194 protein-coding genes, 1 rRNA gene and 1 riboswitch are annotated in these 206556 nt (G+C 73.3%); of the genes, 143 read left to right on the top strand and 52 right to left on the bottom strand.

Going from position 1 to position 206556, the window contains the following annotated elements:
• The coding region (locus tag ACYVDA_RS16915) for a helix-turn-helix transcriptional regulator (RefSeq protein WP_460819612.1) at window positions 1-450 on the top strand (450 nt) is incomplete at its 5' end.
• A 21-nt stretch (window positions 451-471) separates the two neighbouring features.
• Here the strand turns inward: ACYVDA_RS16915 and ACYVDA_RS16910 are convergent.
• Together ACYVDA_RS16910 and ACYVDA_RS16905 are read right to left on the bottom strand one after the other, a co-directional pair.
• Entirely contained in the window at window positions 472-2301 is a 1830-nt protein-coding gene (locus tag ACYVDA_RS16910; RefSeq protein WP_460819611.1) for a hypothetical protein, read from the bottom strand.
• A gap of 78 nt (window positions 2302-2379) precedes the next feature.
• A complete protein-coding gene (locus ACYVDA_RS16905; RefSeq protein WP_460819610.1) occupies window positions 2380-3936 on the bottom strand; it encodes an amino acid permease in 1557 nt (518 codons plus the stop codon).
• A 165-nt stretch (window positions 3937-4101) separates the two neighbouring features.
• On the opposite strand from ACYVDA_RS16905, the gene ACYVDA_RS16900 reads away from it, so the two are divergent.
• From ACYVDA_RS16900 to egtD, 10 genes are all read left to right on the top strand, one after another.
• Window positions 4102-4866 carry a FadR/GntR family transcriptional regulator gene (locus ACYVDA_RS16900; protein ID WP_460819609.1) on the top strand — a complete coding sequence of 255 codons (765 nt, stop codon included), beginning with the start codon at window positions 4102-4104 and terminating at the stop codon, window positions 4864-4866.
• Window positions 4867-4915: 49 nt separating this feature from the next.
• A complete protein-coding gene (locus tag ACYVDA_RS16895) occupies window positions 4916-6280 on the top strand; it encodes a glutamine synthetase family protein (RefSeq protein WP_460819608.1) in 1365 nt (454 codons plus the stop codon).
• A gap of 55 nt (window positions 6281-6335) precedes the next feature.
• Complete coding sequence (locus ACYVDA_RS16890; RefSeq protein WP_460819607.1) at window positions 6336-7697, top strand: aldehyde dehydrogenase family protein; 1362 nt, start codon at window positions 6336-6338, stop codon at window positions 7695-7697.
• A gap of 51 nt (window positions 7698-7748) precedes the next feature.
• Entirely contained in the window at window positions 7749-8537 is a 789-nt protein-coding gene (locus tag ACYVDA_RS16885; protein ID WP_460819606.1) for a 3-oxoacyl-ACP reductase, read from the top strand.
• A 4-nt stretch (window positions 8538-8541) separates the two neighbouring features.
• Window positions 8542-9267 carry a gamma-glutamyl-gamma-aminobutyrate hydrolase family protein gene (locus ACYVDA_RS16880; protein WP_460819605.1) on the top strand — a complete coding sequence of 242 codons (726 nt, stop codon included), beginning with the start codon at window positions 8542-8544 and terminating at the stop codon, window positions 9265-9267.
• Window positions 9268-9309: 42 nt separating this feature from the next.
• Window positions 9310-10476 carry an aminotransferase class V-fold PLP-dependent enzyme gene (locus tag ACYVDA_RS16875; RefSeq protein WP_460819604.1) on the top strand — a complete coding sequence of 389 codons (1167 nt, stop codon included), beginning with the start codon at window positions 9310-9312 and terminating at the stop codon, window positions 10474-10476.
• A 173-nt stretch (window positions 10477-10649) separates the two neighbouring features.
• Entirely contained in the window at window positions 10650-11891 is a 1242-nt protein-coding gene (egtA, locus tag ACYVDA_RS16870; protein ID WP_460819603.1) for an ergothioneine biosynthesis glutamate--cysteine ligase EgtA, read from the top strand.
• Window positions 11884-13203 (top strand): ergothioneine biosynthesis protein EgtB, encoded by a 1320-nt coding sequence (gene egtB, locus ACYVDA_RS16865; protein ID WP_460819602.1) that lies wholly within the window; start codon window positions 11884-11886, stop codon window positions 13201-13203. The genes egtA and egtB overlap by 8 nt, the downstream gene beginning before the upstream one ends.
• Window positions 13204-13216: 13 nt before the next feature.
• Window positions 13217-13897 carry an ergothioneine biosynthesis protein EgtC gene (gene egtC, locus ACYVDA_RS16860; protein ID WP_460819601.1) on the top strand — a complete coding sequence of 227 codons (681 nt, stop codon included), beginning with the start codon at window positions 13217-13219 and terminating at the stop codon, window positions 13895-13897.
• Between the two features lie 2 nt (window positions 13898-13899).
• Window positions 13900-14871, top strand: coding sequence for an L-histidine N(alpha)-methyltransferase (gene egtD, locus ACYVDA_RS16855; protein ID WP_460819600.1), 972 nt, complete (start codon window positions 13900-13902; stop codon window positions 14869-14871).
• A gap of 45 nt (window positions 14872-14916) precedes the next feature.
• Here egtD and ACYVDA_RS16850 read toward each other — a convergent pair whose 3' ends face one another.
• Both ACYVDA_RS16850 and ACYVDA_RS16845 read right to left on the bottom strand, forming a co-directional pair.
• Window positions 14917-15792 carry an EamA family transporter gene (locus ACYVDA_RS16850; RefSeq protein WP_460819599.1) on the bottom strand — a complete coding sequence of 292 codons (876 nt, stop codon included), beginning with the start codon at window positions 15790-15792 and terminating at the stop codon, window positions 14917-14919.
• Between the two features lie 162 nt (window positions 15793-15954).
• A complete protein-coding gene (locus ACYVDA_RS16845; protein WP_460819620.1) occupies window positions 15955-16155 on the bottom strand; it encodes a DUF7455 domain-containing protein in 201 nt (66 codons plus the stop codon).
• A 420-nt stretch (window positions 16156-16575) separates the two neighbouring features.
• Here ACYVDA_RS16845 and ACYVDA_RS16840 point away from each other — a divergent pair, with 420 nt between their 5' ends.
• From ACYVDA_RS16840 to ACYVDA_RS16830, 3 genes are all read left to right on the top strand, one after another.
• Window positions 16576-18636, top strand: a complete 2061-nt coding sequence (locus tag ACYVDA_RS16840) for a DNA gyrase/topoisomerase IV subunit B (RefSeq protein WP_460819619.1) — start codon at window positions 16576-16578, stop codon at window positions 18634-18636.
• A 212-nt stretch (window positions 18637-18848) separates the two neighbouring features.
• Window positions 18849-19805 carry an arylamine N-acetyltransferase family protein gene (locus tag ACYVDA_RS16835; protein WP_460819598.1) on the top strand — a complete coding sequence of 319 codons (957 nt, stop codon included), beginning with the start codon at window positions 18849-18851 and terminating at the stop codon, window positions 19803-19805.
• An 85-nt stretch (window positions 19806-19890) separates the two neighbouring features.
• A complete protein-coding gene (locus ACYVDA_RS16830; RefSeq protein ID WP_460819597.1) occupies window positions 19891-20055 on the top strand; it encodes a hypothetical protein in 165 nt (54 codons plus the stop codon).
• A 15-nt stretch (window positions 20056-20070) separates the two neighbouring features.
• On the opposite strand, the gene ACYVDA_RS16825 is transcribed toward ACYVDA_RS16830, so the two are convergent.
• From ACYVDA_RS16825 to ACYVDA_RS16810, 4 genes are read right to left on the bottom strand one after another with little or no spacing between them, the layout of a single operon-like run.
• Window positions 20071-20568 (bottom strand): beta-class carbonic anhydrase, encoded by a 498-nt coding sequence (locus ACYVDA_RS16825; protein ID WP_460819596.1) that lies wholly within the window; start codon window positions 20566-20568, stop codon window positions 20071-20073.
• Between the two features lie 9 nt (window positions 20569-20577).
• Window positions 20578-22392, bottom strand: coding sequence for an MFS transporter (locus tag ACYVDA_RS16820; protein WP_460819595.1), 1815 nt, complete (start codon window positions 22390-22392; stop codon window positions 20578-20580).
• A 14-nt stretch (window positions 22393-22406) separates the two neighbouring features.
• Entirely contained in the window at window positions 22407-23147 is a 741-nt protein-coding gene (locus ACYVDA_RS16815) for an LppX_LprAFG lipoprotein (protein WP_460819594.1), read from the bottom strand.
• A gap of 4 nt (window positions 23148-23151) precedes the next feature.
• Window positions 23152-25683 carry a DNA gyrase/topoisomerase IV subunit A gene (locus tag ACYVDA_RS16810; protein WP_460819593.1) on the bottom strand — a complete coding sequence of 844 codons (2532 nt, stop codon included), beginning with the start codon at window positions 25681-25683 and terminating at the stop codon, window positions 23152-23154.
• A 77-nt stretch (window positions 25684-25760) separates the two neighbouring features.
• On the opposite strand from ACYVDA_RS16810, the gene ACYVDA_RS16805 reads away from it, so the two are divergent.
• The 3 genes from ACYVDA_RS16805 (at window position 25761) to ACYVDA_RS16795 (ending at window position 30337) form a co-directional block, all read left to right on the top strand.
• Entirely contained in the window at window positions 25761-28475 is a 2715-nt protein-coding gene (locus tag ACYVDA_RS16805; RefSeq protein WP_460819592.1) for a bifunctional acetate--CoA ligase family protein/GNAT family N-acetyltransferase, read from the top strand.
• A 91-nt stretch (window positions 28476-28566) separates the two neighbouring features.
• Window positions 28567-29169 carry a DUF5998 family protein gene (locus tag ACYVDA_RS16800; RefSeq protein WP_460819591.1) on the top strand — a complete coding sequence of 201 codons (603 nt, stop codon included), beginning with the start codon at window positions 28567-28569 and terminating at the stop codon, window positions 29167-29169.
• 4 nt (window positions 29170-29173) lie between these two features.
• Window positions 29174-30337, top strand: coding sequence for an alkaline phosphatase family protein (locus ACYVDA_RS16795; RefSeq protein ID WP_460819590.1), 1164 nt, complete (start codon window positions 29174-29176; stop codon window positions 30335-30337).
• A 22-nt stretch (window positions 30338-30359) separates the two neighbouring features.
• Here the strand turns inward: ACYVDA_RS16795 and ACYVDA_RS16790 are convergent, their stop codons facing one another.
• On the bottom strand, window positions 30360-31013 hold the full coding sequence (locus ACYVDA_RS16790) for a thymidine kinase (RefSeq protein ID WP_460819589.1): 654 nt from the start codon (window positions 31011-31013) through the stop codon (window positions 30360-30362).
• A 71-nt stretch (window positions 31014-31084) separates the two neighbouring features.
• Here ACYVDA_RS16790 and ACYVDA_RS16785 point away from each other — a divergent pair, with 71 nt between their 5' ends.
• Window positions 31085-31930 (top strand): sulfurtransferase, encoded by an 846-nt coding sequence (locus ACYVDA_RS16785; RefSeq protein ID WP_460819588.1) that lies wholly within the window; start codon window positions 31085-31087, stop codon window positions 31928-31930.
• A gap of 7 nt (window positions 31931-31937) precedes the next feature.
• Here ACYVDA_RS16785 and ACYVDA_RS16780 read toward each other — a convergent pair whose 3' ends face one another.
• The 3 genes from ACYVDA_RS16780 to sepH form a co-directional block, all read right to left on the bottom strand.
• Window positions 31938-32249, bottom strand: coding sequence for a DUF952 domain-containing protein (locus ACYVDA_RS16780; RefSeq protein ID WP_460819587.1), 312 nt, complete (start codon window positions 32247-32249; stop codon window positions 31938-31940).
• Between the two features lie 32 nt (window positions 32250-32281).
• Window positions 32282-34291: an SDR family oxidoreductase gene (locus ACYVDA_RS16775; protein ID WP_460819586.1), complete on the bottom strand. Its 2010-nt coding sequence runs from the start codon at window positions 34289-34291 to the stop codon at window positions 32282-32284.
• A 200-nt stretch (window positions 34292-34491) separates the two neighbouring features.
• Window positions 34492-35754, bottom strand: a complete 1263-nt coding sequence (gene sepH / locus ACYVDA_RS16770; protein WP_460819585.1) for a septation protein SepH — start codon at window positions 35752-35754, stop codon at window positions 34492-34494.
• 139 nt (window positions 35755-35893) lie between these two features.
• Here sepH and ACYVDA_RS16765 point away from each other — a divergent pair, with 139 nt between their 5' ends.
• Window positions 35894-36523, top strand: a complete 630-nt coding sequence (locus tag ACYVDA_RS16765; RefSeq protein WP_460819584.1) for a trimeric intracellular cation channel family protein — start codon at window positions 35894-35896, stop codon at window positions 36521-36523.
• 14 nt (window positions 36524-36537) lie between these two features.
• Here ACYVDA_RS16765 and ACYVDA_RS16760 read toward each other — a convergent pair whose 3' ends face one another.
• On the bottom strand, window positions 36538-37722 hold the full coding sequence (locus tag ACYVDA_RS16760) for an MFS transporter (RefSeq protein WP_460819583.1): 1185 nt from the start codon (window positions 37720-37722) through the stop codon (window positions 36538-36540).
• Window positions 37723-37780: 58 nt separating this feature from the next.
• On the opposite strand from ACYVDA_RS16760, the gene ACYVDA_RS16755 reads away from it, so the two are divergent.
• The 3 genes from ACYVDA_RS16755 (at window position 37781) to ACYVDA_RS16745 (ending at window position 40396) form a co-directional block, all read left to right on the top strand.
• Window positions 37781-38926 carry a ferrochelatase gene (locus ACYVDA_RS16755; RefSeq protein WP_460819582.1) on the top strand — a complete coding sequence of 382 codons (1146 nt, stop codon included), beginning with the start codon at window positions 37781-37783 and terminating at the stop codon, window positions 38924-38926.
• A gap of 1 nt (window position 38927) precedes the next feature.
• Window positions 38928-39767 (top strand): inositol monophosphatase family protein, encoded by an 840-nt coding sequence (locus ACYVDA_RS16750; RefSeq protein WP_460819581.1) that lies wholly within the window; start codon window positions 38928-38930, stop codon window positions 39765-39767.
• Between the two features lie 338 nt (window positions 39768-40105).
• Window positions 40106-40396 (top strand): DUF4193 domain-containing protein, encoded by a 291-nt coding sequence (locus ACYVDA_RS16745; RefSeq protein WP_460819580.1) that lies wholly within the window; start codon window positions 40106-40108, stop codon window positions 40394-40396.
• A gap of 105 nt (window positions 40397-40501) precedes the next feature.
• Here the strand turns inward: ACYVDA_RS16745 and ACYVDA_RS16740 are convergent, their stop codons facing one another.
• Window positions 40502-40831: a DUF4235 domain-containing protein gene (locus tag ACYVDA_RS16740; protein WP_460819579.1), complete on the bottom strand. Its 330-nt coding sequence runs from the start codon at window positions 40829-40831 to the stop codon at window positions 40502-40504.
• 82 nt (window positions 40832-40913) lie between these two features.
• Window positions 40914-41405 (bottom strand): DUF3093 domain-containing protein, encoded by a 492-nt coding sequence (locus tag ACYVDA_RS16735; RefSeq protein WP_460819578.1) that lies wholly within the window; start codon window positions 41403-41405, stop codon window positions 40914-40916.
• 52 nt (window positions 41406-41457) lie between these two features.
• Between ACYVDA_RS16735 and dut the strand changes: the two genes are divergently transcribed.
• The 4 genes from dut to ACYVDA_RS16715 are packed head-to-tail and all read left to right on the top strand — an operon-like array spanning window position 41458 to window position 43780.
• Window positions 41458-41940 carry a dUTP diphosphatase gene (dut, locus tag ACYVDA_RS16730; RefSeq protein WP_460819577.1) on the top strand — a complete coding sequence of 161 codons (483 nt, stop codon included), beginning with the start codon at window positions 41458-41460 and terminating at the stop codon, window positions 41938-41940.
• Window positions 41937-42575, top strand: coding sequence for a DUF3710 domain-containing protein (locus ACYVDA_RS16725; protein WP_460819576.1), 639 nt, complete (start codon window positions 41937-41939; stop codon window positions 42573-42575). Before dut ends, ACYVDA_RS16725 begins: the two co-directional genes overlap by 4 nt.
• A gap of 60 nt (window positions 42576-42635) precedes the next feature.
• Window positions 42636-43013 carry an OB-fold nucleic acid binding domain-containing protein gene (locus ACYVDA_RS16720; RefSeq protein ID WP_460819575.1) on the top strand — a complete coding sequence of 126 codons (378 nt, stop codon included), beginning with the start codon at window positions 42636-42638 and terminating at the stop codon, window positions 43011-43013.
• A complete protein-coding gene (locus ACYVDA_RS16715; protein ID WP_460819574.1) occupies window positions 43010-43780 on the top strand; it encodes a DUF3159 domain-containing protein in 771 nt (256 codons plus the stop codon). The genes ACYVDA_RS16720 and ACYVDA_RS16715 overlap by 4 nt, the downstream gene beginning before the upstream one ends.
• Window positions 43781-43825: 45 nt before the next feature.
• Here ACYVDA_RS16715 and ACYVDA_RS16710 read toward each other — a convergent pair whose 3' ends face one another.
• Window positions 43826-44506 carry a potassium channel family protein gene (locus tag ACYVDA_RS16710; protein WP_460819573.1) on the bottom strand — a complete coding sequence of 227 codons (681 nt, stop codon included), beginning with the start codon at window positions 44504-44506 and terminating at the stop codon, window positions 43826-43828.
• Window positions 44506-45153 (bottom strand): potassium channel family protein, encoded by a 648-nt coding sequence (locus ACYVDA_RS16705; protein ID WP_460819618.1) that lies wholly within the window; start codon window positions 45151-45153, stop codon window positions 44506-44508. Before ACYVDA_RS16705 ends, ACYVDA_RS16710 begins: the two co-directional genes overlap by 1 nt.
• Before the next feature lie 74 nt (window positions 45154-45227).
• Between ACYVDA_RS16705 and ACYVDA_RS16700 the strand changes: the two genes are divergently transcribed.
• From ACYVDA_RS16700 to ACYVDA_RS16685, 4 genes are all read left to right on the top strand, one after another.
• Window positions 45228-47255, top strand: coding sequence for an APC family permease (locus ACYVDA_RS16700; protein WP_460819572.1), 2028 nt, complete (start codon window positions 45228-45230; stop codon window positions 47253-47255).
• Window positions 47255-48454, top strand: coding sequence for a class I SAM-dependent RNA methyltransferase (locus ACYVDA_RS16695; protein ID WP_460819571.1), 1200 nt, complete (start codon window positions 47255-47257; stop codon window positions 48452-48454). Before ACYVDA_RS16700 ends, ACYVDA_RS16695 begins: the two co-directional genes overlap by 1 nt.
• A 248-nt stretch (window positions 48455-48702) precedes the next feature.
• A complete protein-coding gene (locus ACYVDA_RS16690; protein ID WP_460819570.1) occupies window positions 48703-49578 on the top strand; it encodes an LLM class flavin-dependent oxidoreductase in 876 nt (291 codons plus the stop codon).
• A 45-nt stretch (window positions 49579-49623) separates the two neighbouring features.
• On the top strand, window positions 49624-50487 hold the full coding sequence (locus ACYVDA_RS16685) for an SDR family oxidoreductase (RefSeq protein WP_460819569.1): 864 nt from the start codon (window positions 49624-49626) through the stop codon (window positions 50485-50487).
• Window positions 50488-50721: 234 nt separating this feature from the next.
• Here ACYVDA_RS16685 and ACYVDA_RS16680 read toward each other — a convergent pair whose 3' ends face one another.
• Entirely contained in the window at window positions 50722-51774 is a 1053-nt protein-coding gene (locus tag ACYVDA_RS16680) for an aldo/keto reductase (RefSeq protein ID WP_460819568.1), read from the bottom strand.
• A 220-nt stretch (window positions 51775-51994) separates the two neighbouring features.
• Between ACYVDA_RS16680 and ACYVDA_RS16675 the strand changes: the two genes are divergently transcribed.
• Complete coding sequence (locus ACYVDA_RS16675; RefSeq protein WP_460819567.1) at window positions 51995-54832, top strand: aconitate hydratase; 2838 nt, start codon at window positions 51995-51997, stop codon at window positions 54830-54832.
• Window positions 54833-54919: 87 nt separating this feature from the next.
• On the opposite strand, the gene ACYVDA_RS16670 is transcribed toward ACYVDA_RS16675, so the two are convergent.
• Window positions 54920-56995, bottom strand: coding sequence for a sensor histidine kinase (locus tag ACYVDA_RS16670; protein ID WP_460819566.1), 2076 nt, complete (start codon window positions 56993-56995; stop codon window positions 54920-54922).
• 89 nt (window positions 56996-57084) lie between these two features.
• Here ACYVDA_RS16670 and ACYVDA_RS16665 point away from each other — a divergent pair, with 89 nt between their 5' ends.
• The 4 genes from ACYVDA_RS16665 (at window position 57085) to ACYVDA_RS16650 (ending at window position 58493) form a co-directional block, all read left to right on the top strand.
• Window positions 57085-57405 (top strand): thiamine-binding protein, encoded by a 321-nt coding sequence (locus tag ACYVDA_RS16665; RefSeq protein WP_460819565.1) that lies wholly within the window; start codon window positions 57085-57087, stop codon window positions 57403-57405.
• Window positions 57395-57553 (top strand): hypothetical protein, encoded by a 159-nt coding sequence (locus ACYVDA_RS16660; protein WP_460819564.1) that lies wholly within the window; start codon window positions 57395-57397, stop codon window positions 57551-57553. Before ACYVDA_RS16665 ends, ACYVDA_RS16660 begins: the two co-directional genes overlap by 11 nt.
• Window positions 57550-57954, top strand: a complete 405-nt coding sequence (locus tag ACYVDA_RS16655) for a YjbQ family protein (protein WP_460819563.1) — start codon at window positions 57550-57552, stop codon at window positions 57952-57954. The genes ACYVDA_RS16660 and ACYVDA_RS16655 overlap by 4 nt, the downstream gene beginning before the upstream one ends.
• A 62-nt stretch (window positions 57955-58016) precedes the next feature.
• The gene (locus ACYVDA_RS16650) at window positions 58017-58493 is read left to right on the top strand and encodes an XdhC family protein (protein ID WP_460819562.1); all 477 of its coding nucleotides are present in this window, start codon (window positions 58017-58019) and stop codon (window positions 58491-58493) included.
• A 31-nt stretch (window positions 58494-58524) separates the two neighbouring features.
• On the opposite strand, the gene ACYVDA_RS16645 is transcribed toward ACYVDA_RS16650, so the two are convergent.
• Together ACYVDA_RS16645 and ACYVDA_RS16640 are read right to left on the bottom strand one after the other, a co-directional pair.
• Complete coding sequence (locus ACYVDA_RS16645) at window positions 58525-59811, bottom strand: DUF6596 domain-containing protein (protein ID WP_460819561.1); 1287 nt, start codon at window positions 59809-59811, stop codon at window positions 58525-58527.
• Between the two features lie 68 nt (window positions 59812-59879).
• Window positions 59880-60260 carry a YciI family protein gene (locus tag ACYVDA_RS16640; protein WP_460819560.1) on the bottom strand — a complete coding sequence of 127 codons (381 nt, stop codon included), beginning with the start codon at window positions 60258-60260 and terminating at the stop codon, window positions 59880-59882.
• 164 nt (window positions 60261-60424) lie between these two features.
• Here ACYVDA_RS16640 and ACYVDA_RS16635 point away from each other — a divergent pair, with 164 nt between their 5' ends.
• The 8 genes from ACYVDA_RS16635 (at window position 60425) to ACYVDA_RS16600 (ending at window position 68995) form a co-directional block, all read left to right on the top strand.
• The gene (locus tag ACYVDA_RS16635) at window positions 60425-60838 is read left to right on the top strand and encodes a hypothetical protein (RefSeq protein WP_460819559.1); all 414 of its coding nucleotides are present in this window, start codon (window positions 60425-60427) and stop codon (window positions 60836-60838) included.
• A 22-nt stretch (window positions 60839-60860) separates the two neighbouring features.
• On the top strand, window positions 60861-61298 hold the full coding sequence (locus ACYVDA_RS16630; RefSeq protein ID WP_460819558.1) for an NUDIX domain-containing protein: 438 nt from the start codon (window positions 60861-60863) through the stop codon (window positions 61296-61298).
• The gene (locus ACYVDA_RS16625) at window positions 61295-62266 is read left to right on the top strand and encodes an SMP-30/gluconolactonase/LRE family protein (RefSeq protein WP_460819557.1); all 972 of its coding nucleotides are present in this window, start codon (window positions 61295-61297) and stop codon (window positions 62264-62266) included. The genes ACYVDA_RS16630 and ACYVDA_RS16625 overlap by 4 nt, the downstream gene beginning before the upstream one ends.
• 64 nt (window positions 62267-62330) lie before the next feature.
• Window positions 62331-64253, top strand: coding sequence for a 1-deoxy-D-xylulose-5-phosphate synthase (dxs, locus tag ACYVDA_RS16620; protein ID WP_460819556.1), 1923 nt, complete (start codon window positions 62331-62333; stop codon window positions 64251-64253).
• A 7-nt stretch (window positions 64254-64260) separates the two neighbouring features.
• Entirely contained in the window at window positions 64261-65568 is a 1308-nt protein-coding gene (locus ACYVDA_RS16615; protein WP_460819555.1) for a hypothetical protein, read from the top strand.
• A 54-nt stretch (window positions 65569-65622) separates the two neighbouring features.
• Complete coding sequence (locus ACYVDA_RS16610; protein WP_460819554.1) at window positions 65623-67134, top strand: amino acid permease; 1512 nt, start codon at window positions 65623-65625, stop codon at window positions 67132-67134.
• A gap of 71 nt (window positions 67135-67205) precedes the next feature.
• Window positions 67206-68126 carry a proteasome assembly chaperone family protein gene (locus ACYVDA_RS16605; RefSeq protein WP_460819553.1) on the top strand — a complete coding sequence of 307 codons (921 nt, stop codon included), beginning with the start codon at window positions 67206-67208 and terminating at the stop codon, window positions 68124-68126.
• 5 nt (window positions 68127-68131) lie between these two features.
• Window positions 68132-68995, top strand: coding sequence for an acyl-CoA thioesterase (locus ACYVDA_RS16600; RefSeq protein WP_460819552.1), 864 nt, complete (start codon window positions 68132-68134; stop codon window positions 68993-68995).
• Between the two features lie 150 nt (window positions 68996-69145).
• Here the strand turns inward: ACYVDA_RS16600 and ACYVDA_RS16595 are convergent, their stop codons facing one another.
• Both ACYVDA_RS16595 and ACYVDA_RS16590 read right to left on the bottom strand, forming a co-directional pair.
• Window positions 69146-70021, bottom strand: a complete 876-nt coding sequence (locus ACYVDA_RS16595) for a MaoC family dehydratase (protein WP_460819551.1) — start codon at window positions 70019-70021, stop codon at window positions 69146-69148.
• 3 nt (window positions 70022-70024) lie between these two features.
• Window positions 70025-71362: a 3-oxoacyl-ACP reductase gene (locus tag ACYVDA_RS16590; protein WP_460819550.1), complete on the bottom strand. Its 1338-nt coding sequence runs from the start codon at window positions 71360-71362 to the stop codon at window positions 70025-70027.
• A gap of 271 nt (window positions 71363-71633) precedes the next feature.
• On the opposite strand from ACYVDA_RS16590, the gene ACYVDA_RS16585 reads away from it, so the two are divergent.
• Window positions 71634-72914, top strand: a complete 1281-nt coding sequence (locus ACYVDA_RS16585) for an acetyl-CoA C-acetyltransferase (protein WP_460819549.1) — start codon at window positions 71634-71636, stop codon at window positions 72912-72914.
• A gap of 217 nt (window positions 72915-73131) precedes the next feature.
• Here the strand turns inward: ACYVDA_RS16585 and ACYVDA_RS16580 are convergent, their stop codons facing one another.
• Window positions 73132-73803 (bottom strand): TetR/AcrR family transcriptional regulator, encoded by a 672-nt coding sequence (locus tag ACYVDA_RS16580; RefSeq protein ID WP_460819548.1) that lies wholly within the window; start codon window positions 73801-73803, stop codon window positions 73132-73134.
• Between the two features lie 76 nt (window positions 73804-73879).
• Complete coding sequence (locus tag ACYVDA_RS16575; RefSeq protein WP_460819547.1) at window positions 73880-75466, bottom strand: ATP-dependent DNA ligase; 1587 nt, start codon at window positions 75464-75466, stop codon at window positions 73880-73882.
• An 83-nt stretch (window positions 75467-75549) separates the two neighbouring features.
• Between ACYVDA_RS16575 and ACYVDA_RS16570 the strand changes: the two genes are divergently transcribed.
• Entirely contained in the window at window positions 75550-76488 is a 939-nt protein-coding gene (locus ACYVDA_RS16570; RefSeq protein WP_460819546.1) for a DNA-3-methyladenine glycosylase family protein, read from the top strand.
• A 3-nt stretch (window positions 76489-76491) separates the two neighbouring features.
• Here ACYVDA_RS16570 and ACYVDA_RS16565 read toward each other — a convergent pair whose 3' ends face one another.
• Window positions 76492-78300 (bottom strand): gamma-glutamyltransferase family protein, encoded by a 1809-nt coding sequence (locus tag ACYVDA_RS16565; protein WP_460819545.1) that lies wholly within the window; start codon window positions 78298-78300, stop codon window positions 76492-76494.
• A gap of 114 nt (window positions 78301-78414) precedes the next feature.
• Here ACYVDA_RS16565 and ACYVDA_RS16560 point away from each other — a divergent pair, with 114 nt between their 5' ends.
• Window positions 78415-80061, top strand: coding sequence for a long-chain fatty acid--CoA ligase (locus ACYVDA_RS16560; RefSeq protein WP_460819544.1), 1647 nt, complete (start codon window positions 78415-78417; stop codon window positions 80059-80061).
• A gap of 1 nt (window position 80062) precedes the next feature.
• On the opposite strand, the gene ACYVDA_RS16555 is transcribed toward ACYVDA_RS16560, so the two are convergent.
• From ACYVDA_RS16555 to ACYVDA_RS16545, 3 genes are all read right to left on the bottom strand, one after another.
• The gene (locus ACYVDA_RS16555) at window positions 80063-80581 is read right to left on the bottom strand and encodes an Lrp/AsnC family transcriptional regulator (protein WP_460819543.1); all 519 of its coding nucleotides are present in this window, start codon (window positions 80579-80581) and stop codon (window positions 80063-80065) included.
• Window positions 80582-80708: 127 nt separating this feature from the next.
• Entirely contained in the window at window positions 80709-82097 is a 1389-nt protein-coding gene (locus ACYVDA_RS16550; RefSeq protein ID WP_460819542.1) for an NAD(P)/FAD-dependent oxidoreductase, read from the bottom strand.
• Complete coding sequence (locus tag ACYVDA_RS16545; protein WP_460819541.1) at window positions 82094-82576, bottom strand: Lrp/AsnC family transcriptional regulator; 483 nt, start codon at window positions 82574-82576, stop codon at window positions 82094-82096. The genes ACYVDA_RS16550 and ACYVDA_RS16545 overlap by 4 nt, the downstream gene beginning before the upstream one ends.
• 183 nt (window positions 82577-82759) lie before the next feature.
• On the opposite strand from ACYVDA_RS16545, the gene ACYVDA_RS16540 reads away from it, so the two are divergent.
• The 7 genes from ACYVDA_RS16540 (at window position 82760) to ACYVDA_RS16510 (ending at window position 90890) form a co-directional block, all read left to right on the top strand.
• Window positions 82760-83986 carry an ABC transporter substrate-binding protein gene (locus ACYVDA_RS16540; protein ID WP_460819540.1) on the top strand — a complete coding sequence of 409 codons (1227 nt, stop codon included), beginning with the start codon at window positions 82760-82762 and terminating at the stop codon, window positions 83984-83986.
• Window positions 83970-85151, top strand: coding sequence for an ABC transporter ATP-binding protein (locus ACYVDA_RS16535; protein WP_460819539.1), 1182 nt, complete (start codon window positions 83970-83972; stop codon window positions 85149-85151). The genes ACYVDA_RS16540 and ACYVDA_RS16535 overlap by 17 nt, the downstream gene beginning before the upstream one ends.
• Window positions 85148-86098 carry an ABC transporter permease gene (locus tag ACYVDA_RS16530; protein WP_460819538.1) on the top strand — a complete coding sequence of 317 codons (951 nt, stop codon included), beginning with the start codon at window positions 85148-85150 and terminating at the stop codon, window positions 86096-86098. The genes ACYVDA_RS16535 and ACYVDA_RS16530 overlap by 4 nt, the downstream gene beginning before the upstream one ends.
• On the top strand, window positions 86095-86919 hold the full coding sequence (locus ACYVDA_RS16525) for an ABC transporter permease (RefSeq protein WP_460819537.1): 825 nt from the start codon (window positions 86095-86097) through the stop codon (window positions 86917-86919). Before ACYVDA_RS16530 ends, ACYVDA_RS16525 begins: the two co-directional genes overlap by 4 nt.
• Complete coding sequence (locus tag ACYVDA_RS16520) at window positions 86916-88346, top strand: NAD(P)/FAD-dependent oxidoreductase (protein WP_460819536.1); 1431 nt, start codon at window positions 86916-86918, stop codon at window positions 88344-88346. The genes ACYVDA_RS16525 and ACYVDA_RS16520 overlap by 4 nt, the downstream gene beginning before the upstream one ends.
• A 522-nt stretch (window positions 88347-88868) precedes the next feature.
• Window positions 88869-89705, top strand: coding sequence for a hypothetical protein (locus ACYVDA_RS16515; RefSeq protein WP_460819535.1), 837 nt, complete (start codon window positions 88869-88871; stop codon window positions 89703-89705).
• A 642-nt stretch (window positions 89706-90347) separates the two neighbouring features.
• The gene (locus tag ACYVDA_RS16510; RefSeq protein ID WP_460819534.1) at window positions 90348-90890 is read left to right on the top strand and encodes a rolling circle replication-associated protein; all 543 of its coding nucleotides are present in this window, start codon (window positions 90348-90350) and stop codon (window positions 90888-90890) included.
• A gap of 191 nt (window positions 90891-91081) precedes the next feature.
• On the opposite strand, the gene ACYVDA_RS16505 is transcribed toward ACYVDA_RS16510, so the two are convergent.
• From ACYVDA_RS16505 to ACYVDA_RS16490, 4 genes are all read right to left on the bottom strand, one after another.
• Window positions 91082-91717 carry a recombinase zinc ribbon domain-containing protein gene (locus ACYVDA_RS16505; RefSeq protein WP_460819533.1) on the bottom strand — a complete coding sequence of 212 codons (636 nt, stop codon included), beginning with the start codon at window positions 91715-91717 and terminating at the stop codon, window positions 91082-91084.
• 33 nt (window positions 91718-91750) lie between these two features.
• Window positions 91751-92488: a recombinase family protein gene (locus ACYVDA_RS16500; protein WP_460819532.1), complete on the bottom strand. Its 738-nt coding sequence runs from the start codon at window positions 92486-92488 to the stop codon at window positions 91751-91753.
• A gap of 49 nt (window positions 92489-92537) precedes the next feature.
• A complete protein-coding gene (locus tag ACYVDA_RS16495; RefSeq protein WP_460819531.1) occupies window positions 92538-93833 on the bottom strand; it encodes an HNH endonuclease signature motif containing protein in 1296 nt (431 codons plus the stop codon).
• Window positions 93834-93941: 108 nt separating this feature from the next.
• On the bottom strand, window positions 93942-94178 hold the full coding sequence (locus tag ACYVDA_RS16490; protein WP_460819530.1) for a hypothetical protein: 237 nt from the start codon (window positions 94176-94178) through the stop codon (window positions 93942-93944).
• Between the two features lie 545 nt (window positions 94179-94723).
• Between ACYVDA_RS16490 and ACYVDA_RS16485 the strand changes: the two genes are divergently transcribed.
• The 9 genes from ACYVDA_RS16485 (at window position 94724) to ACYVDA_RS16445 (ending at window position 105490) form a co-directional block, all read left to right on the top strand.
• Window positions 94724-95914, top strand: a complete 1191-nt coding sequence (locus tag ACYVDA_RS16485) for a glycosyltransferase (protein WP_460819529.1) — start codon at window positions 94724-94726, stop codon at window positions 95912-95914.
• Entirely contained in the window at window positions 95911-96072 is a 162-nt protein-coding gene (locus ACYVDA_RS16480) for a hypothetical protein (RefSeq protein ID WP_460819528.1), read from the top strand. Before ACYVDA_RS16485 ends, ACYVDA_RS16480 begins: the two co-directional genes overlap by 4 nt.
• Window positions 96069-97397, top strand: coding sequence for a hypothetical protein (locus ACYVDA_RS16475; protein ID WP_460819527.1), 1329 nt, complete (start codon window positions 96069-96071; stop codon window positions 97395-97397). Before ACYVDA_RS16480 ends, ACYVDA_RS16475 begins: the two co-directional genes overlap by 4 nt.
• Window positions 97398-97401: 4 nt before the next feature.
• Complete coding sequence (locus ACYVDA_RS16470) at window positions 97402-98676, top strand: glycosyltransferase (protein ID WP_460819526.1); 1275 nt, start codon at window positions 97402-97404, stop codon at window positions 98674-98676.
• Window positions 98673-100397, top strand: coding sequence for an ArnT family glycosyltransferase (locus ACYVDA_RS16465; RefSeq protein ID WP_460819525.1), 1725 nt, complete (start codon window positions 98673-98675; stop codon window positions 100395-100397). Before ACYVDA_RS16470 ends, ACYVDA_RS16465 begins: the two co-directional genes overlap by 4 nt.
• A complete protein-coding gene (locus tag ACYVDA_RS16460; protein ID WP_460819524.1) occupies window positions 100394-101701 on the top strand; it encodes a glycoside hydrolase family 5 protein in 1308 nt (435 codons plus the stop codon). The genes ACYVDA_RS16465 and ACYVDA_RS16460 overlap by 4 nt, the downstream gene beginning before the upstream one ends.
• A gap of 4 nt (window positions 101702-101705) precedes the next feature.
• On the top strand, window positions 101706-103949 hold the full coding sequence (locus ACYVDA_RS16455; RefSeq protein ID WP_460819523.1) for a CBM96 family carbohydrate-binding protein: 2244 nt from the start codon (window positions 101706-101708) through the stop codon (window positions 103947-103949).
• Between the two features lie 715 nt (window positions 103950-104664).
• Entirely contained in the window at window positions 104665-104868 is a 204-nt protein-coding gene (locus ACYVDA_RS16450; RefSeq protein WP_460819522.1) for a hypothetical protein, read from the top strand.
• A 37-nt stretch (window positions 104869-104905) separates the two neighbouring features.
• Window positions 104906-105490, top strand: a complete 585-nt coding sequence (locus tag ACYVDA_RS16445) for an ANTAR domain-containing protein (RefSeq protein ID WP_460819521.1) — start codon at window positions 104906-104908, stop codon at window positions 105488-105490.
• 114 nt (window positions 105491-105604) lie between these two features.
• On the opposite strand, the gene ACYVDA_RS16440 is transcribed toward ACYVDA_RS16445, so the two are convergent.
• The 3 genes from ACYVDA_RS16440 to ACYVDA_RS16430 form a co-directional block, all read right to left on the bottom strand.
• The gene (locus ACYVDA_RS16440) at window positions 105605-105907 is read right to left on the bottom strand and encodes a Dabb family protein (protein WP_460819520.1); all 303 of its coding nucleotides are present in this window, start codon (window positions 105905-105907) and stop codon (window positions 105605-105607) included.
• A gap of 8 nt (window positions 105908-105915) precedes the next feature.
• Window positions 105916-106134 (bottom strand): hypothetical protein, encoded by a 219-nt coding sequence (locus tag ACYVDA_RS16435; protein WP_460819519.1) that lies wholly within the window; start codon window positions 106132-106134, stop codon window positions 105916-105918.
• Window positions 106135-106250: 116 nt separating this feature from the next.
• The gene (locus ACYVDA_RS16430) at window positions 106251-107639 is read right to left on the bottom strand and encodes an aspartate aminotransferase family protein (protein WP_460819518.1); all 1389 of its coding nucleotides are present in this window, start codon (window positions 107637-107639) and stop codon (window positions 106251-106253) included.
• Window positions 107640-107803: 164 nt separating this feature from the next.
• Here ACYVDA_RS16430 and ACYVDA_RS16425 point away from each other — a divergent pair, with 164 nt between their 5' ends.
• The 4 genes from ACYVDA_RS16425 to ACYVDA_RS16410 are packed head-to-tail and all read left to right on the top strand — an operon-like array spanning window position 107804 to window position 112814.
• Window positions 107804-109237 carry an aminobutyraldehyde dehydrogenase gene (locus ACYVDA_RS16425; RefSeq protein WP_460819517.1) on the top strand — a complete coding sequence of 478 codons (1434 nt, stop codon included), beginning with the start codon at window positions 107804-107806 and terminating at the stop codon, window positions 109235-109237.
• A 37-nt stretch (window positions 109238-109274) separates the two neighbouring features.
• Window positions 109275-110510: a saccharopine dehydrogenase family protein gene (locus tag ACYVDA_RS16420; protein WP_460819516.1), complete on the top strand. Its 1236-nt coding sequence runs from the start codon at window positions 109275-109277 to the stop codon at window positions 110508-110510.
• Window positions 110511-110532: 22 nt separating this feature from the next.
• A complete protein-coding gene (locus ACYVDA_RS16415; RefSeq protein WP_460819515.1) occupies window positions 110533-112053 on the top strand; it encodes an ABC transporter substrate-binding protein/permease in 1521 nt (506 codons plus the stop codon).
• Complete coding sequence (locus ACYVDA_RS16410; protein WP_460819514.1) at window positions 112050-112814, top strand: amino acid ABC transporter ATP-binding protein; 765 nt, start codon at window positions 112050-112052, stop codon at window positions 112812-112814. Before ACYVDA_RS16415 ends, ACYVDA_RS16410 begins: the two co-directional genes overlap by 4 nt.
• A gap of 312 nt (window positions 112815-113126) precedes the next feature.
• Here ACYVDA_RS16410 and gabT read toward each other — a convergent pair whose 3' ends face one another.
• From gabT to ACYVDA_RS16395, 3 genes are all read right to left on the bottom strand, one after another.
• Window positions 113127-114518 carry a 4-aminobutyrate--2-oxoglutarate transaminase gene (gabT, locus tag ACYVDA_RS16405; RefSeq protein ID WP_460819513.1) on the bottom strand — a complete coding sequence of 464 codons (1392 nt, stop codon included), beginning with the start codon at window positions 114516-114518 and terminating at the stop codon, window positions 113127-113129.
• 149 nt (window positions 114519-114667) lie between these two features.
• Window positions 114668-115549, bottom strand: coding sequence for an SCO6745 family protein (locus ACYVDA_RS16400; RefSeq protein WP_460819512.1), 882 nt, complete (start codon window positions 115547-115549; stop codon window positions 114668-114670).
• Entirely contained in the window at window positions 115546-116820 is a 1275-nt protein-coding gene (locus ACYVDA_RS16395) for a phospholipase D-like domain-containing protein (RefSeq protein WP_460819617.1), read from the bottom strand. Before ACYVDA_RS16395 ends, ACYVDA_RS16400 begins: the two co-directional genes overlap by 4 nt.
• 98 nt (window positions 116821-116918) lie before the next feature.
• Between ACYVDA_RS16395 and uvrB the strand changes: the two genes are divergently transcribed.
• Entirely contained in the window at window positions 116919-119048 is a 2130-nt protein-coding gene (gene uvrB / locus ACYVDA_RS16390) for an excinuclease ABC subunit UvrB (RefSeq protein WP_460819511.1), read from the top strand.
• Window positions 119045-119308 carry a DivIVA domain-containing protein gene (locus tag ACYVDA_RS16385; RefSeq protein ID WP_460819510.1) on the top strand — a complete coding sequence of 88 codons (264 nt, stop codon included), beginning with the start codon at window positions 119045-119047 and terminating at the stop codon, window positions 119306-119308. Before uvrB ends, ACYVDA_RS16385 begins: the two co-directional genes overlap by 4 nt.
• On the opposite strand, the gene ACYVDA_RS16380 is transcribed toward ACYVDA_RS16385, so the two are convergent.
• Window positions 119294-119980: an ion channel gene (locus tag ACYVDA_RS16380; protein ID WP_460819509.1), complete on the bottom strand. Its 687-nt coding sequence runs from the start codon at window positions 119978-119980 to the stop codon at window positions 119294-119296. The two genes, ACYVDA_RS16385 and ACYVDA_RS16380, sit on opposite strands and share 15 nt — an antisense overlap.
• A gap of 129 nt (window positions 119981-120109) precedes the next feature.
• On the opposite strand from ACYVDA_RS16380, the gene ACYVDA_RS16375 reads away from it, so the two are divergent.
• The 7 genes from ACYVDA_RS16375 (at window position 120110) to ACYVDA_RS16345 (ending at window position 126074) form a co-directional block, all read left to right on the top strand.
• Window positions 120110-120712 carry a hypothetical protein gene (locus ACYVDA_RS16375; protein WP_460819508.1) on the top strand — a complete coding sequence of 201 codons (603 nt, stop codon included), beginning with the start codon at window positions 120110-120112 and terminating at the stop codon, window positions 120710-120712.
• A 3-nt stretch (window positions 120713-120715) separates the two neighbouring features.
• Complete coding sequence (locus ACYVDA_RS16370) at window positions 120716-121357, top strand: hypothetical protein (protein WP_460819507.1); 642 nt, start codon at window positions 120716-120718, stop codon at window positions 121355-121357.
• A 54-nt stretch (window positions 121358-121411) separates the two neighbouring features.
• Entirely contained in the window at window positions 121412-122413 is a 1002-nt protein-coding gene (locus ACYVDA_RS16365) for an NAD(P)/FAD-dependent oxidoreductase (protein ID WP_460819506.1), read from the top strand.
• 1 nt (window position 122414) lies between these two features.
• Window positions 122415-122888: a pyridoxamine 5'-phosphate oxidase family protein gene (locus ACYVDA_RS16360; protein ID WP_460819505.1), complete on the top strand. Its 474-nt coding sequence runs from the start codon at window positions 122415-122417 to the stop codon at window positions 122886-122888.
• An 84-nt stretch (window positions 122889-122972) separates the two neighbouring features.
• Window positions 122973-124223 (top strand): glycosyltransferase family 4 protein, encoded by a 1251-nt coding sequence (locus tag ACYVDA_RS16355; RefSeq protein ID WP_460819504.1) that lies wholly within the window; start codon window positions 122973-122975, stop codon window positions 124221-124223.
• The gene (locus ACYVDA_RS16350) at window positions 124210-124944 is read left to right on the top strand and encodes a class I SAM-dependent methyltransferase (protein ID WP_460819503.1); all 735 of its coding nucleotides are present in this window, start codon (window positions 124210-124212) and stop codon (window positions 124942-124944) included. The genes ACYVDA_RS16355 and ACYVDA_RS16350 overlap by 14 nt, the downstream gene beginning before the upstream one ends.
• Before the next feature lie 11 nt (window positions 124945-124955).
• On the top strand, window positions 124956-126074 hold the full coding sequence (locus ACYVDA_RS16345; protein WP_460819502.1) for a prenyltransferase: 1119 nt from the start codon (window positions 124956-124958) through the stop codon (window positions 126072-126074).
• On the opposite strand, the gene ACYVDA_RS16340 is transcribed toward ACYVDA_RS16345, so the two are convergent.
• Both ACYVDA_RS16340 and ACYVDA_RS16335 read right to left on the bottom strand, forming a co-directional pair.
• Window positions 126045-126722, bottom strand: coding sequence for a class I SAM-dependent methyltransferase (locus ACYVDA_RS16340; RefSeq protein WP_460819501.1), 678 nt, complete (start codon window positions 126720-126722; stop codon window positions 126045-126047). The genes ACYVDA_RS16345 and ACYVDA_RS16340 overlap by 30 nt on opposite strands.
• On the bottom strand, window positions 126719-128011 hold the full coding sequence (locus ACYVDA_RS16335; RefSeq protein WP_460819500.1) for an alpha/beta hydrolase fold domain-containing protein: 1293 nt from the start codon (window positions 128009-128011) through the stop codon (window positions 126719-126721). Before ACYVDA_RS16335 ends, ACYVDA_RS16340 begins: the two co-directional genes overlap by 4 nt.
• Window positions 128012-128358: 347 nt before the next feature.
• Between ACYVDA_RS16335 and efp the strand changes: the two genes are divergently transcribed.
• From efp to ACYVDA_RS16290, 9 genes are all read left to right on the top strand, one after another.
• The gene (gene efp, locus ACYVDA_RS16330) at window positions 128359-128922 is read left to right on the top strand and encodes an elongation factor P (RefSeq protein WP_460819499.1); all 564 of its coding nucleotides are present in this window, start codon (window positions 128359-128361) and stop codon (window positions 128920-128922) included.
• Complete coding sequence (gene nusB / locus ACYVDA_RS16325) at window positions 128922-129326, top strand: transcription antitermination factor NusB (protein WP_460819498.1); 405 nt, start codon at window positions 128922-128924, stop codon at window positions 129324-129326. Before efp ends, nusB begins: the two co-directional genes overlap by 1 nt.
• Window positions 129327-129402: 76 nt before the next feature.
• Window positions 129403-130506, top strand: coding sequence for a GNAT family N-acetyltransferase (locus tag ACYVDA_RS16320; RefSeq protein ID WP_460819497.1), 1104 nt, complete (start codon window positions 129403-129405; stop codon window positions 130504-130506).
• Window positions 130507-130542: 36 nt separating this feature from the next.
• A complete protein-coding gene (locus tag ACYVDA_RS16315) occupies window positions 130543-131430 on the top strand; it encodes a DUF1206 domain-containing protein (RefSeq protein WP_460819496.1) in 888 nt (295 codons plus the stop codon).
• A gap of 43 nt (window positions 131431-131473) precedes the next feature.
• Window positions 131474-132082, top strand: coding sequence for a hypothetical protein (locus ACYVDA_RS16310; RefSeq protein ID WP_460819495.1), 609 nt, complete (start codon window positions 131474-131476; stop codon window positions 132080-132082).
• Window positions 132083-132160: 78 nt separating this feature from the next.
• Window positions 132161-133510 carry a dihydrolipoyl dehydrogenase family protein gene (locus ACYVDA_RS16305; RefSeq protein ID WP_460819494.1) on the top strand — a complete coding sequence of 450 codons (1350 nt, stop codon included), beginning with the start codon at window positions 132161-132163 and terminating at the stop codon, window positions 133508-133510.
• A gap of 10 nt (window positions 133511-133520) precedes the next feature.
• Entirely contained in the window at window positions 133521-134699 is a 1179-nt protein-coding gene (locus ACYVDA_RS16300) for a hypothetical protein (RefSeq protein WP_460819493.1), read from the top strand.
• A 42-nt stretch (window positions 134700-134741) separates the two neighbouring features.
• On the top strand, window positions 134742-135119 hold the full coding sequence (locus tag ACYVDA_RS16295; RefSeq protein ID WP_460819492.1) for a VOC family protein: 378 nt from the start codon (window positions 134742-134744) through the stop codon (window positions 135117-135119).
• A gap of 40 nt (window positions 135120-135159) precedes the next feature.
• Window positions 135160-135594 carry a VOC family protein gene (locus ACYVDA_RS16290; protein WP_460819491.1) on the top strand — a complete coding sequence of 145 codons (435 nt, stop codon included), beginning with the start codon at window positions 135160-135162 and terminating at the stop codon, window positions 135592-135594.
• A gap of 111 nt (window positions 135595-135705) precedes the next feature.
• On the opposite strand, the gene ACYVDA_RS16285 is transcribed toward ACYVDA_RS16290, so the two are convergent.
• Genes ACYVDA_RS16285 through ACYVDA_RS16275 form a run of 3 tightly spaced genes read right to left on the bottom strand, consistent with a single transcriptional unit; the run spans window position 135706 to window position 138593 of the window.
• On the bottom strand, window positions 135706-136416 hold the full coding sequence (locus ACYVDA_RS16285) for a sulfotransferase-like domain-containing protein (protein WP_460819490.1): 711 nt from the start codon (window positions 136414-136416) through the stop codon (window positions 135706-135708).
• Window positions 136413-137396, bottom strand: coding sequence for an aminotransferase class IV (locus ACYVDA_RS16280; protein WP_460819489.1), 984 nt, complete (start codon window positions 137394-137396; stop codon window positions 136413-136415). The genes ACYVDA_RS16285 and ACYVDA_RS16280 overlap by 4 nt, the downstream gene beginning before the upstream one ends.
• 30 nt (window positions 137397-137426) lie before the next feature.
• Entirely contained in the window at window positions 137427-138593 is a 1167-nt protein-coding gene (locus ACYVDA_RS16275; protein WP_460819488.1) for an MFS transporter, read from the bottom strand.
• A gap of 124 nt (window positions 138594-138717) precedes the next feature.
• On the opposite strand from ACYVDA_RS16275, the gene pyrR reads away from it, so the two are divergent.
• From pyrR to ACYVDA_RS16165, 22 genes are all read left to right on the top strand, one after another.
• Entirely contained in the window at window positions 138718-139350 is a 633-nt protein-coding gene (pyrR, locus tag ACYVDA_RS16270; RefSeq protein ID WP_460819487.1) for a bifunctional pyr operon transcriptional regulator/uracil phosphoribosyltransferase PyrR, read from the top strand.
• Window positions 139350-140285, top strand: a complete 936-nt coding sequence (locus tag ACYVDA_RS16265; RefSeq protein WP_460819486.1) for an aspartate carbamoyltransferase catalytic subunit — start codon at window positions 139350-139352, stop codon at window positions 140283-140285. Before pyrR ends, ACYVDA_RS16265 begins: the two co-directional genes overlap by 1 nt.
• A complete protein-coding gene (locus ACYVDA_RS16260; protein ID WP_460819485.1) occupies window positions 140282-141562 on the top strand; it encodes a dihydroorotase in 1281 nt (426 codons plus the stop codon). The genes ACYVDA_RS16265 and ACYVDA_RS16260 overlap by 4 nt, the downstream gene beginning before the upstream one ends.
• A gap of 48 nt (window positions 141563-141610) precedes the next feature.
• A complete protein-coding gene (locus ACYVDA_RS16255) occupies window positions 141611-142219 on the top strand; it encodes an SGNH/GDSL hydrolase family protein (protein ID WP_460819484.1) in 609 nt (202 codons plus the stop codon).
• Between the two features lie 92 nt (window positions 142220-142311).
• On the top strand, window positions 142312-142869 hold the full coding sequence (locus ACYVDA_RS16250) for a cyclodeaminase/cyclohydrolase family protein (RefSeq protein ID WP_460819483.1): 558 nt from the start codon (window positions 142312-142314) through the stop codon (window positions 142867-142869).
• Window positions 142869-144548 (top strand): formate--tetrahydrofolate ligase, encoded by a 1680-nt coding sequence (locus tag ACYVDA_RS16245; RefSeq protein ID WP_460819482.1) that lies wholly within the window; start codon window positions 142869-142871, stop codon window positions 144546-144548. The genes ACYVDA_RS16250 and ACYVDA_RS16245 overlap by 1 nt, the downstream gene beginning before the upstream one ends.
• A 46-nt stretch (window positions 144549-144594) precedes the next feature.
• Window positions 144595-144870 (top strand): hypothetical protein, encoded by a 276-nt coding sequence (locus tag ACYVDA_RS16240; protein ID WP_460819481.1) that lies wholly within the window; start codon window positions 144595-144597, stop codon window positions 144868-144870.
• 196 nt (window positions 144871-145066) lie between these two features.
• Window positions 145067-146221, top strand: coding sequence for a glutamine-hydrolyzing carbamoyl-phosphate synthase small subunit (carA, locus tag ACYVDA_RS16235; RefSeq protein ID WP_460819480.1), 1155 nt, complete (start codon window positions 145067-145069; stop codon window positions 146219-146221).
• 1 nt (window position 146222) lies between these two features.
• Complete coding sequence (gene carB / locus ACYVDA_RS16230) at window positions 146223-149582, top strand: carbamoyl-phosphate synthase large subunit (RefSeq protein WP_460819478.1); 3360 nt, start codon at window positions 146223-146225, stop codon at window positions 149580-149582.
• Window positions 149583-149586: 4 nt separating this feature from the next.
• Window positions 149587-150678, top strand: coding sequence for a quinone-dependent dihydroorotate dehydrogenase (locus ACYVDA_RS16225; protein WP_460819475.1), 1092 nt, complete (start codon window positions 149587-149589; stop codon window positions 150676-150678).
• Complete coding sequence (gene pyrF, locus ACYVDA_RS16220; protein ID WP_460819473.1) at window positions 150675-151535, top strand: orotidine-5'-phosphate decarboxylase; 861 nt, start codon at window positions 150675-150677, stop codon at window positions 151533-151535. Before ACYVDA_RS16225 ends, pyrF begins: the two co-directional genes overlap by 4 nt.
• Entirely contained in the window at window positions 151532-151981 is a 450-nt protein-coding gene (locus tag ACYVDA_RS16215) for a hypothetical protein (protein ID WP_460819471.1), read from the top strand. The genes pyrF and ACYVDA_RS16215 overlap by 4 nt, the downstream gene beginning before the upstream one ends.
• Before the next feature lie 167 nt (window positions 151982-152148).
• Window positions 152149-152466: an integration host factor, actinobacterial type gene (gene mihF / locus ACYVDA_RS16210; protein ID WP_460819470.1), complete on the top strand. Its 318-nt coding sequence runs from the start codon at window positions 152149-152151 to the stop codon at window positions 152464-152466.
• Window positions 152463-153041: a guanylate kinase gene (gmk, locus tag ACYVDA_RS16205; RefSeq protein WP_460819469.1), complete on the top strand. Its 579-nt coding sequence runs from the start codon at window positions 152463-152465 to the stop codon at window positions 153039-153041. The genes mihF and gmk overlap by 4 nt, the downstream gene beginning before the upstream one ends.
• 52 nt (window positions 153042-153093) lie before the next feature.
• On the top strand, window positions 153094-153441 hold the full coding sequence (gene rpoZ / locus ACYVDA_RS16200) for a DNA-directed RNA polymerase subunit omega (RefSeq protein WP_460819468.1): 348 nt from the start codon (window positions 153094-153096) through the stop codon (window positions 153439-153441).
• A gap of 22 nt (window positions 153442-153463) precedes the next feature.
• Window positions 153464-154723, top strand: a complete 1260-nt coding sequence (coaBC, locus tag ACYVDA_RS16195) for a bifunctional phosphopantothenoylcysteine decarboxylase/phosphopantothenate--cysteine ligase CoaBC (RefSeq protein WP_460819467.1) — start codon at window positions 153464-153466, stop codon at window positions 154721-154723.
• Window positions 154724-154830: 107 nt separating this feature from the next.
• Window positions 154831-156033: a methionine adenosyltransferase gene (gene metK, locus ACYVDA_RS16190; RefSeq protein ID WP_460819466.1), complete on the top strand. Its 1203-nt coding sequence runs from the start codon at window positions 154831-154833 to the stop codon at window positions 156031-156033.
• A 289-nt stretch (window positions 156034-156322) separates the two neighbouring features.
• A complete protein-coding gene (locus tag ACYVDA_RS16185; protein ID WP_460819465.1) occupies window positions 156323-158410 on the top strand; it encodes a primosomal protein N' in 2088 nt (695 codons plus the stop codon).
• Between the two features lie 86 nt (window positions 158411-158496).
• Window positions 158497-159039 (top strand): peptide deformylase, encoded by a 543-nt coding sequence (gene def / locus ACYVDA_RS16180; protein WP_460819464.1) that lies wholly within the window; start codon window positions 158497-158499, stop codon window positions 159037-159039.
• Complete coding sequence (gene fmt, locus ACYVDA_RS16175) at window positions 159039-159980, top strand: methionyl-tRNA formyltransferase (protein WP_460819463.1); 942 nt, start codon at window positions 159039-159041, stop codon at window positions 159978-159980. Before def ends, fmt begins: the two co-directional genes overlap by 1 nt.
• Before the next feature lie 47 nt (window positions 159981-160027).
• A complete protein-coding gene (locus tag ACYVDA_RS16170) occupies window positions 160028-160486 on the top strand; it encodes a hypothetical protein (RefSeq protein ID WP_460819462.1) in 459 nt (152 codons plus the stop codon).
• 158 nt (window positions 160487-160644) lie between these two features.
• A complete protein-coding gene (locus ACYVDA_RS16165) occupies window positions 160645-161925 on the top strand; it encodes an RsmB/NOP family class I SAM-dependent RNA methyltransferase (protein ID WP_460819616.1) in 1281 nt (426 codons plus the stop codon).
• 89 nt (window positions 161926-162014) lie between these two features.
• On the opposite strand, the gene ACYVDA_RS16160 is transcribed toward ACYVDA_RS16165, so the two are convergent.
• Complete coding sequence (locus ACYVDA_RS16160) at window positions 162015-163298, bottom strand: YeeE/YedE family protein (protein WP_460819461.1); 1284 nt, start codon at window positions 163296-163298, stop codon at window positions 162015-162017.
• 63 nt (window positions 163299-163361) lie between these two features.
• On the opposite strand from ACYVDA_RS16160, the gene rpe reads away from it, so the two are divergent.
• The 9 genes from rpe (at window position 163362) to ACYVDA_RS16115 (ending at window position 170416) form a co-directional block, all read left to right on the top strand.
• Entirely contained in the window at window positions 163362-164018 is a 657-nt protein-coding gene (gene rpe, locus ACYVDA_RS16155) for a ribulose-phosphate 3-epimerase (RefSeq protein ID WP_460819460.1), read from the top strand.
• Between the two features lie 295 nt (window positions 164019-164313).
• A riboswitch (FMN riboswitch) is annotated at window positions 164314-164439 on the top strand.
• Between the two features lie 69 nt (window positions 164440-164508).
• The gene (gene ribD / locus ACYVDA_RS16150; protein ID WP_460819459.1) at window positions 164509-165633 is read left to right on the top strand and encodes a bifunctional diaminohydroxyphosphoribosylaminopyrimidine deaminase/5-amino-6-(5-phosphoribosylamino)uracil reductase RibD; all 1125 of its coding nucleotides are present in this window, start codon (window positions 164509-164511) and stop codon (window positions 165631-165633) included.
• On the top strand, window positions 165634-166239 hold the full coding sequence (locus tag ACYVDA_RS16145; RefSeq protein ID WP_460819458.1) for a riboflavin synthase: 606 nt from the start codon (window positions 165634-165636) through the stop codon (window positions 166237-166239). It begins immediately after the preceding gene.
• Window positions 166236-166970: a nicotinamide mononucleotide transporter family protein gene (locus ACYVDA_RS16140; RefSeq protein ID WP_460819457.1), complete on the top strand. Its 735-nt coding sequence runs from the start codon at window positions 166236-166238 to the stop codon at window positions 166968-166970. The genes ACYVDA_RS16145 and ACYVDA_RS16140 overlap by 4 nt, the downstream gene beginning before the upstream one ends.
• Entirely contained in the window at window positions 166967-168265 is a 1299-nt protein-coding gene (locus tag ACYVDA_RS16135) for a bifunctional 3,4-dihydroxy-2-butanone-4-phosphate synthase/GTP cyclohydrolase II (protein WP_460819456.1), read from the top strand. Before ACYVDA_RS16140 ends, ACYVDA_RS16135 begins: the two co-directional genes overlap by 4 nt.
• Window positions 168262-168759 carry a 6,7-dimethyl-8-ribityllumazine synthase gene (ribH, locus tag ACYVDA_RS16130; protein WP_460819454.1) on the top strand — a complete coding sequence of 166 codons (498 nt, stop codon included), beginning with the start codon at window positions 168262-168264 and terminating at the stop codon, window positions 168757-168759. The genes ACYVDA_RS16135 and ribH overlap by 4 nt, the downstream gene beginning before the upstream one ends.
• Window positions 168756-169019 (top strand): phosphoribosyl-ATP diphosphatase, encoded by a 264-nt coding sequence (locus tag ACYVDA_RS16125; protein WP_460819453.1) that lies wholly within the window; start codon window positions 168756-168758, stop codon window positions 169017-169019. The genes ribH and ACYVDA_RS16125 overlap by 4 nt, the downstream gene beginning before the upstream one ends.
• A 79-nt stretch (window positions 169020-169098) precedes the next feature.
• Entirely contained in the window at window positions 169099-169944 is an 846-nt protein-coding gene (gene hisG, locus ACYVDA_RS16120; protein WP_460819615.1) for an ATP phosphoribosyltransferase, read from the top strand.
• Window positions 169928-170416 carry a PH domain-containing protein gene (locus tag ACYVDA_RS16115; protein WP_460819452.1) on the top strand — a complete coding sequence of 163 codons (489 nt, stop codon included), beginning with the start codon at window positions 169928-169930 and terminating at the stop codon, window positions 170414-170416. The genes hisG and ACYVDA_RS16115 overlap by 17 nt, the downstream gene beginning before the upstream one ends.
• 101 nt (window positions 170417-170517) lie before the next feature.
• Here the strand turns inward: ACYVDA_RS16115 and ACYVDA_RS16110 are convergent, their stop codons facing one another.
• Both ACYVDA_RS16110 and ACYVDA_RS16105 read right to left on the bottom strand, forming a co-directional pair.
• Window positions 170518-171090 carry a nucleoside/nucleotide kinase family protein gene (locus tag ACYVDA_RS16110; protein WP_460819451.1) on the bottom strand — a complete coding sequence of 191 codons (573 nt, stop codon included), beginning with the start codon at window positions 171088-171090 and terminating at the stop codon, window positions 170518-170520.
• A complete protein-coding gene (locus tag ACYVDA_RS16105; protein WP_460819450.1) occupies window positions 171091-171621 on the bottom strand; it encodes a hypothetical protein in 531 nt (176 codons plus the stop codon).
• A gap of 91 nt (window positions 171622-171712) precedes the next feature.
• Here ACYVDA_RS16105 and ACYVDA_RS16100 point away from each other — a divergent pair, with 91 nt between their 5' ends.
• The 12 genes from ACYVDA_RS16100 to ACYVDA_RS16045 all read left to right on the top strand — a co-directional run bounded on the left by ACYVDA_RS16100 (window position 171713) and on the right by ACYVDA_RS16045 (window position 184077).
• A complete protein-coding gene (locus ACYVDA_RS16100; RefSeq protein ID WP_460819449.1) occupies window positions 171713-172219 on the top strand; it encodes an SseB family protein in 507 nt (168 codons plus the stop codon).
• Window positions 172220-172454: 235 nt separating this feature from the next.
• Window positions 172455-173255 carry a translation initiation factor IF-3 gene (gene infC / locus ACYVDA_RS16095; RefSeq protein ID WP_460819448.1) on the top strand — a complete coding sequence of 267 codons (801 nt, stop codon included), beginning with the start codon at window positions 172455-172457 and terminating at the stop codon, window positions 173253-173255.
• Between the two features lie 92 nt (window positions 173256-173347).
• On the top strand, window positions 173348-173542 hold the full coding sequence (gene rpmI, locus ACYVDA_RS16090) for a 50S ribosomal protein L35 (RefSeq protein WP_460819447.1): 195 nt from the start codon (window positions 173348-173350) through the stop codon (window positions 173540-173542).
• A 105-nt stretch (window positions 173543-173647) separates the two neighbouring features.
• On the top strand, window positions 173648-174031 hold the full coding sequence (gene rplT / locus ACYVDA_RS16085) for a 50S ribosomal protein L20 (RefSeq protein WP_460819446.1): 384 nt from the start codon (window positions 173648-173650) through the stop codon (window positions 174029-174031).
• Between the two features lie 138 nt (window positions 174032-174169).
• Window positions 174170-174985 (top strand): TrmH family RNA methyltransferase, encoded by an 816-nt coding sequence (locus ACYVDA_RS16080; RefSeq protein ID WP_460819445.1) that lies wholly within the window; start codon window positions 174170-174172, stop codon window positions 174983-174985.
• Window positions 174986-175072: 87 nt separating this feature from the next.
• Window positions 175073-175801, top strand: a complete 729-nt coding sequence (locus ACYVDA_RS16075; RefSeq protein ID WP_460819444.1) for a response regulator transcription factor — start codon at window positions 175073-175075, stop codon at window positions 175799-175801.
• Window positions 175798-178512 carry a DUF4153 domain-containing protein gene (locus ACYVDA_RS16070; RefSeq protein WP_460819443.1) on the top strand — a complete coding sequence of 905 codons (2715 nt, stop codon included), beginning with the start codon at window positions 175798-175800 and terminating at the stop codon, window positions 178510-178512. Before ACYVDA_RS16075 ends, ACYVDA_RS16070 begins: the two co-directional genes overlap by 4 nt.
• A gap of 10 nt (window positions 178513-178522) precedes the next feature.
• Window positions 178523-179563: a sensor histidine kinase gene (locus tag ACYVDA_RS16065; RefSeq protein WP_460819442.1), complete on the top strand. Its 1041-nt coding sequence runs from the start codon at window positions 178523-178525 to the stop codon at window positions 179561-179563.
• A 104-nt stretch (window positions 179564-179667) separates the two neighbouring features.
• Window positions 179668-180771, top strand: coding sequence for a phenylalanine--tRNA ligase subunit alpha (gene pheS / locus ACYVDA_RS16060; RefSeq protein WP_460819441.1), 1104 nt, complete (start codon window positions 179668-179670; stop codon window positions 180769-180771).
• Window positions 180771-183254 carry a phenylalanine--tRNA ligase subunit beta gene (gene pheT / locus ACYVDA_RS16055; protein WP_460819440.1) on the top strand — a complete coding sequence of 828 codons (2484 nt, stop codon included), beginning with the start codon at window positions 180771-180773 and terminating at the stop codon, window positions 183252-183254. The genes pheS and pheT overlap by 1 nt, the downstream gene beginning before the upstream one ends.
• A 36-nt stretch (window positions 183255-183290) precedes the next feature.
• A complete protein-coding gene (locus tag ACYVDA_RS16050; RefSeq protein WP_460819439.1) occupies window positions 183291-183647 on the top strand; it encodes an antibiotic biosynthesis monooxygenase family protein in 357 nt (118 codons plus the stop codon).
• 4 nt (window positions 183648-183651) lie between these two features.
• A complete protein-coding gene (locus tag ACYVDA_RS16045; protein ID WP_460819438.1) occupies window positions 183652-184077 on the top strand; it encodes a hypothetical protein in 426 nt (141 codons plus the stop codon).
• A gap of 22 nt (window positions 184078-184099) precedes the next feature.
• On the opposite strand, the gene ACYVDA_RS16040 is transcribed toward ACYVDA_RS16045, so the two are convergent.
• Complete coding sequence (locus ACYVDA_RS16040) at window positions 184100-186907, bottom strand: FAD-binding and (Fe-S)-binding domain-containing protein (RefSeq protein ID WP_460819437.1); 2808 nt, start codon at window positions 186905-186907, stop codon at window positions 184100-184102.
• An 81-nt stretch (window positions 186908-186988) separates the two neighbouring features.
• On the opposite strand from ACYVDA_RS16040, the gene ACYVDA_RS16035 reads away from it, so the two are divergent.
• The 9 genes from ACYVDA_RS16035 to argG all read left to right on the top strand — a co-directional run bounded on the left by ACYVDA_RS16035 (window position 186989) and on the right by argG (window position 195157).
• Complete coding sequence (locus ACYVDA_RS16035; protein WP_460819436.1) at window positions 186989-187309, top strand: putative quinol monooxygenase; 321 nt, start codon at window positions 186989-186991, stop codon at window positions 187307-187309.
• Window positions 187310-187370: 61 nt separating this feature from the next.
• A complete protein-coding gene (argC, locus tag ACYVDA_RS16030; protein WP_460819435.1) occupies window positions 187371-188411 on the top strand; it encodes an N-acetyl-gamma-glutamyl-phosphate reductase in 1041 nt (346 codons plus the stop codon).
• Entirely contained in the window at window positions 188411-188869 is a 459-nt protein-coding gene (locus tag ACYVDA_RS16025; RefSeq protein ID WP_460819434.1) for an ACT domain-containing protein, read from the top strand. Before argC ends, ACYVDA_RS16025 begins: the two co-directional genes overlap by 1 nt.
• A complete protein-coding gene (gene argJ, locus ACYVDA_RS16020; RefSeq protein ID WP_460819433.1) occupies window positions 188866-190023 on the top strand; it encodes a bifunctional glutamate N-acetyltransferase/amino-acid acetyltransferase ArgJ in 1158 nt (385 codons plus the stop codon). The genes ACYVDA_RS16025 and argJ overlap by 4 nt, the downstream gene beginning before the upstream one ends.
• An 84-nt stretch (window positions 190024-190107) precedes the next feature.
• On the top strand, window positions 190108-190986 hold the full coding sequence (argB, locus tag ACYVDA_RS16015; RefSeq protein WP_460819614.1) for an acetylglutamate kinase: 879 nt from the start codon (window positions 190108-190110) through the stop codon (window positions 190984-190986).
• Window positions 190983-192176, top strand: a complete 1194-nt coding sequence (locus ACYVDA_RS16010) for an acetylornithine transaminase (RefSeq protein WP_460819432.1) — start codon at window positions 190983-190985, stop codon at window positions 192174-192176. The genes argB and ACYVDA_RS16010 overlap by 4 nt, the downstream gene beginning before the upstream one ends.
• On the top strand, window positions 192173-193111 hold the full coding sequence (gene argF / locus ACYVDA_RS16005) for an ornithine carbamoyltransferase (RefSeq protein ID WP_460819431.1): 939 nt from the start codon (window positions 192173-192175) through the stop codon (window positions 193109-193111). Before ACYVDA_RS16010 ends, argF begins: the two co-directional genes overlap by 4 nt.
• Window positions 193108-193659 (top strand): arginine repressor, encoded by a 552-nt coding sequence (locus ACYVDA_RS16000; protein WP_460819430.1) that lies wholly within the window; start codon window positions 193108-193110, stop codon window positions 193657-193659. Before argF ends, ACYVDA_RS16000 begins: the two co-directional genes overlap by 4 nt.
• A 61-nt stretch (window positions 193660-193720) precedes the next feature.
• Window positions 193721-195157: an argininosuccinate synthase gene (gene argG, locus ACYVDA_RS15995; RefSeq protein WP_460819429.1), complete on the top strand. Its 1437-nt coding sequence runs from the start codon at window positions 193721-193723 to the stop codon at window positions 195155-195157.
• 104 nt (window positions 195158-195261) lie between these two features.
• Here argG and glpK read toward each other — a convergent pair whose 3' ends face one another.
• Together glpK and ACYVDA_RS15985 are read right to left on the bottom strand one after the other, a co-directional pair.
• Window positions 195262-196785, bottom strand: a complete 1524-nt coding sequence (gene glpK / locus ACYVDA_RS15990; RefSeq protein ID WP_460819428.1) for a glycerol kinase GlpK — start codon at window positions 196783-196785, stop codon at window positions 195262-195264.
• 75 nt (window positions 196786-196860) lie between these two features.
• Window positions 196861-197574: an MIP/aquaporin family protein gene (locus ACYVDA_RS15985; RefSeq protein WP_460819613.1), complete on the bottom strand. Its 714-nt coding sequence runs from the start codon at window positions 197572-197574 to the stop codon at window positions 196861-196863.
• 202 nt (window positions 197575-197776) lie between these two features.
• On the opposite strand from ACYVDA_RS15985, the gene ACYVDA_RS15980 reads away from it, so the two are divergent.
• The 3 genes from ACYVDA_RS15980 to ACYVDA_RS15970 are packed head-to-tail and all read left to right on the top strand — an operon-like array spanning window position 197777 to window position 201590.
• On the top strand, window positions 197777-199504 hold the full coding sequence (locus tag ACYVDA_RS15980; protein ID WP_460819427.1) for a glycerol-3-phosphate dehydrogenase/oxidase: 1728 nt from the start codon (window positions 197777-197779) through the stop codon (window positions 199502-199504).
• 26 nt (window positions 199505-199530) lie between these two features.
• Window positions 199531-200949, top strand: coding sequence for an argininosuccinate lyase (gene argH / locus ACYVDA_RS15975; protein WP_460819426.1), 1419 nt, complete (start codon window positions 199531-199533; stop codon window positions 200947-200949).
• Window positions 200937-201590, top strand: coding sequence for a DNA-3-methyladenine glycosylase (locus ACYVDA_RS15970; RefSeq protein ID WP_460819425.1), 654 nt, complete (start codon window positions 200937-200939; stop codon window positions 201588-201590). The genes argH and ACYVDA_RS15970 overlap by 13 nt, the downstream gene beginning before the upstream one ends.
• A gap of 10 nt (window positions 201591-201600) precedes the next feature.
• Here the strand turns inward: ACYVDA_RS15970 and ACYVDA_RS15965 are convergent, their stop codons facing one another.
• Complete coding sequence (locus tag ACYVDA_RS15965) at window positions 201601-202773, bottom strand: glycerophosphodiester phosphodiesterase family protein (RefSeq protein ID WP_460819424.1); 1173 nt, start codon at window positions 202771-202773, stop codon at window positions 201601-201603.
• Window positions 202774-202875: 102 nt separating this feature from the next.
• On the opposite strand from ACYVDA_RS15965, the gene ACYVDA_RS15960 reads away from it, so the two are divergent.
• From ACYVDA_RS15960 to ACYVDA_RS15945, 4 genes are all read left to right on the top strand, one after another.
• The gene (locus ACYVDA_RS15960; protein WP_460819423.1) at window positions 202876-203451 is read left to right on the top strand and encodes a TIGR03086 family metal-binding protein; all 576 of its coding nucleotides are present in this window, start codon (window positions 202876-202878) and stop codon (window positions 203449-203451) included.
• Window positions 203452-203539: 88 nt separating this feature from the next.
• Window positions 203540-204802, top strand: coding sequence for a tyrosine--tRNA ligase (tyrS, locus tag ACYVDA_RS15955; RefSeq protein ID WP_460819422.1), 1263 nt, complete (start codon window positions 203540-203542; stop codon window positions 204800-204802).
• A 4-nt stretch (window positions 204803-204806) separates the two neighbouring features.
• Window positions 204807-205934 carry an alpha-hydroxy acid oxidase gene (locus ACYVDA_RS15950; protein WP_460819421.1) on the top strand — a complete coding sequence of 376 codons (1128 nt, stop codon included), beginning with the start codon at window positions 204807-204809 and terminating at the stop codon, window positions 205932-205934.
• Window positions 205935-206476: 542 nt separating this feature from the next.
• Window positions 206477-206556, top strand: a 16S ribosomal RNA gene (locus ACYVDA_RS15945); the annotation flags it as partial.

Genomic DNA, 206556 nt, shown 5'->3' with positions numbered 1-206556 from the left:
GTCGCCACGCCGGCCCTCCTCGCCCAGGCCGCCGCCGCCCGGGCCAGGCTGGCGCCGCCGCCCGGGGACGTGCGCCACTGGCAGGACGCCGCTCGCGGGTTCCGCGCCGCCGGCCTCGCCTTCGACGAGGCGGAGGCGCGGCTCGAGCTCGCGGCGGCCCTGCGCGCCGGCGGGGACGAGTCCGGTGCTCGCGAGCAGGAGGCCCTGGCGCGCGGAACGCTCGGGCTCACCCGGGCGGAGGGGGGTGCACCCGAGGGTCACGGGCTGACCGAGCGCCAGGTCGAGGTCCTGCAGCTCCTGGCCCGGGGCCTGAGCAACGCGGCGATCGCCGGGCAGCTCCACCTGAGCGAGCACACCGTCCACCGCCACGTGGCCAACGTCTACCTCACGCTCGGGCTGCGGTCGCGCGCCGCGGCGGCGGCGTACGCCGTGCGGCACGGGCTGGGCTGAGGGGCCGCCCGACCGGTCGGGTCACCGGAAGGCGGGCAGCCTCCAGACCAGGTACCCCTCGCGGTCCGTGGTCGGGGGACCCAGCGCGGCCCGCGTGAGGGTGGCGACCCACCGTCCCTGGCGTCCGGTCGGGGAGACGACCATCGCGTCGATGTGGTGGGTCGCGACGTAGGCGCGCAGGGCCGTGGCGAGACGCCGTCGCGGGGCGGACGTGGGCGGCGACCAGTGCGTGCTGCGCTGGGGGCCGCCCTCGACCAGGACGTCCCACAACGAGCGGGGCAGGTCGCCGTGCGGGTAGTTCTTGCTCGTCCCGTCGGGGCCGGGCACGTAGATCTCGCCGCCGGTCAGCCGGAACCGCAGGTCGCTCTCGATCTGCCAGATCATCGCGATGTTGCCCGAGTACGACGGGTAAGGGTAGGTGAGCACGGTGGCGCCGGCCGGGATCTCCTGGACCCCCCGACCCGCGAAGTACGCCGAGGTCGGCACCGGGACGCTGGTGGCGGGACCGTTCGGCAGGAGCGGGACCAGCGCGACCAGGGCGACCGCCGTCACCGCGAGCGTGCGGCGTGCCCCGGTGAGGCGGGAGCGCCGCAGCCCGAGGTCCACCACGAGCGCGAGCAGCACGGCGGCGACGAGCTGGATGGGCAGGGCGAAGCGCGTGGGACCGATCTCCTGCAGCGCGGGCACCCCGGTGACCGCGGCGAGGGGGAGCGGGACGCCCGTCGCCCGGTTGGCCACCGTCAGCTCGATGCCCAGCGCGAGCACGAACGAGACCACGCCCAGCGTCCCGAGGCCGACCACGAGGAGGTTCCGGCGGAGCACCACCAGCGCGACCAGCAGGAGGACGAGCAGGGGCACCCCGAGGTAGAACCCGTTCTCGTGCACGACCCCCTTGACGAACTGGTCGGCCACGCCCTGGAGGAAGGGGGTGCGGATCCACTGGGGGCGCGAGGGCAGGACCAGGGACAGCAGGTCGGCGTGGAAGCTGTCCAGGTTGGACACCGAGTGAGGGGGACCCTGGGGACGCTGCGGGCCCCGGAGGAACATCCAGATCGGGTAGCCGCCCACGAGCAGGCCGGCGGCTCCGGCGGCCAGGGTCCCGCGGGCCAGGGCGGGCAGCCGCGACCTCACCTGCCGGTGGCGCACGAGCGCGATCGGGGCCAGCGCGATCGCCCCGAGGATGACGAAGAGCGCCGACAGCTCGACCGAGATCAGCATCTCCAGGCCCAGGAGCAGGCCGATCAGCGCTCCGCACCGGTAGGGGGAGGCGTCCGCGCTGATCAGCCACCGGTCCAGGAGCAGGATCAGTGGGGGGAGCAGGGGCAGGAACACCAGGAAGACGTGCAGCTGCCCCTCGGCGAGCATGTAGGGGGAGAACCCGAAGAGCAGGCCACCGAGGAACGCCGCCGCGCGGGACCTCACGTAGCGGCGCAGCACCAGGAACATCGAGAGCGCCGAGAGCGCGAGACCCAGCCGCAGGAGGGCGTTGAACGCGGCGACGGGTCCGAGCCACGCCGTCACCGGCCACCCGAGGAACCCGAGCAGGGGCATCGAGGTGTTGACGCCGAGGTTCACCCCGGCCGGGGCGTTCAGGTAGGTGCTGAACAGGGGGTCGTGCCCGTGGCTGAGCGCGAACGGGACCCACTGGAGGAACCAGGTCTGCTGCACCGAGTCCGAGCAGGCGCACTTGACCACGTGGTGCGGGTCGAGGGGGGAGACCGGCCAGTAGAACAGGCAGGCGAGCCCGAGGTAGACCGCGGCGACGACGAGCGTCAGGACCACCGTCCCCGACCTCGGGTGCGACCGGGACCTCGCGTCGTCGGGGCGAGTCACGTCCTGCGCGTCGTGCATGGCGTCAGCATGCACGACGTGCGCCGCCCCGCCGCGCACCGACCCGGGGTGGTGAGGCCCCGGGTCGGTGCGCGGCGGCTAGTCGTCGAAGGCCCCGACGACGTCGGTGTCGATGGTGTGCTTGGGGCCGGTGAACCACTTCTTGGCCGAGGTCTGCCACCAGACGGCCAGCACGATCAGCGTGCCGAAGGTGAGGATCGGCGCGTAGTTGACCGAGGCCCAGGTGAAGTCCTTGTTGCCGGGGGTGCCGGCCGGGCTGAAGGGCAGGATGAAGTAGATCGAGACGATCGCGATCTCGGCGACGGCGAGCAGGTTCATCCACTTGTACTTCCTGCCCAGGGTCCACGAGCCGGCCTCGAAGTCGTCCCCCATCCGCCACCGCAGGAAGATCGGGACCGCGAAGGCGAGGTAGAGGCCGATGACCGCGATGGAGACCACGGCCAGGAACGCGACGGGGACGCCGCCGACGCCGTACAGGGCCGGGGCGGTGATGACCACGCCGACCACGAAGCACAGCAGCACGGCGTTGACCGGGACGCGGGTCCGCGGGCTGACCTTGGCGAACAGGCGCGAGCCGGGGATGGCACCGTCGCGGCTGAAGGCGAAGGTCATGCGGGAGCAGCTGGTCATGCAGGCGGTGAGGCAGAACAGCTGGCCGCCGGTGGAGATCAGCAGGACCAGGAAGTGCCAGCCCGAGGGCAGCGCCTGACCGAAGATCGCGTCCACCGACCCGTAGGCCTTGCTGACGCCCTTCGGGTCCTGGACCGCGAACAGGAAGGCCAGCAGCAGGATGTAGCCACCGATGGCGGAGTAGGCGATCGAGCGCCAGATGCCCTTGGCCGCCGCCTTGGACGCGGACGCGGTCTCCTCCGACAGGTGGGCCGAGGCGTCGTACCCGGTGATCGTGTACTGCGTCAGGAGCAGACCGAGGGGCAGCACGAGGAACCAGTACTTCGCGTTGCCGACGGCACCGCCGTCGAACCCGGAGTTGTTGATCTTCTCGGTGTAGACCCAGTGCAGGGACTGGTGGGTCTCGGGGATGAAGACCAGGATCAGGATGACCGCGGCCGCGCCGGCGACGTGCCACCACACCGAGATGTTGTTGATGACGGCCAGCAGGTGGCCGCCGAAGACGTTGGCGACCACGGCCAGGACCATCAGGACGAGGAAGATCAGGTAGGTCCGCGTGAGGCCGGTCCCGCTCGCCCACGACGTCGACACCGTGCTGAGGGTCAGGTCGGTGAAGGTCGCGGCGCCGTACCCCACGGACGCGGTCACGGCCAGCAGACCGATCAGGTTCAGCCAGCCGGTGAAGAACCCGGCGGCGGGGCCGCCCATCTTCGAGGCCCACCAGTAGATGCCGCCGGAGGTGGGGTACGCCGAGACCAGCTCGCTCATGGTGAAGCCGATGACCAGGATCAGCAGCGAGACGACCGGCCAGCCCCAGCTGATCGCGACCGGTCCGCCGTTCTGCCAGGCCTGGTAGAAGGTCGTGAAGCAGCCCGCCAGGATCGAGATGATCGAGAACGAGATGGCGAAGTTGGAGAACCCGGACCACGACCGGTCCAGCTCCTGGGTGTAGCCGAGGCGGGCGAGCTCCTGCTCGTCCTCGGACAGGTGGGAGGTGTCGGTCACGGGCACTCCTACGGGGGCGGGCGGGCCGGCACGGCCGGAGGCGGCGGCGCCGCACTGAGTTGCGTGGAGGCTAGACCCGCCGTCGAGGGGGCGTCCAGGGTCGTGACCGTTTTGGTTTGAACTCAGACCATTGACAGCGACGGAGCGGGTGGCAGGATGACCGCCGTGACCTCCGCCGCGCCCGAGCTCCCCACGCCCGCAGGGGCGCCGCGGGGCGCGACCCTGGGGGAGGCGGTGCTCCGACCGGTCCGAGGCCACCACGCCTTCGAGGCCTGCGTCGAGCAGCTGGCGACCGCGATCCGGCTGGGCGCCTACCCCCGCGGCAGCACGCTGCCCCCCGAGCGGGAGCTGGCCGAGCGGATGGCGGTCTCGCGGGCGACGCTGCGCGAGGCGATGGCCGCCCTGCGCCAGGCCGGCCTGGTCGAGACCACCCGCGGTCGGGGCGGCGGCACCGTGGTCACCGAGCGACCGAGCCTGACCTCGCGGCTCTCGGGCCCCCAGCAGGAGCAGCGCCGGGCCGGGTGGCTCGACGCCCTGACCTTCCGCCGCGTCGTGGAGCCCGGCGCCTGCGCCCTCGCGGCCTCGCGGACGCTCTCGAGCGCCGACGAGCAGGCCCTGCACGCGGCGCTGGCGGCCGTCGGTGCGGCGCACCGCCCGGGCGCGCACCGCCAGGCCGACTCCCGTCTCCACCTCACCCTGGCCACCCTCGCCGGCTCGGACCGCGTGGTGGAGGCCGTCACCTCGGTGCAGGCGAGCCTGGACGAGATGCTGCGCGCGATCCCGGTGCTCGAGGCCAACATCGCCCACTCCGACCGGCAGCACGAGGTCATCGTCGAGGCCGTCCTGGGCGGCGACCCGGCCCGGGCCCGGCGCGCCATGGAGCAGCACTGCGACGACACCGCCGCGCTGCTGCGGGGGCTGCTGGGATGACAGACGTACGGCACCGCACCGCTCACCGGACCGACACGATGGAGACGCCATGACCCGCAACGCCCGACACCTGTCCGTGGAGGACCTGGTGGCCCGCATCGACGCCGACGAGATCGACACCGTGGTGGTGGCCTTCACCGACATGCAGGGGCGGCTCCAGGGCAAGCGGCTGCACGGCGCCTACTTCCGCGACGAGGTGCTCGGTCACGGCACCGAGGGCTGCAACTACCTGCTCGGGGTCGACGTGGAGATGAACACCGTCGAGGGCTACGCCATCACCTCGTGGGAGCGGGGGTACGGCGACATGGAGTTCGTGCTGGACCTCGACACCATCCGGCTGCTGACCCACCTCCCGGCCACCGCGATGGTGCAGTGCGACCTCGCCTGGCCCGACGGCACGCCGGTCGTCCAGTCGCCGCGGGCGATCCTCCAGCGCCAGGTCGACCGCGCCGCCGAGATGGGCTACACCGCCGTGGCCGGCACCGAGCTGGAGTTCATCCTCTTCGACGACACCTACGAGGCGGCCCGGTCGGCGAACTACACCGGCCTGACCCCGGCCAACCAGTACAACGTCGACTACTCGATCCTCGGCACCACCCGCGTCGAGCCGCTGCTGCGCGACATCCGCAACACGATGTACGCCGCCGGCCTCGACGTCGAGGGCGCCAAGGGCGAGTGCAACTTCGGCCAGCACGAGATCGGGTTCCTGTACGCCGACGTGGTCAAGACCTGCGACGACCACGCGGTCTACAAGAACGTCGCCAAGGAGATCGCGGCCCTGCACGGGCGCTCGCTGACCTTCATGGCCAAGTGGGACGAGCGCGAGGGCAACTCCTGCCACGTGCACCTCTCGCTGCGCGGCCCCGACGGCGAGATCGTGTTCTGGGACGACGAGGCCGGACGCCGTACGCCGACCTACGACTCGTTCGTGGCCGGGATCCTGGCCGGCATGGAGGACCTGACGCTGCTCTTCGCCCCCAACGTCAACTCCTACAAGCGCTTCGCCGACGGGTCCTTCGCGCCCACCGCGATCGCCTGGGGCGAGGACAACCGCACCTGCGCGGTGCGCCTGGTCGGCCACGGCGCCGGTGCCCGGATGGAGAACCGCGTGCCGGGCGGCGACGTCAACCCCTACCTGGCCGTGGCCGCGATGCTGGCCGCCGGGCTGGACGGCGTCGAGCGGGGGCTGGAGCTCGGGCCGGCCACCGAGGGCAACGCCTACAGCCAGGGCCTGCCGACCGTGCCGCGCACCCTGCGCGCCGCCCGCGAGGCCTTCGCCGGCTCCGACCTGGCGCGGCGGACCCTGGGTGCGGAGGTCGTCGACCACTACACGAACATGGCCGACGTCGAGCTGGCCGCCTTCGAGGCCTCCGTCACCGACTGGGAGCGCCGGCGCGGCTTCGAGCGCATGTGACGCCCTCGCACCACCGCCCCACCCGCACCCCCTCCGCCCCCGAGGAGTCCTCACCGTGTCCACCTTCACCGTCCTGAACCCCGCGACCGCCGAGGTCGTGCGCGACGTCGAGCTCGCCTCGCTGGAGCAGACCGACGCCGCGATCGAGCGCGCCCAGGAGGCCTTCGGTTCCTGGCGCGACGTCGCGCCCGGCGAGCGCGCCCGGTTGCTGCGGGCCTTCGCCGCGGTCGTCGACGCCCACGTCGAGGAGCTCGCGCAGCTCGAGGTCCTCAACGCCGGCCACACCCTGGGCAACGCCCGCTGGGAGGCCGGCAACGTCCGCGACTGCCTGAACTACTACTCCGCCAGTCCCGAGCGGCTGTTCGGTCGCCAGATCCCGGTCCCCGGGGGCATCGACGTCACCTTCCGCGAGCCGCTCGGCGTCGTCGGGATCATCGTGCCGTGGAACTTCCCGATGCCGATCGCCGGCTGGGGGATGGCCCCGGCGCTCGCGGCCGGCAACACGGTGGTGCTCAAGCCCGCCGAGCTGACCCCGCTGACCGCGATCCGGCTCGGTGAGCTGGCGCTGGAGGCCGGGCTGCCCGAGGGCGTCCTGACGGTGCTGCCCGGCGCCGGCCCGGTCGTGGGGGAGCGCTTCGTGACCCACCCGCTGGTGCGCAAGGTCGCCTTCACCGGGTCGACCGCGGTCGGCCAGCAGGTGATGCGCGGGTGCGCCGACCAGGTCAAGCGGGTCACCCTCGAGCTGGGCGGCAAGAGCGCCAACATCGTCTTCGCCGACGCCGACGTGGCCAGGGCGGCTGCCAGCGCGCCGTACGCCGTGTTCGACAACGCCGGCCAGGACTGCTGCGCCCGCTCGCGGATCCTCGTCCAGCGGCCGGCGTACGACGAGTTCCTGGGGCGCCTCGAGCAGGCCGTCACCGCGATGCGCGTGACCGACCCGGGCAGCGACCCCGACAGCGAGATGGGGCCGCTGATCTCCGCGCGCCAGCACGAGCGGGTCGCGGGCTACGTCGACGCCGCCGAGGTCGCCTTCACCGGCTCGGCGCCGGACCTGGGCGGCTTCTGGATGCCGCCGACCGTCGTGCTCGCCGACGACCCGTCGGCCGCGATCTGGCGCGAGGAGGTGTTCGGCCCGGTCGTGGCCGTGATGCCCTTCGACGACGAGGAGGACGCGGTCCGCCTCGCCAACGACACCGACTACGGTCTGTCCGGCTCGATCTTCACCCGCGACCTCGGACGCGCCCTGCGGGTCGCGCGGCGGGTGGAGTCCGGCAACCTCTCGGTCAACAGCCACTCCGCGGTCCGCTACTGGACCCCGTTCGGCGGCTTCAAGCAGTCCGGCCTCGGCCGCGAGCTGGGGCCCGACGCCCCGAACGCGTTCACCGAGGAGAAGAACGTCTTCCTCAGCCACGACTGACCCGCACCACCCCGTCCCCCAGATCGCCCCTACAGAAGAGGAACCACCACCATGTCAGGACGCCCAGGTCGCCTCGAGGGCCGTGTCGCCGTCGTCACCGGAGGATGCTCCGGGATCGGTCTCGCCACCGTCCAGCGCTTCACCGAGGAGGGTGCCAAGGTCGTCATCGGCGACATCGACGACCAGCGCGGCCACGAGCTGGTGGGGCAGCTCGGTGGCGAGCAGGTCGCGACGTACGTCCACGTCGACGTCACCGACAAGGAGCAGGTCGACGCGCTGTTCAGGACGGCCAAGGACACCTACGGCTCGGTCGACGTCGCGTTCAACAACGCGGGCATCTCCCCGCCCGACGACGACTCGATCCTCGACACCGAGCTCGAGGCCTGGCGCCGGGTGCAGGAGGTCAACCTGACCAGCGTCTACCTGTGCTGCAAGGCCGCCCTGCCCTACATGATCGAGCAGGGCCGGGGCTCGATCATCAACACCGCCTCCTTCGTGGCCGTGATGGGCGCGGCGACGTCGCAGATCTCCTACTCCGCCTCCAAGGGCGGCGTGCTGTCGATGACCCGTGAGCTCGGCGTGCAGTTCGCCCGCCAGGGCGTGCGCGTCAACGCGCTGTGCCCGGGGCCGGTGAACACCCCGCTGCTCAAGGAGCTCTTCGCCTCCGACGCCGAACGCGCGGCCCGTCGCCTCGTGCACGTGCCGATGGGTCGCTTCGGCGAGCCCGAGGAGATGGCCAACGCGGTGCTGTTCCTGGCCTCCGACGAGTCCAGCTTCATGACCGCCTCGACGTTCCTGGTCGACGGTGGCATCTCGGGCGCCTACGTCACGCCCCTGTGAGCCGGTGCGTGACGTGCGACCGCTGATCGGGCTCTCGACCTACCGGGAGCGGGCGCGGTGGGGGGTGTGGGACCAGGGCGCCGACCTGCTGCCCACGTCGTACGCCCTCTCGATCGAGCGGGCGGGCGGCGTGCCGGTGCTGCTCCCGCCCACCACGCCGTACGCCGACGCGGCGACCGCCGTGGTCGCCCGCCTCGACGCCCTGGTCGTGGCGGGCGGGGCCGACGTCGACCCGGCCCGCTACGACGAGGAGCCGCACCCCGCGACGGGCGTGCCGCGCCCCGACCGGGACGCCTGGGAGCTCGCGCTCCTGGCGGCGGCCGAGGCGCGCGGCCTGCCCACCCTCGGGGTGTGCCGGGGCATGCAGGTGATGGCGGTCGGGTCGGGCGGCTCCCTGGTGCAGCACGTCCCCGACGAGCTCGGGCACCGTCGCCACGACCCCGGTGGCGACGCCTTCGGGCAGGTCGAGGTCAGCATCGAGCCCGGCAGCCGGCTGGCGCAGGTCCTGGGTCCGCGGGCCCAGGACCTGGTCGTGGGCTGCCACCACCACCAGTCGGTGCGGACCCACCCCGGCTGGACGGCGGTCGCCCGCGCCGACGACGGCAGCCTCGAGGCGATCGAGCAGCCGGGCGGCCGGTTCGCCGTCGGCGTGCAGTGGCACCCCGAGGTGGCCGAGGACGCCGGGTTGTTCCGGGCGCTCGTGGAGGCGGCCGCCGCCGGGCGCGGCTGAGGGCTTCGGCCCGGGTGTGCCGGGGTGTGGTGGGGTGGAGCGGTGAGCGACCACCAGCCCGCCGAGCCCGACACCGCGTCCCCCGCCGGCCCCCACCCCTGGCGGGCCTGGGCCGAGGCGCGACCCTCCACCGACGCGGTGCACCTCGACTCGGCCTCGGCCGGGCGGTCGTCGCGGGCGGTGCTCGAGGCGGTCGCCGCCCACGCGCTCCTGGAGGCGACCGACGGTGGCTACGTCGCCGCGGAGGTCCACGCCCCCGCGGTGGAGCAGGCGCGGTCCGACGTGGCCGTGCTGCTGGGGACCGACCCCGCCGGCGTGGCCTTCGTCGAGAGCGCCACCCGGGCCCTGGACGTGCTGCTCGAGTGCTGGCCGCTGCCGCCCGGGGCGCGGGTGGGCGTGGCCCCGTCGGCCTGGGAGCCCAACGTCGAGTCGCTGCGCCACCGCGGGCTCGTCCCCGAGCTGCTGCCGGTCGACGGCGTCGGGGTGGTGGACCTCGAGGGCCTCGCCCGCCGCCTCGCCCTGGACCCGCCGCACCTGGTGCTCGTGGACCAGGCCGCGGCCCACCGGGGACTGGTGCAGCCGGTCGTCGACGTCGCCGCCCTGGGGCGCGCCCACGGCGTACCGGTCTGGGTCGACGCCGCGCAGTCGCTCGGCCACCTCGACGCCGTCACCGGCGCCGACGCCGTCCTCGCCACGAGCCGCAAGTGGCTGGCCGGTCCGCGCGGTGTCGGGGTGCTGGCGGTGGCGCCCGAGCACCGGGCCGCCCTGCGGGTCAAGCGGCTGGCCAAGCACGCGGACGCCGACGTCGTGCGGCGCCTGGAGTCCGACGAGGCCCACGTCGCCGGCCGGGTGGGTCTCGGGGTCGCGGTGCGCGAGCTGCACGACCTCGGGCCGCACCGGGTCCGGGACCGCTTGCGGGAGGTGGGGGCCCGGGTCCGCGAGGCCGCCCTCGACCTGCCCGGGTGGCGCGCGGACCGGCCGGAGGCGCCGGCGGGCGCGACCACGACCCTGCTGCCGACCCGGGGTCAGGACGTGGGCGTCGAGCGCGAGCGCCTGCTGCGCGAGCACCGGGTGGTGACCACCGTGTGCCTGCCCTGGAGGGCTCCGGTGGACATGGCGGCGACGGGCCCGGGGCTGCGGCTGAGCCCCCACGTGGACCTCACCGACGAGGCCCTGCTGACCGTGTGCCGGGCGCTCGCCGCGCGCTGAGGTGACGGGTCGCGGTGGGCCCCGCCTTGGTCTTGTCGGCGCGCTGTGCCACATTTGAGGGGTACTCGAGGACGGCTCCAGCAGCGACGCACCACCCCCGGCACCACCCCGCAGCCGCCCCCGCACCGACCCGCAGTCCTCACCGGACTGGTCCGGACCTGGAGGGGGCCCCCGTGGCCGCACAGCAGCTCGATCCCGTCGCGACCGCCCGCGACCACGTGGCGCAGCACGCGCTGACCCCCGACGCCGGCGGCCGGGTCGGGCTGGAGCTGGAGTACCACCTGGTCGACCTCGCCGACCCGGGGCGCCGCCCCGCGTGGGACCGCGTGCTCGACGTGGTCGCGGCGGTCGGCACGATGCCCTCGGGCAGCAGCGTGACGCTCGAGCCCGGGGGACAGGTCGAGCTCTCGACCCCACCGGCCGACGACGTCGTCGCCTCCGTGGCCGCCCTGCGGGCCGACCAGGCCGTCATGCGCTCGCGCCTGCACGAGCTCGGGTACGGCGCGGCGGCCCTCGGCACCGACCCGGCGCGCCCCGCCCGCCGGGTCAACCCCCACCCGCGCTACGACGCGATGGAGGAGCACTTCGGGGCCCTGGGCAGCCGTGGGTCGGGGGAGTCGATGATGTCCTCCACCGCGGCCCTCCAGGTCAACCTCGACGCGGGGCCGCGGTCGGGCTGGGAGCGCCGGCTGGCGCTGGTGCGCTCGATGACCCCGGTGCTGGTGGCGCTGTCCGCGACCTCGCCCTACCTGGCGGGCCGGTCCTCGGGCTGGCACAGCATGCGGCAGGGCTGCTGGAACGGGATCGACCGCGGCCGCAGCGACCCCTTCGCGAGCGGGGAGCCGACCGCGGCGTGGGCCGACTACGCCCTCAGCGCGCCCGTGATGCTGGTGCGCGACCCCGGTCCGCCGCACGCGCCGGGCTCGATGCTCGCCGTGACCGAGCGGATCTCCTTCGCCGACTGGCTCCAGGGGCGTGGCCCGGTCCGGCGTACGCCGACCACGGCCGACCTCGACTACCACCTGACCACGCTGTTCCCGCCCGTCCGACCCCGCGGCTACCTCGAGATCCGCTGCATCGACGCGCTGCCCGACCGCTGGACCGGCGCGGTGGCCTCGCTCGTGGCCACCCTGGTCGACGACCCGGTCGCCTCCGAGCGCGCGCGGGAGGTGTGCGAGCCCGTCGACGGGGCCTGGGAGACGGCCGCCCGCCACGGCCTCGAGGACCGCGCGGTGCGCCGCGCGGTCGAGGCGTGCCTCGAGCTGGCCGTGGCCCACGGCCCCGCCGCCCTCCGTCCGGAGGTCGAGGCCCTGAGCGAGCTGGTGGTCGCGGGGAGCTCCCCGGGCCAGGAGATCCGCAGGCGGGTCGAGGCCGTCGGCCCGCTCGCCGTCCTGGAGGAGGAAGCCCGTGCCTGAGACCACCCCCCGCCCCGACTCCGGACCTGGCCCCGGCACCACCCGGGAGGCCCGGGCGCTCGGCCTGGAGCAGGCCCGGCGCCGCACCCGCCTGGTCACCGACGTGGAGGAGCCGGAGCTGCTGGCCCAGCACAGCCGCCTGATGAGCCCGCTGGTCTGGGACCTCGCCCACATCGGCCAGCAGGAGGACCTGTGGCTGCTGCGCGGGGGCGACAGCCGCGCCCAGGGCCTGCTCTCGACCCGCGTGGAGAAGTTGTACGACGCCTTCGAGCACCCGCGCGCCGCCCGGGTCGACCTGCCGCTGCTGGCGCCCACCGAGGCCCGCGCCTACCTGGCTGACGTGCGCGGCCGGGTCCTGGACGCCCTCGAGCGCGTGCCGGTCGAGGACGGCCGCGAGCTGTTCGCGTTCTCGATGGTCGAGCAGCACGAGCAGCAGCACGTCGAGACCATGCTGGCCACCCACCAGCTGCGGCGCGGCGCGCCCGTCCTGGGTGCCGGCTCCCCGCTGCCCGCGGGCCGGCCCGTGCCGCACGACTCCGTGCTGGTGCCGGCCGGGCCCTTCGTGCTCGGCACCGACGCCGAGAGCGAGCCGTGGTCCCTGGACAACGAGCGCCCGGCCCACGTCGTCGACCTGCCGGCGTTCCGGATCGGTCGGGTCCCGGTGACCAACGCCGAGTGGCAGGCCTTCGTCGAGGCCGGGGGGTACGACGAGCCCCGCTGGTGGTCCGAGCGGGGCTGGGCCCACCGGGTCGAGTCCGGTCTGGAGCGGCCGCTGTTCTGGTCCGCCGACGGGTCCCGCCGCCGGTTCGGCCACGTCGAGGACGTGCCGCCCGAGGAGCCGGTCCAGCACGTCAGCTTCCACGAGGCCCAGGCGTACGCCGCGTGGGCCGGCGCCCGCCTGCCCACCGAGCAGGAGTGGGAGAAGGCGGCCACGTGGGACCCGGAGGCCGGACGCAAGCGGCGCTGGCCCTGGGGCGACTCGGTGTGGACCCCCGCGCTGGCCAACCTCGGGGGCGGGGCGCTGCGACCGGCGCCCGTGGGTGCCTACGCGGCCGGCGCGTCGGCGTACGGCGTGGAGCAGCTGGTCGGCGACGTCTGGGAGTGGACCAGCTCGGGCTTCGAGCCCTGGCCCGGCTTCGCCCCGATGCTGTACGCCGACTACAGCGCGCCGTTCTTCGGCGGCGACTACCGCGTCCTGCGCGGGGGCTCCTGGGCCGTCGGCGCCGACGCGGTGCGCTCGACCTTCCGCAACTGGGACCTGCCGATCCGTCGCCAGGTCTTCAGCGGCCTGCGCCTGGCCTGGGACGCCTGAGGTGTGCCGTCACGTGGCCTGGCTCGGTGAGCCGCGCTCCGTCGCCGCGCTGGTGCTCGAGCCCGAGCACGGGCTGCTGCACCAGAGCTACGCGCCCCGCCGGCAGTCCCACGGCACCATGAACGCCGACGGCTGGGGGGTCGGCTTCTGGGCCGACCACGCGGCCGAGCCGGTCCGTTGGCGCTCCTCGCGCCCCCTGTGGAGCGACACCTCCTTCGCCTCGGTCGCCCCGGTGCTGCGCGCCGGCGCCGTGGTGGCCGCGGTCCGGTCGGCCACCGAGGGGATGCCGACCGACGAGAGCGCGGCCGCGCCGTTCACCGACGGCCGCTGGCTGCTCTCCCACAACGGCCGGGTGGACCGCTCGGTGCTGCCGCCCGCGCCGCTGGCGGAGTCGGTCTGCGACTCCGCGCTCCTGGCCGCCCACGTGTTCGACGTCGGCCCCGAGCACCTGGGCCGGATCGTCACGGGAGTCGCCCGGCTCGACCCCGCGGCCCGGCTGAGCCTGCTGGCCGGCGACGGCACCCGCGTGCTGGCCACCACCTGGGGCGACCCGCTGAGCTACCTGGTCACCCCCGACGGGGTGGTCGTGGCCAGCGAGCCCTACGACGACGACCCGCGCTGGGTCGACGTGCCCGACCGACACCTGCTGGAGGTGGCCCGGCGCGAGGTCACCGTGACCCCCCTGGAGACCTGACCGTGCCCGTCGCCGACGCCCGCGTCCACCTCGACCCCACCGCCCTGGCCGACCAGATGGCCCTCGACGTCCGGGCGGGTCTCACCTCGACGCCCCGGACGATCCCGCCGAAGTACTTCTACGACGCCCACGGCAGCCGCCTGTTCGACGAGATCACCCGGCTGCCGGAGTACTACCCGACCCGGGCCGAGCGCGCGATCCTCGAGGCCCACGTCGACGAGGTCGCCGCCGCGAGCGGCGCCGAGACGCTGGTCGAGCTCGGCAGCGGGACCTCGGAGAAGACCCGGCTGCTGATCGCCGCCCTGCGCGCGACGGGCACCCTGCAGCGCTTCGTGCCCTTCGACGTCGACCCCGCCGTCCTGGGCGAGGCCGGGCGGTCGGTGGCCGCCGAGTTCCCCGGCCTCGAGGTCGAGCCGGTGGTCGGCGACTTCGAGCACCACCTGCGTGACCTGCCGCGGCACCCGCGCCGCCTGGTCGCGTTCCTCGGCTCGACCATCGGCAACCTCGACCCCGACCAGCGCGCCGTGTTCCTCTCCGACGTGCGGCTGACCATGGGCGAGGACGACTCGCTGCTGCTGGGCACCGACCTGGTCAAGGACGTCGACCGGCTGGTGGCGGCGTACGACGACGCGCAGGGGGTGACGGCCGCCTTCGACAAGAACGTGCTGACCGTCCTCAACCGCGAGCTCGGTGCCGACTTCGACCTCGACGCCTTCACGCACCGGTCGGTCTGGGTGCCCGAGCACGAGCGGATCGAGATGCGGCTGGAGTCGACGGTCGACCAGCTCGTGCGCGTGCGCGCCCTCGACCTGGAGGTGCGCTTCGCGGCGGGGGAGCAGCTGCGCACCGAGATCTCCACCAAGTTCCGGCGCGCGACGGTCGAGGCCGAGCTGGCCGCCGCCGGGCTGGAGCTGCGTCGGTGGTGGACCGACCCGGCCGGTGACTTCGCGCTCAGCCTGGCCGTGCCGCGCTGACCCGGGTCCTCGGAGGCCGAGTCCTCGGAGGCCTCAGCGTGGGCCTCAGCCCAGCACCACGCACACCACGCTGACCCCGCACAGGGCCAGGCCGAGCGTCTGGACGCGGTGCAGGCGCTCGTGCAGGAGCACCACCGCCAGCAGCACGGTGGCGGCGGGGTAGAGCGAGGTCAGCACCGCCGCCACGCTGAGCAGTCCCTGCTGGCGGGCGAGCACGAACCCCACCACCGCCGTCGTGGCGGTCAGCCCGGCCAGCAGGCCCACCCAGTGCCCGGGCACGCGCGGACGGGGGTCGCCGCCCAGCAGCAGCGAGGCCGCCACCACGGCGACCAGGGAGACCAGCTGCGCGACCAACACCGGCCAGTACCCCGATCCCTCCGGCACCTGCCCCAGGGCCGCGAACAGGAGGCCGAACCCGGCGCCGGCCAGGACCCCGTCGGCCAGGCCGGGGGCCGGTCCCCGTCGCCTCGCCGCGGGGGACGCGGGCGCCGGCCCGGCGGCCCGTTCCGGCGCCGACGGCTCCTGGGAGACCAGCCAGATGCCGGGCAGCGCCAGCACCATCCCGGCCCAGACCAGGGCGGACGGACGCTCGTCGGCGAGCACCCCGACCGCCGCCGGCAGCAGCGCGGCGCCGACGGCCGAGACCGGGCCGACCACCCCCATCCGGCCGCGGGCAAACCCGCGGTAGAGGAACGCCGTGCCGATCCCGCTGCCGATGCCGCCGAGCGCGCCCCAGGCGAGGTCGGCACCCCCTGGTCGTCCGGGGAGCAGCAGGGCCAGGACCAGCGACCCGGTCGCCGCGCCGAGGCAGGCGGTGAAGGCCACCGGCCAGACCGAGGAGCGCCGGGAGGCGACGCCGCCGACGAAGTCGGAGAGGCCGTACGCCGCGGCCGCGCCGAGCGCGAGCAGGACGCCGGTCATCGCCGGACCGCCGCCGGGGCGGGCTGGCGCGTCAGGTCGCCGGGCACGGCGGGTCTCCTCGCGGGTGGGTGCGCACCTCGTCCCGAGGACGGGGGCGTGAGGGGAAAGGCCGAGGCCCCGGTCCACCAGGGACCGGGGCCTCGGATCAGGTCTGTCGGGCGCTCAGTCGTCGGTGCTGACGGCCGGACGGTCGGCGAGCTTGCCGGTCTCGTCCTGCACGTGCTCGGCGACCTCGCGGAGCTTCTCGCCGTGCTCACGAGCGTGGTGGGCGCAGAAGAGCAGCTCGCCACCGCCCTTGAGCTGGACGCGGAGGTAGGCCTGGGCGCCGCATCGGTCGCACCGGTCGACCGCGGTGAGCGGCATGGCGCTGGGGGCTGTCGCAGTAGTCACGTCTGGCCTCACTCTCGTTGGGTGACTGGTCCTCGGTCCTGCCCCGGTGTTGTCGCCGGTCGCGTTCTCGAGTCGCAGTCACAACAGTCAACCACGCTGGATGCTTCCTTCCGTGCCCAGTCCACTGCATGTCACACAGGTGGTCCTGCTCACGTCGTGCGTCGAGTCTGCCCCGCCGATCGGACCTTCACGGCGAAACCGACCAACTCACTCAGGTCGTCTCCTCCTCCAGTGCAGCACACGGCCCAAGCCGGGAGGTGTCGAAACGCCCCGGCTGGTGCGTCTGGGCGGGGGGACGACTCGGTAGATTCACCCCCTGCCCCACCCGCGCGTCCGGCGGCGTCCCCCCGGGACTGCCCGCCCGGCCCGAGACCGACTGCCGAGGTCACCGTCATCGCCGACAACACCTACAACGCTCAGCACCTGCTCGTGCTCGAGGGTCTCGAGGCCGTGCGCAAGCGCCCCGGGATGTACATCGGCTCCACCGACACCCGGGGCCTGATGCACTGCCTGTGGGAGGTCATCGACAACGCGGTCGACGAGGCGCTCGGCGGCTTCTGCACCGCGGTCCGGGTCGTCCTGCACCCCGACGGCTCGGCCGAGGTCCACGACGACGGCCGCGGCATCCCGGTCGACAAGGAGCCCAAGACCGGGTTGTCCGGGGTCGAGGTGGTCTTCACCAAGCTGCACGCGGGCGGCAAGTTCGGCGGGGGCTCGTACGCCGCCACCGGCGGCCTGCACGGCGTGGGTGCCTCGGTGGTGAACGCGCTGTCCGCGCGCCTCGACGTCGAGGTCGACCGCTCCCCGACCACGCGGCGGATGTCGTTCCGACGCGGCGTCCCCGGCGTGTTCGACGGCGAGGGCGCGACCGCGGCCTTCATCGAGGAGTCCGGGCTGCACGCCGGGTCACGCGTCAAGAAGGGCGTCACCGGCACCCGGGTGCGGTTCTGGCCCGACCGCCAGATCTTCACCGCCGACGCCGCGTTCACCTGGGACGACCTGGTCACCCGGGCGCGCCAGACCAGCTTCATCGTCCCCGGCCTCGAGCTCACCCTGGTCGACCGCCGGGCCGAGGAGGAGCGCACGGAGTCCTTCCGCCACGACGGCGGCATCGCCGAGTTCTGCACCTTCCTGGCCCACGACGAGCCGGTCACCGACGTCCTGCGGCTCCAGGGCGCCGACGTGTTCACCGAGACGGTGCCGCTGCTCGACGAGCAGGGCCACATGACCCCCCAGGACGTCGAGCGCGAGCTGGGCGTCGACGTCGCGCTGCGGTGGGGGACCGGCTACGACAGCGAGCTGCGCTCCTTCGTCAACGTGATCTCCACCCCCAAGGGGGGCACCCACGTCAGCGGCTTCGAGGCCGCGCTGACCAAGACCTTCAACGACGCCATGCGGGCCTCGAAGGTGCTCAAGGTCAACGACGCCGACGTGGTCAAGGACGACGTCCTGGAGGGGCTGACCGCGGTGGTCACGGTGCGCCTGGCCGAGCCGCAGTTCGAGGGCCAGACCAAGGAGGTGCTCGGCACCCCGGCCGCCCGCTCGGTGGTGCGCAAGGTCGTGGCCAAGGAGCTCAAGTCGTTCCTCACCTCGACCGCGCGGGGTGAGAAGGCGCAGGCCAAGCTGGTGATGGAGAAGGTCGCCGGCGCGGCCAAGACCCGCCTGGCCGCCCGTGCCCATCGCGACACCCAGCGGCGCAAGAACGCCCTGGAGTCCTCGGCCCTGCCCGCCAAGCTGGCCGACTGCCGGTCCAACGACGTGGACCGCTCCGAGCTGTTCATCGTCGAGGGCGACTCGGCGCTCGGCACCGCCAAGCTGGCCCGGGACTCGGAGTTCCAGGCGCTGCTGCCGATCCGGGGCAAGATCTTGAACGTGCAGAAGGCGACCGTCGCCGACATGCTCAAGAACGCCGAGTGCGCCTCGATCATCCAGGTGGTGGGGGCCGGGTCGGGTCGGACCTTCGACCTCGAGCAGGCCCGCTACGGCCGGATCATCTTCATGGCCGACGCCGACTCCGACGGCGCGCACATCCGCTGCCTGCTGGCGACCCTGTTCTTCAAGTACATGCCCGAGCTGGTCACCTCGGGGCGGCTGTTCACCGCCGTGCCGCCGCTGCACCGCATCGAGCTGACCAACCCCAAGCGCGGCATGGAGAAGTACGTCTACACCTACTCCGACCCCGAGCTGCAGCGGAAGATGGCCGAGCTGACCAAGAAGGGCGTGCGCTGGAAGGACCCGGTGCAGCGCTACAAGGGCCTGGGCGAGATGGACGCCGACCAGCTGGCCGAGACCACGATGGACCCCCGCCAGCGCACGCTGCGCCGCATCACCGCCGACGACGCCGCCCAGGCCGCCGACGTGTTCGAGCTGCTGATGGGCTCCGAGGTCGCACCCCGCAAGGACTTCATCGTGGCCGGCGCCTACGAGGTGGACGCCGACACCATCGACGCCTGACCGGGGTCCCGGGGCTGACCGGCCGGTCTCGCCCGCCCCCTACCTGACACCTGCCTGACAGGCGGCCCGACACGGGCGAGCGTCCCGTGACGTGGCTAGACCAGAAGCGGACAGAACGCCGCAGAGTCGGGCATGCGCGGACGGGCGCGGACACGCGGTGGTAGACCTTGTCTCGACTAGTGGACCTTCTCGGGTGTGGCAGTGGAGACGTGATGAGAGCCGAGCCCCTGGGGGCGCCCGCCGAGGGCCTTGCCGACGAGGCGACGACCCCGCCCGTGGCGGGGATCGCCGCCCTCGCGGTGGCGGGGCTGCCGCCCCTGGTGGGCCCCGCCCCGACCGGCGGGTCCCTCTCCGAGGAGCAGCTGGTGCAGGCCTACCTCGCCGAGCTGCAGGTGCCGTCCGGCGCGCCCAGCCGCGAGCAGCTGCTCGCCCTGCACCGGGCCCACGTGCTGCGGTTCCCGCACGACACCATCTGGAAGTCGCGCGGTCGCGTCCCTGAGCTGACCGAGGAGTCGCTGGTGCGGGCGGTCGTGTCGGGGGAGGGCGGCGGCTGCGTGCACCTGAACAGCTCGTTCGTCTGGCTGCTGACCCGGCTGGGGTACGACGCGAGCCTGCACCTCTCGCGCGTGCAGCGGGGCTTCGACAGCCGGCCCGGCGCCCGTCCCGACGCCCACGCCGTGGTCCTGGTCCGGGTGGAGGGGACGACCTGGTTCTGCGACGTCGGCCTGGGCAACGGGCCCCTGGACTGCTTCCCGCTGGCCGAGGGGGAGGTCCACCAACCGGGGGGCTTCAGCTACGCGCTGGCCCGGGCCGCCGAGCCCGGGCGGTGGGTGTTCCGGCACGACCGTCGCCTGGCCGCCATCCGGCTGCTGGACTTCGCGGAGGCGCCGGCCCGCCTGGAGGACTTCGCGACCGGGTTCGCGTTCGACAGCACCCACCCCGAGTCGCCGTCCCTGCGGCACCTGTCGGTGAACCGGCGACGGGTCGACGGGGTGTCGGTGCTCAGCGGGCACGCCTGGGTCGAGCACGGTCCGGCGGGACGCTCGATGCGACGGGTGACCAGCGCCGAGGAGTGGGAGCGCCTGCTGCGGGAGGACATGGGCCTGCTGCTGCCGGGCCTCACCGTGGACGAGCGCGACCGCCTGTGGGAGAAGGCCGGCCGGGTCTGACCGGCGTACGCGCCCCGGGTGCGTGCACAGCGGACGCCCAGCCGCCGCCCGGGCGGTCCACAGCCGCGCGTCGCACGCTGCTGTCATGAGCCAGCACCGCATCCGCAGGAGCATCGCCGCCGTCCTCACCGCCGCGGCCGTCGGGGTCGTCGGCATCGGGGCGGTGGCCCCCGAGACCGCCCAGGCGGCCGGGGTCGTCGTCGAGCACCGGGCCTGGGGCACCGGGCTCACCACCGACCGCGACGACTAGCGGGGCCGCCCCACCTCAGACGCGCTGGTCGAGCAGGCCGGTGTCGACGTCGTAGATGAACCCGCCGACCTTGACCGAGTCGGGGATCAACGGGTGGGAGCGCACCTTGTGGACGTCGTCGAGGAGCGCGGCCTCCTGGTCGGTGACCACGCCGAAGGTCTGCCACGAGGCGTCCTGGCCGGCCGAGGCCGAGACCCGCTCGCGCAGCTCCTCCAGGGTCGAGGAGGCCATCGCGCAGCGCGTGTGCGGCGCGATCAGGATCCGCTCGACCCGCAGCAGGTGCACGCCCAGCACGAGGGCCTCCAGGGCCTGAGGGGTCACGCGGCCGCCGGGGTTGCGGAAGATCTTGGCGTCGCCGGGCGACAGCCCGAGCATGCGCAGCGGGTCGATCCGGGAGTCCATGCAGGTCACCAGCGCGACGCCGGCGCGCGCGACGCCGTCGAAGCCGGCGCCGTCGAAGGTCTCGGCGAAGGTGCGGTTAGCGGACAGCAGGTCGTCGAAGTCGGAGGCCATGGCGGGATGTTAGGCCGGTGGCACCGGGGTCGCCACCGCGGCCCCTGCCCCGGTCGCGGCGCGGGTCTGCGCGCCGCGGAAGCACACCAGCGCGAGCAGACCGGCGACGATCGCGCACCCGCAGGCACCCAGGAAGATCGCCTGGAGCTGCTCGATGCCGGCCAGCTCCACCAGACGGGTGTACGCCGGGCACCGGGTGCTGCTGCCCCCGCACACGCTGGTCGCGCTGGGCAGGTCGGTCTGGACGGCGTAGTAGCGGCGCAGCCCGATCGTGGTGAGTGCCGAGACCCCGATCAGCATGCCGACCATCCGCGCCACGACGAGCAGGGCGCTGGTGACGCCGTGGACGCGGTCCTCGGTGCCCGCGAGCAGGGCCGCGTTGACGGGGGCGAGCGCGAGGCCGAAGCCCAGGCCGGTGCCGGCCAGCACCGCCGAGCTGCTGAGGTGGGCCAGGGAGTCGGGACCCCACCCGGACATGACGGCGAACCCGGCCGCGGCGAGCCAGGTGCCGGCCGCCGTGATCACCCCGGCGGGGGCCCGGCGCACGAGCCAGCCGCCGAGGAGCGCGCCGACGGGCAGGGCCACCAGCAGCTCGACGAGCACGAGGGCCGACTTCAGCTGCGACCCGTCGGCGACCGTGATCCGGGCCAGGATCGGCACGTCCACGAGCGCCGCGATCAGCGCCGCCCCGACGAAGAAGCTCACCAGGAGCGACCCCCACGCCGACCGGCTCGCCAGGGAGCCCCGGGGGACCAGCGGCTCGGCGACCCGTCGGGAGTGCACGACGAAGGCGACCGCGCCGACCAGCGCCAGGGCGAGGTACCAGGGGCCCGCCTCGGAGAGCACCTGCACCGCGGGGTCGGCGGTGGCGAAGGCCAGGATCACCCCGCCCAGCGCCACGGCGAGCAGCCCGGCGCCGACGACGTCGGCCTCGCGGACCGAGCCCCACCAGCCGCGCAGGTCGACCAGCGGGCGCGGGGCCACGGCCCGCGGGGCCACCAGCAGCCAGGCCACGAGGGCGGCCGCCGCGACGACCGTGGCCAGGCCCAGGGGGGAGGCCCACACCGAGCCGCCGGTCGAGAACGGCACGAACGGGCCGCCCCACGCGACCGAGGTGACCAGGGAGTCGGGCTGGCGCATCACCAGCAGCAGCAGGGTCAGCGCCAGGACCAGCAGCAGGATCCCCACGACGTCGGGTTGGGCCCGCCGGGGTCGGTGGACCCGCTCGTGGCCCGGTCCGCCGTCCGGCCCGGCCCGCCGGGCCAGGGCGGCCACGGCGGCGGCCAGGACCAGCCCGGCGGCCAGGTTGATCCAGAAGATGTCGCGCCAGGTGCCGACCGCGAGCACGACGGCGCCGTACAGGGGGCCCAGGACGCTGCCCAGCTCCTGCACGGCCCCCACGATCCCCAGCGGCACCCCGCGCCGCTCGGCGGGGTAGAGGTCGGCCACCAGCGCGAGCGTCACCGGGACCAGGCCGCCGCCGCCGACGCCCTGGAGGAAGCGCCCGGTCACCAGCGACCCCAGATCGTACGCCGCGGCGGTGACCAGCGAGCCGAACGCGAAGACCAGCAGCGCCGCGACCAGCACGGGCGTGCGACCCCGCACGTCGGCGACCCGGCCGACCAGCGGGAGCATCGCGACGTACCCCAGCAGGAAGCCGCTCAGGATCGGGGCGGCGCGCTGGAGCTGGTCGACCCCGAGGCCGACCGAGCCCATCATGTCGGGCAGCGAGAGCACCACCACGTAGGTGTCGGCGGCGGCGAAGGCGACGGCGACCGCCGCCAGTCCCAGCAGGACCCGGCTCGCGGCCGGGGGGCGCTCCATGCGGTGCGGCCGGCTCAGCCGGCGGCGGGAGCGGTGACGGTCACCGGCTTGTCGTAGCCGCTGAACGTGGCGTTGTAGGTGACGTCGCCGCCGCCCGAGAAGAACGGGCCGGTGATCTTGACCGTCTGGGCGTGGCCCGAGGAGTCGACGCCGACGACGGTGGCGTACTTCTGGCCCGCGTCGGCGCTGGGGATGATCTGCTTCACCGCCGACCCCGGGAGCTGCCCGGTGTAGGTGGTCAGCACCGAGCCGGCGCTGCGGACCTGCTTGCCCCGGGCCAGGCCTTGGATCTTGGTCAGCAGCGAGGAGAGCCCGACCTTGCTGTCGGCGAACTGCGCGGGGTCGGGGGCGCCGTACTCCTTGGGGTCGATCACGGAGAACTTGGTCTGCAGCGGGAGCCGGGCGTAGACCTTGCCGCCGACCGAGGTGATCGGGACGGTCGCGGTCAAGCCGCTGAGGACCACCTTGACGTCACCCTGGAAGGCCGGGGCGCGGGTGACGGTGCCGGTGGCCGCCAGGACGCCGTTGCCGCTCGTGGGCACCGAGGTCGTCGACAGCGCCACCTGGACGCTGCGGGCGGCGTCGAACTGCTTCTTGGCCTTGGCCATCACCGCGGCCGGGCTGGGCCCGGCGTCCTTCGTCGCCGACCCGCCGCACCCGGCCAGGACCAGCAGACAGGCGACCAGCGCGGCGAGGACCGCCGCGGAGGGGCCGCGCGTGGAGCGCGACGGGAGCAGGTGGGGACGGGGAGGCATGGCCTCAGCCTGCCACGTCGGGGTCCACGCCCGGGGCCGCGTCTGCGGCGTCGTCGGGCGCGTCGTCGGGTGAGGTGGTCGCCGCTCCCAGCAGGACGGCCACCGGGGCGGCGACCGCCACCACCGGCTGGCTGCCCGGGACGCCGGACCCGTCGCGGCGCGCCACGGGCTCGGGCAGCTCGACCGGGGTGCCGCTGTCGGCGGCGGCCAGCGCCGGCGCCGGGCCGGCCCAGGCGAGGACCAGCCGGTCCTCCCCGCGCAGGAACCGGTGGCAGCGCACGCCGCCGGTCGCGCGCCCCTTGGCGGGGTACTCCGTGAACGGCGTGACCTTGACCGAGCCGGTCTCGGTGCCGGGCAGGGCGCTGGACGCCCCCGAGACCGTCACGGCGACGGCGGTGGTGGGGTCGAGGGCGGTGAAGGAGACCACGCGGGCCGCGGGGCCCAGCTTGACGCCCGCGATGCCGCCGCCGGCCCGTCCCTGGGGGCGCACGCCGGAGGCCGCGAAGTGGAGCAGCTGGGCGTCGCTGGTGACGAAGCACAGGTGCTCGTCGCCGGTGCGCAGCTCGACGGCCCCGACGACCTCGTCGCCGTCCTTGAGCGCGATGACGTCCCACTCGTCCTTGTTGCTCGGGTGCTCGGGCGTCACCCGCTTGACCACGCCCTGGCGGGTGCCCAGGGCCAGGCCCACGGAGTCGGGGTCGAGGCTGGTCAGGCCCAGCGCCCGCTCGCCGTCGAGGGCGACGAACTCCCCGACGGGGGCGCCCCCCTGGAGGTGGGGGTGGTGGGCGGTGCTGGGCAGCGTGGGCAGGTCGAGGACCGGGAGCTTGACCAGCCGGCCGGCCGAGGTCAGCACGCCGACCTCGCCGCGCGCGGTGGCCGGCACGGCGGAGACCACGACGTCGTGCCGGGCCCGGCCGCCCTCGTCGCCCACGGGCTCGCGCGAGGTGGTGCGCGCCAGCAGGCCCGAGGAGGAGAGCAGCACGTAGCAGGGGTCGTCGGCGACCTCCAGCGGCGTCGCGGAGGCCTTGGCCGTCTGGCCCGAGGACTCCAGGAGGACGGTGCGGCGCGGTGTTCCGTAGGTCTTCGAGACCTCGGCGAGCTCGGTCGACACGACCTCGCGCAGCTTCTGGTCGTCGCCCAGGATCTCCTCCAGCGCGGCGATGGTGGCCCGGAGCTCCTCGGCCTCCTGGTCGAGCTCGAGCTTGGAGAAGCGGGTCAGGCGCCGCAGCGGCATGTCCAGGATGTACGTCGCCTGCACCTCGCTGAGGTCGAAGACGGCGACCAGGCGTCCGCGGGCCTGCTCGGCGTTGTCGCTGGAGCGGATCAGCGCGATCACCTCGTCGATGTCGAGGATCGCGGTGAGCAGGCCCTCCACCAGGTGCAGCCGGTCGGCGGCCTTGCCGCGGCGGAAGGTCGAGCGACGGCGCACGACCTCGAAGCGGTGGGCCAGGAAGACCTCGAGCATCTCCTTCAGCCCCAGGGTGCGGGGCTGCCCGTCGACCAGGGCGACGGCGTTGATCGCGAAGGACTCCTCCAGCGGGGTGCTCTTGTACAGCTGCTCCAGGAGCGCCTCGGGGTGGAACCCGTTCTTGACCTCGATCACCAGCTGCAGGCCCTTGCTGCGGTCGGTGAGGTCCTTGACGTCGGCGATGCCCTGGAGCTTCTTGGCCAGCACCAGCTTCTTGATCGCGGCGATCACCCGCTCGGTGCCCACGGCGTACGGCAGCTCGGTGACCACGATGCCCTTGCGGCGCGCGGTGACGCTCTCGATGCGGGTCGTCGCGCGCATCCGGAAGCTGCCGCGGCCGGTCTCGTAGGCGTCGCGGATGCCGTCGAGGCCGATGATCTTGCCGCCGCCGGGCAGGTCGGGGCCCGGCACGAAGCGCATCAGCGCGTCGAGGTCGGCGTCGGGGTTCTTGACCAGGTGGCGCAGCGCCTGGACGACCTCGACGAGGTTGTGCGGGGCCAGGTTGGTGGCCATCCCCACCGCGATCCCGGCGGCGCCGTTGACCACGAGGTGGGGGATCGCGGCCGGGAGGACCGAGGGCTCGAGCTCGCGCCCGTCGTAGTTGGGCCGGAAGTCGACGGTGTCCTCGTCGATGCTCGCCGTCATCGCGACGGCGGCCGGGGCCATCCGGGCCTCGGTGTAGCGCATCGCGGCCGGAGGGTCGTCGGGGGAGCCGAAGTTGCCGTGGCCGTCGACGGTGGGCAGCCGCATCGCGAAGGACTGCGACATCCGCACCAGGGCGTCGTAGATCGCGCCGTCGCCGTGGGGGTGGAACCGGCCCATGACCTCACCCACGACGCGGGAGGACTTCACGTGCCCGCGGTCGGGACGCAGGTTCATGTCGTGCATCGCGTAGAGGATCCGGCGCTGCACGGGCTTGAGGCCGTCGCGGGCGTCGGGCAGGGCGCGGGAGTAGATGACCGAGTAGGCGTACTCCAGGAAGCTGGTGCGCATCTCGTCGCCGACGTCGATGTCGACGATGTGCTCCTCGAAGTCCTCGGGGGGCGGCGGTGCGCTGCGTCGGGCCATGGGCGGGATTCTCTCCTGCGCGCCTCCGGCTTCGTGCGACGGGCACGCCGTTCGCCGCCGGACGGTACATTTCAGCCGTGACCGCACAGGACACGGACCCCGCCGTCGCCCCTCGGGACTACCCCGAGCACTGGGAGGCCGACGTCCTCCTGCGCGACGGTCGGACCGCCCACCTGCGGCCGATCTTGCCCGAGGACGCCGAGAACCTGGTCGACTTCTACGCCCTGGTCTCGGACCAGTCGAAGTACTTCCGCTTCTTCGCCCCGATGCCGCAGCTCTCGGCTCGCGACGTGGAGCGGTTCACCAACGTCGACCACCGCGACCGGGTGGCGCTGGTGCTCACCGTCGCGCAGAAGATCATCGCCGTGGGCCGCTACGACGTCGTCAGCAAGGGCCTGGCCGAGGTCGCCTTCCTGGTCCAGGACGCCCACCAGGGCCGCGGCGCCGGCCAGCTGCTGCTGGAGCACCTGGCCCAGGCCGGCCGCGAGCGCGGTGTCGACCGCTTCGTGGCCGAGGTGCTGCCGGACAACCGCCGGATGATCCAGGTCTTCCGCGAGCAGGGGTACGTCGTCAAGGGCGGGTGGGACGACGGGGTGATGCACCTGGAGTTCGACATCGACCCGACCGAGACCTCGATGGGGGTGATCGCGGCCCGCGAGCACCGCTCCGAGGCGGCCTCGATCGCGGCCTTCCTCAACGCCCGCAGCGTCGCGGTGATCGGGGCCTCGCGCCGCAGCGACACGATCGGGTCGGTGCTGGTGCGCAACCTGGTGCTCGGTGACTACGCGGGCCGGGTGTACGTCGTGAACCCGGCCGCCGACGCGGTGGCCGGCATGCCGGCGTACGGCTCGGTGGGGGAGATCCCCGGTGACGTCGACGTCGCGATCGTCGCGGTGCCGGCCGACAAGGTGCAGGACGTCGTGCTCGACTGCGCCGCCAAGGGCGTGCACGGCCTGATCGTGATCTCCAGCGGCTTCGCCGAGACCGGCGAGGAGGGCCGCAAGCGCCAGCGCAAGCTGGTCGGGCTGGCGCGCTCCTACGGCCTGCGGCTGATCGGCCCCAACTGCCTGGGCGTGATCAACACCGCCTCCGACGTCTCGCTCAACGCCTCCCTGGCCCCGCTGATGCCGCCGCGCGGACGGGCCGGCTTCTTCTGCCAGTCCGGTGCCCTCGGCACCGCGATCCTGGAGAAGGTCCGCGGGCGCGGGCTGGGCCTGTCGACCTTCGTCAGCGCCGGCAACCGCGCCGACGTCTCGGGCAACGACCTGCTGCAGTACTGGGAGGAGGACGAGGCCACCGAGGTGATCCTGCTCTACCTGGAGTCCATCGGGAACCCGCGCAAGTTCTCCCGGATCGCCCGGCGGGTCTCGCGCTCCAAGCCGATCGTGGCGGTCCGCTCGGGCCGCACCACCCAGGGCGTGCCGATGGGGCACGCCGTACGTCAGATCGCGGCGCCGCCCGAGGCGGTGGACGCGATGTTCCGCCAGGCCGGGATCCTCCAGGTGGACACGCTCGAGGAGATGTTCGACGTCGCCCAGCTGCTGGCCCACCAGCCGCTGCCCTCGGGCGGACGGGTGGCGATCGTCGGCAACTCCGACGCCCTCGGCCTGCTCGCCGTCGACGCCGCCGCCGCCAGCGGCCTGACCGTCACCAGCGCCACCGCGCTCGGGGCCGAGGCCACGGCCGAGGACTTCGAGGACGCGCTGGACGCGGCCATCGACGACGACCACGTCGACGCGGTCGTCGCGGTCTACATCCCGCCGCTGGACGCCGGCGGCGAGGAGGTCGCCAACGTCCTGGCCGCCGTCGGCGAGCAGTCCGACAAGCCGCTGGTCTCGACCTTCCTGGGGCGCGAGGGCGTCCCGGAGCTGCTCCGCGTGCCCGACCTGTCCGGCCACACCGCCGGTCGCGGCTCGGTGCCGTCCTACCCCGCCGTCGAGGCAGCCGTGCGCGCCCTGGCCCGCGTCGTGGAGTACGCCGCGTGGCTCAAGCGCCACGACGACGCCCCGAGCGTGCTGGACGGGGTCGACGTGGACGCCGCGACCCGCCAGGTCAACGAGGTCCTGATGCACTCCCCGGAGGGTCGCGAGCTCGACGACGCCGAGCTGCAGCAGCTGCTCGGCCACTACGGCGTCGACCTGTGGGAGCGCGTGCACGTCGCCGACCTCGACGAGGCCGTCGCCGCGGGCGAGCGCCTGGGCTGGGACGTCGTGCTCAAGGCGACCGCCGAGCGGCTGCGCCAGCGTCCGGACCTCGCCCACGTTTGGCGCAACATCGACGACCCCGAGGACATGCGCGACGCCTGGGAGTCGCTCCAGACCAGCATCTCCGACGCCTCCGAGGCCGAGTTCGTCGTGCAGCGCACCGCGGCGCCCGGGGTGCCCGTGGCCATCGCCGGGCTCGAGGACCCGCTGTTCGGCCCCGCGGTCTCCTTCGGCATCTCCGGGGCGCTGACCGACCTCGTCGGCGACCGCGCCTACCGGATCCCCCCGATCAGCGCGCTGGACGCCTCCGAGACCGTCCGGTCGATCAAGGCCGCACCGCTGCTGTTCGGCTACCGCGGCAGCGAGCAGGTCGACGTCGCGGCGGTCGAGGACCTGATGCGCCGGGTCGCCCAGCTCAAGATCGACCTGCCCCAGCTGCTCCAGATCGACCTCGAGCTGGTCCACGCCTCGGCCGCCGGGGTCACGGTCCTGCACGCGGCCGGCCGGGTGGCGCCGGTCACCGACGCCCGGTCCGACCTGTTCGTGCGGCGCCTCACCGCCCCCGCCGGTGACACCGTCCCCGGCTGAGGTCGGAGCCGAGGTCAGGGCCGAGGTCGGGCCCGCCCGGGCTGCTCCGGGTGATCGGGGGAGCACCCCGTCCGCGTGACAGACTGCCCCCATGCGTCCCGCGACCTCCCGTGACACCTCCCGCGACCGGCTCGGCGACCTCGTCGCCACCATCGAGCAGACGGGCTACTACCCGCAGGTCGTCGCGGCCGGCGTCCGGGCCGCCGTCGCCGGTGAGCAGGTCGCGTCGTTCCTGGTCCACCACGAGCCGACCATCGACCGCGACGAGGTGCGTCGCCACATCACGGTCGTGGTGCTGACCGCGACCCGGATGATCCTGTGCCACACCGACGAGCACGCCCCCGACGACCTGCTCCCCGAGCCCTACACCTCGACCTCGACCGAGGCGATCCGGCTCTCCTCGGTGCGCTCGGTCGTGGTGAACCGGATGGTGGCCAACCCGGCCACCTTCGCCGGTCGTGGCGAGCCGGCCCCGATCGAGGCCGTCCTGACCGTCGGCTGGGGCGGGGTCAGCCGCATCGACCTGGAGCCGGCCGGCTGCGCCGACCCCGAGTGCGAGGCCGACCACGGCTACACCGGCATGCTCGCCGGCGACGACTTCTCGCTGCGGGTCAGCTCCGCGGCCGACGGCCAGGGCGCGGTCGACGACCTGCTGGCCTTCTCGGAGTCGCTCTCGGCCCGCACCCAGGGCTGAGCGCGTGACGCCGGCTCCTGGCCCGGGCGCCCCCGCGGGCTTCGTCGAGCCCGACTACTCCGGCTCCGGCCCGCGCGCCACCCTGGGCGACGTGCTGCCCGCCGTGGCCGGCGCCCTCGGGGTCCCGGTCGGGTTCCACGCGACCTCGCTCTCGCTGCCCCCGGCCCCGGCGTACGTCGTGGTGCTGGTGGACGGCCTCGGCCACGACCTGCTGGCCGAGCACCGGGCCCAGGCGCCGTTCCTGCACGACCTGCTCGGTGCCGGCGGTGCCGTGCCGGCGACCTGCGGGGTGCCCAGCACCACCGCCACCTCGCTGACCTCGCTGGGCACCGCGCTCACCCCGGGGCAGCACGGCCTGGTCGGCTTCACCTCGCGGGTGCCGCAGACCGGCGAGCTGCTCAACTCGCTGTTCTGGGACCGGCCCGTGGACCCGCTGGACTGGCAGCCGCACCCGACCGCGTTCGCCCGGCTCGAGGCCGCGGGCGTGCGGACCACGGTGGTCTCCAGGCGCGAGTTCGCCGGCTCCGGCCTGACCCGCTGCGGCCAGCGCGGGGCGGCGTACGCCGGGGCCGACGACGTCGCCGAGCGCACCGCCGCCGCGGTGGCGGCCTCGCGGCAGCGCCCCTCGGTGACCTACGTCTACGACGGCGACCTGGACTGGCACGGCCACCGCGCGGGCGTGGACTCCCAGCGCTGGCGCGGCCAGCTGCGCGAGATCGACGAGGACGTCCAGGAGCTCCGCGAGGAGCTCCCCGACGAGGTGCGGCTGGTCGTCGTGGCCGACCACGGCATGATCGACTCCTCGCCCGCGACGCACGTCGACGTCGACTCCGTGCCCGGGCTGCGCGACGGGGTCTCGCTGCTGGGCGGGGAGGCGCGCTTCCGCCACGTCTACTGCCACCCCGGCGCGGCCGACGACGTGGCCGCGACCTGGGCCGGGACCCTGGGCGACAAGGCGGTGGTGCTCACCCGGGAGGCCGCCGTCGAGCGGGGCTGGTTCGGGCCGGTGGAGGGCGACGTGCGTCGGCGCCTGGGTGACGTGGTCGTGGCCGCGCGCGACGACTGGGCCCTGATGAGCTCCCGCGACTTCGCCTACGAGATGACGCTGGTCGGCCTGCACGGCTCGCTGACGCCCCGGGAGATGCACATCCCGGTCCTGGTCTGCTGAGACCCGCGGGACCGGGCGCCGCTCAGGACCCGCCGAAGGGCAGCGGCTCGGCGATCATCGAGATCGCCCGCGCCCGGGCGGCGGTCATCCGGCGCCGGTGGTGCGCGCGGCAGAGCACCTCGTACGCCGTCTGGGCCGGCTCGTGGGCCTCGACGTCGCCCACGACCACCTGCGCGCCCTCGACCACCATCTCGCCGTCGACCGTGCGCGCGTTGTGGGTGGCCCGTCGTCCGCACCAGCACAGCGCCTCGACCTGGAGGACGTTCATCCGGTCGGCGAGCTCGACCAGCCGGCGCGAGCCCTCGAAGAGCTCGGTGCGGAAGTCGGTGAGGATGCCGAAGGCGAAGACGTCGAGCTGGAGCTCGTCGACGATCTTGGCCAGCTGCTCGACCTGCGGGCCGGTGTAGAACTGGGCCTCGTCGCAGATCAGGTAGTCGATCCGCGCGCCGTGGGTGAGCTGGTCGACCACGTAGCGCCAGAAGTCGAAGTCCTCCTCGACCTCGATGGCGTCGTGGGTCAGCCCCAGGCGCGAGGAGATCAGCGCCTGGCCGGCCCGGTCGTGGGTGGTGAAGATCCGTCCCACCCGGCCGCGGGCGGCGTGGTTGTGGTTGGTCTGCAGGGCGAGCGTGCTCTTGCCCGAGTCCATGGTGCCGGTGAAGAACTGGAGTTCGGCCACGGGGGATGAAGATACGCGGGGTCGGCGCGGGCCGCGAGCCGGGTCACCCGGGTCTGGGGCACGATCGGGTCATGACCACGCTCGACGAGACGCCCGTGCCCTCCCCGCTGATCGGCGTCGCCGAGCTGGCCGCCGACCTGGTCGGGACCACCGTCCTGGACGTCCGCTACCGGATGGGAGGTCCGCCCGGGGCGCGGCAGTTCGCGGCCGGCCACGTGCCGGGAGCGGCGTACGTCGACCTGGACCGGGACCTGGCCGCCCCTCCTGGCGCGCGCGGTCGTCACCCGCTGCCCGACGTCGCGTCGTTCGAGGCGGCCATGCGGGCGGCCGGCGTGAGCGACGACCGCCCCGTGGTGGTCTACGACGACTGGCAGGGGCGCGCGGCGGCCCGCTGCTGGTGGCTGCTGCGATGGGCCGGGCACACCGACGTACGCGTGCTGGACGGCGGGTGGGGCGCCTGGACCGGGGCCGGGGAGGAGGTCTCGGGCGAGGACGTGCGCCCCGAGCCCGGTGACTTCACCGCGCGCCCCGGCAGCCTGCCCGTGCTCGCGCCCGAGGACGTCCTGGGCGTGGCCGAGGGCGGGCTGCTCCTCGACGCCCGCGACCCGGCGCGCTTCCGCGGCGAGACCGAGCCCGTCGACCCCGTGGCCGGCCACGTCCCGGGCGCGGTGAACGTGCCGACCGGCGCCAACCTGGCGCCCGACGGCCGGTTCCTGCCCGCCGACCGGCTGCGGGAAGTGTACGCCGACGCGGCGGGCCGCCCGGGCCACACCGTCGGCGTCTACTGCGGCTCGGGGGTCACCGCGACCCACGACCTGCTCGCGCTGGCGGCGGCGGGATTGGACGGCGTGCTCTACCCCGGCTCGTGGAGCGAGTGGGTGGCCGACCCGGACCGCCCGGTGGCCACCGGGGAGTAGCCGCGGGTCAGCGGTCGACCGGACGCACCTCGACCACCGCGGCGGGCGAGAGCGGGCCGATCACGTGGGGGAAGGTGTCCTCGCCGACCGGGTCCTCGCGCCACGGCACGTCGAGCAGGTCGGTGTCCACGACGAGCAGGACCAGCGGCTCGGTGACGTCGGCGTAGTAGCGCTCCAGCACCCCGTCGACCTGGTCGGCCCGCGCGGCGTGCAGGAACCCCACATCCTCCAGCGAGGCGCCCCGGGTGGAGGTGGTGTAGCGGCCGACCTCCTGGGCGTGCGCCCAGTCCGCCGCGGTCGCGACGTGGTGGATCAGCACCGGTTCACCGGCGCCCGCTCACCCGCACCGGCTCACCAGTGCACGCCCTTGAGCAGGCGGGCCAGCATCAGCTGCTCGCTCTCGGACTTGCCGGCGCCGCCCGACTGGCCCTTGGCGGCGGAGGAGTCCGGGAACACCTGGTAGGCCAGGTGCAGCACCTTGAACGCCGTCTTGGGGGCCAGGTAGTGCGCCAGCGCGCCCAGGCTGCCGGTGAGCGTGTTGATCTCGTGCGGGCGCTCGACCAGGGCGGTGATCACCTTCTGCGCCGCCTGGCCGGGGGAGATGGTGGGGAACCGGTCGTAGAGCTTGGTCGGGGCGATCATCGGCGTGCGCACCAGCGGCATGTGGATGCTGGTGAAGGAGATCCCGTCGCCGACCAGCTCGCTGGAGACCACGTTGCTCCAGGCGTCGAGCGCGGCCTTGGAGGCGACGTACGCCGAGAACCGCGGCGGGTTGGTCAGCACCCCGATGGAGGAGATGTTCACGACGTGCCCGGACTGCTGGGCGCGCATGGTGGGCAGCAGCCCCATGATCAGCCGGATCGCGCCGAAGTAGTTGAGCTGCATGGTGCGCTCGAAGTCGTGGAAGCGCTCCTCGCTGAGCTTCAGCGAGCGCCGGATCGAGCGACCGGCGTTGTTGACCACGAAGTCGATGTGCTCGAAGTCCTCCGACAGCTGCTTGGTGAGCGTGTCGATGGCGTCGAGGTCGGAGAGGTCGCACGGGTAGGAGTACGCCGTCCCGCCCTGGCTCTCGATCAGGCGGCGGGTGGCCTCGAGCTTTTCTGCCCCGCGGGCCACCAGGATCGGCACACCGCCGGCCTTCGCGATCTGCACGGCCGTGACCAGGCCGATCCCGGAGGAGGCGCCGGTGATGACCACGGTCTTGTTGGCCAGCGCGCGCACGGCGGCGGTGTCGTTCTTGATGGAGTCGTCGAGCATCTCCTCCCACCACGACCACAACGTCGAGGCGTAGGAGTCCAGGTCGGGCACCGAGATGCCGGAGCCGCTGAGCGCCTTCTCGGTCGAGCGCGAGGCGTAGACGGTGGGGAAGGAGACGTGCTCGAGGACCTCCGGCGGGATGCCGATGCGGCCGATGGTCTGGCGCAGGGCCAGGTTGACCGGGGCCGTGCGCAGGGCCGCCCCGAGCAGGTTCGCGGGCTGCAGCGCGCGCGGCAGGACGGCCGTGGGCAGCTTGGAGGTCACGCTGCGGTCGATCGGCACGGCGAACTGCGGGGCCTTCGCGGCCGCGGCGAAGGTGTTGATCAAGCCGACCGTGCTCTGCGGCTCGGGGTTGACCAGGTGGAAGGCCTGGCCGTCCAGGCCGGGCTTGTGGGCCAGGTGGTCCATCGCCCGGGCCACGTAGTCGACCGGCACCACGTTGGTGTCACCGAGGTCCACGCCGACCAGCGGGACCCAGCCGGGCAGGGTGTCGCGCAGCAGCTTGAGCAGGCCGAAGAAGTAGTAGGGCCCGTCGATCTTGTCCATGGCGCCGGTCTCGGAGTCGCCCACGACCACGGCCGGGCGGTAGACCCGCCACGGGACGGTGCTCTCCTCGCGGACGATCTTCTCGGACTCGAACTTGGTCCGGTGGTACGGCGAGGGCAGCCGCTGCCCCTCGTCGAACATGGTCTCGTCGAAGACGCCCTTGTAGTCGCCGGCCGCCGCGATCGAGGAGACCTGGTGGAAGCAGCCGACCTCGAGGCGGTCGGCGAGCTCGACGGCGTGGCGGGTGCCGCCGACGTTGAGCTTGTCGTTCATCTCGTCGGTCGCGGTCATGTCGTAGATCGCGGCGAGGTGGAAGAAGTGGTCGACGTCGCCGACGTGGGCCTTCACCCAGCCCGGGTCCACCCCGAGCCCGGGCTCGCCGAGGTCGCCGATGACGGGGGTGACCCGGTCCGAGCCCCACTGCTCGACCAGCGCCTCCATCCGGCCGCGCGAGCCCTCGCGGCAGAGCACGAAGACCTCGCCCTCGCGGTGGTCGAGGATCTCCTGCACGAGGTAGCGACCGATGAAGCCGGTCGCGCCGGTGACGAAGTAGGCCATGGTCGATGCACCGCTCTCGGGTAGTTCTCGCTCAGCAGGTTTGACGTGCCATTGAACCGCCCTGGGCGGACGGGGTCACGTGCTGCGCGACATTACCGGTCGGTAACATTCGGTCTCGCCCGGACGAGGCGTGGGATCGCCCACAGGGTGGACGCCCCGGGCGGGCCGGAGCGGGTGCGGCTGGGTGTTCCCGGGCGGGCTCAGTCGCCCTTGCCGCCGCCGAACATGATCTCGTCCCAGGACGGGACCGAGGAGCGCGCCTTGCGGCGCGAGGGGGCCGGCGCGGGCTGGGCGGGCGGCTCGACGGGCTCGGTCTCGGTCCCGGGCAGCACCTCCTGCTCGTCCTCGACGGGCGCGGGGGCGCTCGTGGCAGCCGGCTCGGTGGTGGCGGACCGGGCGGCCGGCCGGTCGTCCGGCTGGTCGTCAAGGTGGGCGTCGTGCTCGGTGGCTGGGCCCGCCGGTGCGGCCGGGGCGTCGACGGCGACCAGCCAGTCGGCGTCGGCGGTGTCGGCCGCGGGGTCGAAGGGGAGCGGGTCCATGTCGTGGGGGGCGGCGGTGTCGTCGGGAGCCCCCGGGTCCCCGGGCACGCTGGTGTCACCGGGCGCGACCGTCTCGGTGTCGCCACCGGGCTCGTCGGGCTCGTCGGGGTCCCCGGCGTCGACGGCCTGAGCGGGGTCCCCGGCGTGCGCCGCGTCGTCCTCGGGCGCCTGCGGCGACGGCGTGGTGCGGGCCGGGTCGCGGACCAGCTCGATGGCGTCGTCGCCCAGCGGGACCTCCTCGCCGCCGAAGCGCACCGAGGACAGGCGCCGGCTCGCAGGTGAGGTGGCTGCGTCCGGGGCGCCGGCGGTGTGCTCGCCGGTGAGCACCCGGGCGTCGTCGTTCTCGGCCACCACGAAGCGGCCGGGCAGGTCGTGGACGAACTCGGCGCGGGCGGGTCGGCCGTCGACGGCGAAGGTCGCGACCAGCGCCCACCGGCCGTCGGGGCGGCGCCAGGCGTCCCACTCGAGGTCGTCGTCGTGCAGGCCGTGCGCGGCCAGGAAGGTCTCGGCCGCCTCGCCGAGGACCCGGGCGCCCCCGGCCTCGGTGCTGCGGCGGCGCACGGACGCCTTCTGCGCCAGCTGCGCGACGTGCTGGCGCTCGGCCAGCACGGGGCCGGCGAAGGCCATGATCCCGTCCACCGTGGTGCGGGCCGCCTCGGCGACCGTCTCGGGCGACTCACCGGCGCGGATGCGGGCCTGGATGTCGCGGGGGCGCAGAACGCTGTCCATGGTGGTCTCCAACTGACGGTCTCGTCGCGGGGTCCGTCCGGGGGCGACGGGGGCGGCCGGGGGGCGGGTGGGGAACGGGCGCAGGGACTGGCGCAGGCGGTCGTCCACGACGACCGCGAACTCCTCGCCGTCGGAGGAGACGAGCACGAGCCGCTCCCCGTCCGCGCTGAGCCCCACGACGGTGAGGTCGTGCATCGTGTCTCGCTCCCTTACGTCCACCCGGTGACCCTGGGGGGAGCCTACGTCAGCGCTCACCCCGGAGCGGAGGGACGACCCGCCGGTCACGGGTCGGCACCTCGCGGGCGAGCGGCCTGCGAGGTCCTACGCTGCGCCCATGGGGTCCTCGAGCGTGCTGCTGCTGGTCCTGGACCTGGCCGGCATCTTCGTCTTCTCGGTCACCGGTGCGCTAGTCGCGGTGCGCAAGCGGCTCGACGTCTTCGGGGTGCTCGTGCTGGCCGGCACGACCGGGCTGGGCGGCGGCTTCCTGCGCGACGTGCTGATCGGCGCCACGCCGCCCGCCGCGCTGGCCGACTGGCGCTACCTCACCGTGCCGGTGGTGGCCGGTGTGCTCACCTTCTACCTCCACCCGGCGCTGAACCGCTTCGAGCGGGCGGTGACGGTGCTCGACGCCGCCGGGCTCGGGCTGTTCTGCGTGACCGGGGCGCTCAAGGCCCTCGACTTCGGGCTCGGCCCGGTGCCGGCGGCGCTGATGGGCATGGTCACCGGCGTCGGCGGCGGCATCGCGCGCGACCTGCTGGCGGGCCGGGTGCCGGTGATCTTCGCCAGCGAGCTCTACGCGACCCCGGCCGTGCTGGGCGCCACCTGGGCGGTGCTCGCCACGCGCTGGGGGTTCGACGAGGTCGCGGTCAGCCTCCCGGGTGTCGCGGCCTGCTTCGTGCTGCGGATGCTGGCGGTGCGCCGCGGGTGGCAGGCGCCCCTCCCGAGCGGCTCCGCGAGCGTCTGAGCGCGAGGCCGGGGTCAGGCCACGGGGGCGGGGCGGCGCACGAGCAGGGCGGTGACGGCGGCGACGACCGCGGCGACGATGCACACGGCGTACGCCGAGCCGCCGCCGCCCGGCCCGTCGGCCACCGCGCCGGCGGCCCAGGCCCCGGGGGCGATGCCGCCGGCCACCCCGGTGCCGACCAGCCCGATCGCCTCGGTCAGGCGGCCCGCCGGCACCGACTGCTCGACCAGGGAGAACAGCGCCACCAGCGTCGGGGCCAGGGTCAGGCCGACCAGGGTCAGCACCACGGCGCGCCAGCCCAGCCCGGGCAGGAACGGCAGCGGCAGGGTGCCCAGCGCCAGCAGCACCAGCCCGAGACGGGCCCGCACCAGGGGGTGGCGGCGGATCGTGGCCGCCCCGGAGACCACGCCGGCGACCAGGCTGCCGGCGGAGAACGTCGCCAGCATCACCCCGGCGAAGGCGGGGTGCTCCTGCTCCTGGGCCACGGCCACGGTGGCGACCTCCAGGGCCCCGAAGAGCGCCCCCAGGGCCAGGAAGGCGACGCCGAGCACGGCCAGCAGCCCCAGGGGCAGGCGACCCCGGCCCCGCGCCCGTCCGGCCGGTGCGGCCGGTGGTGCGCTGCGGCGCTGCAGCGCCAGGGCGACGGTGCCCACCGTCCCCAGCACGACGGCCAGGACCAGCCCGGTCGGCGGCGCCGCGGCCGTGGCCACGAACGTCACCAGGGTCGGCCCGGTGACGAAGACGACCTCGTCGAGCACCCCCTCGAGGCTGAAGGCGGTGTGCCGGTCGCCCGGGTCGGCGAGCAGGTGGGCCCACCGGGCCCGGACCATGGCGCCGACCTGCGGCTGCCCGATCCCGGCCACGGCCGCCGTGAGCAGCGCCCAGGGGAGCGCGGCGTCCCGGGTCACCGCGACCAGCAGGGCCACCGTCCCCACGGCGTGGACCAGCGCGCCGCCCAGCAGCACCGGTCGCTGGCCGAAGCGGTCCGCGAGGCGGCCGTGCACCACGGCGGAGGCGGCGTTGCCCACGACGTACGCCGCGGAGACTTGGCCGGCGACCGCGTAGGAGCCGCTGGTGCGGCTGACCAGCAGCACGATCCCGAGCGTCATCATCGACATCGGCATCCGCGCGACCAGGCCGGCGAGGGAGAAGCCGAGGCCCCCCGGGGTGGAGAGCACCCGGCGGTAGGGGCTGAGCACCGACCCACCCTACGGAGCGAGAGGGCCGCCTCGACCCCCGGTGCCTAGGCTGTGCCCCATGTCCTCGCTGTCCTCGACCCCGTCCACCACCGGACCCCTCGACGCCCCGGCCGGTGGCTCGCCGACCACCGACGTCCGTCCCTACGACGCCCTGCTGCTCGTCTCCTTCGGCGGCCCGGAGAAGCCCGAGGACGTGGTGCCGTTCCTGCGCAACGTGACCGCCGGCAAGGACATCCCCGACGCCCGGCTGGAGCAGGTGGGGGAGCACTACTACGGCTTCGGCGGGCGCAGCCCGATCAACGACCAGAACCGCGCCCTGATCGCGGCGATCCGGGCCGACCTGGACGCCTCCGGCATCGACCTGCCGATCTACTGGGGCAACCGCAACTGGGACCCCTACCTGCGCGACGCCCTCCAGCAGATGGAGGACGACGGCATCGGGCGGGCGGTCGCCCTGGTGACCAGCGCCTACTCCTCCTACAGCGGCTGCCGGCAGTACCGCGAGGACCTCGCCGCCGCGCTCGCCGAGGTCCCCGGCGCCCCCCGCATCGACAAGCTGCGGCACTACTTCAACCACCCCGGCTTCGTGGAGGCGATGGTCGACGCGACCCTGGCGGCGCTGGCCGACCTGCCCGAGGACGCGCGCCACGACGGCGAGCTGGTCTTCGTGACGCACTCGATCCCGGTGGCGATGGACGACGCGAGCGGACCCGACGGCGGGGCCTACGTCGCCCAGCACCGGCTGGTCGCCGCCGAGGTCGTCGAGCGGGTCCGCGAGCGCACCGGCCACCGCTACGCCCACGACCTCGTCTTCTGCAGCCGCTCGGGGCCGCCGCACGTCCCGTGGCTCGAGCCCGACGTCAACGACCACCTGCGCGCGCGTCACGCGGCCGGGGTGCCCGGCGCCGTCGTGGTCCCGATCGGCTTCGTCTCCGACCACATGGAGGTCATCTACGACCTCGACACCGAGGCACGCGAGACCGCGGAGGAGATCGGGCTGCCGTTCGCCCGGGCCGCCACGGCCGGGGTCGACCCCCGCTTCGTGGCCATGGTGCGCGACCTGGTGCTGGAGCGCGCGGCCGTCGAGCGCGACGAGGAGGTCGAGCGCGCCGTCACCGGCTCGGCGCCGTCGTGGGACGTCTGCCCGGCCGGGTGCTGCGCCAACCTGCGCGGACCGCGCCCCGCCATCTGCGGGAGCGACTGAGGTGCCCGACGTCGACGCCGAGCCGGGCTCGAGCGCCGAGGACCGGGCCCTGCTCGAGCTCGCGCGCTCGATCGCGCGCGAGGCCGGCGAGCTGGTCACCCGGCTGCGCACCGAGGGCGTCGAGGTGGCGGCCACGAAGAGCAGCCCGGTCGACGTCGTCACCGCCGCCGACCGGGCCAGCGAGGAGCTGGTGCGCCGGCGCCTGCGCGAGGCCCGGCCCGACGACGCGGTCCTGGGGGAGGAGGGTGACGACGTCGCCGGCACCACCGGCGTGCGCTGGGTGGTCGACCCCATCGACGGCACCGTGAACTACCTCTACGGCCTCCCGCACTGGTCGGTCTCGATCGCCGCCGAGCGCGACGGGGTCGTGGTGGCCGGGGTCGTGCTCTGCCCGCCGCTGGAGGAGGAGTACTCCGCGGTCCTCGGCGGCGGGGCCCGCTGCCGTGACCGCCGGGGCGAGCGCAGCCTGACCGAGCGCGGTGCGCCCCCGCTCGACCGGTCCCTGGTGGCCACCGGGTTCAGCTACGAGGCCCGCCGACGCGCCGAGCAGGCGGCGGCGCTCGCGCAGCTGCTGCCCCGCGTCCGCGACGTGCGCCGGCTGGGCGGGTGCGCGCTGGACCTCTGCGGCGTCGCCACCGGCACCCTGGACGCGTACGTCGAGGCCGGGCCCCAGCTGTGGGACCACGCCGCCGGCGCCCTGGTCGCCCGGGAGGCCGGGGCCCGGGTCGAGGTCTGGACCACCACGGCCGGCCGGGACCTGGTCGTGGCCGCCGCGGCGGACGGCTTCGCCGGGTTCGCCGACCTCGTGCGCGACTGCGGGTTCGCCGACGAGACACCCTGAGGGCCCGGCCGGGACACCCCGGCGACACCCCTGCGTCACCCCTGCGTCGTCCCGGGAGCAGCGCGAGCCGGGGTCCGGGACGTGAGCGCGGACACACCCGTGGGCGAGGACTCCCGAGCGGGAACAAGGGTCCGGGCCCGTACGTTCACGTGGCGTCCGCAGTCAGCGGGCCGCTCCGGCAGGGTGCGGGTGTGCAGTTCCAGCGGGACTGGTGCACAATGCGCCCGTCACGCGAAGCGTCACACCCACGAGCATCGGGGCTCGAACCGGACCACGAGGTCCGGGCGAACCGGGCCGCAGACCCGGCAGCACGGGACTTGGAAGCAGGAGAAACGCACATGGCAACCGACTACGACGCACCGCGCAAGACCGAGGAAGAGCAGAACGAGGACAGCCTCGAGGAGCTGAAGGCGCGTCGGCACGACAAGAACTCCGGGAAGGTCGACGAGGACGAGGCCGAGGCCGCCGAGTCGTTCGAGCTCCCCGGCGCCGACCTGTCGCACGAGGAGCTGTCCGTCGAGGTCAAGCCCAAGCAGATGGACGAGTTCACCTGCATGAGCTGCTTCCTCGTGCACCACCGCAGCCAGCTGGCCGACGAGAAGAAGATGATCTGCCGCGACTGCGTCTGACCCACGTCGCACGCCTCACCGGCGAAGCATCAGGGCCGCACCCCCTCGGGGGAGCGGCCCTGCTGCGTTCTCGGCCGGGTCCGGGGTGGCCCGGACCGCACCCGCCTACTGGGTGGGCGTCTTGGACTTCTTCGCGTCCTGGTCGTCCTTCTGCAGGCCGGGGGGCAGGTGGCCGGTCGAGCGCGCGTAGTAGTGCGCGGCGCGACGGGTGGCGAGCATCCGCGCGAGCTGCACGACGGTGCCGCTGACGGCGGCCCACATCACGGCCTCCCAGAAGTCCACGTCGGGGTCGGCGGGGTTGGCCGGGGGGTTCTTCCCGGTCGCCTTCTGCCACCCGGTGGTGAGCGACTTGCGGGCCACGGTGGCACCGCCGATCGCCGCGGCGAGCGAGAAGATCGACCAGACCTTCGAGCTGTCCTTCTTCTTCTTGGCCATGTCCTGCCTTTCGAGGTGGGGCTACGGGCCTGTGGCGGCGGGGTCGGAGCGACCGCGCCCGGGGACCCGTACCCCGACCACCCTAGTCAGAACCGGCGCCCGCGGAGCCGGCCCGGGCCAGGGCGTCGGCCAGCCGCTGCGGCCGGCGCGTCGAGACCAGCCAGTACGGCGTGGGGTCGGCCGGGTCGAGCACGGGCACCCGCACCGACCGCTTGAGGTAGGGACGGGTCAGCAGGAAGGCGCGGGCGTCGGCCTCGACCCCGTGCACCCGGCGGGTGCCCTCGGCGTCCAGGGGCTCGGCCGGTCCCACCAGCCGCGCCGGGATCCGGGCGCGGCCGGCCCGCAGCTCGCCGTCGACGACGGCCACGGTCGCGCTCCCGACCCACAGGAACAGGCCGAACGCGCCCGCGAGCAAGGCCCCGGCGGCCAGCGACGCCGCCCAGACCGGCATGGCCACCACGAAGGCCAGCCACAGCGTCGCGAGCAGCATGGTGGTCTGCACCCACCAGCGCAGCGGGACGGTGAGGCGCTCGCGGTAGGTGGCGGGGGAGTCGCCCGGCTCGGTCGGCGGCACGGCACCAGCCTGTCACCCGTCGGGTCGCCGCGCGCCGGTAGGGTCGCCGACCATGGTCCAGATCCAGATCCGGCGCCTCGATCCCGGCCTCCCGCTCCCGGCGTACGCCCACCCCGGCGACGCCGGCGCCGACCTGCACGCCGCCGTCGACGTCGTGCTCGCGCCCGGCGGGCGCGCCCTGGTCCCGACCGGGCTGGCGCTGGCGCTGCCCGAGGGGTACGTCGCCCTGGTGCACCCGCGCTCCGGCCTGGCGGCCCGGCACGGCATCTCGATCGTCAACGCGCCGGGCACCGTCGACGCGGGCTACCGCGGCGAGGTGCGGGTCTGCCTGGTCAACACCGACCGGCACGAGCCGTTCACGGTGCGCCGCGGCGACCGGATCGCCCAGCTGGTGGTGCAGCGCTTCGAGACCGCCGAGTTCGTGGAGGCCGACGACCTGCCCGACTCCGAGCGCGGCGCCGGGGGCTACGGTTCGACCGGCGGCTTCGCCGTCGACCCGTCATCACCGCACCCCACAGGAGGCCCCACGCCGTGAGGTTCCGCCGCAAGTCCACCGACGCCGCCGACCAGACCGACGCCTCCGCGGACCCGTCCCTGTCGGACGACCTCGACGGCGCCGACGCCCCCCTGGGTCCCTGGGACGTCTCCGAGGTCGACCTCGAGGAGTGGGAGGGCGTCGACCTCGGCAGCATGTTCGTCACCCCGCTGGGCGAGGTCGAGCTGCGGCTCCAGGTCGAGGAGGAGACCGGCGAGGTGATCGCGGCCGTGCTGGTCGCCGACCAGGGTGCCCTCGAGCTGCGCGCCTTCGCGGCCTCCCGCGGCGGCGGCGCCTGGGACGAGCTGCGCCCGATGATCGTCGAGGAGATCGGCCAGATGGGCGGTGAGTCCACCGAGCAGGAGGGCAGCTTCGGGCCCGAGCTCCTGTGCATGGTCCCCGTGCAGACCCCCGAGGGCGAGGTCGTCACCCAGGCCCACCGGGTGGTGGCCCACGAGGGCCGCAACTGGCTGCTGCGCGCCACCCTGATGGGCCAGCCCGCCGTCGACCCGGCGTCGGCCGGGTTGTGGGAGGCGATGATCCGCCAGACCGTCGTGCGTCGCGGCGGTGGCGCGATGGCCCCGGGCAGCCCGCTGCCGCTCACGCTGCCCCCCGAGGCCCGGCGCGTCGACTGATCCGCGGCCGGTCACCGGCGGCCGCACCGGGCGGCCGACGCACCTGACTACGCTGGGTGCATGTCGTCCGAGCACAAGAGCCGCCTGCGCACCTCGATCAGCCGCTGGGCCAACCAGGACCGCGTCGAGGCCCGCGAGCTGCGCAAGGACACCCGCAAGGCCGGCCTGGTGTGCATCGGTGACGTCGCCGACCGCGAGCGGATCATCGTCCAGGGCACCCTGCGCACCGTCAGCCTGCGGCCCCGTGGCGGCGTGCCCGCCCTGGAGGCCGAGCTGTACGACGGCACCGGCTCGATCAACCTGGTCTGGCTGGGGCGCCGCCGCATCGCCGGCATCGCGCCGGGCACGGTCGTGCGCGTCGAGGGCCGCACGGGCCTCCAGGACGACGCCCGCGTGATGTACAACCCCCGCTACTCGCTGCGCCCCACCAGCGCATGAGCGCCGACGGGGCCGCCGCTCCCACCCCCGCGGCCGGACCGCCCACGACGCACACCGTCGAGCAGGTGGTCCGCCAGCAGCTGTCCCAGGCCCTGGGCGGCGTGCGCGGCATGCTCGAGGCGGCCGTCCCCACCATCGTCTTCACGATCCTGTTCCTCACCGTGCACGACCTGCGGCTGGCGATCACCGTCAGCGTCGGGGTGGCCGCGGTGCTGCTCGTCGTGCGCCTGGTGCAGCGGTCCTCGCCGCAGTTCGTGCTCAACGCCCTGGTCGGGATCGGCATCGGGGCGCTGTTCGCCTGGCGTGCGGCCCGGGGCGGCGGTGACGCGGGGGAGCAGGCGCTGGCCTACTTCCTGCCCGGGCTGCTCTACAACCTGGTCTACGGCGTGGTCATGGTGCTGACGATCCTGGTGCGCTGGCCGGTCGTGGGGTTCATCGTCGGCAGCGTCGCCGGCGACCCGGTCGCCTGGCACGCCGACCGCCACGTGGTCCGGCTGTGCAGCAAGCTGACCTGGCTGCTGGCGCTGCCGTGCGTGCTGCGGGTGCTGGTGCAGGGCCCGGTCTACCTGGCCGGCCGCAACGGCTGGTGGTCCACCGACTCGGCCGTGGCGACGCTGGGGGTGGCCAAGCTGGTGATGGGCTGGCCGCTCCAGGTCGCCGTGCTCGCCTCGATGGTGTGGGTGCTGACCCGAGGCGCCACCCCGCTGGCGGCCGGCGAGCCCGAGCCCGACCTGAGCCACCACGAGGACCCGCACGCCCACGCCTGAGCGTGCGGGGGGCCGGCCCGGCTCCCGGACCGGCCCCCGACCGCCTCAGGCGCCGGCGGCCTTGTGCTCCTCGGGGGCCAGCAGGCGCTCGAGCTGGTCCTCGACCTCGGCCGGGACGACCAGCAGGAGCTCGTCGCCGGCCTCCACGGGCTGCTCGGCGTCGGGCACGTAGACCTGGCCGTCGCGCAGGATCGTGACCAGCGCGCAGTTGTCGGGGAAGGGGATCAGCCCCGAGGGCGTCCCGACGTACGGCGAGTCAGCCGGCAGCGTCATCTCCACCAGGTTGGCACCGCCCTGGCGGAAGGTGAACAGGCGGACCAGGTCGCCGACGGTGACGGCCTCCTCGACCAGCGCGGACATGATCCGCGGGGTGGAGACGTTGACGTCGACGCCCCAGGCCTCGGTGAAGAGCCACTCGTTGTTGGGGTGGTTCACCCGGCCGACGGTTCGGGGCACCCCGAACTCGGTCTTGGCCAGCAACGAGGTGACCAGGTTGGCCTTGTCGTCACCGGTCGCCGCGATCACGACGTCGCAGTCCTGGAGCCGCGCCTCCTCCAGCGAGGACAGCTCGCAGGAGTCGGCCAGCAGCCACTCGGCGTCGGGGACGCGGTCGGGCTTGATGGAGCGGGGCTCCTTGTCGATGAGGAGCACGTCGTGCCCGTTGCCGATCAGCTCGCGGGCGATCGAGCGACCCACGGCCCCTGCTCCTGCGATGGCGACGCGCATCAGTCGGCCTCCGGACCTCTCGTGAGCACGTCGTAGACGCGGCTGGCGTTCTCCTCGCGCATGACGAGGTGCAGGACGTCCCCCTCCTGGAGGACGGTGTCGCGGGTGGGCAGCATGCCCTCGCCGAGGCGGTCGATCCAGGCGATCCGGCTGCCGGACTGCTCCTGGAAGTGGATCGTGCGCCCGGCGATCCAGGGCTCGGGGACCCGGATCTGGTCCACGCGGATGGTGCCTGACGGGTCGCGGAAGTCGGGCTCGGCCCCGGCCGGGAGGATCCGGCGCAGCACCTGGTCGGCCGTCCACTTCACCGTCGCGACCGTGGTGATGCCCAGGCGCTGGTAGACCTCGGCGCGGCCGGGGTCGTAGATCCGGGCCACGACCTGCTGGATGCCGAAGCTCTCCCGGGCCACCCGCGCCGCGATGATGTTGGAGTTGTCACCGCTGCTGACCGCGGCGAACGCGTCGGCCCGCTCGATGCCGGCCTCGGCCAGCACCGCCTGGTCGAACCCGTAGCCGGTCACCTTCGTGCCGTTGAAGGACGGGCCGAGGCGGCGGAAGGCGTCGGGGTTGGAGTCGATGACGCTGACGGTGTGGTTCCGGTCCTCGAGGGAGCGGGCGAGCGTCGAGCCGACGCGGCCGCAGCCCATGATCACGACGTGCACGCAGGTCACAGTAGTGGGTGCGGCTCCCCGGGGGGTGCGGGTGCTCTAGCCTCGCGGGTGTGGGCGTCGGAAATGTCTCCAAGAGGATCCTGCTGGGTCGCAAGCTGCGCAGCTCCCAGCTGGGCGAGACGCTGCTGCCCAAGCGGATCGCCCTCCCGGTCTTCGCCAGCGACGCGCTCTCCTCGGTGGCCTACGCCCCCGACGAGGTGTTCATCATGCTCTCGGTGGCCGGCGTCTCGGCGTACGCCTTCAGCTGGAAGATCGCCATCGCCGTCGCGGTCGTCATGCTCACCGTGGTCGCGTCGTACCGCCAGAACGTGCACGCCTACCCCAGCGGCGGCGGCGACTACGAGGTCGCCAGCGTCAACCTGGGGCAGACCGCCGGCGTCACGGTCGCCGCGGCGCTGCTGGTCGACTACGTCCTGACCGTCGCGGTCTCGGTGTCCTCCGGCGTGCAGAACGCCGCCTCGGCCATCCCGCTGCTGTCCGGGCACGAGGCGCTGGTCGCCTGCGTGCTCGTGGTGGTGCTGGCGGCGATGAACCTGCGCGGCGTGCGCGAGTCGGGCGCCTTCTTCGCGGTGCCGACCTACGGCTTCATGGCCGGGGTCATCGGGATGGCGGTCTACGGCGGGATCCGCGCGGCCCAGGGCACGCTGCCGAACGTGGAGAGCGCCAGCCTGACCATCCACCCCGCCCCCGGGTACGGCGGCCAGATCTCCCAGGCCGCGATGATCTTCCTGCTGGCCCGGGCGTTCTCCTCGGGGTGTGCGGCGCTGACCGGGGTCGAGGCCATCTCCAACGGCGTGCCGGCCTTCCGCAAGCCCAAGAGCAAGAACGCCGCGACCACGCTGTTCCTGCTGGGCGCGATCGCGATCACGATGATGCTCAGCATCATCATCCTGGCGCGCACGATGGGGCTGAAGTACGTCGACCCCAACGACCTCGACCGCCTGACCCGGCCCGACGGCACCAAGATGTCCGACGTCCGCGGCTTCGACCAGCACACCGTGATCGCCCAGATCGCCCGGGCCGTGTTCAGCGACTTCCCGCCCGGCTTCTACTTCCTGGTGGCCACCACCGGCATCATCCTGATCCTGGCCGCGAACACCGCCTTCAACGGCTTCCCGGTGCTCGGCTCGATCCTGGCCAAGGACGGCTTCGCCCCCCGCCAGCTGGGCTCGCGCGGCGACCGGCTGGCCTACTCCAACGGCATCCTGATCCTGGCCGGCTTCGCGATGGTGCTGATCGTGGCCTTCAACGCCGAGACCACCAAGCTGATCCAGCTCTACATCGTCGGCGTCTTCGTCTCCTTCAACCTCAGCCAGCTCGGGATGATCCGGCACTGGACGCGCCTGCTCAAGGCCGAGAAGGACCCGGCCGAGCGGCGCCGGATGTTCCGCTCGCGCCTGATCAACAGCTTCGGGCTGGCGATGACCGCCTCGGTGTTCGTGGTCGTGCTGCTGACCAAGTTCCTGGCCGGCGCCTGGATCGCGATCCTGGCGATGATCGTGTTCTTCGTGCTGCTGCGCTCGATCCGCAAGCACTACGACCGGGTGGAGCAGGAGCTCCAGATGACCGACAGCGACCCGATCCTGCCCACGCGCGTGCACGCGATCGTGCTGGTCTCCAAGCTCCACAAGCCGACGATGCGGGCGCTGGCCTACGCCAAGGCGACCCGTCCCAACATCCTCGAGGCGGTGTTCGTCGACGTCGACGGCGGGCGCACCAACAAGCTCGTGGACCAGTGGGACGCGCAGCGGATCGACGTACCCCTGAAGATGCTGTACTCGCCCTACCGCGAGGTGATCCGCCCGATCGTGCAGTACGCCGTGGAGATCCGCGAGTCGAACCCTCGCGGCGTCGTCGCGGTCTACATCCCGGAGTACGTCGTGGGCCGCTGGTGGCAGCAGATCCTGCACAACCAGACCGCCTTGCGCCTCAAGGGGCGGCTGCTGTTCACCCCCGGCGTGATGGTCACCTCGGTGCCCTACCAGCTGCGCGGTGCCGAGCTCGGCCAGGACCGCGAGGACTGGGACCTGCAAAGGCTGCGCCCCGGCGACGTGCGCCGCGGTCGGACGAGGTCCTGATGAGCACGCGCAGCAACGACGCCGGACCCGGCGACGCTGACCCGGTCGAGGGACCCGCGGGCCCCCTGGACGCCGACGACGCCGCGGCCGACCCCGACTCGCCGGTGGGGGACCGCCTCGAGGTCGAGGTCGGGGCCGTGGCCCACGGCGGCCACTTCGTGGCCCGGCACGAGGGCCAGGTCGTCTTCGTGCGGCACGCCCTGCCGGGTGAGCGCGTGGTGGTCGAGGTGACCGAGGACAGCGGGAAGTTCCTGCGCGCCGACGCCGTCGAGGTGCTGCGGGCGTCGCCGGCCCGCGTCGAGCCGCCGTGCCCGTACGCCGGCCCCGGCGCGTGCGGCGGCTGCGACTTCCAGCACGTCGACCCGGCCGAGCAGCGCCGGCTGAAGGCCGCGGTCGTGCGCGAGCAGCTCGCGCGCCTGGCCGGCCTGGACCACGACGTCGAGGTCGAGGCCGTGGGGTCCGACTCCGACGGCCTCCGCTGGCGCTCCCGGATGCAGTACGTCGCCCTGCCCGACGACCAGCACGGCCTGCGGGTGCACCGCTCCCACGACGTCGTCGCGGTCGAGGACTGCCTGATCGCCGCCCCCGACGCCCGCCAGCCCGCCCCCGGGACGGTGACCGAGGTGGTCACCACCGCCCACGGGACGCGGAGCTTCGAGGTGGCCGGCGACGGGTTCTGGCAGCCGCACGTCGACGCCCCGCGCGTCCTGGTGGAGGCGGTCCTGGAGGTCCTCGCCCCGGCGGCGGGGGAGTCCGTGGTCGACCTGTACGCCGGCGTCGGGCTGTTCGCGGCCTTCCTCGGCGAGGCCGTCGGTCGATCGGGTTCGGTGCTGGCCGTCGAGGGCGACCGCACCGCTTCCGCGCTCTCCGAGCACAACCTGGCCGACCTGACCTGGACGCGCTCGGTGGCCGGCCGGGTCGACCGGGTGCTGCACCGCGGCCTGCCGGGCGTGGGGACCGACGGGGTCGACCTCGTGGTCCTCGACCCGCCGCGCGTCGGCGCCAAGCGGCAGGTCGTGCGCCAGGTCGCGGCGCTCTCGCCCCGCGCGGTCGCCTACGTCGCCTGCGACCCCGCCGCCCTGGCCCGCGACGTGGCCTACTTCGCCGAGCAGGGCTACCGGCTCGCCTCCTTGCGCTCCTTCGACCTCTTCCCGATGACCCAGCACGTCGAGTCGGTCGCCCTCCTCGTCCCCGCCTGACGCCGAGGGGGGACTCCGCGAGGGTCCTCCGCGAGAGGGGACTCCGCGCACGCCAGGGGGTGCCGAGAGGGGATTCCGCGCACGCCAGGCGGCGCCGAGAGGGGACTCCGCGCACGCCAGGGGGTGCCGAGAGGGGACTCCGCGCACGCCCGCGGGCGGCGAGCGGGGGATCCGTGCACCTGCCGTGCCGTCGCACCCGTCGAGCCGTGCTTTCCTGGGGTCGTGAGGACGACAGCAGGGCGCCGGTCATGACGGTCACACGGCTGGGCGTGGTGATCCCGCCGACGGGCCCCTGGAGCGAGCAGCGCGGGTGGTACCGCTGGGCCGAGGACGTCGGCTACGACGCGGCGTACACCTACGACCACCTGACCCACCCCACGGCGCCGGGGCAGTGGCTCTCCCACGGGGTGGCCACGCTCACCGCCGCCGCGGCGGCCACCGAGCGCATCGAGGTCGGGACGCTGGTCGCGTCGGCCACGCTGCACACCCCGGTCGAGCTGGCCCGGGCCGCGATGACCGTCCAGGACGTCGCCGACGGCCGGCTGGTGCTGGGCCTCGGGGCCGGGTCACCGCTGTGCGCGGAGGCCGACCGGGGCGAGCGGCCCACCCCGCGCGAGATGGCCGACCGGTTCGCCGACCTGGTCGCGGGCTACCGCGCGGTGCTGGCGGGGGAGACCGCGTGGCAGGGCGAGCACACCTCCTTCGCCGGGCTCGAGACCCTGCCGCGGCCGGCCGGTGCCGCCGACCCGTTCCTGCTGCTGGCCGGGCACGGTCCGCGGGCCCTGCGCCTGGTCGTCGAGCACGGCGACGGGTGGAACACCTACGGCGGCCCGGGTTCGACCACGTTCGAGGACGAGGAGTTCTGGGCGCTGCTGGGCGAGCAGTCCTCCCGCGTCGACGCGCTGCTCTCCGAGGCGGGGCGCGCGCCCGGCTCGCTGCGCCGCTCGTTGCTGCTCGGCTTCGGACGGGTGCAGCCGGCGACCAGCCCCTCGGCGTACGTCGCGGCCGCGGAGCGTGCCGGTGACCTCGGCTTCGACGAGCTGGTCGTCTACGGGCCCGGCTCGACCGCCGGGATGGGCTCGGCGCCCGCGGTGCACGAGCAGGCGCTGGCCCGGCTGCGCTGAGGGCGTTTTGACCTGGAGTGCACTCCAGGTCCTACGGTCGTGGGCATGACCGACACGACGAGCACGGCACCCTCCCAGGACTTCGCCGACGGGCGCACCTGGTTCATCACCGGCGCCTCGCGCGGCTTCGGCCGCGAGTGGACCATCGCGGCGCTGGAGCGCGGCGACCGGGTCGCGGCGACCGCCCGCGACACCTCCTCCCTCGACGACCTGGTCGAGAAGTACGGCGACGCGCTGCTGCCGCTGCAGCTCGACGTCACCGACCGCGCGGCCGACTTCGCCGCCGTGCAGCAGGCCGCCGGCCACTTCGGGCGGCTCGACGTCGTGGTCAACAACGCCGGCTACGGGCACTTCGGGTTCGTCGAGGAGCTCAGCGAGCAGGACTTGCGCGACCAGATGGAGACCAACGTCTTCGGCGCCATGTGGATCACCCAGGCGGCGCTGCCGTTCATGCGCGCCCAGGGTCGCGGGCACATCCTCCAGGTGTCCTCGATCGGCGGCATCTCGGCGTTCCCGCTGGTGGGGGCCTACCACGCCTCGAAGTGGGCGCTCGAGGGCTTCTCCCAGGCGCTGGCCCAGGAGGTCGCGTCGTTCGGCATCCACGTCACGCTCATCGAGCCCGGCGGGTTCTCCACCGACTGGAGCGGTCCGTCCTCGAAGCGGTCGGACCAGCTGTCGGCGTACGACGGGGTGCTGGAGCAGGTCATGGAGGCCCGCGGCCAGCGCAACGCCGCCCCGGGTGACCCGGTCGCCTCGGCCCAGGCGCTGATGAAGGTCGTCGACGCCGACGAGCCGCCCCTGCGCGTCTTCTTCGGCTCCGGCCCCCTGGGCATCGCCAAGGCCGACTACGAGTCCCGCCTGGCCACCTGGGAGCAGTGGCAGGACGTCGCCGAGCTCGCCCAGGGCTGACCCCACCCCGCCCACCGGGGGATCACTGCACGCCTGGTCGCGCCGACCGGGGGATCACCGCACGTCTGGAGCCCCCGGTCGGCGTCGTAGGGCGTGCTGGGATCCCCCGGTCGGCGGCGTACGCCGTGCTGAGATGCCCCGGTGGGCGGGGTACGGCGTGCCGGGATGCCCCACTCGGCGTGGCGCGGGACGCCCCTCGCCTGCCGGCGTGCGGGACCGCCCCCGGGGGAGGTCCTACTGGCCCGAGAGGGTGCGGTCGCGCTGCTCGAGGCCCATCGAGCCGTAGGGGTAGTCGGTGGCGCCGAGGTCGCTGGCGGCGTCGAGGCGGGTGAGGTCCTCGACGGTGAGGGAGACCTCGGTCGAGCCGAGGTTGTCCTGCAGCTGCTCCAGGGTGCGGGCGCCGAGGATGGTCGAGGTGACGCCGGGCTGGTTGGTCACCCAGGCCAGGGCGGCCTGGGCCATCGAGCAGCCGTGGCCCTCGGCGACCTGCTGGACGGCCTCGATGATGTTCCAGGTGCGGTCGGTGCCGCGCCGGTCCCAGGCCTCCATGCCACGACCCGGGTCGTCGCCGAGGCGGGTGGCGCCGGTGGGGCGCTGGTCGCGGACGTACTTGCCGCTCAGCCAGCCGCCGCCCAGCGGGCTCCACGGGAGCATCCCCATGCCGGCGTCGACGACGGCCGGGACGATCTCCCACTCGACCTCGCGCACGATCAGGCTGTACTGCGGCTGCAGGGTCACCGGCTGGGCGAGCCCGAGCTGGCGCGCGACGTGCACGGCCTTGGTCAGCTGCCACCCGGTGTAGTTGGACAGGCCGTAGTAGCGGATCTTCCCCGACCGGACGAAGCCGTCGAGCGTGCGCAGGGTCTCCTCCAGCGGCGTCCACGGGTCCCAGGAGTGCACCTGGTAGAGGTCGACGGAGTCCATCCCCAGTCGGCGCAGCGAGGCGTCCAGCGCGCGGGTCAGGTGGCGCGAGGAGGCGCCGCCGGCGTTGGGTCCGCCGCCCTCGGGCCCGTCGTACGCCGACCCGAGCGGGAACCGGCCCTTGGTGGCCAGGACGACCGGCGCGGTGACGTCGGCGGGCCGGCTCGCGAACCAGCGGCCGATGATCTCCTCCGACACCCCGTGGGTGTAGACGTCGGCGGTGTCGACCAGCGTGCCGCCGGCCTCCACGAACGCGTCGAGCTGGGCGTGGGCGCCCTCCTCGTCGGTCTCGTTGCCGAAGGTCATCGTGCCCAGGCAGAGCTCGGACACGGCGCAGCCACTGGCGCCCAGGGATCGGTATCGCATGGCGACACCGTAGCCATCCGCACCGACGACCCACCGACAGCACGGGAACAGCGTGGTATCTTGACATCAAGATAGTTCGGGCGTCAGACCCCGGTGCCCTCCCTTCCCAGCGTTGCCGGGACGCGGGCAAGATGAACCGGGACACTCTGACCGGACCGTCGGCCGGGACCGTTCCCGCCGACCCCCGCACCACCCCACTGCGCAGACTTCGAGGAGAACCATGGCGAGCCCAGGAGATCGACAGGACAGCTTCGGTGCCAAGGGCACGTTGGAGGTGAACGGGAAGTCCTACGAGATCCACCGCCTCAGCGCGGTCGAGGGCGAGGGTCTCGACGTCGCCTCGCTGCCCTTCAGCCTCAAGGTGCTGCTGGAGAACCTGCTGCGCACCGAGGACGGCGCGGACATCACCGCCGACGACATCAAGGCGATCGCCGGGTGGGACGCCGACGCGGACCCCAGCCAGGAGATCCAGTTCACCCCGGCCCGCGTGATCATGCAGGACTTCACCGGCGTCCCGTGCGTCGTGGACCTCGCCACCATGCGTGAGGCGATGAGCGACCTCGGCGGCGACCCGTCGAAGATCAACCCGCTCGCGCCCGCCGAGATGGTCATCGACCACTCCGTCATCGCCGACGTCTTCGGCACGCCCGAGGCCTTCGAGCGCAACGTCGAGATCGAGTACGAGCGCAACCGCGAGCGCTACCAGTTCCTGCGCTGGGGCCAGGGCGCGTTCGACGACTTCAAGGTCGTCCCCCCGGGCACCGGCATCGTCCACCAGGTCAACATCGAGCACCTGGCCCGCGTGGTCTTCACCCGCGAGGGCGCCGACGGCGCCGTCGTGGCCTACCCCGACACCTGCGTCGGCACCGACTCCCACACCACGATGGTCAACGGCATCGGCGTGGTCGGCTGGGGCGTCGGCGGCATCGAGGCCGAGGCGGCCATGCTCGGCCAGCCGGTCTCCATGCTGATCCCGCGCGTGGTCGGCTTCAAGCTCAACGGCGACCTCTCCGAGGGCGCGACCGCCACCGACCTGGTGCTGACCATCACCGAGATGCTGCGCCAGCACGGCGTGGTCGGGAAGTTCGTGGAGTTCTACGGCCCCGGCGTGTCCGCGCTGCCGCTGGCCAACCGCGCCACGATCGGCAACATGAGCCCGGAGTTCGGCTCCACGATCGCGGTCTTCCCGATCGACGAGGAGACCACCAAGTACCTCGAGCTCACCGGTCGCGACGCCGACCAGATCGCCCTGGTCGAGGCCTACGCCAAGGAGCAGGGCCTCTGGCACGACCCCGAGGCCGAGCCCCGCTTCTCCGAGAAGCTCGAGCTGGACCTCGCCACGGTCGTGCCCTCGCTGGCCGGCCCCAAGCGGCCCCAGGACCGGGTCTCCCTGTCCGAGGCCAAGGAGGCCTTCCGCACCGCCCTGGCCGACTACGCCGAAGGCTCCGACGACGACGGCGTGAAGTCCAAGGTCGACGAGGCCTCCGACGAGTCCTTCCCCTCCAGCGACGCCCCCTCGATCTCCGAGGGTGGCAACGGCGAGGGCACGCCCGACGACTGGCGCAACCACCCGGCCGGCGACGGCGGGGGGCGTACGTCGAACAAGCAGCGCGTCACCCTCGACGACGGCACCGAGTTCGAGCTGGACCACGGCGCGGTCGCCATCGCGGCGATCACCTCGTGCACCAACACCTCCAACCCGAGCGTCATGATCGGCGCGGCGCTGCTCGCCAAGAACGCGGTCGAGAAGGGCCTCACCACCAAGCCGTGGGTCAAGACGACCCTGGCGCCGGGCTCGAAGGTCGTCTCGGACTACTACGAGAAGGCCCAGCTCACGCCGTACCTCGACAAGCTCGGGTTCAACCTCGTCGGCTACGGCTGCACGACCTGCATCGGCAACTCCGGGCCGCTCATCCCCGAGGTCAGCCAGGCCGTCAACGACGGCGACCTCGCGGTCGTCTCGGTGCTGTCGGGCAACCGCAACTTCGAGGGTCGGATCAACCCCGACGTGAAGATGAACTACCTGGCCTCCCCGCCCCTGGTGGTCGCCTACGCGCTGGCCGGCTCGATGGACGTCGACCTCTTCCACGACCCGCTGGGCCAGGACGAGGACGGCAACGACGTCTTCATGAAGGACATCTGGCCCTCGGCCTCCGAGGTCGAGGAGGTCATCGCGGGTGCGATCACCTCGGAGATGTTCTCCAGCGACTACGCCGACGTCTTCGCCGGCGACGAGCAGTGGCGCTCGCTGCCCACCCCCGAGGGCGACACCTTCGCCTGGGACCCGGAGTCGACGTACGTGCGCAAGCCCCCGTACTTCGACGGCATGCCCGACGAGCCGGCCCCGGTGGAGGACATCACCGGCGCCCGCGTGCTGCTCAAGCTGGGCGACTCGGTCACCACCGACCACATCAGCCCGGCCGGCGCGATCAAGAAGGACAGCCCCGCCGGGAAGTACCTCGCCGAGCACGGCGTGGCCAACCGCGACTTCAACTCCTACGGGTCGCGCCGCGGCAACCACGAGGTGATGATCCGGGGCACCTTCGCCAACATCCGGCTGCGCAACCAGCTGGCGCCGGGCACCGAGGGCGGCTTCACCCGCGACTTCTCCGGCGAGGGCGACGTCACCACGGTGTTCGAGGCCAGCGAGAAGTACCTGGCCGCCGGCACCCCGCTGGTGGTGCTCGCGGGCAAGGAGTACGGCTCCGGTTCCTCCCGCGACTGGGCGGCCAAGGGCACCGCGCTCCTGGGCGTCAAGGCCGTGATCGCGGAGTCCTACGAGCGCATCCACCGCTCCAACCTGATCGGGATGGGCGTCCTGCCCCTGCAGTTCCCCGAGGGCCAGACGGCGGAGTCGCTGGGCCTGACCGGCGAGGAGGAGTTCTCCTTCTCCGGCGTCACCGCGCTCAACGACGGCACCACGCCGAAGACGGTCAAGGTCACGGCCGGCGACGTCGAGTTCGACGCCGTCGTGCGCATCGACACCCCCGGTGAGGCGAACTACTACCGCAACGGCGGGATCATGCAGTACGTCCTGCGCAACCTGCGTCGCGCCTGACGCAGCCCGCACGGCACCCGAGCCGGTCGTCCCTCACGGGGCGGCCGGCTCGCGGCGTCCCGGGGTGCCGCCTGCGTGCCCGGGGACTCAGCCGCGGTCGTCGTACGCCGGCAGCCGGACCGTCATGGTCGTGCCCACCCCGACGGTCGAGTCCACCGTGACCGTGCCGCCGTGGTGGGTCACGATCGAGTGCACGATGCTCAGCCCCAGACCGGTGCCCTGGATGGCCTGGTCGGTGGCGCCACGGGCCCGGAAGAAGCGGGTGAACAGGTGCTCCTGGTCCTCCGGCGCGATCCCCATGCCGGAGTCGGCGACGCGGACCACGACCATCGAGGTGCCCTCGGAGCCCTCGCGGGCCAGGGTGAGCCGGACCTGGCCGCCGTCCGGGGTGAACTTCACGGCGTTGGTCAGCAGGTTGGTCACCACCCGCTCGAGGGCGTCGCCGTCACCGGGCACCAGGACGGGGGAGGCGGGCAGGTCGGGGACGATCCGCAGCTCGCGGCCGCGCAGGGTCTCGGCGAGCAGGTCCAGGGAGGCCCTCACCACCTCGCGCAGGTCGACGCGGCCGTTCCGCGGGTCCGAGCCCGCCGCCTCGGCGAACTCCGCGCGCGACAGCGTCAGCAGGTCCTCGACCAGCAGCCCCAGGCGGCTGGTGTTGCGCGAGATCCGCTCCACCGCGTCCTGCTGGGCCTCGGTCAGGCCGCCCAGGCTGCCGTCGCGCAGGAGCTCGGCGTAGCCGGAGATGCTGGTGATCGGGGTGCGCAGCTCGTGGGAGACGTTGGAGACCAGCTCCTGCTTGACCTGGTCGACCTCCTCCAGCCGCACCACCGAGGCGTGCTCGAGGTCGAGGGCGGCCTCCAGCGCGCGCTGGGCCCGCAGCCGTTCGGTGACGTCCTCGCCGGTGGCGATGAAGCCGGTCAGGGTGCCCTCGGCGTCCCGCGTCGTGCTCAGGGTCAGCGAGGTCATCTTGCGCGTCCCGTCGAGGTGGACGAACTCCCAGTCGCGGCGCTCCCCGCGCCGGACCATCTCGCGCACGACGCTGACGTAGTCGTCGTCCACCCCCATGTCGGCGGCGTGGCGCGCGATCTCGCGGCCGGTGTGGAACAGCCGGGGGCTGCGGCCCAGCACCGCCTCGACGGGGTAGCCGAGCAGCTGCTGGGCGCCGGTGTTGTAGTGCGTGATGCGGCCGGCCTCGTCGCTGGCGATGAACATCGTGCCGCCGGCGGAGTCCAGCAGCTGCTCCACCGTGGTGGCGGAGCGGGTGGCGGCACCGGTCATCGTGAACAGGCGGTCCACGGTCAGGGCCAGCGGCACGGTGCCGTAGCAGAGCGCCAGCAGGAACAGGTAGACCTGGGCGCTGTCCAGGTGCACCGGCAGCCGGGTGGGGTGGGGGTCGGCGAAGGGCCCCAGGCCCGCGACCGTCAGGGCGTACGCCGCCAGGCCGACCACGAACACCTGCAGGTGGGTCTCGCGCTGGGTCGCCCGCACCGAGGCCCACCCGACCGCCGGCAGCACCAGGAACGCCAGCGGTGAGGTGTGCCCCAGGCCGAAGACGCCGACGAACACCACGAGCAGCACCAGCCGCTGCGCCCACCGCTCGAGGGGGCGGGCGGTCGCCGGGCGGTCGGTGGTCCGCAGGAACAGCGGCAGCACGACGAGCTGGGCCGTGAGGACCGCGGCGACCGTGGTCACCGTGACGGCCAGCGCCCGCGCCGGTGCCTGCGCGGCCAGCGCCAGGCCCGCGGGGAGCAGGCTGTTGAGCACCGCGCCGGCCAGGGTCACCATCAGGAAGCGGACGCCGTCGATCTCCGCCAGCCGGTCGGGCCCGGTGTGGCGGCCCCGCAGCAGGTGGGTGGCGACGAACTGGGCCGACAGGCTCAGGGCCAGGGCGCCGACCAGCCCGAGGTGCACCGGCACCCGGTAGCTCAGCGACACCGCCGGCGTCGCCAGCACGGTGAGCGCCGCGACCGTCCACCAGCGCCGGGTGGGCGGCGCCCGCAGCAGCAGCGCGACTGCGAAGCCGATCGACGGCCACCCGGCGTACGCCGTGCCGGGGAGGAGGCGTGGCAGGGCCAGCAGACCGGTGACCAGCAGCAGCAGGCCCACCTGGGTGAGCAGGTGGTGCGCCGACGGGGCGGGTCGCTCGACGGGGTTGCGCTGCACGCGGTCACCTCCTCGGCTCGTGCGGCCCTCATGGTGCCGTCCCGGGTGCCGGGTTGGCGAGTCCACCACCGGCGCGTCAAGGTGGGGACATGCTCGTGGCGATCAGCATCAGTCCAGGCGGCGACCCCCGCGACGGCACGGCCGAGCCCGACGGCGGGGTGAGCGGGGCCGTGGCCGAGGCGGTGCGGGTGATCCGCGCCTCCGGCCTGCCGTGCGAGACCAACGCGATGTTCACCAACATCGAGGGGGAGTGGGACGAGGTGATGGCCGTGGTCAAGCAGGCCGTCGACGTCGTCGCCGCGGCGTACCCCCGGGTCTCGCTGGTCCTCAAGGCCGACCTGCGCGCGGGGTACGACGGCCAGCTCACCGCCAAGGTGCAGCGGGTCGAGGACCACCTGCGTGACGGCTGACCCCGCTCCGGTCGCCCGGCCAGCCGTCGCCTCCGACGACGTCGCGGACCCGGTGCTCGCCGAGGTCGAGGCGGCGCTCGGGGCCCAGCTCGTTCCCGACCAGCCCGGCCCTGCCCCTGACCCGACCGAACACGAGGAGACCAGATGAGGTCCGAGACCCGCACCTACCGCACCGGCGACCGGGAGGCCGTGCTGGACCTGACCGGGGACTGCGCCGCGTTCGTGGCCCCCGAGCGGGACGGCCTGCTCCAGCTGTTCGTGCCGCACGCCACCGCCGGCATCGCGATCCTCGAGACGGGGGCGGGCTCCGACGACGACCTGCTGGCCGCGCTGGCGGACCTGCTGCCGGCCGACGACCGGTGGCGCCACCGCCACGGCTCGCGCGGCCACGGGCGCTCCCACGTGATGCCCGCGATCGTCCCGCCCCACGCGACCGTCCCGGTCCTCGGAGGCCGGCTCGCGCTGGGCACCTGGCAGAGCGTCTGCCTGGTCGACCTCAACGTGGACAATCCCGAGCGCGAGGTGCGGCTCTCCTTCCTCCCCGGCTGAGGAGACGGGAGGGTCGCCTCGCCGGTCTGGTCAGGTCCGGGTCCCTCTGGGAGGCTCGGGGCATGACGACGCGTGAGCAGCCCTGGGTCGACCCGAGCGGCGCGGCGGGACGGGTCGTGGTGCTGACCCGCAACCCTATCGCGGACGCGATCGAGACCATCGCCGGGGCCGTCGGTCGCGAGGTCGTGGTGGTCGAGCAGGACGCGGACGGGCGCGGCGCCGAGCAGGTGGCGGCCCTCGGGCTGGGTCCCGCCGACGCGGTGGTGCTGTGCGACCACGACGCCCCGGACGCTCCGCGCGTGCTGCGCGAGTCGCTGGCCTCGGGGGCGGCGTACGTCGCGATGATGGCCAGCCGTCGTCGAGCCGCCGGCCTCCTGCAGGACCTCGCGGCCGAGGAGGCACCCGGGCTGGACAAGCTGCACGTGCCCGCCGGGCTGGACACCGGAGGCCGGGCGCCGGGCGAGATCGCGCTGTCGGTGGTGGCCGAGATCGTGGCCGAGTCCCACGGCCGCAGCGGCGGCCCGATGCGGAGTCGCTGACGCCCCCTGCCCCGGGTCCCTCGGGTCGGGCTCAGCCCGCAGCGACGTCGGCGCGCTGCAGGCAGAAGCGGCGCACGGGTTCGCTGCGCACCTCGGCCACCAGGTCGGCGTACTCCCGGGCCGCCTCGGTGCGGCGCCCCGTGCGCCAGTGCAGGTCGGCGAGCGCGAGGCCCGCGTCCCGCCGGGCGTACGCCGGTCCGTCACGGCGCAGGTCGGCCAGCTCGGTCTCGAGCAGGCCCAGGTCGTGCTCGTCCACGGGACCGGTCGAGCCCCGCAGCAGCACCTGGGCACGGGCGGTGAGCAGGGCGACCCGCACGGCGGGCGAACCCCACACCGACTCCAACGCCTCGTAGAGGGTCACCACCAGTGGCCAGTCGGTCAGTTCCGCGGAGGGGGCCGCGCTGTGCAGCCCGGCGAGGGCAGCCTCGAGGGCGAACCGGCCGGACCCCTCGGCGGCGAGGGTCGCGTCGGCCAGGCCGGCGCGCAGCAGCCGGGCGTCCCAGCGCGAGCGGTCGGCCTCGTCGAGCGTGACGGCCACGCCGTCCGGGTCGACCCGCCCCGGACGCCTGGCCAGACCGAGCCGCACGACGGCACGCAGACCGTGGACCTCGGTGTCACCCGGGTACGCCGCCACCAGGGCGTCCGCCACCGACAGCGCCGAGGCGCCCAGGTCGTCGGCGGCGTCCACCGGCGCCAGCACGGTGCGGTGGGCGACGGTGAACATCGCGGCCACGCAGACGAGGACGTGGGACAACCGGCGGTCGCGCTCGGACCCGACGGGCACCTCGAAGGCGGGTCGTGCCGCGGCGAGCGCCTTGCGCGCCCGCGTGAGCCGGGCCGCTGCGGCCGTCGTCGCGATGCCCAGGTGGAGGGCGATGTCCGCGACCTCGAGCCCGCAGACCAGCCGCAGCGCCAGCACGAGCTGCGCGCCGGGCGCCAGGGCCGGGTCGCACGCCACGAACAGCAGCGCCACCCGATCGTCGAGCCCGGCGCGGCTGCCGGTCGGCAGGTCCGAGGGGTCCTCGGGGTGGTCCGTCGGCATCGCGTCCTCCACCACGATCTCGGGAGCCAGGCGGGCCAGCACGCCCCGACGACGATGGTCGTCGATCCACGCGCGCTTGCCGACGCTCACGCACCACGCGGCCAGGTCCCCGGGCGCGGGCCGACCGTCGTGCGCCTGCTCGACGGCGCGGGCGAACGCCAGGGCGGCGTACTCCTCGGCGTCGTCGAGGCTGCCCGACCAGGCCGCCAGCACCCGGACGACCCGGGGCCAGACGGCGCGGAACTGCTCGCCGTCGAGCTGGAGGTGGGGCCGCACCGGCCCATCGTGCCTCCTGCTCCGTCCGAGGAGGAGTCGCGACGGGCCGGCGGGCGCCGACCCCGACCTCACGCGGTGGGGAAGACCTTGCGCCACTCCACGGTGGAGCCCGTCGGGACCAGTGCGGCGAGGTGCCGAGCCGTCTCCTCGTCGTCGACCTCGACCAGGTAGACGCCCGTGATCAGCTCGCTGCTGTCGGCGTACGGGCTGTCGGTCCAGACGGCGTCCTCCACGGCGCGCTCGCCGTCGCCCGGGGTGACCACCCCGCCGTGCCGGGCGTTCTGCAGGGCCGCGCCCTGCGTGATCCGCGCGCCAAGACGTGCCACCGCCTCCTGGAAGGCGACGTGCCGGGCGAAGGCGTCGTCCTGCCCGGGGCTCTGCTCGCCGGCGAGGACCGCGTCGGAGTTCCAGTCGCGCTCGCGGATGAGGTAGGCGTAGGTGTCGGTCATGGTGTGTCCCTCTGTGGATGTCGGTCGGGTGTGAGCGGGCGGCGTCGGTGCCCCCACCCTGGTGACGAACTCGCGCCCGCGCAATCGACACCGCGGCTCGAGATCGTCGTCGGGGGACTCGCAGACCGCTAGAACACCTGTTCGAACAGGGCTATGGTGGGGCGGTGTTCACCCGACCCCCCGAGCCCCCACGTCGCACCCCCCAGGGCCGGGACGGTGTCCGGCCCCCCGGCTGGCCGGCGCAGGTGCGTCCTCCCGGCGTCGAGGACTGGGAGCCCACCGCGTGCGCCTGGCTGCTCGACGTCTGCCCGCCGGAGTACCGCTCCTACCCGGCGCTGCGGCGCCATCCCGTCGTCCTGGCGCGGTTCGCCGCGCTCCACGTGCAGGCGAGCCAGGCGGCGGTCAACCAGGGGCTGAGCGAGGCCCGGGGCGGGCTGCGCGACGTGGTGGGCCACGACGTCGTCGAGGCGGCCGTGCAGACCTGGCAGCAGGAGTCGGCGCGGCTGATCGCGGTCCGTCGCGAGGTCGGCCTGGTGGAGGAGGCGTTGCGCGGGCGACGCTTCGTGGACCGGCTCTAGGGGTGCCCCTACAGTGACAGCCGTGCCCCGGCTCGCCGTCTGCTACCTGCTCGACGCCCGAGGCCACGTCCTGCTCCAGCACCGCGACGAGCACGCCCCGCGGGCCGCGGACCAGTGGGGGATCGTCGGCGGCCACGTCGAGGACGGTGAGGACCCGGACGACGCCGTGCGCCGGGAGCTGCTCGAGGAGACCGGCATCGTCGCCGACCCCGGGGACCTCGAGCTCTGGCACGACGGTCCGTTCACCTACTCCGACGGTCACCGCGGCGACTACCGGATCTACGCCGGCCGGGTCGACCTCACCGACGACGACATCGTCGTGGGGGAGGGCCGTGCCATCGTGTTCGTCGAGCCCGGGGTCGCGCTCGGGCTGGACCTCGCGGAGTCCAACGCGCACTTCCTGCCCCGGTTCCTGACCTCCTCGACCTACCGCCGACTGAACGGGAGCACACCGTCGTGACCCAGCCCCCCTCCCAGCGTTCTTCCCACCCCGGGCCCCGCACCGTCGGCCTGCGCCGGCTGGACGTCCCCGGGCCGGGCGCCGAGGACGTGGTGGTCGACGAGCAGGGCCAGGTGTGGACCGGCACCGCCGACGGCGGCATCCACCGGGTCGACCCGGTCACCGGCGAGACCCGCCTGGTGGCCCGCACCGGCGGTCGTCCGCTCGGGCTGGAGCTGCTCGACGCCGACCGGCTGCTGGTCGCGGACGCCCACCTCGGCCTGCTCGCCGTCAGCCGCACCACCGGCGTCGTCGAGCGGCTGGTCACCGAGGTCGAGGGCCGTCCGATGCGCTTCTGCAACAACGCCGCGGTCGGCGCCGGGGGCGAGATCTGGTTCTCCGACTCCAGCACCGTGCACCCCATCGAGGAGTGGAAGGCCGACTTCGTCGAGGACACCGCCACGGGACGGCTGCTGTGCCGGCGCCCCGACGGCGCGGTCGAGGTGCACCTCACCGGGCTCGGCTTCGCCAACGGGGTGGCCCTGGCCGCCGACGAGTCGTTCGTCTGCGTGGCCGAGACGACCCGGCGCACCGTCGTACGGCTGTGGCTGAGCGGGGAGCGGGCCGGCACCCGCGACCTGCTGGCCGAGGACCTCCCGGGCTACCCCGACAACATCGCCCGGGGCAGCGACGGGCTGATCTGGGTCACCATCGCCTCACCCGTCGACACCGTGGTCGAGCGGCTCAAGGCCTCGGCCCCGCTGTGGGTGCGCAAGGCCGTGACCCGCATCCCCGAGCTGCTCCAGCCCAAGCCCCAGCAGACCGTCCGCGTGCAGGCGTACGCCGACGACGGCCGGCTCGTCCACGACCTGCGGGCCGACGCCGGGACCTACCACATGGTCACCGGCGTGCGGGAGCACCACGGTGACGTCTGGCTGGGCAGCCTGGAGGAGTCGGCCGTCGCGGTCCTGCCGGGGGCGGCCGTCTAACATCGAGTGGTCATCGACGTCCGGGTCCACCTGCCCGGGCGTCACCGTCTGAGAAGGAGCGTGCATGGGGCACCTCGAGCACCTCACGGGTCCGGCGGACCTGCGGCGCCTCGACGACCGCCAGCTCGACGAGCTGGCCGCCGAGATCCGCGACGAGCTCGTCCGCACCTGCGCCCCGCGCGGCGGCCACCTCGGACCTAACCTCGGCGTGGTCGAGCTGACCCTCGCGATCCACCGCGTCTTCGAGTCCCCGCGCGACCGGGTGGTCTTCGACACCGGCCACCAGGCCTACGTGCACAAGATGGTGACCGGCCGGGCCGGTCGCTTCGACACCCTGCGCACCGAGGGCGGCCTCTCGGGCTACCCCAGCCGCGCGGAGTCCGAGCACGACATCGTCGAGAACTCCCACGCCTCAACGTCGCTGTCCTACGCCGACGGCCTGGCCAAGGCCTACGCGATCCGCGGCGAGGACCGCCACGTGGTCGCCGTCATCGGCGACGGCGCCCTGACCGGCGGCATGGCCTGGGAGGCGCTGAACAACATCGCCACCGGCGACGACCGCCGCCTGGTGATGGTCGTGAACGACAACGGCCGCTCCTACATGCCCACTGTCGGCGGACTGGCCGAGCACCTCACCGCGCTGCGCACGAGCCCGCGCTACGAGCAGGTCCTGGACCAGGTCAAGCGCAAGCTCAACGGCGTGCGCGGCGTCGGACCGGCGGTCTACGACGCCCTCCACGCCATGAAGAAGGGCATGAAGGACGTCCTCGCGCCCCAGGGGCTCTTCGAGGACCTCGGCCTGAAGTACGTCGGCCCCGTCGACGGCCACGACCGCGTCGCCACCGAGCACGCCCTGGCCCAGGCCAAGAAGTTCGGCGGTCCGGTGATCGTCCACGTCGTGACCCGCAAGGGCTTCGGCTACGACTACGCCGAGCGCAACGAGGCCGACCAGTTCCACCAGATCGGTCCTTTCGACGTCGAGACCGGGGTCGGCACGCCCAAGGGCCGGATCTGGACCGACTTCTTCGCCGAGGAGATGGTGGCGCTCGGCTCCGAGCGCCAGGACCTCGTCGCGATCACCGCCGCGATGCTCTACCCGGTCGGGCTGGACCGCTTCGCCGCCGCCCACCCCGAGCGCACCTTCGACGTGGGCATCGCCGAGCAGCACGCCGTCACCAGCGCCGCGGGCCTCGCCATGGGCGGGCTCCACCCCGTGGTCGCCATCTACGCCACCTTCCTCAACCGGGCCTTCGACCAGGTCCTGATGGACGTCGCGCTCCACCAGTGCGGCGTCACCTTCGTGCTCGACCGGGCCGGCGTCACCGGCGACGACGGCGCCAGCCACAACGGCATGTGGGACATGTCGATCCTCCAGGTCGTCCCCGGCCTGCGGCTGTGCGCGCCCCGCGACGGCGCCCGGGTGGCCGAGCTGCTGCGCGAGAGCGTGGCGGTCGACGACGCCCCGACGGTGGTGCGCCTGCCCAAGGGGGCGCCGCCGGCCGTCGACATCCCCGCGGTGGACAAGGCGGGGTCGATGGACGTCCTGGTCCGCGACGGCGCCAAGGACGTGCTGATCGTCGGGATCGGGTCCATGGCCGCGGTCGGCATCGAGGTCGCCGGTCGCCTGGCCGACCAGGGGATCGGTGTCACCGTTGTCGATCCGCGCTGGGTCAAGCCGTGGGACCCTGCCGTCGTCCGGCTGGCGCGCGAGCACCGTCTGGTCGTGTGCGTCGAGGACAACGGCATCGTCGGCGGGTGCGGCTCGACCCTGCTCCAGCTCCTCAACGACGAGCGGGTGGACACCCCGGTCCGCCTGCACGGCATCCCCCAGGAGTTCCTCGACCATGCCAAGCGCGACGTCATCCTCGAGCGGATCGGGCTCACCGCCCAGTCGCTCGCGCGTGGCATCGTGGAGGAGATCACGGCCCTCGAGGGGCACCACGCCGGCGGCCGGGTCGACCACCCCGCGTCGCGTCCCGTCGACTAGCACGACGGTGCCGGCCGGCCGGGCCCCGACCCTGCTCGGGGGGTCCCTCGCGCTGCTCCTGGCGCTGGTGCCGGCCCTGGCCGGGTGCGGCCCCACGACCTCCTCCGACACCGGCTCGGCCGCCCCGTCGGCCGGGGCCACCGGTCCGGCGCGGGTCGGGTCGCAGCGTGCCCGGGCGATCGAGCAGCGGATCCTGGCCCAGCGCGCGCGTGCCGTGCGCACCGGCGACCTGGGCCTGTTCCTGCGCCGGGTCGACCGGCGGGACCCCGCGCTGGTGGCCCGCGAGACGCGGTACTTCCGCAACCTGGTCCAGCTGCCGCTGGCGCGCCTGGACTACGAGGTCCTCGACTCCACCTGGCGGGTGACGCCGCCGTCGAGGTGGGGGCGCGACGTGCGCGTCCCGCAGGTGAGCCTGACCATGCAGCTGCGGGGGTTCGACGCGGCGCCGGTCCGACGTACGGTCGGGTTCGCCTTCGACTTCGGTCACGGCCCGGCCCGCATCGTGGCCGACCGGGCACCGGACGGCACGGCGCTCTTCAGCGGGGCGCTCGCGCCCTGGGACCTGACCGCGATCACCGTGCGGCAGGCGCCCGGTGTGCTCGGGATCTTCGACGCCCGCACGGTCGGCTCGGCCTCGGTCGTGCTCGGGGCCGTGCGCCAGGGCATCGCCGACGTCGCCCGGATCGTCCCCTACCCCTGGTCGCGACGGGTCGTGGTCTACAGCGTCAAGGACTCCAGCGTCCTGGACTCCTTCACCGACGTGCCCGGGGGAGCGTTGGACCACCTCGGCGCGATGGCGTTCCCGACGTACGCCCGCGACGGCGGAGCCGTGGTCGCCTCGACGCGGATGCTGATGATGCCCAGCTCGGTGCAGGCCGGGCAGCCCTTCCTGGGTCGGATCACCCGCCACGAGCTGACCCACGTGGCGCTCGGTCCCCGCGACGACGGCACGCCGGCCTGGGTGAGCGAGGGGATCGCGGAGTACGTCGGGGCGCGCGACCTGCCCACGCCCCAACGGATCATCCCCACCTCCGCGCTCGCCACCAGCCAGGGCCCGGTCACCGGGATGCCGGCGACCGAGGACTTCAACGGGCCCGACCAGGAGTGGCACTACGCGCTGAGCTGGATGGCCTTCGACTACATCGCCGCCACCGCCGGCGAGCCCCGCGTGTGGGAGCTGCTCGCCGCGATGCACGACGCCGGCTCCGCACTCGGCGTGCGGGCCCAGGACCGGGTGCTCGAGCGGGTGCTGGGCTACGACGGGGCCGAGCTGGCCCGCCGGGCGGCGGCCCGCATCCGCGCGATCTACGGCTGAGGAACCGCTGGTCAGGGCCGTCTGCGAGGCCGTTCGGGGAGTAGCGTGCCGCGCATGGCCATGAACGTGATGCGCACCAAGTCGGTCGAGCACTCGATGAGCGACACCGAGGACCCGGACTTCAAGCTCAAGCGCAGCCTCACCGCGCTGGACCTGACCGTCTTCGGCATCGGCGTCATCATCGGTGCCGGCATCTTCACCCTGACGGGGACCGCCGCGAAGCTGTACGGCGGGCCGGCCGTGGTGTTCTCGTTCGTGATCGCGGCGATCTGCTGCGGCCTGGCGGCGCTGTGCTACGCCGAGTTCGCCTCCACGGTGCCGGTCAGCGGGTCGGCGTACACCTTCTCCTACGCGACCCTGGGAGAGCTCGTCGCGTGGATCATCGGCTGGGACCTGATCCTGGAGCTCATGCTCGGCGCCTCGGTCGTGGCGCAGGGGTGGAGCCAGTACTTCGTCAAGGTGCTCGACGCCATCGGGCTGGGGTGGCCGGCGTCGCTCGGGCCCTCCGACACCGCCGGGTGGGGCCACTTCAACCTGGCGGCGTTCCTGCTGGTCGCCGTGCTGACCGTCCTGGTCGCGGTCGGCATCAAGGAGTCGCTGCGGGTCAACCTGGTGCTGGTCGGGGTGAAGCTGTTCATCGTGCTGTTCGTGATCGTGGCCGGGCTGTTCTACATCAAGGGCGCCAACTACAGCCCCTTCGTGCCGCCCTCGGCCGGGCCGCAGGACGCCAGCGGGCTCACCCAGCCGCTGTTCCAGTGGCTCTTCGGCTTCCAGGCCCAGACGTACGGCGTCCTGGGCATCGTCTCGGGGGCCTCGATCGTGTTCTTCGCCTACATCGGCTTCGACGTGGTCGCCACCACCGCCGAGGAGGCGCGCAACCCGCAGAAGGACCTGCCGCGGGGCATCATCGGCTCGCTGGTGATCTGCACGGTGCTCTACGTCGCCGTCGCGCTGGTGATCACCGGGATGGTCCGCTACGACAAGATCGACCCCAACGCGGCACTGGCCACGGCCTTCGAGGACGTCGGTCGCTCCGGCTTCGCCACCCTGATCTCGGCCGGTGCCGTCGCCGGTCTGACCACCGTCGTGATGACGCTGATGATCGGCGCCGTGCGGGTGCTGTTCGCGATGAGCCGCGACGGGCTGCTGCCCCGGGCCTTCGCCAAGACCTCGCCCCGCACCGGCACGCCGGTCACCATCACGGTGACGATCGGCGTCCTGGTGGCCCTGGTCGCGTCGCTGACCCCGATCGGCAAGCTCGAGGAGATGGTCAACATCGGCACGCTGACCGCCTTCGCGCTGGTCTCGCTGGCCGTGCCGGTCCTGCGCAAGCGCCGTCCCGACCTCGAGCGGTCCTTCAAGGTGCCCTTCAACCCGGTCGTCCCGGTCCTGGCCGCGGTGGTCTGCGTCTACCTGGCGCTGAACCTCTCGATCGAGACCTGGCTCCGGTTCCTGATCTGGATGGCGCTCGGGTTCTTCATCTACTTCGTCTACGGCAACCGGCACAGCCGGGTGGGCCGGGGCGAGGGCGAGGCCGCCCGCGACTACAGCGTCCGGGAGGGCTGAGTCGGGGCCCCGACGCGGCGCACTAGGGTGGTGCTCGGGCCTGCCGGGCCCGTGGACCCAGGAGGAGCACCGTGACCGAGGCACGCTTCGTGCACATCGTCGACGACGTCCCCGAGCTCGCGGGGAGCGCCGACGGCTCGGGTGACGGGCCGGTCATGGTGATCGCCCTCGAGGGCTTCCTCGACGCCGGGAGCGCCGCCGCCCTGGCCGCCGCCCACCTGGCCGGCTCCGACCCGGGCCGGGTGGTGGCCAGCTTCGAGGTCGACGAGTTCTACGACTACCGGGCCCGTCGGCCCCCGATGAGCTTCTCCGAGGACCACTACTCCGACTACGAGGCGCCCCGGCTGGTGGCGCGGTCGATGGCCGACGCCCACGGGTCGGCGTACGTCCTGCTGACCGGGCCCGAGCCCGACATCCGCTGGGAGGGCTTCGCCCGCGCGGTGCGCGCCGTCGTGGAGCACTTCCGCGTGCGCCTGGTCGTGTCGCTGGGGTCGGTGCCGATGGCGGTGCCGCACACCCGTCCGGTGCAGCTGACCAACCACGCGACGTCGTCGCGGCTGCTGGTGCAGGAGAACGTCTGGAAGGGCGAGATCCGGGTGCCCTCGAGCGCGCAGTCGCTGCTCGAGCTGCGGCTGGGGGAGTGGGGCCACGACGCGATGGGCTTCGTCGCCCACATCCCGCACTACGTCGCCTCCTTCCCCTACCCCCAGGCCTCGGCCGCGCTGCTGGAGGGCCTGGAGGACGTCACCGGTCTGCAGTGGGAGCTCGGCGACCTCAAGGAGGCCGGCGAGGCCCGGCAGGTCGAGATCGCGACCCAGATCGCGGACTCCGACGACGTGCGGGAGGTCGTGCACGGCCTCGAGCAGCAGTACGACGCCTTCCACACCGCCGCCGCCAACCTGCTGGCCGAGGACGAGCCGCTGCCCAGCGGTGAGGAGCTGGGGGCCCAGTTCGAGCAGTTCCTGGCCAAGCTCGAAGAGCCCGAGGAGTAGACCCCGTGCCCGCATCCGTCGAAGAGCTGATGTCCCTGCTGGACCTGGAGGCCATCGAGGACGACCTGTTCCGCGGCACCCAGCCCGACACCGCCATGCAGCGCGTGTTCGGCGGCCAGGTCGCGGCGCAGGCCATCGTGGCCGCGGCCCGCACCGTGCCCGAGCAGTACCTCGTGCACTCGCTGCACTCCTACTTCCTGCGCCCCGGCGACACCCGCGTCCCGATCGTGTACGACGCCGACACGCTGCGCGACGGCCGCAGCTTCGCCACCCGCCGGGTGCTCGCGCGCCAGCACGGCCGCCCGATCTTCGCGCTCACCGCGAACTTCCAGATCCCCGAGGACGGCCTGGACCACCAGGACCCGATGCCCGCCGTCCCCGCACCGGAGGACTGCCCGCGCCTGGAGGACGTCGCGCCGATGTCGCACCGCAGCAGCCAGCAGTGGAAGCGCGAGTGGGCCGCCCTGGAGATCCGGCACGCCGGCGACACCCGCGACGGCGGCTCGATCACCGACCCGACCGTCGCCGCGCGGGCGCGCCTGTGGATCCGGATCAACGGCGCGCTGCCCGACGACCGGCTGGCGCACACGGCCGCCTTCACCTACGCCAGCGACCTCACGCTGCTGGCCGCGAGCCTGGTGCCGCACGGTCGCGACATCGGCTCCGAGGACCTCCAGCCGGCCTCGCTGGACCACAGCGTGTGGTTCCACCGCCCGTTCCGCGCCGACGAGTGGTGGCTCTACGACCAGGCCTCGCCCTCGGCCTCCGGCGGCCGCGGCCTCGCCCTGGCCCGGGTGTTCGCCCAGGACGGCACGCTCGTCGCCACCGTGGCCCAGGAGGGCCTGATCCGGCTGATCACGCCGTCCTGACGGGCTTGGGCCGGGAGGTGGGGGTCCGTCCCCCGCGCAGCGCCTACACATTTGTGTAGCGGTCGCTGCTCCGGAGGCCTTCCAGTGCTGCATCCGCTACACAAAAGTGTCGGGAACGCGGCGACTGCTCATCGCCTGCCCATCTGAACGTCAGAGCCCGCGGGAGCGCCCGACCAGGTGCGCCTTGCCGGTGCGGGGGTCGGTGAGGGAGAAGTCCAGGCCGTCCTCGACCTTGCGGGAGCCGAAGGCCACCGTGCCGGGGAGGAAGACCGGCTTGCGGAACTCCACCTCGACACGTGCCGCGTCCGGGACGCGGTTCGCGAAGGCCGCGACGCAGCGGGCCTTGCTCCACATGCCGTGGGCGATCTGGCGCTTGAAGCCGAAGGCCTTGGCCGAGAGCGGGTAGAGGTGGATCGGGTTGTGGTCGCCCGAGACCGCGGCGTACTGCCGGCCCAGGTTGCCGGGCAGCCGCCACTGGGCCCCGGTGCCGGCCACGACGTCGAAGGGCTCGCCCTCGCGCGCGACCGAGTCGTCGCCGCGCCCGACCCGCAGGTAGGTCGAGGTCGACTCCCAGACCGTCTCGCCGCCGCTGGTCACCGTGGTGAGCAGGTCGAAGACCTTGCCCTTGGCGTGCGGGCGCAGGTCGGCCGCCCGTGCGGTGACGTCGAGGGTCTCCGAGGCGAGCAGCGGCCGGTGCCGCGTGATGGCGTTGGCCAGGTGGACGGTGCCGATGGCGGGGTAGGGGAACGACGAGTCCGTCATGATCCCCATGTGCAGCCCGAAGGCCAGCATGTGGGGGTAGGTGAACGGCAGGTGGGTGTCGGGCGCGAACCCGCACACCTCGGCGTACGCCGACACGTGGGCGGGGTCGATCGTCACGCCCTCGCGCCGCAGCACCAGGTCGGGGAGGTCGCCGCCGGACTTGCGCACGCCCGGGAGGAGGTTGACCCCGGGCAGGACGGGCAGCGCCGCCTTGAGCATGGTGGGCAGCGGGCTCGAGGAGCCCTCGACGGTGCGCTCGACCACGGCTCAGGCCCCCAGCATCATCTGGCCGCAGACGCGGACCACGTTGCCGTTGACGGCGGTCGAGCCGGGGGAGAGGTACCACGCGACCGCCTCGGCCACGTCGACCGGCAGGCCGCCCTGGCTCATGGCGTTCATGCGCTGGCCGACCTCGCGGGTCGCGAACGGCACCGCGGCGGTCATCTGGGTGATGATGAAGCCCGGGGCGACCGCGTTGATCGTGATGCCGGCCGAGAGCTCGCCGGCCAGGCTGTCGACCAGGCCGATGACGCCGGCCTTGGAGGCCGCGTAGTTGGTCTGCCCGACGTTGCCCGCGATGCCGGCGATGGAGGAGACGCCGATGATGCGGCCGTTGTCCTCGATCAGGCCCTGCTCGAGGAGCTCGCGCGAGATCTTCTCCGGAGCGGTGAGGTTGACCGCGATCACCGAGCTCCATCGGTCCTCGGCCATGTTGGCCAGCTTCTTGTCGCGGGTGATGCCGGCGTTGTGGACCACGCCGTGCACCGTGCCGAACTTCTGCTTGACGTGCTGGGCGATCCGCTGGGGGGAGTCCTTGCCGGTGATGTCGAGGGTGAGGTGGTCACCGTCGAGCTCCTTCATCAGCGACTGCAGCTCGCTGGCGGCCTGCGGCACGTCGATCCCCAGGACGGTCGCGCCGTCGCGGTGCAGCACCCGGGCGATCTGCTCGCCGATGCCGCGCGAGGCGCCGGTGACGATCACGGTCTTGCCGGTGAGCGGCTTGACCTGGTCGGCGACCGCGACGGCCTCGGTGGTGCCGGTGGCGCCCAGGCGGACGACCTGGCCCGAGACGTAGGCGCTCTTGGGGGAGAGGAAGAAGGCGAGGGTGGACTCCAGGGTCTGCTCGGCGTCGGGGGCGACGTAGAGCAGGTTCACGGTGCTGCCCTTGCCGATCTCCTTGCCCAGGGAGCGGGTGAAGCCCTCCAGGGCGCGCTGGGCGATGCGCTCGCCGGCGCTCGCGGTCTGCTCCGGGACGGTGCCGAGCACCACGACGCGGGCGCTGGTGGTCAGGCTGCGCATCAGCGGGGTGAAGAACTGCTGGAGGGCAATCAGCCCACCGGCCTCGGTGATGCCGGTGGCGTCGAAGACCAGGGCCTTGTACTTCTCGCCCTCGGCGCCGGCGGCGACGTGGGTGACCCCGAGGGCGTCCAGCGACGAGGTCAGCGCCGCGCCGAGGCGACCCTCGCCGCCGAGCACGACGGTCCCGTCCACGACGGGGTCGCCCTCGTTCCACCGGTCCAGGCGGACGGGGGCGGGCAGGCCGAGGTTCTTCACGACCAGCTTGCCGATGGGGCTGGAGCTGAAGGACTGGTAACGGTCGGACATCGTGTGAGTTCCTCTGGTCGACTGGTTCAGGTGGCCCCACCGGCGTGTGCGCGCGTGGTGGGAGGTGCTGGTGGTCGCAGACCGGCAGCGGGCCCAGCGTACGACGTGGCACGATGGTCCTACTCGCCAGTAGACCGTCAATGTAACGAGACGTGTAACTGGGCGTCCACATTTCGTGATCTGGCCCTCAAGGGGTTGGAGCCACGGACGGTGGGCCGCGAGGATGATCCACAACTACGTGGCAGCACACAGCCTTGAGGAGACCCACACCATGCAGGACAAGACGCGACGCGTCGCCGTTCTCGGCGGCAACCGCATCCCCTTCGCCCGGTCCAACACCGTCTACGCCACCGCCTCCAACCAGGAGATGCTCACCGCTGCCATCGACGGCCTGGTGGCGCGCTATGACCTGGACGGCGAGCGCCTCGGCGAGGTCGTGGCCGGCGCGGTCCTCAAGCACAGCCGCGACTTCAACCTGACCCGCGAGTCGGTGCTCGGCTCCAAGCTCGCCCCCGAGACCCCCTCGGCCGACCTCCAGCAGGCCTGCGGCACGGGTCTGCAGGCGACGATCTACATCGCCAACAAGATCGCCCTCGGCCAGATCGACTCCGGTCTCGCCGGTGGCGCCGACACCACCTCCGACGCCCCGATCGCGATCTCGGAGAAGCTGCGCAAGAAGCTGATCAAGGTCAACCAGCAGAAGGACACCGCGGGCCGCCTGAAGGCCCTCGGCGCCATCCGCCCGACGGACCTCGGCATCGAGGTGCCCCAGAACGGTGAGCCCCGCACCGGCATGTCGATGGGCGACCACGCGGCCCTGACCGCGCTGGAGTGGCAGGTCACCCGCGAGGAGCAGGACGAGCTCGCCGTGGCCTCGCACCACCACCTCGCCGCGTCCTACGACGCCGGCTTCCAGGACGACCTGGTCACCCCCTTCAAGGGCCTCGAGCGCGACCAGAACCTGCGCGCCGACTCCTCGGTCGAGAAGCTCGCCAAGCTCAAGCCGGTCTTCGGCAAGGGCAGCGCCGCCACCATGACGGCCGCGAACTCCACCCCGCTGACCGACGGCGCCTCCGTGGTCCTGCTCGGCACCGAGGAGTGGGCGGCCGAGCACGGCCTGACGGTCAAGGCCTTCTTCGTCGACGGCGAGACCGCGGCGGTCGACTTCGTGCACGGCGGCGAGGGCCTGCTGATGGCCCCGGCGTACGCCGTCCCGCGGATGCTGGCCCGCAACGGCCTCTCGCTCCAGGACTTCGACTTCTACGAGATCCACGAGGCGTTCGCCTCCCAGGTGCTCTCCACGATCAAGGCCTGGGAGGACCCGGTGTTCTGCAAGGAGCGCCTCGGCCTCGACGCCCCGCTGGGCTCGATCGACCGCACCAAGCTCAACGTCAACGGCTCCTCGCTGGCCGCCGGCCACCCCTTCGCCGCCACCGGCGCGCGGATCGTGGCCAACCTGGCCAAGCTGCTGGAGCAGAAGGGCTCGGGCCGTGGCCTGATCTCGGTCTGCGCCGCCGGCGGCCAGGGCGTCACGGCCATCCTGGAGCGCTGACCCCGGCGCCGGTCGCCCCTCCCCGGGAGGGCGGCCGGTTTCCCAGGTGATGAACCCGAACTGCCTCTCTGCACACGATGCGTCGCGTGCAGAGAGGCAGTTTCACGTGTGAGGTCGACGTACGCCGACCGGACGAGCCCCCTCGCCGACCAGAGAGGCCTCCTCGGCCGCCTCAGGAGCCTCCTCGGCGGGCGAGAGCTGGCGCGGCGCCGGGGAGTCAGCCGCGGGCGAGGGCGCGAGCGGTGGCGACGACGTGGCGGCGTACGTCGTCCGCGGAGACCGGCGCGATGGCCGGGATGCCGGGAGCGGACTCCTTGACCAGCATGCCGACGCGGGCGAGCTGGAGGGCGCCGAGACCGCTGGCGTACATGTGGTTGGCCAGCAGCGTGGGGTCCGCGACGGTGAAGTCGCCGGCCTCCTTGCCCGCGACCAGGACGTCGCCGAGCTGGGCCAGGCAGGCCGAGATGCCACGCCCGAGGCGGAACAGCGAGCTCTCGCTGATCTCCTCGAGCAGCTCGGGCCCGGGGCGGCGCATCAGGGTCTGGGCGCAGTCGACGAAGGCGGGGTACTGCAGGCCGAAGTCGACGAACGCCTCGGTGACGGCCTCGAGCTGGTCGATCGGTGCCGTCCGGCCGCGGGCGGCGTCGGCGAGCCGCTCCTGGAGCTCCTCGAGGTAGCTGACCAGGGTCAGCGCGAAGAGCTCCTCCTTGCCGCTGAAGTGCCGGTAGATGATCGCCCGGTTGACCCCCACGGCCCGCGCGATGTCCTCGATCTGGGCGTCGCGCACGCCGCTCTCGTCGAAGAGCTCGCGGGTCGCCTTGAGGATCTCGCGCTCGCGCTCCCGGCGGCGCACGGCGGCCGGTTGGCGGGAGGAGCGCGCGGTGGTCATGGGGGCATGGTAGTGCAACACCCGTTTACACACGTGTGCGTCACTTGTCACAGCGTGGGCGCCCGCGCTCGTGGAGTCAGCCGAGGTGGCCCCGGACCGTCTCCAGGGAGTCGGCCTCGGTCGGCCCCTTGTCGTCGCGGTAGCCCAGCACCCGGGCGAAGCGCAGGGCCACCCCGCCGGGGTAGCGGGTCGAGCGCTGCACCCCGTCGAAGGCGATCTCGACGACCTGCTCGGGCCGCACGTGCACGACGTGGCCCTCGCGGTGCGTCTCCAGACCCAGGAACCGCTCGGTCTGCCAGGCCAGGGTCTCGTCGGTCATCCCCTTGAAGGTCTTGCCCAGCATCACGAACCCCTCGCCCGAGGGATCGCGCGCGCCGAGGTGGATGTTGGACAGCCAGCCCGACCGGCGTCCGCTGCCCCACTCGACGGCCAGCACGACCAGGTCCAGCGTGTGGCGGGGCTTGACCTTGACCCAGCCCGACCCCCGCCTCCCCGCGTCGTACGCCGAGTCCAGGCGCTTGAGCACCACGCCCTCCTGCCCGCCCGCGACCGCCTCGTCGAAGAAGGTCCGGGCGGCCTCGGGGGAGTCGGTCACCAGGCGCGCCACGCGGTGCTCGACCGGGACCACCTCGTCGAGCCGGGCCAGCCGGTCGCGGGTGCTCGCCTCGAGGAGCGACTCGCCCTCGTGGAGCAGCAGGTCGAAGAAGAACGGCCGGATGCCGGCCGCGCCCGCGTGGGTGGCCGTCGTGGACGCCGTCTCCTGGAAGGGGCGGGGTCGGCCGGTCTCGTCGAACACCAGCGCCTCGCCGTCGAGGATCAGGTCGTGCGCCGTCAGCGACCGCGCGACCTCGACCACCTCGGGGAGGCGGTCGGTGATGTCGTCGAGGCTGCGGGTGAAGACGACGACGTCGTCCCCGCTCTTGTGGACCTGGATGCGGATGCCGTCGAGCTTGGTGTCGACCGCGAACTCCTCGGGGCCGACCTTCTCGGCTCCGGCCGGCACGTCGGGGGCGGTGCCCGCGAGCATCGGCCGCACGGGTCGCCCGACCAGCAGGGTGAAGTCCGCCAGGGAGTCCGCGCCGCCGGTGAGGGCGGCGGCCGCGATGGGGCCGGTGGGTCCGCTGAACATCGCGGCCCGGCGTACGGCCCCCACCGGCAGGTCGGCGGCCGTCGCGACCGCCTCGAGCATCACCGCGTCGAGGGCGCCCTGGCGCAGGTTGCCGGTGACCAGCCCGCGGAGGAAGACCTGCTCGGGTGCGGTCAGACGGTCGAACAGCGCCACCACCGACGCCCGTCGCTCGGCCGCGGACCCGGGACCGGCGAGACCGGCCGCGCGCTCGAGCGCGCTGTCCACCTCGAGCAGCTCGACCGAGGGCTCGGCGGCCGGGGCGGGCAGACCGGTCAGCGAGCGGTGGCCGATGCCGGTGCGGCGCTGGCGCAGCGTCCCGGAGAGGTACGTCGCCGCCAGCTCGACCGCGAGCCCGGCGTCGGCGGCGGCGGCTGCGGACTGTGACGCGTCGGGGGCCGCTCCCTCGTCGGCGCCGTCCGCCGGCGCGAGCCCGGCCGCCTCCCGGAGCAGCGTGGCGATGAGGTCGCGCTTGGTCAGGCGGGAGCGGGTGGCGGCCACCTGGGCCGACACCTCGACGAGACGGGCGAAGAGCATGGCCCCAGTGTGGCGGGCGGGTCCGACAGGACGCCCACGGTCGAGCGCGAGCGGTGTCGGGCCGACGACATACGCTCGGGCCCATGGCCGACCCCGCCCCGCTGACGCGCGAGTGGCACCCGGGTCGGCCGGTGCCGGTGATGCGGATCCTCGCGCCGCTGCGGCACGGTGCCGGTGACCCGACGTTCCGGCGCACCGACGACGGCGCGGTGTGGCGCGGGATCCGCACCCCCGAGGGCACCGCGACTCTGCGGGTCAGCACCGACGCGCCCGCCGGCTCGGTGCTCGGCGAGGCCTGGGGCGAGGGCGCTGCCTGGGCCCTGGAGCAGATGCCGCGGATGCTCGGGGCGCACGACGACCCCACCGGCTTCGTGCCCCCGCCGCAGCTCGAGCAGGCCTGGCGCCGCCACCGCGACTGGCGCATCGGCGCGACCGGGCTGGTGATGGAGTCCCTGGTGCCGGCGATCCTGGAGCAGAAGGTCACCGGCCAGGAGGCGTTCGCCGGCTTCCGCAAGCTCGTGCACCGGTACGGCGAGCGGGCGCCGGGCCCTCCGTCGCAGGCCGACCCGGTGGTGCGCCTGTGGGTGCAGCCCACGCCGGAGGAGCTGCGCGCCGTGCCCTCCTGGGAGTGGCTCGGCATGCACGTCGACGGTGCGCGCTCGCGCCCGATCCAGACCGTCGCGAGGGTCGCCGCCGCGCTGGAGCGCGCGGGGCGGGAGACGCCCGTCGAGTTCGACCGCCGCCTGCGCACGCTGCCCGGCATCGGCGTGTGGACCAGCGCCGAGACCCGGTCGCGCGCGCTCGGCGACCCCGACGCGGTGAGCTTCGGGGACTACCACATCGCCAAGAACGTCGGCTGGGTGCTGACCGGCGAGCCCGTCGACGACGACGGCATGGCGGTGCTGCTGGCGCCGTACGCCGGGCACCGGCACCGCGTGCAGCGCCTGATCGAGCTGGCCGGGCTGTCGCGCCCGCGCCACGGCGCCCGGATGGCCCCGCGCCGGCACCTGCCCAGCCGCTGACCCTCACCGCCCCACGGCGTACCCCGCCATGCCGCGCGGGTTGGCAGCGGCGGAGAGGAGGCCGGTGGCGGGGTCGCGGGCGACGGCGCACATCCGGCCCAGGGACCACGGACCGGCGTCGAGCACCTCGTGCCCGCGGGCGCGGAGACCGGACAGGACGTCGGCGCCCAGCCGGTCCTCGGCCACCAGCACCCCGGGCTCGGTGGTGCGCGGGACGAAGGACCCCGGGAAGCTCGTGGTGTGGAACATCGGGGCGTCGATGGCCTCCTGGAGCGGGAGCCCGCCCACGACGTGGCGCAGCAGGAACAGCGTCTGCCACTGGTCCTGCTGGTCGCCTCCCGGCGTGCCGCAGGCCAGCACGGGCTCGTCGTCGCACAGCACCAGCGTGGGTGAGAGCGTCGTGCGCGGCCGCGCGCCGGGGGCCAGGGAGGCGGGCAGGCCCTCGTCGAGCCAGCTCATCTGGAGCCGGCTGCCCAGGCAGAACCCGAGCCCGGGGATGGTGGGCGAGCTCTGCAGCCAGCCGCCGCTGGGGGTCGCCGAGACCATGTTGCCCCAGCGGTCGACCACGTCGACGTGGCAGGTGTCGCCGCGGGTGGCCCCGTCGCGGGCGACCGTGGGCTCGCCGGTGGTGGCGTCGCCGGTCGGCTCCGGGGCCGCCCCGGCCAGCAGCCGCCGGACGTGCTCGGCCAGCCGCGGGGTCAGCCCGCCGGGGGAGCCGGGCCGCAGGTCGCGCGAGGCCTCCGGCCCCACCAGGCCCGCCCTCCCCACGACGTACGCCGGGTCCAGCAGGTCGGCGACCGACACCGGGGAGCGCTCCCCGAACCACGCCTCCCGGTCGGCCATCACGAGCTTCCAGGTCTCGGCGACCGCGTGCACCCCGGCCTCGGTCGACGGGTCGAGCACGGCCGGGTCGTCGGCGGCCAGCGCGTCGAGCACCGCCAGCGCCTGGAGCAGCGTCGGCCCCTGGCCCCACAGGTCGGTCTTGGCCACCGTCACCCCGTGCCAGTCCAGGAGCGCCGGCGCCTCCCACCCGGCCGACCACGACGCCAGGTCGGAGCCGCGGACCAGGCCCGGGAGCACCTGGCCCCCGGAGTGCCGCCACGCCCGGGAGGAGAACGCCTCGACCGCCTCGGCCACGAAGCCCTGGCCCCACGCGCGCCGCGCCCCCTCGGCCTGGGCGGCCACGTCGTCGCCGGCCGCCTCGCCCTCGGCCACCAGGCGCTCCAGGGTGTCGGCCCAGTCGGGGTTGGTGAACAGGGTCCCGGCCCGGGGGAGCCCGCCGCGCAGCCAGAGGTCGGCCGAGGTCGTCCAGTCCTCGAGGAACAGCGACCGGACGGTCTCGACCGTGTGCGCGGCCGTCGCGAGCAGCGGGTGACCCTCGCGGGCGTAGCCGATCGCCGGCTCCGCCACGGTGCGCAGCGACAGCGTCCCGTGGTCGCGCAGCAGGAGCATCCATGCGTCGAAGGCGCCGGGGACCGCGGCGGCCAGCGGGCCCGAGCCCGGCACGTGGTCCAGCCCCAGGGCGGCGTACGCCTCACGCGTGGCCCCCGCCGGCGCCGGACCCTGGCCGCACAGCACCCGCGGCGCGGGGTCGCCCGCCACGGACACGATCGCGGGCAGGTCGCCGCCGGGTCCGTTGAGGTGCGGCTCGACGACCTGGAGCACGAGCCCCGCGGCCACGGCGGCGTCGAAGGCGTTGCCGCCCAGCTCGAGCATCCGCTGACCCGACGCGGAGGCCAGCCAGTGGGTGGCCGAGACCATCCCGAAGGTGCCGGTCAGGGTCGGACGGGTCGTGAAGGTGCGGGAGGTCATGCCCCCATCGTGGCGGGTCTTGGAATCCGGGCCCCGGTGCGCCAGGCTTCGTGACGCCGGTCACGTCCGACGGCCCCGAGCCCCGCAGCCCACCGACCCACGAGTAGGACTCCCATGCAGAGCACGATGCAGGACTTCCCGCTGACCATCGGCGGGATCATGAAGCACGGCACGACGGTGCACCACGACTCCGAGGTCGTCACCGCGACCGCCGACGGCACCCGCACCAGGACGTACGCCGAGGTGGGACGCCGCGCCGCCCAGCTGGCCAACGGGCTGCGCTCGCTCGGCATCGACGGCGACCAGCGCGTGGGCACCTTCCAGTGGAACAACGCCGAGCACCTCGAGGCCTACCTCGCCATCCCGTCGATGGGTGCGGTCCTGCACACGCTCAACATCCGGCTGTTCCCCGAGCAGCTGGTCTACATCGCCAACCACGCCGAGGACCAGGTCGTCATCGTCGACGACTCGCTGGTGGGGGCGCTCGCCCCGCACCTGCCCCAGATGGAGACGGTGCGCCACGTGCTCGTCGCGGGTCCCGAGGCGGCCCAGGCCGACCTGGACTCCCTGCGTGCCAGCGGCAAGGACGTCCAGCTGTACGACGAGCTGCTCGCCGCCCAGCCGGACACCTTCGACTGGCCCGACGTGGACGAGCGCAGCGCCGCGGCGATGTGCTACACCTCCGGCACGACCGGCAACCCCAAGGGCGTGGTCTACAGCCACCGCTCGGCCTGGCTGCACTCCCAGGCGGTGAGCACCGGCAACGTGGGCGCGATCTCCTTCCACGACCGGGTGCTCCCGATCGTGCCGATGTTCCACGCCAACTCCTGGGGCCTGGCCTACGCCGCGATGATGCAGGGCGCCTCGCTGTGCATGCCCGACCGCTGGCTCCAGGCCGAGCCGCTGTGCCGCTTCATGGCCGACTCCCGCCCGACGCTCTCGGGCGCGGTGCCGACCGTGTGGAACGACGTGCTCAACCACCTCGACCAGCACCCGGAGAAGAAGCCCGAGACGCTGCGGCTGATCCTGTGCGGCGGCTCCGCGGTGCCGGTGTCGCTGCAGAAGGCGCTCCAGGACCGCCACGGGCTCGTGATCCGCCAGGCGTGGGGCATGACCGAGACCTCGCCGGTGGCCTCGGCCGGTCTGCCGCCCGCGGGCGCCGAGGGCGACGACCAGTGGTCCTACCGCGGCAGCCAGGGACGGGTGGTGTGCGGCGTCGAGGGCCGGATCATGGCCGACGGCGACGTCGAGCAGCCCTGGGACGGCACGGCGGTGGGCGAGCTCGAGGTCCGCGGGCCGTGGGTCACGGCCGGCTACTACGAGTCCGACGACCCCGACGTGGCGGAGAAGTTCCACGACGGCTGGCTGCGCACGGGCGACGTCGGCAGCATCGACGAGCTGGGCTACATCCGGCTCTCCGACCGCGCCAAGGACGTCATCAAGTCCGGCGGCGAGTGGATCTCCTCGGTCGACCTCGAGAACGCCCTGATGGGGCACGACGACGTCGTCGAGGCAGCCGTGATCGGCATCCCCGACGAGCGCTGGGACGAGCGCCCGCTGGCCTCGGTGGTCCTGCGCGAGGGCGCCACGGTCACCCCGGCCGAGCTGCGCGAGTTCCTCTCCCGCGACTTCGCCAAGTGGCAGCTGCCCGACTCGTGGGCCTTCATCGACCAGGTGCCGCGCACCAGCGTGGGCAAGTTCGACAAGAAGGTCATCCGCACCTGGTACGCCGAGGACACCATCGAGGTGCAGAAGTCCTGAGTCAGCGCACGCCCCACGTGTAGGTCTGCTTCTGCAGCTCCAGGTAGAGGAAGGTGTGCACCGCGGCCACGCCCGGGACCGGCTTGACCCGCGCGGTGACCAGCTCGAGCAGGTGCGCGTCGCTGTCCCCGACGACCTCGACCATGACGTCGAAGCCGCCGGCGGTGACCACGACGTAGACCAGCTCGGGCACCCGCGCGAGGTCGGCCGCCACGGCCGCGGCGGTGCGCCCCTCCACGGTCACGCCCAGCATCGCCTGGCGGGCGAACCCGAGCTGGAGGGGGTCGGAGACGGCCGTGATCTGGATGACGCCGGCGTCGACGAGCCGGTCCACCCGGGCCTCGACCTGCTCCGCGGTGAGGCCGAGGGGCTCGCCGATCTCGGCGTACGCGCGCCGGCCGTCCTGCTGGAGCGCGCCGATGATCGCCTTGTCGCTGTCGGCGATCCGGGCGCGGGGCGGACGCCGGTAGCGGGCGTCGGCCGCGGCCGCCGGTGACCCGGCCGGCTCTCCCTTGATCATCCCCACCCCTGTCACCGCCCGCTCCCCACGAGACGCGGCTCCGGACCCGTCCCGGCGCCTGCGACACGGCGTCCCCGCATGGTCCCAGGCGGTGGGGCAGCGCGCACCCCCTTCGTGCCGACGGCGGTCAGTGGCCGCCGGTGAGCGGCGCCATCGCGCGGGCGATCCGGCTGCCACGTCCGGTGCGGGCCTCCTCGGCGTCGGCCAGCGTCATCGCCCGCAGGCCGGCGTTGATGCCCAGCCACCGCAGCGGCTCGGGCTCCCAGGCGCGACTGCGGTGGTTCACCCAGGGCAGCGAGGTCAGGTCGGTGGACGCGCCGGTCACGAGGTCGGCCAGCGTGCGGCCGGCCAGGTTGGTGGTCGCCACGCCGTCACCGACGTACCCCCCGGCCCAGCCCAGGCCCGTGCGCCGGTCCAGGCCGACCGAGGCGGCCCAGTCGCGCGCGATCCCCAGCGGCCCGCCCCAGCGGTGGGTGAAGCGCGTCCCGCGCAGCTGGGGGAGCAGGTCGCGCAGGGTGTCCTCGAGGTCGGCGAAGACGCGGGGCTCGGCGTCGTACGCCGGCGCCACCCGCGACCCGAAGTGGTACGGCGCCCCACGGCCGCCGAACGCGATCCGGCCGTCCTCGGTGCGCTGGCCGTAGACGATCAGGTGCCGGGCGTCGGTGAAGGTGGGCCGGTCGGCCAGCCCGATCCGGGCCCAGGTCGCCTCGTCCAGCGGCTCGGTGGCCACCATCAGGGAGTAGACCGGCACGACGGTGCGCCGGTGGCCGGGCAGCCCGGGGGTGTAGCCCTCGGTCGCGCGCAGGACGACCTCGGCGCGCACGGTCCCGGCGACGGTGTGCACGCGCCCGGGCTCGATCCCGGTCACCTCGGTGCGCTCGAACACCTCCACCCCGGCGGCCTCGACCACACGCGCCAGCCCGCGCACGAGGCGAGCCGGGTGCACCCGGGCGGTGTGCGGGGTGAAGGCCCCGCCGAGGACCCCGTCGGCGTCCAGCACCGCGCTCGCCTCGGCGGCGCCCAGCAGGCGCTCGTCGTCCTCGGTGAACCCGCGTCCGTGGGCCGTGCGCACCTCCGCCTCGAGGCGCCGCAGCTGGACGGGGGTGCGGGCCAGGGTGAGGGTGCCGCCGCGGTGGAAGTCGGCGTCGATCCCCTCGGCCTCGAGGACCCGGCCGACCTCGCGGACGGTCTCCTGCATCGCCCGGTGCTGGCGCAGCGCGCCGTCGAGAGACGATGCCCGCACCAGCGCGTCCCACGAGGTGGGGAACAGGGCGCTGCACCAGCCGCCGTTGCGCCCCGAGGCGCCGAAGCCGGCGACCTCCTTCTCCAGCACCGCGATCCGCAGGGTCGGGTCGGCCCGGCGCAGGTAGTACGCCGACCAGAGCCCGGTCAGGCCCGCCCCCACCACCACCACGTCGTACGCCGCGGGGCCGGGCAGGGCGGGCCGCGCCGGCGTGTCCTCCCCGAGCGTGTCCTGCCACAGCGACCGCACGGGGCTGCTCGGCGAGGAGGTCACCGGGTGCCCCAGGAGTAGGTCTGCTTGGACAGCTTGAGGTACATGAAGGTCTCGGTGTCGCGCACGCCCGGCACGGCGCGGATCCGGGCGGAGACCAGGTCGAGGAGCTCGGCGTCGTCGGTGGCGACGACCTCGCACAGGACGTCGTAGGTGCCGGCCGTCATCACGACGTAGACGACCTCCTCCATCTGCGACAGGGCGTCGGCAACCGGCTCGATGGCCCCCTGGACGTGCACCGCGACCATGGCCTGGCGGGCGAAGCCGATCTGCAGCGGGTCGGTGACCGCGACGATCTGCATGATCCCCGACTCGGTCAGGCGCTGGACGCGCTGGCGCACGGCCGCCTCGGAGAGGCCGACGACCTTGCCGATCGAGGCGTAGGAGCGACGCCCGTCCTGCTGGAGCTGCTCGATGATCGAGCGGGAGACGTCGTCGAGCGTCGACTGCGCGCGCGGGGCGGGGGCGGAGGAGGCGACCATGCCGCCATGGTCGTCGGCATCCGGCCCGAGGGCAAGCAGGCGCGGCCCCGGAAACGGCGCAAACCGTTGCCGAGCCCGGCCACTTGTAACGTTTCCGTGGCGAACAGATTGCGCGACGACGGAATCTCTTGTTTCTGACAAGACGTCGTGCGAAGGTACCGGCGTCATCACGAGGAGGTCGGCGTGGCATCACCGCAACACCCGGGCAGCGGCCCGAACGGCCCCACCGGACGACCGTCGGGGCGCAGCAGCGCCTCGCGACGGGCGTTCCTCAAGGCGGGCGGCTTCGGCGCCTTCGCCCTGGGGTCGGCCGCCGTCCTGCCGGCGTTCGGCACGCCGTCGGCGGTCCAGGACCCGAAGAAGTGCGTGGCCCGCGACGTCTCGGCCACCGACCGTCGGCTGGTGGTCTCCAACTGGCCCGCCTACATCGACGAGGCCACGAAGAAGCAGAAGAACACCCTGCAGGACTTCGAGACCACCACCGGGATCAAGGTCGCCTACACCGACGACATCAGCGACAACGCGGAGTTCTTCGCCAAGGTCCGCAACCAGCTCGGCGACTGCCAGCCGATCGGTCGCGACATGATGGTGCTCACCGACTGGATGGCGGCCCGGGTCATCGACCTGGGCTGGGTGCAGCCGCTGGACGCCGCCAAGGTGCCCAACCTGCACAAGAACCTGCTGCCGGCGCTGCGCAAGCGGGCCTGGGACCCCGAGCGCACCTACTCCGCGCCCTGGCAGGCCGGCCTGACCGGCATCGCCTACAACGCCAAGCTGACCAAGGAGGTCGGCAGCTTCGCCGACCTGCTCACCCGCCCCGACCTCTCGGGCAAGATCACGCTGCTCTCCGAGATGCACGACACGATGGGCTTCATGCTCAAGCTGGTCGGCGCCGACCCCGAGAAGTTCACCGGCGACCAGTGGGACGCGGCGATCACCAAGCTGCGCAAGGTCGTCAAGTCCGGCCAGGTGCGGGCGTTCACCGGCAACGAGTACATCCAGGACCTCACCGCCGGCAACATCGTGGCCTGCGAGGCCTGGTCGGGCGACGTCATCCAGGCGCAGTTCGACAACCCCGACATCAAGTTCGTGGTCCCCGAGGAGGGGTTGTCGCTGTGGAGCGACAACATGCTGGTCCCCAACCTCGCCCAGCACGAGTCCAACGCCGAGAAGTGGATCGACTACTACTACGACCCCGAGGTCGCGGCCCGGCTCGCGGCGTACGTGAACTACATCTGCCCCGTCGTGGGAGCGCAGGACGCGATGGCCAAGATCGACAAGTCGCTGGTCGAGAACAAGCTGATCTTCCCCTCCGAGGACGACCTCAAGGACACCTTCGCCTTCATGGCGCTCGACGACAAGCAGACGAAGCAATACGAAGGAGACTGGTCCGATGTCACAGGTGGCTGAGGCAGCACCCCCGCGGAGCGACAGCGGCACGGCGTACGACGGGTTGCGGCTGCGCGCCCTGACCAAGGAGTTCTCGAGCTTCACGGCCGTGAAGTCCCTGGACCTCGACGTCCCCACCGGCTCGTTCTTCGCGCTGCTCGGCCCCTCGGGCTGCGGCAAGACCACGACCCTGCGGATGGTGGCCGGCCTGGAGACCCCGACGTCGGGCTCGATCGAGCTCGGCGGCAAGGACATCACCTGGGACAAGCCCTACCGGCGCCCGGTGAACACCGTCTTCCAGAACTACGCGCTCTTCCCGCACCTGGACATCTTCGAGAACGTCGCCTTCGGCCTGCGCCGTCGTCGCGCCAAGGAGGTCGACGCCAAGGTGAAGGAGATGCTCGACCTGGTCGAGCTCGAGACCCAGGCGCGCAAGAAGCCGGCGCAGCTGTCGGGCGGCCAGCAGCAGCGCGTGGCGCTGGCGCGGGCCCTGATCAACAGCCCCGAGGTGCTGCTGCTCGACGAGCCCCTCGGCGCTCTCGACCTCAAGCTGCGGCGCTCGATGCAGGTGGAGATCAAGCGAATCCAGTCCGAGGTCGGGCTCACCTTCGTCCACGTCACCCACGACCAGGAGGAGGCCATGACCATGGCCGACACCATCGCGGTGATGAACGCCGGCGTGATCGAGCAGATGGGCGCCCCCGCGGAGCTCTACGACAACCCGCAGACCACCTTCGTGGCCAACTTCCTGGGCCAGTCCAACCTGATCGAGGTGGAGGTCAAGGGTCGCGAGGGCGACAACGTGTCCGTCGACATGCAGGGCACGACGGCCTCGATCCCCACCGGGCGGGCGCACGTCAGCGGGACCGCGGGGGAGAAGGGCTGGGTCGGGATCCGTCCCGAGAAGGTCCTGATCGCCGAGGTCGGCGAGGACATCGACGCCCCGGGCAACAGCATCCCCGGTGGCCGCGTGACCGACGTCAGCTTCATCGGCGTCAGCACGCAGTACCTCGTCCGGATGCCCTGGGGCCAGGAGATCCAGGTCTTCCAGCAGAACACCGGACGCCGCCGGCTCTTCACCCAGGGCGAGGAGGTCGACATCTCCTGGCGCCCGGAGTTCGCCTTCCTGCTCGACCACGACCAGGACGCCAGCGCCGGTCGCGACCGGGAGGACGTCGCGCCGTGAGCGCGTCCTCCGCGGGAACCCCCCTCGCCGCGGCCGCCGAGGCGCGCGAGCCGCAGTCCCCCCGGGGCCCCGGCTCCGCGTCCCCGGCTCCCCGGCGTCGGGACAAGCGCAAGCTCACCGGCTACTGGCTGCTGCTGCCCGGCCTGCTGTGGCTGGCGGTCTTCTTCGTCGTGCCGCTCTACTCGCTCGTCGCGACCAGCCTCTACGACCCGGACGGGTCGACGCTGCAGGGCTACTCGATGGACTGGTCGTTCGGCAACTACGGCGCCGCCCTGAGCAACTACTGGAGCCCCCTGCTCCGGTCCCTGGCGTACGGCGCCGTCGCGACGCTGATCTGCCTGGTGCTCGGCTACGTGCTGGCCTACGCGATCGCGTTCAAGGCCGGTCGCTGGAAGAACCTGATGCTGGTCCTGGTGATCGCGCCGTTCTTCACCAGCTTCCTGGTGCGCACCCTGTCGTGGAAGCTGCTGCTGCGCGACGACGGCTTCATCGTCAACGCGCTGCAGTTCGTGCACGTCATCGGCCCCGAGGGTCGCCTGCTGGCCACGCCGGTGGCCGTGGTCGCCGGGCTGGTCTACAACTTCCTGCCCTTCATGGTGCTGCCGCTGTTCGCCAGCATCGACAAGATCGACCACCGGCTGATCGAGGCCGGCAGCGACCTCTACTCCCGGCCCTTCGTCGGGTTCTGGCGCGTGACCTGGCCGCTGTCGCTGCCCGGTGTCGTGTCCGGCACGCTGCTGACCTTCATCCCCGCGGTCGGTGACTACATCAACGCCCAGCTGCTGGGCAGCCCCAAGCAACGCATGATCGGCAACGTCATCCAGGACCTGTTCACCAACGCCAACGACTACCCGGCCGCCGGGGCGCTGTCGGTGATCCTGATGCTGCTGATCCTGGTGATGGTGCTGTTCTACGTCCGCCGGGCCGGGACGGAGGACCTGCTGTGACCGCGCCGCTGCAACGCCTGGGCCGCTGGATCGGGCGTCACCTCGTGCTGGCCGGTGGCCTGCTGGTGATCGTCTACATGTTCGTCCCGATCTTCGTGGTCGTCCTGATGAGCTTCAACAAGCCGAAGTCCAAGCTGATCTACCGCTTCGACGCCTTCACGCTCCAGAACTGGCTGCACCCCTGCAAGGCCGCCAACATGTGCGGCGCGGTCTCGCGCAGCATCCAGATCGGCCTGCTGGCCACGGTCGTCGCGACCGTGCTGGGCACGCTGATGGCGTTCGCGCTGGTGCGGCACGACTTCGCGGGCCGGTCGTCCTCCAACCTGCTGATCTTCCTGCCGATGGCGTCGCCCGAGATCGTGATGGGCTCCTCGCTGCTGGCCCTGTTCGTGGCCACCGGCTTCGGCGGGACGCTCGGCTTCTGGACGATCCTGATCGCCCACATCATGTTCTGCCTGTCGTTCGTGGTGGTCACGGTGAGAGCCCGGCTGGCCGGGCTCGACACCAACCTCGAGCAGGCGGCGATGGACCTCTACGCCACCGAGGCCCAGACCTTCCGGCGGGTGACCCTGCCGCTGGTGTTCCCCGGCATCCTGGGCGCCGCGCTGCTGTCGTTCTCGCTGTCCTTCGACGACTTCATCATCACCAACCTCAACGCCGGCAACACCACGACGTTCCCGATGTACGTGTGGGGCGTCTCCCAGCGCGGCGTGCCGATGCAGGTCAACGTGGTCGGCACGGTGATGTTCCTGATCTCGATCGCCATCGTGGTCGCCGTCGAGCTGAACCGGCGTCGGCAGGAGAAGGCGCTGGCGCGGTGACGCCCCACCCGCACGCCCGTGAGTCCCTGCGCGGCGCGTCGCCCTCGGCGTACTGGCTGGACGACCCGGCGGCGCCCGCCCCACTCCCGCCCCTGGACGGGCCCGCGTCGGCCGACCTGGTCGTCGTCGGCGGCGGCTACCTGGGGCTGTGGACCGCGCTGCTGGCGGCCGAGCGCGACCCGGGCCGGTCGGTGCTGGTGGTCGAGGGCGAGACCTGCGGCCACGCCGCGAGCGGGCGCAACGGCGGCTTCTGCGAGGCCAGCCTGACCCACGGCTTCGGCAACGGGATGGCGCGCTGGCCCGAGGAGATGCCGACGCTGCTCGCGCTCGGCCGGGAGAACCTCGACGCCATCCAGGACACCGTCGAGCGGTTCGGCATCGACTGCGACTTCACCCGCTCCGGCTCGCTGGCGATCGCCACCCAGCCCCACCAGGTCGGGTGGGTGGCCGAGGAGCAGGCCGCCATGACCGGCCTGGGCCTCGACGTCACCTGGCTCGAGGGCGACGCGCTGCGCGAGCGGATCGACTCACCGACCGCGCTGGCGGCCTTCCACGACCCCGACTCCGCGATGCTCGAGCCGGCCCGGCTCGCCTGGGGGCTGCGCGAAGCGTGTCTGTCCCTGGGGGTCAGGATCGTGGAGGGGACGTGGGTCACCGGGCTGCGGCGTACGGGTTCGGGGCGCACGGGGTCGGGAGTGGCGCTGGCCACCGACCACGGGCCCATCGCCGCCGGCCAGGTCGTGCTGGCCACCAACGCGTGGCCCTCGCTGCTGCGCCGGCTGCGGCTGATGACGGTGCCGGTCTACGACTACGTCCTGATGACCGAGCCGCTGACCCCCGCGCAGCGCGACGCGATCGGGTGGGCGGGGCGCGAGGGCTACTCCGACGCCGGCCACCAGTTCATCTACGCCCGCACGACCCGTGACGGGCGGATCCTGTGGGGCGGGTACGACGCGATCTACCACTACGGGAGCGCGACGGGGCCGGCGTACGACCAGAGGGCGGCGACGCACCTGACCCTCGCGGAGCGGTTCTTCGACGCCTTCCCGCAGCTCGCGGAGGTAGACGGGGGCGTCCGCTTCAGCCACACCTGGGGCGGCGTGATCGACACCTGCACCCGCTTCGCCGCGTTCTACGGCACCGCCCTCGACGGCCGGGTGGCGTACGCCGCCGGCTTCACCGGCCTCGGCGTCGGGACCACCCGCTTCGCCGGCGACGTCGTCCTGGACCTCCTCGCCGGTCTCGACACCCCCCGCACCCGCCTGGAGATGGTCCGCACCAAGCCCCTCCCGTTTCCGCCCGAGCCGCTCCGCTGGGCCGGCATCGAGGCCACCCGGCGGTCGCTGGCACGCGCCGACGCGAACGGCGGCCGCGAGAACCTGTGGCTCAAGGCCACCGGCAAGCTGGGGCTGGGCTTCGACAGCTGAGGGGCGCAGCTGTGCCAGCAACCTCGCAGGTTTTTCGTACCACCCCTGCCCCCTCCGCCAGCCTGATCGTGAAAGCGACCTCGTATAGGCTCCAGATCAATCTCTGGGGGTAGACGCGTGGCACACGATTCTGACGTCAACAAAAACGATGCAGATGGCCTCATCTCGGGCAAAAGGGGGGCGCCTAGCTCGACCGATGACTCCTCGCACTCCGAAGAAATTGTCGATTGTTTTTTCGGTCGTTTCGGGACTTTCATCCTGGCCTCGCCTTGCGACGGACCAAGCATTGATGTACTTCACGATAGTGTGATGGGCGCCCTTCGCAACGACCCGCGTGTTTCCCTCTTATCGGATGTGCCTCTGAGGCCAGACTGGGCGCACAAACACAAGTTCTTTCCGGCCTTTACCAGTAACGCCGAGGTCGACGACTTGCTGTCGGGTGCCGATCACTTCCACGCTGTATGGTTCTCCGATCCGATTACATTCAAAGTCGTTGTCCCGATTAAGAATTAACGAAGGTTCTTGAACGTTGACGACGTCCCTACGGACACATACTTCGTAGCATGGGACGGGATCACGGCGCTGGTTATGTGGGATCGGGAGGAGGAGACCGTTCTACCAACTCGATCCGGCGGTCACGTCGTCATCGACATCCTTACGGACGTCCTGGCTTCGGCCGGAGGCGCCCTATACGCGCAACCGTGCAGTCCGGGATGCACTAATGAGTTCGCGCATCGAGTGCTGCGAATCGAAAGAGCTGTTGGCCCCAGAATGGTTGGGAAGGTAAAAACTCACGGGTTCCCCGCCGCGGATATTCACGTTCATTCTGAGAATGAGCCCATCGGGGTGGCCGGGGATATGATGATCTCACTTCGACAGACTGCCTTTTTCTTCGCGCGATACAAAAACCTTGCACGACGAATTCAGGATCTCGAATCGGCGGCCCGGTCGGACGTGGATCGATTGCTAGAAGTCCAGTACGAGCAGATCAGGCGCGCCAAACTGAAGTTCGGTGCGCGAGCACGAGAAATTGGAAAGGCGCGAGAGGAGCGCAGTGAGACCAAAGTTCTCGTGGCAAGGCTCTGGATCGCCCTGGCGCGCTTGGAGTCTTTCAAGCGGGAATGGGACGGTATGCGCCGCCGGTTCCTGGAATCGGCAGAGGAAAGTGGGAGCCTTCCGATGTTCCAGGACGATTTCGGCGATGACGACCACGCCGTCGACTCGCTCGATCTTTCGTTCATCCGTGCCGCAATTGAGCAATCGGCGTCCCGGTATGACACGCGTGTGGTCGCCCTCGCAACGGGCGCAGGCGGGGCCGCTGGCTTGGTGGGGTCCATGGTCGGCGCCCTGCTCTCTTGACTTGAAGTAGCAACGTAACTCGGATGGGCCCGGGGTGGGTTCCGCGTCGGAGTCCTGAGCCGGTGCCTGCGCTTTTCTCGGGTCGCAGGGGCCCCGCACGGCGTGCTTCTTGCCGTGTGGGGGTGCGATGCGTGGGCACCGGCGGCTGTGACGCGGACCTGGCGGGTCTTGACAGGCCGGGGTTACATCGGTGACATTCGTGTCTGCGAGATCGGAACGGCGCGCCACCAGCGCCGAGTAACACTGCATGGCTCTGCTCCGGAGCTAAAACGCATGGTCGTGGACGCGACTAGGGACGATCCGGTACAGCGGGGTAGTGAGCGGGCCGAGCAAAACCGCAGGTGGCTTGGGCCTCGCTGCGTTCGCATCTGCTTCGAGTGGGGCCGACATTCCCTGTCGGTTCTTCCTTGGAGTGTTCCTATGTCCGATCAGATTTTGGTCCGCCCCGATGCGGGTTGGTCGCTCACCCTGTACCCCACTGCCGGCGAGGCGGGTGGCGCATTCGTGCCCTCGTATCGTCCTCGCCGAACCGGTTGGGTGCCGGGTACCCCGGCTGCGGACCCGGAGCGTGCTCGCCTCGAGGCTGGGCGACGGGCTCGCGCGAAGGTGCGGCGCTACTGCGCGGCTCATCGGCTCAACCGGTTGGGCACGCTGACCTATGCCGGTGAGGGCCTGCACGACCCGCAGCTGCTGCGGGTCCGTGTGGGCCTGTTCTTCCGGACGCTGCGCCGGTTCCTCGATGTGGGTCCGTTCCCGTACGTGTGGGTGCCGGAGTGGCACAAGACGGGGCATGGTCTGCACGTTCACTTCGCGGTCGGGCACTACATCCCGCGCGGGCAGATCGAGGCGGCGTGGCCGCACGGGTTCGTGCACATCAAGCGACTGACTGACCTGCCGGTCGGCTCGACCGCACTGCATGAGGGGCGCAAGGCTGCGGGCTACTTGTCGAAGTACGTGACCAAGAGTTTCGCTGACCAGGCCGTGGAACGGCAGGCGGGACTACATCGCTACGAGGTCGCTGAGGGGTTCCAGCCGCCCGCGGTCAGGTTGACCGATGTGTCCTCGGACGACGTCTTGGACCAGGCGGTCATTGCCATGGGCGGGCTGCTGCCCGCAGTGCTGTGGTCCTCCGACGAGGTCGAGGGGTGGCAGGGTCCGCCGGCGGTGTGGGCCGCGTGGGACTGAGCGCCCTGAGCGAGGAGGGACTCGCTGCGTGGGTGACGGCGTCCTGTCGAGCACAAGGGGTCGCGGTCAAGGTCACTGACGCCAGCACGGTGCGCCAGGTGGGTGTCCTGCTGAGTGTCGGTTCTGGGGCCGGGCTGGAGCGCAAGCGCAGCGGCTCCCGCCCGGTCCCGGGCCGGGGCCTGGTGGATGCGTCAGTGACGCCAGGTGATGTCGACGCGGGCAGGATCGAGAGCGGTTACTCCTTGGGTGCCGGGTCCGATGGTGACGTGCTCGACCAGGGCCCCGACGATCGCGTGCTGTCGCGGCAGGGTCAGGTCCGCCCAGGAGCGGCGTAGAGACTGACCGTTGCCGAGGAGTCCGGTCAGGGCACTGGTTCGAGTAATCCGGCCCAGTTGCCGTTGCAGCTGCATCAGTTGCTCTTCCAGGGGCTTGCGGGCCAGGGCCCAGTCGCGACGTGTGATGTCCCCGGCGGCGAACGCGGCGGGCAGGTCGTCCAGACGGGCCTGTACCTGTGTCAGCCGGGTCGACAGGTCCTCGGTGCGTTCATCGGCGCTGGAACGTCCGGCCAGGGCGTCGGCAAGTTCGGGTGTGTCAAGCCTAAAGAGCACCGCGTCAGCGACCAGGCGCTCCAGCGGGTCTGCTGTGACGGTCAGCCGCCCACAGCCCCGGTGGTCGGGCCCAGACAGGCACACGTAGCGGCGCGTGGTGACACGGGAAGACGAAAACAACGTGTTGCCGCACTTGCCGCAGCGCAGCATCGCTGACAGGAGGTACCGCTGGGGTGTGCGGCGTCCGCTGTTCTTCTTCTCGGCGTACCTAGCGAGCACGCGTCGGTGCTCCTCGACGCTGACGATGGCGTCCTAGACCGCGGGGCCGACCACCTCGCCCCGGTGCTCACGGAGCCCCGCATAGCGGGGATTGGTCAGCATCCGCTTCAACGTCGAGGTGACCCATGCGGCTCCGGTCACGGTGGGAATGCCGGTGTCGTTGAGCCAGATCGTCAGCGAGCGGGTCGACTCGCCTGCGAGGAACCGGGCCACCAGGGTCCGGTAAACCTCGGCTTCGTCGGGGACGACGGTGATCTTGTCGGGCCCGTAGCTGTAGGGGCGTCGTGAGCCGCCGTGGGGTCGTCCCTCCGCTGCTACCTGCTCCATTTTCCGCGCCACACGTCGACCGATGTTGGCGGATTCCTTGGCGGCGAACGCGCCCAAGATGCGGGCCATCATCAGCCCGTCGGTGGTTGAGATGTCGGTATCCCCGGTCACGAACCTGACCTGGGTCACGCCAGCGGCGGTCACCGCGTCGTAGAAGGCCTCTAGTTCAGCAGGTCGCCGGGTCAACCGGTCGATGTTGCAAACCACCACACCATCGACCAGTCCGTCGCCCAGGTCAGCCATCAGACGCTCGTACTCAGGTCGCGCCTTACGGCTGTACGACGAGGCTGACACGTCGTTGTCGACGTACTCCCCAGCCACCGTCCAGCCCAGCGAATCCGCCAGGGCGTGGCAATCCGTCACCTGGCGCTCAACCCCGGCACGGGTGCCGTCAACGTCGCTGGAGATGCGGGCATAAATGGCTGCGCGTCGTGGGGTGGTCACAGGGGGACACATTGGTGACTTGTCTGCAACCTGGCGCTGCTGTGTCCCCTCACTCCCGCTTGTGGAAGCGGATGGTGCCGTCGGGGTGTCTCTCGTGGCGGAACGCGGGGTCGTGGACTCGTCTGTGGTGGTGGCCGCAGAGGAGGCGTCCGTTGGCGAGGTCGGTCGCTCCGCCGGTGGACCAGGGCTGGTCGTGGTGGGCGTGGCACAGCGCGGGTGGGGTGGTGCAGCCGGCGGCGGTGCAGTGCCGGTCTCGCTGCTGCAGCGCGATCCGCTGCTGGGCCGAGAACAAGCGCCGGGTGCGGCCGGCGTCGAGCGGGACCGACGCCCCACCGAGGACCAGCGGGATGACCCCGGCGCGAGCCGCCAGCCTCCTGGCCTCGGCGGCGGTGAGCCTCGCGCCGGTGTCCAGGGTGCAGACCCCGGCGGCGTCGAGGCGGGCCAGGAGTTGGTCGAGGGTCATGGTGACCACGACCGTGGCGCCGACTCCACCGCTGGTGGGGAGCGACGTGGCGGGGATGCGCTCGATCAGGTCGGTGAACGCCACCCCCAGGCGCACCGGCAGCGGCTGGTCCTCGACCTCCGGTGCTGATTCGACTCCCGGAGCGGCCGGTGGCGGGGTCAGGGTCTGGAGCATCTTGGCGAGCATGTGGCCGTGGCGGGTCGGGATGCGGAACCGTCCGTGGCAGGTGCCCTGGTCGTCCTCGCGCATGGTGAAGGTGGTCCGGCGCGCGGCGGCTGCTTCTTCTGCTTCGAGGAGGCGTCCTTCGATCTCCTCGGCCTGGTCGGGGCAGATGACCTCGAGGAGGTGGCGGCCCAGGGTCCGCAGTGCGGTGGCGTCGTGGTGCGCTGCTTGGCCGATCAACCAGTGCTCGGCCTCGGCCCGCTGCTCGGGGGTGACGGCGAGGTCGCCGGTGGTGGGGAGGAGGTCGAGGCTGGCGAGGATCGCGCGGGCCTGGTCGGTGTTGACGCCGCCGGCGGCGAGGGCGTCGTGCAGTGGCCGGTGGGCTTCGAGCCGGGTGGCGAGGTGGAGGTCGGCGCGGGCGTGGGGGCGGCGTTGCCGGGTCTCGATCGCGACCCAGTCCGCGGCCGACCGGGCTCCGGAGGCGTCGGTGGCGCGGGTCCGGTCGGTCTCGGCGAGGACGTCGAGGCGGATCGCGTCGAGCTGGTTGGTGATGGCGGCCAGCTCGACCAGGACGTGGCGCTTCTCGGGATCGGTCAGACCCCAGACAGGTCGCGCGGTCGGGCCCGTCAGGCGGTCCAGGCGGGTGCGCAGCCGGTCCACGAGGTCGACCAACGGGTGCGCGGGGGCACCGGCCGGGTCGTCGTGGGGGTGGCTGCTCATGGGTCCATCCTGGCAGGGACCACCGACAAGACGACGGGGTTGAGAGGGCTCCTGACCTGGCTGTTTGGTGACTCGCGGGGTTTCGACGACGGGCCCGGGGGGCCCTGCTCAACCGGCGCGGGACCCGCCGCGTCTCGGGCGGAGGACGGCCCAGGCGACGCCGAGGAGGGCGCCCAGGAGGGTGGCGGGGAGGCCGACCTCGAGGGCGGCGGCCCAGGCGGTCGGGGCGTACGCCGAGAGGCCCACCACGAGACCCACGGACGCGCCCGCCGTCCCGGTGAGGACGGCGCCGACGACCACCGGGCGCACCGGCGGCGGCAGCGCCAGCAGCCATCGCAAGACCATGACTCGATCGTGGACCTCGGACCCCGTGGACCTCAAGCCCGGCGCACCTGGAGGCGCTGGATCGACGGAGCAGACCCCACGTGATGGGCAGCCGCAAGCGGTCATCGAGGGCCGGGGTGGCGGAAGTCCGCCGCCACTGGGGATGGTCTAGTCCTTTCGGGCTACCCCACCGGATGACCCGGGTGGGTCCTTGACGTAGTCATCGCGAGTTGTTTGTACTTCGTTCATGAGCCGGTCACCCGGCTCGAGGGGGATTCAATCAATCGGGTCCCGGAACGTGCCCATGCAGCCCGTCAACCCAGCGGCGGTGCTGCGGAGCTCCGCCGATCGTGTGACGACGACGTCCACCGGTCGGCCCGCAGCTCCTCGTCCGCGCCGCAAGCGCGGCCGCCACCACCGCAGGCCCGGTGCCCCGTCCCGGTCGCCCCGCCTCGGTCCTCGGTGACCCGACGCCAACGCCCCTCCGTGGTGGCCCCTGGCACGGGTCGGTGATGTCTCGGTAGCGCCGCCTTCGGCTTCCACACCTGCTTCCCAGGAGTCCGCCGATGTCCGATCTCGACCCCGCGTCACGCCGCGCGCCGAGTGCCCCTCCGGGTCTCGTGCCGCAGCAGCGCTCGCACCCGCCCGACGACCCAGCCCCGACGGCCTCCTCCTCCGGGGACGCCGCGACCGAGCACCGCCAGGAGGGGCCCGAGAGCCCCGAGGCCACCCTGGAGTTCCTCAACCACCTGCGGCCCGCCGACGACGGGCCGGCGTCCGACCCGCTCTCCTGCGCGGTGACCGTGGTGGTCCCGACCCGCGACGAGGTGGGCAACATCGCCCCGCTCGTGGCTCGGATCACCCGGGCCATGGCCGGGGACGACTGCCGCATCCTCTTCGTCGACGACAGCGAGGACGGCACGCCGCTCGAGGTGGTCCGTGTGGCCGCTCTGTCGCACCTGTCGGTCGACCTGATCCACCGCGATCGCAGCCAGCGCGTCGGTGGACTGGGCGGGGCCGTGCTGGTGGGCCTGCGCGCCGCCCGGACGCCCTGGGCGGTGGTGATGGACGGAGACCTCCAGCACCCGCCGGAGCTCGTCCCCGCGCTGATCGCCACCGGCCTGCGCGAGCACGCCGAGGTCGTGGTGGCCAGCCGTCGCGTGCCCGGTGGGTCCTCCCAGGGACTGGCGTCGTTCGGCCGCGCCGTGGTCTCCAGCAGCTCCACGGCCCTGAGCAAGCTGGTCTTCCCCGGGAACCTCCGCGGCATCTCGGACCCGATGAGCGGGTTCTTCGCCGTACGCCTGGACGCCGTCGACCTCGACGCGCTCGAGCCCCGCGGCTTCAAGATCCTCCTCGAGCTGCTGGCCCGCGAGGGCCAGGTCACCGAGGCCGAGGTGCCGTTCACCTTCGGGGTCCGGCACAGCGGGGAGAGCAAGGCCTCGCTGGGGGAGGGCGCCACGTTCGTGCGCCGGCTGGTCGCGCTGCGGATCGCCGAGACCCTGGGCAGCCTGCGTCGCTCGGGACGCCTGGTGCGCGGCACCGGGTTCGCAGCCGTCGGCCTGACCGGGCTCCTGGTCAACGTCGCCGTGATGTGGCTGCTGGCCGATCCCCGCACGCTGCACCTGAACTACCTGGCCGCCGCGGTGGCCACGACCCAGGTCGCGTCGTCGTGGAACTTCGTCCTGGTCGACCGCCTCGTCTACCGCGGGCGCAAGCGACTGACCCCCCTGAGCCGCTACCTGGCTTCATGGTCATGAGCAACGCCGTCCTGCTGCTCCGCATCCCCTTCCTGGCGCTCCTGGTCAGCGTCCTGGGCGTGCACTACCTGGCTGCCAACGTGCTCACGCTCGCGCTCGGCTACCTCGTCCGATTCCGCTCCCAAGAACGCCTCACCCTCCTGGAGGAGACCTCATGACCGACCTCACGCAGCGCCCCGCCGAGCGCACCGGCCTGACCCTGCCCCACCAGCGCACCGCGACCGACGACGAGCACCTCGAGCCCGTGGTCACCTCCACCGCCTCGAGCGGCATCGCCACGGTGACCACGATCGCGCCGCCCGGGGCGCGCGCCGCCCTGCCGACCACGCCCGCCGCGCGTCCGCCGGTGGACGTGCTGTTCGACGAGGGCCCGGAGCTCCCGACCGCCAGTTACCGCGAGCGCAGCGTCGGCGTCAAGGGCACCGGGTACCTGCCGTACCGCTACGCGGTCGCCGACCTGGTCACCATCGCCAGCGAGGTGCCGCTGGGCGAGCTGGAGTTCTTCCGCCAGCCCCGCCTGGGCAAGGACCTCGACATCGAGATCCGGGTCGGCAAGGTCGGCCGCGGCACCTTGAAGTCGCGCGCCCGCCTGCTGCGCTTCGAGGGCCCGGCCGGGGTCCGCTACGAGGAGCACCTGGGGCGCCTGGCGGCCAACTTCGCCATCGACCTGGGCGAGCGCATCACCGTCACCGTCAGCCCGGTGCTGGCCCGGTCGCCGCACGTGGCCTACACCAACGTGATCGAGGCCCTGCTGCGCTTCGTGATCGCCTCCAAGGGGCACATGCTGCTGCACTCGGCCTGCGTGGAGATCGACGGACGCGGGGTGATGCTCTCGGCGCGCACCGACACCGGCAAGACCGGCACGATCCTGCGCCTGCTGCGCGAGAAGGGCGCACGCTTCCTCTCCGACGACATGACGATCATCGGTCCCGACGGCCTGGCCCGGTGCTACCCCAAGCCGCTGACCATCAGCAACCACACCCTGCGGGCCGTCGACCCCGGCGACCTCAGCCGGGCGGAGTGGTGGCGCCTGGCCGTGCAGAGCCGCGTGCACTCCAAGGCCGGACGCGGCGTCGGGCTGGCCATGGGCAACGTGAACCTGCCGATCATGACCGCCAACGCGCTGACCCAGATCGTGATCCCGCCGCCGAAGTACGGCGCGGACCGGCTCGTGGCCTGCGAGCTCCTCGAGGAGGTGCAGGTCTCGGACATCTTCGTGATCGAGCGCGGCGCACCCTCGCTGGTGGAGATGTCGCCCGAGCAGGCCCTGGAGGAGCTGGTCGAGAACACCGACGACGCCTACGGCTTCCCGCCCTTCCGCTACCTGGCCCCCGTGCTGGTGGTCGGCGGGCAGGAGTACGACCGGCTGCGCGAGCGCGAGCGGGTGGTGCTGGGGTCGGTCCTGAAGGCGGTGCGCGTACGCCGGATGGCCTCGGACTCCTTCGACTGGGCCGACCGCATCCCGAGCCTCCTGGAGAGGTGAGTCGGTGATCCTCGACGTCGTCCTCGGGCTCTACCTGGTTGCCACGACCCTCCTGCTCGTGGTGGCCCTGAGCACCCTGGTGTGGATGGTGGACTCCTGGCGCACGCCGGAGTCCGTCCAGGCCACCCGGTTCCCCGAGCCCGACGAGCCCGGGCTCTCCTTCTCGCTGCTGGTCCCGGCCCGCGACGAGGAGGAGGTCCTGGCCCACACCGTGGAGCGACTCCTGGACAGCGACCACCCCGACTTCGAGGTGATCGTCATCGTGGGTCACGACGACCCCGGCACGGCGGGGGTCGCCCACGACCTGGCCGCCGCCGAGTCCCGGGTGCGGGTGGTCGTCGACACCCACGAGGTGAAGAACAAGCCGCGGGCCCTCAACACGGCGCTGCCGCTGTGCACCAAGGAGATCGTCGGGGTCTTCGACGCCGAGGACGAGGTGGCGCCGGCGCTGCTGCGCCACGTCGACACCTGCTTCCGGGCCACGGAGGCCCACGTCGTGCAGGGCGGCGTGCAGCTGATGAACTTCCAGACGTCCTGGTGGTCGCTGCGCAACGTGCTCGAGTACTTCTTCTGGTTCTCCTCCCGGCTGCACCTGCACGCCCGGCGCCGGTTCATCCCGCTCGGCGGCAACACCGTCTTCGTGCGCACCGACCTGCTGCGGCTGGCCCGGGGGTGGGACCCCGACTGCCTGGCCGAGGACTGCGAGCTCGGCGTACGCCTGTCCAGCTGGGGTGCCCGGGTCGCCGTGGCCTACAGCCCGGAGCTGGCCACCCGCGAGGAGACCCCGCCGACGCTCCAGGGCCTGTTCAAGCAGCGCACCCGTTGGAGCCAGGGGTTCCTGCAGGTGATGCGCAAGGGGGAGTGGCGGCGGCTGCCGACCCTGCCCCAGCGGGCGATGGCCGTCTATCTGCTCACGATGCCCTTCATGCAGGCCCTCTCCGGCGTGCTGGTGCCGGTCGCGCTGGTGTCCATGTTCACCCTGCACGCTCCCGACCTGGTGGTGATGGCCACCTTCGCGCCGATGCTGCCGACGCTCGCCACCGTGGCCATCGAGGCCGTGGGGCTGCACGAGTTCGGACGCGCCTTCGGCCAGCACGTGCGGGTCCGCGACTACGCCCGCCTGGTCGTCGGCACCCTGCCCTACCAGCTGGTCCTGGCCGCCGCGGCCGTGCGCGCCACCCGGCGCGAGCTGCGCGGCGAGCGGTCGTGGGAGAAGACCAGCCACGTCGGCGCCCACCGTCCGGCCCTGGCCTCGGAGACCGAGGAGTCCCTGCTGTGAGCCACCCGACCACGCTGTCGCCCCTCGACCTCGACCTCGACCTCGAGGAGCTCGAGCGCGCTGTCGCCCCGACGCCCCGCGAGCGCCTCCAGGGGCTCCGCCACCGCGTGTCCCGCCGCCTGTGGCGCGACCGCGTCGACCTCGCCCTGCTCACCGTGATGCTCGTCGTGGGCGGCGTGGTCCACGCCCAGGGGATGTACGACTCCCCGGCCCGGTTCGACGACGAGGGGACCTACACCGCCTACGCGTGGGCCGTGGCCAACCTGCACCAGCTGGCCCACTACACCTACTGGTATGCCCACCCACCGCTCGGCCAGCTCCAGATGGCCGCCTACAACGTGCTCACCGACGCCTTCGGCCGGTTGCCGTACGCCGTGGCCACCGGGCGCGAGTTCGCCTTCGTCTGCAAGCTGATCTCGATCGTGCTGCTCTACCGGCTGGCACGCCGACTGGGCCTGAGCAGCGCGGGCACCGTGCTTGCCGTCGCGATGTTCTGCCTGAGCCCCCTGGCGGTCTACTTCCAGCGCACCGCGCTGCTGGACAACCTGGTGACCCCGTGGCTGCTGGCCGCGTTCTTCTTCGCCGCCTCGCCGCGGCGCTCGATGTGGGCCGCGTCGGCCAGCGCCGGCTGCTTCGCGGTCGCGGTGCTGAGCAAGGAGACCGCGCTGCTGTTCATGCCGGCGCTGGTCCTGCTGTTCTGGCAGCGCTGCGACCCGCGCAACCGCAAGTTCACCGTCACCATGTTCACCAGCACGGTCTCGCTGCTCGGCCTGCTCTACCCGCTCTACGCCCTGCTCAAGAACGAGCTGTTCGAGGGGCCCGGCCACGTCAGCCTGCAGTGGGCCATCCAGTGGCAGCTGTTCGACCGGGTCGGGAGCGGCAGCATCTTCGACCCCAAGAGCACCGCCCACACGGTCGTGACCACCTGGCTGGAGCTGGACCACTGGACCTGCGTGGCCTCGCTGGTGGCGGTCGTCCCGGGCCTGCTGCTGGCCCGCACCCGGGCGGTGACCCTGGCCCTGGTCATCCAGCTGAGCAGCCTGCTGCGCAACGGCTACCTGCCCTACCCGTTCGTGATCGCGATGATCCCCTTCGCGGTGCTCACCCTGGCCGGGGTGATCGACGCCGCGGTCCGCTGGGCCGCGCCGGCCCTGCGACGACCTCCGTCCGGCCGGCTGCTGGACCCGCTGCGCGTGGTGCGGGGGACCTTCGGGGTGGTCGTGGCCGGGGTCCTGGTGGTGATGGTGGCCAACGTCTGGAACCCCTGGCGCTACGGCCTGGAGGACCTGCGGACCCACGACCGGGACGCCGGCAAGGCCACCGCCCTGTCCTGGCTGGAGAGCAGCACCAGTCGTGACCAGACCCTGGTCGTCGACGACGCCTACTGGGTGGACCTGGTGCGTCACGGGCACCCTCGCCACAAGGTCATCTGGTTCACCAAGCTCGACGTCGACAAGGACGTCGACCTGCCGAGGAACCAGGCCTGGCGCGGCATCGACTACGTCGTCCTGGACCACCAGGACGCGCTCTCGGTCCACCTCCAGGACGACCTGACGCCCAGCCCCGACACGCTGACCCAGTTCCCGACGCTGGGCAAGGCACTGGCCCACGGGTCAGTCGTGGCCAGCTTCGGCGAGCCCGAGGACCGGGTGATGGTGTGGCGCGTCACCGACGGCACCTCGTCGACCTCGCGCCGCACCGGCTCCGGAGGCACGCCGTGAGGCCGCGGCCGACGCACCGGCGGTCCCGGCTGGGCGAGCTGGGCAGGCGACCCCTGCTCGGCGGGCTGGCGATCTCGGTCGCGGTCTCGCTCGTCGTGGGCCTCGCGGCGTACGTCCTCGGGCCGGGGGGAGAGCAGACCTCGTGCACCACGGGGCCCGTCGCGGCCCAGGCCGTGCACGACCTGCGCTCCTTCACCGGCTGGCTGCGCTCCCAGCACGTCCGCGGCTACGTCGGCGAGGTCGGCTGGCCCGGGGCGCGGGACGCCGCTGACTGGTCCGACGTCGCCAGCAGCTGGTACGACGCGGCCGACCGTGACGGTCTGTGGGTCAGCGCCTGGGCGGCGGGACGGTGGTGGCCGTCGGGCTACCCGCTCACCGTCTACAAGCTGCGCGGCGCCCAGGCCGAGCCGGTGAGCCGACCCCAGGCGACCGTGGTCGAGCAGCACTCCCGGGTGCCCGGTCTCCTGCGCGGGGTGGACCTGCCCAGCGGCGCGTTCGGCGCCGGCGCGGAGGGGGCCCGGTGGTACAGCAACACCCGCACGGGCGTCTTCGGCACCGACTACTACTACGACGACGCCGCGGACTTCACCCAGCTCGCCGCGACGGGCGCCCAGGTGGTGCGGCTCTCGGTGACCTGGGAGCGGTTGCAGCCGCGACTGGACCGTCCCCTGGACGCCCGGGAGGTCGCCCGCGTGGGACGGGCGCTGGACGCCGCCCAGCAGGCCGGGCTCGGCGTCGTGCTGGACCTGCACAACTACGGCGACTACTGGGTGGCGGCACCGGGTGGCGGGCACCGTCGTCTGGTCCTGGGCTCGCGACGGCTGCCGGTCTCCGCGCTCGTCGACTTCTGGCGTCGGACGAGCCGGGCGCTCACCGCCCACACCAGCGTCCTGGGCCTGGGACTGATGAACGAGCCCACCGACCTGGCCTCCGACCCCGCCGTCGGCGCCCGCACCTGGCAGCGCGCCTCCCAGGCCGTGGTCACCGGCCTCCGGGCGGCCGGGGACCGGCACGTGCTGATGGTCTCGGGGTACGGCGGCGCCTCCCCGGGGCGCTGGACGACCTACCAGCCGCGGGCCTGGATCCGGGACCCGCTCGACCAGATCCGCTACGAGGCGCACCAGTACTTCGACGCGGACCGCACCGGCCACTACGTCCGGAGCTTCACCGAGGAGAGCGCCCGGGCCCGGGCCGCGGGCTTCACCGGCCCGTGCACCGGCACCGTCGCCGCCGACCCGGCACCGCCACGACCCCCCGCCGACGAGCCCAGGGCCACCACCTCCACCACCACGACCACCAGGTGACGCCATGAACCTCCGCCCCCGCACGACCGCTCCGAGCTCCGCGTCGACGACGTCGTCGACCCACCGACCGTCCGGCCGCCCGGACGACGCGTCGGCCCGCCGCCGGGTCCGCCACCCGGCGCGCGGGCCGGCGCGGACCCTGGTCCTGGTGCTGCTCGCGTGCCTGCTCGGTCTGGCGCCGCTGGTGCTCGCCTCGCAGGCGTCCGCGGCACCGATCACAATCAAGGCCGCGGCCGACTCCTACGTCCGCTCGGACACGCCCGACGCCAACTACGGGTCGAAGTACGTGCTCGCGACCTCGGCGCTCTCGGCCACGACGCCGACGAGCAACAGCTACCTCCGCTTCGACGTCTCGGGGCTGACCGGCGCACCGGCCAAGGTCGTCCTGCGGCTCTACAGCTACGCCGCCAGCACGACCGGCGTGCAGGTCTCGACGAGCTCCAGCAGCTGGACCGAGTCCGGCATCACCTTCACCAACGCCCCGGGGGTGGGCAGCACCGTGGGCACGATGAGCAACCTCGCCGTGAACGCGTGGTCCGAGCTCGACGTCACCTCGGCCATCACCGGCAACGGCTCCTACACGCTGGTGGTGACGACGACGTCCACCGCGAACAAGCAGCTCGCCAGCCGGGAGTCGACCGCGACCCCGCCGCAGCTGGTGGTCGACCCGGGGACCACGGCGACCCCCACGCCGACCCCCACCACGACGCCGACCCCGACCGTGACGTCCACCCCGACCGCGTCCTCGAGCCCGCCCGTCACGTCCACCCCGACCCCCACCACGACCGCGTCGACGACCCCGTCGTCCACCGCGTCGGCGTCCTCGAGCCCCACCACGACGGCGTCCGCGGGCACCGGCACGGCGACGTTCACCCCGCAGGCCGATGCCTCCGTGCGCTCCGACCAGCCGGACACGAACGCCGGGGGCGCCTTCACCCTCTTCGAGCAGGCGCCGAGCTCGACCGGTCCCGAGCAGCGCAGCTACCTGAAGGTGACCGTCAGCGGGCTCACCGCCCCGGTGACCGCGGCCTCGCTCCAGCTCTACAGCTACTCGACCTCGACCGAGGGGGTGGACGTGTCCCTGTCCGACAGCTCCTGGACCGAGACCGGGTTGACCTGGAACAACGCGCCACCGGTCGGGGTCCGGGCCGGCAAGGCGGCTCCGGTGACGGTGAGCACCTGGGGGAGTGCGGACGTGACCTCGGCGATCACCGGGAACGGCACCTACACCTTCGTGCTGACCACGACCCGGACGTCGGCGAACAAGGTGGCCAGCCGCGAGGCGACCGGGTCCTCGCCGCGCCTGGTCGTCAGCACCGGTGGCAGCACGACGAGCCCGACGCCCACGCCGACCTCCAGCCCCACCACGACGAGCCCCGGCAGCGGGGACCCGACGCTCGTGGCGGCCGGTGACATCGCGTGCCCCGACGGCAAGGCCCCCACGTCGACCTCCTGCCAGCAGCAGGCCACGTCCGACCTGGCCGTGTCGCTCAAGCCGACCGCGCTGCTGCCCCTGGGCGACAACACCTACGAACTGGGTGCGCTCTCGGACTACCAGGCGTCCTACGCCCCCTCGTGGGGCCGGTTGGACTCGATCGCCCACCCGGTGCCGGGCAACCACGAGTACGGCTACATCGGCAGCTCGATCCAGCCGACCGGCGGAGTGGGCTACTTCGCCTACTTCGGGACCAAGTCCCACCCGCTCGCCCCGGGTTGCACCAGCAGCTGCCCGTCCTGGTACTCCTACGACGTCGGGGCCTGGCACCTGGTCGCACTCGACAGCCAGTGCGGGGTCGTCGGGGGCTGCAACCCGGGCAACCCGGAGTACCAGTGGCTGCTCAACGACCTGAACACCCACCCCAACACCTGCACCCTGGCCTACTGGCACATCCCGGTGTTCTCCTCCAGCCAGGACCACCAGCCCGACATGTCGGCGATCTTCAAGCTGCTCTACGACAAGGGGGCCGACGTCGTCCTCAACGGCCACGCCCACTTCTACGAGCGCTTCGCACCCCAGGACGTCAACGGGGTCGCCGACCCGGCCCGTGGCATCCGGGAGCTGCTGGTCGGCACCGGGGGACGCAGCTTCTTCGCGGTGCGGGCGACGCCGGCGGCCAACAGCGAGGCGCGGATCGCGAACACGTTCGGCGTGCTCCAGATGACCCTGCACCCCACGAGCTACGACTTCCGGTTCGTGCCGGTCGCCGGCTCGACCGCCACCGACGCCGGGAGCGGGACGTGCCACTGATGCGCGGCCGCACGGCCGCCGCCTGGGCCCTCGTGCCGCTGCTGCTGACCACCGGCTGCTGGGGTGGCGGCTCGGAGACCGCTGGCTCCTCGACGAGCGCGAGCGCGTCCTCCTCACCGGTGGCCAGCACCGGGGTGCAGGGCCCTGCGCCCACCCCGTGGGTGGTGCGCCGGGCCGGGGCGCGGGTCGTGTGCCCCACCGGGGCCGCGCCGGCCGTCGACCTGCGGGCGGTCCGGGTGCACCCCGACCTCTCCGGGGGCACCCGGATGCTGCCGGGGGCCTACCGGGTCCAGCTGGGCGGGGTGGTCGTGAACGAGACCACCTCCCCGATCGTGGTGGAGGCGGTCGTGCTCCGCGTCGGGGGCCGCCCCTGGCGGCCGAGCGTGACGGCGCCGGACCGGCTGGGTCCTGGCAGCAGCGGCCCGCTCCGGGTCGGCGGGGCGTACGCCAGCCGGCGCGTCCAGCCGGCCCGGTTCGTGGCCCACCTGCGGTGGCACTGGGCCGACCCGACACTGCGCGTGTGCGGTGACCGCGGACTCCTCGACGACGACTGGGAGAGGACAGATGGAGACGGAGGTGCCTGGCGCAACCCCGGGGCTTGGGGTGAAGATGAGGCGATCGGTCGCTGCGGCAGTCGCCCAGGACGCTCCCCGTGCCGCGGGCGACGTGGTGGGCACCGCTCGGTGCGGGTGCCCTTCGGTGACGAGGGGGTGACATGGAAGAGGGTGTGCAGGCAGCGCTGCGGTTGGCGCGCACGAGCCGGGAGCTGTTCGCGGTGCCCAGCGTCGAGGGGGTCCGCCAGATGGTGGTGCGCGCGGCTCAAGCAGCCGTCGACCCCTGCGAGGACGCCGTCGTCAGCGAGCGCACCGGCAAGGTGGGCCGCGGCGGCCACCTCGGGCCTCGCCGAGGCGTGCGATGAGCTCCAGCACCGGCGCCGCGAGGGCCCGTCGGTCGAGGTGGCGTGGAACAGCGAGGTCTCGCTGGTCTCCGACGCCGCCCGGGAGACGCGGTGGCCCGAGCTGGGCCGCCGGATCTCCGAGCTCGGAATGTCATCGGTGCTGTCGGTCCGGCTCGCCGCCGGTTCCGACGTCCTCGGCTCGCTCAGCCTGTACAGCGCCGAGGTCGAGGCGTTCGACGCCGGTGCCATCGCCGCGGCGTTCAGCTTCGCCGCGCACGCCGCCGTGGCACTGCACTCGGCCCGCCAGCGGGAGGCCTACACCGAGTCGGTCGAGACCCGCCACCTGATCGGGGTGGCGCAGGGCATCCTGATGGCCCGCTACGGCCTCGACCGCGAGCAGTCCTTCGAGCTGCTGCGGCGGCACTCCAACCGCAGCAACACCAAGCTCCGCGAGGTCGCCCAGCAGGTCGCCGATCTCGGGGAGGTGCCGCAGGACGATCCCGTGCTTCGCGCGATCGACGGGCCCGAGCCCGGCCGTCCACCGCGCCAGCGCCAGCCGGGGCGGGCCGGCGCGCCGCGTGCCGGCGGGCGCGGGGACTCCGTGCTGCCCCCGGACCTCCCGTCCGAGGCCGGCGCGGGCTAGGGGCCCGGGCCCGGGGACCGTCGATCCCCGACGGCGGCGACCTCGGGGTCGGGCGTCGGGTCGGCCCACGCACTCAGCAGAGCAGCCTCGGCGCCGGACCCGGGGTGGGCGGACTCAGGGCAGGCGGAACTGGATGCGCTGGATGGACTCCGAGATCGGCGCGAATAGCTCGCGGCGGATGCGGTTGTGCTCCTCGTCGAGGTCGTAGGCGCGGTAGGCGGCCTCGTCGGGGAAGTCCACGGTGAGGCAGTACGACGCGTTGGCCTCCCGCAGGCCGAGGTCCTGGCCGGCGACGATGCCGGCGAGGCCGGGCGGGACCCCGTCGAGACGGTAGTCGCGCAGGGCCTGGAGGGCCGCCTCGACCTGCTCCGGGGGTACGCCGGGGCGCACCACGCCGACGACGACGTTGCGGATCACCGGAGGGGTCAGAGGGCGGTGAGCTTGGTGAACGGGCTCAGGACGCGGACCGGCTTGCCGGCGAAGTCGACGGTCACGGCCGACTCCTCGACGTTGGTGATCTTGCCCAGCCCGTAGAGGTCGTGGGTGACGCGGTCGCCGACGGCGAACTCCTCGATCACCGGCTCCGGGTCCGGGGCGAAGGGGCTGTTGGGCAGGTGGCGGCGGCGCGGGGGAGGGGGAGTCATAGCAACCCCAGTATGCCGCGTGCCGGGGGTTTCGTCGTACTCCGAGACGCCGCAACGCCCCGCACGGTGAGATGCGGGGCGTTACGGAGCGGGTCAGGACGTGACGGGCGGAGGCCTCAGAGCTGGGCCCAGGCGCGGGTCAGGACGTCGCGCAGGACGCGCTCGATCTCGTCGAAGACGGCCTGGTCGGCCACCAGCGGGGGAGCGAGCTGGATGACCGGGTCCCCGCGGTCGTCGGCGCGGCAGTAGAGGCCGGCCTCGAAGAGCGCGCCGGAGAGGAAGCCGCGCAGGAGCCGCTCGGACTCCGCGTCGTCGAAGGTCTCCTTGGTGGCCTTGTCCTTGACCAGCTCGATCCCGTAGAAGTAGCCGTCGCCGCGCACGTCGCCGACGATCGGCAGGTCGGTGAGCTTCTCCAGGGTCGCGCGGAAGTCGCCCTCGGTGGCCAGCACGTGCTCGTTGAGCTGCTCGCGCTCGAAGATGTCGAGGTTGGCCATCGCCACCGCCGTCGAGACCGGGTGGCCGCCGAAGGTGTAGCCGTGGGCGAAGGAGGTGTCGCCCTTGCTGAACGGCTCGAAGAGCCGGTCCGTGGCGACCATCGCGCCCAGCGGCGAGTAGCCGGAGGTGAGGCCCTTGGCGCAGGTGATGATGTCGGGCTGGTAGCCGTAGCGCTCGGCGGCGAACATGTGGCCCAGGCGGCCGAAGGCGCAGATGACCTCGTCGCTGACCAGCAGCACGTCGTACTCGTCGCAGATCTCGCGGACGCGCTCGAAGTAGCCGGGGGGCGGCGGGAAGCAGCCACCGGAGTTCTGCACGGGCTCCAGGAAGACCGCGGCCACGGTGTCGGGTCCCTCGAACTCGATCGCCTCGGCGATCCGGTTGGCGGCCCACTGGCCGAAGGCGTGCTCGTCGTGGGGCCCGAGGTAGGAGGTCTCGTCGGACCGGTAGAAGTTGGTGTTCGGCACCCGGAAGGTCGAGGGGACCAGCGGCTCGAACGGCGCCTTCATGCCCGGCAGGCCGGTGATCGACAGCGCGCCCTGCGGGGTGCCGTGGTAGGCGATCGCGCGGCTGATCACCTTGTGCTTGGTCGGCTTGCCGGTGAGCTTGAAGTACTGCTTGGCCAGCTTCCAGGCCGACTCGACGGCCTCGCCGCCACCGGTGGTGAAGAAGACCCGGTTCAGGTCGCCCGGGGCGTACGACGCCACCCGCGCGGCGAGGTCGATCGCGGTGGGGTGGGCGTAGGACCACAGCGGGAAGAAGGCCAGCTCGGCGGCCTGCTTGGCGGCCGCCTCGGCGAGCTCGGTGCGACCGTGACCCGCCTGCACCACGAACAGGCCCGCCAGGCCGTCGATGTAGCGGTTGCCGTGGGCGTCCCACACGTGCACGCCGTCACCGCGGACGATCGTGGGCACCTGGTGGGTGTCGTAGGTGGAGTGCCGCGTGAAGTGCATCCACAGGTGGTCCTTGGCAGCGCGCTGGCGCGACTCGTGGAGCTGGAGGTCGTTCATCGCAAGTCACCTCGTGACGTGGTGGGCAGAAGGCTTTCAGTCTGCCTCGTGAGACGGGGGTCTGGCAAACGATCCGGCGACGTAACGCCGATGTTTCGACCGAATCCGATGCTCGAGGCCCTTGAGGTCTACCGATTCCGTTGTCGCGACACTAGGCTCCCGGCATGCCTGGCACCCACTTCCGCAACGTGATCAACGGTGAGCTCGTCGACGCCGCGTCGGGCGAGAGCTACGACGTGGTCGACCCCACCACCGGCGAGTCCTACGCGACCGCGCCGCGCTCGGGCTCCGAGGACGTCGACCGTGCGTACGCCGCCGCGGACGGCGCCTTCGAGGGCTGGGGGTACGCCACCCCGCAGGACCGCTCGAACGCCCTGCTGAGGCTCGCGACGGCCGTCGAGGACCGGATCGAGGAGATCAACGCCGTCGAGTGCCGCGACACCGGCAAGCCCCTCGGCCTCACCATGGCCGAGGAGATGCCCTACGCCGCGGACCACCTCAGGTTCTTCGCCGGTGCCGCGCGGATCCTCAACGGCGTCTCCGCGGGGGAGTACATGGCCGACCACACCTCCTGGGTGCGTCGCGAGCCGATCGGCGTCGTCGGCCAGGTCACGCCGTGGAACTACCCGCTGCTGATGATGATCTGGAAGATCGCGCCCGCCCTCGCGGCCGGCAACACCGTGGTCCTCAAGCCGTCCGACACCACCCCGGCCTCCTCGACGCTCCTGGCCGAGATCGCCCAGGAGTTCCTGCCGCCGGGCGTGCTCAACGTCGTGTGCGGCGACCGCGACACCGGCCGGCTGCTGGTCGAGCACAGGACCCCGCAGATGGTCGCCATCACCGGCTCCGTGCGCGCCGGCATGCAGGTCGCCGAGTCCGCCTCCCGCGACCTCAAGCGGGTCCACCTCGAGCTCGGTGGGAAGGCGCCCTGCCTGGTCTTCGACGACGCGGACGTCGCCGCGGCGGCCGAGGGCATCGCCGGCGCCGGCCTCTTCAACGCCGGCCAGGACTGCACCGCCGCGACCCGGGTCCTGGTGCAGGCCGGCGTCCACGACGAGTTCGTGGCGGCCCTCGCCGCCGCCGCGCAGGGGATGCCGACCGGCCTGCCCGACGCCGAGGGCACCTACTACGGCCCCCTCAACAACGCGAACCAGCTCGCCCACGTCAGCGGGATGGTCGACCGTCTGCCCGACCACGCGAGCGTCGTCACCGGCGGCACCCGACACGGCGACCGCGGGTACTTCTACGACCCCACGGTGCTCAGCGGCCTGCGGCAGACCGACGAGCAGGTCCAGACCGAGATCTTCGGTCCCGTCATGACCGTGCAGGAGTTCTCCGACGAGGCCGAGGCGCTGCGCTGCGCCAACGACGTGCCGTACGCCCTCGCCTCGAGCGTGTGGACCAAGGACCACGCCCGGGCGCTCCGGGTCTCGCGCCGCCTCGACTTCGGCGCGGTCTGGATCAACACCCACATCCCGTTCATCAGCGAGATGCCGCACGGCGGCTTCAAGCACAGCGGCTACGGCAAGGACCTGTCGATGTACGGCTTCGAGGACTACACCCGCATCAAGCACGTCATGAGCTACACCGGTGAGTGACGTGGTCCCGACGAGCACGACCGATCAAGGGGGAACGATGAGGATCCTGCTGGTGGGCGCGGGCGGGGTGGGGTCGGCGTTCACGGCCATCGCCGCGCGACGCGACTTCTTCGAGGTCTGCGTGGTCAGCGACTACTCCGTGGAGCGGGCCGAGAGGGCGGTGGCGGGGCTCGGGGACGACCGGTTCGTCGCCGCCCGGATCGACGCCTCCGACACGGCGGCCGTCGAGGCGCTGGTACGCGAGCACCGGGTGACCCACGTGATGAACGCCGTCGACCCGGTCTTCGACGTGCCGATCTTCGAGGGCGCGATCGCCGGCGGGGCCGACTACCTCGACATGGCGATGAGCCTGTCGCAGCCGCACCCCGAGCGCCCGCACGAGCAGACCGGGATCAAGCTGGGCGACGAGCAGTTCGCGGTCGCCGACCGGTGGGAGCGCGAGGGACGCCTGGCCCTGGTGGGCATCGGGGTCGAGCCCGGCCTCTCCGACGTCTTCGCGCGGTACGCCGCGGACCACCTGTTCTCCGACATCGACGAGCTCGGCACGCGCGACGGGGCCAACCTGGTGGTCCGCGACGAGGCCGGCCAGGAGATCTTCGCGCCGTCGTTCTCGATGTGGACCACGATCGAGGAGTGCCTCAACCCGCCCGTGGTGTGGGAGCGCGACCGGGGCTGGTTCACCACGGCGCCGTTCAGCGAGCCCGAGGTGTTCGACTTCCCCGAGGGGATCGGGCCGGTCGAGTGCGTCAACGTGGAGCACGAGGAGGTGCTCCTGATGCCGCGCTGGGTGGACTGCCGGCGGGCCACCTTCAAGTACGGCCTGGGCGAGGAGTTCATCGCCATCCTGCGCGCGCTGCACACCCTCGGCCTGGACCGCACCGAGCCGGTGAGCGTCAAGGGCGTCACGGTGTCGCCGCGCGACGTCGTCGCCGCCGTGCTCCCCGACCCGGCCACGATCGGCCCCCGGATGACCGGCAAGACGTGCGCGGGCCTCCAGGTCACCGGCACCGGCAAGGACGGGCGGCCGCGGTCGACGTACCTCTACCAGGTGGTCGACAACGAGTGGTCGATGCGCGAGTACGGCCACCAGTGCGTGGTCTGGCAGACGGCCGTCAACCCCGTGGTGGCGCTGGAGCTGCTGAGCACCGGTGTCTGGAAGGGCACCGGCGTGCTCGGCCCCGAGGCCTTCGACGCGGTGCCGTTCCTGGACCTGCTGACCGAGTACGGCGCCCCGTGGGGTCAGCGCGACGACGAGGTCGCGTCAAGCTCGTAGGACGGCAAACTAGAGTGGGTGGGTGGAGAAACCTGCTCGCCCCGGCGCGCTCACCCGGGTCGCCCTGCTCGTCCTGACGGTGCTGGGCCTGCTCGTCGCGCTGCCCGGGTCGTCGTACGCCGCCCCCCACCCGCGCGCCGCCGACGGCTCGTCCGGGAGCGGCCGGGTCGTGAAGGTGGGGACCGAGGGCACCTACCCGCCGTTCTCCTTCCGCGACCCCAAGACCCAGCAGCTCACCGGCTACGACCTCGAGGTCGTCAGGGCGGTCGCGAAGGAGGCGGGCTGGCGGCTGCAGTTCGTCACCTCGACCTTCGACGCGATCTTCCCGGCCCTGGACTCCGGGCGCATCGACGTGGTGGCCAACCAGGTCACGATCAACCCCGAGCGCAAGGCCCGCTACGCCTTCTCCACGCCGTACACCTTCTCCCGCGGCGTCATCGTCGTGGCCAAGGGCAGCACGGGGATCACCTCGCTGGCCGACCTGAAGGGCAAGACGACCGCGGAGTCGGCGACCAGCAACTGGAACCAGGTCGCCAAGCAGGCGGGCTCGAAGGTCCAGACCGTCGAGGGGTTCGCCCAGGCCGCGGCCCTGGTCAAGCAGGGTCGCGTCGACGCGACCGTCAACGACGACCTCGCCGTGCTCGACTACCTGGCCTCGACGGGGTCGAAGGACGTCCGGATCGCCGGCAACGCCGGCACCGACGTCTCCCAGCAGGCCCTCGCCTTCCGCGCCAAGGACACGGCGCTGCGCGACGAGGCCGACGCCGCGCTGGCGAAGCTGCGCAGCAACGGCACCCTGGCGAAGATCTCCAGGTCCTACTTCCAGGCCGACGTGTCGGTGGAGAAGCAGGGCGCCATCAAGGTCAAGGCCTCCGACACCGGCCGCAGCACCTGGCAGGTGCTGGCCGACACCGCGGGCCCGATGCTCGTGGGCGCGCTCAAGATCACCCTGCCCCTGACGGCGATCAGCTTCGCGCTGGGTCTCCTCCTGGGCCTGGCCACCGCCCTGGCGCGCCTGTCGCGGCGACGCGTGCTGGACCTCCCCGCGCGGTTCTACGTCTCCGCGATCCGCGGCACCCCGCTGCTGGTCCAGCTCTTCATCATCTTCTACGGCCTCCCCGAGCTCGGCATCGACCTGCCCCGGTTCGTCGCCGCGGTGCTGGCGCTGAGCCTCAACGTCGGGGGGTACGCCGCGGAGATCATCCGCGCCTCGATCCTCGGCGTGCCGCGCGGGCAGTTCGAGGCCGCGACGACCATCGGCATGGACTACCGCACCAGCCTGCGGCGCATCGTGCTGCCGCAGGCCGCGCGGATCGCGGTGCCACCGCTGTCGAACACGCTGCTCTCGCTGGTCAAGGACACCTCGCTGGTGGCCGTGGTGCTGCTGACCGACCTGTTCCGCGTCGCCCAGAACGCGGCGGCGGTGAGCGGGCAGTTCATGGCGCTCTACCTGCTGGCGGCCGTCTACTACTGGGTCATCTGCTGGGTGCTGTCGCAGGTCCAGCAACGGATCGAACGTCGTCAGGAGAGGTACGTCGCATGAGCGCGCTCGTCGAGGCCCGGGGCCTCACCAAGTCCTTCGACGGCACCCCGGTGCTGCGCGACGTCACCTTCGCGGCCCAGGAGGGCACCGCCACGGCCGTGCTCGGGCCGTCCGGGTCGGGCAAGACCACCGTGCTGCGCTCGCTGAACGTGTTGGAGACCCCGGACGCCGGCACGGTGCGGATCGGCGAGGCCTCGGTCGACTTCTCCGACCTCCCGCACGACCGCAAGGAGCGGCAGCGCGTGATCGCCGCCCTGCGCTCGCGCAGCGGGATGGTCTTCCAGTCCCACCACCTGTTCCCGCACAAGACCGTCCTGGAGAACCTCACCGAGGGCCCGGTGGTCGTGCAGCACCGCCCCGAGGACGAGGCCGTCCGCGACGCGCGGGCCCTGCTCGAGCGGGTGGGCCTGGCGGGACGCGAGGACTCCTACCCCTCCCAGCTCTCCGGCGGCCAGCAGCAGCGCGTCGGGATCGCCCGGGCGCTCGCGCTCCGACCGCAGGTGGTGCTGCTCGACGAGCCCACGTCCGCGCTGGACCCCGAGCTGGTGGGGGAGGTCCTGGCCGTCGTGCGCGACCTCGCCCGCGAGGGCTGGACGATGGTGATCGTCACCCACGAGGTGCGCTTCGCCCAGGACGTCGCCGACCAGGTGCTGTTCCTCGACGGGGGCGTCATCGCCGAGCGCGGCGGCCCCGAGGTCATCACCGACCCCACCCAGGAGCGCACCCGGCAGTTCCTGCGCCGGATCCTCGCCCCGGGGTGAGGACGGCCGGGCCGGGGTGGGGCGGGCGATGCGGGCGAGTGACGCGGGGTCGGGGCGCGCCACCCGCCCTGCAAATGTCGCTGACGGGGCGCACGAGGTGCCCCGGAGCCCCACGCGTCACATCCCCACGGGAATGGTCTGCCTATGTGGTCGCCCGAGCGGGCGTACGCCGAGGGCCTGGACCCACGCGCCACATGTGCAGAGCGACCTCTTCAACGGCCCCGCGGCGGCGCAGCCCGCGCTCTGCATTCCCGGCGACCAGTCAGTCAGTCGGTCTGGCGGCCGGGCCGGCCGACCTGCACGGCCTGAGCCTCAGGCGGTCTCGCGCAGGACGATCTCCTCGAGCACGTCGAGGGCCTCGTGGAGCAGGTGGTCGGGCATCACGAGCGGGGGCAGGAAGCGCAGCACGTTGCCGAAGGTGCCGCAGGTCAGGGTGAGCACCCCGGCCTGGTGGCACGCGGCGCTGACGCGACCGGCGAGCGCGGCGTCGGGGGTGGTCGTGCCGGGCTCGACGAGCTCGATGGCGATCATCGCGCCGCGCCCGCGCACGTCGCCGATCGCGGGGACCTTGTCGGCCAGGGCGCGCAGCCGGTCGGTCATCAGCTGCTCGATGCCGCGGGCGGCGGCGTTGAGGTCGAGGCTCTCCATGGTGGCGATCGAGCCCAGCGCGGCGGCGCACGCGACGGGGTTGCCGCCGTACGTCCCGCCGAGGCCGCCGCCGTGGACGCTGTCCATCATCTCCGCGCGGCCCACGACCCCGGCCAGCGGCAGGCCGCCGGCGATGCCCTTGGCCACGGTGACCAGGTCGGGCACGACGCCCTCGTGGTCGCTGGCGAACCAGGCGCCGGTGCGGCACATCCCCGACTGGATCTCGTCGGCCACGAAGACCACGCCGTTCTCGCGGCACCACGCCGCGATCGCGGGCAGGAAGCCCTCGGCCGGCACCACGAAGCCGCCCTCGCCCAGGACCGGCTCGATCACGACGCACGCCAGGTTGGCCGCGCCGACCTGCTTCTCGATGACCTCGATGGCCCGGGCGGCGGCCTGCGCACCGGTGATCGGGGCCGGCTCGCGGAACGGGTAGGACACGGGCGCGCGGTAGACCTCGCCCGCGAACGGCCCGAACCCGTCCTTGTAGGGCATGTTCTTGGCCGTCATGGCCATCGTCAGGTTGGTGCGGCCGTGGTAGGCGTGGTCGAAGACGGCCACGGCGTCGCGACCGGTGTGGTGGCGCGCGATCTTGACGGCGTTCTCGACCGCCTCGGCGCCGGAGTTGAACAGCGCGGCCTTCTTGGCGTGGTCGCCGGGGGAGAGCCGCACGAGCGCCTCGCAGACCTCGACGTACCCCTCGTAGGGCACGACCATGAAGCACGTGTGGGTGTACGCCGCGACCTGCGCCTGCACCCGCTCGACCACCTCGGGGGCGCTGTTGCCCACGCTGGTCACCGCGATGCCGCTGGCGAGGTCGATGAAGGAGTTGCCGTCGACGTCGACGACCACGCCGCCCCCGGCCGCCGCGACGTAGACCGGCAGCGTGCTGCCGACGCCCGAGGCGACCGCCGCCGTGCGACGACCGTGCAGCTCCAGCGAGCGCGGGCCGGGGACCGCGGTGACGATGCGGCGCTCCTGCGGCAGGTCGGGACCGCCGACGGAGACGCTGTTCGCGTCGTGGATCGGGGCGGGCGCAGCGGTTTCAGTCGTCATGAGGTCCTCCGACCACGAGATCAGTCAGGTGAAGCAGGTCGTCCCAGTATCCGTCCCCGGCCCGCCCCGCGGCAAGCGGGCGCGACCGCCGGGGACGGGTGCGGCCCGTGGGGAGGGGCAGCGGTCGCGGGTCGCCGGAGGCGCCGGGGTCAGTCGCCGAGCGCGCCCAGGCGCCCGGGCAGCACCCCGGAGTCGAGGACCGCGCGACGCAGCGGGGTCAGCAGCTCCCCGAGCCGGCGGGTGTCCTCGGGACCGAGCGCCTCCCACGGCTGCGCGGAGATCCGCGCGGTGTCGGCCTCGAGCGCCTCGCGCGCGGCGCGGCCCTCGTCGGTCAGGGCGGCCCCTGCGTCGGGGGCGGCGTCGAGCCAACCGCAGCCGCGCAGGCGCTCCTCGGCCAGGGCGTACTCCTCCGGCGTCCACCCGCGGGTGGCGCGCAGGAACCGCTCCTTGCCGGCCCAGGCGCCGTCGAGGACGGTGGCCTCGACCGGGTCGATGCCGCGGGCCAGCAGCAGGGCCACGTGGCCGTCGCCGCGGTGCTCGCGCACCAGGGTCGCGGCGTGCCACAGGGCGAGCAGGTCGTCCTCGGGCCAGGGGAGCTGGGCGTGGGCGGCGTACAGCGTGCGGCCGGCGGCCCCCTGCGTGCTGGCGGCCAGGTGGTCGGTGAGGCGTCGGGCGAGGTCCAGGGCCTCGGTCACGTCGGGGGAGCCGACCGTGCGCTCGAGGGCGCGGGCCATGCCGCGACGGCGGGCCTCGACCAGGGCCGCGGGGGTGGTGACCTCCCACGCCGCGGGGAGGGCGGCGTCGTGCAGCCAGGGCGCGAAGACGTAGAAGGTGGCCTCGCTGACGCGGGGACCCACGGCTCCCATCGCGGCCGCACGGGCGGGGAAGTAGGCCAGGCGCCCGTCGAGCCCGAGGCCGACGTACTCGGCGGTGACCTCCTCGGCGAAGTAGCCGACGACGTGGAGGACCTCCAGCGCGGCCCAGGCGCGGCGGGCGTCGGCGGCGGTGCTCGACGGCTCGGACGCGCTCACAGCAGCGGCCGCAGCGGCTTGAGGATGAGCTCGGTGAAGCGGGCGTAGACGTCGCGCGACTGCCACTCGGCCAGCGTCAGCGGCAGGCTGTTGGTCAGGTCGGTCTCGAAGATGCGCTCCATCTCGCTGGCCAGCGCCGCGTCGATGATCTCCACGTTCACCTCGTAGTTCCCGGTCATGGACAGGCGGTCGACGTTGGCCGTGCCGATGGTGCTCCAGCTGCCGTCCACGGTCGCGGTCTTGGCGTGCACCATCGCGTCGCGGAAGCGGTGGATCGAGATGCCGGCGTCGAGCAGCTGGCGGAAGTAGCCGCGCGAGATCCAGTCGGCCACGATGTGGTTGGACTTGGCCGGCAGCAGGAGGCGCACGTCGACCCCGCGCCGGGACGCGGCCACCAGGCTGTCGACGAAGTTCTCGTCGGGGATGAAGTAGGCCACCGTCATCCACACGTTGGTCTGGGCGCGGTTGATGGCCTCGAGGTACATCGAGCGGATCGGGAACATCCACAGCCGCGGCACGTTGCGGTGCACCCGGATCCGGGGCTCCCACTCCGGGGTCGCCGCGACCACCATGGGCGGCTCGCGGTGGGCCCGCCGCGCCTGGCGGGTGAGCCGGGGCAGCATCCGCGACCCGTCCTGGTGGAGGTTCCAGAAGTCGGCGAAGGCGCGCTTGAGGTCCCACACGCCCGGCCCGGTGATGCGGCAGTGGGTGTCGCGCCACTCGGTCGCGTAGGCGGCGCCGATGTTGTAGCCGCCCACGAAGCCCACCCGGTCGTCGACGACCAGGATCTTGCGGTGGTCGCGGCCGTAGCGGCGCAGGTCCAGGAAGCGCCAGCCGGCGCTGTAGACGGGGAAGGCCAGGACCTTGACCCCGGCGGGGAAGTGCTTGAAGCGCGGGCTGACCACCAGGTTGGCGAAGGAGTCGTAGATGACCCGGACCTCGACGCCCCGGGCGGCCGCGTCGATGACGGCCTGCTTGAAGCGCATCCCGATCTCGTCGGCCTTCCAGATGTAGGTCTCGAGCAGGACCTGGTGCTGGGCCCCGGCGATGGCGGCCAGCATGTCGTCGTACAGGTCCTGGCCGTAGGTGTACGTCGTGACCGTGCCGTCGCCGACCTGCGTCTCGGCCGCCGTGCGCGTCGGGAACGGCTTCGGCCTCTTGCCGCGACGGCGGTAGGAGTCGACCAGGCTCATCGCCACGGCGACGAGCACCGGGACCCCGAAGGTGACCGTGAGGAAGCGGCGCACCACCGTGGCCACGGGGTGGCGCATGTTGACGAGGGGGTGGTGGCGGCGCTGCACGGACCCCATCCAAGCAGAGCCCTCCCTCGCGCGGAGGTCCTGTCGGTGGTGGCCCGTAGCCTGGGCTCATGCGTCCAGTCACCGATCTCGAGCGCCGTGTCGCGCCGTTCGACGTCCAGTCGGACTACCAGCCCGCCGGCGACCAGCCGGCCGCGATCGAGGAGATCACCAAGCGGATCAAGGACGGCGTGCACGACGTCGTCCTGCTCGGCGCGACCGGCACCGGCAAGACCGCCACGGTGGCCTGGGTCGCCGAGCAGCTCCAGCGCCCGCTGCTGGTGATGCAGCCCAACAAGACCCTGGCCGCCCAGTTCGCCAACGAGCTGCGCCAGCTGTTCCCCGACAACGCGGTCGAGTACTTCGTCTCCTACTACGACTACTACCAGCCCGAGGCCTACGTCCCCCAGACCGACACCTACATCGAGAAGGACTCCTCCATCAACGAGGAGGTCGAGCGGCTGCGGCACTCGGCGACCAACTCGCTGCTGACCCGGCGCGACGTCATCGTGGTCTCGACCGTGTCCTGCATCTACGGCCTGGGCACCCCGCAGGAGTACGTCGACCGGATGCTGCGCCTCAAGGTCGGCAAGGAGATGGACCGCGACGACGTCCTGCGCCAGCTGGTCAACATCCAGTACACCCGCAACGACCTGTCCTTCACCCGCGGCACCTTCCGCGTCCGCGGCGACACCCTGGAGGTGTTCCCGGTCTACGAGGAGCACGCCGTGCGGGTGGAGTTCTTCGGCGACGAGATCGAGCGGATCATGACGCTCCACCCGGTCACGGGCGAGGTGATCACCGAGGACAACGAGATCTACGTCTTCCCCGCCACCCACTACGTCGCGGGGCCGGCCCGGATGGAGCGCGCCATCGCCGGCATCGAGAAGGAGCTGGAGGAGCAGGTCGCGAACTTCGAGCGGCAGGGCAAGCTGCTGGAGGCCCAGCGGCTGCGGATGCGCACCACCTACGACATCGAGATGATGCGCCAGGTCGGGTCCTGCTCGGGCATCGAGAACTACTCGATGCACATCGACGGCCGCCAGCGCGGGAGCGCCCCCAACTGCCTGATCGACTACTTCCCCGAGGACTTCGTGCTCGTGGTCGACGAGTCCCACGTGGCGGTCCCGCAGATCGGCGGGATGTACGAGGGCGACATGTCGCGCAAGCGCAACCTGGTCGACCACGGCTTCCGGCTGCCCAGCGCCATGGACAACCGGCCGCTGAAGTGGGAGGAGTTCCTCGAGCGCATCGGGCAGACCATCTACCTCTCGGCCACGCCCGGCAACTACGAGCTCGCCAAGGGCGGCGGCGACGACAACGTGGTGGAGCAGATCATCCGGCCCACCGGCCTGATCGACCCCGAGGTCGTGGTCAAGCCGACCAAGGGCCAGATCGACGACCTGATGGGCGAGATCAAGCTGCGGGTCGAGAGGAACGAGCGCGTCCTGGTCACCACGCTGACCAAGAAGATGTCGGAGGACCTCACCGACTACCTCCTGGAGAACGGCGTCCGCACCCGCTACCTGCACTCCGAGGTCGACACCCTGCGCCGCATCGAGCTGCTGCGCGAGCTGCGGATGGGGGAGTACGACGTGCTGGTCGGCATCAACCTGCTCCGCGAGGGCCTCGACCTCCCCGAGGTCTCGCTGGTCGCGATCCTCGACGCCGACAAGGAGGGCTTCCTGCGCTCGGACAAGTCGCTGATCCAGACCATCGGTCGAGCGGCCCGCAACGTCTCCGGCCAGGTGCACATGTACGCCGACAAGGTCACGCCCTCGATGGAGAAGGCGATCGAGGAGACCAACCGGCGGCGCGAGAAGCAGGTCGCCTACAACACCGCCCACGGCGTGGACCCGCAGCCGCTGCGCAAGAAGATCGCCGACATCACCGAGATGCTGGCGCGCGACGACGAGGACACCGAGGCCCTGCTCAAGACCTGGCAGGGCACCGGCGCGCGGGGCGACAAGTCCAAGAAGGCGCCCGTGCCGGGCCTGTCGAAGATGAACGAGAAGGTCCGCGAGCGGCTGCCCGACACCGCCGGCCTCCCGTCCTCGGACCTGGCCGAGCTGGTCCAGCAGCTCTCGGAGCAGATGCACACCGCGGCCGCCGAGCTGCAGTTCGAGGTCGCGGCCCGCCTGCGGGACGAGATCAACGACCTCAAGAAGGAGCTGCGGCAGATGATGGAGGCCACCCGGTGAGCGAGGGCGCCGACCCCACCGGGCTGGCGCAGCGGATCCGCGAGGTGCGCTTCGCACCGGTGCGGCTGCGGACCAGCTACGAGATGGGCGGGGTCGACGACCTGCTCGACGACCTCGCCGACGCCGCCTCCACCGGCCGCCCGCTGCGCCCGCTGGTCGACGCGGCGCGGTTCACCACCGTGCGGATCCGCGAGGGCTACGACATCGCGGGTGTCGACGGCTTCCTGGAGCGGCTGGTGGCCGACTCACCCGTCGGATGAGTGGTTCTCGCGCACGGTCATCGCGACCAGGCGCGAGATCACCATGGCGACGTACAGCACCCCGGCGACCTGCTCGAGGATCACCACCGACCGGGCGTGGTCGCCGACCGGGAGGATGTCGGAGAGGCCGACGCTGGTCAGGTTGGTGAAGGAGAAGAACAGCAGCTCGAAGAAGCGCCCGCTGCCGGAGGTGAGCGGGTCGATCGACCCGGGCCAGACGATCGTGATCGCCACGAAGACGTAGCAGAACGCCCAGGCCACCACCGTGAAGGCGGCCCCGATGGCGTAGAGCTCGTCGGTGGTGACGTGCTGGTCGTGGAAGAGGTAGCGGATCGTGCTGTAGGCGACGTAGAAGTAGAACGGCGCGTGCAGCAGCGCCCCGACCAGCGCCACGGTGTCCGAGCCCGGGTAGAACGCCTCGAGCACCGTCAGCGCCAGCGCCGGCACCCCGATCACCAGGGCGACCACGGTGAGGGCCGGCGTGCTGCGCACGACCCGCACCGCCAGCAGGACCGCGATCATGCCCAGCGCCCCCAGGAACGCCGACCCGACGCGGGTGCCGTCGAGGAACGGGTAGGCCAGCACGGCCAGCAGCTGCGCCGCCAGCAGCATCGCCGACGGGTGCTGGAAGGGTCCCCAGCTGCTCGGGCGCGGGCCGGTCGGGGTGTCCACGCCGGGGAGTCTAGGGCTGGTCGCCCCCGGTCACGGCTCGGCGTGGTTAGGCTGCCCCGGGAGCGCCGAGGGGTCGGCCTCGCCCGACCGGCGTCGTCCTGGCCGGGAGGTCGCCGACAGGGGGTGGACGTGACGGGTCAGCAGACCGACGAGCCGCTCGCACGGCCCGACTCCCGTGCCGCCGGTCCCGACGGGTCCGGTCGCCCCGTCCGGGAGGGACGCGAGCCGCGCTCGTGGGGCACGCCGAACGCGGCCCTGGCGCTGCTGCTCGTGGCGTTGCTCGCCCTGGCGGCCCTCTTCCTGCTGCGCGACCCCGCGAGCGGGTCCGGGGGCGCCGACGCCGCGCTGGCCTCGGCCCGTCAGCGTGCGGTGGTGGCCGCGGCCAAGGACGAGGCCACGGCGTTCCTGACGGTGAACTACCAGTCCACCCCGGTGGTGGCCCGGCGCGTCCTGTCGGGCGCCACGGGCGGGTTCGCGCGGGAGTACCGCGCCGGCTTGGGGGAGCTCACGCGGCGTGCGCGCACGACCCGGGCCGTCGCGCGCCCGACCCTGCGGGCGGTGGGGGTGGACCGTCTCGGCGCGACCCGCGCCACGGTCCTCGTGGCGGCGGACGCCCAGGTGAGCAACCGGTCGATCCGCGGCCAGGACCAGTCCCGCTACTACCGCCTGCGGCTCGAGCTGGTCCGCCGGGACGGTCGTTGGCTGACCACCGACCTGCGGTTCGTGGACTGAGCCGTGCCCCCGACATCGACGACTCCCGGCACCCCCGGCACCGACGGCAGCCCCGGCACCGACGGCAGCCCCGGCAGCCCCGGCAGCCCCGGCGCCGCCGCGGGCGGACTCGGGACGCAGGTCCCCGACCGGCAGCCGCTGCGCCTGCGGGGTGCCACGACCGTCGTGCTGGCGGTGCTGTGCCTGGTCGCCGCGGGCGTCGTCGGGGTGTCGCTGTGGCGCGACGGGCAGGCCCGGGCCGCGGCTCCCACGACCGGTCCGGTCTCGTCGGTGTCCGCGCGGGAGTCCGGCGCAGCCGCGGCCCGGAAGCTCAGCGCGCAGGTGCTCTCCTACGGCTGGCGGACGCTGGACCGCGACGCCCGGGACGTGCAGCGCGTCTCCTCCCCGAGCTTCGCCCGCCAGTACGCCCGCACGATGGCCTCGGTGCGGGCCCAGACCCTGCGCACCAAGGTCACGCTCACGGCGAAGGCCGTCGAGGTCGGCGTGGTCACCGCCTCGCCCACGCGCGTCGTGGCCCTGGTGTTCCTCGACCAGACGACCCGGACCCAGGGCTCGTCGCGCACCCGCCAGGACCAGAACCGGGTGCTGGTCACCGTGACCGCCGATGGGGGAGAGTGGCGGATGTCGAGGATGGACGCCTTCTAGGGACCCCTCGCGCGGCGGGCCGCGCGGACCTGGCCGGTGCGGAGAGGTGGAGCGATGACCGAGGCCGACGCGGGCGGCGCCCAGGAGCTGGACACCGACCTGCTGGTCATCGGGGCCGGCCCGACCGGCCTCTACGGCGCCTACTACGCCGGGTTCCGGGGGATGAGCGTGACGGTCGTCGACTCGCTGCCCGAGCTCGGTGGCCAGATCTCCGCGCTCTACCCCGAGAAGTCGATCCTCGACGTCGCGGGCTTCCCCGACGTCAAGGGTCGGGTGCTGGTCGAGCAGCTGGTGGAGCAGGCGTCCAGCGCCCGGCCGACGTACCTGCTGGGACGCACCGCCTCGGTGCTCAAGACCGACGACGAGGGCGTCCGGCTCGAGCTCGACGACGGCACCCTGATCAACGCCAAGGTCATGGTGATCACCGCCGGGATCGGCAAGTTCACCCCGCGGCCGCTGCCCGCGGCGGGCGCGGGCTGGGAGGACCGCGGCCTGGTCTTCTTCGTCCCCTCCTTCGCGGAGTACGCCGGCCGCGACGTCGTCATCGTCGGCGGCGGGGACAGCGCCTTCGACTGGGCCCACCACCTCGAGCCGATCGCGGCGTCGGTCACCCTGGTGCACCGACGCGACCAGTTCCGCGCCCACCAGGCCACCATCGACGCGGTCCTGGCCGGACGCACCGAGGTGATCACCAAGGCCCAGGTCACCGCCCTGCGCGGCGAGCACCACGTGGAGGCGGTCGAGATCACCACCGCCGACGGCGAGGTGCACGAGCGCCCGGCCCAGAGCGTCGTGGCGGCCCTCGGGTTCGTGGCCGACCTCGGCGCCATGAAGGAGTGGGGTCTGGAGTTCGACAAGCGGCACGTGCGCGTCGACAGCGCCATGCGCACCAACCTCCCGCGGGTCTTCGCCGCCGGCGACATCACGGAGTACGACGGCAAGGTGCGCCTGATCGCCGTCGGCTTCGGCGAGGTCGCGACCGCGGTGAACAACGCCGCGCCGCTGGTCTTCCCCGACCAGTCGTCCTTCCCCGGCCACTCCAGCGACGGGTCCTGAGGTGGCCTCCCAGCGGTCGTCGGTCGCGATGACCGACGACGAGGTCGCCGCGTTCCTCGCCCAGCAGACGAAGGTGCAGGTGGGCACGATCGGGCCCGCGGGGGAGCCGCACCTGACCACGCTGTTCCACGTCGTCCTCGACGGCCGGATCGCGTTCTGGACCTACGGCCGCTCCCAGAAGATCGTCAACCTGCGCCGCGACCCGCGGATCAGCTGTCTGCTCGAGGCCGGGGAGGAGTACGCCGAGCTCCGCGGCGTCAGCATCCGCGGCACCGCCCACCTGGTCGACGACCACGACGAGGTCCGCGCCATCGGGGCCCTGGTCGTGCGCCGGATGGCCGGGAACGCCGACCTGGGCCAGTTCGGCGAGGACCTGGTGGCCCAGCAGGCGCTTAAGCGCGTCGCGGTGGTCGTGGAGCCGGGCAAGGTCGCCAGCTGGGACCACGCCAAGATGGCGGGCCCTCCCGGATCCTGAGGCGTCTTACCGGCGGGTCATACTGGGCACCCCTCAGCTCGAGACGTGGGGGTCCCGCTGGGGGGCCGCCCGGGAAGGCCCTCCTTGCGCATCGCACTGCTCTCCTACCGCAGCAAGCCGCACTGCGGCGGTCAGGGGGTCTACGTCCGCCACCTCTCCCGCGAGCTGGTCGCGCTGGGCCACACCGTCGAGGTCTTCTCCGGTCAGCCCTACCCCGAGCTCGACCCCGGCGTGCTGCTCACGAAGGTGCCCAGCCTCGACCTCTACCGCGAGCCGGACCCGTTCCGCACGCCGCGGCCCTCGGAGATCCGCGACCTGGTCGACGTCGAGGAGGTGCTGACCATGTGGACGGCCGGCTTCCCGGAGCCGAAGACCTTCTCCAAGCGGGCCGCCCGGCTGCTGCGCGGCCGGGTCGGCGACTTCGACGTGGTGCACGACAACCAGACGCTGGGCTCGGGCGTCCTGGCCGTCAAGGAGCTGGGGCTGCCCCTGGTCACCACCATCCACCACCCGATCACGGTCGACCGGGAGGTCGACCTGGCCGGCGCCCCCACCCGGCGCAAGCGGCTCACGCTGCGCCGGTGGTACTCCTTCCTGCGGATGCAGGCCCGGGTCGCGCGGGCCTGCGGGCGGGTGCTGACCGTCTCGGAGTCCAGCCGTCGCGACATCGTGCGCGACTTCGGCGTCGACCCCGCCGCGATCACGGTGATCCCGCTCGGCGTCGACGACGTCTTCGTGCCGCCCACCGCCGCCCGCGTGTCGGGCCGGATCGTGGCGATGGCCAGCGCCGACGCCCCGATGAAGGGGATCGCCACCCTGCTCGAGGCCTTCGCCAAGCTGCGCGTCGAGCGCGACGTCCACCTGGTGCTGGTCACCAAGCCGGTCCCCGGCGGTCGCACCGAGCAGCTGCTGGACAGCCTCGACATCGCCGACCACGTCTCCTTCGTCAGCGGGATCAGCGACGCCGAGCTGGTCGAGGTGATGGGCTCGGCCGAGGTCGCCTGCGTGCCCTCGCTCTACGAGGGGTTCTCGCTGCCCACGGCCGAGCTGATGGCGTGCGAGACCCCGCTGGTGGTCAGCCGGGCCGGCGCGATCCCCGAGGTCGTCGGGCCTGACGGCGAGTGCGCCGACCTGGTCACCCCGGGCGACGTCGGCGAGCTCGAGGCCGCGCTGGTCGCGCTGCTCGACGACCCCGACCGCCGGGCCCGGATGGGGGCCGCGGGTCGCCGCCGGGTGCAGGAGCTGTTCAGCTGGCGGGCGGTGGCCGAGGCCACGGCCGCGGCGTACGAGGATGTCCGGACCACCACCGAGGAGAAGACCCTTGCTGACCGTTGACTTCGACCGCCTGGGCCTGCGTCCCGGCGACCGGGTGATCGACATGGGCTGCGGCGCCGGGCGCCACGCCTTCGAGATGTACCGCCGTGGCGCCGACGTGATCGCCTTCGACCAGGACGCCGACGAGCTCTCCGACGTCTCCGACCTGTTCGCGGCCATGCGCGAGGCCGGGGAGGTGCCCGCGGGTGCCGAGGCCGACGTCAAGCAGGGGGACGCGCTGTCGCTGCCCTTCGCCGACGGCGAGTTCGACCGCGTGGTCGCCTCCGAGGTGCTCGAGCACATCCCCGACGACGTCGACGCCATCGCCGAGCTGGTCCGCGTGCTGCGCCCCGGCGGCACGATGGCCGTCACGGTGCCGCGCTGGCTGCCGGAGAAGGTCTGCTGGGCGCTGTCGGAGGAGTACCACTCCAACGAGGGCGGCCACGTGCGCGTCTACAAGGCCTCCGAGCTGGTGGCCAAGCTCGAGGCGACCGGCATGCGCCACGTCGGCACCGACCACGCCCACGCCCTGCACGCGCCGTTCTGGTGGATCAAGTGCGCCGTGGGCGTGCGCAAGGACCGGCACCCGCTGGTGCGCGGCTACCACCAGCTGCTGGTGTGGGACATCATGCGCACGCGCGGCATCAGCCGGGTCACCCGCGGCGCGGAGAAGGCGCTGAACCCGCTGATCGGCAAGAGCGTCGTGCTCTACCTGACCAAGCCGACCAGCCCCACGGTCTGAGCCCGCTGCCCGTGCGCTCGCACCCCGTCCCGTCGGTCCCCGGCGTGCTCACCCCTGCGCAGGTGGCGCGCACGGCCGAGTCGATCACCTGGGTGCAGGGCGAGGACGGCGCGATCCCGTGGGCCGACCAGCAGCACGTGATGGTCTGGGACCACGTCGAGGCCGCGATGGCGCTGCTGGTGGGCGGGCAGGTGGCCGCGGCCGAGGCGGCGTACGACTGGAGCCGGCGCAGCCAGCGCCACGACGGGTCCTGGCCGATGAAGATCCTCGGCGGCGTCGAGGTCGACGCGAGTGGCGAGACCAACCTGTCGGCGTACGTCGCGGTGGGGGTGTGGCACCACTGGACGGTGCGGCGCGACCTGGAGTTCGTCGAGCGGATGTGGCCCACGGTGCGTCGCGCGCTCGACTTCGTGGTCGGGATGCAGCTGCCCTTCGGCGGCATCGCGTGGTCCCAGGAGTGGGACGACGCCGGGCCGGCGAGGGTCAACCGCGAGGCGGTGCTGGCCGGGTCGGCGAGCATCTACCAGTCGCTGCGCGCCGGGGTCGCCCTGGCGGGCCTGATGGACGAGCCGCAGCCCGAGTGGGAGCTGGCCGGCGGCCGGCTGGGCCACGCGGTCCGTGAGCACCCCGACCTGTTCCTGGACAAGAGCACCTTCTCGATGGACTGGTACTACCCGGTCCTGGGCGGCGCCGTGCGGGGACGGGCCGGGCAGGACCTGGTCGACGCCCGCTGGGACGACTTCGTGGTGCCCGGCCTGGGCATCCGCTGCGTCGACACCAACCCGTGGGTGACCGGCGCCGAGACCTGCGAGCTGGTGATGGCCCTGGACTGCCTCGACGAGCGCGACCGGGCCCTGGCGCTGTTCGCGGACGTGCAGCACCTGCGCCACGAGGACGGGTCCTACTGGACCGGCTACGTGTGGCCCGACGAGACCCACTGGCCGGCCGACCAGACGACGTACACCGCCGCCGCGGTCGTGCTCGCCGCCGACGCGCTCTCCCGCACCACCCCCGGCTCGGGGATCATGCGGGGCGAGACCCTCGCGGCGCCCTTCCCGGAGATCGGGCTGGAGTGCGGGTGCACCGACCGGGTGGCCGCCTCAGCCGACGGGGTCCCCGGCCGCGCCTGAGGTCCGCTCCAGGACCCGCATCGAGCCCACGGTCTCCACCGGGACGAAGCAGCTGCTCGCGACCGCCCGCTGCCAGACGTGGTACGGCGCCTGGCCGCCGTCCTCGGGCCGCTCGAACACGTCGTGGACCACCAGGGCGCCGCCGGGCCGCACCCAGCGGGCGAAGCCGGTGTAGTCGTCCTGGGCGGGCTCCTCGGCGTGGCCGCCGTCGATGAACAGCAGGGCCAGCGGGGTGCGCCAGTGCCGGGCGACCGTGCGGGAGTGCCCGACCAGCGCGACCACCTCCTGCTCCAGGCCCGCGTCCGCGATCGCGCGCCGGAAGACCGGGAGGGTGTCCATCCGGCCGTCGCGCGGGTCGACCAGGGTGGGGTCGTGGTGCTCCCACCCGGCCTGGTTCTCCTCCGAGCCGCGGTGGTGGTCCAGGGTGAACACGGTGCTGCCGGTCGCGCGCGCCGCGGCGCCGAGCCAGATCGCGCTCTTGCCGCAGTAGCTGCCGACCTCCAGCGCGGGGTCGTCGCCGAGGTGCTCGACCGCCGTGCGGTGCAGCAGCTGGCCCTCGTCCTCGGGCATGAAGCCGGTCGCGGCCCGGGCGTGGGCGAGCAGGTCGGGGTCGATCCCGGCGGCCTCGCGGGTGGCGGGGTCGCTCATGCGCTGGCGGAGGTCTGGCCGGGTGTCTCGCCGTCACCCTGCTGCTGGGCCCGCTCGCGCAGCCACAGGGCCCGGTGGTGCTCCAGCCAGCGGTCGACGGCCCGCACGGCGTGGTGGGCCCGGATCGAGCCGAACACCTCGAAGGCGTGCTGGGCGCCGGGGAACTCGGCGTACGTCACGGAGGCGCGGGAGACCTTCTTCAGCGCCTCGACGAAGGCGTGGGCCTGGCGCACGTCGACCAGGGAGTCGTTGGCGCCGTGGAGGCAGAAGAAGTCGGGGGCGTCGGCGTTCACGTGGGCCAGCGGGGAGGCGTCCACGAAGGCGTCGCGCTCGGCGACCGGGTCCTTCTGGAACACCTTCGGCGCCAGGAACCCGTTGCGCATGGCCTTGGCCGACCGCAGCTCGGTCATCCCCGCCATGTCGTAGACGCCGTAGAACGGCACGCAGGCGGCCACGCTGGTGTCGGCGTCCTCGAACCCGGGCTGCCACTCGGCCTTGCCCGGCGTCAGCGCCGCCAGCGAGGCCAGGTGGCCGCCGGCCGAGCCACCGGTGATCACCAGGTAGGTCGGGTCGCCGCCGTAGGAGGCGATGTTCTCCCGCGTCCAGGCGATCGCCTTCTTCACGTCGATCACCTGGGCCGGGAAGGGGTGCTTGGGGGCGAGCCGGTAGTTCATCGCCACGCAGACCCAGCCGCGCTCGACCATCCGGTTCATCAGGAGCCGGCCCTGCGACTCCTTGGTGCCCAACGTCCAGGCGCCGCCGTGGACCTGGACGAGGACCGGGGCGTTCGACACGTCCACCCCGCGGGGGCGGTAGACGTCGAGCCGCGCGCGCTTGCCGCCGGCGGTGTAGTTGATGTCGCTGACCACCTCGACGTCGTGGCGGTCGAAGGAGAACGGCCGCAGCACCTCGCGGGCGAAGGAGCGCAGGTCGTCGGCGGTGGGCGGGTCCTCGAGCACGTCGAGGTAGTCGTCCCCGAGACCCTCGCGCAGGGTCGACTCGACGCGCGCGGCCGAGCGGGTCGCCTGCAGGGTCATCCAGCCCAGCGCGCCCGCGCTCAGGGCGGCCAGGGCGAGGCCCGCCCGGTCACCGGGGCGCGCACCCTCACGGCGTACGCGCCTCAGGGCGAGCCCGGCGTCGGTCGCGGTCGCGACGAGCAGCTGGGGCGCGAGCTCGCTGGTGAGCCACCCGGCCAGGAAGGCCGGCACCGCCGTACGCCCTCCCGGGACCGGCTTGACCGCGTTGGCGGCGTAGGCGGCGTTGACGATCTGACGGCCCAGGAACCACATGGCCGTCACGGTAGGCGACCGCGCGGCCCCGCTCGCAGGGAGTCCACCAACGCGCCCCGAGTGGGGGATCCGGGCGCGCCGTACGCCGCCGAGTGGGGGATCCGTGCGCGCTGCACGCCGCCGAGTGGGGGATCCGGGCACGCCGCACGTCCAGGGAAACCCCGGTCGGCGAGCTGGGGCGTGCGCCAAGTCCCCGGTGAGCGGGCTGGGGCGTGCACGAAGTCCCCTCTCGGCGGGCTGGGGTCATCGCGCCAGCCGGTCTCCGGGGCGGCTAGACTCGGCGGTCGTGCCTGCGAGCGGTGGGCGCGGACCGACGTACCCCACACGAAGGCACGAGACTCTCAGCGATGGCGACGACGAACGACCTGAAGAACGGCATGGTGCTCAACCTCGACGGCCAGCTCTGGCAGGTCATCTGGTTCCAGCACCACAAGCCCGGCAAGGGCGGTGCCGTGGTGCGCTCGAAGCTCAAGAGCATCAGCTCGGGCAAGACCGTGGACCGCACCTTCAACGCCGACGTCAAGGTCGAGGTGGCCTCGGTCGACAAGCGGACGATGCAGTACCTCTACAACGACGGCACGTCCTACGTCTTCATGGACACCGGCACCTACGAGCAGCTCGAGGTCCCGCCGGACGTCGTGGGCGACGCCAAGAACTTCATGCTGGAGAACCAGGAGGCGATGGTCGCCACCAACGAGGGCACGGTGCTCTACATCGAGCTGCCGGCCTCGGTCGAGCTCGAGGTCACCTACACCGAGCCCGGCCTGCAGGGCGACCGCTCCACCGGCGGCACCAAGCCGGCCACGGTCGAGACCGGCGCCCAGGTGATGGTCCCGCTCTTCATCGTCAACGGCGAGAAGATCAAGGTCGACACCCGCGACTCCTCCTACCTGGGTCGCGTCTCCTCCTGATGTCGGCGAGGTCCAAGGCCCGCAAGCGCGCCCTCGACGTGGTGTACGCCGCGGAGATGCGCAACCGCTCGGCGCTCGAGCAGCTCGCCGAGGTGCAGTCCGACCTCCAGGTCAACGACTACACCGTGGAGCTCGTGCACGGCGTGGTCGAGCACCGCGCGCGTCTCGACGAGGTCATCTCGGACCACCTCGAGGGCTGGACCCTGGCGCGGATGCCGGCGGTGGACCGCAACGTCCTGCGCCTGGCGACCTTCGAGATCCTCTACGTCGACGACGTGCCCGACGCGGTCGCCGTCTCCGAGGCGCTGCACCTCGTGCGCGACCTGAGCACCGACGAGTCCCCGGCGTACGTCAACGGGGTGCTGGGCGGCATCGTCCGCGACCACGAGCACCTCGCCGGCTGAGCAGGCAGGACACCCGGGACCACCGGCCACGCGCGGGGGTGCACGCCCGCACCCCCGGGTCGGGCAGGATGGGCCGGTGACCTCCGCACGCGCTGACCGACCCCAGCCAGCAGACGAGCCAGCAGACGAGCCGGCCGACCAGCCGGCCCACCACCTGGCCGACCTGCCGGACCTGCCCGAGGGCTGGACCTCCCGGCAGCCGGTGCTCGACGACCTGACCGCGCTCGTGGACCTGCGGGGGGCCGACAAGGAGCCGTGGACCGGCTCGCGGCGCGTCGACCGGGAGCAGGTGGCCTCCGAGGTCGCCGGGCCGGCCTCGTGGACCCGGCGCCAGGCCGTGCTGCTCGACGCCGCCGGCGCGATCCGCGGGTGGGTCGTGGTCCACGACCGCGCCGAGGGCCGCACGATGCTCCACGTCTACCTCGACCGCACCGTGGCCGACCGGCAGGTCCAGGACGCGGCCGCGGGCTGGATGTACGCCTGGGCCGAGCACCAGGCCGCCGAGATCTCCGCGCTGCGCCACGTCGACGGCACCCGGATGGACGCGAGCCCCTTCGAGGCCGACACCGTGCAGCGCGGCTGGCTGGCGGCCGCCGGCTACACGAACAAGCGCACCTACCTGCAGATGAGCCGCCCGGTCGGCGCCGACGAGGCCACCTCGCTGCCCGGTCCGCGCGAGGGCGTCACGATCCGCCGGGTGGCCCACCACGAGAACGGCCTGCCGGTGGCCGCCGACCTCGTGGTCGTGCACGAGATGCTGGAGAAGTCCTTCGAGGACCACTTCAACTCCTACCGCGAGAGCTTCCCGGAGTTCGTCCAGCGGCTGCGCGAGGATCCCGGCCACCGCTGGGACCACTGGTGGCTGGCCTTCGTCGACGTCGACGGCGAGCAGCACCCGGCGGGTGCCCTGGTCAGCACGGTCCTGCCGGAGAACGCCGACGGCCACGAGGGCAGCTACGTCGACTACATCGGCGTGCACCGCGACGCCCGTGGCCGCGGCGTGGCCAAGTCGCTGCTGCACACCGTGATCGCCGACGCCGCCGAGCGGGGTCGCGACCGGGTCGGGCTCGAGGTCGACAACTCCTCGCCCACCGGCGCCGACGGCCTCTACCGGTCGATGGGCTGGGAGACCGACTACGTCACCGAGTCGTGGTTCAAGGACATCGACTTCACGTCCTGACCCCCACGAGGGGCCGCGGGCTGGGATGATCGGCCCATGCGGAGCGGAGCAAGCGGCTCGTCGGACTCGTCGGCGTCCCCAGGTCGGTCGGACTCGTCGGACGGACCGGTCGACGACGCCGTCGACGAGGCGCAGCGCCGGGGCCGGGAGGCCGAGCAGAGCGACTGGCTCGACCACGCCGTGCAGTTCGGCCTGGTGGCCTACGGCGTGGTCCACCTGATGCTGGGCTGGCTCGCCCTCCAGCTCGCCCTGGGGGGACGCAACGAGAACGCCAGCACCAAGGGCGCCCTCCAGGCGCTGGGCCGCCAGCCCGCCGGCACCACCCTGGTCTGGGCGATCGCGGTCGGCATGGCGCTGCTGGTGGTGTGGCGGCTCCTGGAGGCGGCCTTCGGCCACCGGCGCGAGGAGGGCAGCACGCGGGTGCGCAAGCGGCTGGTGTCGCTCGGCAAGGGCGCGGTGTACGCCGCCCTCGGGTTCTCCGCCGCCAAGGTCGCGGCCCACGCCCGGTCGGGCTCGAGCAAGGGCACCGTCGCGCAGGTGCTGAGCTGGCCGGGCGGGCCGTTCCTGGTGGTGCTGGCCGGCCTCGCCGTCGTGGCGTACGCCGCCAACACGGCCTGGCGCGGCTGGAAGGAGAAGTTCGCCGAGCACCTGGACACCGAGGGGCGGATGGGCTCCGCGGGAGCGGCGTACCTCGTCTTCGGCAAGGTCGGCTACCTCGGCAAGGGCGTCTCCCTGGCCATCGTCGGCGTGCTGCTCGTCGTGGCCGGGTTCCGCCAGTCGCCGGCCCAGGGCGGCGGGCTCGACCAGGGGCTGCAGAAGGTGCTGCAGCAGCCGTTCGGGCAGGTGCTGATCGCCCTGATCGGCCTCGGGCTGATCTGCTACGGCCTGTTCTGCTTCGCCCGGGCCCGCTACCTCGACCGCTGAGGGCCCTGCGGGCACCCCGGGGGCGGGCGGCTAGCCTCCCGAGGTGATCACCGAGCGGTTCGACGGCCAGATCGCGGGCGTGGGCACCACCGCCGGCGTGCGCGTCGTGGTCGGCCGGTGGTCGGACTCGCCGCTGGGCGACTTCGCCGACGTGATGCTGGCCGAGCCCGACGGCACCCGCCGGCTGCTGGCCCCGTCGGCAGAGGTGGCCGCCTTCGTGTCCGCGACCTACCGCTTCGACCACGTCGACGTCGGACCCGTGGGCGTGCGCTCGGGCGAGGGCTGGTGGGACGTCGAGGCCCCCGGCCTGGAGCTGACCTTCTCCGTCGGGCGACGGGCACCGCTGGGGTGGCTGCTGCGACTGGTCCCGCACCGACTGGCCACCTCGCCGACCTGGGCCCGGGTGACGGACCCGGTGGCCCGCCTCCTGCTCCGCGGGGTCCGCACGCGCGGCACGGCGGGCGCTGGCCGCACCGAGACCTACGGGGCCACCGACCTGCACCGCGTGACGTCCCTGACCGGCACCTGGCGCGGCGAGGACCTCGGTGAGCTGGCCCCGGTGGCCCCCGAGCCGGGCTTCGGCTTCGGGTCGACGCCCCGGGCGCCGTCGGTGACGCGGCTGGTCACCACGGTCACCTCGCCCGACGTCTGAGAGGTCCGCGCCGGCACCGCCGACCGCGACGACGGCCCGGGGCCTGACCGATGGGGTCGGCGCTGCTTGACTGGCCCGATGACGACACAGTGCGACGTGGTGGTGATCGGTCTCGGCCCCGGCGGCGAGGCGGCGGCGACCGAGCTGGCGAAGGCCGGGCTGTCGGTGGTGGGCGTGGACGAGCGGCTGGTGGGTGGGGAGTGCCCCTACTTCGGCTGCATCCCCAGCAAGATGATCATCCGCGCCGGCGAGGCGCTCCAGGAGGCCCGGCGGGTCGACGGCCTGGCCGGTGCCGCCCAGGTGGAGCCCGACTTCTCCGTCGTGGCGAAGCGCATCCGCGACGAGGCGACCAGCGACTGGGACGACCAGGCCGGCGTCGACCGGTTGACCGACGCGGGCGTGCGGTTCGTGCGCGGCCACGCCCGGCTCACCGGGCCCCGGACCGTCGAGGTCGACGGCGAGACCTTCGAGGCCACCCGCGGGGTCGTGCTGAACCCGGGCACCTCCCCGGCCGCGCCGCCGGTGGACGGGCTGGCGGACACGCCGTACTGGACCAACCGCGAGGTGCTCCGGGCCGAGACCGCCCCCGCCTCCCTGGCCGTCCTGGGCGGCGGCCCGATCGGCGCCGAGCTGGCCCAGGGCTTCTCCCGGTTCGGCACGCGCGTGACCGTCCTCGAGCGCGGCCCGCGCATCCTCGGCCCCGAGGAGCCCGAGGCGGGTGAGCTGCTCGGCACGGTCTTCGCCGAGGAGGGCATCCAGGTGCTCACCGACGTCGACGTCCAGCGGGTGGCGTACGCCGACGGGCACTTCACGATCACGCTGGCCGACCAGGAGATCGAGGTCGAGAAGCTGCTGGTCGCCGCCGGCCGCCGCCCCAACCTCTCCGACCTCGGCCTGGAGACCGTCGGGCTCGACCCGGCCGCGCACAGCATCGAGGTCGACGACCGGATGGTCGCGGGCGACGGGCTGTGGGCCATCGGCGACGTGGCCGGGCACGGGGCCTGGACGCACATGTCGATGTACCAGTCCGCGGTCGCCGTGGCCTCGGTGCTCGGCAAGGACGGGCCGCGGGCGGAGTACCACGCCGTCCCGCACGTGACCTTCACCGATCCCGAGGTCGGTGGCGTCGGGATGACCGAGCAGCAGGCCCGCGACGCCGGTCTGAACCTGCGGATCGGCCACCAGGACATGGCCGCCAACTCGCGCGGCTGGATCAACCGGGCCCAGGGCCTGGTCAAGGTGATCGAGGACGCCGACCGCGGCGTGCTGGTCGGGGCCACGGTGGTCGGCCCGACCGGCGGCGACATCCTGGGCATGCTGACCACGGCCGTGCACGCCGAGATCCCCACGAGCCGCCTGCTGTCGATGATCTACGCCTTCCCGACCATGCACCGTGCGGTCGAGGAAGCGCTCAAGGACCTGGGCTGAGGGTGCCGGGATGAGGCGGGCCGGGGTCGTCGCGGCCGGGTTGACGGCGGTCCTCGGGCTGGCCGGCTGCGCGTCGACCGGGTCCCGGGCCGGCACCGGGGGGAGCGCTGCTGCGCCGTCCGCCGCGGGGGCGCCCGCGGACGACGCCCGCCAGCCGTCCGCGACGCCGGCGCCGACCGGGGGACCGCGCGGTGCCGTGGTCGACCCCGCCCGGCTCCGGCACGGGGCCGACCCGCGGCTGCCCTGGTGGGACGCCACGACCTCGCGGCTGCACGACGGCCGGCTCAACGTCCGCGTGACGCTGCCCGGCTCGCGGGCGGGCGACGTGGTCTCGCTGGACCGCGCCGGGTCGGCGTACCTCCTGGTCGCGGCGGGCCGCTCCGGTCCGACCGCCTTCCGGGTCGGGCGCGACGGGCGCACCCGCGTGCTGGCCCGCACCCGGTCCGCCCCGCTCGTGCTCGCGGTCGCCGCGAACGGCCGCACCTTCGCCTGGCTGGCCCAGCAGGGACCGGCGCGAGCCACGGTGGTGGTGTCGCGCACCTCCGACGGCGCCGAGGTGGCCCGCCAGCGGTTCCGCGACGAGCAGCTGCGGGTGCTGACGCTGACGCCCGGGCGAGCGCTGGTGGGCACCTACCGCTCGACCGCGTCCTGGGACCTCGCGACCGGCACGGTGCGCCGCGTGCTGCCCGACACGGGCCTGCTGGCCAGCCGCGACGGCGCCCGGCTGGTGGCGGCGCGCGCCCCCGACGACACGCCGGCCTTCGTGACCGGGCCGGCGACGAGCGGCCCCTGGTCGCTGCCCCGGCGCGAGGTCCCGCAGCAGCTCAACCCCGACGGACGGCTGCTGCTCTCGGGCACGCCGCACGACGCCGACCCCCGCGGCTACGACGTCTTCCTGCGGCCCCTGGTGGTGCGCGACGCGTCGACGGGCCGGGTGCGAGCCCGGTTCGACGGCCGCTTCGGGTGGTACGACGCCGGCGGCCCGCGCTGGGAGGACGGCGACCACGTGCTCGCGATCGCCCGCGCGCCCGGCTACGCGTCCGGCCAGCCGACCATCCGCCTCACCTGGGTGCGCTGCACCGTCTCGACCCGCTCGTGCGAGACGGCCGGTCCGCCGGCCACCCTGCAGCTCGACGTGCCGCCGTACGTCGTGCTGCCGCGCCTGGTCGCGGCCGCCCCGGCGTCCTGAGGTCGTCGGCGCCAGTAGGGTCGTGGACCGAGGAGGAAGCCGATGAGCGTGCTGGGTGTGGGCGGGATCTTCTTCCGCGCGGACGACCCCGAGGCCCTGACGACGTGGTACGCCGAGCACCTGGGTGTCGGCGCCGGTCACGCCGCCCCGGGTGCGGGGCCGGCCGACGAGCACACCTGGACCGTGCGCGGCGGACCCGTGGTCTTCGCGCCCTTCCCCCGGGAGACCGACTACTGGCACCGGGACCGTCAGGTGATGCTGAACCTGAGGGTCGACGACCTCGACACCCTGCTCGGCCAGCTGAGCGCAGCCGGTGTCGAGGTGGAGACCAGGCCCGAGTGGGACACGCCGGAGACCGGTCGCTTCGCCCGTCTGCACGACCCCGAGGGCAACCCCGTCGAGCTGTGGCAGGAGCCCTGAGCCCCTTCTCGGTGTCGGGGTCGGCCTCTAGGGTGCTGCGATGACGACGCTGAGGCAGGTCCAGGTCACCTTCGACTGCACCGATCCCGAGCGGGTCGCCCTGTTCTGGTGCGACGTGCTCGGCTACGAGGTGCCGCAGCCACCGCCGGGGTTCGACTCGTGGGAGGCCTTCGACGCCACCCTCCCGGCGGAGCACCAGGGGTCGGCGTACGCCTGCCAGGACCCGACGGGCGTCGGCCCCCGGCTGTTCTTCCAGCGCGTGCCCGAGGCCAAGACGGTCAAGAACCGGCTCCACCTCGACGTGCGCGTGGGTGTCGGGCTGGTGGGCCAGGAGCGGCTCGACGCCCTCCTCGCCGAGGAGGAGCGCCTCACGACCCTCGGCGCCACCCGGGTGCGCCTGATGGAGGCCGACGGCGTCAACGAGTCCTGCCTGGTGATGCAGGACGTCGAGGGCAACGAGTTCTGCCTGGACTGACGGCACGGGCGGGCTGCACGCGGGGATGTGTGGTCGATCGCAGGCACCTGGTGCGCGTGATCGACCACAGATCCCCGCTGCGAGGAGCTCAGCCCGACGACTGCCGGTGCGTCACAGCCGCAGGCGCCGCGCGTGCAGGAGGTCGTACGCCGGTCGGCAGGCCTCCGCGACGCCCGTGTCGTGGTCGTCGAGCTCGAGCGAGCGGGCGCGCCAGGGCTCGAAGCCGGTGGAGGCCTCGACGGCGGCGTACCAGTGCGGCGCCCAGACCCCGTCGGAGTCGCGCGGGCCGGCCGGCCAGGTGAGCATGCGCTCGGTGAAGTCGATGCCGAGCCAGTCGCACAGCCAGCGCAGGTGGGCCTCGGGGTCGCGCAGGAAGTCGCCGGCGTCGACGACCGGCGTGTCCTCCGGCAGCACCTCGAGGAGCCGCGCCTGCTGGAGCAGCCCGATGTCCTCGGGCTCGCAGGCCTCCCGCGAGCGCACGTAGGACGCGACCACCTCGGCCGGGTCGCGGATCAGCAGCACGTTGCGGAACGCCCGCACCCAGTCGAGGTCCATCCCCGGGAGCAGGTGGTGGGTCATGTGCTTGGCGTAGTGCACGGCGGCGTCGACGGGCGCGTTCAGGGAGCGGACGACCTCGTGCCAGTCGGTGGGCTGGGAGGCGATCACGTCGGCCGCGCCGGGGTGGTCGATGCCGGTGGCGGCGAGGTAGGCGGCGTACAGCGGCTCGTCGACGACGACGGTGTCGGGCCGGTTCTCCCAGGCCCGCATCATCGCGGTGGAGATGTTCCGCGGGCCGCTCCACATCGCGACCCGGACGGTCATCGGGCCGCCCCCGGGGCCGAGGCGGCGCGGCTGGCGATGTCGGCGGCGACGTGGGCCTGGTAGAGCTCCTGGAGCCGCTCGACCACGGGTCCGCGGGCGCCGGCGTGGGGGAGCCCGTCGCCGATGGTGCGCCCGTCGACGGTGCGCACCGGCACCACCCCGGCGAAGGTGCCGGTCACGAAGGCCTCGGAGGCGCCGTAGACGTCGGTGAGGCTGAAGGTGGTCTCGCGCGCGGGGATCTCGTGGGTGCGGCAGACCTCCAGCACGTTGGAGCGGGTGATGCCGCCGAGGCAGAAGCGGCCGTCGGAGGTCCACACCTCGCCGGCGCGGGTGACGATGAAGAAGTGGGTGCTGTTGCAGGTGGCCACGAAGCCGTGGGGGTCGAGCATCAGCGCCTCGTCGGCGCCCGCGGTGTAGGCCTGGATGCAGGCGGTCACGTCGTTGAGCTTGCTGTGCGCGTTGAGCTTGGGGTCCAGCGTGTCGGGGTAGGCGCGCCGCACGTGGGTGGTGAACAACGTGATGCCCTCGACCACCGTGGCCGGCATCGGCTCCTTGTGCTCGGCGATCACCACGACGGTGGCGGGGCCGACGGTGACGCGCGGGTCCTGGTACGGCGTGGACTTCACGCCGCGGGTCACCATCAGGCGCACGTGCACGCCGTCGGTCATCTCGTTGGCCCGCAGGGTGGCGTAGATCGCCTCGGCGATCTCCTCGCGCGGGGGGAGGTCGATCATCAGCGCCCGGGCGCCCTCGGCGAGGCGGTCGAGGTGCTGGTCGAGGAAGGCGGGGTGGCCGCCGGTGACGCGCAGGCCCTCCCAGACGCCGTCGCCCAGCACGAACCCGGAGTCGAAGACCGACACGACGGCGCGCTCGCGGGGCAGCAGCCGGCCGTCGATCCAGATCTGGATCCCGGCGTTGCGGGGGTCGTCGGAGGAGTGCTGGGTGCCGGTGGGGCTCGTGGTGCCGGGGGAGCTGGTCATGGCGTCACCCTAGGAGAGCGTGGGCCGGCCTCAGGTCGAGCGCGCCGGGTGCCCGTGACGCAGCTGCAGCGCCCGGCCCACGGCGACGAGCAGCGCCACCAGGGCGAGCGCCAGCGCGGGCAGCACGACACCGGCGGCGGGGCGGACGGCGACCAGCAGCAGGGGCACCCCGAAGCCGAGGTAGGTGACCACGTAGTAGAGCCCGGTGAGGGTCCCGCGACGCGCCGGCGGCGACAGGGTCTCGACGTCGAGCAGGCCCTCGCGCAGGCACAATCCGTAGGCCAGGCCCATCAGCACGCAGATCACCGCGAACGCGACCAGCCCCAGGTGCGGACCGGTCGCCGCCATCAGGGTGAAGCCGGCCGCCGAGCAGGCCGCGCCGGCCACGCCCGAGCGGGGTCCCCAGGCGCGCTGCCGCGCGACGGTCTGGATGACGATCCCGGTGCCGAGGGCCAGGATCGCCGCGACGCCCACGAGCAGCGGCCCGTCGTACGCCGTGGGGAGACGCGGCGGGAGCGTCACGATCGTGATGGTCGGGCTGGCGAAGACCACCAGCCCGACCGGCAGCGACCACGCCAGCGCGGCCCGGGCGGAGTGCACCGGGTCGACCGCGGGGGCCGGGCGACCGCGGGCCTCGGCCAGCCGGGCCCGGGTCTCGGGGACGCTGAGCCGGGCCGCGAGCAGCACGGTCACCAGCGACAGCACCAGCGAGGCCACGAACGGCAGCCGCAGCGGCGCGGGGCCGAGCTGGGCGAGCAGCCCGGACACCAGCGGCCCCACGGCGAAGCCCGAGGTCAGGAAGACGCCCGCGAGCACGGTGCCGGCCGCGCCGCCGAGGTCGGCGCACCACGCGGTGCCGGCACCGAAGGTCAGCCCGGCTCCCAGGCCCACCACCAGGCGCCCCACCAGCAGGGCGGTCGGCTCGTGGGAGGCCAGCAGCACGACGGTGCCCAGGGCCGCGACCGCCGCCCCGGGCAGCACGACCAGCGGCCGCCCGACGCGGTCCGACAGGGTGCCCCCGCCGAAGAGCCCGGGCAGCAGCCCGAGGGCGTAGACCCCGAAGACGCCGTCCAGCAGCACCGCGGAGAGCCCCTCGCGCCCGGCGAGGACCGGGATCACCGCGGCGAAGTGGTTGGCCGCCCACCCGGTGGCCATCAGGACCGAGAGGACACCGGCCAGGCCGCGAGAGGTACGCACGGGCGTGAGTCTCCCAGGAGCCCGCGCAGGGGTCGGCCGCGGGGACGGCCCGTGCAGTAGGGTCGCCGCGTTCGACATCCTTTAACGAGCCGTCCCGTGAGGCGGAGAAGGAGGTCCGGTGCCGATGGCGCCCTCCGAAACCCCCGACGACACCCCCGCAGCCGCACCGGCCGGCGAGGCACCCCCGCAGCCGTCCGGCGCCGGGGACGGCCGCACCGTCCTGGACGCCCGCGACATCGCCCGGGCGCTGACCCGGATCTCCCACGAGATCCTGGAGCGCAACAAGGGTCCCGAGGACCTCGTCCTGCTCGGCATCCCCACCCGCGGCGTCGCGCTGGCCCAGCGGGTCGCGGCCCGGATCGCCAAGGTCGAGGGGGTGCAGGTGCCGACCGGCACCCTCGACATCACGATGTACCGCGACGACCTGCGTCGCCACCCCACCCGCGGGCCGCAGCACACCGAGGTGCCCGCCGGCGGCATCGACGGCAAGGTCGTCGTGCTGGTGGACGACGTGCTGTTCTCGGGGCGCACCGTCCGCGCCGCCCTGGACGCGATGAACGACCTGGGCCGCCCGGCCAGCGTGCGGCTCGCGGTCCTGGTCGACCGCGGGCACCGCGAGCTCCCGATCCGCGCCGACCACGTCGGCAAGAACCTCCCCAGCGCCCGCAGCGAGCGTGTGCTCGTGCGCCTGGACGAGGTCGACGGGCACGACGAGGTGCGGATCGCCCCCACGCCCACCGAGGAGGCCACTCGCTGATGCGCAAGAACCTGCTCTCCGTCGACGACCTCTCCGTCGACGACGTCGAGACCCTCTTCGCCACGGCCACCGAGATGCACGACGTGCAGCGGCGCTCGGTCAAGAAGCTGCCCGCGCTGCGTGGCCGCACGGTGGTCAACCTGTTCTTCGAGGACTCCACCCGCACCCGCTCCTCCTTCGAGATCGCCGGCAAGTGGCTCTCGGCCGACGTCATCAACGTCTCGGCCAAGGGCTCCAGCGTCAGCAAGGGCGAGAGCCTGCGCGACACCGTGCTCACGGTCGCCGCGATGGGGGTCGACGGCCTGGTGGTCCGGCACATGGCCAGCGGCGCCGCCCAGCAGGTCAGCCGCTGGACCGACGCCGTCGTGGTCAACGCCGGCGACGGCACCCACGAGCACCCCACCCAGGCCCTCCTCGACGCCTACACGCTGACGCGGCGGCTCGGTGCGCTGGAGGGTCGCCACGTCGCGATCGTCGGCGACGTCACCCACAGCCGGGTCTTCCGCAGCAACGTCGCGCTGCTGACCAAGCTCGGCGTGCAGGTCACCGTGGTCGCGCCGCCGACCCTGATGCCCGCGGGCGTCGGCAGCTGGTCGGAGGCGGCCGGCTTCGCGACGGCGTACGACCTGGACGCGGTGCTGCCGCAGGTCGACGCGGTGATGATGCTGCGCGTCCAGCGCGAGCGGATGAGCGGTGCGTTCTTCCCCACGGCGCGGGAGTACACGGTCGGCTACGGGCTCACCCGCGACCGCCTGGCCCTGCTGCGACCAGACACCCCGATCCTGCACCCCGGCCCGATGAACCGCGGCCTGGAGATCGCCGCCGACGCCGCGGACGCGGCCTCCTCGGCGGTGCTCGACCAGGTCTCCGCGGGCGTGGCCGTCCGCATGTCCGTGCTCTACCACCTGCTCGCAGGGGAAGGGAGCATCGCGTGAGCGAGCCCCTGGTCATCCGCGGCGCCTCCGTCCTCGGCGGTGAGGCCCGCGACCTGTACGTCGCCGACGGCGTCCTGGTCGACGAGGAGCCCTCCGGCGCCCGGGTCGTCGACGCCGACGGGCTGGTCGCCCTTCCGGGCCTGGTCGACCTGCACACCCACCTGCGCGAGCCCGGCCGCGAGGACGCCGAGACGGTCCTCACCGGCTCGCGCGCCGCGGCCGTCGGTGGGTTCACCGCCGTGCTCGCGATGGCCAACACCAGCCCCGTGACCGACACCGCCGAGGCCGCGGAGCGGGTCCTGGACCTGGGGCGCGCCGCCGGCCTGGTCGACGTGCAGCCGGTCGGCGCCGTCACCCGCGGCCTGGAGGGCCACGAGCTCGCCGAGCTGGGGCTGATGGCCCGCTCGCGCGCCCGGGTGCGGGTGTTCTCCGACGACGGCCGCTGCGTGCACGACCCGCGGGTGATGCGTCGGGCCCTGGAGTACGTCCGCGCCTTCGGCGGCGTGGTCTCCCAGCACTCCCAGGACCCCGACCTCGCCGGCCCCAACGCCTGCTGCCACGAGGGGGAGCTCTCGGGACGGCTCGGCCTGCCCGGGTGGCCGTCGATCGCCGAGGAGGTGATCGTCGCCCGCGACGTGATGCTGGCCCGGCACACCAGCAGCCGCCTGCACGTCGCGCACGTCTCCACCGCCGGCTCCGTCGAGGTGCTGCGCTGGGCCAGGGCGCAGGGGATCGACGTGACCGCCGAGGTCACCCCGCACCACCTGCTGCTCACCACCGACCTGCTGGGCGACTACGACCCGGTCTTCAAGGTCAACCCGCCGCTGCGGCCCGAGGAGGACGTCCACGCGCTGCGGGCCGCCCTGGCGGACGGCACGATCGACGCCGTGGCCACCGACCACGCCCCGCACGCCCGCCACGACAAAGAGCACGCCTTCGTCGACGCCGCCTTCGGGATGCTCGGCCTGGAGACGGCCCTGTCGGTGGTCAGCGACGTCATGGTCGGCTCCGGCGCCCTCGACTGGGCCGGCGTCGCGCGGGTGATGTCGCAGAACCCGGCCCGGATCGCCGGCCTGGACTCCCACGGCGGCACCCTGGCGGTCGGCGAGCCGGCCCACCTCACGCTGGTCGACCCGGCGGCCGCGGTCCCGGTCGACCGCGAGGCCTCGGTGTCGCTCTCGCGCAACAATCCCTGGCACGGGCGCACCCTCACCGGAGCCGTCGTCGCGACCGTCTTCGCCGGGCGCCCGACCGTGCTGGACGGGGCGCTGGCCTAGCAGGGGCCCAGCACCCTCACCCCTTGGGGGGCGGCTCATGCTGAAGGGGTGAACACGCGGCTGGCCGTCCTGGGTGACTCGATCGCGTGGGGCCAGGGGGCCGCGCGCGAGCGTGACCGGCTGGCCGCACGGCTGACCGAGGGCCTCGAGCTGCGCGGACACGCCGTGGAGGCCCGCGTCCTCGCCGTGCCGGGGGCCCGGAGCTCCGGTCTGGCGGCGCAGGTCCGGGCGGTCACACCATGGGCCCCGACCGTGGTCGTCGTGGTCGTCGGCGCCAACGACCTGACGCACCTGGAGCCCGTCGAGCCGGCGGTCCGTGCCCTCGGTGACGCCGTGCACCGACTGCGCGCCCTCGGTGCCGAGGTCGTGGTCGCACCGGCGCCAGACCTGAGCGCGGTGCCCCACGTGCCCGTGTTCCTGCGCGAGGTCGTCCGGAGCGCGGGGGCGGCGTTCCGCGAGCAGCAGGTGGCCGTCGTCGTCGCCGAGGGCGGGCGCGTGGCCGACCCCGACCAACGGGCCTCGCGCGCCTTCGCGACCGACCCGTCCCTGTTCTCGGCCGACCGCTTCCACCCCTCGAGCGCGGGGTACGCCGTGATCGCCGACTCGTTGCTCCCGGTCGTCCTCGAGGCCGTCGAGCACCCCGACGGCGCCTCCTGACACCCGTGATCGCCGGTGGTAGGGCCCGTGGCGAAGGACCGGGTGGTGGCCGGGGTGACCGCGCAGCGTCGGGCCGCACTAGTTTTGGCTTCGTGGCGCGCGACTCGCAGCAGGACACCAGGACGGTCGCCGACTTCCTGGCCGGGCTCGGCGCCCGCACCCCGACGCCGGCGAGCGGCTCCGTCGCAGCCCTGTGCGCCGCGCAGTCCGCGGCCCTGGTCGAGATGGTGGCCCGGCACTGCGACCAGGAGTCGCTCGCCGCCCGCGCCCACGAGCTGGTCGCCCGGTCGCAGCGGCTGGCGAGCGACGACGAGGCGGCCTTCGCGTCGGTGGCCGCGGCGTGGGCCCTCCCGCGAGGTGCGTCGCACGACGCCGCGCGCAGCAGGGCCGTGGAGGCATCGCTCCTGGCGGCGGCCCTCCCACAGGCCCTCGTGCTGGAGGTCGCCGCCGAGGTGCTGGACCTGGCCGAGCGGCTCGGGACCTCGGCGTGGGGCGGCGTGCGCGCGGACCTGCTCGCGGCGGCCGACGTGGCACGGGCCGCCGCCGTCGTGGCGCGCAGGAACGTCGAGTCCGACCTGCACGGTCTCCCGGACACCGCGGACCGCTCACGACTGCTCAGACGCGTGGGCGTCACGAAGGAGAGTTCCTAGTGCTGCCTGACATCGAGATCGCGAACGCCGCGTCGCCGCGACCGATCGTGGACGTCGCTCGCGACGAGCTCGGCATCGACGCCGAGCACCTGGTGCCGTACGGCCACCACAAGGCCAAGGTCGACCTGCGCCACCTGCAGTCCCTGGAGGACCGCCCGCTCGGCAAGCTGGTCCTGATGACCGCGCTCTCGCCTACACCGGCGGGGGAGGGGAAGACGACGACCACGGTCGGGCTCAGCGACGCCCTGCGGCACCTCGGGCTGCGGTCGATGGCCTGCCTGCGGGAGCCCTCGATGGGTCCCGTGTTCGGGATGAAGGGGGGTGCCGCGGGCGGCGGCTACGCCCAGGTCGTGCCGATGAGCGACATCAACCTGCACTTCACCGGCGACTTCGCCGCGATCGCGGCGGCGCACAACCTGCTGGCGGCGCTGGTCGACAACCACGTCCAGCACGGCAACGCACTGGGCCTCGACGTGCGCTCGGTGGACTGGAAGCGCGTGGTCGACCTCAACGACCGGGCGCTGCGCGAGGTGGTGGTGGGCCTCGGCGGACCGGCCAACGGCTCTCCCCGCGAGGACGGCTTCGACATCGTGGTCGCCTCGGAGCTGATGGCGATCTTCTGCCTCACCGAGTCCTGGGCCGACCTCAAGCGCCGGATCGGCGACATCGTGGTGGGGCACACCCGCGACAAGCAGCCGATCACCGCCCGCGACCTCGAGGCCGACGGCGCGATGGCGGTGCTGCTGCGCGACGCGCTCGCCCCCAACCTGGTGCAGACCCTGGAGCACACGCCCGCGTTCGTCCACGGCGGGCCGTTCGCCAACATCGCCCACGGGTGCAGCTCGGTGGTCGCCACCCGGGCGGCGCTGCGGCTGGCCGACTACGTCGTCACCGAGGCCGGGTTCGGGGCCGACCTGGGCGCGGAGAAGTTCGTGGACATCAAGGCGAGGAAGTCCGGGCTGCGTCCCGACGCCGCCGTGGTGGTGGCCACGGTGCGCGCCCTCAAGTTCCACGGCGGGGTCGAGGTCGCCGACCTGGGCCGCGAGGACCTCGCCGCCGTCGAGCGCGGGATGGCCAACCTCGAGCGCCACCTCCACAACGTCACCGAGGTCCACGGCGTCCCGGCCGTGGTCGCGCTCAACCGGTTCCCCACCGACACCGACGCCGAGGTGGCCCGGGTGGTCGAGCTGGTCGACGCGCTCGGCGTGCGCACCTTCCCGGCGACGCACTTCGTCGACGGCGGCGCCGGCGCCACCGACCTCGCCCGGGGCGTCGTCGCGCTGCTCGAGGGAGCGGGGCCCTCGACCTTCGCCCTCACCTACCCCGACGACCTGCCGCTGGTGGAGAAGGCCGAGACCCTCGCCCGCCGGCTGTACGGCGCCTCCGGCGTCACCTGGGACGCCAAGGCCCGGCGTCGGGTCGACCGGCTGCAGGCCGACGGGTACGGCGACCTCCCGGTCTGCGTGGCCAAGACGCAGTACTCCTTCTCCACCGACCCCACCCTGCGCGGGGCCCCCACCGGCCACGACCTGCACGTGCGCGAGGTGCGCCTCGCCGCCGGCGCCGGGTTCGTGGTGCTGGTCTGCGGCGACGTGATGACGATGCCGGGCCTCCCGGCCACCCCGGCCGCCTCCCGGATCGACCTGCTCGACGACGGGACGATCGTCGGGCTGTCCTGAGGAACGTCCCAGCGAGGCCGGTCCTGGTGTCCTAGGATCCGGCTCCATGACGACGTGGGGGACGCTGGGCGTGCTGGTGAGCGACGTGGAGAAGCTGACTCCGTTGGCGCCGAACCCGATGGAGACGGTGATCTTCCTCGGCAGCGTGGTGGCGATCGCGTTCGTGTTCTTCGCCCTGTGGAAGGTGTCGCGGCGCGACTGGAGCTGGCCGTACGCCGTCGGGCTGGTGCTGCTGTCCTTCCTCCTCCCGTTCGCCGGGCCCGTGGTCGCGGTCGTCCGGGCGGGCTGGCTGCGCCTGCGTCGGCGCCCGACCACGGCCTGACCGCTCCGCCCCACCGGACGCAAGTGGTGGGCTCGAGGACAGGTCGCCGGGTGATCGCCGGGGTGGCGGAGGTGCTGCCGCGTCGGCTCGGACGCCCCGGGGAGCGGTGATCTCCGGGGGTCGCGGCGCTGGTAGCCTCGTCCCCGTTCGGCATCCTTTAACGACCCGTCCCGTGAGGCGGAGAAGGAGGTACGGCGTGTCACCGCATGCCCGCACCCGCAGGCCCACGACCCCCGCGATCCTCGTCCTGGAGGACGGTCGCTCCTTCGTCGGCGAGGCGTACGGCGCCCCCGGCGAGGTCTTCGGCGAGGCGGTGTTCTCCACCGGGATGACCGGCTACCAGGAGACGCTGACTGACCCGTCCTACCACCGCCAGGTCGTGGTGATGACCGCCCCGCACGTCGGCAACACCGGCATGAACGACGAGGACGCCGAGTCCCGTCGCATCTGGGTCAGCGGCTACGTCGTCCGCGACCCCGCCCGGGTGCCGTCGAGCTGGCGCTCGACCCGCTCCCTGGACCAGGAGCTGCTCGACCAGGGCGTCGTCGGCATCTCCGGCGTGGACACCCGCGCCCTGACCCGCCACCTGCGCGACCGCGGCGCGATGCGCGTGGGCATCTCCAGCACCGAGACCGACCCCGCCGCCCTGCTCGAGCGGGTGCGCGGCTCGGCCGAGATGGCCGGGTCCGAGCTGGCCGGCGAGGTCAGCGTCGACACGGCGTACGTCGTCCCGGCCGTCGGTGAGAAGCGCTTCACCGTCGCCGCGATCGACCTGGGCCTGAAGGCCAACACGCCCCGGATGATGGCCGAGCGGGGGATCGAGGTGCACGTGCTCCCCGCGACCACCACGCTCGAGCAGGTGCGGGCCGTCGCCCCCGACGGGCTGTTCTTCTCCAACGGCCCCGGCGACCCGGCGGCGACGACCTCCCAGGTCGAGCTGCTGCAGGGCGCCCTCGAGGCGGGCCTGCCCTACTTCGGGATCTGCTTCGGCAACCAGCTCTTCGGTCGTGCCCTGGGCTTCGGCACCTACAAGCTGACCTACGGCCACCGCGGCATCAACCAGCCGGTGATGGACCGCACCACCGGCAAGGTCGAGGTGACCGCCCACAACCACGGGTTCGCGGTCGACGCGCCGCGGGAGGGGACCACGCAGACGGCGTACGGCGTCGCGAGCGTGAGCCACGTCTGCCTCAACGACGACGTCGTCGAGGGCCTGGAGCTGCGTGACGCCGACGGGGAGCTGACCGCCTTCTCGGTGCAGTACCACCCCGAGGCCGCGGCCGGCCCGCACGACGCCGCCTACCTGTTCGACCGGTTCTGCCAGCTCATGTCCGAGCGGAAGGGGGCCTGAGATGCCCAAGCGCACCGACATCTCCAGCGTCATGGTCATCGGCTCCGGCCCGATCGTCATCGGCCAGGCCTGCGAGTTCGACTACTCCGGCACCCAGGCCTGCCGGGTCCTCCGCGAGGAGGGCCTGCGCGTGATCCTGGTCAACTCCAACCCGGCCACGATCATGACCGACCCGGAGTTCGCCGACGCGACGTACGTCGAGCCGATCACGGCCGAGTTCGTCGAGAAGGTCATCGAGAAGGAGCGCCCCGACGCCCTGCTCGCCACGCTCGGCGGCCAGACCGCGCTCAACACCGCGATGGCGCTGGACGCCGCCGGCGTCCTGGAGAAGTACGGCGTGGAGCTGATCGGCGCGAGCATCGAGGCGATCAACCGCGGCGAGAACCGCGAGTCGTTCAAGAAGATCGTCGAGGAGCTCGGGGGAGAGGTGGCCCGCTCGGCGGTCTGCCACACCCTGGAGGAGTGCTTCGCGGCCAGCGCCGACCTGGGCTGGCCGATGGTGGTGCGTCCCAGCTTCACCATGGGCGGCGCCGGCTCGGGCATGGCCTACGACGAGGCCGACCTGCGCCGCATCGCCGGCGCCGGCCTCGCCGCCAGCCCCACCACCGAGGTCCTCCTGGAGGAGTCGATCATCGGGTGGAAGGAGTACGAGCTCGAGGTCATGCGCGACACCGCCGACAACGTGGTGATCGTGTGCTCGATCGAGAACCTCGACCCGATGGGCGTGCACACCGGCGACTCCATCACCGTCGCCCCGGCGATGACGCTCACCGACCGGGAGTACCAGCACCTGCGCGACCTCTCCATCGGCATCATCCGCTCGGTCGGCGTCGACACGGGCGGCTGCAACATCCAGTTCGCGGTGAACCCCGCCGACGGTCGCGTGGTCGTCATCGAGATGAACCCGCGGGTCTCGCGCTCCAGCGCGCTGGCCTCGAAGGCGACCGGCTTCCCGATCGCCAAGATCGCGGCCAAGGTCGCCATCGGCTACACCCTGGACGAGATCCCCAACGACATCACCACCCGCGAGGACGGCGGCAGCACGCCGGCGGCCTTCGAGCCCACCCTGGACTACGTCGTGGTCAAGGTGCCGCGGTTCGCGTTCGAGAAGTTCCCCTCGGCCGACCCGGTGCTGACCACGCACATGAAGTCGGTCGGCGAGGCGATGGCGATCGGCCGCAACTTCACCGAGGCGCTGCAGAAGGCCCTGCGGTCCCTGGAGGACCCCAAGGCGGTCTTCTCCTGGAGCCACTCCCACGTGGAGCTGGACAAGGACGCCCTGCTCGAGACCATCTCGCGCCCGCACGACGGCCGGCTGGCCGAGGTGATGGACGCCCTGCGCGCCGGCGCCACGGCCCAGGAGGTGCACGACGCCACCCGGATCGACCCCTGGTTCGTCGACCAGCTGTGCCTGATCGACGAGGTCGCCCAGGAGGTCATCGCCGCCCCCGAGCTGACCCCGACGCTGCTGCGCCTGGCCAAGCGGCACGGCTTCTCCGACCGTCAGCTCGGCCGGATGCGCGACATGAAGGAGGACGTCGTGCGCGGCGTCCGCCACGCGCTCGGCGTGCGCCCGGTCTACAAGACCGTGGACACCTGCGCGGCGGAGTTCGCGGCGGCCACGCCGTACCACTACTCCTCCTACGACGAGGAGACCGAGGTCGCCCCGCGCGAGCGCCCGGCCGTGATCATCCTGGGCTCGGGACCCAACCGGATCGGCCAGGGCATCGAGTTCGACTACTCCTGCGTGCACGCCAGCCTCGCGCTGTCGGCGTCCAAGGGCGGCGCGGGCTACGAGACCGTGATGGTCAACTGCAACCCCGAGACCGTCTCGACCGACTACGACACCTCCGACCGGCTGTACTTCGAGCCGCTGACCCTGGAGGACGTCCTCGAGATCGTCCACGCCGAGCAGCAGGCCGGGCCGGTGGCGGGCGTGATCTGCCAGCTCGGGGGCCAGACCCCGCTCGGGCTGGCCCAGGGCCTCCAGGACGCCGGCGTGACGATCGTCGGCACGCAGCCGGCGGCGATCGACCTGGCCGAGGAGCGCGGCGCCTTCGGGCGGGTGCTGGCCGAGGCCGGGCTGACCGCTCCGCTGCACGGCATGGCGACCACCTTCGCCGAGGCCCAGGAGATCGCGGCCACGATCGGCTACCCGGTGCTCGTGCGGCCGTCGTACGTCCTGGGTGGGCGCGGCATGGAGATCGTGTACGGCGACGACTCCCTGCGCGGCTACATCCAGCGCGCCACCGAGATCAGCCCCGAGCACCCGGTGCTGGTCGACCGGTTCATCGACGACGCGGTCGAGATCGACGTGGACGCGCTCTACGACGGCACCGACCTCTACCTCGGCGGCGTGATGGAGCACATCGAGGAGGCCGGGATCCACTCGGGCGACTCCAGCTGTGCGCTGCCCCCGATCACCCTGGGCAAGGCCGAGATCGACCGCATCCGCGTGGCCACCGAGGCGATCGCCAAGGGAGTCGGGGTGCGGGGCCTGCTCAACATCCAGTTCGCCCTGGGCTCCGACGTGCTCTACGTCCTGGAGGCCAACCCGCGTGCCAGCCGCACGGTGCCGTTCGTCTCCAAGGCGACCGCCCGCCCGCTCGCCAAGGCCGCCGCCCGGATCATGCTCGGCGAGACCGTCGCCGAGCTGCGGGCCGAGGGGCTGCTGGCCGCGGAGGGCGACGGCGGGGACCTCCCGGGCGACGCCCCGATCGCGGTCAAGGAGGCGGTGATGCCGTTCAACCGGTTCCGCACCCCGGACGGCCAGAACGTCGACACCGTGCTGGGCCCGGAGATGCGCTCCACCGGCGAGGTGATGGGCTTCGACGCCCACTTCGGCACCGCGTTCGCCAAGGCCCAGACCGCGGCGTTCGGCTCGCTGCCGCTCTCGGGCCGGGTCTTCGTGTCGATGGCGAACCGCGACAAGCGCACGATGGTCTTCCCGGTGAAGCGGCTGGCCGACCTCGGGTTCGAGATCCTCGCGACCCAGGGCACCGCGGAGGTGCTGCGGCGCAACGGCGTCTCGGCGACCGTGGTCCGCAAGTTCAGCGAGGGCGACGGACCCGACGGCGAGCGCACGATCGTGGGCCGGATCGCCGACGGCGAGGTCGACCTGATCGTCAACACCCCCCACGGCAGCTCCGGGGGCGGCTCACCGCGCCTGGACGGCTACGAGATCCGCACGGCCGCGATCATGGGCAACATCCCGTGCATCACCACCGTGCAGGGTCTGGGCGCGGCGGTGCAGGGGATCGAGGCCCTGCGGGCCGCCGACATCGGCGTGCGGTCGCTCCAGGACTGGGCGCGGCTGGCCGCCGAGCGTGCGGGCGAACGGACCGCCGAGCAGGCCCGCTGAGCCCGTGGGTGCCTACCAGCGCGTCTTCGACACCGTCCTGACCCGCACCGACCCCGAGTGGGCCCACCACACCGCCTTCCGGGCCATCCGCGGCGCCGAGCCGCTGACCCGGCTGGTGGGCGGTCGGGTGGCCCGGGTATCCCCGGGCACCTCGACCCGGGTCCTGGGCCTGGACTTCCCGGGGCTGCTCGGGCTGGCCGCCGGCTTCGACAAGAACGGCGCCGGGATCGACGCGCTGGCCAACCTGGGGTTCGGGTCGGTGGAGATCGGCACCGTCACCGGCGAGCCCCAGCCCGGCAACCCCCGGCCCCGGCTCGCCCGGCTCACCGCCGACCGGGCGATCGTGAACCGGATGGGCTTCAACAACGACGGGGCCGAGGTCGTGGCCCGGCGACTGGCCGGGCGCCGGGAGCGCCAGGCGCGCCAGGCCCGCCCGGCCGGCCAGCGGGTCGGCGTACCCCTGGGGATCAACATCGGCAAGACCAAGCGGGTCCCGGAGGAGCACGCGATCCTCGACCACGAGAAGAGCGCCGGGCTGCTCGCGCCGTTCGCGGACTACCTCGTGGTCAACGTGTCCTCGCCGAACACGCCGGGGCTCCGGCTGCTCCAGGCCGTGGACCGGCTCGAGCCGCTCCTGGCCGCCGTGCGGCGACGGGCCGACGACGTGACCGACCACCACGTGCCGCTCCTGGTCAAGATCGCCCCCGATCTCGACGACGCCGACGTGCTCGCCGTGGCCGACCTGGCCGTGGCCTCGGGTCTGGACGGGATCGTCGCGACCAACACCACGATCACCCGCGACGGGCTGGCCTCGCCCGCCGCCGAGGTCGAGGCCGCCGGCGGCGGGGGACTCTCCGGCCCGCCGCTCCGCGCCCGGGCCACCGAGGTGGTGCGCCTGCTGCGGAGGCGCGTCGGACCCGACCTGGTGCTGGTCGGGGCCGGTGGGATCAGCAGCATGGAGGACGCCGTCGAGCGCCTGGAGGCCGGCGCCGACCTGCTCCAGGTCTACACCGCGTTCGTGTACGGCGGCCCGTGGTGGCCGGCGCGCACCAACGCCGCGCTGGCCCGCCGCAGCCGCAGCGGAACGGCGTCGTGAGCGCGCCCGGCTCCGCGCCCTTCGGCGCCCGGCTGCACGCCGCACTGGCCGAGAGGGCACCCCTGTGCGTCGGCATCGACCCGCACCCGGGCCTGCTCGAGGCCTGGGGCCTGGCCGACTCGGTCGCGGGCCTCGAGACGTTCGCCCTCACGGTCGCCGAGGCGCTGGCCGACCGGGTCGCCGCCCTCAAGCCGCAGTCGGCGTTCTTCGAGCGCCACGGCTCCCGCGGGGTCGCGGTGCTGGAGCGGACGCTGGCCACGATCCACGAGGCCGGCGGCCTCAGCGTGCTCGACGTCAAGCGCGGCGACATCGGCACCACCGCCCAGGCGTACGCCGACGCCTACCTCGACCCGCGCTCGCCCCTGGCGGCCGACGCGATCACCGCCTCGCCGTACCTCGGGTTCGGCAGCGTGGACCCGATGCTCGACACGGCGAGGAAGCACGGCAAGGGTGTGTTCGTGCTGGCCCTGACCTCCAACCCCGAGGCGCCTCCGCTCCAGCACGCCCGGATGGACGGCGGCCGCAGCGTGGCCGGCGAGGTGCTGCGCCAGCTGGCCCGCCACAACCAGGGCGCCGAGCCCCTGGGGTCCTTCGGGGCCGTGGTGGGGGCCACCATCGCCGGGACCGGCGAGGGGGAGGACCTGGCCATCGGCGGACCGCTGCTGGTGCCCGGCATCGGCGCCCAGGGCGGCACGGCCCAGGACGTGCGCAGGATCTTCGCGGGCTGCCTGGACCTGGTGCTGCCCTCGTCCTCGCGCGAGGTGCTCCGGGCCGGGCCGGACCCCGACGCCCTGCGGGCCGCCGCCGACCGCGCCGGCGACGACTTCGCGGCCCTCCGGGCGGGTGCGCCCTCGTGAGGTCGGTGAGGGGCGCCGCGGTCGTCGTGGCGCTGACCTGCCTGCTGCCGCTGACCGGGTGCGGCCAGAGCACGGTGGACGCCTACTGCTCCAAGCTGGACGCCGACCGGCCCAGGATCGCGGCCATGCTCGACTCGGACTCGCCGTCGCCCCTGCTGGCCGACCGGCGCTTCCTGCACGACCTGGCCGACGCGGCGCCCTCGGACGTCGCCGACGAGTGGCAGACCTTCCTGGCGGCCCTGGACGGCCTCCAGAAGGCCCTGGACCGCGCGGGGGTCAAGCCCTCGCAGTTCGTCGGCGGCAAGCCCCCGGCCGGCCTGACCACCGCCCAGCGGGCCGGGATCGCCGACGCCGTGGCGCAGCTGGGCACCGACGACACCCTGGCCGCGGCCAGCGGGATCGAGCAGCAGGCCCGCGACGTGTGCAAGGTCAACTTCGGCCTCTGACGCCCCTGGTCCACCCCTTGGCCCGGCGATCGCCGGTGACGTTGGTCTCCTGAGCGTCCGCAGGTAGTGTCCCGCGTTGCAGCGGGTCCCGCCGCACGACTACGTTTGGCGGCAATCCCGACATTCCCCCCCGGCTCGACGTGCGAGCAGAAGACGAGGACGAATCCGTGGCCTTGCCGCCCCTCACGCCCGAACAGCGCCAGGCAGCACTCGCGAAGGCAGCCGCCTCCCGACGCGAGCGCGCCGAGGTCAAGAACCGCCTCAAGCACTCCGGTGCCTCGCTGGCCGAGGTGGTCCAGGAGGGCCAGGTCAACGAGGTCGTCGGCAAGATGCGCGTCAGCGAGCTGCTGCAGTCGATGCCCGGCATCGGCAAGGTGCGCGCCCGCCAGGTGATGGAGAAGCTGAAGATCTCCGAGACCCGCCGCGTGCGCGGCCTGGGCGTCAAGCAGGCCGCGGCCCTCGTGGCCGAGTTCAGCGGCGAGTGAGCCCCGACGGCCCGCGCCTGACCGTCCTGGCCGGCCCGACCGCGGTCGGCAAGGGCACCCTGACGGCGTGGGTGCGTGAGCACCACCCCGAGATCTGGATCTCGGTCTCCGCCACGACGCGGGTCCGCCGGCCCGGCGAGCGCGACGGGGTCCACTACCACTTCGTGGACGACGCCGCGTTCGACCGCATGGTCGAGCATGACGACCTGCTCGAGTGGGCCGTGGTGCACCGCGGTGCGCGCTACGGCACGCCCCGGGGGCCGGTCCTCGAGGCCCTGGCGGCCGGTCGCCCCGCCCTGCTGGAGATCGACCTCCAGGGTGCGCGGCAGGTGCGCGAGCGGATGCCCGAGGCCCGCTTCGTCTTCCTGGCGCCCCCGTCCTGGGAGGAGCTGGTGCGTCGTCTGGTCGGGCGCGGCACCGAGGACGAGGCCGAGCGCGAGCGTCGCCTGGAGTCGGCGCGGGTCGAGCTGGCGGCCGAGCCGGAGTTCGACCACACGATCGTCAACCGCACGATTCACGCTGCGGGTGAGGAATTGGTAGAGTTGACCCGGTCCGGGGCCCAGGACTCCTCCTGATGCTGCCCCGTCTCGACCACAGACCCCAACGTGTGAGTGAGGCTCGATGAGCGTGTCCGGTGCCCCCAAGGGTGCGCAAGCCGTCGCCGAGGGGATCACGAACCCCCCGATCGACGACCTGCTCACCAAGACCGACTCGAAGTACAAGCTGGTCCTCTACGGAGCCAAGCGTGCCCGTCAGATCAACGCCTACTACTCCCAGCTGGGCGAGGGCCTGCTGGAGTACGTCGGCCCGCTGGTCGACACCCACGTGCAGGAGAAGCCCCTCTCGATCGCGCTCCGCGAGATCAACGAGGACATGCTGACCTGCGAGGACATCGACCCCGAGGCGATCGCTGCCGAGGAGGCCGCCGCGGCCGAGGCCGCCGCCACCCCCGCCGTCGAGCCCACGGTCGAGTGACCGTCTCCTCCAGGCTCTCTGCGTGACCTCGCCCGAGCAGGGTGAGCGGTCCCGCCCTCGCGTCGTCCTCGGCGTGAGCGGCGGGATCGCTGCGTACAAGGCCTGCGAGCTGCTGCGCCGCCTCACCGAGTCCGGCCACGACGTCACCGTCGTGCCCACCCGCGCCGCCTTGGAGTTCGTGGGCGCCGCGACCTGGGCGGCCCTGTCCGGCCGGCCCGTGGCCAGCGACGTCTGGGACCACGTCCACGAGGTGCCCCACGTCCGGCTGGGCCGCGAGGCCGACCTCGTCGTCGTCGCCCCCGCGACCACCGACCTGCTGGCCAAGGCCGCCCACGGGCTGGCCGACGACCTGCTCACCAACACCCTGCTGACCGCCACCTGCCCGGTGGTGATGGCCCCCGCGATGCACACCGAGATGTGGGAGCACCCGGCCACGCAGGCCAACGTCGCCACTCTGCGCTCGCGCGGGGTGGTCGTGATCGACCCGGCCGAGGGCCGCCTGACCGGCGCCGACACCGGCAAGGGTCGTCTCCCGGACCCCGCGGAGATCTTCGCGCTGGCCACCGACGTCCTGGCCCGCAGCACCACCGGGCAGGCCACCGGGCAGGACCTGGCCGGCCTGCACGTCGTCGTCTCGGCCGGCGGCACCCGCGAGCCGCTCGACCCGGTGCGGTTCCTGGGCAACCGCTCCTCGGGTCGCCAGGGCGTGGCCCTGGCCCGCACCGCGGCGGCGCGGGGCGCCCGGGTCACCCTCGTGGCGGCCAACGTGACGCTCCCGGACCCGGCCGGCGTGCACGTCGTACGGGTGGAGACGACGCAGGAGCTCCAGCGCGAGGTGGTCGCGGCCAGCGCGGACGCCGACGCCGTGGTGATGGCGGCCGCGCCGGCCGACTTCCGCCCCGTCGACGTCGCGGGCGCCAAGATCAAGAAGCGCCCCGACGGCGCCACCCCGCAGATCACGCTGGTGGAGAACCCCGACATCCTCGCCGGCCTCGCCGCCCACCGGTCCCGGGCCGGCCAGGTCGTGGTCGGGTTCGCCGCCGAGACCGGCGACGGGCAGGGCTCGGTGATGGACCACGCCCGCGCCAAGCTCGCCCGCAAGGGCTGCGACCTGCTGGTCGTCAACGACGTCGGCGGGGGAGCGGTCTTCGGCTCCGAGGACAACGAGGCCGTCGTGCTGGGTCGCGACGGCTCGACCACCCCCGTCCCCCGGGGCTCCAAGTCGGCCCTGGCCCACGTGATCTGGGACGCCGTCGTGGCGGCCCGGGTCGACACACCGTGAGACGCGAGTGCCGCTCGCGTGCCCTCGGTTAGTGTCGAAGGCGGCCGTGACCCGGCCCCAGATGCTCTTGACCACGTCCCGCACCACACACCGCAGGAGAAGATGAAGTGACCGGCCGACTGTTCACCTCCGAGTCCGTGACCGAGGGTCACCCCGACAAGATCGCCGACGCGATCAGCGACACCGTCCTGGACTACCTGCTCGCGCACGACGAGGACAAGAAGAACCTCCGCGTCGCCGTCGAGACCCTCCTGACCACCGGGCTGGTGGTCGTGGCCGGCGAGGTCCGCACCAACGCCTACGCGCCGGTCGCCGAGCTGGTCCGCGCCAAGATCCTCGAGATCGGCTACGACTCCTCCCTCAAGGGCTTCGACGGCAAGTCCTGCGGCGTCCAGGTCGCCATCGGCGGCCAGTCCGCCGACATCGCCGCCGGTGTCGACCACGGTCACGAGTCCCGCGTCGGATCCTCGGCTGACGAGGTCGACCAGCAGGGTGCGGGCGACCAGGGCCTGATGTTCGGCTACGCCTGCGACGACACCCCCGAGCTGATGCCGCTGCCGATCACGATCGCCCACCGCCTCTCGGAGCGGCTGACCGCGGTCCGCAAGGACGGCACGCTCGACTACCTGCGGCCCGACGGCAAGACCCAGGTCACCATCGAGTACGACGACCAGGACAGCCCCGTCCGCGTCGACACCGTGGTGCTCTCCACCCAGCACGCCGCCGAGGTCTCCCTCGAGCAGCTCGAGGCCGACATCAAGCAGCACGTCATCGACCCGGTGCTGGCGATGTTCGACATCCCCTCCGACGACCACCGCGTGCTGGTCAACCCCACCGGCATCTTCGTGGTCGGCGGCCCGATGGGCGACGCCGGCCTGACCGGTCGCAAGATCATCGTCGACACCTACGGCGGCATGGCCCGCCACGGCGGCGGCGCGTTCTCCGGCAAGGACCCGTCGAAGGTCGACCGCTCCGCGGCGTACGCGATGCGGTGGGTGGCCAAGAACATCGTCGCCGCGGGCCTGGCCCGTCGCGCCGAGGTCCAGGTCGCCTACGCCATCGGCAAGGCCCAGCCCGTCGGCGTCTTCGTCGAGACCTTCGGCACCGGCGTCGTCTCCGACGAGGTCATCCAGAAGGCCGTCCTCGAGGTCTTCGACCTGCGCCCCGCCGCGATCATCCGCGACCTCGACCTGCTGCGCCCGATCTACGCCCAGACCGCGGCGTACGGCCACTTCGGTCGCGAGCTCGACGACTTCACCTGGGAGAAGGCCACCCGCGCCGACGCCCTCAAGGCCGCCGCGGGGGTCTGAGCCCCGGGACCGACTGATCCCCGGCTAGCCGGGGATCAGTCGGGTGGTCGGCCGAACGTTCGCCCGACCACCCGACGCTCTGCCCGACCCCCTCCGGCGTACAGCGACCCCGGGGCCGGCTCGACCCCGCGCGGTCCAGTTTCCCAGGTGATGAGCCCACCCTGCCTCTCTGCCCAGGTTGCTCTGTGTGCAGAGAGGCAGTTTCGGTTCATCACCTGGGAAACCGCCGGCCCCACCGCGACTCCCCGGCCCCGGCCCGCCTGTCGCACCCGGGTGAGAGCATGCGGCCATGGGTGAGGGGGAGGAGCAGCAGCTGGAGCTGCTGCCGCCCCCCGAGCGGGCCAAGGCCGTCGCGCGCACCACGCCGCCGCCGGTGGAGAAGAAGGCGGTGCCGCGCGCCGAGGTCGACCCGGTGGCCCGGGTGCTGGTCGACGTGCCGCTGGCGCACCTGGACCGGCCCTTCGACTACGCCGTCCCCGCGACCATGGCCGCGACCGCGCTCCCGGGGGTCCGGGTCAAGGTGCGGTTCGCCGGCCAGGAGGTCGACGGCTTCGTCCTGGAGCGCGCCGCCACCACCGAGCACACCGGCCGGCTGGTGCCGCTGCGCCGGGTGGTCAGCGCCGAGCCGGTGCTCACCCCCGACATCGCGGCGCTGACCGAGGCCGTCGCGAGGAGGTACGCCGGCAGCCGGTCCGACGTCCTCCGGCTGGCCGTGCCACCGCGCCACGCGGCGGTGGAGAAGCAGGAGCCGCCGGTCGCGCCCGAGGTGGAGGGGGACCCCGACCCGGCCGTGGTGGGCGCCTACACCGGCGGCCCCGAGACGGTGGCGGCGCTGGCCGCGGGCGAGGACCCGCGCACGGTCTGGTCGGTCCTGCCCGGCGACGACTGGGCCGAGGTCCTGGCCGAGGCCGTGGTCGCGACCGCCGCCAGCGGCCGGGGCGCCCTGGTCTGCGTGCCCGACCACCGCGACCTCGACCGGCTCGACCAGGCCCTCGTGCAGCGGCTGGGGACCGGGCGCCACGTCCGGCTCTCGGCCGACCCGGGGCCGGCCAAGCGCTACCGGGCGTTCCTGGCCCTGAGCCGGGGTCGGGTGCGGATCGCGATCGGCACGCGGGCGGCGGCGTTCGCGCCGGTCCGCGACCTCGGGCTGGTGGCGATCTGGGACGACGGCGACGACCTCCACGACGAGCCGCGGGCGCCGTACCCGCACGCCCGCGAGGTGCTGCTGATGCGCGCCCAGGAGCGCGGGTGCGCAGCTCTGCTGGCGGCGCACGCCCGCAGCGTCGAGGCGGAGTACCTCCTGCGCACCGGGTGGGCCACCGAGGTCGCCGCACCCCGGGACGTCGTACGCCGACGCGTGGCCGTGCACCTGACCGGTGACACCGACGTCGACCTCGAGCGCGACGCCGGGGCCCGCAGCGCCCGCCTGCCCAGCGAGGCGCTCCAGCTGCTGCGCTCGGCGGTCCAGGAGGGGCCGGTGCTGGTCCAGGCCCCGCGGGTCGGCTACGCCACCCGGCTGGCCTGCGCCCGCTGCCGGCACCCAGCGCTGTGCGCGGTCTGCCACGGGCCCCTGCGGCAGCTGCGCGCCCACCGCCCCGCCGAGTGCGGCTGGTGCGCCACGCCGGCGCCGTCCTGGGCCTGCCCGGAGTGCGGCGGGCGGGCGCTGCGGGCCCCCGTGCTGGGCGACGACCGGACCGCGGAGGAGCTCGGTCGGGCCCTGCCCGGGGTCGTGGTCAAGCGCTCCTCAGCCGGGGAGCGGGTGCTCGCCGAGGTGCCGGACGAGCCGGCGGTGGTCGTGGCGACGCCCGGTGCGGAGCCGGTGGCCGTCGGGGGGTACGCCGCCGTGGTGCTGCTCGACACCTGGCTGCTGCTGGGGCGCGCCGACCTGCGGGCGGCCGAGGAGGCCTACCGCCGCTGGGCCAACGCCGCCGCCCTCGTGCGGGCGCCGAGCGCGGGCGACGGCGACGGTGGCGGGGCCGGGGCACCCCCGCGGGTGCTGGCCGTGGGCGACGCTGCGGAGCCCTCGCTCCAGGCGCTGGTCCGCTGGGACCCCGCCGGCCTGGCCCGGCGGGAGATCGACGAGCGGCTCTCGGCCCACCTGCCGCCGGCCTCGCGGGTCGCGACGGTGCAGGGCGCGCCCGCGGACGTGCGGCCCGCGGTGGAGGGCGCCACCTGGCCGCCCGGGGCCGAGGTGCTGGGCCCGGCGCCGGTCGACGAGCGCGACGCCCGCGAGGTCGGGGAGGTGCGGTACGTCGTCCGGGTGCCCCGGGCCGCCGGACCGGCCCTGTCCGCCGCCCTGCGGGACCTGCAGGTGCACCGCTCGACCCGCAAGCTGCCGCACCTGCGCATCGAGGTGGATCCGGCCTCGCTGGGGTGAGCGGCCCCGGCGACCGGGAGGGGTGGCCGGTCCGGTGCGCCGTCCCTCCTAGACTGGGCGGCTCACGTCGTGTGCGAGGAGGAACTGTGTCCGTCAGGCCGATCAGGCTCTTCGGCGACCCGGTGCTGCGCACGCCCGCAGCCCCCGTCGTCGACTTCGACAAGGAGCTGCGGACCCTGGTGGCCGACCTCACCGACACCATGCTCGACGCCCCCGGCGCCGGGTTGGCCGCGCCCCAGGTGGGCGTGGGCCTGCGGGTCTTCACCTGGCACGTCGACGGCGAGCTCGGTCACCTGGTGAACCCGACGCTGACCCTGTCGCCGGAGCAGCAGGAGGGCGCCGAGGGGTGCCTGTCCATCCCCGGGTTCAGCATCGAGTGCCTCCGGGCGCTGTCGGTGGTGGCCAACGGCTTCGACATGCACGGGGAGCCGCTCGTGGTCGAGGGCTCGGAGATGCTCGCGCGGGCGATCCAGCACGAGACCGACCACCTCGACGGCATCATCTTCGTGGACCGCCTGGACCGGGAGTCGCGCAAGGAGGCGATGCGCTACATCCGCGAGGCGGAGTGGTTCGGCGCCGCCCCGCAGGTCAAGGTCTCCCCGCACCCCACGAACGGGTTCGGCATCTGATGCGGGTGGTCTTCGCCGGCACCCCCGAGGTCGCCCTGCCCGCGCTGGAGGCCGTCGCCGCCAGCCGCCACGAGCTGGTCGGGGTCGTCACCCGCCCGGACGCACCCGCGGGACGCGGACGGCGGCTCACCCCGAGCCCCGTGGGCCGTCGCGCCGAGGAGCTCGGGGTGCCGGTGCTCAAGCCCGAGCACCCGCGCGACCCCGACTTCCAGGCCGCGCTGCGCGCGCTGGCCCCCGACTGCTGCCCGGTCGTGGCGTACGGCGCGCTGCTGCCGCAGTCCGCCCTCGACATCCCCGTCCACGGCTGGGTCAACCTCCACTTCTCGGTGCTGCCGTCGTGGCGCGGCGCGGCCCCGGTGCAGCACGCCGTCTGGGCCGGCGACGAGGTCAGCGGCGCGACCACGTTCCGCATCGTCAAGGAGCTCGACGCCGGGCCGACGTACGGCACCATGACGCAGACGATCCGCCCCGGCGACACCGCCGGCGACCTGCTCGAGCGACTGGCCGAGGGCGGGGCCGGGCTGCTGGTCCAGACCCTCGACGGCATCGAGGACGGCACCCTCGAGGCGCGCGAGCAGCAGGCCGAGGGCGTCAGCCTGGCCCCCAAGATCCTGGTCGAGGACGCCGAGGTCGACTGGGCCGAGCCCGCCGTCGCGGTCGACCGCCGGGTGCGCGCGTGCACGCCGGCCCCCGGCGCCTGGACGACGTACGCCGGGGAGCGGGTCAAGCTGGGCCCCGTGCGACCCGTGGGCCGCGAGCGCCTGGCGCCCGGCCTGCTCGAGGTCACCAAGAACGCCGTCTTCGTCGGCACCGCCACCGGGCCCGTGCAGCTCGGCCGGGTCAAGCCGTTCGGCAAGAAGGAGATGGACGCCGCCGACTGGGCGCGCGGTGCGCGCCTGGAGTCCGGCGCGTCCTTCGGTGCCGGGGCGGGGACGACCTGAGCGCGCTGGCGGTGCCGCCCGACCTCGCCCGGTCGTACGCTGGGCCGATGTCCACGACCGACGGTCCCGCCGGCTCCGGGCCGGAGGACCGTCCCGCGACGCCGGCCGACGTGGACGAGATCTGCGCGGGCCTGCCCGGCACCTGGTTCGGCACCTCGTGGGGCGACGTGCCGACGTGGCTGGTGCCGCACCGGGTGCGCGGCGGCGAGGACAAGGGTCGCGGGTTCGTGCTCTACCGCAAGCCGCACACGACCGCCGTCGACCCGGAGACCGGTGAGCCCTACCACGACCTCGTGGTGGTCAAGCTCGGCGACCCCGCGGCACAAGTGACGCTGGTGGAGGCCGAGGGCCCCTTCTTCACCATCGACCACTTTCGCAGCCACCCCTCCGTCCTGGTCCGGCTCTCCCGGCTGCACGAGATCACCGTGGCCGAGCTGCGTGAGGTGATCACCGACGCGTGGGCCGCCAACGCCCCGCGCCGACTGGTCCGCGAGCACCTCGGGTGAGCCCGGCCGAGCAGCGGCCCCGGCGGCCCCGGCGTACCGACGGGGCGGGCGGAGCGCGCGGACGCCGGGGCGGGCCCGGTGCCGGTGCGCGTCCCGCCGGTGGAGCACCCCGCCGGGAGCCGAGCACCGAGAAGGTCCCCAAGGTCGACTCCGCGCGCCTGCTCGCCTTCGACGTGCTGACCGCGGTACGCACCGACGAAGCCTACGCCAACCTGGTGCTGCCCCAGCTGCTGCGCGAGCGCGGCCTGGAGACCCGGGACGCGGCGTTCGCCACCGAGCTGGTCGGCGGCACGCTGCGCGGCCAGGGGACGTACGACGCCGTGATCGACCACCTCGTGGACCGCCGCCCCGATCCCGGGGTCCGCGACGCGCTCCGGCTGGGGGCCCACCAGGTCCTGGCCATGCGCGTCCCCGACCACGCCGCCGTGGCCAGCACCGTCGAGCTCGTGCGCACGCGCGTCGGCCACAAGCCGGCCGGCTTCACCAACGCCGTGATGCGGCGCCTGGCCGCTCGCGACCTCGACGGCTGGATGGACGAGCTCGGCGCCGGCCCGGACGTGCGCACCTCCCACCCGCGGTGGATCGTCACCGAGCTCGACCGGGCGCTCGCCCGGCCCGACGAGCTCGAGGCGCTGCTCGCCGCCGACAACGAGCGCCCCCGCGTGACGCTGGTGGCGCGGCCCGGCCTGTGCGAGGTCGCGGAGCTGGGCGGCGAGCGCCTGGCGATCTCCCCGCTCGCGGTGGCCCTGGACGGGGGCGACCCGGGAGCCGTGCCCGCCGTGCGCGAGGGGCGGGCCGGGGTGCAGGACGCCGGCTCGCAGCTGGTCGCGCTCGCGCTGGCCCGCGCCGAGGTGCAGGGCCGCGACGAGCGCTGGTTGGACCTGTGCGCCGGACCCGGCGGCAAGGCCGCGCTGCTGGCCGCCCTGGCCGACCAGCGCGGCGCCCGGCTGCTGGCCAACGAGCGTCAGCCGCACCGCGCCCTGCTCGTGCGCCAGGCCCTGCGCGCCACCACCGGCGACGTGGTCACCGGCGACGGCACCCGACCCCCGTGGCACGAGGGCACCTTCGACCGCGTGCTGGTCGACGCCCCCTGCTCCGGGCTGGGGGCCCTGCGACGCCGGCCCGAGAGCCGCTGGCGGCGTACGCCGGGCGACGTCGGCGACCTCGTCGTCCTCCAGCGGGCCCTGCTCGACCGCGCGCTGGAGTCCGTGCGGCCCGGCGGCGTGGTCGTCTACGCCACCTGCTCGCCGGTCGTGAGCGAGACCGCCGGGGTCGTGCGGGCCGTGCTGGAGCAGCACCCGGACGTCGTCGTGGAGGACGCCCGGCCGCTGCTCCCCGAGGCAACCGACGCCGGCTCGGCCCACCTCGAGGGCGCCGTCCAGCTGTGGCCGCACCGCCACGGCACCGACGCCATGTTCCTGGCCGTCCTGCGCCGCTGAGGGCGGGTGGTCCCGGACGATCTGGTCGGGACATGTCGGACACGGACCACCGGATCGTCAGGGACTACCCGGACCCCTCGCCGGACCCCTCAGCAGACGGAGTCGCCCGGGGCCGGGTTGCCCAGGCCGAAGAGCGGGCGCAGCCGCAGGCCCAGGACGGTGCCGAGCAGCGCCATCGCGCCCCAGAGCCAGCCGTGCAGGCTGAAGGAGGCGATCCCGTCGAAGTAGGCGCCGATGTTGCAGCCGAAGGCGATCCGGGCGCCGTACCCCATCATCACGCCGCCCACGACCGCGCCGAGCGCGAGCCGGAGCGGGATCCGGCGGTGCACCACGAAGGCGCCCGCGAGCGCCGAGGCGACCAGCGCGCCCAGGATGATGCCGAGGTCCATCACCGAGGTCTTCTCCGCCAGCCAGCCCGCGTCGAACTTCGCGGCGTTGGCCGGGTCCTGCCAGTAGCTCCACGAGCCCACGTCCACGCCGAGCACGTCGAGCAGCTTGGAGCCCCACAGGGCGAACGCGAAGGTGATGCCCCAGGCGCTGCCCGAGACCCACAGGGTCAGGGCGTTGAGGCCGGCGAGCAGCAGCGCCCCGACCCAGAGCGGCCAGGAGCCGCGGGCGGCGCGGGCCAGACCGCGGGCCACGGGAGCGCGGTCGACCGGCGGCACGGAGCCGGCGGGGGCCCGGCGCCCCACGACGTACGTCGCCGCGACGATCAGCCCGATCACGGCCATCGTGATCAGCCAGGCGCCGGGGTAGCCCCACGAGGTGGAGGCCAGCGAGATCGGGGCGTGGCGGGGCAGGTCGTCGGTCCACCAGGAGAACTGGTAGGCGCCCAGCGTGGACCCGCCGACGAAGCCGGCCAGCGTGATCAGGATCGCCGTCTGGCCGCTGCCGACGGCGAAGAGCGTGCCGGAGGCGCACGACCCGCCGATCTGCATGCCGGCGCCGAACAGGAACGCGCCGACGGTCACCCCGAAGCCGATCGGGGCCAGCGACGGGGTGGCGGCCGCGCCGTGCCAGACCACGCCGCCGGCCAGGATCGGGGCGAACAGCGTCGCCGCCACCCCGATCATCAGCATGTGGGCGCGCAGCCCGGCGCCCTGGCGCACCGCGACCAGCTGGCGCCAGGCGGAGGTGAACCCGAAGCGGCTGTGGAACAGCACGAAGCCCAGGGCCGTGCCGATGACGTAGAGGACGGCCGGCACCTGGCCCGAGCGCTGCCACACCAGCAGGCCGAGACCGACGGCGACCAGGGCGCCGACGCCGGCGACGACCACCTGGGGCGGCTTGGCGGCCGCCGACGGCGGCACCTGGCCCGAGGTCGGTCGCCGGTCGCGGGGGCGGGTGAGCGTGTCGGTGGGTGAGCTGGACATGGGGGGCGCAACGCGGTGCCGGCCCGAACTAGTCCCGTCCACGCGGCTAACCTGGGGCCCACCATGGGCCTCCAGATCACGCCGAGCATCCTCAACGCCGACCTCTCCCGCCTCGCCGAGGAGGTGGCGCGGATCCCCAGCGCCGACTGGGTCCACGTCGACGTGATGGACAACCACTTCGTGCCCAACCTGACCCTGGGGCTCCCCGTCGTCGAGAGCCTGGCCGCCCGCAGCGACCTGCCGATCGACGCCCACCTGATGATCGCGGACCCCGACCGCTGGGCACCGGCGTACGCCGAGGCGGGGGCCGGGTCGGTCACCTTCCACCTCGAGGCGGCCGCGGCCCCGGTGCGGCTGGCCCGCGAGATCCGCGCCAAGGGCGCCCGGGCCTCGATGGCCCTCAAGCCGGCCACCCCGGTGGAGGCCTGCGCCGGCATGCTGGGCGAGCTCGACATGCTGCTGGTGATGACGGTCGAGCCCGGCTTCGGGGGCCAGAAGTTCCTCGACCTGTGCCTGCCCAAGATCCGCCGGGCCCGCGAGCTGATCTCGGCCGCCGGCCTCGAGGTCTGGCTGCAGGTCGACGGCGGCGTCTCGCTGGAGACCGTCGAGCGCTGCGCGGAGGCCGGTGCCGACGTGTTCGTGGCCGGCTCGGCCGTCTACTCCGCCGAGGACCCCGACGCGATGGTCCGCGAGCTGCGCGACACCGCCGCCCGCGCCTGATCCTGCGCCCGACCCGCGCGCCCGACCCCGCGCCTCCCGGCCACCTCCCGAGACGCGCGGCGACCGCCCCTCGGACCCCGCGCATGGGTCGAGATCGGGTGGGTACACCCGATCGTGGCGGCAACGCCGGGCACGGGACCATCCTTGGGAGGGGGCTCGCTCCCGGCCCCGCGACCGCCGTGCAGACCCGGGTCGTCCGCCACGACCCGGGTCTTGCCGCGTCCGCACCGTGACGTGCCGGGTGGGGGTCACCCGCGCTGTGGCAGACTTCGACGCGTTCGAGCAGATTCTGCTCGCGTGCTCTGGGGGCGGTGAAAATCCGCACCGGCGGTGACAGTCCGCGACCCGACCGCATCCCGCGGCCGGTTGACCAGGTGGAACTCCTGGACCGACGGTCACAGTCCGGATGAGAAGAGCGCAGGCGCACCGGTGCAGTCCCGGGGCGCCGGACACCCCCGTCGTGCGCGAGCGTCGACGACGGAGGGTGGAGATGGACGTCAGCGCCGCGGAGCAGCGCGCGATGCGTCGCGCCCTCGAGCTGGCCGCGACGCCCGGCGTACCCCTCGGACCGAACCCGCGGGTGGGCTGCGTCCTGCTGGACGCCGACGGCACCGAGGTCGCCGAGGGGTTCCACCGCGGCGCCGGCACGCCCCACGCCGAGGTCGCCGCCCTGACGGCGCTCGCCGAGGCCGGCGGGTCGGCCGCCGGGACCACGGCCGTGGTGACGCTCGAGCCCTGCAACCACACCGGCCGTACGGGCCCGTGCTCGCGCGCGCTCGTCGAGGCCGGCGTACGCCGTGTGGTGCTGGCCCAGCGCGACCCCAACCCGCTGGCCAGCGGCGGCACCGCGACCCTGCGCGCCGCCGGGATCGAGGTCGTCGAGGGCCTGGCGGAGGCCGAGTCGCGCCGGCTCAACCGGGCCTGGACCTTCGCCCTGGAGCACGGCCGACCGTTCGTGACCTGGAAGCTGGCCGCGACCCTCGACGGGCGGAGCGCGGCAGCCGACGGGACCAGCCGCTGGATCACCTCGGCCGCCGCCCGCCGCGACGTGCACCGCCTGCGCGGGCAGTGCGACGTGGTGCTGGTCGGGACCGGGACGGTCGCGACCGACGACCCCCAGCTGACCGTGCGCGACGAGGTCGACGAGCCGGTGCCGCACCAGCCGCTGCGCGCGGTGGTGGGGGAGCGGGCGACCGCCTCCGACCGCCGGGTCCTCGACGCCGCCGCCGAGACGGTCCTGCTGCGGACCCGCGACCCCCGCGAGGCGCTGGCCCGCCTGCACGACCTGGGCCGTCGCCACGTGTTCCTCGAGGGCGGCCCGACCCTGGCCGCCGCCTTCCTGCGCGCCGGGCTCGTCGACGAGGTGGTCGCCTACGTCGCCCCGGTGCTGCTCGGGGCGGGCGCCCCTGCCGTGGGCGACCTGGGCATTTCCACGATCGACGCGGCGTTGCGCCTGCGGCTGGTCGAGGCCACCACGATCAGGAGCACCGACCCGCGCGAGGACGCCGACGTGCGGCTCACGCTGGTCCCGCACCGGGACACCGACCAGACCGAGCACACCGGCCGCACCGACCACACCGATCAGGCACCGACCTCACAGGGAGAAGGGCACTAGATGTTCACCGGGATCGTCGAGGAGCTCGGCACCGTCGAGTCGCTGGAGGACCAGGGCGACGCCGTGCGCCTGAGCGTGCGCGGGCCGGTCGTGACCCAGGACGCCGCGCTGGGCGACTCCATCTGCGTCAACGGCGTCTGCCTGACCGTCGCGCAGCGCGACGGCGAGCTGTTCACCGCCGACGTGATGCGCGAGACCCTGGACAAGTCCTCCCTGGGGGCGCTGGCGCCAGGCGCCCGGGTCAACCTCGAGCGCGCCGTCACCCCGAGCACCCGTCTGGGCGGTCACATCGTCCAGGGCCACGTCGACGGCACCGGCACCGTGCGCTCCCGCACCCCCAGCGAGCACTGGGAGGTCGTCGAGATCGCGCTCCCGACCGGCCCCGACGGCGCGAGCGAGCTGGACCGCTACCTGGTGCCCAAGGGCTCGATCACCGTGGACGGCATCTCGCTGACCGTGGTCGAGGTCCGCGCCGACTCCTTCACCGTGAGCCTGATCCCCGAGACCCTGGCCCGCACGACGCTGGGCTCGCGGGCGCCGGGGGAGACGGTCAACCTCGAGGTCGACGTGATCGCCAAGTACGTCGAGAAGATGGTGCGCCCATGAGCCTCCTGACCTCCCTGTACGACGCCCAGGTCAGCATCGCCGGCCACCCGATCACCTGGCGCGAGATCCTGGGCAACGGCTTCGGGTTCGCCTCGGCCCTGGGCGGCCTGCGCCGCAAGGTCTGGGCCTGGCCCGTCGGCATCGTGGGCAACGTGCTGCTGTTCACGGTCTTCGTGGCCGCCACGTTCGAGGCCGACGCGCCCGTGCCGCTCTTCGGGCAGGCCGGACGCCAGGTGTTCTTCGTGCTCACCAGCATCTACGGCTGGCAGCGCTGGCGCGCCGTGCGGGCCGCGCGCGCCGGCCACGACGTCACGTCCGGGGCGCCCGACACCGAGCACGCCCTGACCCCGCGCTGGGCCACGGCCGGGGAGCGGCTGCCGCTGCTCGTGGCCGCGGCCGCCGGGGTGCTGGTCCTCCAGTGGGTCTTCAGCGTGGTCGGCGCAGGGTTCCCGGCACCGCGTTGGTACTACTGGTGCGACGCGTGGATCTTCGTCGGCTCGATGGTCGCGACCTACGCCATGGCGCGCGGGTGGACCGACTTCTGGGTCGCGTGGATCGCCGTCGACCTCGTCGGGGTGCCGCTGCTGTGGCACTCGGGCTACTACCCCACCGCGATCCTCTTCGTGGTGTACGGCGCCCTCGTGGTCGCCGGTCTCGTGACCTGGGCGCGCGCCGCCCGTCGTGAACAACCCGTCGCCGTCGCGGCGGAGGAGCAGGAGGTGCCGGCGTGAGCCAGCACGAGTCGATCCGTCTCGACGACGTCGAGGAGGCGATCGCCGACATCGCCGCCGGCAAGGCGGTCGTGGTCGTCGACGACGAGGACCGCGAGAACGAGGGCGACCTGATCTTCGCCGCGTCCAAGGCCACCCCGGAGCTGATGGCGTTCACGATCCGCCACTCCAGCGGGGTGATCTGCGTGCCGATGCCCGGCGACATGCTCGAGCGGCTCGAGATCCCGCTGATGACGCCCCACAACAAGGACAAGCTCCGCACGGCGTACACGATCTCGGTGGACGCGCGCGACGGCGTCTCCACCGGCATCTCGGCCCACGACCGCGCGCACACCGCGCGGGTGCTGGCCGACTCCGCCACGGAGCCGTGGGAGCTGACCCGGCCCGGTCACGTCTTCCCGCTGCGCTACCGCGAGGGCGGAGTGCTGGTGCGTCGCGGCCACACCGAGGCGGCCGTCGACCTGGCCCGGATGGCCGGCCTGACCCCGGCCGGCGTGCTGGTCGAGGTGGTCAACGACGACGGCACCATGAAGCGCGCCCCCGAGCTGCGTGCCTTCGCCGACGAGCACGGCCTGAAGATGATCTCGATCGAGCAGATGGTCCACCACCGTCGCCGCACCGAGAACCACGTCGTGCGCGTCGCCCGCACCGTGCTGCCCACCCGGCACGGCGACTTCACCGCCTTCGGCTACCGGATCACCGTCGACGGCAGCGAGCACGTCGCGCTCGTCTACGGCGACCCCGAGGCGCTCACCGACGGCACCCCGGTGCTCACCCGGGTGCACAGCGAGTGCCTGACCGGCGACGTCTTCGGCTCCGAGCGGTGCGACTGCGGGCCGCAGCTGGACGAGGCGATGGACCTGATCGTCGCCGAGGGCCGGGGCGTGGTGGTCTACCTGCGCGGCCACGAGGGCCGGGGGATCGGGCTGCTGGCCAAGCTGCGCGCCTACGAGCTGCAGGACCACGGTCGCGACACCGTGGACGCCAACCTCGACCTCGGGCTGCCCGCGGACGCGCGCCACTACGGCGCCGCGACCCAGGTGCTGCGCGACCTCGGGGTGAGCACCGTCCGGCTGCTGACCAACAACCCCGAGAAGACCCGCAGCCTGGAGGCCTACGGCATCCCGGTGGCCGAGCGGGTCGCCCTGACGCCGCGGCCCAACGGGCACAACCTGGCCTACCTGACCACCAAGCGCGACCGGATGGGCCACCAGCTCGACGGCCTGCCCGAGTCGATCGACCCGGCGCACCCCCTCAGCGACCACCTCACCGACACCGAAGGAGCCGGCCGATGAGCGGTCACGGCAGCCCCACCGACCACCCGATCGACTCCTCGCACCTGCGCGTCGCCGTCGTGGCCAGCAGCTGGCACGACCAGGTGATGGGCGGCCTGGTCGCCGGCGCCGAGCGGGCCCTGGCGGCGTACGCCGTGGGCGAGCACCGCGTCGTGCACGTCCCCGGCTCCTTCGAGCTGCCGGTGGTCGCCCGCGCGCTGGCCACGTCGTACGACGCCGTGGTCGCGCTGGGCGTCGTGATCCGCGGCGGCACCCCGCACTTCGAGTACGTCTGCTCCGCCGCGACCGACGGGCTGGCCCGCGTCGCCCTGGAGACTGGCACCCCGGTCGGCTTCGGCCTGCTGACCTGCGACACCGAGCAGCAGGCCCTGGACCGCGCCGGGCTCGAGGGATCGGCCGAGGACAAGGGCTACGAGGCGACCGCCGCGGCCCTGGTCACCGCCCACACCCTGCGGGACCTGGCCGGCGCCGCGACGCCTAACCTAGAGGCGTGAAGACGTTCGAGGAGCTCTGGACCGAGCTTGGCGAGAAGGCCCGCACCCGGCCCGCGGGCTCGGGCACCGTGGCCGAGCTCGACGCCGGGGTGCACACCATCGGCAAGAAGCTGGTCGAGGAGGCCGCCGAGTCCTGGATGGCCGCCGAGCACGAGGGTCCCGAGCGCACGGCCGAGGAGCTCAGCCAGCTGCTCTACCACGCGCAGGTGATGATGCTGGCCGCCGGCATCTCGCTCGACGACGTCTACGCCCACCTGTAGGGGGATCAGCCACGTGAACACGGTCTCGACAGGCTTGACAGGCTCGACCGGCGCCACCACCTCGACCGAGGACCGGCCGCTGCTGCGGATCGCGATCCCCAACAAGGGGGCGCTGTCGCAGGCGGCCTCGGAGATGCTGCGCGAGGCCGGCTACCGCCAGCGCACCGACTCCAAGCAGCTCTCGGTGATCGACGCCGAGAACGGCGTGGAGTTCTTCTACCTGCGCCCGCGCGACATCGCGCTCTACGTCGGCGAGGGCACCCTCGACGTCGGGATCACCGGCCGCGACCTGCTGCTCGACTCGGGCTCCAAGGCCGAGGAGGTCCGCACGCTGGGCTTCGGCCGCTCGTCGTTCCGGTTCGCGGCCCGCCCCGGCACGCTGGGCTCCCTCGACGACCTGGCCGGCAAGCGGATCGCCACGTCGTACGTCGGGGTGGTGCGTCGCCACCTCTCCGAGCGCGGCGTCCAGGCCGACGTCGTGCGCCTCGACGGGGCCGTGGAGAGCAGCATCCAGCTCGGCGTCGCCGACGTGATCGCCGACGTCGTCGAGACCGGCAGCACCCTGCGCGCGGCCGGTCTGGAGATCCTCGGCGACGTCATCCTGGAGTCCGAGGCCGTCCTGATCGCCCGCGCCGGATCGGTGGAGCCGCACGGCTTCGAGATCTTCAAGCGGCGCCTCGACGGGGTCCTCGTGGCCCGCAGCTACGTGATGATGGACTACGACATGCCGCGCGAGCACATCGAGGCGGCGGTCGCGCTGACCCCCGGTCTCGAGGGCCCGACGCTGTCGCCGCTGCACCGCGAGGGCTGGGTCGCGGTGCGCGCGATGGTGCCCCGCGACGGCGCCCAGAAGCTGATGGACGACCTCTACGAGGTCGGCGCCCGCGCCATCCTGCTGACCGACATCCATGCCTGCCGGCTCTAGCCCGGCCGGCGGGGCCGCCCCCCGCGTCGAGCCCCCGGAGCTGCCGCACACGTGGCGCCCGTTCGGCGTACGGGTCGCGATCTGGGTCTTCGGCGGCCTGCTGGTCGTCCTGGTGGTGGCGGTCTGGATCCTGCTGCCCGGCGACGTGCGCCGCCAGTTCACGGTCTTCCAGCGCGCGACGCTGGTGCTGATGGGCCTGCTGCTGTTCCTGACCTACAACTCCTTGGTGCGCTCGAGGGTGACCGCGACCGCGGAGGGCTTGGTCGTGGTCAACGGCTACCGCCGCCGCAGCTTCGAGTGGTCGCAGGTGATCGCGGTCCACCTGCGCCGCGGCGCGCCCTGGGGCAGCCTCGACCTCTCCGACGGCACCTCGATCTCGCTGATCGGCGTCCAGGGCTCCGACGGCGACCGCGCCCGCCGCGCCGTGCGCGAGATCCGCGCCACCATCGCCGCCCGGACCCCCACGGTCTGACCCGGGAGGGGCCGCCCCGCACCTCGCCGAGAGGGGGATCCCCGCACGCTCCATCCCGCTGAGAGGGGGATGCCGGCACGCCCGGCCACGCCGAGAGGGGGTCAGGGGTCCAGGAGCGTGCCGTCGCGGCCGTCGACGAGCACGTCGGCGCGCGCCCGGGTGTCCTCGCGGGCGAACAGCGTGGCCTCGGCGGCCGCCCACCGCTCCCAGTGCGGGGCGAAGGCGTCGCCGTCGCGCTCGAGGCCGCGCCGCATCCGCAGGTCGTGGGGCGCCTGCACCCAGACCAGCAGCGTCCTGAGGTCGGCGTACGCCGCGGCACCGGACCCGACCCCCTCCAGGACCAGGAGCGGACCCGGCCGCACCGGCACCGTCTCGGCCCAGCCACCGGCGACCCAGTCCCAGCGCACGTAGGAGCCAGGCCGGTCACCGGCCAGCGGCCGCAGCAGGTCCTCGAAACGGCCGGCCAGGCCTGGTAGCCCCTGCCAGCCCGCGAGCAGGTCGTCGACGTGCACGACCCGCGCCCCGGGCACCAGGTCCGCGACCGCCGCGGCCAGGGTGGTCTTGCCGGCCCCGGCGGGCCCGTCGACGCAGAGCAGCCGGCCCGACCCGAGCGTGGGGCTGCGGGTCAGCAGCCGGTCGAGGACCGGTCCCGCGGCCGGGTGGTCCCGCGGCACTCAGATGCCGTGCTTGCGCAGGATGGCCTCGATGTCGTCCATCCCCTCGACGTCGCCCAGCCCGTCGTCCTTGCGACCGCCGGTGCGGCCGCCGCGCTTCGGTGACGTCGGCTCCGTGGCGCGGCGCCCGGTCGCGGGGGCCCCGCCCGCGGCGCCGACCGACCGCTCGCCCCGGCCCCCCACGGCCCGTACGCCGATCCCGCGGGCCAGCATCCGGCCCGAGACCCACCACAGCACCACCGAGACGCCGGCCACGACGACCCCAGCCCACACGGTGGGGGAGAAGGCGAGGCGGCTCGCCCAGGTGGCGACGTCCTCGACCACGGCCACGACCAGGCGCAGGGTCCCGGTCAGCCAGGCGGCGACCGGCACGAGCGTCCAGGCCAGCGCCCGCGTCGCCGAGGCCGGACCCCGGCGGCGCCAGGCCAGCACGGTGACGGCGGCCCCGATCAGGGTCAGCACCAGCGCGAGCGCGGTCCACGTCGTGGAGTCCAGGGTGACGTCGACGGCGAGGGCAGCGGGTCCGGCCATGGACCCAGCCTAGGCCGGGACCGGGTGGGCGGCACGAGCCCGACGCCACCGAGGAAGGGGCCGCGCCGCTGGCTCTGGGAGGATGACGCTCGTGCGCTCCCTCCCCGACCCCGGTTTCGCCGGCGACGACGGCTCGGCCCCGGACGGGGTCGCGGCCGCCCTCGCGGCGTACGACGAGGACCCCGACCTCCTCCACCTCGCGACCCTGGCGGTCCTCCAGGAGGCGCGGGTGCTCGTGCCGGTCGTGGCCGTCCTGGGCGAGGTGGAGGTCGACGAGCAGGGCCTGGCCCACGACAAGACCAGCGACATGGCCGCGGTGCTGCTGCGCGGACGCGACGGCCGCACGGCGCTCCTGGGGTTCACCTCGAGCGCGACGCTCCAGGGCTGGGACCCCGCGGCGAGACCGGTCCCGGTGTCGCTGGCCGACGCCGCGCGCGCGGCCCGCCAGGACGACGCCGCGGCGATGGTCCTCGACGTCGCCGGGCCGGTCCGGTTCGTGGTGGAGTCCGAGGACCTGCAGCGCCTGGCCGAGGGCCTGCGCCTGCGCGAGGTGCGGGAGCGGGGCGAGCGGGCCTGGGCCTGGGTGCGCCCGGTGTGAGGCCCGCCGGGATCCGTTCCGGGGCTCCGCGCGGGCCCGCCGTACGCCGATGTGCAATCCCGCACCCGGACCGGTAGTCTGGTCCGCGACCGATGCCGACGTCCCACATGGACGACGGCATCACACAAGCGGAGGCCTCCTCCCACCCGCACCGACCGCCGGCTCGCACCACCATCTCCACCCCTGAGCCACAGGTCGTCGGGTCCCGGTCACGGAACAGCCCGACCCTGGTGTCGTGCTACCCGTCTCCAGAGGCCTTCGTGCGTGTCGCACGGAGGCCGTCGTCGTTCCCGGGGCAGAAAGTGTCCCGAGTCGGTGTCCCTCCCGGGTCGACCATCTGATCTATCCAGGAGGACCCATCAGCACCGAGCTGCGCATCAACGACCGGATCCGGGTACCCGAGGTCCGTCTCGTTGGACCCAACGGCGAGACCGTCGGCATCGTCTCCACCGGCGACGCCCTGCGACTGGCCCAGGAGGCCGACCTCGACCTGGTCGAGATCGCGCCCATGGGCAAGCCGCCCGTCTGCAAGCTCATGGACTACGGCAAGTTCAAGTACGAGAACGCCCAGAAGGCCCGTGAAGCCCGCCGGAACCAGACGAACACGGTCATCAAGGAGATGAAGCTCCGGCCGAAGATCGACGCCCACGACTACGAGACCAAGAAGGGTCACGTCGTGCGGTTCCTGCGGTCCGGGGACAAGGTCAAGATCACCATCATGTTCCGCGGTCGCGAGCAGCACCGCCCCGAGCTGGGCTACCGGCTGCTGCAGCGCCTGGCCGAGGACGTGACCGACCTGGGGTTCATCGAGTCCAACCCCAAGCAGGACGGTCGCAACATGACCATGGTGATCGGGCCGCACAAGAAGAAGTCCGAGGCCAAGGCCGAGGTCAAGGCCGAGAAGGTCGAGAAGGCCGCGATCCGCGAGGCCGAGCGCGCCGAGGAGCACGCCGAGCGCAGCGCGGGCCGCGCCGCCCCGGGCCCCAAGAAGGAGCGCGGTCGCTCGGAGAACCTCGACCCCGAGATCGAGGCCTGACCCACCGCACGGCGCCCGCCCCGGGAGCCGTCACCGACGTTCGTCGCCGCCCCGCCGGGTGGCGACGCGGCAACGAGAAGTAAGGAACTGACATGCCGAAGAACAAGACGCACTCCGGTGCCTCCAAGCGCTTCCGCGTCACTGGCACGGGCAAGATCCGTCGCCAGAAGGCCGGGATGCGGCACAACCTGGAGAAGAAGTCCTCGAAGGTGACCCGTCGCCTGTCGGGCACGACGGAGCTGGCCAAGTCCGACGTGAGCCGCGCCAAGAAGCTGCTCGGTCTCTGAGAACCCCGGGACCGACGGGTCCCACCCGGACGGCCGGCGCACCGGTCACGTCCTCTCCACGACGCCCTGACGGGCACATCTCGAACTAGCACCAAGGAGCATCACATGGCACGCGTCAAGCGGGCAGTCAACGCCCACAAGAAGCGCCGGGTCGTCCTCGAGCGCGCCTCCGGCTACCGGGGTCAGCGCTCGCGCCTGTACCGCAAGGCCAAGGAGCAGGTCACCCACTCGCTGGTCTACAGCTACAACGACCGCAAGAAGAAGAAGGGCGACTTCCGCAAGCTCTGGATCCAGCGCATCAACGCGGCGGCGCGTGCCGAGGGCATGACCTACAACCGCTTCATCCAGGGCCTGAACCTGGCCGGTGTCGAGGTCGACCGCAAGATCCTGGCCGACCTCGCCGTCAACGACGCCCCCGCGTTCAGCGCGCTGGTCGCCGCCGCGAAGGCCGCCCTGCCGGCCGACGTGAACGCTCCCGCCTCCGCCTGAGCGTCCCGCGCACCTCCGGGTGACGCGCCTGGGGGCCGGTTTCCCAGGTGATGAACCCGTCCTGCCTCTTCACACACGATGCGTCGTGTGTGAAGAGGCAGTTTGCATTCATCACCTGGGAAACCGGATGCTCCTCCCATGACCACCGATCTGCTCACCGTCCGCAGTGGGCGGATCAAGGAGGCGCGCAAGCTGCAGCGTCGTCGTGACCGCACCGAGCGTCGCCAGTTCCTGGCCGAGGGCGCCAAGGCGCTGACCGAGGCGCTGCCGACGCCCGGGGGCGTCGTCGAGGTGTTCGCCACCGACGCCGTCAGCCGCGAGCACTCCGCGCTGCGCCGCGCCGTCCTCGACGCCGGCATCCCGTGGTCGGTGACCGAGGAGGCGGCCGTCGAGGCGCTCTCCGGCTCGGTCACCCCCCAGGGCCTCGTCGCCGTGTGCCGCCCGGTCGACCGGCCCCTGGAGGTCGTGCTGAAGCAGGCCCTGCCCGGGGTGCTGGTGATCTGCGCCGACGTGCGCGACCCCGGCAACGCCGGCACCGTGATCCGCACCGCCGACGCGGCCGGAGCCTCCGCCGTCGTGCTGGCCGGCAGCAGCGTGGACCCCTACAACGACAAGACCGTCCGCGCGACCGTCGGCAGCCTGTGGCACCAGCCCCTGGCGCTGGGCGGCGACCCGGGCGAGGTCGTGCTGACCGCCCAGGACGCCGGGTTCACCGTGCTGGCCGCCGACGGCGCCGGCGAGGTCGACCTGTTCGAGGCGGAGTCGTCGGGCCTGCTGGAGGGACCGGTCGCGTGGCTGTTCGGCAACGAGGCCTGGGGCCTGCCCGAGGAGCTGGCCTCCCTGGCCGACCACCGGGTCGCCATCCCCATCCTGGGCCGGGCCGAGAGCCTCAACCTCTCCACGGCCGCCGCGGTGTGCCTGTACGCCGGGGCGCGCGCCCGCCGCAGCCGGTAGGACCGCGGTACCCCCTCGGGCCGACCTGCACACAACCTTCACGTCGCGCTCACACCTCCTGACCCGACCGGCTCCTAGAGTCCGGGCATGGGTCCGAGGGGGAGCACGCCGGCAGGCGCCGGGGCGACGACGGTCCTCGTCGTGGAGGACGAGCCGCTGATCAACCAGGCCGTCGGTGACCGTCTGCGCGCCGAGGGCCACCGCGTGGTCTCGGCGTACGACGGGCCCGGTGCGGTCGCCGCGCACGCGGAGCACCGCCCGGACCTCGTCGTGCTCGACGTGATGCTGCCCGGCTTCGACGGACTCGAGGTCTGCCGTCGGATCCAGGCGGTGCGGCCGGTGCCGGTGCTGATGCTCACCGCCCGCGACGACGAGTCCGACGTCCTGGTGGGTCTGGGCGTGGGGGCCGACGACTACCTGACCAAGCCGTTCCGGATGCGGGAGCTCGTGGCCCGGGTGTCGGCGCTGCTGCGGCGGGTGCAGCGGGCCGCGGAGCTGGCCGGGCAGGACGCCGGCCCGGCCGCGCGCACCCTCGCGGTCGGCACGCTGCGGCTCGACGCCGGGGAGCGGCGCACCTGGATCGGTGACGCCGAGGTGCACCTGACCCCCACCGAGTTCGACCTGGCCCGCACCCTGGCACGCGAGCCGGGGCAGGTGCTGAGCCGCGAGCGCCTGCTGGCCGAGGTCTGGGGCTGGGAGGGCGGTGCCGGCGCCACCCGCACCGTCGACTCCCACGTGAAGTCGCTGCGCGCCAAGATCGGTGCCGACCGCCTGCGCACGGTGCACGGCGTCGGCTACGCGCTGGAGGTCCGGTGACCGGCGGACCAGGGGCGCTCGGAGGCCCCGGGGGGCCGGCCGGGACGCTGCGCGAGCCCCTGCGCCGGGTGACCTCGATCAAGGTCAAGCTCGGCCTGCTGGTCGTCGCCGCCGTCGTGGTCGCCGCGGTGCTCGCGACCCTGGGGGCCGGCACCGTGCCGGCGTGGCTGAGCATCCCGGTGATCGTGCTGCTCGCGCTGGGGGTGACCCAGCTGCTCGCCGTCGGGATGACCTCGCCGCTGCGCCAGATGACCGAGGCCGTGCGGCGGATGGCCTCGGGCGACTACGCCGTCCGGGTCGAGACCGGCTCCACCGACGAGGTGGGGGAGCTGGCCCGGGCGTTCAACGTGATGGCGGCCGACCTGGGAGGCGTGGACCGGCAGCGCCGCGACCTGGTGGCCAGCGTCTCCCACGAGCTGCGCACGCCGCTGACGGCCCTGGTGGCCGTGCTCGAGAACCTCGCCGACGGCGTGACGGCCCCCGACCCGCGCACGGTGCGCACGGCCCTGGGACAGGCCGAGCGCCTCAGCGACCTGGTCACCGACCTCCTGGACCTCTCCCGCGTCGACGCGGGCGTGGTCGCGCTGGAGCGGCGGGTGCTCCCCGTCCGGGACCTCGTCGACCGGACCGTGGCCGAGGCGGGCCCCACCGCCGCGGCGCGTCGGATCACCGTCGAGGTCGAGGTGCGGCCCGCCGACCTCACGACGTACGTCGATCCGCGGCGGCTGCACCAGCTGCTGGCCAACCTGCTCGACAACGCCGTGCGCCACGGCCCCACCGGCTCGACCGTCCGGGTGCTGGCCCACCCGGACCCCGCCGGTGGCACCCGCCTGGAGGTCGTCGACGACGGACCGGGGATCGCGCCGGTGGACCGCGAGCGGGTCTTCGAGCGGTTCGGCCGGCTGCCCCACGCGGGCGAGGGCAGCACCGGAGCCACGGGCGGCACCGGGCTCGGCCTGGCCATCGCCCGCTGGGTGACCGACCTGCACGGCGGCCGGATCGTGCTCGTCGACCCGGCGCCGGGGGCGAACGGCGCCCGGTTCGTCGTCGAGCTCCCGGCGGCCCCCGGGCCCGCGCCCCTCCCGGCCGCGAGCGACGCGGCACCACCCGCCGTCCCGGCCCAGCCCCGGACCCCCCAGGACCACCACGACCCTCACGAGAGGACCACCCCGATGCCGACGACCTCCACCGGGCCGACCGGCCCGACCGCGCCGCCCACCGGCCCGCAGGGACCCGGGCGCACGCTGCCGCCCCCGTCGCTGGTCGACGACGCGTTCGGCAGCCTGTGGCGGGAGGCCGGCGTGCCGGCCCGCCGCGGCGTCGTCCTGTGCGCCGTGGGCATCGGGATCCTGGCCGGCGCCGTCCTGCCGTACGCCGCCCCGGGCCTGGGACTGACCCTGGTCCTCCTGGCCTCCGGCGCACTGGTGCTGACCGTCAGCCGGCACCGCCGCGAGCCGTTCACCTGGGCCTGCGCGGTGCTCTGCGCCGGGTTCGCCCTGGTGGTGACCCTGCGCGACGCCCAGTGGGTGGCGGTCCTCGGGCTGCTGGTCGGCGCCCTGCTCACCACCACGGCCCTCGTGAGCGGTCGCTCCGCGCTCGGCATGTTCCTCGGCGCGCTGGCCTGGCCCTTCGCCGGGCTGCGGGGGTTGCCGTGGCTGGGCCGCAGCCTGCGCGCCTTCGGGGCGGGGTCCGGCGCCGCCGCCGTGGTGCGCACGGTGCTGCTCTCCCTGGTCGCCGTGCTGGTCTTCGGGCTGCTGTTCGCCACCGGGGACGCGATCGTCGGCCACTGGGTCAGCCTGCTGCTGCCCCACCCGGGCGGCTCGTTCCTGCTGCGCGTGTTCACCGCGGTGGCGGTCGGCGGCGTCGTGCTCGCCGCGGCGTACCTCGCCCTGAACCCGCCGCTCGTCAGCAACGGCGTCACCCCGCGGCGCCCGGCCCGGCACCGCTTCGAGTGGCTGGCGCCCGTGCTGCTCGTGGACGCGGTCCTCGTGCTGTTCCTGGCCGCGCAGGCCGCCGCGTTCCTCGGTGGCCACGACTACGTGCGCAGGGCGACGGGCCTGACGTACGCCGACTACGTGCACCAGGGCTTCGCACAACTGACGACGGCGACCGCACTGACCCTGCTGGTCGTGTGGGCCGCCTCCCGCCGGGCCGGGGAGACCGACGCCGACCGTCGGTGGCTCAGGGGCTCGCTCGGGGTGCTGTGCGTGCTGACGCTCGTCGTGGTGGCCTCGGCCCTGCGACGGCTCGGCCTCTACCAGGACGCCTACGGGTTCACCCGCCTGCGGCTGCTGGCCGACCTGTTCGAGGGCTGGCTCGGCCTGGTCGTGGTCGCGGTGCTCGTCGCGGGGATCCGGCTGCGGGGCGCGTGGCTGCCCCGGGTCGCGCTGCTCACCGGGGCGGCGCTGCTCCTGGGCCTGGCGCTGGCCAACCCCGACGCCTGGATCGCGCGGCACAACCTGGCGCGCTTCGAGGCGACCGGGAAGGTCGACGCCGACTACCTGGCCGGTCTCAGCGCCGACGCCCTGCCCACGATCCTGGCCCACCCGCTGCCGCTGGGGGAGCGCTGCCTGCTGGGCGACCTCGGGCCCGGTGTCGGCCCCGGCGCCGGGGCCGACTCGTGGGCCGCGTGGAACCTCGGCCGGTCCCGGGCCCGGGCCGCGGTCGAGCGGCAGGCGTCGCTGGCCGCCATGCCCGCGGGCTGCCCCTAGTCTGGGGCGCGTGAGCGACCACGAGACCTCCGACGACGTCGTCGACCGCCTGCCCGACGGGGTGGTCGTGGCCGACGCCGACGGGGTCGTCACGGTGGTCAACACCATGGCCCGCACGCTCCTGGGTGAGGGCGTCCGCACGGGGCGCCACCTCGGCGAGGTGATGGCGCTCCAGGACCAGAACGGGTGCGAGTGGTTCGCCACCAACACGCCGTACGCCGGACTGGCCAGCCGCGTCGCCCTCACCGAGCAGTCGTGGTTCACCACCGACGGCACCGAGGTCCTCGTCACCGGGCGGATCAACCGGACCCGACGGTTCGGGCCGGTGTCCAGCGTCGCCCTGGTGATCCGCTCCGGGCGCGGCCGGGCCCGGCTGGACCGCGACCGCTCCGACCTGGTCGCCACCGTCGCCCACGAGCTACGCTCCCCTCTGACCGGGGTCAAGGGCTTCGTCTCGACCCTGCTGAGCAAGTGGGACCGGCTCAACGACGAGCAGAAGAAGCTGATGCTCACCACCGTCCACGCCGACGCCGAGCGGCTGTCGCGGCTGATCACCGAGCTGCTCGACGTCGCCCGCATCGACACCGGTCGGCTGCCGCTCTACCCCCGCGAGGTCGACACGGTCACGCTGGTCGAGCGCTGCGTGGAGCTGGCCCGCGCCGGCACCCACCGCCCCATCCGCACGACGTACGCCGAGGGGGTGCCGCACGTCTTCGCCGACCCCGACAAGCTCACCCAGGTCGTCACGAACCTGGTCGACAACGCCGTGCGCCACGGCGAGGGCCGGGTCGAGGTCGTGGTCGAGCCGGTCGCCGACCCCTGGGACGGCGCCCGGATCCGGGTCGACGACGAGGGCGAGGGCATCGACGAGACCCTGCGCGCCCGGGTCTTCACCAAGTTCTGGAAGCACGGCATCCGCGGCGGCACGGGGCTGGGGATGTACATCGTCCACGGCCTGGTCAAGGTGCACGGCGGGGAGATCACGATCGGGTCGTCGGCCTCGGGAGGGGCCCGGCTGGAGGTCGTGTGGCCCAGCACCGACCGTCGCTGACCCTCGCGGCCGGAACCGGTTCGCCCCACGGGCGCGCGGGTTCCTAGACTGGCCCGCGGTGCCGGGCCGACCTGGTCTCGCGCCGTCGTCGACGGAAGGCAGCCATGTCGGGCCCCAACACCGAGTACGACCCGGTCCAGGTGACCCCGCTCGACGAGGAGCACGTCGCCGCCGTCCGCGACGAGGCCCTGGCCGCGATCGCCGGCGCCACCGACCTGGCCGCGCTCAAGCAGGTGCGCACCGACCACGCCGGTGACCGCTCCCCGCTGGCGCTGGCCAACCGCGAGATCGGCGCGCTGCCCCCGCAGGCCCGCAAGGACGCGGGTCGTCGCGTCGGCCAGGCCCGCGGCGCGGTCAACCAGGCCTTCGCCCGGCGCCAGGCCGAGCTCGAGGTCGAGGCCGAGGAGCGGATGCTGGTCGAGGAGACCGTCGACGTCACGCTGCCGTGGGACCGCACCCCGCGCGGCTCGCGGCACCCGATCACCACCTTGTCCGAGCGCATCGCCGACGTGTTCGTGGCGATGGGCTGGGAGGTCGCCGAGGGTCCGCTGGTCGAGGCGGAGTGGCTGAACTTCGACGCCCTCAACCTGGGCGCCGACCACCCCGCACGGACGATGCAGGACACCTTCTGGACCGAGCCGGCCGAGCACCACCTCGTGCTGCGCACCCACACCAGCCCCGTCCAGGCCCGCACGATGCTGACCCGCGAGCCCCCGATCTACGTCGTCTGCCCGGGCCGGGTCTTCCGCACCGACGAGTACGACGCCACCCACAGCCCGGTCTTCCACCAGGTCGAGGGCCTGGTCATCGACGAGGGCATCACGATGGCGCACCTGCGGGGCTCGCTGGACCACCTGCTGTCCTCGCTGTTCGGGGAGGGGATCCGCACGCGGTTCCGCCCGTCGTACTTCCCCTTCACCGAGCCCTCGGCCGAGATGGACATGGTCTGCTTCGTCTGCCGCGGCCTCGCCCCGGCCGTGGAGTCCTGCCGCACCTGCCGCGGCGAGGGCTGGATCGAGCTCGGCGGCTGCGGCGTCGTGAACCCCCGCGTCCTGACCGCCTGCGGCGTCGACAGCGAGCGCTACACCGGCTTCGCGTTCGGCTTCGGCATCGACCGGATGCTGATGTTCCGCCACGGCATCGAGGACCTGCGCGACGTCTTCGAGGGCGACGTCCGCTTCACCACTGCGTTCGGTACGGAGATCTGATGAAGGCCCCCCTGTCCTGGATCCGCGAGCTCGCCGACCTCCCGGCGGACCTGACCGCCGAGGAGCTGGCCCGCCCGCTCACCGCGCTCGGCCTCAAGCTGGAGGCGATCGAGCACGCCGGCGGCGACATCACCGGCCCGCTGGTGGTGGGCAGCGTGCTCACCATGGAGCCCGAGCCGCAGAAGAACGGCAAGACCATCAACTGGTGCTCCGTCGACGTGGGGGACGCCAACGGCACCGGCGAGCCCCAGGGCATCGTCTGCGGCGCGCACAACTTCACCGTCGGCGACCTGGTCGTGGTGGTGCTGCCCGGCGCCGTGCTGCCCGGGAACTTCGAGATCGCCGCGCGCAAGACCTACGGCCACGTCTCGGCCGGGATGATCTGCTCCACCCGCGAGCTGGGTCTGGGTGACGAGCACGACGGCATCCTGGTGCTCCCCGCCGACGCGGGCGAGCCCGGCGACGACGCCTTCGCCGTGCTGGGCCTCGACGAGCAGGTGATCGAGTTCGAGATCAACCCCGACCGCGCCTACGCGATGTCGCTGCGCGGCGTGGCCCGGGAGTCGGCGACGGCGTACGGCGTGGCCTTCCACGACCCGGCCGCGCTCGCCTCCCCGCCGGCCGACCAGGACGGCTACCCGGTGGAGGTCGAGGACCCGACCGGGTGCCCGGTCTTCGTGGCCCGCACCGTGGCGGGCTTCGACCCGACCGCGCCGACGCCGGACTGGATGGTGCGCCGCCTGGCCCAGGTCGGGCAGCGCTCGATCAGCCTGGCCGTCGACGTCACCAACTACGTGATGTTCGAGCTCGGCCGCCCGATCCACGGCTACGACGCCGACAAGCTGTCGGGCACCGTGCGCGTGCGCCGGGCCCGCGAGGGCGAGCGGCTGACCACCCTCGACGGCCAGGACCGGGCGCTGTCGACCGAGGACCTGGTCGTCACCGACGACTCCGGGATCATCGGCCTCGGCGGCGTCATGGGCGGTCGGACCACCGAGATGTCCGAGACCACCACCCGCGTGCTCGTGGAGTCGGCCCACTGGGACGCCACGTCGATGTTCCGCACCGGCCGCCGGCACCGGCTCACCTCCGAGGCCGGCAAGCGCAACGAGCGCGGCGTCGACCCCGAGATCTGCGAGGCCGCCGCCCAGCGCGTGGCCGAGCTGCTCGCCGAGCACGGCGGCGGCACCATCGAGCCCGGTGTCACCGTCGTCGGCGCCGCCCCCGCGCGACGCACCGTCGACATGGCCGTCGACCTGCCCGCGCGGGTGACCGGCCTGTCGATCGCCTCGGAGACCACCGTGCGCCACCTCGAGGCGGTCGGCTGCGCCGTCGAGCTGCGCGCCGACGACCTCACCGCGACGGTCCCCGGCTGGCGCCCTGACCTGTCCGACCCCTACGACCTCGTCGAGGAGGTCGCCCGGATCGTCGGCTACGACCAGGTCCCCTCGGTGCTGCCGCCGGCCCCGGCCGGGCGCGGGCTGACCCGCGAGCAGCGCCTGCGCCGCCGGATCGGCCGCTTCGTCGCCGGTGCTGGCTTCGCCGAGGTGATCGGCTTCCCGTTCGTCGGGGACGCCGACCTCGACGCGCTCGGGCTCCCCGCGGACGACGCGCTGCGGCGTACGGTCCGGCTGGCCAACCCGCTCTCGACCGAGCGGCCGTCGTACACCACCACGCTGCTGCCGGGCCTGCTGCGCACCGCCGCCCGCAACCTGAGCCGCGGCGCCGCGGGGGCCTCGGTCTTCGAGACCGGCACCGTCGCGCTGCCGCCGGCCCACGACGTGGCGGCGCCCATCCTCGGCGTCGACCGCCGACCCACCGACGCCGAGCTCGCAGAGCTGTTCGCCGCGGTGCCCGACCAGCCGTTGCACCTGGCCGTGGTCGTCGCCGGCGAGCGCGAGCGCGCCGGCTGGTGGGGCGCGGGCCGGGGCGCCTCGTGGGCCGACGCCGTGGGCCTGGCCCGCGACCTCGGGGCCGAGCTGGGTGCCGTGGTCGACGTGACCGCCGCCCAGCGGGCGCCGTGGCACCCCGGTCGCTGCGGCGAGCTGCGGGTCGCCGGGGTGCTCCTGGGGCACGCGGGCGAGCTGCACCCCGCGGTGTGCCGGGCCTTCGGCCTGCCCGAGCGCACGGCCGCCCTCGAGATCGACCTCGAGGTGCTGATGGCCCACGCCCAGGAGCCGACGGGACCCGCGCTCTCGCCGTTCCCGGTGGCCAAGGAGGACGTGGCGCTGGTCGTCGACGCCGACCTGCCGGCCGCCGAGGTGGCCGCGACGCTGCGCGAGGGCGCGGGACCGTTGTGCGAGTCGGTGCGGCTCTTCGACGTCTACACCGGGTCGCAGGTGCCCGCGGGACGCAAGTCCCTCGCCTTCGCGCTGCGCTTCCGCAGCCCGGACCGCACGCTCACCGAGAAGGACACCTCGGCCGCCCGCGAGGCCGCGGTCGCCCTGGCTGTCCAGCGCCACGGGGCCGAGCAGCGCGCCTGAGCACGACCCCGGCGCCGGACCGGTAGCGTCGCCGCCGTGTACGTCTCCGTCTCCCGGCTGCAGGTCCCCGTCGAGCAGTGCGACGAGGTGATCGACGCGTTCCGTGACCGCGCCGGGCTCGTCGACGCCTTCCCGGGGTTCCACGACCTGGAGGTCTGGCGCTCGGACAAGGTGCGCGAGCCGGCGCGGGACGCGGGGGCCGAGAACGCCGGGGTGCCCACGCAGGAGGTGTGGATGGTCTCGCGCTGGGAGACCCGCGAGCACTTCACGGCGTACATGCGCTCCGCGGAGCACCGGGTCTCCCACGACCGCATCGACCCTGGGCTGCACCGCGCGATCCACCTGGAGCGGCTGGAGCAGCTGCACGGCACCTACGACGTCGTCGCCCGGTGAGCCGGTGAGCCCCGACCGGCGCACCGCGCCCCCGCCCACCGGCCTGAACCCGCCGACCACCGCACCCGGGCCCGACGGCACCACGCTGGACCTGGTGCTGCTGGCCGAGCAGGTGTGCACGCTCTACTACACGGAGTACGCCGACGAGGACGAGCGCTACGGCGAGGCCGGGCGCGCGTGGTGCCGCCACGACAACCAGCACCTGCTGAGCTGGGCTGCGGAGTCCGTGGAGGGCTTCGTGGACCTGCACCGCGAGGTGACCTGGCTCGCCGGCGTGTTGGAGGCGCGGGAGTTCCCGGTGGACCGGCTGGCGCGCAACCTGGAGCTCGGCGCGGAGGTCGTGCGGCTCCGGGTCCCGCAGGGCGAGGACCTGGCCGGCGCCCTGGTCGGGGCGGCCCGCATGGTCCGGGAGCGCGGCACCTTCTTGTGACGCGCGTCCGCGACGCACGGCGCTAGCGGGTCGCCTCCTCCAGGACCTCGAGCACGTGCCGGTACGCCGCCCCGGTCGCGCGTGTCATCCCGATCTCGCAGGTCCGGTTCCCCGAGACGTACGCCGTCCCGGCCGGCAGCGCCATGGCCGCGATCTCGGCCGACTCGGGGGCCGTGGCCGACGCGGTCAGCTCGGGGTGCAGCAGCCCGCGGTCGCCGGCGAAGGCGCAGCAGCCCCACGCGTCGGGCACCCGCACGTCCGCGGAGACGAAGCGGGCGATCGCCGCGAGGTCGTCGGTGACCCCGAGCGCGGTCGAGGAGCAGGTCGGGTGGACCACGACCGCGGGCACCGGCGTGCGCAGCGTCAGCCGGGGCAGCACGTGCCGGACCACGAACGAGGTGGCGTCCAGGACCGGCGACCCCAGGTCCGCCAGCACCTCGGTCAGCCCCTCGGTGCAGGAGGAGGCGTCCACGACCACCGGGAGCCGACCCCCGTCGGTCGCGACCTCCAGCGCGGAGCGCACCGTCGCGGCCATCCGGTCGAACCCCGCGCGGTGGCCCTTGGACCGCCACGGCGTGCCGCAGCACAGCGCGCCGACGTCCTCGGGCGTGCGCAGCCGCACCCCGGCCCGGTCGCAGAGGTGCCGCAGTGCCTCCTCGGCCCCGCCGCCGAACATGGTGCCCACGCAGGCGGGGAAGTGCACGGCGTCGGGGGCCTCGTCGCGCCGCACCTGACGTGCGGGACCCCCGGTGCCGAGCCGGGGGTCGTAGAGCGGCACCTGCTCGGCGCCGGCGACCCGCCGACCCGCGCGCGAGAGCGCCACGGGGACGCTCTCCGGCAGGTGGGCGGCGGTGCCCAGCGCCGCCGAGGCCGCCCGGGTGGCGACGTCCCAGTGCCCGGCCGCGACCTCCCACGCCTTCCCGGTCGCCCGTGAGGTCGAGGAGGCGCGCAGCCGCTTGACCAGGTCGCCGGTGTTGATCAGGACCGGGCACGCGGTGGCACACATCCCGTCGGCGGCGCAGGTCTCGACGCCGTCGTAGGTGTAGTCCGCCTCCAACGAGGTCACCAGCGCGTCGTCCCCGGCCGCGCGGGCCGCCGCGATCTCGCGTCGGAGCACGATCCGCTGGCGCGGGGTCAGGGTCAGGGTGCGGGAGGGGCAGACCGGCTCGCAGAAGCCGCACTCCACGCAGCGGTCGACCTCCTCCTCCACGGGCGGGGCGGTCTTGAGGTCGCGCAGCCACAGGCCGGGGTCGTCGGTGAGCACCGAGCCGGGGTTGAGCACACCGTGCGGGTCGGCCAGCGCCTTGAGCTCGCGCATCACGGCCGTGAGCTCCGCGCCGTACTGCCTCTCGACGAACGGCGCCATGATCCGGCCGGTGCCGTGCTCGGCCTTGAGCGTCCCGCCGAGGTCGAGCACCAGGTCGATCATGTCGGTGGTGAAGTCCTCGTAGCGGCGCAGCAGCGCGGCGTCGTCGAAGCGCTCGTTGAGCAGGAAGTGCAGGTTGCCGTCGCGGGCGTGGCCGAAGACGACGGGGGCCTCGTAGGCGTGGGTCGTGAACAACCCGGTCAGCCCGCGGCACATCTCGGCCAGCCGGTCGACCGGCACGGCGACGTCCTCGAGCAGCGCGCTGGTGCCGCTGGGCCGGGCGCTGGCGACCGCGCTGTACAGGCCCTTGCGGGTGCGCCACAGCGACGCTCGCTCGGCGGCGACCGAGGTGAGGTCGGCGGGGGAGTCCAGCGGGAGCCGGTCGAGCGCCGGCCCGGCGGCGGCCTGCAGGTCGGCCAGCTCGGACGTGGACCCCGCCTGGAGCTCGACCAGCAGCGCCGCGTGGTCCCGCACGCCGAGCCGGCGGATCTGCTCGGGGCACCCGGGATCGGCCTGGGCCACCCGCAGGGACTCCGCGTCCAGCAGCTCGGCCGTGGCCACGCCGGTCGCCAGCACGTCGGGCACCCAGGTCGCCGCGGTGGCGAGGTCTTGGAAGACCAGCAGCCCGGTGGCGGCGTGGGGGAGCACCTCGACGGTCCGGAACACCGCCGAGGCCACGAAGCCCAGGGTGCCCTCGCTGCCGACCATCAGCCGCGCCAGCACCTGGGCCGGCTCGTCGTGGTCCAGGAAGCTGTTCAGGCCGTAGCCCATCGTGTTCTTCAGGGCGAAGAGCCGCTCGAGCGTCGCCACCGAGGCCGGGTCCGAGCGCACCCGCCTCCGCAGGGCGAGCAGCCCGGCGTGCAGCACGGGCTCGCGCTCGGCGAGGAGCCGGTCGGCCCCCGGGTCGCCGGTGTCGACGACCGTGCCGCTGGGCAGCACGAGCACCATCGACTCCACGGTGCGGTAGCTGTTCAGCTCGGTGCCGCACTGCATCCCCGAGGAGTTGTTGGCCACCACGCCGCCGACCGTGCAGGCGACCTCGCTGGCGGGGTCGGGTCCCAGGCGGCGGCCGTGGCGCGCGAGCCGGGTGTTCACCGCCCGGATCGTCGCGCCGGGCTGCACCCGGACGCGGGCGCCGTCGTCGAGCACCTCGATGCCGGTGAAGCCGGTGCGGGTGTCGACCAGGACCGAGTCGCTCAGCGCCTGGCCCGAGAGCGAGGTGCCGCCGCTGCGGAAGGTCAGCGGCACCCCGAGCCGGGTGCAGGCCCGCATCACCTCGGCCACGTCGGCGGTGTCGCGCGCGGTGACGACGGCGCGCGGGTGCAGCAGGTAGTGCGAGGCGTCGTGGGCCTGCGCCCGCAGGTCCAGCGGGCGGTCGGACACCGCGGCCCCGTCGGCCAGCGACGTCCGCAGGGACTGCGTCAACGAGGGGGCCAGCTGACCTGTCGCGCTCGGGGTGACCATGCCCACACCCTAGGGCGGGGCCCTCTGGCACGATCGGCCCCGAACGACGACCGAACCCTCACCGCACCTAGGGAGCGCCCCATGATCTTCATCTGCGTCAAGTGGAAGCTCAAGCCCGAGCACGCCGACCGCTGGCCCGAGCTGAGCAAGGACTTCACCGAGGCCACGCGGGCCGAGGAGGGCAACCTGTTCTTCCAGTGGTCGCGCAGCGTCGACGACCCCACCGAGTACGTCCTGATCGAGGCCTTCCGCGACGACGCCGCCGAGGCCCACGTCACCAGCGACCACTTCAAGGCCGCCCAGCGCGACCTGCCGCAGTACGTCGCCGCGACCCCGCTGGTGCGCAACGTGCTCATGGAGGGCGACCACTGGGACGAGCTGGGGGAGTTCCGGATCGACTGACCCCACCGGCGCACCGGCGGCCGAGTCGCGCAAACATGCAGGACTCTGTATGGTCATGCACATGACTGTTCGCGTCGCCGTCGCCGGTGCCAGTGGGTACGCCGGGGGAGAGGTGCTCCGCCTCCTCCTGGGCCACCCCGAGGTCGAGATCGGCGCCCTGACGGCCGGCTCCAACGCCGGGGGGCTGCTCGGCCCCCTCCAGCCGCACCTGGTGCCCCTGGCCGACCGGGTGCTGGGGGAGACCAGCGTCGAGGTCCTCGCGGGCCACGACGTGGTGTTCCTGGCCCTGCCGCACGGCCAGTCCGGCGCCGTGGCCGCCGAGCTCGGCGACGACGTGGTCGTGATCGACTGCGGCGCCGACTTCCGGCTCACCGACCCGGCCGACTGGGAGCGGTTCTACGGCTCCGAGCACGCCGGCTCCTGGCCCTACGGCCTGCCCGAGCTGCCCGGCCAGCGCGAGCTGCTCACCGGTGCCCGCCGGGTCGCCGTGCCCGGCTGCTACCCGACCGTCTCGACGCTGGCCCTGGCCCCGGCCGTGGCCGCCGGGCTGGTCCGGGTCGAGGACCTCGTCGTGGTCGCCGCGTCCGGCACCAGCGGCGCGGGCAAGGCACCCAAGACCAACCTGCTGGGCAGCGAGGTGATGGGCTCCGCCTCGGCGTACGCCGTGGGAGGGACGCACCGCCACACCCCCGAGATCGTCCAGAACCTGAGCGGGCTCCTCCCCGAGGGGACCGGCGGGGTGCGGGTCAGCTTCACCCCCGTGCTCGTCCCGATGCCCCGCGGCATCCTGGCCACGGCCAGCGCGCCGGTGCTCGAGGGCGTCACGAGCGACGACGTGCGCGCGGCGTACGAGAAGGCGTACGCCGACGAGCCGTTCGTCCACCTGCTCCCCGAGGGGCAGTGGCCGGCGACCAAGTCGGTCACCGGCTCCAACAGCGTGCACCTGCAGGTCGCGCTGGACACCGACGCCGGCCGGCTCGTGGCCGTCGGCGCGGTCGACAACCTCACCAAGGGAACCGGAGGCGCCGCCGTGCAGTGCATGAACCTCGCGCTCGGCCTGGCCGAGCAGACCGGGCTCTCCACCGTCGGGCTGGCCCCGTGATGGCCGAGCGCACGGGCCGCACCTGGAGCCTGGAGCAGTTCCCCGAGAAGCTCGCCGTCGTGCGGCTCCCCGCCGGCGCCGACGTGCCCGGCTGGGTGGAGTCCTCCTCGCTGTTCTCGATCACCGCCACCGCCCGGGAGACCAGCCTGGTCTGCGCGCGGCGCTCGGTGCCCCGCAAGATCACCCAGCTCGGCCCGTTCTTCGCCTTCGCCGTCCAGGGCACGCTCGACCCGTCCCTGACCGGGGTGCTGGTCGAGCTGCTGACGCCGCTGGCCGAGGCCGAGATCCCGGTCTTCACGATCTCCACCTACGACACCGACTGGGTCCTGGTCCACGTCGACGACGCCGAGCGCGCCGGGGAGGCCTGGCGACGACAGGGGCACACCGTCGCCCCCGCCGTCCCCGTCACCCCGGCCCCGTCGCGGCCGTCGAAGCCCCAGGAGAAGAAGAAGTCATGAGCGTCACCCACCCGCAGGGGTTCACCGCCTCCGGTGTCCCCGCCGGCCTGAAGTCCACCGGTGCCAAGGACGTGGCCCTGGTGGTCAACACCGGCCCCACCCACGACTCCGCCACGGTGTTCACCGCCAACCGCTGCAAGGCCAACCCGGTGCTGTGGAGCCAGCAGGTCGTCCAGGACGGCGTCGTGCGCGCGGTCGTGCTGAACTCCGGCGGCGCCAACTGCTACACCGGCGCCGAGGGCTTCCAGACCACCCACGCCGTGGCCGAGCAGGTCGCCACCGGGCTCGGCATCGGCGCGATCGACGTGGTGGTGTGCTCCACCGGCCTGATCGGCCTGACCAACCCGCGGCAGAACCTGCTCGACGGGGTCGACGCCTGCGTGGCCGCCCTGGACGCCGACGGCGGCACCGCGGCGGCCGAGGCGATCATGACCACCGACTCGGTCAGCAAGCAGGTCGTGGTCGAGGGCCCCGGCGGCGCCTGGTCGATCGGCGGGATGGCCAAGGGTGCGGGCATGCTCGCGCCGCAGCTGGCCACCATGCTGGTCGTGCTGACCACCGACGCGGTCGTGCCGGCCGCCGACCTCGACACCGCCCTGCGCGCCGCCACCCGGGTGACCTTCGACCGGCTCGACTCCGACGGGTGCATGTCCACCAACGACACCGTCACCCTGATGGCCAGCGGCGCGAGCGGCGTCACCCCCGGGCTCGACGACTTCACGCAGGCGCTCACCCAGGCCTGCGCCGACCTCGCCGCCCAGCTGCTGGCCGACGCCGAGGGCGCCGACCACGAGATCGCGATCACGGTCCTGCACGCCGCCAGCGAGGCCGACGCCGTCGAGGCCGCCCGCAGCGTGGCGCGGTCCAACCTGTTCAAGGCCGCCGTCTTCGGCAAGGACCCCAACTGGGGTCGCGTCCTGGCCAGCCTGGGCACCACGCAGGCGGCCTTCGACCCGGCCGACCTCGACGTGGCCATGAACGGCGTCTGGGTCTGCCGCGCCTCCACCCCGGCCGAGGACCCCAGCGGCGTGGACCTCTCCGAGCGGGAGGTCACCGTCACGATCGACCTCAAGGCCGGCACCGAGCGCGCCACCGTCTGGACCAACGACCTCACGCACGCCTACGTGCACGAGAACAGCGCCTACTCCTCCTGAGAGGACCCGGAGACAACCGTGAGCGTGAACAAGAAGCCGTCCTCGACGGCTGCCCGCACCCTGGCCGCCGCGCTGCCGTGGCTGATGCAGTACCACGGCCAGGTCGTGGTGGTGAAGTACGGCGGCAACGCCATGATCGACGACGAGCTCAAGCGCGCCTTCGCCGAGGACATCGCCTTCCTGCGGTACGCCGGCTTCAAGCCGGTCGTCGTGCACGGCGGCGGCCCGCAGATCTCGCGGATGCTGGACAAGCTCGGCATCGAGTCGGAGTTCAAGGGTGGCCTGCGCGTGACCACCCCCGAGGCCATGGACGTCGTCCGGATGGTGCTGGTCGGCCAGGTGCAGCGCGAGCTGGTCGGGCTGATCAACCAGCACGGCCACATCGCCGTCGGCCTCTCCGGTGAGGACGCCGGGTTGTTCACCGCCGAGGCCACCAACACCGTCGTCGACGGCGAGGAGGTCGACCTCGGGCTGGTCGGCGAGGTCTCCAAGGTGCGCCCCGAGGCGGTCCTGGACCTGGTCGAGGCCGGCCGGATCCCGGTCATCTCCAGCGTCGCCCCCGACGAGCACGGCGTCGTCCACAACGTCAACGCCGACACCGCCGCCGCCGCGCTGGCGATCGCCCTGGGGGCCGAGAAGCTGCTCGTGCTCACCGACGTCGAGGGCCTGTACGCCGACTGGCCGGACAGCGACGACGTCATCCAGGAGATCAGCCCGGAGGGCCTCGCCGAGATGATCCCCTCGCTCGACGCCGGCATGGTGCCCAAGATGCGGGCCTGCCACGACGCCGTCCTCGGCGGGGTGCCGCGCGCCACCGTGGTCGACGGCCGCGGCCCGCACGCGGTCCTGGTCGAGCTGTTCACCGCCGAGGGCGTGGGCACCCAGGTGCTGCCCGGGGTGGAGACCAAGCTGCGCAAGGCCTACGACCCCGTGGACCCCGTGGACGGAGAGGAGGACCAGTGAGCGACCACGACCAGGCCGCCTACCTGGAGCGCTACTCACACGCCCTGATGAACACCTTCGGGCCGCCCAAGCTGGTGCTGGTCCGCGGTGAGGGCGCCCACGTCTGGGACGCCGACGGGAACGAGTACGTCGACCTCCTCGGTGGCATCGCCGTCAACACTCTCGGCCACGCCCACCCGGCCCTCGTGCAGGCGCTCGAGCAGCAGGTGCGCACGCTGGGTCACGTCTCCAACTTCTTCACCACCCCGCTCCAGGTCGAGCTGGCCGAGCGCCTGGTGTCCCTGCTGGTGCCCGCGGGCGTCGAGGCCAGGGTGTTCTTCTCCAACTCCGGCGCCGAGGCCAACGAGGCCGCGCTCAAGCTCACCCGGCTCACCGGGCGCACCCACGTCGTGGCCATGGAGGACTCCTTCCACGGCCGCACCATGGGCGCCCTGGCGCTGACCTCGAAGGAGGCCTACCGGGCTCCCTTCGAGCCGTTGCCCGGCCACAGCACCTGGGTCCCGTTCGGTGACGCCGAGGCGCTCGCCGCCGCGGTCACCGACGAGACCGCCGCCGTCGTGGTCGAGCCGCTGCAGGGCGAGGCCGGCGTCAACGTGGCCTCGGCCGAGTTCCTGCGGGCCGCCCGCGCCACCACCGAGGAGCACGGCGCCCTGCTGTGGTTCGACGAGGTGCAGAGCGGCATGGGCCGCACCGGCCACTGGCTGGCCAGCCACCCCTCGGGCGTGGTGCCGGACCTGGTCACCCTGGCCAAGGGCCTGGGCGGAGGCGTCCCGATCGGGGCGACCCTGGGCCTGGGCCGCGCGGCCACGATGTTCGCCCCCGGCAACCACGGCACCACCTTCGGCGGCAACCCGCTCTCGTGCGCCGCGGCGCTCGCGGTGCTGGAGACCATCGAGACCGAGGGCCTGCTCGCCCGCGCCACCGAGCTCGGCGACCGGATCCGGGCCGGCCTGGCGCGGGACACTCGCGTCACCGAGGTGCGGGGGAGCGGCGTCCTCGTCGGCCTCTCGCTGTGCCAGGACAAGGCCCCCGACGTGGTGGCGGCCGCCCAGGACGCGGGCTGGATCGTCAATGCCACCAGCCCCTCGCGGGTCCGGCTGGCCCCGCCGCTGGTGCTCACCGACGCCGACGCCGACGCGTTCGTGGCCGCCTGGCCCGGGCTGCTCGACGCCGCGGGGGTGGTCGCGTGAGCACGTCCGCCGCCCGCCACTTCCTGCGCGACGACGACCTCTCGCCCGCCGAGCAGTCGGCGCTGCTGGACCACGCCGCGGCGCTGAAGGCCGCGCCGTTCTCAGCCCGGCCGCTCGAGGGTCCGCGCACCGTCGCGGTGCTCTTCGACAAGCCGACCCTGCGGACCCAGGCCTCCTTCGCCTCGGGGATCGCCGAGCTGGGTGGCTTCCCGATGATCGTCGACGGGGCCCTGGCCCAGATCGGCGTACGCGAGTCCATCGCCGACGTGGCCCGCGTGCTCGGCCGCCAGGCCAGCGCGATCGTGTGGCGCACCCACGACCAGTCCCGTCTCGACGAGATGGCCGCGCGGTCCGGCGTACCGGTCGTGAACGCGTTGACCGACCAGTTCCACCCCTGCCAGGCACTCGCCGACCTGCTCACGATCCGTGAGCACCGCGGTGCCCTGCCCGGCCTGACGCTGGCCTTCGTCGGCGACGCCGGCTGCAACATGGGGCGCAGCCTCCTGCTGGCCGGGGCGACCGCCGGCATGCACGTGCGGGTCAGCGGGCCGGCCGGCTACGAGCCCGACGCCGACGTGGTGGCGCGCGCCGGCGAGATCGCGGGGGTCACCGGCGGCTCCGCGACGGTGGTCGCCGACCCCGCCGAGGCCGTGCGGGGCGCCGACGTCGTGGTCACCGACACCTGGATCTCGATGGGCAAGGAGGCCGAGGCCGCCGAGCGCGCCGAGGTCTTCGGCCCCTGGCGCCTGGACGACGCGCTGCTCGCGCACGCCGACCCCGCGGCGATCGTGCTGCACTGCCTGCCGGCCTACCGCGGCAAGGAGATCACCGCCGAGGTCCTCGAGGGACCCCGCAGCGTGGTCTGGGACGAGGCCGAGAACCGCCGCCACGTCCAGAAGGCCGTGCTGTGCTGGCTGCTGGGGGAGGACGCGTGAGCGAGGCTCCCCGCCCGGTCGGGTCCGGCCACTCCGGGCACGCCGTCATCCCGCACACCAAGGCCGCGCGCCAGCAGCTGATCGTCGACCAGCTCGGCTCGCGCGAGGTCCGCTCGCAGTCCGAGCTGGCCGAGCTGCTGGCCGACAACGGGCTGGTCGTCACCCAGGCCACGCTGAGCCGCGACCTCGTCGACCTCGACGCCGTCAAGGTCCGGGCGGCCTCCGGCGCGCTGGTGTACGCCGTGCCGGCCGAGGGCGGCGACCGCACCCCGTCCCTGCCGCGCGAGACCGCCGCCAGCGAGACCCGGCTGGCCCGGCTGCTGGAGGAGCTGCTGGTCTCGGCCGAGGCCAGCGCCAACCTGGTCGTGCTGCGCACCCCGCCCGGGGCGGCCAACTTCCTGGCCAGCGCCCTGGACAAGGCCGACCTCGGCGACGTGCTCGGCACCATCGCCGGCGACGACACGGTCATGGTGATCTCGCGCGACCCGGCCGGCGGTGAGGACGTCGTACGACGACTCGTGGGCCTGGCCGGCCGCATCGGCGGCTGACCGGCCCGCCCCCACCCCCTCGCAGCACGCACACACCCCCGAACGTCAGGAATCCCCACCCATGAGCAAGGTCCTCACCTCCCTCCCCACCGGCGAGCGCGTCGGCATCGCCTTCTCCGGCGGCCTCGACACCTCGGTGGCGGTCGCCTGGATGCGCGAGAAGGGAGCGGTGCCGTGCACCTACACCGCCGACATCGGGCAGTACGACGAGCCCGACATCTCCGGCGTACCCGGTCGTGCGATGGAGTACGGCGCCGAGCTCGCGCGCGCCGTCGACTGCCGCCCCCAGCTGGTCGAGGAGGGCCTGGCCGCGATGGCGTGCGGCGCCTTCCACATCCGCTCGGGCGGTCGCACCTACTTCAACACCACCCCGCTGGGCCGCGCGGTCACCGGCACCATGCTCGTGCGCGCGATGCGCGAGGACGGCGTCGACATCTGGGGCGACGGCTCGACCTTCAAGGGCAACGACATCGAGCGGTTCTACCGCTACGGCCTGATGGCCAACCCCGAGCTGCGGATCTACAAGCCCTGGCTGGACGCCGACTTCGTCCACGAGCTCGGCGGCCGCGCGGAGATGAGCCAGTGGCTGGTGGAGCACGACCTGCCCTACCGCGACAGCAAGGAGAAGGCCTACTCCACCGACGCCAACATCTGGGGCGCCACCCACGAGGCCAAGACCCTGGAGCACCTCGACGTCTCGCTGGAGACCGTGGAGCCGATCATGGGCGTGAAGTTCTGGGACCCGGCGGTCGAGATCGCCACCGAGGACGTCACGGTCCGCTTCGAGCAGGGCCGCCCCGTCGCGGTGAACGGCGAGCGCTTCGACGGCGACGCCGTGGCGCTGGTGCGGGAGGCCAACGCCGTCGGTGGTCGCCACGGCCTGGGCATGAGCGACCAGATCGAGAACCGGATCATCGAGGCCAAGTCGCGCGGCATCTACGAGGCTCCCGGCATGGCGCTGCTGTGGATCGCCTACGAGCGCCTGCTCAACGCGATCCACAACGAGGACACCATCGCGCAGTTCCACAACGAGGGCCGCAAGCTCGGCCGCCTGCTCTACGAGGGCCGCTGGCTCGACCCGCAGGCGCTGATGATCCGCGAGTCCATCCAGCGCTGGATCGCCTCGCTGGTCACCGGCGAGGTCACCCTGCGCCTGCGCCGCGGCGAGGACTACACGGTGCTCGCGACCTCGGGGGAGAACTTCTCCTACCACCCCGACAAGCTGTCGATGGAGCGCACCGAGAACGCCGCCTTCGGCCCCGTGGACCGCATCGGCCAGCTGACCATGCGCAACCTCGACATCGCCGACTCCCGCGACAAGCTCGAGCAGTACGCCGCCCAGCCGCTCGACCAGGGTCAGGTCCTGGTCGAGAACGGCACGCTGTACGGCGTGATCGAGCCCGGCGGCTACGACCGGATCACCCGCAACCCCGCCGCCGAGGCCGACGACAGCGACCGCGCCCTCGACGACGTCGCTATGGAGACCGGCACCGACTGACCCCCGGGGCGGGCCCCGGCCCCGGCTCGCCGCGCCCACCGCCCGGCACGCACCGACGGCCGCGACCCCCCGAGGGGATCGCGGCCGTCGGTGTCGGGCGGGGGTCAGTCGACGTCGTCGTCGACCCAGTCCAGGGTCTTGGTGACCGCCTTCTTCCAGTTGCGGTAGAGGCGCTCGCGCTCGTCCTCGTCCATCTGGGGGCTCCAGCGCTTGTCCTCGCCCCAGTTCTCGGTGATGTCGTCGGTGTTGGCCCAGTAGCCCACGGCCAGCCCGGCGGCGTACGCCGCTCCCAGCGCGGTGGTCTCCGCGACCTTGGGCCGGACCACGTCGACGCCGAGGATGTCGGCCTGGAACTGCATCAGGGTCTCGTTGACGACCATCCCGCCGTCGACGCGCAGCTCGGTGAGCGGGACGCCGGAGTCGGCGTTCATCGCGTCGAGGACCTCGCGGGTCTGGAAGGCGGTGGCCTCCAGCACCGCGCGGGCGATGTGGTTCTTGTTGACGAAGCGGGTCAGCCCGACCAGGGCGCCGCGGGCGTCGGAGCGCCAGTGCGGGGCGAAGAGCCCCGAGAACGCCGGCACGAAGTAGGCGCCGCCGTTGTCGTCGACCTTCTTGGCCGACTCCTCGATCTCGGCCGCCGTGCCGATCATGCCGAGGTTGTCGCGCACCCACTGCACGAGCGACCCGGTGACCGCGATCGAGCCCTCGAGCGCGTAGACGGTCGGCTCGTCACCGATCTTGTAGCAGGTCGTGGTCAGCAGGCCGTTCTCGCTGGGGACCTGCTCGGTGCCGGTGTTGAGCAGCATGAAGTTGCCGGTGCCGTAGGTGTTCTTGGCGGTGCCCTTCTCCAGGCACGCCTGGCCGAAGGTCGCGGCCTGCTGGTCGCCCAGGATGCCGGCGATCGGGGTGCCGTTGAGCACGCCCGGCTTGCACTCGCCGTAGACCTCCGAGCAGGAGCGGATCTCGGGCAGCATCGAGACCGGGATCCCCATGTCGGAGGCGATGGACTCGTCCCAGGTGAGGTCGGCCAGGTTCATCAGCATGGTGCGGCTCGCGTTGGTCACGTCGGTGACGTGCACGCCGTCGTTCTCCGCCCCGCCGGTGAGGTTCCACAGCAGCCAGGTGTCGGTGTTGCCGAAGAGCAGCTCGCCGTTCTCGGCCTTCTCCCGGGCCCCGTCGACGTTGTCGAGGATCCACTTGACCTTCGGCCCCGAGAAGTACGTCGCCAGGGGCAGCCCGCAGACCGCCTTGTAGCGGTCGGCGCCCTCGTCGCCGGCCAGCTCGTCGACGATCTTCTGGGTGCGGGTGTCCTGCCACACGATCGCGTTGTAGACCGGCTTTCCGGTCGCCTTCTCCCACACCACCGCGGTCTCGCGCTGGTTGGTGATGCCGACGGCCTCGATGTTCTTGCTGTTCAGGTTGGCCTTGCCCAGGGCGCCGCCGATGACCTCGCGGGTGTTGTTCCAGATCTCGATGGGGTCGTGCTCGACCCAGCCCGCGCGCGGGAAGATCTGCTCGTGCTCGATCTGGTCGACCGAGACCACCGAGCCCGCGTGGTCGAAGACCATCGCGCGGGTGCTGGTGGTGCCCTGGTCGATGGAGAGGATGTACGTCGAACGGTCGGCCATCGGGATGTGCCTTTCGTGGGTGGGACGGACGGAGTTCGGGGCGGGCCGGTCGGCCCGTCGGGAGAGCGGGGCGGCTCAGACGAAGCCGACGGCGTGGCCCAGCAGCCCACCGATCGCGCCGCCGATCAGCGGCGCGACGACGGGGACCCAGGCGTAGTGCCAGCCGTTGGTGCCCTTGCGCGGGATCGGCAGCAGCGCGTGCACGATGCGCGGGCCGAGGTCACGGGCCGGGTTGATGGCGTAGCCGGTGGGGCCGCCGAGGCTGGCGCCGATGCCGACCACGAGCAGGGCCACGGCCAGCGGACCGACCTGGGTCGGGGTCTTGCCGAACGCCAGGATGCCGAAGACCAGCACGAAGGTGCCGATGACCTCGGTCAGCACGTTCCAGATCGGTGCGTGGATGGTCGGCATCGTGCAGAAGACGCCGAGCTTGCTGCCCTCGTCGGCCTCGGGGTCGTCGAAGTGCTTCTTGTAGGCGACCCAGCACAGGAACGCACCGAGCATCGCGCCGAGCAGCTGGGCGACGATGTAGGTCACGAACTGGGCGAAGGAGAGGTGGATCGACCCGGAGACCTCGAGCCCGACCGTGACCGCCGGGTTCAGGTGCGCCTTGGACTTGTAGGCGACGTAGACGCCGGCGTAGACGCCCAGGCCCCAGCCGAAGTTGATCAGCAGGGTCCCGCCGCCGAAGCCGCCGGTCTTGGGCAGCACGACGTTGGCGACCACGCCCGTGCCCAGCAGGATGAGGATCATCGTCCCGAGGAGCTCGGGGATGAAGATGTCGGTCAGCACGTGCGTCCTTTCCGAGAGGGAGCTGCATGGCCGCGACGTGACCTGGGTCACCTCGGGGGCCTTGGGCATGCTCGCACACCCCGGTGGTCGGCGCATCCCCGCCGAAGCGGGCCCGTGCGCCCCCTGGCCCGCGTGCCTAGGGTGGGAGCCGAGGTCCGTGTTCGCGGGCCGCACCGGACGACCACGGGGGATGACCGCCATGCTCGCACCAGCCCGACTCGGACCTCAGGAGCGCGCCGCCGCGTGGGAGGAGCTGCGCGAGGACGGGCACGCCGGCTTCGACGTGGTCGTCGTGGGCGGTGGGGTCACCGGCACCGGGGTGGCGCTGGACGCCGCCACCCGTGGGCTGAGCGTGCTGCTCGTGGAGCAGCGCGACTTCGCCTCCGGCACCTCTTCGCGCAGCTCGAAGCTCTTCCACGGCGGCCTGCGCTACCTGGAGCAGATGAACTTCTCCCTGGTGCGCGAGGCGCTGCGCGAGCGCGAGCTGATGCTCACCCGGCTGGCCCCCCACCTGGTCAAGCCGGTCTCGTTCCTCTACCCGCTCAAGCACCGGTTCTGGGAGCGCCCGTACGTGACCGCCGGCCTGACGTTGTACGACTCCATGGGTGGTGCCCGGTCCGTGCCACGCCACAAGCAGCTGACCCGTCGCCAGGCGCTGCGGATGGTGCCCGGCATGCGCAAGGACGCCCTGGCCGGGGCCCTGCTCTACTACGACGCCCAGGCCGACGACGCCCGCCACACCATGATGGTCGGGCGCACCGCCGCCTCCTACGGCGCGACGCTGCTGACCTCCGCGGAGGTCACCTCGATGATGCACGCCGGCGAGCGGGTGGTGGGGGTCGAGGTCACCGACGTCGAGACCGGCGAGAAGGTCAGCGTCTCCTCCAAGGTCGTCATCAACTGCACCGGCGTGTGGACCGACGACCTCCAGAAGCTCGCCGGTGGCCGCGGGCAGTTCAACGTCCGCGCCTCCAAGGGCGTGCACGTCGTCGTCCCGCGCGACCGGATCAACTCCACCACCGGCATGATCCTGCGCACCGAGAAGTCCGTGCTGTTCGTGATCCCGTGGGGCACGCACTGGATCGTCGGCACGACCGACACCGACTGGGAGCTCGACCGCGCCCACCCCGCGGCGAGCCGCTCCGACATCGACTACATCCTCGAGCACGTCAACGCGGTGCTCAGCACGCCGCTGACCCACGACGACATCGAGGGCGTGTACGCCGGCCTGCGTCCCCTGCTCGCCGGGGAGAGCGAGGCCACCTCCAACCTCTCGCGCGAGCACGCCGTCGGGCGCCCGCAGCCGGGGCTGGTCTCGATCGCCGGCGGGAAGTACACCACCTACCGGGTGATGGCCGCGGACGCCGTCGACGCCGCCCTGGCCGACCTCCCCGCCGGGGTGCCCCCGAGCGTCACCGACCAGATCCCGCTGGTCGGGGCCGAGGGCTACCAGGCGATGACCAACCGGGTCGAGCACGTCGCCCGCGAGCGGGGCCTGCCCACCTGGCGGGTGCAGCACCTGCTCGACCGCTACGGCTCGCTGGTCCAGGAGGTCCTGGCCGTGGCCGACGAGGACCCCTCGCTGCTGCAGCCGCTCGACGGCGCCGCGGAGTACCTCCGCCTCGAGATCGTGTACGCCGCCTCCCACGAGGGCGCCCTGCACCTCGACGACATGCTGGCCCGTCGCACCCGGATCTCGATCGAGACCCACGACCGTGGCGTCGGCTGCGCCCAGGCCGCCGCCGAGCTGGTGGCCCCGATCCTGGACTGGGACGAGCGTCGGGTCTCCGACGAGGTCGCGGCCTACCGCGCCCGCGTCGAGGCCGAGCGGCAGTCCCAGGACGAGGTGGGCGACCTCGAGGCCAACGCCGACCGGCTCGCGGCCCCCGACATCCGCCGTCGCTCCGTGGGCCGCGCGCTGACCTGAGCCGGGTCTGGGGGAGACTGGCCGGCGTGAGCGGAACCACCAACACCGGCAAGCTCTGGGGCGGCCGGTTCGCCGGCGGCCCCAGCCCCGAGCTCGAGGCACTCTCGCGCAGCACGCACTTCGACTGGCGGCTGGCGCCCTACGACCTGGACGGGTCGCGGGCCCACGCCCGGGCCCTGCACGTCGCGGGGCTGCTCGACGAGGGCGAGCTGCGCGACCTGCTGGCCGGGATCGACGAGCTCGACCGCCGGGTCGCCGCGGGCGAGCTGCTGCCCCAGCCTCACGACGAGGACGTCCACGGCGCGCTCGAGGCCGCCCTGGTCGACGTCGTCGGCGCCGAGCTCGGCGGGCGCCTGCGGGCCGGCCGCAGCCGCAACGACCAGATCGCCACCTTGTTCAAGGTGTTCCTGCGCGACCACGCCCGCGTCGTCGCCGGGCTGGTGCTCGACCTCGCCGAGGCGATCGCCGGGCAGGCCGAGCAGCACCTGGGCGCGACCATGCCCGGGCGCACCCACCTCCAGCACGCCCAGCCGGTGCTGCTGTCCCACCACCTGCTGGCCCACGCCTGGCCGCTGCTCCGCGACGTCTCGCGGCTGCGCGACTGGGACGCGCGCGTCGCCGCCGACTCGCCGTACGGCTCGGGGGCGCTGGCCGGCTCCAGCCTCGGCCTCGACCCCGAGGCGGTCGCCCGCGACCTGGGGTTCACCGGCTCGACCGCCAACTCCATCGACGGCACTGCGAGCCGCGACTTCGTCGCCGAGTTCGCCTTCGTCACCGCGATGATCGGCGTCGACGTCAGCCGCCAGGCCGAGGAGATCATCCTCTGGGCGACCCGCGAGTTCGCCTTCGTCACGCTCGACGACGCGTTCTCGACCGGGTCGAGCATCATGCCGCAGAAGAAGAACCCCGACATCGCCGAGCTCGCCCGGGGCAAGGCCGGACGGGTGATCGGCAACCTGACCGGTCTGATGGCCACGCTCAAGGCGCTCCCGCTGGCCTACAACCGCGACCTCCAGGAGGACAAGGAGCCCGTCCTGGACTCCGTGGACACCCTCGAGGTGCTGCTGCCGGCCTTCACCGGGCAGGTCGCGACCTTGCGGTTCGACACCGACCGGATGGCGGCGCTGGCCCCGCAGGGGTTCTCGCTGGCCACCGACGTCGCTGAGTGGCTGGTCCGCGAGGGCGTCCCGTTCCGCGTCGCCCACGAGCTCGCGGGGTCCTGCGTGCGCCGCTGCGAGGAGCTGGGCCTCGAGCTCGACGAGCTGCCCGACGACGAGCTCGCCGGCATCGACGCCCGTCTGACGCCCGCCGTGCGCGACGTCCTGACGGTCGAGGGGTCGGTGGCCTCGCGCCGCGGCCGCGGGGGCACCGCGCCGGAGCGGGTCGCCGAGCAGCTCGCCGAGCTGCGAGCGGTCCTGGCCGAGCACCGGTCGTGGCTGGCCTGAGCCCCGGCCCCCTGACGCGGGTCCTCTCCGAGGACGTCCTCCGCGTCGCGCCCCGGCTGCTGGGGTGCCGGCTGACCCACGACGGGGTGACCGTGCGGATCACCGAGGTCGAGGCGTACGCCGGCCCCCGCGACCCGGCCAGCCACGCCTTCCGCGGCCCGACCGCCCGCACCGAGGTCATGTTCGGCCCCCCGGGGCGTCTCTACGTCTACCGGTCCTACGGCCTGCACTGGTGCGCCAACGTCGTGACCGGGACCGACGGGACCGCCTCGGCCGTCCTGCTGCGGGCGGGCGAGGTCGTGGACGGCGCCGACGCGGCCCGGGGGCGTCGCGGTCCACGGACGGCCGACCGCTCCCTGGCCCGCGGCCCCGGCTGCCTGGCCCAGGCGCTGGGCCTGACCGGCGAGCAGGACGGCACCGACCTGGTGCGCGGCCCGGAGGTGAGGCTCGAGCTGGGTGACCCCGTGCCGCCCGACCGGGTGCGCCGAGGGCCCCGGGTGGGGGTGCGGCTGGCCCACGCCCGGCCCTGGCGGTTCTGGCTCGCCGAGGACCCGACGGTGAGCACCTACCGGCGCAGCCCGCGCGCCGACCCCGACGACCCCGACGCCCTCCACGACCCGACGGCCCCTCCGGATCGGTGAGGCGGCGGCCTCACGGGTGGTAGAGCGCCCGGGCGTCGCGGGGGATGTCGGTGAACACCGCGTCGGCCCCGGCGCGCCAGACGTCGGTGAGCTCGGCCGTGGTGTCGGCGGTCCAGCTCCACACCTGCAGACCGGCGGCGTGGAAGGCGGTCACCGCGGCCTCGGTCGTGCGGCCCAGGGTCAGCCCCACCACGTCCGCGCCCGCGTCGCGGGCCGCCTGCGGGCTCGGGTCGGCCGTCGAGGAGGCCAGCAGGACCAGGTGGAGGGCAGGGCGCTGGGCGTGCACGGTCGCGAGCACGGTGGGGTAGAACGACTGCAGCCAGGTGGACGACCCCAGGCCGTGCGCCTCGAGGGTCTGCAGGGTCGTGGCGATCTCGGTGTCGGTCACCGTCGGCGTCTTGAGCTCTGGGGAGACCGCGAGGTGCACGCTCTCGGCGTACGCCGCGGCCTCCTCCAGCGTGGGCACGACCTGGTCCCGGCCCGGGTCGTCGGCCCGCACCCGGCACTGCTCGCGCAGCTGCTGCGCGGTCAGCGCCGCGAGCGGGCCCGTGCAGGTCGTCGTGCGGTCCAGGGTGGCGTCGTGCATCAGGACGGGCACGTCGTCGGCGGTGAACCGGACGTCGAACTCCAGCACGTCGGCGTACCCGGTCGCCCACTGCATCGCGGCCACGGTGTTCTCGCCGACGCCGGAGGTCGCCGCGCCCCGGTGCCCGACGATCGTCGGGGGCGGCCCGGTGGGAGCGGCGGTGGGAGTGGGGGACGGCGTCGGGGTCGGACTCGGATTCGGGGTAGGTGTCGGAGTCGGAGTGGGAGTCGGCCTGGGGGTGGGTGCGGGCGCGGGCGTGGCGCGCCGGGCGGCGTCGCGCGCGACCCGGTCCCACGTCCGCTGGTCGACCCGCCCGGTCACCCGCAGGTGCCGGGTGCGCTGGAAGGTCCGGACCGAGGCCGCGGTGCTGCTGGTGAAGCGGCGGTCGACGTGCCGGTGCGCCAGCAGGTGCAGCACCTCCAGCCGGCGCTCGAGCGTGTGGACCTGCGTCCCGCGGCTGCCGACGTGCAGGTCCAGGCGGGCCGCCTGGGCGGGGAGGGTGGTGAGGCCGAGCAGCGCGGCGACGCCGACGAGCACGGTGAGGGCGGCCCGCGGGGGGCGGCGGCCCTTTCCGGGGTCTGTCCCGAGCTCGGTCACGGTGCCTCCCTGGTGGCCCGGTCACTGTAGGGGCGGAGCGCGGGGTGGCGCCGGTGAACGGGTGACGTGTCTCACCCGCCGCCGTGGGGTACGACTGGACCCATGAGCACTCGTGAGCACGTCTTCGGCGTCGTCGCAGCCCTCCAGCCCGTCATCCAGGGGGTGTCGGCCACCGACCTGGACCGACCGTCGCCGTGCGAGGGGTGGACCGTGCGACACGTCGCCCACCACCTGCTGGGCACCGCCGAGGCGATGCGTCGGGTGGGTGCCGGAGAGGCGCTGGACCCGCAGGACCCCTGGGGGACCGCCGGCGAGCACCTGGACGAGACCTGGCGCGACGACCTCGGGGACCTGCTCACGGCCTGGGCGCAGGCGTGGTCCCAGCCCGAGGCATGGGAGGGCGACGCGATGGACGGGGCCGTCCCGCGCGAGGAGATCGGGCAGATGGGGTTCGTGGAGGTGGTCCTGCACGGTTGGGACCTGGCCGCGGGCACCGGGCAGGAGCTGGAGCTGAGCGACGAGGCGCTGGCCGAGGCGCTGGTGGTGATGGACGCCATCGGGGAGAAGGGGCGCAGCATGCACGCCTTCGGGCCCGAGGTCAGCGTGGACGACGACGCCTCGGACCTCGCCAAGGTCCTGGGCCGCTCGGGCCGCGACCCGGAGTGGTCCCGGGACTGATCCCGGGCCGGGTCCCGGGCCGCCACGTGGGACCCTGGGACCTGTCCCCGACCGAGCGCTGCCAGCGCCTGCCCAGGAGAGCCCTTTCGTGAGCACCGACCCCACCCTCCTCGACGACCTCGAGTGGCGCGGCCTCGTCGCGCACTCCACGGACCGCGACGCGCTGCGCGAGGCGCTGGCCGCCGGGAGCGTCCGGTTCTACGTGGGGTTCGACCCGACGGCGCCGAGCCTGCACATGGGCAACCTGGTCCAGCTGCTCACCGCCAAGCGGCTGCAGCAGGCGGGCCACACGCCGTACGCCCTGGTGGGCGGGGCGACCGGCATGATCGGCGACCCGCGCGAGTCCGGCGAGCGCACCCTGAACTCCCTGGACACGGTCAAGGAGTGGGTGGAGAAGGTACGCCGCCAGATCGAGCCCTACCTCGACTTCGACGGCCCGACGGCCGCGACCGTGGTGAACAACTACGACTGGACGGCCAGCCTGTCCACGATCGACTTCCTGCGTGACATCGGCAAGCACTTCCCGGTGAACCGGATGCTGGCGCGCGACGTCGTGCGGACCCGGCTCGAGGACGGGATCAGCTACACCGAGTTCAGCTACGTGCTGCTCCAGTCCATGGACTTCTTGAACCTCTTCCGCGACCACGGGGTGACGCTGCAGTTCGGCGGCAGCGACCAGTGGGGCAACCTCACGGGCGGGGTCGAGCTGATCCGGCGTGCGGAGGGCGGGCGAGCCCACGCCTTCGCCACGCCGCTGGTGACCAAGGCCGACGGCACGAAGTACGGCAAGACCGAGGGCGGAGCGCTCTGGCTCGACCCCACGATGATGTCGCCGTACTCCTTCCACCAGTTCTGGCTCAACGTGGAGGACGAGAAGGTGGGCGAGCTGCTGCGGATCTTCACCTTCCTCTCCCGTGCGGAGATCGAGGACCTCGAGGCGCAGACGGCCGAGAAGCCGTTCCTCCGGGCGGCACAGAAGGCGCTCGCCGACGCCGTCACCACCGAGGTCCACGGCGCGGCGGAGACCGAGGGCGCGAAGGCCGCGGCCGCTGCCCTCTTCGGAGGGGGCGACCTGCGCGAGCTGCGTCCCGACACGCTGGCCGCGGCACTGAGCGGTGCCGGCGCCACCCGCGCCGCCCCGGGGACCTCCACGCTCGACCTCCTGGTCGCGACCGGCCTGGTGGCCAGCAAGGGCGAGGCCAGGCGGGCCATCGGCGAGGGCGGCGCCTACGTCAACAACGAGCGCGTCTCCGACGTCGACCACGTGCCCGGGCCCGAGGACCTGCTCGCCGGCTCGTGGCTGGTGCTGCGTCGGGGCAAGAAGAAGCTCGCCGGCGTCGAGATCGGCTGAGACCGTGACCGCGGAGCGCGCCGGGAGCACCGGGGTGGGCGTCCGCGGAGGGACCGTGCGCTGGAGCGAGCAGGTGCGCGAGCGGTCCCGGTCCCAGGTGCCGGCCTCGGTGCACCGGTACGTCGAGGAGGGGGCGGGGGAGGAGACCACCCTCTCCGAGGCCTCGGCCGCGTGGCGGCGCCACCGCCTCCTGCCCCACGTGCTGCGCGACGTCACGGTCGTCGACACCACCACCGCGATGCTGGGTCGCGAGCACGCCCACCCGCTCGGCATCGCCCCGATGACACTCCAACGCGCCGCCCATCCCGACGGCGAGGTGGCGATGGCCCGGGCGGCCCGTGAGGCGCAGGTTCCCCTGGTGCTCTCGAGCAACGCCGGGGCGACCTTCGCCGAGGTCGGGGCGACGGGGGTGTCCTGGTGGCTCCAGCTCTACCTCGGGCAGGACCGGGCGCAGGCGCGCGAGCTGGTGGCCCGCGCCGTGGGGGAGGGGGCGGCGGCCGTCGTGCTGACCGTGGACACCCCCGTGGTGGCCACGCGGCACCGCCACGACCACGTCGGCGACGTGTGGGACGAGGTCGACCCCGCGTGGGTGGGCAGCAACGTCTCCTTCTCTGGGGTCGGACCGAGCGGGCGCCCCAAGGCGATGGACCTCGGTCCCCGCGACATCGCGTGGCTGGCGCGCGACGCCGGCGTCCCGGTGGCGGTGAAGGGGGTGCTGCGGGGCGACGACGCCCGGGTGGCGGTCGACGCCGGTGCCTCGGCCGTGTGGGTGTCCAACCACGGGGGTCGCCAGCTCGACCGGACGGTGGCGACGGCCGACGCCCTGCCGTGGGTGAGCCAGGCGGTCGGCGAGGACGCCGAGGTCTTCGTCGACGGCGGCGTGCGCTCGGGGCTCGACGTCCTGGTCGCGCTCGCGCTGGGCGCGGACGCGGTCTTCTGGGGGCGTCCCGCCTTCCACGCCCTGGCGGCCGGGGGTCCCGAGGAGGTGCGCCGTGGTCTCGGCCTGCTCGCCGAGGAGCTCGTCGAGGCGCTGAGGCTGGCCGGGTGCGCCCGTCCCGAAGCGGCCCGCGGGCTCGTCCAGGCGTCCTCGCACGCCCCCGCAGGCGCCCTCGAGGGGCCATCTGCGCCGTGACCTGCGTGAACCACGGAGGTGACCGGGGCCACTCCGCGCCGATTTGACCGGCCCCCCGCCGCCGCATAATGTTCTTCTTGTTGGGCCGGAAGGAAGCGGGACGCGAAGCCGAGAGGCTGGCGGCCGGATCCGGACCAACCGTCTCCTGAGAGCCACCTCGGCCCAGAACCCCGGAAGCTACCAGTCCGGTGGTCTCGACACGAGCGTGGAAGGCAGGAAGCAGGCGGAACAGCCCGGTTTGACTCCGATGGAGTCGAGGGGTAAGTTTCACTGCCGCCCCTGGGGAAGGCCGCGAGGCTGGACGGGGAGCGTTTGATCCTTGAGAACTCAACAGTGTGTCAAAAGTCGACGAATTAATTTACCTGTCGCGGATTGGTCTGGTGCCTTTTGGTGCTGGGTTGGTTTGTGATGGTTCCTTTGGTAAGAACAATGATTCTGACAATGTTTATTGTCAGTGATCGTTCCTCTTGCTGGGGTTTGAACACAGGTTGAAGGTTTGGTCGCTGTCGCTTCCTTTGTGGGGTGGTGGTGGCTGTTTGTTTTCAACGGAGAGTTTGATCCTGGCTCAGGACGAACGCTGGCGGCGTGCTTAACACATGCAAGTCGAGCGGTAAGGCCTTTC

The sequence above is a fragment of the Nocardioides korecus genome (genome assembly GCF_054778395.1).
This window is presented reverse-complemented; position numbering and strand designations above follow the sequence as displayed.

What these genes read in the sequence shown, in the direction of transcription:
- ACYVDA_RS16910 (WP_460819611.1), bottom strand. Translation starts at nt 2,301, where the DNA reads ATGCACGACGCGCAGGACGTGACTCGCCCCGACGACGCGAGGTCCCGG.
- ACYVDA_RS16895 (WP_460819608.1), top strand. Translation starts at nt 4,916, where the DNA reads ATGACCCGCAACGCCCGACACCTGTCCGTGGAGGACCTGGTGGCCCGC.
- ACYVDA_RS16885 (WP_460819606.1), top strand. Translation starts at nt 7,749, where the DNA reads ATGTCAGGACGCCCAGGTCGCCTCGAGGGCCGTGTCGCCGTCGTCACC.
- ACYVDA_RS16850 (WP_460819599.1), bottom strand. Translation starts at nt 15,792, where the DNA reads ATGACCGGCGTCCTGCTCGCGCTCGGCGCGGCCGCGGCGTACGGCCTC.
- ACYVDA_RS16845 (WP_460819620.1), bottom strand. Translation starts at nt 16,155, where the DNA reads ATGCCGCTCACCGCGGTCGACCGGTGCGACCGATGCGGCGCCCAGGCC.
- ACYVDA_RS16835 (WP_460819598.1), top strand. Translation starts at nt 18,849, where the DNA reads ATGAGAGCCGAGCCCCTGGGGGCGCCCGCCGAGGGCCTTGCCGACGAG.
- ACYVDA_RS16830 (WP_460819597.1), top strand. Translation starts at nt 19,891, where the DNA reads ATGAGCCAGCACCGCATCCGCAGGAGCATCGCCGCCGTCCTCACCGCC.
- ACYVDA_RS16825 (WP_460819596.1), bottom strand. Translation starts at nt 20,568, where the DNA reads ATGGCCTCCGACTTCGACGACCTGCTGTCCGCTAACCGCACCTTCGCC.
- ACYVDA_RS16820 (WP_460819595.1), bottom strand. Translation starts at nt 22,392, where the DNA reads ATGGAGCGCCCCCCGGCCGCGAGCCGGGTCCTGCTGGGACTGGCGGCG.
- ACYVDA_RS16815 (WP_460819594.1), bottom strand. Translation starts at nt 23,147, where the DNA reads ATGCCTCCCCGTCCCCACCTGCTCCCGTCGCGCTCCACGCGCGGCCCC.
- ACYVDA_RS16810 (WP_460819593.1), bottom strand. Translation starts at nt 25,683, where the DNA reads ATGGCCCGACGCAGCGCACCGCCGCCCCCCGAGGACTTCGAGGAGCAC.
- ACYVDA_RS16800 (WP_460819591.1), top strand. Translation starts at nt 28,567, where the DNA reads ATGCGTCCCGCGACCTCCCGTGACACCTCCCGCGACCGGCTCGGCGAC.
- ACYVDA_RS16785 (WP_460819588.1), top strand. Translation starts at nt 31,085, where the DNA reads ATGACCACGCTCGACGAGACGCCCGTGCCCTCCCCGCTGATCGGCGTC.
- ACYVDA_RS16775 (WP_460819586.1), bottom strand. Translation starts at nt 34,291, where the DNA reads ATGGCCTACTTCGTCACCGGCGCGACCGGCTTCATCGGTCGCTACCTC.
- sepH (WP_460819585.1), bottom strand. Translation starts at nt 35,754, where the DNA reads ATGCACGACCTCACCGTCGTGGGGCTCAGCGCGGACGGGGAGCGGCTC.
- ACYVDA_RS16765 (WP_460819584.1), top strand. Translation starts at nt 35,894, where the DNA reads ATGGGGTCCTCGAGCGTGCTGCTGCTGGTCCTGGACCTGGCCGGCATC.
- ACYVDA_RS16755 (WP_460819582.1), top strand. Translation starts at nt 37,781, where the DNA reads ATGTCCTCGCTGTCCTCGACCCCGTCCACCACCGGACCCCTCGACGCC.
- ACYVDA_RS16745 (WP_460819580.1), top strand. Translation starts at nt 40,106, where the DNA reads ATGGCAACCGACTACGACGCACCGCGCAAGACCGAGGAAGAGCAGAAC.
- ACYVDA_RS16740 (WP_460819579.1), bottom strand. Translation starts at nt 40,831, where the DNA reads ATGGCCAAGAAGAAGAAGGACAGCTCGAAGGTCTGGTCGATCTTCTCG.
- dut (WP_460819577.1), top strand. Translation starts at nt 41,458, where the DNA reads ATGGTCCAGATCCAGATCCGGCGCCTCGATCCCGGCCTCCCGCTCCCG.
- ACYVDA_RS16720 (WP_460819575.1), top strand. Translation starts at nt 42,636, where the DNA reads ATGTCGTCCGAGCACAAGAGCCGCCTGCGCACCTCGATCAGCCGCTGG.
- ACYVDA_RS16715 (WP_460819574.1), top strand. Translation starts at nt 43,010, where the DNA reads ATGAGCGCCGACGGGGCCGCCGCTCCCACCCCCGCGGCCGGACCGCCC.
- ACYVDA_RS16710 (WP_460819573.1), bottom strand. Translation starts at nt 44,506, where the DNA reads ATGCGCGTCGCCATCGCAGGAGCAGGGGCCGTGGGTCGCTCGATCGCC.
- ACYVDA_RS16705 (WP_460819618.1), bottom strand. Translation starts at nt 45,153, where the DNA reads ATGGGCTGCGGCCGCGTCGGCTCGACGCTCGCCCGCTCCCTCGAGGAC.
- ACYVDA_RS16695 (WP_460819571.1), top strand. Translation starts at nt 47,255, where the DNA reads ATGAGCACGCGCAGCAACGACGCCGGACCCGGCGACGCTGACCCGGTC.
- ACYVDA_RS16690 (WP_460819570.1), top strand. Translation starts at nt 48,703, where the DNA reads ATGACGGTCACACGGCTGGGCGTGGTGATCCCGCCGACGGGCCCCTGG.
- ACYVDA_RS16685 (WP_460819569.1), top strand. Translation starts at nt 49,624, where the DNA reads ATGACCGACACGACGAGCACGGCACCCTCCCAGGACTTCGCCGACGGG.
- ACYVDA_RS16680 (WP_460819568.1), bottom strand. Translation starts at nt 51,774, where the DNA reads ATGCGATACCGATCCCTGGGCGCCAGTGGCTGCGCCGTGTCCGAGCTC.
- ACYVDA_RS16675 (WP_460819567.1), top strand. Translation starts at nt 51,995, where the DNA reads ATGGCGAGCCCAGGAGATCGACAGGACAGCTTCGGTGCCAAGGGCACG.
- ACYVDA_RS16665 (WP_460819565.1), top strand. Translation starts at nt 57,085, where the DNA reads ATGCTCGTGGCGATCAGCATCAGTCCAGGCGGCGACCCCCGCGACGGC.
- ACYVDA_RS16655 (WP_460819563.1), top strand. Translation starts at nt 57,550, where the DNA reads ATGAGGTCCGAGACCCGCACCTACCGCACCGGCGACCGGGAGGCCGTG.
- ACYVDA_RS16650 (WP_460819562.1), top strand. Translation starts at nt 58,017, where the DNA reads ATGACGACGCGTGAGCAGCCCTGGGTCGACCCGAGCGGCGCGGCGGGA.
- ACYVDA_RS16640 (WP_460819560.1), bottom strand. Translation starts at nt 60,260, where the DNA reads ATGACCGACACCTACGCCTACCTCATCCGCGAGCGCGACTGGAACTCC.
- dxs (WP_460819556.1), top strand. Translation starts at nt 62,331, where the DNA reads ATGGGGCACCTCGAGCACCTCACGGGTCCGGCGGACCTGCGGCGCCTC.
- ACYVDA_RS16610 (WP_460819554.1), top strand. Translation starts at nt 65,623, where the DNA reads ATGGCCATGAACGTGATGCGCACCAAGTCGGTCGAGCACTCGATGAGC.
- ACYVDA_RS16590 (WP_460819550.1), bottom strand. Translation starts at nt 71,362, where the DNA reads ATGTCCGACCGTTACCAGTCCTTCAGCTCCAGCCCCATCGGCAAGCTG.
- ACYVDA_RS16585 (WP_460819549.1), top strand. Translation starts at nt 71,634, where the DNA reads ATGCAGGACAAGACGCGACGCGTCGCCGTTCTCGGCGGCAACCGCATC.
- ACYVDA_RS16580 (WP_460819548.1), bottom strand. Translation starts at nt 73,803, where the DNA reads ATGACCACCGCGCGCTCCTCCCGCCAACCGGCCGCCGTGCGCCGCCGG.
- ACYVDA_RS16575 (WP_460819547.1), bottom strand. Translation starts at nt 75,466, where the DNA reads ATGCTCTTCGCCCGTCTCGTCGAGGTGTCGGCCCAGGTGGCCGCCACC.
- ACYVDA_RS16570 (WP_460819546.1), top strand. Translation starts at nt 75,550, where the DNA reads ATGGCCGACCCCGCCCCGCTGACGCGCGAGTGGCACCCGGGTCGGCCG.
- ACYVDA_RS16565 (WP_460819545.1), bottom strand. Translation starts at nt 78,300, where the DNA reads ATGACCTCCCGCACCTTCACGACCCGTCCGACCCTGACCGGCACCTTC.
- ACYVDA_RS16560 (WP_460819544.1), top strand. Translation starts at nt 78,415, where the DNA reads ATGCAGAGCACGATGCAGGACTTCCCGCTGACCATCGGCGGGATCATG.
- ACYVDA_RS16555 (WP_460819543.1), bottom strand. Translation starts at nt 80,581, where the DNA reads ATGATCAAGGGAGAGCCGGCCGGGTCACCGGCGGCCGCGGCCGACGCC.
- ACYVDA_RS16545 (WP_460819541.1), bottom strand. Translation starts at nt 82,576, where the DNA reads ATGGTCGCCTCCTCCGCCCCCGCCCCGCGCGCGCAGTCGACGCTCGAC.
- ACYVDA_RS16535 (WP_460819539.1), top strand. Translation starts at nt 83,970, where the DNA reads ATGTCACAGGTGGCTGAGGCAGCACCCCCGCGGAGCGACAGCGGCACG.
- ACYVDA_RS16495 (WP_460819531.1), bottom strand. Translation starts at nt 93,833, where the DNA reads ATGAGCAGCCACCCCCACGACGACCCGGCCGGTGCCCCCGCGCACCCG.
- ACYVDA_RS16490 (WP_460819530.1), bottom strand. Translation starts at nt 94,178, where the DNA reads ATGGTCTTGCGATGGCTGCTGGCGCTGCCGCCGCCGGTGCGCCCGGTG.
- ACYVDA_RS16485 (WP_460819529.1), top strand. Translation starts at nt 94,724, where the DNA reads ATGTCCGATCTCGACCCCGCGTCACGCCGCGCGCCGAGTGCCCCTCCG.
- ACYVDA_RS16480 (WP_460819528.1), top strand. Translation starts at nt 95,911, where the DNA reads ATGAGCAACGCCGTCCTGCTGCTCCGCATCCCCTTCCTGGCGCTCCTG.
- ACYVDA_RS16475 (WP_460819527.1), top strand. Translation starts at nt 96,069, where the DNA reads ATGACCGACCTCACGCAGCGCCCCGCCGAGCGCACCGGCCTGACCCTG.
- ACYVDA_RS16455 (WP_460819523.1), top strand. Translation starts at nt 101,706, where the DNA reads ATGAACCTCCGCCCCCGCACGACCGCTCCGAGCTCCGCGTCGACGACG.
- ACYVDA_RS16450 (WP_460819522.1), top strand. Translation starts at nt 104,665, where the DNA reads ATGGAAGAGGGTGTGCAGGCAGCGCTGCGGTTGGCGCGCACGAGCCGG.
- ACYVDA_RS16435 (WP_460819519.1), bottom strand. Translation starts at nt 106,134, where the DNA reads ATGACTCCCCCTCCCCCGCGCCGCCGCCACCTGCCCAACAGCCCCTTC.
- ACYVDA_RS16430 (WP_460819518.1), bottom strand. Translation starts at nt 107,639, where the DNA reads ATGAACGACCTCCAGCTCCACGAGTCGCGCCAGCGCGCTGCCAAGGAC.
- ACYVDA_RS16425 (WP_460819517.1), top strand. Translation starts at nt 107,804, where the DNA reads ATGCCTGGCACCCACTTCCGCAACGTGATCAACGGTGAGCTCGTCGAC.
- ACYVDA_RS16420 (WP_460819516.1), top strand. Translation starts at nt 109,275, where the DNA reads ATGAGGATCCTGCTGGTGGGCGCGGGCGGGGTGGGGTCGGCGTTCACG.
- ACYVDA_RS16410 (WP_460819514.1), top strand. Translation starts at nt 112,050, where the DNA reads ATGAGCGCGCTCGTCGAGGCCCGGGGCCTCACCAAGTCCTTCGACGGC.
- gabT (WP_460819513.1), bottom strand. Translation starts at nt 114,518, where the DNA reads ATGACGACTGAAACCGCTGCGCCCGCCCCGATCCACGACGCGAACAGC.
- ACYVDA_RS16395 (WP_460819617.1), bottom strand. Translation starts at nt 116,820, where the DNA reads ATGCGCCACCCCGTGGCCACGGTGGTGCGCCGCTTCCTCACGGTCACC.
- uvrB (WP_460819511.1), top strand. Translation starts at nt 116,919, where the DNA reads ATGCGTCCAGTCACCGATCTCGAGCGCCGTGTCGCGCCGTTCGACGTC.
- ACYVDA_RS16365 (WP_460819506.1), top strand. Translation starts at nt 121,412, where the DNA reads ATGACCGAGGCCGACGCGGGCGGCGCCCAGGAGCTGGACACCGACCTG.
- ACYVDA_RS16340 (WP_460819501.1), bottom strand. Translation starts at nt 126,722, where the DNA reads ATGAGCGACCCCGCCACCCGCGAGGCCGCCGGGATCGACCCCGACCTG.
- ACYVDA_RS16335 (WP_460819500.1), bottom strand. Translation starts at nt 128,011, where the DNA reads ATGTGGTTCCTGGGCCGTCAGATCGTCAACGCCGCCTACGCCGCCAAC.
- efp (WP_460819499.1), top strand. Translation starts at nt 128,359, where the DNA reads ATGGCGACGACGAACGACCTGAAGAACGGCATGGTGCTCAACCTCGAC.
- nusB (WP_460819498.1), top strand. Translation starts at nt 128,922, where the DNA reads ATGTCGGCGAGGTCCAAGGCCCGCAAGCGCGCCCTCGACGTGGTGTAC.
- ACYVDA_RS16315 (WP_460819496.1), top strand. Translation starts at nt 130,543, where the DNA reads ATGCGGAGCGGAGCAAGCGGCTCGTCGGACTCGTCGGCGTCCCCAGGT.
- ACYVDA_RS16305 (WP_460819494.1), top strand. Translation starts at nt 132,161, where the DNA reads ATGACGACACAGTGCGACGTGGTGGTGATCGGTCTCGGCCCCGGCGGC.
- ACYVDA_RS16300 (WP_460819493.1), top strand. Translation starts at nt 133,521, where the DNA reads ATGAGGCGGGCCGGGGTCGTCGCGGCCGGGTTGACGGCGGTCCTCGGG.
- ACYVDA_RS16295 (WP_460819492.1), top strand. Translation starts at nt 134,742, where the DNA reads ATGAGCGTGCTGGGTGTGGGCGGGATCTTCTTCCGCGCGGACGACCCC.
- ACYVDA_RS16290 (WP_460819491.1), top strand. Translation starts at nt 135,160, where the DNA reads ATGACGACGCTGAGGCAGGTCCAGGTCACCTTCGACTGCACCGATCCC.
- ACYVDA_RS16285 (WP_460819490.1), bottom strand. Translation starts at nt 136,416, where the DNA reads ATGACCGTCCGGGTCGCGATGTGGAGCGGCCCGCGGAACATCTCCACC.
- ACYVDA_RS16280 (WP_460819489.1), bottom strand. Translation starts at nt 137,396, where the DNA reads ATGACCAGCTCCCCCGGCACCACGAGCCCCACCGGCACCCAGCACTCC.
- pyrR (WP_460819487.1), top strand. Translation starts at nt 138,718, where the DNA reads ATGGCGCCCTCCGAAACCCCCGACGACACCCCCGCAGCCGCACCGGCC.
- ACYVDA_RS16265 (WP_460819486.1), top strand. Translation starts at nt 139,350, where the DNA reads ATGCGCAAGAACCTGCTCTCCGTCGACGACCTCTCCGTCGACGACGTC.
- ACYVDA_RS16240 (WP_460819481.1), top strand. Translation starts at nt 144,595, where the DNA reads ATGACGACGTGGGGGACGCTGGGCGTGCTGGTGAGCGACGTGGAGAAG.
- carB (WP_460819478.1), top strand. Translation starts at nt 146,223, where the DNA reads ATGCCCAAGCGCACCGACATCTCCAGCGTCATGGTCATCGGCTCCGGC.
- ACYVDA_RS16185 (WP_460819465.1), top strand. Translation starts at nt 156,323, where the DNA reads ATGGGTGAGGGGGAGGAGCAGCAGCTGGAGCTGCTGCCGCCCCCCGAG.
- fmt (WP_460819463.1), top strand. Translation starts at nt 159,039, where the DNA reads ATGCGGGTGGTCTTCGCCGGCACCCCCGAGGTCGCCCTGCCCGCGCTG.
- ACYVDA_RS16170 (WP_460819462.1), top strand. Translation starts at nt 160,028, where the DNA reads ATGTCCACGACCGACGGTCCCGCCGGCTCCGGGCCGGAGGACCGTCCC.
- ACYVDA_RS16160 (WP_460819461.1), bottom strand. Translation starts at nt 163,298, where the DNA reads ATGTCCAGCTCACCCACCGACACGCTCACCCGCCCCCGCGACCGGCGA.
- rpe (WP_460819460.1), top strand. Translation starts at nt 163,362, where the DNA reads ATGGGCCTCCAGATCACGCCGAGCATCCTCAACGCCGACCTCTCCCGC.
- ribD (WP_460819459.1), top strand. Translation starts at nt 164,509, where the DNA reads ATGGACGTCAGCGCCGCGGAGCAGCGCGCGATGCGTCGCGCCCTCGAG.
- ACYVDA_RS16145 (WP_460819458.1), top strand. Translation starts at nt 165,634, where the DNA reads ATGTTCACCGGGATCGTCGAGGAGCTCGGCACCGTCGAGTCGCTGGAG.
- ACYVDA_RS16140 (WP_460819457.1), top strand. Translation starts at nt 166,236, where the DNA reads ATGAGCCTCCTGACCTCCCTGTACGACGCCCAGGTCAGCATCGCCGGC.
- ribH (WP_460819454.1), top strand. Translation starts at nt 168,262, where the DNA reads ATGAGCGGTCACGGCAGCCCCACCGACCACCCGATCGACTCCTCGCAC.
- ACYVDA_RS16115 (WP_460819452.1), top strand. Translation starts at nt 169,928, where the DNA reads ATGCCTGCCGGCTCTAGCCCGGCCGGCGGGGCCGCCCCCCGCGTCGAG.
- ACYVDA_RS16105 (WP_460819450.1), bottom strand. Translation starts at nt 171,621, where the DNA reads ATGGCCGGACCCGCTGCCCTCGCCGTCGACGTCACCCTGGACTCCACG.
- rpmI (WP_460819447.1), top strand. Translation starts at nt 173,348, where the DNA reads ATGCCGAAGAACAAGACGCACTCCGGTGCCTCCAAGCGCTTCCGCGTC.
- rplT (WP_460819446.1), top strand. Translation starts at nt 173,648, where the DNA reads ATGGCACGCGTCAAGCGGGCAGTCAACGCCCACAAGAAGCGCCGGGTC.
- ACYVDA_RS16080 (WP_460819445.1), top strand. Translation starts at nt 174,170, where the DNA reads ATGACCACCGATCTGCTCACCGTCCGCAGTGGGCGGATCAAGGAGGCG.
- ACYVDA_RS16075 (WP_460819444.1), top strand. Translation starts at nt 175,073, where the DNA reads ATGGGTCCGAGGGGGAGCACGCCGGCAGGCGCCGGGGCGACGACGGTC.
- pheS (WP_460819441.1), top strand. Translation starts at nt 179,668, where the DNA reads ATGTCGGGCCCCAACACCGAGTACGACCCGGTCCAGGTGACCCCGCTC.
- pheT (WP_460819440.1), top strand. Translation starts at nt 180,771, where the DNA reads ATGAAGGCCCCCCTGTCCTGGATCCGCGAGCTCGCCGACCTCCCGGCG.
- ACYVDA_RS16040 (WP_460819437.1), bottom strand. Translation starts at nt 186,907, where the DNA reads ATGGTCACCCCGAGCGCGACAGGTCAGCTGGCCCCCTCGTTGACGCAG.
- ACYVDA_RS16035 (WP_460819436.1), top strand. Translation starts at nt 186,989, where the DNA reads ATGATCTTCATCTGCGTCAAGTGGAAGCTCAAGCCCGAGCACGCCGAC.
- argC (WP_460819435.1), top strand. Translation starts at nt 187,371, where the DNA reads ATGACTGTTCGCGTCGCCGTCGCCGGTGCCAGTGGGTACGCCGGGGGA.
- ACYVDA_RS16025 (WP_460819434.1), top strand. Translation starts at nt 188,411, where the DNA reads ATGGCCGAGCGCACGGGCCGCACCTGGAGCCTGGAGCAGTTCCCCGAG.
- argJ (WP_460819433.1), top strand. Translation starts at nt 188,866, where the DNA reads ATGAGCGTCACCCACCCGCAGGGGTTCACCGCCTCCGGTGTCCCCGCC.
- argB (WP_460819614.1), top strand. Translation starts at nt 190,108, where the DNA reads ATGCAGTACCACGGCCAGGTCGTGGTGGTGAAGTACGGCGGCAACGCC.
- argG (WP_460819429.1), top strand. Translation starts at nt 193,721, where the DNA reads ATGAGCAAGGTCCTCACCTCCCTCCCCACCGGCGAGCGCGTCGGCATC.
- glpK (WP_460819428.1), bottom strand. Translation starts at nt 196,785, where the DNA reads ATGGCCGACCGTTCGACGTACATCCTCTCCATCGACCAGGGCACCACC.
- ACYVDA_RS15980 (WP_460819427.1), top strand. Translation starts at nt 197,777, where the DNA reads ATGCTCGCACCAGCCCGACTCGGACCTCAGGAGCGCGCCGCCGCGTGG.
- ACYVDA_RS15960 (WP_460819423.1), top strand. Translation starts at nt 202,876, where the DNA reads ATGAGCACTCGTGAGCACGTCTTCGGCGTCGTCGCAGCCCTCCAGCCC.